The sequence below is a fragment of the Pseudomonas sp. 008 genome, from assembly GCF_016861935.1.
Classification (GTDB): Bacteria; Pseudomonadota; Gammaproteobacteria; order Pseudomonadales; family Pseudomonadaceae; genus Aquipseudomonas.
The window spans coordinates 114,731-343,302 of the sequence record NZ_BOMA01000006.1 but is presented as its reverse complement, the minus strand read 5'-3'; the positions used below and the strand labels follow the sequence as shown (position 1 = coordinate 343,302).

The 228,572-nt window shown below is 59.2% G+C and carries 217 protein-coding genes, 4 tRNA genes and 2 pseudogenes (1 of these 223 cut by a window edge); 62 read left to right on the top strand and 161 right to left on the bottom strand.

The window, feature by feature from the left end:
- The 5 genes from JUI81_RS15275 to JUI81_RS15255 form a co-directional block, all read left to right on the top strand.
- On the top strand, positions 1-386 hold the 3' end of the coding sequence (locus JUI81_RS15275; protein ID WP_007940029.1) for a deoxyguanosinetriphosphate triphosphohydrolase. It extends 946 nt beyond the left edge of the window; only the last 386 of its 1,332 coding nucleotides appear in the window; the start codon falls outside the window, past its left edge; the stop codon is at positions 384-386.
- A gap of 171 nt (positions 387-557) precedes the next feature.
- Positions 558-962: a response regulator gene (locus tag JUI81_RS15270; protein ID WP_028939022.1), complete on the top strand. Its 405-nt coding sequence runs from the start codon at positions 558-560 to the stop codon at positions 960-962.
- 245 nt (positions 963-1,207) lie between these two features.
- Entirely contained in the window at positions 1,208-1,834 is a 627-nt protein-coding gene (locus JUI81_RS15265; RefSeq protein WP_007940027.1) for a response regulator transcription factor, read from the top strand.
- An 8-nt stretch (positions 1,835-1,842) separates the two neighbouring features.
- Positions 1,843-5,103 carry a transporter substrate-binding domain-containing protein gene (locus tag JUI81_RS15260; RefSeq protein WP_204124607.1) on the top strand — a complete coding sequence of 1,087 codons (3,261 nt, stop codon included), beginning with the start codon at positions 1,843-1,845 and terminating at the stop codon, positions 5,101-5,103.
- Positions 5,104-5,135: 32 nt separating this feature from the next.
- A complete protein-coding gene (locus JUI81_RS15255; protein WP_204124606.1) occupies positions 5,136-8,081 on the top strand; it encodes an HD domain-containing phosphohydrolase in 2,946 nt (981 codons plus the stop codon).
- On the opposite strand, the gene JUI81_RS15250 is transcribed toward JUI81_RS15255, so the two are convergent.
- A complete protein-coding gene (locus tag JUI81_RS15250) occupies positions 8,082-8,564 on the bottom strand; it encodes a GAF domain-containing protein (RefSeq protein WP_019582524.1) in 483 nt (160 codons plus the stop codon).
- Positions 8,561-9,451, bottom strand: a complete 891-nt coding sequence (locus JUI81_RS15245) for an ATP-binding protein (protein WP_018930014.1) — start codon at positions 9,449-9,451, stop codon at positions 8,561-8,563. Before JUI81_RS15245 ends, JUI81_RS15250 begins: the two co-directional genes overlap by 4 nt.
- A gap of 166 nt (positions 9,452-9,617) precedes the next feature.
- On the opposite strand from JUI81_RS15245, the gene JUI81_RS15240 reads away from it, so the two are divergent.
- The gene (locus JUI81_RS15240) at positions 9,618-11,939 is read left to right on the top strand and encodes a response regulator (protein ID WP_204124605.1); all 2,322 of its coding nucleotides are present in this window, start codon (positions 9,618-9,620) and stop codon (positions 11,937-11,939) included.
- On the opposite strand, the gene JUI81_RS15235 is transcribed toward JUI81_RS15240, so the two are convergent.
- The 3 genes from JUI81_RS15235 to msrB all read right to left on the bottom strand — a co-directional run bounded on the left by JUI81_RS15235 (position 11,923) and on the right by msrB (position 13,416).
- Positions 11,923-12,384 (bottom strand): MarR family winged helix-turn-helix transcriptional regulator, encoded by a 462-nt coding sequence (locus JUI81_RS15235; RefSeq protein ID WP_019582527.1) that lies wholly within the window; start codon positions 12,382-12,384, stop codon positions 11,923-11,925. The two genes, JUI81_RS15240 and JUI81_RS15235, sit on opposite strands and share 17 nt — an antisense overlap.
- On the bottom strand, positions 12,381-12,866 hold the full coding sequence (locus JUI81_RS15230; protein WP_018930016.1) for a glutathione peroxidase: 486 nt from the start codon (positions 12,864-12,866) through the stop codon (positions 12,381-12,383). Before JUI81_RS15230 ends, JUI81_RS15235 begins: the two co-directional genes overlap by 4 nt.
- Positions 12,867-13,020: 154 nt before the next feature.
- The gene (gene msrB / locus JUI81_RS15225; protein ID WP_019582529.1) at positions 13,021-13,416 is read right to left on the bottom strand and encodes a peptide-methionine (R)-S-oxide reductase MsrB; all 396 of its coding nucleotides are present in this window, start codon (positions 13,414-13,416) and stop codon (positions 13,021-13,023) included.
- Positions 13,417-13,642: 226 nt separating this feature from the next.
- On the opposite strand from msrB, the gene JUI81_RS15220 reads away from it, so the two are divergent.
- Together JUI81_RS15220 and htpX are read left to right on the top strand one after the other, a co-directional pair.
- Complete coding sequence (locus tag JUI81_RS15220; RefSeq protein WP_007940017.1) at positions 13,643-14,854, top strand: pyridoxal phosphate-dependent aminotransferase; 1,212 nt, start codon at positions 13,643-13,645, stop codon at positions 14,852-14,854.
- Positions 14,855-15,171: 317 nt separating this feature from the next.
- The gene (gene htpX / locus JUI81_RS15215) at positions 15,172-16,059 is read left to right on the top strand and encodes a protease HtpX (protein ID WP_019582531.1); all 888 of its coding nucleotides are present in this window, start codon (positions 15,172-15,174) and stop codon (positions 16,057-16,059) included.
- Between the two features lie 217 nt (positions 16,060-16,276).
- Here the strand turns inward: htpX and JUI81_RS15210 are convergent, their stop codons facing one another.
- Complete coding sequence (locus JUI81_RS15210; RefSeq protein ID WP_204124604.1) at positions 16,277-16,933, bottom strand: thiopurine S-methyltransferase; 657 nt, start codon at positions 16,931-16,933, stop codon at positions 16,277-16,279.
- 103 nt (positions 16,934-17,036) lie between these two features.
- Between JUI81_RS15210 and JUI81_RS15205 the strand changes: the two genes are divergently transcribed.
- Positions 17,037-17,804: a class III extradiol ring-cleavage dioxygenase gene (locus tag JUI81_RS15205; protein ID WP_019582533.1), complete on the top strand. Its 768-nt coding sequence runs from the start codon at positions 17,037-17,039 to the stop codon at positions 17,802-17,804.
- A 104-nt stretch (positions 17,805-17,908) separates the two neighbouring features.
- Here JUI81_RS15205 and JUI81_RS15200 read toward each other — a convergent pair whose 3' ends face one another.
- The gene (locus JUI81_RS15200) at positions 17,909-19,582 is read right to left on the bottom strand and encodes a DEAD/DEAH box helicase (protein ID WP_007940012.1); all 1,674 of its coding nucleotides are present in this window, start codon (positions 19,580-19,582) and stop codon (positions 17,909-17,911) included.
- A 421-nt stretch (positions 19,583-20,003) separates the two neighbouring features.
- Between JUI81_RS15200 and JUI81_RS15195 the strand changes: the two genes are divergently transcribed.
- Positions 20,004-20,795 (top strand): crotonase/enoyl-CoA hydratase family protein, encoded by a 792-nt coding sequence (locus JUI81_RS15195; protein ID WP_019582535.1) that lies wholly within the window; start codon positions 20,004-20,006, stop codon positions 20,793-20,795.
- Between the two features lie 57 nt (positions 20,796-20,852).
- Here the strand turns inward: JUI81_RS15195 and JUI81_RS15190 are convergent, their stop codons facing one another.
- A complete protein-coding gene (locus tag JUI81_RS15190) occupies positions 20,853-21,608 on the bottom strand; it encodes a spermidine synthase (RefSeq protein WP_007940010.1) in 756 nt (251 codons plus the stop codon).
- A 148-nt stretch (positions 21,609-21,756) separates the two neighbouring features.
- Here JUI81_RS15190 and JUI81_RS15185 point away from each other — a divergent pair, with 148 nt between their 5' ends.
- A complete protein-coding gene (locus JUI81_RS15185; protein ID WP_007899909.1) occupies positions 21,757-23,103 on the top strand; it encodes a class II 3-deoxy-7-phosphoheptulonate synthase in 1,347 nt (448 codons plus the stop codon).
- A gap of 110 nt (positions 23,104-23,213) precedes the next feature.
- Here the strand turns inward: JUI81_RS15185 and JUI81_RS15180 are convergent, their stop codons facing one another.
- Positions 23,214-24,443 (bottom strand): winged helix-turn-helix domain-containing protein, encoded by a 1,230-nt coding sequence (locus JUI81_RS15180; RefSeq protein WP_096480833.1) that lies wholly within the window; start codon positions 24,441-24,443, stop codon positions 23,214-23,216.
- A gap of 64 nt (positions 24,444-24,507) precedes the next feature.
- Positions 24,508-24,723, bottom strand: coding sequence for a DUF1127 domain-containing protein (locus JUI81_RS15175; protein ID WP_018930023.1), 216 nt, complete (start codon positions 24,721-24,723; stop codon positions 24,508-24,510).
- A 96-nt stretch (positions 24,724-24,819) separates the two neighbouring features.
- Here JUI81_RS15175 and JUI81_RS15170 point away from each other — a divergent pair, with 96 nt between their 5' ends.
- Complete coding sequence (locus JUI81_RS15170) at positions 24,820-25,674, top strand: LysR family transcriptional regulator (RefSeq protein ID WP_204124603.1); 855 nt, start codon at positions 24,820-24,822, stop codon at positions 25,672-25,674.
- On the opposite strand, the gene JUI81_RS15165 is transcribed toward JUI81_RS15170, so the two are convergent.
- A complete protein-coding gene (locus JUI81_RS15165) occupies positions 25,664-26,398 on the bottom strand; it encodes a sulfite exporter TauE/SafE family protein (protein ID WP_081625787.1) in 735 nt (244 codons plus the stop codon). The genes JUI81_RS15170 and JUI81_RS15165 overlap by 11 nt on opposite strands.
- Before the next feature lie 125 nt (positions 26,399-26,523).
- On the opposite strand from JUI81_RS15165, the gene JUI81_RS15160 reads away from it, so the two are divergent.
- The 3 genes from JUI81_RS15160 (at position 26,524) to JUI81_RS15150 (ending at position 28,696) form a co-directional block, all read left to right on the top strand.
- Positions 26,524-27,480, top strand: coding sequence for a LysR family transcriptional regulator (locus JUI81_RS15160; protein WP_204124602.1), 957 nt, complete (start codon positions 26,524-26,526; stop codon positions 27,478-27,480).
- 69 nt (positions 27,481-27,549) lie between these two features.
- A complete protein-coding gene (locus JUI81_RS15155) occupies positions 27,550-28,011 on the top strand; it encodes a MarR family winged helix-turn-helix transcriptional regulator (RefSeq protein WP_204124620.1) in 462 nt (153 codons plus the stop codon).
- Positions 28,012-28,276: 265 nt separating this feature from the next.
- Positions 28,277-28,696 carry an organic hydroperoxide resistance protein gene (locus JUI81_RS15150; RefSeq protein WP_018930027.1) on the top strand — a complete coding sequence of 140 codons (420 nt, stop codon included), beginning with the start codon at positions 28,277-28,279 and terminating at the stop codon, positions 28,694-28,696.
- Between the two features lie 73 nt (positions 28,697-28,769).
- On the opposite strand, the gene JUI81_RS15145 is transcribed toward JUI81_RS15150, so the two are convergent.
- Positions 28,770-29,339, bottom strand: coding sequence for an elongation factor P (locus tag JUI81_RS15145; RefSeq protein ID WP_007940000.1), 570 nt, complete (start codon positions 29,337-29,339; stop codon positions 28,770-28,772).
- A 48-nt stretch (positions 29,340-29,387) separates the two neighbouring features.
- Positions 29,388-30,530, bottom strand: a complete 1,143-nt coding sequence (gene earP / locus JUI81_RS15140; RefSeq protein ID WP_204124601.1) for an elongation factor P maturation arginine rhamnosyltransferase EarP — start codon at positions 30,528-30,530, stop codon at positions 29,388-29,390.
- A 124-nt stretch (positions 30,531-30,654) separates the two neighbouring features.
- Between earP and JUI81_RS15135 the strand changes: the two genes are divergently transcribed.
- Entirely contained in the window at positions 30,655-31,053 is a 399-nt protein-coding gene (locus tag JUI81_RS15135) for a hypothetical protein (RefSeq protein ID WP_007939998.1), read from the top strand.
- Between the two features lie 14 nt (positions 31,054-31,067).
- Positions 31,068-31,550: a GreA/GreB family elongation factor gene (locus tag JUI81_RS15130; RefSeq protein WP_204124600.1), complete on the top strand. Its 483-nt coding sequence runs from the start codon at positions 31,068-31,070 to the stop codon at positions 31,548-31,550.
- Positions 31,551-31,563: 13 nt separating this feature from the next.
- Here JUI81_RS15130 and cysB read toward each other — a convergent pair whose 3' ends face one another.
- From cysB to JUI81_RS15105, 5 genes are all read right to left on the bottom strand, one after another.
- Positions 31,564-32,538 carry an HTH-type transcriptional regulator CysB gene (cysB, locus tag JUI81_RS15125; protein ID WP_007899921.1) on the bottom strand — a complete coding sequence of 325 codons (975 nt, stop codon included), beginning with the start codon at positions 32,536-32,538 and terminating at the stop codon, positions 31,564-31,566.
- A gap of 113 nt (positions 32,539-32,651) precedes the next feature.
- The gene (locus JUI81_RS15120; protein ID WP_007939995.1) at positions 32,652-33,155 is read right to left on the bottom strand and encodes a universal stress protein; all 504 of its coding nucleotides are present in this window, start codon (positions 33,153-33,155) and stop codon (positions 32,652-32,654) included.
- A 96-nt stretch (positions 33,156-33,251) separates the two neighbouring features.
- Positions 33,252-34,157 (bottom strand): 5'-nucleotidase, encoded by a 906-nt coding sequence (locus JUI81_RS15115; RefSeq protein WP_018929795.1) that lies wholly within the window; start codon positions 34,155-34,157, stop codon positions 33,252-33,254.
- 23 nt (positions 34,158-34,180) lie between these two features.
- Positions 34,181-35,137 carry a putative 2-dehydropantoate 2-reductase gene (locus JUI81_RS15110; protein ID WP_028939011.1) on the bottom strand — a complete coding sequence of 319 codons (957 nt, stop codon included), beginning with the start codon at positions 35,135-35,137 and terminating at the stop codon, positions 34,181-34,183.
- Positions 35,134-35,520 (bottom strand): co-chaperone YbbN, encoded by a 387-nt coding sequence (locus JUI81_RS15105; RefSeq protein ID WP_028939010.1) that lies wholly within the window; start codon positions 35,518-35,520, stop codon positions 35,134-35,136. Before JUI81_RS15105 ends, JUI81_RS15110 begins: the two co-directional genes overlap by 4 nt.
- Between JUI81_RS15105 and JUI81_RS15100 the strand changes: the two genes are divergently transcribed.
- Positions 35,519-35,962, top strand: a complete 444-nt coding sequence (locus JUI81_RS15100; protein WP_081625788.1) for a PilZ domain-containing protein — start codon at positions 35,519-35,521, stop codon at positions 35,960-35,962. The two genes, JUI81_RS15105 and JUI81_RS15100, sit on opposite strands and share 2 nt — an antisense overlap.
- 189 nt (positions 35,963-36,151) lie before the next feature.
- Positions 36,152-37,228 carry a 3-deoxy-7-phosphoheptulonate synthase gene (locus tag JUI81_RS15095; RefSeq protein WP_019582545.1) on the top strand — a complete coding sequence of 359 codons (1,077 nt, stop codon included), beginning with the start codon at positions 36,152-36,154 and terminating at the stop codon, positions 37,226-37,228.
- Between the two features lie 65 nt (positions 37,229-37,293).
- On the opposite strand, the gene JUI81_RS15090 is transcribed toward JUI81_RS15095, so the two are convergent.
- Positions 37,294-37,575 carry a GNAT family N-acetyltransferase gene (locus JUI81_RS15090; RefSeq protein WP_007939987.1) on the bottom strand — a complete coding sequence of 94 codons (282 nt, stop codon included), beginning with the start codon at positions 37,573-37,575 and terminating at the stop codon, positions 37,294-37,296.
- Positions 37,576-38,204: 629 nt separating this feature from the next.
- Here JUI81_RS15090 and oprI point away from each other — a divergent pair.
- Positions 38,205-38,456, top strand: a complete 252-nt coding sequence (gene oprI, locus JUI81_RS15085) for an outer membrane lipoprotei OprI (protein WP_003172710.1) — start codon at positions 38,205-38,207, stop codon at positions 38,454-38,456.
- Positions 38,457-38,579: 123 nt separating this feature from the next.
- Here oprI and JUI81_RS15080 read toward each other — a convergent pair whose 3' ends face one another.
- The 3 genes from JUI81_RS15080 to JUI81_RS15070 form a co-directional block, all read right to left on the bottom strand.
- Entirely contained in the window at positions 38,580-39,551 is a 972-nt protein-coding gene (locus JUI81_RS15080; protein WP_019582546.1) for a L,D-transpeptidase family protein, read from the bottom strand.
- Positions 39,552-39,696: 145 nt separating this feature from the next.
- Positions 39,697-39,990, bottom strand: a complete 294-nt coding sequence (locus JUI81_RS15075) for a hypothetical protein (RefSeq protein ID WP_007899882.1) — start codon at positions 39,988-39,990, stop codon at positions 39,697-39,699.
- A gap of 56 nt (positions 39,991-40,046) precedes the next feature.
- A complete protein-coding gene (locus JUI81_RS15070; protein WP_018929801.1) occupies positions 40,047-40,652 on the bottom strand; it encodes an arylesterase in 606 nt (201 codons plus the stop codon).
- A gap of 10 nt (positions 40,653-40,662) precedes the next feature.
- On the opposite strand from JUI81_RS15070, the gene JUI81_RS15065 reads away from it, so the two are divergent.
- Genes JUI81_RS15065 through greB form a run of 3 tightly spaced genes read left to right on the top strand, consistent with a single transcriptional unit; the run spans position 40,663 to position 44,407 of the window.
- Positions 40,663-41,346 carry an ABC transporter ATP-binding protein gene (locus JUI81_RS15065; protein WP_007939984.1) on the top strand — a complete coding sequence of 228 codons (684 nt, stop codon included), beginning with the start codon at positions 40,663-40,665 and terminating at the stop codon, positions 41,344-41,346.
- On the top strand, positions 41,346-43,850 hold the full coding sequence (locus JUI81_RS15060; protein ID WP_204124599.1) for an ABC transporter permease: 2,505 nt from the start codon (positions 41,346-41,348) through the stop codon (positions 43,848-43,850). The genes JUI81_RS15065 and JUI81_RS15060 overlap by 1 nt, the downstream gene beginning before the upstream one ends.
- A 59-nt stretch (positions 43,851-43,909) precedes the next feature.
- Complete coding sequence (gene greB, locus JUI81_RS15055) at positions 43,910-44,407, top strand: transcription elongation factor GreB (protein WP_018929803.1); 498 nt, start codon at positions 43,910-43,912, stop codon at positions 44,405-44,407.
- A 33-nt stretch (positions 44,408-44,440) separates the two neighbouring features.
- Here greB and JUI81_RS15050 read toward each other — a convergent pair whose 3' ends face one another.
- The 3 genes from JUI81_RS15050 to JUI81_RS15040 all read right to left on the bottom strand — a co-directional run bounded on the left by JUI81_RS15050 (position 44,441) and on the right by JUI81_RS15040 (position 46,969).
- A complete protein-coding gene (locus JUI81_RS15050; protein WP_007939981.1) occupies positions 44,441-44,749 on the bottom strand; it encodes a hypothetical protein in 309 nt (102 codons plus the stop codon).
- A gap of 260 nt (positions 44,750-45,009) precedes the next feature.
- On the bottom strand, positions 45,010-45,444 hold the full coding sequence (locus JUI81_RS15045) for a DoxX family protein (RefSeq protein ID WP_018929804.1): 435 nt from the start codon (positions 45,442-45,444) through the stop codon (positions 45,010-45,012).
- 103 nt (positions 45,445-45,547) lie between these two features.
- Positions 45,548-46,969 carry a transglycosylase SLT domain-containing protein gene (locus JUI81_RS15040; protein WP_204124598.1) on the bottom strand — a complete coding sequence of 474 codons (1,422 nt, stop codon included), beginning with the start codon at positions 46,967-46,969 and terminating at the stop codon, positions 45,548-45,550.
- Positions 46,970-47,206: 237 nt separating this feature from the next.
- Here JUI81_RS15040 and JUI81_RS15035 point away from each other — a divergent pair, with 237 nt between their 5' ends.
- The 3 genes from JUI81_RS15035 (at position 47,207) to JUI81_RS15025 (ending at position 50,282) form a co-directional block, all read left to right on the top strand.
- A complete protein-coding gene (locus tag JUI81_RS15035; RefSeq protein ID WP_204124597.1) occupies positions 47,207-48,016 on the top strand; it encodes a TatD family hydrolase in 810 nt (269 codons plus the stop codon).
- Between the two features lie 283 nt (positions 48,017-48,299).
- On the top strand, positions 48,300-49,781 hold the full coding sequence (locus JUI81_RS15030) for a methyl-accepting chemotaxis protein (RefSeq protein WP_204124596.1): 1,482 nt from the start codon (positions 48,300-48,302) through the stop codon (positions 49,779-49,781).
- Positions 49,782-49,913: 132 nt separating this feature from the next.
- Entirely contained in the window at positions 49,914-50,282 is a 369-nt protein-coding gene (locus tag JUI81_RS15025; RefSeq protein WP_019582554.1) for an Mpo1-like protein, read from the top strand.
- On the opposite strand, the gene JUI81_RS15020 is transcribed toward JUI81_RS15025, so the two are convergent.
- From JUI81_RS15020 to JUI81_RS15010, 3 genes are all read right to left on the bottom strand, one after another.
- The gene (locus JUI81_RS15020) at positions 50,283-51,080 is read right to left on the bottom strand and encodes an acyl-CoA thioesterase II (RefSeq protein WP_019582555.1); all 798 of its coding nucleotides are present in this window, start codon (positions 51,078-51,080) and stop codon (positions 50,283-50,285) included.
- A 134-nt stretch (positions 51,081-51,214) separates the two neighbouring features.
- Positions 51,215-51,982 carry a CHAD domain-containing protein gene (locus tag JUI81_RS15015; RefSeq protein ID WP_028939004.1) on the bottom strand — a complete coding sequence of 256 codons (768 nt, stop codon included), beginning with the start codon at positions 51,980-51,982 and terminating at the stop codon, positions 51,215-51,217.
- 46 nt (positions 51,983-52,028) lie between these two features.
- The gene (locus tag JUI81_RS15010) at positions 52,029-52,307 is read right to left on the bottom strand and encodes a hypothetical protein (RefSeq protein WP_018929811.1); all 279 of its coding nucleotides are present in this window, start codon (positions 52,305-52,307) and stop codon (positions 52,029-52,031) included.
- A 219-nt stretch (positions 52,308-52,526) separates the two neighbouring features.
- Between JUI81_RS15010 and JUI81_RS15005 the strand changes: the two genes are divergently transcribed.
- Complete coding sequence (locus tag JUI81_RS15005) at positions 52,527-53,576, top strand: patatin-like phospholipase family protein (protein WP_018929812.1); 1,050 nt, start codon at positions 52,527-52,529, stop codon at positions 53,574-53,576.
- 49 nt (positions 53,577-53,625) lie between these two features.
- On the opposite strand, the gene JUI81_RS15000 is transcribed toward JUI81_RS15005, so the two are convergent.
- The 6 genes from JUI81_RS15000 to kdpF all read right to left on the bottom strand — a co-directional run bounded on the left by JUI81_RS15000 (position 53,626) and on the right by kdpF (position 61,742).
- Positions 53,626-54,324, bottom strand: coding sequence for a response regulator (locus JUI81_RS15000; protein WP_019582557.1), 699 nt, complete (start codon positions 54,322-54,324; stop codon positions 53,626-53,628).
- A 48-nt stretch (positions 54,325-54,372) separates the two neighbouring features.
- The gene (locus tag JUI81_RS14995) at positions 54,373-57,024 is read right to left on the bottom strand and encodes a sensor histidine kinase KdpD (RefSeq protein WP_019582558.1); all 2,652 of its coding nucleotides are present in this window, start codon (positions 57,022-57,024) and stop codon (positions 54,373-54,375) included.
- 68 nt (positions 57,025-57,092) lie between these two features.
- Positions 57,093-57,638, bottom strand: coding sequence for a potassium-transporting ATPase subunit KdpC (kdpC, locus tag JUI81_RS14990; protein WP_204124595.1), 546 nt, complete (start codon positions 57,636-57,638; stop codon positions 57,093-57,095).
- Positions 57,639-57,879: 241 nt separating this feature from the next.
- Positions 57,880-59,937 (bottom strand): potassium-transporting ATPase subunit KdpB, encoded by a 2,058-nt coding sequence (kdpB, locus tag JUI81_RS14985; RefSeq protein ID WP_028939001.1) that lies wholly within the window; start codon positions 59,935-59,937, stop codon positions 57,880-57,882.
- A gap of 12 nt (positions 59,938-59,949) precedes the next feature.
- On the bottom strand, positions 59,950-61,644 hold the full coding sequence (gene kdpA / locus JUI81_RS14980; protein WP_204124594.1) for a potassium-transporting ATPase subunit KdpA: 1,695 nt from the start codon (positions 61,642-61,644) through the stop codon (positions 59,950-59,952).
- An 8-nt stretch (positions 61,645-61,652) separates the two neighbouring features.
- Positions 61,653-61,742, bottom strand: a complete 90-nt coding sequence (kdpF, locus tag JUI81_RS14975; RefSeq protein WP_007899818.1) for a K(+)-transporting ATPase subunit F — start codon at positions 61,740-61,742, stop codon at positions 61,653-61,655.
- A 168-nt stretch (positions 61,743-61,910) separates the two neighbouring features.
- On the opposite strand from kdpF, the pseudogene JUI81_RS14970 reads away from it, so the two are divergent.
- Both JUI81_RS14970 and JUI81_RS14965 read left to right on the top strand, forming a co-directional pair.
- A pseudogene (locus tag JUI81_RS14970) lies at positions 61,911-62,654 on the top strand (amino acid permease); the annotation flags it as partial.
- 128 nt (positions 62,655-62,782) lie between these two features.
- Positions 62,783-62,950, top strand: a complete 168-nt coding sequence (locus tag JUI81_RS14965; protein ID WP_008006000.1) for a DUF2897 family protein — start codon at positions 62,783-62,785, stop codon at positions 62,948-62,950.
- Positions 62,951-63,075: 125 nt separating this feature from the next.
- Here JUI81_RS14965 and JUI81_RS14960 read toward each other — a convergent pair whose 3' ends face one another.
- The 6 genes from JUI81_RS14960 to JUI81_RS14935 form a co-directional block, all read right to left on the bottom strand.
- Positions 63,076-63,927 carry a DUF1989 domain-containing protein gene (locus tag JUI81_RS14960; protein WP_204124593.1) on the bottom strand — a complete coding sequence of 284 codons (852 nt, stop codon included), beginning with the start codon at positions 63,925-63,927 and terminating at the stop codon, positions 63,076-63,078.
- 16 nt (positions 63,928-63,943) lie between these two features.
- On the bottom strand, positions 63,944-64,597 hold the full coding sequence (locus tag JUI81_RS14955; RefSeq protein ID WP_028938999.1) for a GntR family transcriptional regulator: 654 nt from the start codon (positions 64,595-64,597) through the stop codon (positions 63,944-63,946).
- A gap of 78 nt (positions 64,598-64,675) precedes the next feature.
- A complete protein-coding gene (fabF, locus tag JUI81_RS14950; RefSeq protein WP_204124592.1) occupies positions 64,676-65,950 on the bottom strand; it encodes a beta-ketoacyl-ACP synthase II in 1,275 nt (424 codons plus the stop codon).
- Between the two features lie 31 nt (positions 65,951-65,981).
- A complete protein-coding gene (locus tag JUI81_RS14945; RefSeq protein ID WP_204124591.1) occupies positions 65,982-66,776 on the bottom strand; it encodes an SDR family oxidoreductase in 795 nt (264 codons plus the stop codon).
- A gap of 193 nt (positions 66,777-66,969) precedes the next feature.
- Entirely contained in the window at positions 66,970-67,305 is a 336-nt protein-coding gene (locus tag JUI81_RS14940) for a helix-hairpin-helix domain-containing protein (RefSeq protein ID WP_204124590.1), read from the bottom strand.
- 113 nt (positions 67,306-67,418) lie between these two features.
- Positions 67,419-69,413, bottom strand: coding sequence for a nucleoside-diphosphate sugar epimerase/dehydratase (locus JUI81_RS14935; protein ID WP_204124589.1), 1,995 nt, complete (start codon positions 69,411-69,413; stop codon positions 67,419-67,421).
- A 297-nt stretch (positions 69,414-69,710) separates the two neighbouring features.
- Between JUI81_RS14935 and JUI81_RS14930 the strand changes: the two genes are divergently transcribed.
- The gene (locus JUI81_RS14930) at positions 69,711-70,706 is read left to right on the top strand and encodes a glycosyltransferase family 2 protein (RefSeq protein WP_239077701.1); all 996 of its coding nucleotides are present in this window, start codon (positions 69,711-69,713) and stop codon (positions 70,704-70,706) included.
- Positions 70,707-70,765: 59 nt separating this feature from the next.
- Here JUI81_RS14930 and JUI81_RS14925 read toward each other — a convergent pair whose 3' ends face one another.
- From JUI81_RS14925 to mtnA, 25 genes are all read right to left on the bottom strand, one after another.
- Positions 70,766-71,686, bottom strand: a complete 921-nt coding sequence (locus tag JUI81_RS14925; RefSeq protein WP_204124588.1) for a glycosyltransferase — start codon at positions 71,684-71,686, stop codon at positions 70,766-70,768.
- Positions 71,683-72,876: an ABC transporter ATP-binding protein gene (locus JUI81_RS14920; RefSeq protein ID WP_204124587.1), complete on the bottom strand. Its 1,194-nt coding sequence runs from the start codon at positions 72,874-72,876 to the stop codon at positions 71,683-71,685. Before JUI81_RS14920 ends, JUI81_RS14925 begins: the two co-directional genes overlap by 4 nt.
- Positions 72,876-73,667, bottom strand: a complete 792-nt coding sequence (locus tag JUI81_RS14915; RefSeq protein WP_204124586.1) for an ABC transporter permease — start codon at positions 73,665-73,667, stop codon at positions 72,876-72,878. The genes JUI81_RS14920 and JUI81_RS14915 overlap by 1 nt, the downstream gene beginning before the upstream one ends.
- 15 nt (positions 73,668-73,682) lie before the next feature.
- A complete protein-coding gene (locus JUI81_RS14910; RefSeq protein ID WP_204124585.1) occupies positions 73,683-75,710 on the bottom strand; it encodes a hypothetical protein in 2,028 nt (675 codons plus the stop codon).
- A 98-nt stretch (positions 75,711-75,808) separates the two neighbouring features.
- Positions 75,809-76,939, bottom strand: a complete 1,131-nt coding sequence (locus tag JUI81_RS14905) for a glycosyltransferase (protein WP_204124584.1) — start codon at positions 76,937-76,939, stop codon at positions 75,809-75,811.
- The gene (locus JUI81_RS14900; RefSeq protein WP_204124583.1) at positions 76,936-77,880 is read right to left on the bottom strand and encodes a glycosyltransferase; all 945 of its coding nucleotides are present in this window, start codon (positions 77,878-77,880) and stop codon (positions 76,936-76,938) included. The genes JUI81_RS14905 and JUI81_RS14900 overlap by 4 nt, the downstream gene beginning before the upstream one ends.
- 217 nt (positions 77,881-78,097) lie before the next feature.
- Positions 78,098-80,521, bottom strand: a complete 2,424-nt coding sequence (locus tag JUI81_RS14895; RefSeq protein ID WP_204124582.1) for a hypothetical protein — start codon at positions 80,519-80,521, stop codon at positions 78,098-78,100.
- Positions 80,522-80,983: 462 nt separating this feature from the next.
- Complete coding sequence (locus JUI81_RS14890; RefSeq protein ID WP_204124581.1) at positions 80,984-81,985, bottom strand: glycosyltransferase family 4 protein; 1,002 nt, start codon at positions 81,983-81,985, stop codon at positions 80,984-80,986.
- Entirely contained in the window at positions 81,982-82,944 is a 963-nt protein-coding gene (locus tag JUI81_RS14885) for an SDR family oxidoreductase (RefSeq protein ID WP_204124580.1), read from the bottom strand. Before JUI81_RS14885 ends, JUI81_RS14890 begins: the two co-directional genes overlap by 4 nt.
- On the bottom strand, positions 82,941-83,864 hold the full coding sequence (locus tag JUI81_RS14880) for a glycosyltransferase (RefSeq protein WP_204124579.1): 924 nt from the start codon (positions 83,862-83,864) through the stop codon (positions 82,941-82,943). The genes JUI81_RS14885 and JUI81_RS14880 overlap by 4 nt, the downstream gene beginning before the upstream one ends.
- 56 nt (positions 83,865-83,920) lie before the next feature.
- Positions 83,921-84,811, bottom strand: a complete 891-nt coding sequence (gene rfbA / locus JUI81_RS14875; protein WP_204124578.1) for a glucose-1-phosphate thymidylyltransferase RfbA — start codon at positions 84,809-84,811, stop codon at positions 83,921-83,923.
- Entirely contained in the window at positions 84,808-85,701 is an 894-nt protein-coding gene (gene rfbD, locus JUI81_RS14870; protein ID WP_204124577.1) for a dTDP-4-dehydrorhamnose reductase, read from the bottom strand. Before rfbD ends, rfbA begins: the two co-directional genes overlap by 4 nt.
- Complete coding sequence (gene rfbB, locus JUI81_RS14865) at positions 85,698-86,774, bottom strand: dTDP-glucose 4,6-dehydratase (RefSeq protein ID WP_204124576.1); 1,077 nt, start codon at positions 86,772-86,774, stop codon at positions 85,698-85,700. The genes rfbD and rfbB overlap by 4 nt, the downstream gene beginning before the upstream one ends.
- Before the next feature lie 227 nt (positions 86,775-87,001).
- The gene (locus JUI81_RS14860) at positions 87,002-87,241 is read right to left on the bottom strand and encodes a LapA family protein (protein WP_204124575.1); all 240 of its coding nucleotides are present in this window, start codon (positions 87,239-87,241) and stop codon (positions 87,002-87,004) included.
- A gap of 27 nt (positions 87,242-87,268) precedes the next feature.
- Positions 87,269-87,565: an integration host factor subunit beta gene (ihfB, locus tag JUI81_RS14855; protein WP_003369729.1), complete on the bottom strand. Its 297-nt coding sequence runs from the start codon at positions 87,563-87,565 to the stop codon at positions 87,269-87,271.
- Between the two features lie 149 nt (positions 87,566-87,714).
- Positions 87,715-87,993, bottom strand: coding sequence for a hypothetical protein (locus JUI81_RS14850; protein WP_096480876.1), 279 nt, complete (start codon positions 87,991-87,993; stop codon positions 87,715-87,717).
- A gap of 257 nt (positions 87,994-88,250) precedes the next feature.
- The gene (gene ltrA, locus JUI81_RS14845) at positions 88,251-89,543 is read right to left on the bottom strand and encodes a group II intron reverse transcriptase/maturase (RefSeq protein ID WP_204124574.1); all 1,293 of its coding nucleotides are present in this window, start codon (positions 89,541-89,543) and stop codon (positions 88,251-88,253) included.
- Positions 89,544-90,041: 498 nt separating this feature from the next.
- Complete coding sequence (gene rpsA / locus JUI81_RS14840; RefSeq protein WP_018929851.1) at positions 90,042-91,733, bottom strand: 30S ribosomal protein S1; 1,692 nt, start codon at positions 91,731-91,733, stop codon at positions 90,042-90,044.
- A 119-nt stretch (positions 91,734-91,852) separates the two neighbouring features.
- Positions 91,853-92,542: a (d)CMP kinase gene (gene cmk, locus JUI81_RS14835; RefSeq protein WP_007939921.1), complete on the bottom strand. Its 690-nt coding sequence runs from the start codon at positions 92,540-92,542 to the stop codon at positions 91,853-91,855.
- On the bottom strand, positions 92,539-94,746 hold the full coding sequence (locus JUI81_RS14830) for a bifunctional prephenate dehydrogenase/3-phosphoshikimate 1-carboxyvinyltransferase (RefSeq protein WP_018929852.1): 2,208 nt from the start codon (positions 94,744-94,746) through the stop codon (positions 92,539-92,541). The genes cmk and JUI81_RS14830 overlap by 4 nt, the downstream gene beginning before the upstream one ends.
- Positions 94,747-94,774: 28 nt before the next feature.
- The gene (gene hisC / locus JUI81_RS14825) at positions 94,775-95,887 is read right to left on the bottom strand and encodes a histidinol-phosphate transaminase (protein ID WP_204124573.1); all 1,113 of its coding nucleotides are present in this window, start codon (positions 95,885-95,887) and stop codon (positions 94,775-94,777) included.
- Positions 95,888-95,899: 12 nt separating this feature from the next.
- Positions 95,900-96,994: a prephenate dehydratase gene (gene pheA, locus JUI81_RS14820; protein ID WP_007939916.1), complete on the bottom strand. Its 1,095-nt coding sequence runs from the start codon at positions 96,992-96,994 to the stop codon at positions 95,900-95,902.
- A complete protein-coding gene (gene serC / locus JUI81_RS14815) occupies positions 96,994-98,079 on the bottom strand; it encodes a 3-phosphoserine/phosphohydroxythreonine transaminase (RefSeq protein ID WP_028938973.1) in 1,086 nt (361 codons plus the stop codon). The genes pheA and serC overlap by 1 nt, the downstream gene beginning before the upstream one ends.
- Before the next feature lie 219 nt (positions 98,080-98,298).
- Positions 98,299-100,968 (bottom strand): DNA gyrase subunit A, encoded by a 2,670-nt coding sequence (gene gyrA / locus JUI81_RS14810; RefSeq protein ID WP_204124572.1) that lies wholly within the window; start codon positions 100,966-100,968, stop codon positions 98,299-98,301.
- 428 nt (positions 100,969-101,396) lie between these two features.
- Positions 101,397-102,473 (bottom strand): S-methyl-5-thioribose-1-phosphate isomerase, encoded by a 1,077-nt coding sequence (gene mtnA, locus JUI81_RS14805; protein ID WP_204124571.1) that lies wholly within the window; start codon positions 102,471-102,473, stop codon positions 101,397-101,399.
- 108 nt (positions 102,474-102,581) lie between these two features.
- On the opposite strand from mtnA, the gene JUI81_RS14800 reads away from it, so the two are divergent.
- The 5 genes from JUI81_RS14800 to JUI81_RS14780 all read left to right on the top strand — a co-directional run bounded on the left by JUI81_RS14800 (position 102,582) and on the right by JUI81_RS14780 (position 107,611).
- Positions 102,582-103,916, top strand: coding sequence for a TRZ/ATZ family hydrolase (locus tag JUI81_RS14800; protein ID WP_204124570.1), 1,335 nt, complete (start codon positions 102,582-102,584; stop codon positions 103,914-103,916).
- 71 nt (positions 103,917-103,987) lie between these two features.
- The gene (ubiG, locus tag JUI81_RS14795; protein ID WP_018929858.1) at positions 103,988-104,686 is read left to right on the top strand and encodes a bifunctional 2-polyprenyl-6-hydroxyphenol methylase/3-demethylubiquinol 3-O-methyltransferase UbiG; all 699 of its coding nucleotides are present in this window, start codon (positions 103,988-103,990) and stop codon (positions 104,684-104,686) included.
- A gap of 4 nt (positions 104,687-104,690) precedes the next feature.
- Positions 104,691-105,362, top strand: coding sequence for an N-acetylmuramic acid 6-phosphate phosphatase MupP (gene mupP / locus JUI81_RS14790; protein ID WP_018929859.1), 672 nt, complete (start codon positions 104,691-104,693; stop codon positions 105,360-105,362).
- Between the two features lie 207 nt (positions 105,363-105,569).
- Positions 105,570-106,310: a YciK family oxidoreductase gene (locus JUI81_RS14785; protein ID WP_007939907.1), complete on the top strand. Its 741-nt coding sequence runs from the start codon at positions 105,570-105,572 to the stop codon at positions 106,308-106,310.
- A gap of 374 nt (positions 106,311-106,684) precedes the next feature.
- The gene (locus tag JUI81_RS14780; protein WP_019582591.1) at positions 106,685-107,611 is read left to right on the top strand and encodes a GGDEF domain-containing protein; all 927 of its coding nucleotides are present in this window, start codon (positions 106,685-106,687) and stop codon (positions 107,609-107,611) included.
- A gap of 90 nt (positions 107,612-107,701) precedes the next feature.
- On the opposite strand, the gene JUI81_RS14775 is transcribed toward JUI81_RS14780, so the two are convergent.
- The 7 genes from JUI81_RS14775 to JUI81_RS14745 form a co-directional block, all read right to left on the bottom strand.
- Positions 107,702-108,463 carry a TenA family transcriptional regulator gene (locus tag JUI81_RS14775; protein ID WP_218584820.1) on the bottom strand — a complete coding sequence of 254 codons (762 nt, stop codon included), beginning with the start codon at positions 108,461-108,463 and terminating at the stop codon, positions 107,702-107,704.
- Positions 108,464-108,540: 77 nt separating this feature from the next.
- Complete coding sequence (locus JUI81_RS14770) at positions 108,541-111,000, bottom strand: EAL domain-containing protein (RefSeq protein ID WP_028938970.1); 2,460 nt, start codon at positions 110,998-111,000, stop codon at positions 108,541-108,543.
- Between the two features lie 196 nt (positions 111,001-111,196).
- Positions 111,197-113,023, bottom strand: a complete 1,827-nt coding sequence (locus JUI81_RS14765) for an ABC transporter ATP-binding protein (protein WP_204124569.1) — start codon at positions 113,021-113,023, stop codon at positions 111,197-111,199.
- Complete coding sequence (locus tag JUI81_RS14760) at positions 113,016-113,618, bottom strand: DsbA family protein (protein WP_196808877.1); 603 nt, start codon at positions 113,616-113,618, stop codon at positions 113,016-113,018. The genes JUI81_RS14765 and JUI81_RS14760 overlap by 8 nt, the downstream gene beginning before the upstream one ends.
- A gap of 36 nt (positions 113,619-113,654) precedes the next feature.
- Complete coding sequence (locus JUI81_RS14755) at positions 113,655-114,596, bottom strand: rhodanese-related sulfurtransferase (RefSeq protein ID WP_018929865.1); 942 nt, start codon at positions 114,594-114,596, stop codon at positions 113,655-113,657.
- Positions 114,597-114,698: 102 nt separating this feature from the next.
- The gene (locus JUI81_RS14750; RefSeq protein ID WP_007939900.1) at positions 114,699-114,998 is read right to left on the bottom strand and encodes a BolA family transcriptional regulator; all 300 of its coding nucleotides are present in this window, start codon (positions 114,996-114,998) and stop codon (positions 114,699-114,701) included.
- Between the two features lie 12 nt (positions 114,999-115,010).
- On the bottom strand, positions 115,011-115,541 hold the full coding sequence (locus tag JUI81_RS14745) for a DUF2059 domain-containing protein (protein WP_018929867.1): 531 nt from the start codon (positions 115,539-115,541) through the stop codon (positions 115,011-115,013).
- 192 nt (positions 115,542-115,733) lie between these two features.
- Here JUI81_RS14745 and JUI81_RS14740 point away from each other — a divergent pair, with 192 nt between their 5' ends.
- Positions 115,734-117,128 carry a class II fumarate hydratase gene (locus tag JUI81_RS14740; RefSeq protein ID WP_204124568.1) on the top strand — a complete coding sequence of 465 codons (1,395 nt, stop codon included), beginning with the start codon at positions 115,734-115,736 and terminating at the stop codon, positions 117,126-117,128.
- A 131-nt stretch (positions 117,129-117,259) separates the two neighbouring features.
- Here the strand turns inward: JUI81_RS14740 and JUI81_RS14735 are convergent, their stop codons facing one another.
- Positions 117,260-118,219 carry a DMT family transporter gene (locus tag JUI81_RS14735; RefSeq protein WP_204124567.1) on the bottom strand — a complete coding sequence of 320 codons (960 nt, stop codon included), beginning with the start codon at positions 118,217-118,219 and terminating at the stop codon, positions 117,260-117,262.
- A gap of 201 nt (positions 118,220-118,420) precedes the next feature.
- Between JUI81_RS14735 and JUI81_RS14730 the strand changes: the two genes are divergently transcribed.
- Positions 118,421-118,624: a DUF6316 family protein gene (locus JUI81_RS14730; protein WP_204124566.1), complete on the top strand. Its 204-nt coding sequence runs from the start codon at positions 118,421-118,423 to the stop codon at positions 118,622-118,624.
- 68 nt (positions 118,625-118,692) lie between these two features.
- Here JUI81_RS14730 and JUI81_RS14725 read toward each other — a convergent pair whose 3' ends face one another.
- Positions 118,693-119,877 carry a thiolase family protein gene (locus tag JUI81_RS14725; RefSeq protein ID WP_204124565.1) on the bottom strand — a complete coding sequence of 395 codons (1,185 nt, stop codon included), beginning with the start codon at positions 119,875-119,877 and terminating at the stop codon, positions 118,693-118,695.
- Between the two features lie 105 nt (positions 119,878-119,982).
- Positions 119,983-121,506, bottom strand: coding sequence for a polyphosphate:AMP phosphotransferase (pap, locus tag JUI81_RS14720; protein WP_204124564.1), 1,524 nt, complete (start codon positions 121,504-121,506; stop codon positions 119,983-119,985).
- 320 nt (positions 121,507-121,826) lie between these two features.
- Between pap and mnmC the strand changes: the two genes are divergently transcribed.
- The 5 genes from mnmC to JUI81_RS14695 all read left to right on the top strand — a co-directional run bounded on the left by mnmC (position 121,827) and on the right by JUI81_RS14695 (position 128,980).
- On the top strand, positions 121,827-123,812 hold the full coding sequence (gene mnmC / locus JUI81_RS14715; RefSeq protein WP_204124563.1) for a bifunctional tRNA (5-methylaminomethyl-2-thiouridine)(34)-methyltransferase MnmD/FAD-dependent 5-carboxymethylaminomethyl-2-thiouridine(34) oxidoreductase MnmC: 1,986 nt from the start codon (positions 121,827-121,829) through the stop codon (positions 123,810-123,812).
- Between the two features lie 122 nt (positions 123,813-123,934).
- Positions 123,935-125,707: an N-acetylglutaminylglutamine amidotransferase gene (locus JUI81_RS14710; protein WP_096480880.1), complete on the top strand. Its 1,773-nt coding sequence runs from the start codon at positions 123,935-123,937 to the stop codon at positions 125,705-125,707.
- 3 nt (positions 125,708-125,710) lie between these two features.
- On the top strand, positions 125,711-127,459 hold the full coding sequence (gene ngg / locus JUI81_RS14705) for an N-acetylglutaminylglutamine synthetase (protein WP_204124562.1): 1,749 nt from the start codon (positions 125,711-125,713) through the stop codon (positions 127,457-127,459).
- 37 nt (positions 127,460-127,496) lie between these two features.
- A complete protein-coding gene (locus JUI81_RS14700; RefSeq protein ID WP_018929876.1) occupies positions 127,497-128,687 on the top strand; it encodes an osmoprotectant NAGGN system M42 family peptidase in 1,191 nt (396 codons plus the stop codon).
- A gap of 65 nt (positions 128,688-128,752) precedes the next feature.
- Positions 128,753-128,980, top strand: a complete 228-nt coding sequence (locus tag JUI81_RS14695) for a YheU family protein (RefSeq protein ID WP_003199186.1) — start codon at positions 128,753-128,755, stop codon at positions 128,978-128,980.
- A 1-nt stretch (position 128,981) separates the two neighbouring features.
- Here JUI81_RS14695 and csrA read toward each other — a convergent pair whose 3' ends face one another.
- The 3 genes from csrA to JUI81_RS14680 form a co-directional block, all read right to left on the bottom strand.
- The gene (gene csrA, locus JUI81_RS14690; protein ID WP_204124561.1) at positions 128,982-129,167 is read right to left on the bottom strand and encodes a carbon storage regulator CsrA; all 186 of its coding nucleotides are present in this window, start codon (positions 129,165-129,167) and stop codon (positions 128,982-128,984) included.
- A 153-nt stretch (positions 129,168-129,320) separates the two neighbouring features.
- On the bottom strand, positions 129,321-129,653 hold the full coding sequence (locus JUI81_RS14685) for a YnfA family protein (RefSeq protein WP_019582603.1): 333 nt from the start codon (positions 129,651-129,653) through the stop codon (positions 129,321-129,323).
- A gap of 65 nt (positions 129,654-129,718) precedes the next feature.
- Positions 129,719-130,534 carry an SDR family oxidoreductase gene (locus JUI81_RS14680; protein WP_019582604.1) on the bottom strand — a complete coding sequence of 272 codons (816 nt, stop codon included), beginning with the start codon at positions 130,532-130,534 and terminating at the stop codon, positions 129,719-129,721.
- Between the two features lie 288 nt (positions 130,535-130,822).
- Between JUI81_RS14680 and JUI81_RS14675 the strand changes: the two genes are divergently transcribed.
- Positions 130,823-130,981: a DUF3309 family protein gene (locus JUI81_RS14675; RefSeq protein ID WP_172901242.1), complete on the top strand. Its 159-nt coding sequence runs from the start codon at positions 130,823-130,825 to the stop codon at positions 130,979-130,981.
- A gap of 60 nt (positions 130,982-131,041) precedes the next feature.
- Here JUI81_RS14675 and JUI81_RS14670 read toward each other — a convergent pair whose 3' ends face one another.
- From JUI81_RS14670 to JUI81_RS14625, 10 genes are all read right to left on the bottom strand, one after another.
- On the bottom strand, positions 131,042-133,135 hold the full coding sequence (locus tag JUI81_RS14670) for an LTA synthase family protein (RefSeq protein ID WP_019582605.1): 2,094 nt from the start codon (positions 133,133-133,135) through the stop codon (positions 131,042-131,044).
- A 360-nt stretch (positions 133,136-133,495) separates the two neighbouring features.
- Positions 133,496-134,098: an START domain-containing protein gene (locus JUI81_RS14665; protein WP_019582606.1), complete on the bottom strand. Its 603-nt coding sequence runs from the start codon at positions 134,096-134,098 to the stop codon at positions 133,496-133,498.
- A 41-nt stretch (positions 134,099-134,139) separates the two neighbouring features.
- Entirely contained in the window at positions 134,140-134,394 is a 255-nt protein-coding gene (locus tag JUI81_RS14660) for a YkgJ family cysteine cluster protein (RefSeq protein ID WP_019582607.1), read from the bottom strand.
- A gap of 167 nt (positions 134,395-134,561) precedes the next feature.
- Entirely contained in the window at positions 134,562-135,029 is a 468-nt protein-coding gene (locus tag JUI81_RS14655; RefSeq protein ID WP_204124560.1) for a translation initiation factor 2, read from the bottom strand.
- 87 nt (positions 135,030-135,116) lie between these two features.
- Positions 135,117-136,556 carry a PLP-dependent aminotransferase family protein gene (locus JUI81_RS14650; RefSeq protein ID WP_204124559.1) on the bottom strand — a complete coding sequence of 480 codons (1,440 nt, stop codon included), beginning with the start codon at positions 136,554-136,556 and terminating at the stop codon, positions 135,117-135,119.
- A 202-nt stretch (positions 136,557-136,758) separates the two neighbouring features.
- Positions 136,759-137,571, bottom strand: coding sequence for an OmpA family protein (locus JUI81_RS14645; RefSeq protein ID WP_018929884.1), 813 nt, complete (start codon positions 137,569-137,571; stop codon positions 136,759-136,761).
- The gene (locus tag JUI81_RS14640; RefSeq protein WP_018929885.1) at positions 137,568-137,924 is read right to left on the bottom strand and encodes a DUF4398 domain-containing protein; all 357 of its coding nucleotides are present in this window, start codon (positions 137,922-137,924) and stop codon (positions 137,568-137,570) included. The genes JUI81_RS14645 and JUI81_RS14640 overlap by 4 nt, the downstream gene beginning before the upstream one ends.
- 9 nt (positions 137,925-137,933) lie before the next feature.
- Complete coding sequence (locus tag JUI81_RS14635; RefSeq protein ID WP_019582610.1) at positions 137,934-138,782, bottom strand: ABC transporter substrate-binding protein; 849 nt, start codon at positions 138,780-138,782, stop codon at positions 137,934-137,936.
- Between the two features lie 81 nt (positions 138,783-138,863).
- A complete protein-coding gene (locus tag JUI81_RS14630) occupies positions 138,864-139,793 on the bottom strand; it encodes an electron transfer flavoprotein subunit alpha/FixB family protein (protein WP_019582611.1) in 930 nt (309 codons plus the stop codon).
- 2 nt (positions 139,794-139,795) lie between these two features.
- Positions 139,796-140,545, bottom strand: a complete 750-nt coding sequence (locus tag JUI81_RS14625) for an electron transfer flavoprotein subunit beta/FixA family protein (RefSeq protein WP_028938957.1) — start codon at positions 140,543-140,545, stop codon at positions 139,796-139,798.
- 546 nt (positions 140,546-141,091) lie between these two features.
- On the opposite strand from JUI81_RS14625, the gene JUI81_RS14620 reads away from it, so the two are divergent.
- Positions 141,092-142,756 (top strand): electron transfer flavoprotein-ubiquinone oxidoreductase, encoded by a 1,665-nt coding sequence (locus JUI81_RS14620; protein WP_018926183.1) that lies wholly within the window; start codon positions 141,092-141,094, stop codon positions 142,754-142,756.
- An 83-nt stretch (positions 142,757-142,839) separates the two neighbouring features.
- Here JUI81_RS14620 and JUI81_RS14615 read toward each other — a convergent pair whose 3' ends face one another.
- Positions 142,840-143,730, bottom strand: coding sequence for an AraC family transcriptional regulator (locus JUI81_RS14615; protein WP_028938955.1), 891 nt, complete (start codon positions 143,728-143,730; stop codon positions 142,840-142,842).
- Positions 143,731-143,920: 190 nt separating this feature from the next.
- On the opposite strand from JUI81_RS14615, the gene JUI81_RS14610 reads away from it, so the two are divergent.
- The gene (locus JUI81_RS14610; RefSeq protein WP_204124558.1) at positions 143,921-144,973 is read left to right on the top strand and encodes an NAD(P)-dependent alcohol dehydrogenase; all 1,053 of its coding nucleotides are present in this window, start codon (positions 143,921-143,923) and stop codon (positions 144,971-144,973) included.
- Here JUI81_RS14610 and JUI81_RS14605 read toward each other — a convergent pair.
- The 6 genes from JUI81_RS14605 to JUI81_RS14580 form a co-directional block, all read right to left on the bottom strand.
- Positions 144,970-145,773 carry an IclR family transcriptional regulator gene (locus tag JUI81_RS14605; RefSeq protein ID WP_018926186.1) on the bottom strand — a complete coding sequence of 268 codons (804 nt, stop codon included), beginning with the start codon at positions 145,771-145,773 and terminating at the stop codon, positions 144,970-144,972. The genes JUI81_RS14610 and JUI81_RS14605 overlap by 4 nt on opposite strands.
- A 60-nt stretch (positions 145,774-145,833) precedes the next feature.
- Positions 145,834-147,144, bottom strand: a complete 1,311-nt coding sequence (locus JUI81_RS14600; RefSeq protein ID WP_204124557.1) for an MFS transporter — start codon at positions 147,142-147,144, stop codon at positions 145,834-145,836.
- Positions 147,145-147,227: 83 nt separating this feature from the next.
- Complete coding sequence (gene dgoD / locus JUI81_RS14595) at positions 147,228-148,376, bottom strand: galactonate dehydratase (protein WP_007903915.1); 1,149 nt, start codon at positions 148,374-148,376, stop codon at positions 147,228-147,230.
- 47 nt (positions 148,377-148,423) lie between these two features.
- Positions 148,424-149,044: a 2-dehydro-3-deoxy-6-phosphogalactonate aldolase gene (locus JUI81_RS14590; protein ID WP_192350915.1), complete on the bottom strand. Its 621-nt coding sequence runs from the start codon at positions 149,042-149,044 to the stop codon at positions 148,424-148,426.
- A 19-nt stretch (positions 149,045-149,063) separates the two neighbouring features.
- Complete coding sequence (locus JUI81_RS14585; RefSeq protein WP_204124556.1) at positions 149,064-150,056, bottom strand: 2-dehydro-3-deoxygalactonokinase; 993 nt, start codon at positions 150,054-150,056, stop codon at positions 149,064-149,066.
- 218 nt (positions 150,057-150,274) lie between these two features.
- A complete protein-coding gene (locus JUI81_RS14580; RefSeq protein WP_019582750.1) occupies positions 150,275-150,757 on the bottom strand; it encodes a GNAT family N-acetyltransferase in 483 nt (160 codons plus the stop codon).
- Between the two features lie 231 nt (positions 150,758-150,988).
- Between JUI81_RS14580 and JUI81_RS14575 the strand changes: the two genes are divergently transcribed.
- The 3 genes from JUI81_RS14575 (at position 150,989) to JUI81_RS14565 (ending at position 152,458) form a co-directional block, all read left to right on the top strand.
- Positions 150,989-151,642 (top strand): HD domain-containing protein, encoded by a 654-nt coding sequence (locus JUI81_RS14575; RefSeq protein ID WP_019582749.1) that lies wholly within the window; start codon positions 150,989-150,991, stop codon positions 151,640-151,642.
- A 127-nt stretch (positions 151,643-151,769) separates the two neighbouring features.
- Positions 151,770-152,024, top strand: a complete 255-nt coding sequence (locus JUI81_RS14570; protein ID WP_018926197.1) for a hypothetical protein — start codon at positions 151,770-151,772, stop codon at positions 152,022-152,024.
- 53 nt (positions 152,025-152,077) lie between these two features.
- On the top strand, positions 152,078-152,458 hold the full coding sequence (locus tag JUI81_RS14565) for a Rho termination factor N-terminal domain-containing protein (RefSeq protein WP_086944608.1): 381 nt from the start codon (positions 152,078-152,080) through the stop codon (positions 152,456-152,458).
- Positions 152,459-152,500: 42 nt separating this feature from the next.
- Here the strand turns inward: JUI81_RS14565 and JUI81_RS14560 are convergent, their stop codons facing one another.
- The 10 genes from JUI81_RS14560 to JUI81_RS14515 all read right to left on the bottom strand — a co-directional run bounded on the left by JUI81_RS14560 (position 152,501) and on the right by JUI81_RS14515 (position 163,414).
- Positions 152,501-153,430: a PfkB family carbohydrate kinase gene (locus JUI81_RS14560; protein ID WP_204124555.1), complete on the bottom strand. Its 930-nt coding sequence runs from the start codon at positions 153,428-153,430 to the stop codon at positions 152,501-152,503.
- The gene (locus JUI81_RS14555) at positions 153,423-154,901 is read right to left on the bottom strand and encodes a cytosine permease (protein ID WP_204124554.1); all 1,479 of its coding nucleotides are present in this window, start codon (positions 154,899-154,901) and stop codon (positions 153,423-153,425) included. The genes JUI81_RS14560 and JUI81_RS14555 overlap by 8 nt, the downstream gene beginning before the upstream one ends.
- A gap of 155 nt (positions 154,902-155,056) precedes the next feature.
- The gene (locus tag JUI81_RS14550) at positions 155,057-156,055 is read right to left on the bottom strand and encodes an ADP-ribosylglycohydrolase family protein (protein ID WP_204124553.1); all 999 of its coding nucleotides are present in this window, start codon (positions 156,053-156,055) and stop codon (positions 155,057-155,059) included.
- Entirely contained in the window at positions 156,052-156,765 is a 714-nt protein-coding gene (locus JUI81_RS14545) for a GntR family transcriptional regulator (protein ID WP_096480889.1), read from the bottom strand. The genes JUI81_RS14550 and JUI81_RS14545 overlap by 4 nt, the downstream gene beginning before the upstream one ends.
- 199 nt (positions 156,766-156,964) lie before the next feature.
- Complete coding sequence (gene araH, locus JUI81_RS14540) at positions 156,965-157,933, bottom strand: L-arabinose ABC transporter permease AraH (protein WP_018926203.1); 969 nt, start codon at positions 157,931-157,933, stop codon at positions 156,965-156,967.
- A gap of 9 nt (positions 157,934-157,942) precedes the next feature.
- Positions 157,943-159,487 carry an L-arabinose ABC transporter ATP-binding protein AraG gene (araG, locus tag JUI81_RS14535; RefSeq protein ID WP_204124552.1) on the bottom strand — a complete coding sequence of 515 codons (1,545 nt, stop codon included), beginning with the start codon at positions 159,485-159,487 and terminating at the stop codon, positions 157,943-157,945.
- A gap of 65 nt (positions 159,488-159,552) precedes the next feature.
- Positions 159,553-160,557 carry a substrate-binding domain-containing protein gene (locus tag JUI81_RS14530; protein WP_019582742.1) on the bottom strand — a complete coding sequence of 335 codons (1,005 nt, stop codon included), beginning with the start codon at positions 160,555-160,557 and terminating at the stop codon, positions 159,553-159,555.
- A gap of 131 nt (positions 160,558-160,688) precedes the next feature.
- Complete coding sequence (locus JUI81_RS14525; RefSeq protein WP_204124551.1) at positions 160,689-161,507, bottom strand: SDR family oxidoreductase; 819 nt, start codon at positions 161,505-161,507, stop codon at positions 160,689-160,691.
- Between the two features lie 273 nt (positions 161,508-161,780).
- Positions 161,781-162,656 (bottom strand): SMP-30/gluconolactonase/LRE family protein, encoded by an 876-nt coding sequence (locus JUI81_RS14520; RefSeq protein ID WP_204124550.1) that lies wholly within the window; start codon positions 162,654-162,656, stop codon positions 161,781-161,783.
- A gap of 41 nt (positions 162,657-162,697) precedes the next feature.
- Positions 162,698-163,414, bottom strand: a complete 717-nt coding sequence (locus tag JUI81_RS14515) for a FadR/GntR family transcriptional regulator (protein ID WP_018926208.1) — start codon at positions 163,412-163,414, stop codon at positions 162,698-162,700.
- 241 nt (positions 163,415-163,655) lie between these two features.
- Between JUI81_RS14515 and JUI81_RS14510 the strand changes: the two genes are divergently transcribed.
- Positions 163,656-164,528: a triacylglycerol lipase gene (locus JUI81_RS14510; protein WP_019582740.1), complete on the top strand. Its 873-nt coding sequence runs from the start codon at positions 163,656-163,658 to the stop codon at positions 164,526-164,528.
- A gap of 56 nt (positions 164,529-164,584) precedes the next feature.
- Here the strand turns inward: JUI81_RS14510 and JUI81_RS14505 are convergent, their stop codons facing one another.
- The 17 genes from JUI81_RS14505 to JUI81_RS14425 all read right to left on the bottom strand — a co-directional run bounded on the left by JUI81_RS14505 (position 164,585) and on the right by JUI81_RS14425 (position 178,243).
- Positions 164,585-165,145, bottom strand: coding sequence for a DUF1285 domain-containing protein (locus JUI81_RS14505; RefSeq protein ID WP_019582739.1), 561 nt, complete (start codon positions 165,143-165,145; stop codon positions 164,585-164,587).
- Positions 165,146-165,161: 16 nt separating this feature from the next.
- Positions 165,162-165,767, bottom strand: coding sequence for a DUF4823 domain-containing protein (locus JUI81_RS14500; RefSeq protein WP_019650440.1), 606 nt, complete (start codon positions 165,765-165,767; stop codon positions 165,162-165,164).
- A gap of 159 nt (positions 165,768-165,926) precedes the next feature.
- Positions 165,927-166,895 carry a GTP 3',8-cyclase MoaA gene (locus JUI81_RS14495; protein ID WP_018926212.1) on the bottom strand — a complete coding sequence of 323 codons (969 nt, stop codon included), beginning with the start codon at positions 166,893-166,895 and terminating at the stop codon, positions 165,927-165,929.
- A gap of 146 nt (positions 166,896-167,041) precedes the next feature.
- Positions 167,042-167,680 (bottom strand): TetR/AcrR family transcriptional regulator, encoded by a 639-nt coding sequence (locus JUI81_RS14490; RefSeq protein WP_007942012.1) that lies wholly within the window; start codon positions 167,678-167,680, stop codon positions 167,042-167,044.
- Positions 167,681-168,063: 383 nt separating this feature from the next.
- A complete protein-coding gene (locus JUI81_RS14485) occupies positions 168,064-168,855 on the bottom strand; it encodes a TatD family hydrolase (RefSeq protein WP_019582737.1) in 792 nt (263 codons plus the stop codon).
- A 14-nt stretch (positions 168,856-168,869) separates the two neighbouring features.
- The gene (locus JUI81_RS14480) at positions 168,870-169,226 is read right to left on the bottom strand and encodes a PilZ domain-containing protein (RefSeq protein ID WP_019582736.1); all 357 of its coding nucleotides are present in this window, start codon (positions 169,224-169,226) and stop codon (positions 168,870-168,872) included.
- 32 nt (positions 169,227-169,258) lie between these two features.
- Complete coding sequence (locus JUI81_RS14475; RefSeq protein WP_018926215.1) at positions 169,259-170,245, bottom strand: DNA polymerase III subunit delta'; 987 nt, start codon at positions 170,243-170,245, stop codon at positions 169,259-169,261.
- On the bottom strand, positions 170,238-170,870 hold the full coding sequence (gene tmk, locus JUI81_RS14470; RefSeq protein ID WP_007942008.1) for a dTMP kinase: 633 nt from the start codon (positions 170,868-170,870) through the stop codon (positions 170,238-170,240). The genes JUI81_RS14475 and tmk overlap by 8 nt, the downstream gene beginning before the upstream one ends.
- Positions 170,871-170,889: 19 nt before the next feature.
- Entirely contained in the window at positions 170,890-172,080 is a 1,191-nt protein-coding gene (gene mltG, locus JUI81_RS14465; RefSeq protein ID WP_204124549.1) for an endolytic transglycosylase MltG, read from the bottom strand.
- Between the two features lie 3 nt (positions 172,081-172,083).
- Entirely contained in the window at positions 172,084-172,899 is an 816-nt protein-coding gene (gene pabC, locus JUI81_RS14460) for an aminodeoxychorismate lyase (protein WP_019582733.1), read from the bottom strand.
- Positions 172,899-174,143: a beta-ketoacyl-ACP synthase II gene (gene fabF, locus JUI81_RS14455; protein WP_007942005.1), complete on the bottom strand. Its 1,245-nt coding sequence runs from the start codon at positions 174,141-174,143 to the stop codon at positions 172,899-172,901. The genes pabC and fabF (JUI81_RS14455) overlap by 1 nt, the downstream gene beginning before the upstream one ends.
- Positions 174,144-174,252: 109 nt before the next feature.
- Entirely contained in the window at positions 174,253-174,489 is a 237-nt protein-coding gene (acpP, locus tag JUI81_RS14450; RefSeq protein WP_003175607.1) for an acyl carrier protein, read from the bottom strand.
- Between the two features lie 192 nt (positions 174,490-174,681).
- On the bottom strand, positions 174,682-175,425 hold the full coding sequence (gene fabG, locus JUI81_RS14445; protein WP_007942004.1) for a 3-oxoacyl-ACP reductase FabG: 744 nt from the start codon (positions 175,423-175,425) through the stop codon (positions 174,682-174,684).
- Between the two features lie 16 nt (positions 175,426-175,441).
- Positions 175,442-176,380: an ACP S-malonyltransferase gene (gene fabD / locus JUI81_RS14440; protein WP_026286430.1), complete on the bottom strand. Its 939-nt coding sequence runs from the start codon at positions 176,378-176,380 to the stop codon at positions 175,442-175,444.
- 125 nt (positions 176,381-176,505) lie between these two features.
- Positions 176,506-177,516 (bottom strand): phosphate acyltransferase PlsX, encoded by a 1,011-nt coding sequence (gene plsX / locus JUI81_RS14435; protein ID WP_081625794.1) that lies wholly within the window; start codon positions 177,514-177,516, stop codon positions 176,506-176,508.
- 3 nt (positions 177,517-177,519) lie between these two features.
- Positions 177,520-177,702, bottom strand: coding sequence for a 50S ribosomal protein L32 (gene rpmF, locus JUI81_RS14430; protein ID WP_003179396.1), 183 nt, complete (start codon positions 177,700-177,702; stop codon positions 177,520-177,522).
- A gap of 13 nt (positions 177,703-177,715) precedes the next feature.
- Positions 177,716-178,243: a YceD family protein gene (locus JUI81_RS14425; RefSeq protein WP_007942001.1), complete on the bottom strand. Its 528-nt coding sequence runs from the start codon at positions 178,241-178,243 to the stop codon at positions 177,716-177,718.
- A 105-nt stretch (positions 178,244-178,348) separates the two neighbouring features.
- Between JUI81_RS14425 and JUI81_RS14420 the strand changes: the two genes are divergently transcribed.
- Positions 178,349-178,927 (top strand): nucleoside triphosphate pyrophosphatase, encoded by a 579-nt coding sequence (locus JUI81_RS14420; protein ID WP_019582731.1) that lies wholly within the window; start codon positions 178,349-178,351, stop codon positions 178,925-178,927.
- 60 nt (positions 178,928-178,987) lie between these two features.
- Here the strand turns inward: JUI81_RS14420 and sppA are convergent, their stop codons facing one another.
- Genes sppA through rluC form a run of 3 tightly spaced genes read right to left on the bottom strand, consistent with a single transcriptional unit; the run spans position 178,988 to position 181,610 of the window.
- On the bottom strand, positions 178,988-179,977 hold the full coding sequence (gene sppA / locus JUI81_RS14415) for a signal peptide peptidase SppA (RefSeq protein ID WP_019582730.1): 990 nt from the start codon (positions 179,975-179,977) through the stop codon (positions 178,988-178,990).
- A gap of 24 nt (positions 179,978-180,001) precedes the next feature.
- Complete coding sequence (locus tag JUI81_RS14410; protein WP_018926225.1) at positions 180,002-180,664, bottom strand: HAD-IA family hydrolase; 663 nt, start codon at positions 180,662-180,664, stop codon at positions 180,002-180,004.
- Positions 180,651-181,610, bottom strand: coding sequence for a 23S rRNA pseudouridine(955/2504/2580) synthase RluC (rluC, locus tag JUI81_RS14405; protein WP_007941997.1), 960 nt, complete (start codon positions 181,608-181,610; stop codon positions 180,651-180,653). The genes JUI81_RS14410 and rluC overlap by 14 nt, the downstream gene beginning before the upstream one ends.
- Positions 181,611-182,310: 700 nt before the next feature.
- Here rluC and rne point away from each other — a divergent pair.
- On the top strand, positions 182,311-185,514 hold the full coding sequence (gene rne, locus JUI81_RS14400; RefSeq protein ID WP_204124548.1) for a ribonuclease E: 3,204 nt from the start codon (positions 182,311-182,313) through the stop codon (positions 185,512-185,514).
- A gap of 91 nt (positions 185,515-185,605) precedes the next feature.
- Here rne and JUI81_RS14395 read toward each other — a convergent pair whose 3' ends face one another.
- The 12 genes from JUI81_RS14395 to JUI81_RS14340 all read right to left on the bottom strand — a co-directional run bounded on the left by JUI81_RS14395 (position 185,606) and on the right by JUI81_RS14340 (position 197,065).
- The gene (locus tag JUI81_RS14395; RefSeq protein ID WP_204124547.1) at positions 185,606-186,199 is read right to left on the bottom strand and encodes an NTP transferase domain-containing protein; all 594 of its coding nucleotides are present in this window, start codon (positions 186,197-186,199) and stop codon (positions 185,606-185,608) included.
- Entirely contained in the window at positions 186,196-187,179 is a 984-nt protein-coding gene (locus JUI81_RS14390) for an XdhC family protein (RefSeq protein WP_204124546.1), read from the bottom strand. Before JUI81_RS14390 ends, JUI81_RS14395 begins: the two co-directional genes overlap by 4 nt.
- Entirely contained in the window at positions 187,179-189,500 is a 2,322-nt protein-coding gene (locus tag JUI81_RS14385; protein ID WP_204124545.1) for a xanthine dehydrogenase family protein molybdopterin-binding subunit, read from the bottom strand. Before JUI81_RS14385 ends, JUI81_RS14390 begins: the two co-directional genes overlap by 1 nt.
- Positions 189,497-189,967 carry a (2Fe-2S)-binding protein gene (locus tag JUI81_RS14380; RefSeq protein ID WP_007941956.1) on the bottom strand — a complete coding sequence of 157 codons (471 nt, stop codon included), beginning with the start codon at positions 189,965-189,967 and terminating at the stop codon, positions 189,497-189,499. Before JUI81_RS14380 ends, JUI81_RS14385 begins: the two co-directional genes overlap by 4 nt.
- A gap of 243 nt (positions 189,968-190,210) precedes the next feature.
- On the bottom strand, positions 190,211-191,230 hold the full coding sequence (murB, locus tag JUI81_RS14375) for a UDP-N-acetylmuramate dehydrogenase (RefSeq protein ID WP_204124544.1): 1,020 nt from the start codon (positions 191,228-191,230) through the stop codon (positions 190,211-190,213).
- The gene (locus JUI81_RS14370; RefSeq protein ID WP_019582718.1) at positions 191,227-191,691 is read right to left on the bottom strand and encodes a low molecular weight protein-tyrosine-phosphatase; all 465 of its coding nucleotides are present in this window, start codon (positions 191,689-191,691) and stop codon (positions 191,227-191,229) included. Before JUI81_RS14370 ends, murB begins: the two co-directional genes overlap by 4 nt.
- Positions 191,691-192,455: a 3-deoxy-manno-octulosonate cytidylyltransferase gene (gene kdsB, locus JUI81_RS14365; RefSeq protein WP_204124543.1), complete on the bottom strand. Its 765-nt coding sequence runs from the start codon at positions 192,453-192,455 to the stop codon at positions 191,691-191,693. The genes JUI81_RS14370 and kdsB overlap by 1 nt, the downstream gene beginning before the upstream one ends.
- Positions 192,452-192,637, bottom strand: a complete 186-nt coding sequence (locus JUI81_RS14360; RefSeq protein ID WP_003179363.1) for a Trm112 family protein — start codon at positions 192,635-192,637, stop codon at positions 192,452-192,454. Before JUI81_RS14360 ends, kdsB begins: the two co-directional genes overlap by 4 nt.
- Positions 192,638-192,662: 25 nt before the next feature.
- Positions 192,663-193,673, bottom strand: coding sequence for a tetraacyldisaccharide 4'-kinase (lpxK, locus tag JUI81_RS14355; RefSeq protein WP_019582716.1), 1,011 nt, complete (start codon positions 193,671-193,673; stop codon positions 192,663-192,665).
- Entirely contained in the window at positions 193,673-194,101 is a 429-nt protein-coding gene (locus tag JUI81_RS14350) for a biopolymer transporter ExbD (protein ID WP_018926235.1), read from the bottom strand. The genes lpxK and JUI81_RS14350 overlap by 1 nt, the downstream gene beginning before the upstream one ends.
- Positions 194,098-194,733: a MotA/TolQ/ExbB proton channel family protein gene (locus tag JUI81_RS14345; RefSeq protein ID WP_007941964.1), complete on the bottom strand. Its 636-nt coding sequence runs from the start codon at positions 194,731-194,733 to the stop codon at positions 194,098-194,100. Before JUI81_RS14345 ends, JUI81_RS14350 begins: the two co-directional genes overlap by 4 nt.
- A 97-nt stretch (positions 194,734-194,830) precedes the next feature.
- Positions 194,831-197,065 (bottom strand): DNA internalization-related competence protein ComEC/Rec2, encoded by a 2,235-nt coding sequence (locus tag JUI81_RS14340; RefSeq protein ID WP_204124542.1) that lies wholly within the window; start codon positions 197,063-197,065, stop codon positions 194,831-194,833.
- 136 nt (positions 197,066-197,201) lie between these two features.
- Here JUI81_RS14340 and JUI81_RS14335 point away from each other — a divergent pair, with 136 nt between their 5' ends.
- Positions 197,202-197,723 carry a DUF2062 domain-containing protein gene (locus tag JUI81_RS14335; protein WP_019582714.1) on the top strand — a complete coding sequence of 174 codons (522 nt, stop codon included), beginning with the start codon at positions 197,202-197,204 and terminating at the stop codon, positions 197,721-197,723.
- A gap of 773 nt (positions 197,724-198,496) precedes the next feature.
- Here the strand turns inward: JUI81_RS14335 and JUI81_RS14330 are convergent.
- The 4 genes from JUI81_RS14330 to JUI81_RS14315 form a co-directional block, all read right to left on the bottom strand.
- The gene (locus JUI81_RS14330; protein ID WP_018926238.1) at positions 198,497-199,276 is read right to left on the bottom strand and encodes an ABC transporter permease; all 780 of its coding nucleotides are present in this window, start codon (positions 199,274-199,276) and stop codon (positions 198,497-198,499) included.
- On the bottom strand, positions 199,273-200,205 hold the full coding sequence (locus JUI81_RS14325) for an ABC transporter ATP-binding protein (RefSeq protein WP_028938938.1): 933 nt from the start codon (positions 200,203-200,205) through the stop codon (positions 199,273-199,275). Before JUI81_RS14325 ends, JUI81_RS14330 begins: the two co-directional genes overlap by 4 nt.
- 133 nt (positions 200,206-200,338) lie before the next feature.
- Positions 200,339-200,962 carry a glutathione S-transferase family protein gene (locus JUI81_RS14320; RefSeq protein ID WP_204124541.1) on the bottom strand — a complete coding sequence of 208 codons (624 nt, stop codon included), beginning with the start codon at positions 200,960-200,962 and terminating at the stop codon, positions 200,339-200,341.
- Between the two features lie 43 nt (positions 200,963-201,005).
- A complete protein-coding gene (locus tag JUI81_RS14315) occupies positions 201,006-201,665 on the bottom strand; it encodes a transglutaminase family protein (RefSeq protein ID WP_204124540.1) in 660 nt (219 codons plus the stop codon).
- A gap of 237 nt (positions 201,666-201,902) precedes the next feature.
- On the opposite strand from JUI81_RS14315, the gene JUI81_RS14310 reads away from it, so the two are divergent.
- Positions 201,903-204,359 (top strand): acyl-CoA dehydrogenase, encoded by a 2,457-nt coding sequence (locus tag JUI81_RS14310; protein ID WP_204124539.1) that lies wholly within the window; start codon positions 201,903-201,905, stop codon positions 204,357-204,359.
- A gap of 108 nt (positions 204,360-204,467) precedes the next feature.
- Positions 204,468-204,875, top strand: a complete 408-nt coding sequence (locus JUI81_RS14305; RefSeq protein ID WP_007938686.1) for a PA2817 family protein — start codon at positions 204,468-204,470, stop codon at positions 204,873-204,875.
- A 69-nt stretch (positions 204,876-204,944) separates the two neighbouring features.
- On the opposite strand, the gene JUI81_RS14300 is transcribed toward JUI81_RS14305, so the two are convergent.
- Entirely contained in the window at positions 204,945-205,943 is a 999-nt protein-coding gene (locus tag JUI81_RS14300) for a LysR family transcriptional regulator (protein ID WP_204124538.1), read from the bottom strand.
- Between the two features lie 90 nt (positions 205,944-206,033).
- Here JUI81_RS14300 and JUI81_RS14295 point away from each other — a divergent pair, with 90 nt between their 5' ends.
- The 6 genes from JUI81_RS14295 (at position 206,034) to JUI81_RS14270 (ending at position 211,088) form a co-directional block, all read left to right on the top strand.
- A complete protein-coding gene (locus tag JUI81_RS14295) occupies positions 206,034-206,660 on the top strand; it encodes a hypothetical protein (protein ID WP_019581186.1) in 627 nt (208 codons plus the stop codon).
- A 91-nt stretch (positions 206,661-206,751) separates the two neighbouring features.
- On the top strand, positions 206,752-207,522 hold the full coding sequence (locus JUI81_RS14290) for a 2OG-Fe(II) oxygenase (RefSeq protein ID WP_019581187.1): 771 nt from the start codon (positions 206,752-206,754) through the stop codon (positions 207,520-207,522).
- Position 207,523: 1 nt separating this feature from the next.
- Positions 207,524-208,162 carry a LysE family translocator gene (locus JUI81_RS14285; RefSeq protein ID WP_204124537.1) on the top strand — a complete coding sequence of 213 codons (639 nt, stop codon included), beginning with the start codon at positions 207,524-207,526 and terminating at the stop codon, positions 208,160-208,162.
- A 572-nt stretch (positions 208,163-208,734) separates the two neighbouring features.
- Positions 208,735-209,964: a type II and III secretion system protein family protein gene (locus JUI81_RS14280; protein ID WP_028938934.1), complete on the top strand. Its 1,230-nt coding sequence runs from the start codon at positions 208,735-208,737 to the stop codon at positions 209,962-209,964.
- 122 nt (positions 209,965-210,086) lie between these two features.
- Positions 210,087-210,800 carry a tetratricopeptide repeat protein gene (locus tag JUI81_RS14275; protein WP_028938933.1) on the top strand — a complete coding sequence of 238 codons (714 nt, stop codon included), beginning with the start codon at positions 210,087-210,089 and terminating at the stop codon, positions 210,798-210,800.
- An 18-nt stretch (positions 210,801-210,818) separates the two neighbouring features.
- Positions 210,819-211,088 (top strand): DUF3613 domain-containing protein, encoded by a 270-nt coding sequence (locus tag JUI81_RS14270; RefSeq protein WP_204124536.1) that lies wholly within the window; start codon positions 210,819-210,821, stop codon positions 211,086-211,088.
- 481 nt (positions 211,089-211,569) lie between these two features.
- Here the strand turns inward: JUI81_RS14270 and JUI81_RS14265 are convergent, their stop codons facing one another.
- From JUI81_RS14265 to JUI81_RS14210, 12 genes are all read right to left on the bottom strand, one after another.
- A complete protein-coding gene (locus tag JUI81_RS14265) occupies positions 211,570-212,532 on the bottom strand; it encodes a type II secretion system F family protein (protein ID WP_204124535.1) in 963 nt (320 codons plus the stop codon).
- Between the two features lie 29 nt (positions 212,533-212,561).
- A complete protein-coding gene (locus JUI81_RS14260) occupies positions 212,562-213,548 on the bottom strand; it encodes a type II secretion system F family protein (RefSeq protein ID WP_204124534.1) in 987 nt (328 codons plus the stop codon).
- Positions 213,545-214,987 (bottom strand): CpaF family protein, encoded by a 1,443-nt coding sequence (locus tag JUI81_RS14255; RefSeq protein ID WP_204124533.1) that lies wholly within the window; start codon positions 214,985-214,987, stop codon positions 213,545-213,547. Before JUI81_RS14255 ends, JUI81_RS14260 begins: the two co-directional genes overlap by 4 nt.
- Before the next feature lie 3 nt (positions 214,988-214,990).
- Entirely contained in the window at positions 214,991-216,211 is a 1,221-nt protein-coding gene (locus tag JUI81_RS14250; RefSeq protein ID WP_204124532.1) for an AAA family ATPase, read from the bottom strand.
- A complete protein-coding gene (locus tag JUI81_RS14245; protein WP_204124531.1) occupies positions 216,205-216,699 on the bottom strand; it encodes a TadE/TadG family type IV pilus assembly protein in 495 nt (164 codons plus the stop codon). Before JUI81_RS14245 ends, JUI81_RS14250 begins: the two co-directional genes overlap by 7 nt.
- Positions 216,699-217,199, bottom strand: coding sequence for a TadE/TadG family type IV pilus assembly protein (locus JUI81_RS14240; RefSeq protein WP_204124530.1), 501 nt, complete (start codon positions 217,197-217,199; stop codon positions 216,699-216,701). The genes JUI81_RS14245 and JUI81_RS14240 overlap by 1 nt, the downstream gene beginning before the upstream one ends.
- Positions 217,200-217,207: 8 nt before the next feature.
- Positions 217,208-218,545: a Tad domain-containing protein gene (locus tag JUI81_RS14235; RefSeq protein WP_204124529.1), complete on the bottom strand. Its 1,338-nt coding sequence runs from the start codon at positions 218,543-218,545 to the stop codon at positions 217,208-217,210.
- A gap of 76 nt (positions 218,546-218,621) precedes the next feature.
- Positions 218,622-219,428 carry a Flp pilus assembly protein CpaB gene (gene cpaB / locus JUI81_RS14230; RefSeq protein ID WP_204124528.1) on the bottom strand — a complete coding sequence of 269 codons (807 nt, stop codon included), beginning with the start codon at positions 219,426-219,428 and terminating at the stop codon, positions 218,622-218,624.
- Between the two features lie 15 nt (positions 219,429-219,443).
- Positions 219,444-220,772, bottom strand: coding sequence for an AAA family ATPase (locus JUI81_RS14225; RefSeq protein WP_204124527.1), 1,329 nt, complete (start codon positions 220,770-220,772; stop codon positions 219,444-219,446).
- 2 nt (positions 220,773-220,774) lie between these two features.
- Positions 220,775-221,305, bottom strand: a complete 531-nt coding sequence (locus JUI81_RS14220) for a prepilin peptidase (RefSeq protein ID WP_204124526.1) — start codon at positions 221,303-221,305, stop codon at positions 220,775-220,777.
- A 31-nt stretch (positions 221,306-221,336) separates the two neighbouring features.
- A complete protein-coding gene (locus tag JUI81_RS14215; RefSeq protein WP_204124525.1) occupies positions 221,337-221,537 on the bottom strand; it encodes a Flp family type IVb pilin in 201 nt (66 codons plus the stop codon).
- 154 nt (positions 221,538-221,691) lie between these two features.
- A complete protein-coding gene (locus JUI81_RS14210) occupies positions 221,692-221,895 on the bottom strand; it encodes a Flp family type IVb pilin (protein ID WP_204124524.1) in 204 nt (67 codons plus the stop codon).
- Between the two features lie 411 nt (positions 221,896-222,306).
- On the opposite strand from JUI81_RS14210, the gene JUI81_RS14205 reads away from it, so the two are divergent.
- On the top strand, positions 222,307-223,170 hold the full coding sequence (locus JUI81_RS14205; protein WP_204124523.1) for a DNA-binding response regulator: 864 nt from the start codon (positions 222,307-222,309) through the stop codon (positions 223,168-223,170).
- A gap of 56 nt (positions 223,171-223,226) precedes the next feature.
- On the opposite strand, the gene JUI81_RS14200 is transcribed toward JUI81_RS14205, so the two are convergent.
- The 4 genes from JUI81_RS14200 to JUI81_RS14185 form a co-directional block, all read right to left on the bottom strand.
- Positions 223,227-223,302 (bottom strand) — tRNA-Gly (locus JUI81_RS14200).
- Positions 223,303-223,305: 3 nt separating this feature from the next.
- A tRNA-Glu gene (locus JUI81_RS14195) sits at positions 223,306-223,381 on the bottom strand.
- Between the two features lie 104 nt (positions 223,382-223,485).
- A tRNA-Gly gene (locus JUI81_RS14190) sits at positions 223,486-223,561 on the bottom strand.
- A 2-nt stretch (positions 223,562-223,563) separates the two neighbouring features.
- Positions 223,564-223,639: transfer RNA gene (locus JUI81_RS14185), tRNA-Glu, on the bottom strand.
- A 394-nt stretch (positions 223,640-224,033) separates the two neighbouring features.
- Between JUI81_RS14185 and JUI81_RS14180 the strand changes: the two genes are divergently transcribed.
- Positions 224,034-224,792 carry a hypothetical protein gene (locus JUI81_RS14180; RefSeq protein WP_019581205.1) on the top strand — a complete coding sequence of 253 codons (759 nt, stop codon included), beginning with the start codon at positions 224,034-224,036 and terminating at the stop codon, positions 224,790-224,792.
- Between the two features lie 110 nt (positions 224,793-224,902).
- Here JUI81_RS14180 and JUI81_RS32230 read toward each other — a convergent pair whose 3' ends face one another.
- From JUI81_RS32230 to JUI81_RS14170, 3 genes and pseudogenes are all read right to left on the bottom strand, one after another.
- On the bottom strand, positions 224,903-225,766 hold the full coding sequence (locus JUI81_RS32230; protein ID WP_374707267.1) for a methyl-accepting chemotaxis protein: 864 nt from the start codon (positions 225,764-225,766) through the stop codon (positions 224,903-224,905).
- Positions 225,764-226,828, bottom strand: a pseudogene (locus JUI81_RS32225) (HAMP domain-containing protein); the annotation flags it as partial. The pseudogene JUI81_RS32225 and the gene JUI81_RS32230, both read right to left, overlap by 3 nt.
- A gap of 147 nt (positions 226,829-226,975) precedes the next feature.
- Positions 226,976-228,364 carry a PLP-dependent aminotransferase family protein gene (locus JUI81_RS14170; protein WP_204124521.1) on the bottom strand — a complete coding sequence of 463 codons (1,389 nt, stop codon included), beginning with the start codon at positions 228,362-228,364 and terminating at the stop codon, positions 226,976-226,978.
- Positions 228,365-228,572 lie beyond the last annotated feature (208 nt).

The window sequence follows — 228,572 nt, the reverse complement described above, 5'->3', positions numbered from 1 at the left end:
AGGACGCGTTGCTGTCCGGCACGCTACCGGGGGACCTTGTCGAACACATGCATGGCCCGGCCAAACGCTGTGTCTTGAATGCCAAGGACATGGCACGCAAAAAAATCTTCCAGGACAAGCGCAAGACGCTCCACGAAATCGGCGCCTACACCACCCTGGAAATCCTGCTCAATGCTTTTTGCGGCGCAGCACTGGAGCAGCACAACGGTCGTACGCCCTCCTTCAAGAACCGGCGCATACTCGACCTGTTGGGCAACAATGCACCCGATCCCCATGGCCCGTTGCACACCTCTTTTTTGCGCATGATTGATTTCATCGCCGGCATGACCGACAGCTATGCCGGTGAAATGGCGCTGGAAATGACCGGTCGTTCAAGCCACGGATAACAGCGCATCGATCAGCCGTGTCAGCGATGCCTGAACGGCTGATCGAATGCCTCGACATTCATCTGTATTTCAACATCGACAGAATCGCCCTACACCTTGTGCAGAGCTGACTGATCGATTGTTCGGCCATCTCGCGAAACAATTGCACACCCACTGCTCGACAGATGACGCATGAAAACTCCTACGTTCAAACACGATTGGCACATATTGCTGGTGGAAGATCATCCGTTTCAGCTGAGAGCGACTCAATACCTGCTCGAGAGTTACGGCTTCACCCAGCTGACCACCACTGACAGTGCCGAAGGCGCCTTGCAACAAATGCTCAAAGCTGCGCAACCGTTCGATATTCTTCTGTGCGACCAATGCCTGCCCGACCTTCCCGGTCTTGATTTGATCGAGTTCGCCAGTCACCGGGGAATGATCAGACAGGCAATACTGCTGAGCAGCCTGACATCCGCCGAACTGGAAAAACTTAAAACAGTAGCCTACGAACACGGACTTCCCTTGCTGGGTTATTTGATCAAACCATTGAAACAATCAGACTTTAGAAACTTGTTGACCTTAGCCTCACAATAAAACACCACACACTAAAACCACACCAAAAACACAGATTAAAACTTATAACCGAACGTTTTCACCCTCTTGACTACACCATCAAAACTTTACCCCTTCCTCATTCACAACCTAGTTGGTACGTAGTCCATTTCTTTTTCAATTGTAGGACTTTTCCTATATTGATGCTATCGGCTTGTCAGTTCATGCGTCCCCTCAACTACTGAGCTAAGGTGCGCGCTTTATTTGTGCACGTATGGGATTTGATTATGAACTCCGTTTTTATTGTCGACGATCACCCTGTCATCCGCCTTGCCGTTCGAATGCTGCTGGAACATGAAGGTTACAAAGTCGTCGGTGAAACTGACAATGGCGTCGATGCCATGCAAATGGTGCGCGAATGCATGCCCGACCTGATCATCCTCGACATCAGTATTCCCAAACTGGATGGGCTGGAAGTGCTCTCACGTTTCAACGCAATGAGCACGCCATTAAAAACACTGGTGCTAACTGCACAATGCCCAAAACTTTTTGGTATTCGCTGCATGCAGTCAGGTGCATCAGGGTATGTATGCAAACAGGAAGAGCTCAGTGAACTGGTGAGCGCGATCAAAGCAGTATTATCAGGTTACAACTACTTCCCCAGCGAGGCCTTGAACCCAGTTCGTTGTGACGACGCACAGTGGGCAGACCTGGACTTATTCAAATCCGTAAATGATCGAGAGTTGATGGTATTACAACTTTTCGCCCAAGGTCGCACCAACAAGGAAATTGCCAAGGGCATGTTCCTCAGCAACAAAACTGTCAGCACCTATAAAAAACGACTTATGCAGAAACTCAAAGCCAAATCTCTGGTTGAACTCATCGATATGGCAAAACGTAACGCGCTAGTGTGAGGAACAGGATGCCCAGTCGTTTGAAGGATTATCTAAGACTCATGGTCGCGGCTTTATGCCTGAGTACCCCGGTGCTCGCGGCGCAGACGGCCAGCGAAAACTACACCCTGCTCAGTCGCTCAACGACCGGGCACATGGAAGTCCAACTGGGTACCTCACAACGACAATGGGTCAAAGACAAACGTGAATTGATCCTGGGCACGTCAGGCCCGGATTATCCACCTTTCGACCTGACCCTCAGCGGCCACGACTACGAAGGTCTCACCGCCGACTACGCCGGCATCCTCGGCAAGGTTACGGGGTTGCCCGTCAAGGTTCAGCGCTTCGCGTCCCGAGGGGCTGCGATCGAGGCACTGGAAAAGGGTCAGGTCGACATGCTTGGCACCGCCAACGGGTTCGAGGCCGACAATGCCGACATTGCGCTGTCCATCCCTTACGCAGTGGATCAACCCGTGCTGGTCACACGGGAAGGAGAAACCCGATCACTGTCAGATGGACTCGCCGGCCTGCGACTTAGCATGGTCTATCACTATCTGCCTCTGGATGAAGTCAGGGTGCTATACCCCAAGGCAATCATCACCTCCTACCCGTCCTACCAGAATGCAATCAATGCGGTTGCCTTCGACCAGGCCGACGTTTTTCTCGGTGACACCATTTCAACTCATTACATGATCAACAAGGGGTATCTGAACAACATCCGCATGGCCAACTTCGGTAAACACGAAGCCCATGGTTTCAGCTTTGCCGTACAGAAGGACAACCCGGACCTGCTCGGGATCATCAACTCGGTACTCAAGGCCATCCCCACCAGCGAACGGGAAAACATCGCCAAACGCTGGAGTGCCGGCAGCGACATTCTTCTCACCGATCAAAAACTGCAACTCACCCACCACGAAGAGCGCTGGCTGGCGCAACATCCGGTTGTGCGGGTGGTGGTTAATGAAGCATTTGCGCCGCTGACGTTTTTTGACAGCGACGGCAACTTTCGGGGTGTCACGGCTGACCTGCTCGAACTGATCAGATTGCGTACCGGTTTGCGCTTCGAGATCCAGCGCAGCCGAAGCGATGACGAGATGGTCGAGCAGATCGCCAACCAGCAGGCCGACCTGATCGCCGCCCTGCTCCCCAGCGCACAGCGTGAAACGATATTGAACTTCAGCCGCCCTTATCTGGAAAACTCCTTTGTCCTGCTGACACGCAAAGCGGCCGACAGCCCGACTAACCTCAACCAGCTGCAGGACAAACGCCTGGCCATTGCCCAGGGCAATCCACTAGTGGATTACCTGCGCAGCGAGTTTCCGCGGATCAACCTGGTTGAAACACCAGACACCTTCAGCGCCGTGGAGTTGCTCGCCGAGGGCAAGGCAGAAGGTGCGGTGAACTCATTGGTGATCGCCAATTACTTCATCTCATCGCGGATCTTCGAGCGGACACTTCAGATCACCACCACCATCGGCACCCAACAGGCGGCATTTTCCCTGGCGACCGGGCGCGACGCCAAAGAACTGAATGCCATCCTCGACAAGGCGCTGTTGAGCATCGCACCGGAAGAGCTGGGTATCATCAATAACCGCTGGCGTGGCTATTCGGCGGCCTCGCAAAGTACCTGGCGCAACTATCACAGAGTGTTCTATCAGATCGTTACCGGTGCTGGCGTACTGCTGCTGATCTCCGTTGCCTGGAACGCCTATATGAGACGCCAGATAAAACAGCGGCAGGCGGCGAAAGAACGTGCCGATGAAGCCAACCGGGCTAAAAGCACCTTTCTGGCAACCATGAGCCATGAGATCCGCACGCCGATGAACGCGATCATCGGCATGCTGGAGCTAACACTCAAACGTATTGACCCTGGCCATCCGGATCGACCGGCCATCGACGTCGCGTATCACTCGGCAAAAGACCTGTTGGAACTGATCGGGGACATTCTCGACATTGCGCGCATCGAATCCGGACGTCTGAGCCTGAGCCCGGAACGCGTCAATCTGGCTGAAGCCGTGGCCTCGGTGGTGAGGATCTTCGACGGGCTGGCCCGGCAAAAGAATCTTGGACTGCACCTGGCATTCAACCCTGCAAAACCTGCGACCGATGTCCTGTTGGACCCGATGCGTTTCAAACAGGTGCTGTCCAACCTGGTCAGCAATGCAATCAAGTTTACGCAACAGGGTCAGGTCAGGATCAGCCTCGAGTTGCAACCGACCGACGAGCCCGACCGCATGCAGCTGCAGTTGCTGGTTGAGGACAGTGGCGCCGGGATCAGCGAGCAGGATCAGCAGCGACTGTTCGAGCCTTTCGTCCAGGCCAATAACTCCGACCAGTTAGCCAGGGGCGGTGCGGGGCTGGGCCTGGTGATCAGCCGCAATCTGTGCGAAATGATGGGCGGCAACCTGCAATTGAGCAGCCAGCCAGGGGTCGGCACTCAGGTTCGGGTTTCGCTGAATCTGGCAACCCTGCCGCCTGTACAGATGCCGGAAATTGCCGAGCCACAGATTCACCAGAGCGCTGCCCCCTTGAACGTTCTGGTGGTCGACGATCACCCGGCCAATCGCTTGCTCATGTGCCAGCAACTGGAGTTTCTGGGGCATCGGTTCAAGGTCGCAACAGATGGCGAGGAGGGATTGGAGGCGTGGAAAGATCAGCCATTCGACCTGGTGATTGCCGATTGCAATATGCCGATCATGAATGGATATGAGATGGCTCGTGCCATTCGCCAACATGAACAGCTAATGCAGCGCCCTGCCTGTACCGTTCTGGGTTTCACCGCTAATGCGCAACCGGAGGAAAGACAACGCTGCAAACAAGCCGGGATGGACGATTGCCTGTTCAAACCTCTCAGCCTGACAGCCTTGAGCCAATGGATCGAAGGCATTGCACCGACGGTCCGCGACCCGGCGTTCAGTCTGGAGGGGCTGCATCTGTTAACCGGTGGCAACCCGGCACTGAACCGGCGATTGTTGACCGAGCTGCTGAATAGCAACTACCTGGATCGGCAAACGCTGCTGACGTTGTCCCGGTCAAACGACCGGCAGTCACTCCTCGACATTGCCCACAAAATCAAGGGAGCGGCGCGAATCGTCCAGGCCTCCCGACTGATCGACAGTTGCGAGGCGCTCGAAAAGGCCTGCCATAATAGGCTACACCACGATCAAGTGGCCAATTGCAGCAAGTCCATGGAGCGCGCCATGCTCGAACTCGATCACGCATTGCAACAACAGCTCGCGCGCCACGACAAACAGCAGAATGACGGAGCGTTAACTATGCTGGAAGGCTGAGCAGTGTGTTCATCGTCATGGAGAAAGCTGCAATGCCCAGACCACTGCACCCGGACCAGCGCCGACTTCCCCTGCACATCCATATCAGCGTGATGTTCACGTTCCTGTTGTTGCTGACCGGGGTGGTGCTGGGCATTTTCAACTATCGGCAAACCACCCGGATCATTCTTTCCAGCAGTGAAAAGCTCTTCAATCGCATCGAGCAGGATGTCCGTCTGGACCTGCATCGCACCTATGAGCCGATTCGTCATCTGCTGAGCCTGCTGGCGGACAATCCGGCAACCCAGGCGCCCGACCTTGAGCAACGCCTGGCGTTGCTCAAGCCCTTCAGTCAATCACTCACGGACAACCCCGATCTGGCCTCGCTGTACCTGGGCTACAGCAATGGTGACTTCTTCATGGTCCGCCCCCTGCGCAGCGTCGCCCTGAAAACGCAGCTCAAGGCACCGGACACCGCGGCGTATCAGGTATGGAGCATCGAGCATCCTGGCGGCAGTCAGGTCCGCTCCCAATCCTTGTTTTTCGATCAGAACCTGGCCCTCGTCAGCCGTCTGGACAACCCCGACGAAATCTACGATCCGCGCACCCGCGCCTGGTTCTCCAGCGCCCGCAGCGACCGTGATCAGATCACCACCGAGCCCTACCTGTTTTTCTCCACCCGCAATGTCGGTACAACCCTGGCGCGGCGCAGTGGTGAGCAAGCGGTGATGGGCGCCGACCTTACGCTGGCGGAACTGTCGGCAACCCTGGCCAAACATGTGGTGACGCCCGGCACCGAAATTGTGCTGCTCGATGCCGAGGGTAATGCCGTCGCCTACCCTGACAGCAGCAAACTGATCATCGACGACCAGACGGCCCGGCTGATCAAAGCCGCCGACCTGAGCCCCAGTCTCGCGGCCCTGCTCACCAGTCCCCCTGAGATCAATCGCCTGAACGCCGCAGGTCGTCAATGGATCGCGGCGCGCAGCAGCATGCAGGAGGGTGGCCCACAGGGGCTGCAACTGGCGCTGCTGGTGCCGGAAGACGAATTGCTCGTCGATGCCTACCGCATGCGCTGGCAAGGTGCGCTGATTACCCTGGCAACGCTGCTGTTGTGCCTGCCCATGGGTTGGCTGACCTCGAGGGTCCTGGTCACCCCCCTGCGCGCCCTGGTGCGGGAAGCCGATGCGATTCGTAGTTTCGATTTCAATTTTCCGGCCAGCCGTCGCTCGCCGGTGCTGGAAGTCGACCAACTGAGCGTGTCGATGGCGCGCATGAAAGACACCCTGGCGAGTTTTTTCCGGATCACCGACAGCCTGAGCGCCGAAACCCGTTTCGCCCCCTTGCTGCAACGGGTGTTGTTTGAAACCGTGCAGATCGGACAGGCCCAGGCCGGTCTGATCTACCTGCGCGAAGGTGATGAAACTCGCGTGGAACCTCATGCGCTGGTCATCAACGGCAGTTCACAGGCCTTGCCGTCATTCGACATTCAAGGACACGTACCCCAGGATTCTCAGAGCCCTCAGTGGATGCAAACACTGTCGACCGCCGACAATGTCGTCACCTCTCTGGGCTTCGAACAGGCGGGGGATCTGCAGAAAGTCTTGCTCGCGATGGAATGCCCGCGGGTTCATCTGGTCGGTATTCGGCTACACAATCGTCATAACGAAACCGTGGGCCTGCTGGTCCTGCTGCTGGCCGACAGCGGCACACAAGACGACCTGGAAAAGCTGCGCCCGGATCGCATCGCGTTTCTCCAGGCGGTGTCTGGCGCGGCCGCCGTGAGTATCGAAAGTCAGCGCCTGCAAGCCAGGCAAAAACAGCTGCTGGACTCATTCATTCAGCTGCTGGCCGGCGCAATCGATGCCAAGAGTCCCTACACCGGCGGGCACTGCCAGCGAGTACCGGTACTGACGCTGATGCTGGCACAGGCGGCCGCGGCCAGTCAGGACCCGGCCTTCCGTAGCTATCAGCCCAGCGAAGATGAATGGGAGGCGTTGCACATCGCCGCCTGGCTGCATGATTGCGGCAAGGTCACCACCCCTGAATACGTGGTCGACAAAGCCACGAAACTTGAGACCCTGTACGACCGCATCCACGAAATCCGCACCCGTTTCGAAGTCCTCAAGCGTGATGCCTGGATCAATTATTGGCAGGCCATCGCTCTGGGGGGTGACGAGTCGCCTCTGGCGCAATTGCGCAATGCGAGCCTGGCGGCGCTGGATGATGATTTCGCGTTCGTGGCGCGCTGCAACCTGGGCAGCGAGGTCATGGTCGAGGCCGATCTGCAGCGGCTGAACACCATCGCCCAACGTACCTGGACCCGAACCCTGGATGATCGGCTTGGCGTCTCGTGGGAAGAGAACCGGCGCCAGGCCCGGACCCCGACGCCGACCCTGCCGGTCAGCGAGACACTGTTGGCGGATAAACCCGAGCATCTGCTCGAGCGCGCCGACAGCGAACTGATCCCGGACGACAATCCCTGGGGATTCAAGCTCGACGTGCCGCACTACAAGTACAACCGGGGCGAACTTTACAACCTGAGCATCGTCCGAGGCACCCTGACCCGCGAGGAGCGTTACATCATCAATCACCACATGGTGCAGACGATCCTGATGCTCAGTCACCTGCCCTTCCCCGGCCACCTCAATAACGTCGCGGAAATCGCCGGCGGCCACCACGAAAAAATGGACGGCACCGGTTATCCCAAACGCTTGAAGCGCGAAGACATGAGCCTGCCGGCGCGGATGATGGCGATTGCCGATATTTTCGAAGCGCTGACCGCCGCCGATCGCCCCTACAAGAAAGCCAAGTCCTTGAGCGAAGCGCTGGGCATCATGGCCACCATGTGCCGTGACGCCCACATTGACGCTGAATTGTTCGGGCTGTTCATCAACGACGAAATCTACTTGCAGTACGCCAGCCAATTCCTGGAGCCACAACAGATCGATGCCGTCGACCCGACAAGCCTGCTGATCAAGGCCGGCTTGAAGGCCTGATCAGCAGTCGGTCAGACGCAGGAAAATCGCCGCCAGTTGCTCGATTCCGGCCTGATCGTCAGCGGTAAAACGCGCCAGCTTCGGGCTGTCGAGGTCCAGCACGCCGATCAGTCGACCGTCCTTGACCAATGGCACGACGAGTTCACTGTTCGATGCGCTGTCACAGGCGATGTGGCCGGGGAATTCATGTACGTCTTCGACCCGCTGGGTCTGCAAGGTGGCAGCGGCAGCCCCGCAGACGCCGCGACCGAATGGAATCCGTACACAGGCGATCTGCCCCTGAAACGGGCCAAGCACCAGTTCATCGTTGCGATTAAGGTAGAAACCGGCCCAGTTCAGGTCATCGAGCTGGTTGAACAGAAACGCGGAAAATTGCGCGGCGTTGGCGATAAAATCACGCTCGTCCGCCAGCAACGATTCCAGCTGTGCCCATAGCATGCCGTAGCCCTCAAGGCCCTGGCCGCTCTTTTGTAAATCGATCATGCCTTTTGCTCCAACAGCTTCAGCCCGACCCAATAGCGGGCAAATTGATACGCGCAACGTCCGTTGCGATTACCCCGGCCCGTGGCCCAGCGCACCGCGAGGATGTCCAACTCTTCGTCACGCTGCCACTTGAGACCGGCCTTGTCGGCCAATTGGCCGATCCAGTGCTCGACGACGTTGAGGAAATGTTCCTGAGTAAACGGATAGAACGACAGCCACAGGCCAAAACGGTCCGACAGTGCGATCTTGTCTTCCACCGCCTCATTGGGATGGAGCTCGCCATCGACCCTTTTCCAGTTTTCGTTATCGCTTTCCTTTTCCGGCACCAGATGGCGACGGTTGGAGGTGGCGTACAGCAGAACGTTATCTGGCGCCTGCTCGAGAGAGCCATCGAGTACGCTCTTGAGCACGCGATAATCGCCCTCGCCCGACTCGAACGACAGGTCATCGCAGAACAGCACAAACCGTTGAGGCAGCTTGGCAATCTGCTCGACCACTCGCGGCAAGTCCGCCAGGTGATCGCGCTCGATCTCGATCAGCCGCAGGCCGTTCTTGGCGTGTTCGGCCAGCAAGGCGCGCACCAGCGACGATTTACCGGTGCCCCGCGAGCCCCAGAGCAAGGCGTGATTGGCAGGCATGCCGTCGAGGAACTGTTGAGTATTGCGGCCCAATTGCTCAAGTTGCCGGTCAACGCCGATCAGGTCGGACAGGCGCATGTCGAGGCTGACTTGCAGCGGCAACAGAAAACCGTTGCGACCCTCGCGTTGCCAGCGTGCGGCCAGGCAGTGTGTCCAGTCGACAGTTTGCCGAGGCGCCGGCAGCAGCGGTTCGATACGGGCCAGAACGGCATCGGCGCGTTCAAGAAAAGCATTCAATCGGGAATCCACGTCTTCTCCTCGGGCACGTTCACAGTGATGATGGCGGTACAGCGACGAAACACAGCATCCGATGCCCGGCCAACACCCCGTACAGGTGTTTTGCGAGAACATCGGTATCCATTGATGATCGACTATGCTTGAGCAGCGAAGGGAAACGGAAGTGGTTCAACATCCCATGGATATCAAGTTCAGCCAGCGGCTGTCGTACAAGCAAGCCAAGCTTACGGTGCTGGTCGGCTTCATTCTGGGCACGCTGCTCAGCCTTGTGCAAATAGGCATCGATTATGCCAGCGAAGACGCCTCCATCAACCGCGAAATCCTGTCTTTGCTGGAAATCAGCCATAACCCCGCGTCTCGCATCGCCTACAACATCGATGCCGAACTCGCCCAGGAACTGATCCTGGGTCTGCTGCGCTCCCCGGCGATCATCGGCGCGAAATTGACCGACAACAACAATACCGTACTGGCCAGCGTCAAACGCCCGGGCCTGGAAAACAATTACCGGATGCTCAGCGACTTCCTGTTCGGCGCCAACCGACAGTTTGAAGACCGTCTTTACCTCGACCACTTGCCGGACGAGTCCCTCGGGACCTTGCGCCTGGAAGTCGATACCTACACTTTCGGCAGTCGTTTCCTGCGCCGGGCCGAAGTGACCCTGCTCAACGGCTTCGCGCGCAGCCTGATCCTCACGGGCATTCTGTTGGCGCTGTTTTACGTGATGCTGACCAAACCGCTGGTGCGGGTCATCCGCGAACTCAGTGGTCGTGATCCACGCAGCGCGGAGCCGACCTGGCTGGAGTACCCGGCGGGGCATGAAAACGATGAAATCGGCGTCTTGGTCAAGGTCGCCAATCAACAGTTCGATAACATTGCCACCGAGATCCAGCAGCGGCGCAATGCCGAAAACCGTCTGACCGACTACCTCTCGCAACTGGAAAATATCGTCTCGGCCCGTACGGCGGAACTCAAGGCCATCAACTCCCGGCTCAGCCAGTCCAACGAGGAACTGGAAGTCGCCCGCCGCACCGCCCTGGACATGGCCGAGGCACGCTCGGTGTTCCTGGCCAACATGAGCCATGAAATCCGCACGCCTCTCAACGGTCTGCTGGGGATGATCGCGCTCTCGCTGGACGGCCCGCTCAATGCCGAGCAGCAGCAACAGCTGTCCATCGCCCATGACTCGGGCAAAGTGCTGGTGGAACTGCTCAACGATATTCTCGACCTGTCGAAATTCGATGCCGGCCAGCTGGAACTCGAACACATTCCATTCGACCTTGGCTCGCTGATCGAAGACACCGCCAACCTGCTGTCCCAGAACGCCGCGCCGAGCGTCGAGCTGACGTGCCTGATCGACCCGCAATTTCCCGCGCTGGTACTCGGTGATCCGACCCGGGTCCGGCAGATCGTCAGCAACCTGCTGTCCAATGCCCTCAAGTTCACCCGCTTCGGGCGGGTCGATGTGCGTCTTTCAACGTTCGAAGACGGCGTGCGAATCGAGGTCTGCGACACTGGCATTGGTATCGCCCAGGACGCGCAGGTCAAAATCTTCCAGCCCTTTACCCAGGCCGGTGCCGGTATTACCCGGCAATTCGGCGGTACCGGGCTGGGCCTGGCGCTGACTTATAACCTCTGCGAAGCCATGCAGGGGCGTCTGACGATCAGCTCCGAAGCAGGCTTCGGCAGTCAGTTCTGCGCCGACCTGCCGCTGCCCTGCCACACTCGCGCCATCCCGCCAGCAACTCTGCAAGGCAACATCGTCGCGATCACGGCCGCCAGCAGCGGTCTGGCAGAACTGCTACAGAATCTATTGCCCGAATGGGGGCTCGGCTATCAACAACGTTCCATCGATGACCGATTGATCGGCCTGAAACCGGATGTGTTGATCACCGACTGCCCCGAATGCCTGTTTGGCCTGCGCCCTACTTTAACCGCGCCGATTCTGCTGGTGACCGCGTACGGCAGTTTCCTGCCCAGCGAGCAAGCCAGCGCCCTGGCACCTTTACAGCAACAGGCGCGACCGTTGGCGCGCAACGCGCTTTACCAGACATTGCGACGGATCCTGCAGCCGGAACTCAACACGATCAACGGTGCCCGGGTCGAAGTCCTCTCGCCCCAGCGACGCGGGCGCATCCTGCTGGTGGAGGACAACCCGGTCAATCAGCTGGTGGCCAAGGGCATGCTCGGCAAACTCGGCTGCGAGGTGAGCGTCGCGGCCCATGGCGCCGAAGCCCTGGATCAGCTCGAACACAGCGAATTCGACCTGGTGCTGATGGACTGCAACATGCCGGTGATGGACGGTTATGAAGCCAGCCGGCAGATCCGTCGCAGCGGGCGCTGGCCACAACTGCCCATCGTCGCCCTGACCGCCAACGCCATGTCCGAAGAACGCGAGCGTTGCCGTGCGGCAGGCATGAGCGACTACCTGGCCAAACCCTTCCGCCGGGAAGAACTGGCGGCCCTGCTCGACTTGTGGATACCCACTACGACAGCGATTTGATTTGCCCCAACAGGTGATCGAGCCCATCGCGCAGCTCATTCAGGCGATCCAGATCGACACCGCTATCGCACAACAGGCGGGCCTTGAGTGGCCCGACCTGATCGCGCAAGGCCTTGCCGGTGGGCGACAGGCTCAAGTGCACCTCGCGCTCATCGCGCGCCGAACGCTGACGCTGCACCAGTTGCAGTTGCTCAAGACGCTTGAGCAGCGGCGTCAGGGTCCCGGAATCCAGCGCCAGGCGCTCACCCAGCGCCTTGACCGTCGGCTGCTCCGGCGCCGCTTCCTGCCATTCCCACAGCACCAGCATCGCCAGGTATTGCGGGTAGGTCAGGCCCAGTTGATCGAGCATCGGCTTGTAGGCACGGATCACCGCCCGAGAAGCGGCATACAGCTTGAAGCAGAGCTGACTGTCGAGTTTCAGCGAATCGACTGACAACGTGTTCATTTGAGCAGGGCTTCGATCTCGCGGCGCAGCGCTTGCGGCTTGGTGGCCGGAGCAAAGCGCTTGACCAGCTGACCGTCCTTGCCGATCAGGAACTTGGTGAAGTTCCATTTGATGCCCTGGGAACCCAACACACCTGGCGCGCGTTTTTTCAGCTGAACGAACAGCGGATGAGCGCCGGCACCGTTGACTTCGATTTTCTTGAACAGCGGGAAACTCACCCCGTAATTCAGCTCGCAGAACTCGGAAATCGCCCCTTCGTTGCCCGGCTCCTGCTGGCCGAACTGATTGCAGGGAAACCCGAGCACCACCAAACCTTGATCCTTGTAGCTCTGCCAGAGCTCTTCGAGGCCCTTGTACTGTGGGGTGAAACCACATTTGCTGGCAGTGTTGACCACCAGCACCGCTTTACCGGCGAAATCGGCCAGGGTCTTTTGCTCCCCCTTGATGGTGGTGCAAGGGATGCTCAGCAGGTTGTCGCTCATGGCACGAACTCCGAATGAAGGAATATCAAACATAGCGAGCAATTGAATTGTGTGCAATTTAATAAATCAATAGATACCCGACACGCGAACATCATTGCAGGAGCTGCCGGAGGCTGCTCCCGCGTACACAAGTCAAACGCGCGACATCAGCAGATTATTCGCGGGGAACGAGGTCCAGGCACACCGAGTTGATGCAATAACGCAAACCGGTTGGCGGCGGACCGTCCGGGAACACATGCCCAAGGTGCGCATCGCATTTGGCGCAGACCACTTCGGTACGGATCATGCCGTGGCTGATATCACGGATCTCGACCATCGCGCTGTCGCCGATCGGCGCATAGAAGCTCGGCCAGCCGCAGCCGGAATCGAACTTGGTTTTGGAGTCGAACAGCGGTGCGGTGCAGCAGATGCAGTGATAAACGCCGTCGGTTTTGGTGGCGTTGTATTTACCGGAGAACGGTCGCTCGGTGCCCTTGAGGCGGCAAACGTTGTACTGCTCCGGATCAAGCATGGCCCGCCATTCTTCCAGGGTTTTTTCCAACTTTTCCATTGATACACCTCAGCAGCTGAAAAAGCCCGATCTGTACCTTTTCCACGGATCGGGCGGCACGTATGATTGCGCCTCGTCAAACGCCAGTCTGGCAGCCAGACCACGCGCATTCAAACGGATTTATGAGTGCCGCCACTCAAGGCGTCAGGCCTGTGTGAATACGCAGGATTCCCAGCACGGCCGTTCATACGCCGCCTGGATCGTTCATTTTCGGGAACACATCGCCATGCAGGTCAGCAAATCGAACAAGCTCGCCAACGTCTGCTACGACATTCGCGGCCCAGTGCTCAAGCACGCCAAACGCCTGGAAGAGGAAGGCCATCGCATCCTCAAGCTGAACATCGGCAACCCGGCGCCCTTTGGTTTCGAAGCGCCGGACGAAATCCTTCAGGACGTGATCCGCAACCTGCCGACCGCCCAAGGCTACAGCGACTCCAAAGGCCTGTTCAGCGCCCGTAAAGCCGTGATGCAGTACTACCAGCAAAAGCAGGTGGAAGGCGTCGGCATTGAAGACATTTACCTGGGCAACGGCGTTTCCGAGCTGATCGTGATGTCGATGCAGGCCTTGCTCAACAACGGCGACGAAGTGCTGGTGCCGGCCCCCGACTATCCGCTGTGGACCGCCGCAGTGAGCCTGGCGGGCGGCAACCCGGTGCATTACCTGTGCGACGAGCAGGCCAACTGGTGGCCGGACCTGGCCGACATCAAGGCCAAGATCACCCCGAACACCAAGGCCCTGGTAATCATCAACCCGAACAACCCGACTGGCGCGGTGTATTCGAAAGAAGTCCTGCTGGGCATGCTGGAGCTGGCGCGCCAGCACAATCTGGTGGTGTTCTCCGACGAGATCTACGACAAGATCCTGTACGACGACGCCGTGCACATCTGCACCGCCTCGCTGGCACCGGACCTGCTGTGCCTGACCTTCAACGGCCTGTCCAAGTCCTATCGCGTGGCCGGCTTCCGCTCCGGCTGGATCGCCATTTCCGGCCCGAAACACCACGCCCAGAGCTACATCGAAGGCATCGACATGCTGGCTAATATGCGCCTGTGTGCCAACGTGCCGAGCCAGCACGCGATCCAGACCGCACTCGGTGGTTATCAGAGCATCAATGACCTGGTATTGCCCCAAGGGCGTCTGCTGGAACAGCGTAATCGTACCTGGGAACTGCTCAACGACATTCCGGGCGTAAGCTGCGTCAAGCCGATGGGTGCGCTGTATGCGTTCCCGCGGATCGATCCGAAAGTCTGCCCGATCCACAACGACGAGAAATTCGTGCTCGACCTGCTGCTCTCGGAAAAGCTGCTGGTGGTACAAGGCACGGCCTTCAACTGGCCATGGCCAGACCATTTCCGCGTGGTCACCCTGCCACGGGTCGACGACCTGGATCAGGCCATTGGCCGGATCGGCAACTTCCTCAAGTCCTATCGCCAGTAAATGGCCTGTCACCGTGCGACGCGGATAAAAGTCGCACGGTGATTAATTCAGCAACACTTCTGTGCGCCCTGCCCTGCCTCGTTGTTTCAAGCGCTGACTGACGACACGCTTCATGCCCACGCCCAACAACGGCGGGGGCCTGTGACGCTAATTGGCTGACAACCGTTTCCCATGCCGACGTCGGAAATGCCCTTCAAGCAGCTAGACTGTTGCCGTAGGACACAGTTTGAAATAGTCACCCGGTTGAATAGCCCGGTGCAGCACCTTATATACCCCGCAGTACGCTACATCTTTAGCACGAGGAGATTTCTACAACCATGATGCGCATTTTGCTGTTTTTGGCCACTAACCTGGCGGTCGTGCTGATTGCCAGCATCACCCTGAGCCTTTTCGGCTTCAACGGGTTCATGGCGGCCAACGGGGTTGATCTCAACCTCAATCAGCTGCTGATTTTCTGTGCGGTCTTTGGTTTCGCCGGTTCCCTGTTCTCGCTGTTCATCTCCAAGTGGATGGCGAAAATGAGCACCAGCACCCAGATCATCAGCCAGCCGCGCACCCGGCATGAGCAATGGCTGCTGCAAACCGTCGAGCAACTGTCCCGCGAAGCCGGGATCAAGATGCCCGAAGTCGGGATTTTCCCGGCCTATGAAGCCAACGCCTTCGCCACCGGCTGGAACAAGAACGACGCACTGGTCGCGGTCAGCCAGGGCTTGCTCGAGCGTTTCTCGCCGGATGAAGTGAAAGCCGTTCTGGCCCACGAAATCGGTCACGTGGCCAATGGCGACATGGTCACGCTGGCGCTGATCCAGGGTGTGGTGAACACCTTCGTGATGTTCTTCGCCCGGATCATTGGCAACTTTGTCGACAAGGTGATCTTCAAGAACGAAGAAGGCCAAGGCATCGCCTACTACATAGCGACCATCTTCGCCGAACTGGTCCTGGGCATTCTGGCCAGTGCCATCGTCATGTGGTTCTCGCGCAAGCGCGAGTTCCGTGCCGACGACGCCGGCGCACGCCTGGCGGGTACCAGCGCAATGATCGGCGCCCTGCAGCGCCTGCGTGCCGAACAAGGGCTGCCGGTGCACATGCCGGATACCCTGAATGCCTTCGGCATCAACGGCGGTCTCAAGCAAGGGTTCGCCCGCATGTTCATGAGCCACCCGCCGCTGGAAGAACGCATCGACGCACTGCGTCGCCGGGGCTGACAGCTTCCGCAGCACTAAAAGAAAAGGCCCGCAGTGAATGCGGGCCTTTTTTTGTCTGTTTGATTAATGCGGTGCTCTTCAGGCCCTCTTCGCGGGCAAGTCGGATCGCCGCACCACTCGCTCCTACAGGCTTTGTGTAATTCGCCGATTATGTGAACGACACAAGACCTGTAGGAGCGAGGCTTGCCCGCGAAGAGGCCAGCAAGCTCAACACACCTTAATGGCTGGAAACCCGATACACACGCTCCTCAAGCCGCGTGACACCGGCCTCGAGAAACTTCCAGCTCTCACCCAGGACATCCTGGTCTTCCAGGATCTTCAGCTCCCACGAGCCCCCCAGCAGCCGTTGCACTTCGTCATCAAGAACAGCAAATGGCGGCCCGGACATTTGCGTCTGGTCATAATCCAGCGTAATCAAAATCCCTAAAGAATCCTTCGGCAGAATCCGAATCAGATGAGCCGCGTATTGCTCACGCATCGCTGGCGGCAGCGCGATCAGCGCCGCGCGGTCGTACAGTGCGCTGCAATCGGCAACATCGCCTGCCGTCAACTCGAAGAAATCGCCGCACCACAGCTCGATCGACCCGGCCCGATAGACATTGAAAGGCCCCTGCTCGCTGATTGCCGGGTCCAGTTGATGCTCATTGAAAAAGTCCTCGATGGCCTTTTCCGACAACTCGATGCCCAGCACCTCATGACCGCAGTGCGCCAGCCACAACAGGTCCAGGCTCTTGCCACACAACGGCACCAGTACGCGAGAACCTTCATCAAGGCCCAGTTGCGGCCAGAACCGTTGCAGATAGGGATTTACTTCCGGCAGATGGAAGCCGATCTGATTCGACGCCCATCGTTTGTGCCAAAACTCCGGCTGCATAGTTAACCCCGAAAAATTCGATCAAAAGACTCTAAAACTTATATTAGATTTAGATCAATGATCTGACTGAAGATGCTGCCATCTTACTCCCAGGAGCTCAATTATGTTCCCCAGCCTGTATATCTCTCATGGCTCCCCCATGCTGGCCCTGGAACCTGGCGCCAGTGGGCCGGCCCTCGCGGATCTGGCGGCGACAATGCCCAAGCCCAAGGCCATCGTGATCGTTTCCGCGCACTGGGAAAGCAGCGAATTGCTGGTCAGCGGCAACCCCCAACCCGAAACCTGGCACGACTTCGGCGGTTTTCCGCGGGCCTTGTTCGAGGTGCAGTACCCGGCACCCGGCAGCCCGCAACTGGCGACAGAGGTTGTCGAGCTGCTGAAAACCGATGGCCTGCCTGCGCGCATCGATACCAAGCGCCCCTTCGACCACGGCGTTTGGGTACCCTTGTCGTTGATGTACCCGCAGGCCGATGTCCCGGTGGTGCAGGTCTCGCTGCCCACCCGTGGCGGCCCGGCGCTGCAAACCCGCGTCGGCCATGCCCTGGCCAGCCTGCGCGAGCACGGCGTGCTGTTGATCGGCTCTGGCAGCATCACCCACAACCTGCGCGAACTGGACTGGCACGCCGGCCCGGAAAGCGTCGAACCCTGGGCCAAGGCGTTCCGTGACTGGATGATCGAGAAGCTCGAAGCGAACGATGAAGCTGCGCTGCACGACTATCGTCAGCAGGCGCCGAACGCGGTGCGCAACCATCCGAGTGACGAACATCTGTTGCCTCTGTACTTCGCCCGCGCGGCCGGGGGCGAGTTCAGCGTTGTGCACCAGGGGTTCACCATGGGGGCGCTAGGAATGGATATCTATCGTTTCAGCTGACAGGTAAACCAAGTCGCCCATCGCGCGCCACAAAACAGCAGGCAAAAAAAATCCCCGAACCAGTCGGGGATTTTTTATGTGCGATCAATCAGCCCGGGGGCGGATCAATCTTCGCGGTAGCGGCGCAGCTTCAACTGCTTACCGGCAACGCGAGTGTCCTTCAGCTTGGTCAGCAAACGCTCCAGACCATCTTCCGGCAGCTCGACGAGGCTGAAGCTGTCACGCACCTGAATGCGACCGATGGCTTCACGCGCCAGACCACCTTCGTTGAGGATGGCGCCCAGCAGGTTCTTGGCAGCGATACCGTCACGCGCACCCAGCGCGGTACGGCAACGAGCACGGCCTTCAGCCAGCGGGATCGGAGCACGACGCTCGCGGTCACCACGGTCCGGACGATCACCGGAACGCTCTGGACGATCGCCACGCGGTGCATTGTTCGGCACCAGTGGACGTTCTTTCTCAATGGCGGCCAAGGTCAGCGCTTGACCGTTGGTAGCCTTGCGCAGCAGGGCTGCGGCCAGGGCACGCGGGCTGCAACCGATGTCGGCAGTCAGACGATCCAGCAGATCACCGTGAGTCGACTCGGCATCACCTACCAGCGGCGACAGGCTGTTGGTCAATTTCTTGATGCGGGCATCGAGAACAGCTTGAGCGTCCGGCAGGCGAACTTCGGCAACTTTCTGACCGGTAACACGCTCGATCACTTGCAGCATGCGGCGCTCACGAGGAGTGACCAGCAGCAGCGCGCGACCTTCGCGACCGGCACGGCCGGTACGGCCGATACGGTGAACGTAGGATTCCGGGTCGTACGGCATATCAACGTTGAACACGTGAGTGATACGCGGAACGTCCAGGCCACGAGCGGCAACGTCGGTCGCCACAACGATGTCCAGACGGCCATCCTTGAGGGATTCGATGACGCGCTCACGCTGGTTCTGAGCAATGTCACCGTTCAGCGCAGCGGCTTTGTAGCCTTTGGCTTCCAGGGCACTGGCCAGGTCCAGGGTCGCTTGCTTGGTGCGCACGAACATGATCAGGGCGTCGAAATCTTCCACTTCCAGCAAGCTGAGAACGGCAGAAGTCTTCTGGTCAGCGTGAACCAACAGGTGAGCCTGTTCGATCGCGGTAACGGTCTGAGTCTTGCTCTGGATCTTCACGTGCTTCGGATCGCGCAGGTGGCGTTCGGCGATGGCACGGATCGATTGCGGCAGGGTGGCCGAGAACAATACGGTCTGACGGGTTTCCGGCATGGCCTTGAAGATAACTTCCAGGTCGTCCATGAAGCCCAGTTTGAGCATTTCGTCCGCTTCGTCGAGAACCAGGTGGTTCACGGTAGTCAGGACTTTTTCGTCGCGACGCAGGTGGTCGCACAGACGACCCGGAGTGGCGACAACAATCTGTGCGCCATTACGGATTGCTTTCAATTGTGGGCCCATCGGCGCGCCGCCGTAGACAGCCACAACAGTTACGCCCGGCATTTGCTTGGCGTAGGTTTCGAAAGCGGTTGCAACTTGTAGCGCCAACTCACGAGTTGGGGCCAGGATCAGAGCTTGCGGCTCGCGCTTGGACGGATCAATGCGGTGCAGGATCGGCAGGGCAAAGGCAGCGGTTTTACCGGTACCGGTTTGCGCCTGGCCAATCATATCGTGACCGGCGAGAATGATCGGGATCGACTGCTGCTGAATGGCCGAAGGCTCTTCATAGCCGGTAGCGACTACTGCAGCGACAATATTAGGGTGAAGTTCAAGAGCGGCGAAGCCGCCGATTTCCTGGGTCATGGGTCTGCCTCTAAGTGCATCCGCAAAGACCCATGCTCCAAAGCTGCGCATGCCGTGTTGAGACTCAAGAGTCGCCCTGGCAGCTTTGTCGGCGGGGATTTGCGAAAACGAATGAATGAAAAGAATCGTCAAGGAAGAGTCCGCGGGGCGGACGTGCAGCCGAAGCTGGCTTCGGGGAATTGCGCTACCTAAACGCGGCCCGGTTAAAGGCCGGCGCGCACTATACCGGAATTCGGCAAAAAAGGGAGCTTTTTTTATCGGAAAAAACCGGCATACGCCGTTGTGTCACGGGCTTTGCGGATAATCGTACAACCGTCTATTTTGCAAAGGCCCGGCCCTGCTGACGATGGCGCTAAAACGGTTCACCCTTGCGACGCAGACCTTTGGTCTGACGCCCCCTTCCCGCCCGAGGAAATGCTCCATGAATCAGCCCAGCCCCAGTCGTGTAACCCGTGAACGACACGGTCATGTCCTGATGATCGGCCTGGATCGGGTGGCCAAGCGCAATGCCTTCGACCTCGACCTGCTCAATGCGCTCAGCCTGGCCTATGGCGAATTCGAAGCCGACAGTGAGGCGCGGGTCGCGGTGGTGTTCGGCCATGGCGAGCATTTCACTGCCGGGCTCGACCTGGTCAGCGCCGGCGCAGCCCTGGCCGAAGGCTGGCAGGCACCGCCCGGCGGCTGCGATCCCTGGGGCGTGTTCGGCGGCCCCCGGGTCAACAAACCGGTGATTGTCGCGGCGCAAGGCTACTGCCTGACCGCGGGCATCGAATTGATGCTGGCCGCCGACATCAACCTGTGCGCCAGCAATACCCGTTTTGCCCAAAAGGAAGTGCAGCGCGGACTCCTCCCGTTCGGCGGCGCCACCTTGCGCCTGCATCAGGTCGCCGGTTGGGGCAACGCCATGCGCTGGCTGCTCACCGGCGATGAATTCGATGCACATGATGCCCTGCGTCTGGGCCTGGTGCAGGAAGTCATGGCCAGCGAGGACTTGCTGCCACGGGCGATCGAGTTGGCTGAGAGGATTGCGAGGCAGGCACCGCTGGGGGTTCAGGCGACGTTGATGTCTGCGCGACAGGCGCGCTACGAGGGTGAAATTGCTGCGGCCCAGGCATTGCCGGCGCTGGCGAAGAAACTGCTCAACAGCGAGGACGCCAAGGAGGGTGTGCGGTCAATGATCGAGAAGCGGCCGGGGGTCTTCAAAGGTTGCTGACAGATCGGCTTTTGTGGCGAGGGGGCAAGCTCCCTCGCCACAGATGACCTCATCGCATTAAGTCGCCGGTCGAATATCCTTGATCAACGATTGCAACGAATACCCCAACCGCGGCGCCAGGCCTTCCGCACGGGCGATCAGCCCTTCCATGTCCAGCTCCTGATCCAGCTCCGATGGCACGATCAGAATCACGTTGCCCTCCTTCACCGGCAGTTCCCAGTAATGCCGGTGATAGAGACCGCGCAACAACGCTGCGCCCAACGGCTTGCCGTCGTCGGTGGCCCACTGGTTGATCACCAGCCAGCCACCCGGATTCAAGCGTTTCTGACAGTTTTCCAGAAAGCTCCAGGCCAGGTGCCCGACACCCGGCCCGACATCGGTATACAGGTCGACGAAAATCAGATCGGCCGGTTCAGCCGTATCGAGCAACTCCAGTGCATCGCCGACGCGGATGTACAGCCGCGGATCGTCATCCAGGCCCAGGTATTCGATGGCCAGGCGCGGTACGTCAGGGCGCAGCTCGATGGCTTCGACATCTTCCAGTGGCAGGAACTTCAAGCAAGCCTGGGTCAGTGTCCCCGCGCCAAGGCCGAGGAACAGCGCGCTTTCCGGCTGCTCGTGGCACAGCGCGCCAATCAGCATCGCGCGGGTGTAATCGTACTCGAGCCAGCTAGGGTCGGCGGTGAACACGCAGCTCTGTTCGATGGCGTCACCGAACTCCAGAAAACGGTAGTCGGCCACTTCCAGCACGCGAATCACGCCGAACTCATCCTGTACCTCGGCGAGCAGATGCTCGACGCGCTCCTCAGTCATTTCGTCTCCTGATCGTTACCGGCCCCGGCAACGCGATAAACCGCAACATAAAGCGGCAAAGGCGCGATTGTCCGCGAAGCGACGGGAGCAGGTCACGCACTAATTGCTGATAACATAACCGTCCGAGCGTAAAACACTAGAGACTGCGATGAGCCAACCCTGGAGCCCTGACAGCTGGCGCGCCCTGCCGATCCAGCAACAACCTCAATACCCCGACGCGGCGCATTTGCTGCACGTCGAGCAAACCCTGGCGAGCTATCCGCCACTGGTGTTTGCCGGTGAAGCGCGGGAGTTGCGCCGTCAGTTTGCCGAAGTCACCCAGGGCCGGGCGTTTCTGTTGCAGGGCGGCGACTGCGCCGAAAGCTTCGCCGAATTCTCCGCCGCGAAAATTCGCGACACCTTTAAAGTGTTGCTGCAAATGGCGATCGTCATGACTTTCGCCGCCGGTTGCCCGGTAGTCAAAGTCGGACGCATGGCCGGTCAGTTCGCCAAACCCCGTTCGGCCAACGATGAAACCATCAACGGCGTGACGCTACCGGCCTACCGTGGCGACATCGTCAACGGCATCGGTTTCGACGAAAAAAGCCGCGTGCCGGACCCGGATCGCCTGCTGCAGTCCTACCACCAGTCCACCGCAACCCTGAACCTGCTGCGCGCCTTTGCCCAGGGCGGCTTTGCCGATCTGCATCAGGTACACAAATGGAACCTGGACTTCATCGCCAACTCGGCACTGGCCGAGAAATACAGCCACCTGGCCGATCGCATCGATGAAACCCTGGCCTTCATGCGTGCCTGCGGCATGGACAGCTCGCCGCAACTGCGCGAAACCAGTTTCTTCACCGCCCACGAAGCGCTGCTGCTGAACTACGAAGAAGCCTTCGTGCGTCGCGACAGCCTGACCAACGACTACTACGACTGCTCGGCCCACATGCTGTGGATCGGTGACCGTACCCGTCAACTGGACGGTGCTCACGTCGAATTCCTGCGCGGGGTGCATAACCCGATCGGGGTCAAGGTCGGCCCGAGCATGAACCCTGAAGACCTGATTCGCCTGATCGATGTGCTCAACCCGGACAACGACCCGGGTCGCCTGAACCTGATTGCGCGGATGGGCGCGAACAAGGTCGGCGATCACCTGCCGCAGCTGATTCGCGCGGTGCAGCGCGAAGGCAAGCAAGTGCTTTGGAGCTCCGACCCGATGCACGGCAACACCATCAAGGCCAGCAGCGGCTACAAGACCCGCGACTTCGCGCAGATCCTTGGCGAGGTGAAGCAGTTCTTCCAGGTTCACGAAGCGGAAGGCAGTTATGCCGGCGGCATACACATCGAAATGACCGGGCAGAACGTCACCGAATGCATCGGCGGCGCGCGGCCGATTACCGAAGATGGGTTGTCGGATCGTTATCACACCCATTGCGACCCGCGGATGAATGCCGATCAGTCGCTGGAACTGGCGTTTTTGATTGCCGAGACCCTGAAGCAAGTCCGCCGTTAAATCGCGTTAAGCCCTTCGCGGGCAAGCCTCGTTCCTACAGGTTTTGGGTCGTTCACATTTCCGGTTCGGCCAACATACAAGGAGCGAGGCTTGCCCGCGAAGGCGTCAATTCAAACAACACTGAATTGAGCCAACGCCCCCCGCAACCGCGCCGCACTCGCCCGCGGGCAATTCAGCTGAACCCGCTCAAGCCCCAACCAATCGGCCATCCGCCGCAGATTGACTGCCAACGCCAGCATCCCTTCATCATCCAGCCCCGGCTCTTCCTCATGCACGGCATGCACCGCCAACCGGCCCGACGCTCGTTCGGCCCGCAAGTCGACCCGCGCAGCAATCCGCTCATTGTGCAAAAACGGCAAGACGTAATAGCCGTAGACGCGTTTGTGCTGCGGCGTATAAATCTCCAGCCGATAACGGAAATCGAACAATCGCTCGGTACGGCTGCGCTCCCAAATCAGCGAATCGAACGGTGAAAGCAGCGCACTGGCCTCGACCTTGCGCGGCACTTTCGGCTCAGCCAGGCAATAGGCCGGTTGCCGCCAGCCTTCAACCTCACAGACCAGCAGCTCACCGCCCTCGACCAGTTCCGCCAGACGCGGCCGGCTGTCTGCGGGGTTCAAGCGAAAATAGTCCCGCAGGTCCTTTTCCGTGCCGACGCCCAACGCCGTGGCCGCATGCAGCAATAACCCGCGCTGGGCTTCGGCTTCACTGAGCAAGGGCTGCTGCAGAAGCGCCGAAGGAATCACCCGTTCCGGCAAATCATAAAGCCGTTCGAACCCGCGCCGGCTGGCCACGGTCACTTCACCGGCGGCGAACAACCATTCAAGCGCATGCTTTTCAGCGCTCCAGTCCCACCACGGCCCTGCCCGTTCCTGACGGGTCGACAGACTGCCCGCCCCCAGTGCACCGAGCTCCTGGACCGACGCTAAAACACGGCGAATCGTGTCCTGCTGCTCACGACCGAAACGCGCCAGTTGCTGGTAGATATCTTCGCCACGGGCTGCGCGCTGCATGCGCCAGCGCATCAAGGGGTACATCGACAACGGTAATAACGAAGCTTCGTGGCCCCAATACTCGAACAACGTGCGCCGACGGCCCTGACTCCAGGCAGCCTGATCGAGCAAGTCGGTTGAATAATTGCCAAGACGGGAAAACACGGGAAGGTAGTGCGAACGCACCAATGCATTGACCGAATCGATCTGCAGAATGCCGAGCCGTTCGATCAGCCGGTTGAGCTGAACCGGCTTGGTCGCCGCCGGCGGCTGGCGCCCGTTGAACCCTTGGGCAGCCAGCGCCAGACGCCGAGCCTGTTTGAGGGAAAAGGACAGTGTGGCGGGCATGAGCATCTCCTTGTCTGCTCGCAACCTACCTCACCCGAAAGCGGTTTGTGTAGCGATGGCATCATCATTTGTGCATCGGATCATCCCAGAACGGTCTTACTGCCTCATGTTCCACATCTGCGCGGCTCACGCCGATATCCTTCAGTGCTTCATCGCTCAAGCTCGCCAGTAATTCACGCTCACGGTGAAGTTCGTACCAGCGACTAAACTTGTGCAGCAGATCGGACACCGCGTGGATTGAGAATTTTTGTTCCGTTACATGCTCGTTGTGACCTTTCATCGTGTAGCCCTCCTTTAGGGATGGATCCAGTCTCGCCGCAGCGCTAAGATCAATCCAACGAATGTTTCTGATGGCATACATCTCGGAGATTGATGAATGTCCGCCTACCCCAGTATCGACACCGATGTACTGCGCACCTTCGTCGCGATCGCTGATCAGGGCGGCTTTACCCGCGCCGGGGAAATGGTCAACCGCACCCAGTCGGCGGTGAGCATGCAGATGAAACGTCTGGAAGAAGACGTGTTGCAGCGCCAGCTGTTCGAACGCGACGGGCGCCAGGTCAAACTGACCGCCGAAGGCCAGGTGTTGCTCGGCTATGCGCGGCGCATCCTCAAACTCCACAGCGAAGTCTTCAATACCCTGCGCGAGCCGCACATGGTCGGCACGGTGCGCATCGGCACACCCGACGATTACGTGATGCGCTTTCTGCCGGGCATCCTGTCGCGCTTCGCGCAGTTCTACCCGCTGATCCAGATCGAGGTTCATTGCGAATCAACCCGGCAACTGTTGCAGCGCCAGGATCTGGATCTGTCCATCGTCACCCGCGAGCCGGGTAACGAGATCGGCCAGTTGTTGCGCAAGGAGCGCTTTGTCTGGGCCGAAGCCCAATGCTTCAACGCCCACGAGCAGACGCCGCTGCCGCTGGCGATGTTCAACAGTGATTGTTTCTGCCGCGTCTGGGCGTGTAATGCGCTGGACGCCATGGGCCGCGATTACCGCATTGCCTACAACAGCTCCAGCCTGTCGGCATTGATGGCGGTGGTCAGCGCAGGGCTAGCGATCACCGCGCAACTGGAAAGCCTGATCACGCCGGACATGCGCATCCTTGGCGCCGACGAAGACCTGCCGCTGCTGCCGGAAGCCAGCATCATGCTGATCCGCAACCTGAACAACCCTTCGCCGATCACCGAATGCCTGGCCGAACACATCATCGAAGGCTTCAAACTTTAAAGGCGAGCATCACCGCACAGAACACCAGAAAACCACAAAACAGCCCGCGCAACAGCCGCTCCGGCAGTGCGTGGGCGATTCTCACGCCCCAACTGATGCTCATCAATCCACCGACCGCCAACGGTATACCGATCGCCCAGTGCACCTGATGGTGCACCGCATAAGTTGCCAACGTGACGCCCGTGCTCGGCAATGCCAGCGCCAGCGACAAGCCCTGGGCAACCACTTGGCTGGTACCGAACAGACTGGTCAACACCGGCGTGGCCACCACCGCCCCGCCCACGCCAAACAACCCGCCCATGGTCCCGGAAGCCGCGCCGAGCACACCCAGCCACGGCCATGAATAATGCATCTGTGAAGACGCCGGCGCGGTGGCGGTGAACATTCGCATCAGGTTGTAGGCCGACAGCGCGACCAGGAACGCGACAAACCCCACGCGCATGGTTTGCGCATCAACGCCCACCGCCCAGATCGAACCGATCCAGGCGAAGCAGAATCCCATCGAAGCCAATGGCAGCGCATGGCGCAATTCGATGCGATTGCGTTGGTGATAGCGCCATAGCGCCAGCATCACGTTCGGCACCACCATCACCAGCGCCGTGCCTTGGGCAACCTGCTGATCGAGACCGCACCACACGCCCAGCAGCGGAATCGCCACCAGCCCGCCACCAATGCCGAAGAGCCCGCCGAGGGTGCCCAGGGCAGCGCCAAAAACCAGGTACATCACGAACTCAATCACAGGCGGTTTTCCTCTTGTCAGGCTGTTCATCCTACGCAGTCGGCTCTGGCGGGGAAACGCACAGCAACGCACAATGGCTGTGCCAAATTCGCACAAGCGTTGATGAAGCCATGAACCCCAATCAATTGACCGAACAACTCGGGCTGTTTCTGGATGTGCTGGAAACCGGCAGTTTTTCCGCTGCATCCCGCCGTCATCCCCTGACGCCATCGGCGGTGGCGCGACGTATCGATAGCCTGGAAAGCGCCGTCGGCAGTCAGCTGTTCATTCGCAGCACCCACGCGGTGCGGGCTACCCCGGCAGGTTTGGCCTTTGCCGAGCGCGCGCGGCGGATCGTCGCGGAGCTGCGGCTGGCGCGGGCGGAAGCGGTGTCCCTGAGCAATGCGCCGGAAGGCTTGATTCGGGTCGATGCGCCGGCAGCGTTCGGACGACGCCATCTGGCACCGGTGATTGCCGACTTCCTGACCCTTTACCCCGGCCTCGACGTGCAATTGCACCTGATCGACAGCTTTGTCGACATGCAGGGTTCGAACCTGGGCAAGGTCGATCTGGTGCTGCGTGCCGGGCAAATGGCCGATACCCGGCTGGTGGCCACGCCGCTGGCGAGCATGGTGCGCATCGCCTGCGCCAGCCCCGATTACCTGCAACGCCGTGGCGTGCCGACCGAGCCGGCGCAATTGGTCGACCACGACGGCCTGGATTGGGACGGCCTGGCTCCGCCGTTCGCCTGGCGCTTCGAGCGGGATGGGCAGATGCACTTGCACCGGCCTGCGCGAATCCGCATGAGCGCCAACAACGCCGAGGCGCTGGTCTGCGGCGCACTGGCCGGGTTGGGTGTCGCGCATTTGCCGACCTGGCTGGCCAGTGAATATTTATTGCGCGGCGAACTGCTGCCGCTGTTCTGCGAAAAAGGTCTGCCACAACCGGAAAGCACCGGTATTTATGCGTTACGCCTGGAGCAACAGCCCAGTTCGCGTAGCCGCCTGCTGCTGGAATACCTGAAGACCCGTTTCAGCCCCATCCCACCGTGGGATCTGGCGCTGCAAACCAACCTGGACCGCCACTAGTCCATAATTATCTGGCGCATTAAAGATTCGCCCGCTAGATTCATGACGATCACTGATCAAGGCTTTGAAATGAACACCGAGCGCGACACCCCGGACAACTGCGATAACCTGCTGCTGGATAATCAGGTCTGCTTCGCCCTGCATTCCACTTCGTTGCTGATGACCAAGGTCTACAAGCCGCTGCTGCAAGCGCTGGGCCTGACGTATCCGCAGTACCTGGCAATGATGGTGTTGTGGGAAAAGGACGGGTTGACGGTCGGCGAAATTAGCAGCCGACTGCTGACCGATCCCGGCTCCCTCACCCCGCTGCTCAAACGCCTGGAAGCCGAAGGCCTGCTGAGCCGCACCCGCAGCCGCGAAGACGAACGGGTAGTGATTGTCGAACTCACCGAGCAAGGCCATGCGCTGCGAGACAAAGCACGCGATATTCCGCAGTGCATCCTCGGCGCCAGCGGGCAGACGCTGGAACAGTTGAAGAAGCTGCAAGCGGATCTCCAGGAGCTGCGCAGCCACCTGCAATACAGCCTTTAGACCGCGTTATCGTTCTTCGCGGGCAAGTCGGATCGCCCGCGAAGGCGTCCTCCCCGTCGCAAAAAAATTCACTTCGCATAAATCCCGCACGAACGCCTCTATCTCAAGCATCTCCCGCCTGATCGAATCTCCAGGTGATGGGCAGGGTCAGTTTTTTCAAAAATTTATCTTGCGCGCTAAATATTAGCGAGCTACATTCACTTCGCACTTACTTAGCGCGCAAACATTTAGCGCGAAACACCCAATTCAAAACGAGGCTCACACCATGCAAACTCTCTACACCGCAATCGCAACCTCCACCGGCGGCCGTGACGGTCGTTCGATCTCCAGCGACAACGTCCTCGACGTCAAACTCGCTACCCCGAAAGAACTCGGTGGCGCCGGCGGTGCGGCAACCAACCCTGAACAACTGTTCGCCGCCGGCTATTCCGCCTGCTTCATCGGCGCGCTGAAATTCGTCGCCAGCCAGACCAAACGCAAAATCCCCGACGACGCCTCGATCACCGCCCATGTCGGCATCGGCCAGATCCCTGGCGGTTTCGGTCTGGACATCGACCTGCACATCAGCCTGCCGGGTCTTGAACAAGCCGATGCACAAAGCCTGGTCGACGCCGCCCACCAGGTCTGCCCTTACTCCAACGCCACCCGTGGCAACGTCGATGTGCGCCTGCACGTTGCCGTTTAATCACTGATCTTGATCATTCGCCCACAAAAAAGCCCGACTCAATGGTCGGGCTTTTTCATTCCTCAAGCGGTGCTTATTTAGCACGGCCTTTGTAGGAACCGCCTTCGCGGGTATCGATCTCGATCATGTCGCCGATTTCGATGAAGTCAGCAACCGACAGCTCGGTACCGTTCTTCAGTTTGGCAGGCTTCATCACCTTGCCGGAAGTATCACCGCGAGCGGAGCCTTCGGTGTAGTCAACCTGACGCACGATAGTGGTCGGCAGTTCTACGGAAACCAGACGCTCTTCGAAGAAGATCGCTTCGCAAACATCGGTCATGCCTTCTTCAACGAAAGGCAGAACGGCTTCGATGTCTTCAGCGTTCAGCTCGTACATGGTGTAGTCAGTGGTGTCCATGAACGTGTAGGAGTCGCCGCTGATGAAGGACAGGGTCGCTTCTTTGCGGTCGAGGATCACGTCGTCCAGTTTGTCGTCGGCGCTGTAAACGGTCTCGGTCTTGTAACCGGTCAACAGGTTTTTCAGCTTGGTCTTCATGATCGCGCTGTTACGACCCGACTTGGTGAATTCAGCTTTCTGAACCAGCCAAGGATCGTTGTCGATACGGATCACCATACCGGGTTTCAGTTCTTTACCAGTTTTCATTGCGAATATCCGAATTTGGATGGGATTTACAAAAATCTAGGCCGCGTATCATATCCAATTTAGGTAAAACTGTACCAGCGCTGCGGCAAGATCTGCCTGCAAGGCTTGTTCCAGACACCACGCCTCGGCATGTTTTTCCAGTTCCGGCCAATGTTTGCGGGTTGATTTCCAGTGCTCGACCATTGTCTCACCTGCATTCCATGCCCGCCATAGACCGCTGATCGCCTCGCCAGCAGGTTTGGACAGGCCTTGGGTGTACAGGGTCAGGAAGGCGTCGAGCTTGTCCAGGTGGATATCTTCGTCCTGCCGATAGATGTGCCAGAGCAGTGGCCGGCCTGCCCATTGCGCGCGAACAAAGGAATCTTCGCCGCGCACGGCGTTGAAATCGCAGCTCCACAGCAGCAGGTCATATTGATCCTGCCGGACGAACGGCAGCACTTGCACAGTCAGGGCATCGCGCACATGCACCGCGCCGGCCGTCAGCCCGTCCACTACGAGCCAGCGTTCGACGTCGCCGAGAATCCGGCCCTCGGGCACCAACAGATGAGTGGGCGTCGAGTCGGCAGCCATGGCGTCGAGCCAACTGGCCAGCCCGTTATTCTCGTAGGCGAACAGCGAGATCAGCTGTGCGTTCGGGGCGCGTTCAACCCCCAGGCCTTGCAGGAACTCTCGCTGAGCCTCGGGACTTTGCTGAAACTGCCGACGCCGCTCGAGCAATCCCCTCTCACGCAGCAAGCCACCGGTGCCCTTGCGAAAACCCGGGAAGAAAAAGAACTTCTGCACGTTCTTGTACTTCACCGACGGCAAGCCGTGACAACCGACGACCCAGTCTTCGGCGCTCAGATAATCGAGGTTCATCCACAGCGGCGGCTTTTCCCGCTCGGCCATGGCCTCCATATAAGCACTCGGCAACTGGCAGGCGAACGCGGCGATAACGACATCCGCGGCTTCGGTGGGTTGCCAGTGCGCTGACCATTGCCGCACCTCGACACCCTGCTGCCACTGCTGCGTGGCGTGGATGTCGATTTCTGGACACAACCGCTCGAAGGCCCGCAGGTCATCGACCCACAAGCGCACCGTCACTGAATGTTCGGCCACCAGTTGGCGGGCCAGACGCCAGGTCACACCGATGTCGCCGAAATTGTCGACCACGGTGCAAAAAATATCCCAGCGGGTTTTCATTTCAGGCATTCCAGGTTCCCGTTGGCAAAAGCGCCGATTGTCCGCATAAATTACCCCGTGCAGAAGAGCCGACGACGATTAATCTTCGTGCGACAATCGCCACTCGCCCGCGACCACCCGCCAGGAGGCAGTCATGCCCTACCGTCCCCACCCGCGCCGCTCCATGCCGATCCAGCTCAATGCGCTGCAACTGACCGGCAGCATCGCCCTCGGTTTGTGGCTGGGATTTATCGCGATCGCACTGACTTGCTGGCTCGCCTGGCGCCTGTTGTTCAACGAGCAATTGGCACCCTTGGCCCAGGCGGTGGAGCAACTGGCCAAGCCGCCGGTGATTGAACAACCCGCTGCGCAAAACCCGATGTTCGAACAGTACGAGGAACACCTGCGCAGGAACGATCAGCAGCAAATGGTGGAACAGGCCAGAAGCAGCAAACACAATCTGGCCAATCCAAAATGTCAGTTCTGGCTGCAACAGGACCAGACCGCGCCGAGCGAAAAAAGCCGCGCCAACGTCCTGCAATTCTGCGATTGATCATGAAGCTCTCTATGCACAAGCCGACCGTCCACCAACTGATTATCGACAAGCTGCGGATCGATCTCGACATCGCCGAGCGTGCCGCGCAAACCGCTTACGAAACCGCGACCCACGAAGAAAACATAGCCAAAAACAAGTACGACACCCTGGGGCTGGAGGCGTCTTATCTGGCGGCCGGGCAGGCCAGGCGAGTGGAGGAAATCAGACTGTCATTGACCCTTTGCCAGAACCTGACACTGCGGCCTTATGACGAGCGGCGCGGCATCGAGGTCGGCGCCCTGCTCGGCCTGGAAGACGAAAAAGGTCGCGAACAATGGCTGTTCCTGGCCCCCGACGCAGCCGGATTGAAGATTGATCTGGTGGGGCAACTGATTACCGTCATCACCCCTCGTTCGCCGCTGGGTAAAAGCCTGCTGGGCAAGTTCGAAGGGGATGAAGTGGAGATTCTGGTGGCGGGCACTCGGCAACAGTTTGCTGTCACCGAGGTGGTCTAGCGTCTGTTGACGCTTAATGGACCGGCAGTTCGACGCCGTCGAACAGCTCTTCCAGTTCCTGTTTGTTGTGGCATTGAATGGCCTTGGCCATCACTTCGCGGGTCAGGTGCGGAGCGAACTTCTCGATGAAGTCGCACATGAAGCCACGCAGGAAAGTGCCGCGACGGAAACCGATTTTGGTAATACTGGATTCGAACAACTCGCTGGCATCGAGCACCACCAGGTCGCTATCGAGCTTGGTATCGACCGCCATTTTCGCCACGATGCCCACGCCCAGCCCCAGGCGAACGTACGTCTTGATCACGTCGGCGTCAGCGGCGGTGAACACCACTTTCGGTGTCAGGCCACGGTGGCTGAAGGCTTCGTCGAGTTTCGAACGGCCGGTGAAACCGAATACGTACGTCACGATCGGGTATTCGGCCAGGGCTTCGAGGGTCAGCTTCGACAGCTTGGTCAGCGGGTGACCCTGAGGCACGACCACGCAGCGATTCCAGCGATAGCACGGCATCATCACCAGATCACCGAACAGCTCCAGGGCTTCGGTGGCGATGGCGAAATCGACGGTGCCGTCCGCAGCCATCTCGGCGATCTGCATCGGCGAACCCTGGTGCATGTGCAGGGCAACGTCCGGGTATTGCTTGATGAAATTGCTGATCACCGGCGGCAATGCATAACGCGCCTGGGTGTGGGTGGTGGCGATCGACAGGGTGCCTTTTTTCTCGTTGGAGAATTCCTGGGCGATCTGTTTGATGCTTTCAACTTTGCGCAGAATCTCACCGGCGGTGGTGATGATGCGCTCGCCGGCCGGGGTAACGCGGGTCAGATGCTTGCCGCTGCGGGCGAAAACCTCGACCCCCAATTCGTCTTCCAGCAGACGAATCTGTTTGCTGATGCCCGGTTGCGAGGTGTAGAGGCTTTGGGCTGTAGCAGAAACGTTGAGGTCGTGGTGCGCCACTTCCCAGATGTAGCGCAGTTGTTGAAGCTTCATATGAATCCCTCAAAGCAGGTAGACGCCACGGGCATCAGCGACGGTATATAACTATATTAATGGTTAGACCAATAAATCTAGAACTTTTTTGTCAAAATGCCATTATTCGTGTTCTAGCGATCCTCTTTGCGGCGACGCTCTACCAGCGGCACCAGATAGACCGGCACCCTGGCCAGTTGCAACACGCGCGCAGCGGTTCGACCCAACGGCGTTTCCGCGCCAGCACCATGACTGTGACTCCCTACGATCAGCAAATCGACAGAGAGTTTCTGCGCCTGGTCGAGAATCACCTGCGACGGATCGCCCTGCAGCACCCGCACAGCCTGAATTCGCTGCAAATCCTGCTCTCCTTCATCCCCCAGTTCTTCGCGAAAGTTGTCGAGCACCCGTTGCTGAATATTGGCGATCACATTGTTCAGACCCTGACTGTGAAATTCGTTCAAGGCCTTCTCGTCGAGATAGCTCTGCAACACGGATTCGGCAAACAGCCCCATGGGCTCTACCGCATGCACCACATACAAGTCGGCATTGAATGTTCGAGCCAGTTCCAAGGCATGCTGCATCACCAATGGTGCGTACAGACCCAAGTCAGTGGCATACAGCATCGAACGAATCATATGACCTCCTCAAATGCCAACATGGCGGAGATTGATTCAGCTTAGCAGTGCCGTGGCGAGTGCGGCGCCCGGCGCAACGCATTGAACCGCCGGGCTTTAAACCGACGGCTCGTTACTGATGCCATGGGGCACGTGCCCGGTGGCGACCACTTCACGGGCCAGCTCGCAATGGCCTGCCTGATCGTCGAAAAATACGTCGGCGGCAAAGGCTTCAAGAAAAGCCGATTTGGTCAGGCCGCCAAGAAACAGCGATTCATCCAGACGAATGTCCCATTCGCGCAAGGTGCGGATCACCCGTTCATGGGCCGGCGCCGATCGCGCGGTCACCAGCGCGGTGCGGATCGGACAGGCATCATCGGGGAACTCACGCTGCAACAGATTGAGCGCCGCGAGGAAGCCTTTGAACGGCCCGCCACGCAAAGGCTCGCGGGCCGCCTCACGCTCGCTGGCCTGAAACGCCGCCAGGCCTCCCGACTGATAGACCCGCTCCGACTCGTCGGAAAACAGCACCGCGTCACCGTCGAAAGCAATGCGCAATTCATCGCTGGCGGCGCGACTGGCACCGCCCGATAGAATAGTCGCTGCGGCGAATCCGGCCTCCAGCGCATTGCGCACATCTTCGGCATGGGTCGAGAGAAACAGGTCGCATCCAAAAGCCTTGAGGTACGGATAAGGGCTGCGCCCGCCGACGAACGCCGCACGCGAGATCGACAGGCCATAGTGATGAATCGAGTTGAAAACCCGCAGGCCGGTGTCGGCGCTGTTGCGCGACACCAGGATCACCTCGACCCGGGCACGGCCGAGACGGGTATTCAGGTTCAGGAGTTTTTCCACCAACGGGAATGCATCGCCGGGCTCGAGAATTTCGTCTTCGTGTTCGATCTGGTACTGCCGATAAGCCTCGACGCCGCTCGACAGATAGACCTTGTGGCTCTCGCTCAAATCGAACAGCGCTCGCGAAGAAATCGCCAGCACCAGTTTGTCGTCTATGACATTTGCCATGCCCTTCCCCCTTCTTGACCGACTCAGTGGTTACGTCGGTCGATAAAACTCAAGCTGCGATACAAGGCCTCGATTCGCGGCAACTCACATCCCGCCGCCTTCGCCGCTGCCAGTGGCCGAGTGTAGATGGCGTCCAGTTCCAGCGGCCGCTTGTGCAGAAAATCGTGATGCATGCTCGGCCAGTAGTCGGGCATTTTCTCGGTCATCATGAACAGATAATCGGCGTAACCCGGCGGCATGTCATGACCGCAGGCCTTGGCCCCCTGAACCACTTCGGCCATCAAGGCCTGAATCAGCGCGCGGCTGTCGGCATCCGCCATCAACGGTGTGGTGCTGGCCCCGAGCAGCACCGACAGACCGTTGTAGGGAATATTCCAGACCAGTTTCTGCCAGCGCGCCTGCTGCAGATTCGGCATGGCCTGGGCGTCGATACCGGCAGTGCGGAACAATCCGGCGCCCTCCTCGACGATGTTCATGCGTGCCTGTGCATCGGCGGCGGGGCCACTGTGGTAGCCGACATTCACCGCGCCCAGCGCTTGATGGGTGATGACCCCGGGGCCGGCGCGATGGACGCAGATCAGACAAAGCCCGCCCAGCAGGTGCAGCGAATCGGGGAGCAACTCGCGCAGATGGTCTTCGACGTCCAGGCCATTTTGCAGCAACAGCACTTTGGCATCAGGTGCGGCGGCTTGAATAATGGCCGGTGCCAGGTCCGCGTTGCTGGTGGTCTTGGCGCCCACCAGCAGCCAGTCACAGGGCGGCATGTCGGCAGCCGACGAATAGGCCTGGACCGGGTTCAGGGTCAGCGGGCCCAACGACGCATGGTCAAGATGCAAGCCGCGTTCGGCCACCGCTGTAAACTCGCTGCGCAACAGAAAATGCACATCGAAGCCGGCACGCGCCAGCATCAGCCCGTAGAAACCACCGATCGCGCCGGTCCCGATAATGCCGATTGTCGGCTTGGCCACTGTGCCTGTCATGGCAGCTCCTCTGCTGGTCGACTCAACGCCTGGTCCACAGCCTCGTTGAGCGCTGTGCGGGTCAGGCGCGACTGTAGCGCCCCGAAATACTCACCGTCGCGCACCACGAACAGTGCCGGCAAATGAAAGACCCGATAACGCTCGACCACCCCGCCATTGCTTCCGGCATCGATCCAGCACAGCCGATCGACCGCCAGTTCGAGCCTGGGCAACTGCTCGCGGGCAAAACGGCAACTGGCACAGCCGACGCTGGTAAATATCACCAGTGAAATGCCGCTCATTGCCAGCAACCGTTGGTCGGCGTCGAAATCGGTCAGTTCCGATTCGACCACTATACTGGGAGAAACAGTGTCAAGTGGCCGACACAGGGAGTCCGTGTTCATGAGACGTTATCTTCCTCATCCTGACGATGTGCCCGTCGAATTAACGTTGCTCAAACATGAGTGTATTTCGCGGCAAGAGCTGCACACTATCAGCCTCGGCGGCATGGCTTGCAATTACCACCGCGCGTGGCGCCACGGTACGGCGCTGGAAATACGCATGCCGACCCTGAACCCGGACTTGCGTTTCCTGGGTTATGTGGCGTGGTGTTTGCGACGAAAACGCGGCTATCTGGTGGGGATCGCCTTCGTCGACGAACAGACGCTGTTTTGCGCGCGGATGGGTGAGCAGATCTGCCAGATCGAACGTTACTGCCGTCAGCATGAACCCCAAAGTCAACAGCAGAACAATGAGACCCTGGCCCTCGAGTGGGTCCAGCAGCATGCCGACGAGTTCTCCCACGATACAGTCAGCAAGGCATTTGCGCAGCCAATGGCCGGTTAGGGTGCATTCCCCATCAGTTTCCCCGCCACGGTGGGGGAAACTGATGGGGAATGCCCATTAAACCGGTGTCTGCCCATTGTCGAGCCACGGTGTAACGCGCTAAGGTTCTGCTCCCCGACGCGCTTAATTTGCTGTGCTCCGCCGCGCGGGTTCGCTGGCGGCCGGCACCCGTGACCTGACGAGTAAACGATGGCTGATTTACCGATCAACGACCTAAACGTCGCCTCCAACGAGACCCTGATCACTCCCGATCAGCTCAAGCGTGATATCCCTCTGAGCGACGCTGCCCTGCGCACCGTCACCAAGGGCCGCGAAGTCATTCGCAACATTCTTGATGGCACCGACCACCGCCTGTTCGTCGTGATCGGGCCGTGCTCGATCCATGACATCAAGGCCGCCCACGAATACGCCGAGCGCCTGAAAGCGCTCGCGGCCGAAGTGTCCGATACCCTGTATCTGGTCATGCGCGTGTATTTCGAGAAGCCACGCACCACCGTTGGCTGGAAAGGCTTGATCAACGATCCGTACCTGGACGACTCGTTCAAGATTCAGGATGGCCTGCACATCGGTCGTCAGTTGCTGCTGGACCTGGCCGAGATGGGCCTGCCGACCGCAACCGAAGCCCTCGACCCGATCTCCCCGCAATACTTGCAGGACCTGATCAGCTGGTCGGCGATCGGCGCACGCACCACCGAATCCCAGACGCACCGTGAAATGGCTTCCGGCCTGTCTTCGGCCGTCGGCTTCAAGAACGGCACCGATGGCGGCCTGACGGTGGCCATCAACGCCCTGCAATCGGTTTCCAGCCCGCACCGTTTCCTGGGCATCAACCAGGAAGGTGGCGTGTCGATCGTCACCACCAAGGGCAACGCCTACGGTCACGTGGTACTGCGCGGCGGCAACGGCAAGCCGAACTACGATTCGGTCAGCGTCGCGCTCTGCGAGCAAGCGCTGAAAAAGGCCAACATCAAGCCGAACATCATGGTCGATTGCAGCCACGCCAACTCCAACAAGGACCCGGCCCTGCAACCGCTGGTGATGGAGAACGTCGCCAACCAGATCCTCGAAGGCAACCAGTCAATCATCGGCCTGATGGTCGAAAGCCACCTGAACTGGGGCTGCCAGGCAATCCCGAAAGACCTCGCCGACCTGCAATACGGCGTGTCGATCACCGATGCCTGCATCGATTGGACTGCCACTGAAAACACCTTGCGCAGCATGCATGCCAAGCTCAAGGACGTATTGCCTAAACGCAATCGCAGCTGATCGCCGTTTCGCGCATAAAAAAACGCCAGGTTTGAACCTGGCGTTTTTTTATGCGTTGGTTTTGCTCACAGCTTGGCGGCATGCCGCTGATGACGCTCCATGTAGCGCTCCACGTAGGAGCACGATGGAATCACCGTGTAGCCCATTTCATCAGCATATTGCAGCGCCTGCTCGGTCAAAGCCGCCGCAATGCCGCGACCACGCAACGCGTTGGGCACAAAAGTGCGATAAATATCCAGGGTCTGTTTTCCCAGATCCATATAGGTCAGGTAGGCACGATAACCGTCCACAGTGGTCTCGAACTGATGACCAGCCTGGTCATGGTGGATGGACAACGCCTCGCTCATCACTACTCCTCGCGGGTCTTTAATTCTGACCCCTACCTTACCGATGTTTTTCCGGCGAAGGAACAACTACGCCACCCCGTGCCTGAATGGACACCGAGAGAGCCGCACCAATCTCGCGCAACCGAGCACGTATCAAATAGTAGGCACCATTGGCAAAAATGCTCAAGGGACGCTCGTCATTGTGCATCGGATGGCGGGTGTTGCCGCGGATTACGCAGGAACGGCTCGACCGAACGGGTCAAAGCCTGAACATTGCCGGATATTGAGACTTAAGACGAGCGCCCTTTGTTTAAGTCACCTCAACATGGATAAAGATATGCGAGCGGCTGCGCAAAATTCGAACACAAGTGTAGACAAACCCATCTAGACGGACTTTGGGCAAGACCAAAAAACAGCTGCCGGGCCAGGGAACTTTTTCCCAACGGCTCGCTCAGTTCGGGCCTCGTAGCTGGATATTTTTTATACAACGCAGTTAAAAGTTGCTCGAAAAAGAATCAACGCCTACAATTTTTTTTGCTTCTTGCGCTACGTCAGTTTACTTACTACAAGTAATGGGTAGTATGTACGCCGGCTATTTCCTCACTCTGAGGAGACAGCTACTTAATAGAAAGTCCTTGAAGGGGAACACGATGAACAACGTTCTGAAATTCTCTGCTCTGGCTCTGGCCGCAGTTCTGGCTACCGGTTGCAGCAGCGTATCGAAAGAAACTGAAGCACGTCTGACTGCTACTGAAGACGCAGCAGCTCGCTCCCAAGCTCGTGCAGACGAAGCTTACCGTAAAGCTGATGAAGCTCTGGCTGCTGCTCAAAAAGCACAACAGACTGCTGACGAAGCTAACGAGCGTGCTCTGCGCATGCTGGAAAAAGCTAGCCGCAAGTAATAATCCTTCGGGGTTGTTATCAAGCCGATCCATTTTTTGGGTCGGCTTTTTTATTGCCTGGGGTTTCTGCAGGCCATAAAAAACCCGCCGATGCGGCCTGCATCGGCGGGTTGCTTTAACACGTTACTGCTGCAGGTCGATCGGCGCACTCGAGACCATTGGTGCCGACGTATTCGGCACGGCGATTTCCACCGGCAGGCCATCCTCAGCGGCGACCACGTCGCGCACTACATCCCAGTTCATGCGCAAGTTGTTGGTGATGTCCTCACGCTTGAGCATCGCATTGATCACGGCGGTGTGCTTGTCGACCACCGAAGGGTTGCCCTTGTCATCCAGCGGCGTGTGCGCTTCCAGATAAACCTTGCCGCCACTGAGGCCGAACTTGTACGGATCGTTGAGGATGCGTACCGACGTCCCTACCGGCACCATGCTGGCCATTTCCAGCACGTTGTTGTTGAACATGCGGAAGCAACCGTGGCTGGTGCGCATGCCAATGCCGAACTTCTTGTTCGAACCGTGGATAAGGTAGCCCGGAGTGCCCAGGGTGAATTTGAAAGGCCCCAGCGGGTTATCCGGGCCGGCCGGCACTACGTTCGGCAGTGGGTCGCCATCGGCGGCGTGCTCGGCCTTGATCGACGCAGGAGGGGTCCAGGTCGGGTTCGGCGTCTTGGCGACGATGCTGGTGTGGGCAATCGGCGAACCCCAGCCTTCACGGCCGATACCCAGCGGGAAGGTGTACACCACGTTCCGGCCTTTCGGGTAGTAGTAGAGGCGGTATTCAGCCAGGTTGATGACGATGCCTTCACGCGGGCCAGGCGGCAGGATGAAACGCGTCGGCAGGACGACTTCGGTACCGGCGCCCGGCAGCCATGGATCGACGCCAGGGTTGGCCGCGACCATTTCCAGATAGCCCAGGTCGTAGGTGGTGCCAAGGTCGGCGAAGGTGTCTTCGTATTTGGCCTTGATCACTTGCACCTGGCCGACAATGTCTTCACCGGGTGGTGGCAGGGGCAACTCCAATGCTGCAACGGGACCCGCCACGCAGAGCGCAGCAAGAGACAGGCAGCGGGTGACGGCGGGAAAGCGCGGCAACATCCGGAAAATCCTTCGCATGATCGACAAGGGTATAAAAACCCGATTGTACACCGCCGCCCGTTATTTCGGGGAGATGCAAGACCTGTGGCGAGGGGGATTGCCTGTGGTGGAAGCTTTCCTGTGGCGAGCCCCCCTCGCCACGGGGCTACAGCTCGAACCGCAACTCAGGCCAGATCGGCGAGGTGCCGCGTTTTTGCGATTCCAGAATGGCCCGGCACAGCGAGCACAGGCGCTGGTCCTGGAAGACCGTGCGATCGACGCTCGACCAGCGTGGTTGCGCCGGCAACAGGCTGCCGCACAGGGTTCGGTCCGCCGAGCCGCCCAGTTCCAGCTGACGGGTCACCAGATGCACCCGCACTTCCTGGCAGGCGAACAGATCCAGCTGTTCGTCAGGCTCGATCAGTTGATAGGCAAAAAGGGACCAGGCGGGACGCGGCATCGGGGCCTCCAAATCGGGGGCGCCACCTTAGCCGAAACGCCGCCGCTAGAAAAGCGTCAAAGCAGCGGTTTCAGTGTCGGCCAGACATTTTCCAGCAACTTGCCCTGAGCCCCCGCCGCCGGGTGCAGGCCGTCGGATTGCATCAGGTCTGGATGACCGCCCACGCCGTCGAGAAAAAACGGCACCAACGGGATTTTTTTCTCGTCGGCCACCTTGGTGAAAGCCTCGGCAAATGCCTGGGTGTAACGCGCACCGTAGTTGGGCGGCAACTGCATGCCCAGCAGCAGTACCTTGGCACCACTGGCGCGGGAGCTGTCGATCATCGATGCAAGATTTTGTTGCAATTGTGTTGGCAGCATTCCGCGCAGTCCGTCATTGCCCCCCAACTCGAGGATAACCAGCTCAGGCTTATGCTCTGCAAGCAGCGCCGGCAGGCGTGCCCGGCCTCCGGCACTGGTGTCGCCACTGATGGATGCATTGACCACCTTATCGTCGAAACCTTCGTGCTTGAGCCGTTGCTCGAGCAATGACACCCACCCCAACCGGGTATCCAGGCCGAAACCGGCGCTGATACTATCGCCAACGATCAGGACTGTACCCGCCGCTGCGTTCTGGGCCATGCACATCAAGGCCAGGCCAGCACTCAAAAACCACACACGCATCGGATTCTCCATGGGCGCAAGCATTCTCACCGCGAAGAACCTCAGCAAAGTGGTTCCCAGCGCGGAAGGTGAACTGACTATCCTGCACGAACTCAGCCTGGAACTGAACAAGGGCGATAGCCTGGCCATTGTCGGCGCCTCCGGTTCCGGCAAATCCACCCTCCTCGGCCTGCTGGCCGGCCTCGACCTGCCGAGCAGCGGCGAAGTCACTCTCGCCGGCCAAGGCCTGAGCAATCTCGACGAAGATCAGCGCGCGCGCATTCGCGCCGAGCACGTGGGGTTTGTCTTCCAGTCCTTTCAACTGCTCGACAGCCTCAACGCCCTGGAAAACGTCATGCTGCCACTGGAACTCGATGGCCGCAAAGATGCCCGTGAGCGCGCCACCGAGCTGTTGCAACGGGTCGGCCTGGGTCAACGCCTGACCCATTCGCCGCGCCAGCTCTCCGGTGGCGAACAGCAGCGCGTGGCGATTGCCCGTGCCTTCGCCGCCGAGCCCGATGTGTTGTTCGCCGATGAGCCCACCGGCAACCTCGACAGCCACACTGGCGAGCGCATCAGCGATCTGCTATTCGAACTCAACAAGGAACGCGGCACCACCCTGGTGCTGGTAACTCATGACGAACGCCTGGCACATCGCTGCCGGCGCCTGATCCGCCTTGAAGCCGGCCTGCTGGTCGCCCCTCTGGAGCCTTGATGGCACGCTTGCCGCTGTTGCGCCTGTTCAGTCTCGCCATTCGCCAACTGCTGCGCGATGCCCGCGCCGGTGAGTTGCGCGTGTTGTTCTTCGCCTTGCTGGTGGCCGTGGCGGCGAGTACCGCCATCGGTTACTTCGGCGCCCGCCTGAACGGCGCCATGATGCTGCGCGCCACCGAGTTTCTCGGCGCCGACCTGTTGCTGGAAGGCAGTTCGCCGGCGCGGCCGGAACAGATCAACAGTGGCATCGAGCTGGGCCTTGAACATGCTCAGGTGGTGGAATTTTCCAGTGTCATTGCCACCGACAACGGCATTCAACTGTCCAGCATCAAAGCCGCCGATGACGCCTACCCGTTGCGCGGCGAACTGAAAAGCGCCCCCGCGCCGTTCGCGCAAGAAGCACCCGGTGGCGGTCCGAAACCCGGCGAAGCCTGGGTTGAAGCGCGACTGCTGACTGCGCTGGACTTGAAGATCGGCGACAGCATCGACGTCGGCATGAAAACCCTGAAACTGGCGCGGGTACTGACCTACGAACCGGATCGCGCCGGCAACTTCTACAGCCTGACGCCACGGGTGCTGATCAATCTCAGCGACCTCGAGGCAACCGGCGTGGTGCAACCCGGCAGCCGGGTCAGTTACCGCGAACTCTGGCGCGGCAACGCCCAGGCGCTGGAAACCTATCGTCAATTGATCAAGCCAGGCCTGGCCGCCAACCAGCGCATCCAGGATGCCCGCGATGGCAATCGGCAGATCGGCGGTGCCTTGGGCAAGGCCGAACGTTACTTGAACATGGCCAGCCTGGTGGCGGTGCTGCTGTCCGGCGTGGCGGTGGCGTTGTCGGCGACACGCTTCGCCACCCGCCGATTCGATGCCAGTGCATTGCTGCGCTGTCTGGGCCTGTCCCGCCGGGAAACCATGGTGCTGTTCAGTCTGCAACTGACAGTTCTCGGACTGCTCGCCAGCATCAGCGGCGCCCTGCTTGGGTGGCTGGCGCAGCTCGGGCTGTTTGCGCTGCTGCATGATTTACTGCCAACTGACGTCCCACCGGGAGGTCTGTTGCCGGCCATTGCGGGGATCGGCACCGGGCTGGTCGCGCTGGCCGGTTTCGCCCTGCCGCCGTTGGCCGCTTTGGGGCGAGTCCCACCGCTGCGGGTATTACGCCGGGACTTGCTACCGATTCCCTCCAGCACCTGGATGGTCTATGGCGCGGCGTTGGGCGCCCTCGGCCTGATCATGTGGCGTTTGAGCCTGGACCTGGCGCTGACCTTCGCCCTGCTCGGCGGCGGCGTGATCGCGGCACTGGTGCTTGGCGGTTTGCTCTTGCTGCTGCTCAAGAGCCTGCGCCGGATGCTGGCCCGCGCCTCATTGCCATGGCGTCTGGGGTTGGGCCAACTGTTGCGCCATCCATTGGCGGCGGCGGGTCAATCCCTGGCCTTCGGCTTGATTCTGCTGTCGATGGCGTTGATCGCATTGCTGCGTGGCGAGCTGCTCGACACCTGGCAAAACCAGTTGCCGAAAAATGCCCCGAACTATTTCGCCCTGAACATTCTGCCAGCGGACAAACAAGCCTTTAGCGATCGGTTGATGGAGCTGTCGGCACAATCGGCACCGCTGTACCCGGTGGTGCCGGGACGGCTGATCAGCATCAATGGCAAACCGGTGCAGGAGATCGTCAGCAAGGACTCGGCCGGTGACCGGGCCATTCAACGCGACCTGAGCCTGACCTGGGCGGCGGACCTGCCGGCGGGCAACAAGCTCACCGCCGGCAACTGGTGGGATCAGCAACCGGCGGATGAACTACCCGGTGTTTCGGTGGAAGGTAAAGTCGCCGAAAGCCTCAAGCTCAAGCTCGGCGATCACATGGTGTTTAGCGTTGGCGGGGTCAACCGGGAGGCGAAAGTCACCAGCCTGCGGGAGATCAACTGGGACAACTTCCAGCCGAACTTTTTCATGATCTTCCAACCCGGCACCTTGAAGGATTTGCCGGCGACCTACCTGACCAGTTTCTATCTGGCACCCGGTCACGACCAGCAGATCGTCGACCTGTCCCGCAGTTTTCCAGCGGTGACCATTCTGCAAGTCGAAGCGTTGCTGGAGCAGTTGCGCAGCATTCTCGCGCAAGTGACCCTGGCAGTGGAGTACGTGCTGTTGTTCGTGTTGGCGGCGGGGATGGCGGTGTTGTTCTCCGGCTTGCAGGCCACCCTCGATGAACGTATTCGCCAAGGCGCGTTGCTGCGAGCGCTGGGCGCCGAACGGCAGTTGCTGGTCAGGGCGCGGCGAATCGAGTTCGGTTTGCTCGGCGCGGTCAGCGGGCTGTTGGCGGCATTGGGCTCGGAACTGGTGAGCCTGGTGCTCTACCGCTACGCCTTCGACCTGCCTTGGCATCCGCATCCATGGCTGCTGGTAATGCCGCTGATCGGCGCGGTGCTGATCGGTGGTGCCGGTGTATTCGGCACACGCCGCGCCTTGAACGCCAGCCCGCTGACAGTCTTGCGCGAGGGTTGATAAACTCAAGTACGCTTGTTTAAAAACCCGATTCAAGAACCCAACCACAAGAAGTCGCCATGAGCCGTTATCGCCCTCCCCGCACCGCCGGCACAGCGCTGATCACCCCCGAAGGTGAAGCGCGGATGCGCGCCGAGTTTCATGAGCTCTGGCATGTGCGCCGACCGCAAGTGACGCAATCGGTCAGCGAGGCGGCGGCCCAAGGCGATCGTTCGGAAAACGCCGAATACACCTACGGCAAAAAGATGCTGCGCGAGATCGATAGCCGTGTGCGCTTCCTCACCAAACGGTTGGAAGCGCTCAAGGTGGTCAGTGAAAAGCCCAGCGATCCGAACAAGGTCTACTTTGGCGCCTGGGTCACGATCGAAGACGAGGACGGCAAAGAGTCGCGCTATCGCATCGTCGGCCCGGATGAACTGGACCTGAAGCTAGGCCTGATCAGCATCGACTCACCGCTGGCCCGCGCCTTGATCGGCAAGGCACTGGACGCCGAAGTGCGAGTGCAGACACCAACCGGTGAGCAGTGCGTGTATATCGTGGCAATCGACTATTTTTGAGCCACGGCGCTCTAAGCCGTAGAGCCCTGAGCCTCAGCAGCGGGCAATCAGCCCTTGGCGCGCGACGCGGGTCAGTTGCCTGATCACTTCAGGCGCGTCCTCGGCGCTGGGTGCCTGAATCACCGCCAGATCGAAACTGTCAGTCGCGAAGCGCTCCAGCGACTCGCCATCTTCGACAAACTGGATCAGGAATGCTGCCGGACCGCCGGTGCGACGTGGCCAGCCATCGAGGTAACGCAACAGCGTCGGCTGATGTTTACCGCCAAGCAGGATTTTTGGATTGCGTTGGGTGAGATGTGCCGTGATCGGCGCGGGGCGTACAACGGGGTTCAATGCATTCATTGTGTCGTGTCTCTGCCTCAAAAGTCTGCATGGCAGGTGAGAGGCAACACCGAACCAGCGCTTTAGCGGTATTTCGAAGCCTGTTTCAAGCTTCTATCGGCAACTGAATGAGTCACCTGGCGCCCCGCAAGTAGCTGTTTAAATCGGCGCATGAGCAGCATCCTAGAGAAGCTGACCGGACAGTGTCAAGAATCGCCAGCAACAAAAAAGGCCCGCACAGTGCATCACACTGTGCGGGCCTTTTCGTTGAGTCAGAGCGGTCAGTCGGCGATGGCGCGGTCGACCGAGAGCTTGCCTGCGCCTTCGATCAGCACTGCGAGGCTGCCACCGAGCAAGGCCAGGGCGAATTCATAACCGTTGTTGGCCATGAACAGACCGTTGCTGATGTGCACCGAGAAAATCGCAACCAGCGAGAGGAAGGTCAGCCCCAACGCCGCCGGACGTGCCAGCAGGCCGATGATCAGCGCCAGACCGCCGAAGAATTCAGTACCACCAGCCAGGATTGCCATCAGGTGACCGGGCGCCAATCCAATGCTTTCCATGTACTGCGCGGTGCCGGCAATGCCGTAGCCGCCGAATGCCCCGAAGAGTTTCTGTGAGCCGTGGGCCGCGAAGATGATGCCGACGAAAATCCGCAGAATCGTCAGGCCGTAGCCAGCGCGGGTAGACAGTACCTTGTTGATCAGTGTGCTCATGCTGTGTCATCCATTGTGAGAGTGTGTTGGTTGGTCGCCATATTAATCGGTTTATCTCATGTTAAAAGCGCAAAAAACGCACCATAACAATCAGATTAGCCGATCATTTACGTAAGGCAACTTTCTGCCCCTGAGGCTCCAACGATTCCCGCTCCCGATCGAACGCCAGGTAATACTTGTTCACGCTATTAACATAGCTGACAGCCCCCATTCCCACCTGCTCCATGGCGATGCGCTCAACCTGGAAAAACCACTGATTAGGATTCAGGCCGCGGCGCCGAGCCTCGGCCCGCATGCCCTGGACCCGCTCCGGCCCCATGTTGTAGGCCGCCAGCACGAACGCCATGCGCTCGCGCTCGTTGAGTTTGGGGCTGGCAAAGAATTTGCGGCGGATCATCGCCAAGTACTTGGCACCGGCCTGTACATTGGCATCGAGACTCTGAATGTCACTGACGCCAACCCGTTGGGCGGCCGATGGTGTTATTTGCATCAGGCCGGTGGGGCCGCCTCCACTTCTGGCGGTGGGTTGCAGCGCCGATTCCTTGAAGGCCAGCGCTGCCAGGTTCAGCCAGTCCATGTCCTGGGCTTGCGCGTGTTTTTGCAGCACCGGTCGAAGTTTTTCCAGGCGCTGACGATCGGCCTTGGCCAAGGGGTAGTGCACTTGATACAGGCGCCGGTAGATCCGCAGGAACGCCGCATCCTGGTCCGACGGTTGCTTGTAGGTGGTCAAGAAACGGTCGATGCTCGCCCGCAGCATCGAGGCGTCGCGACGCACGAACCAGTATTCCTCGCCCGGCTCATTGATGAGCACCTGTCGATCGAAGCGCAACTTGGGCAGGATCTTGCCCCAGCGCTCGGCGATCGGTTGCTCGACGATGGTTAGATGGAAGATCCCGCCCTGGACCATTTCCAGTACGTCCTCGACGGCCAGGCTTGGGTCGACCCACTCGATCTTCACCGGGGGCAGTTTGTGCAGCGCGAGCTTCTGATTGATCTGGCTGACCGCATCCCCGGCAGCACTGCCGGTGGGCAGCGCGAGGGTTTTACCCGAGAGTTGTTCGAGGTGGGTGTAACGCCTTTCGCCTTTGATCCCCACCAGCAGCAACGGCACGTTGCTGGCAATCGGCTCACTGGTGCTGACCGCGTGCCCCGATTGCGGATCAAGCAATTCCCCCGGTGCGACTAGATCACCCTCCCCACGCTGCAACGCGCCGAGCAGTTGATCCTTGGCTTTAGGAATGATCTTGAGGGTGATTTCCTGGCCATCACGGGCGTGGCCATTAAGGTATTGCTCGAAAGCCCGCAGGCGGTGGTATTCGACGCCGATGGCCTGGCCCTGGATTTCGCCGGAGCTGTTGCGGCTCTGGTTGACCAGCACCCGCAGCACACGACTGCTGCGAATCTCCGCCAGGTCACGGACCTTGGCTGCCGGTACGGCTTGCAACGGCCCGGCCAGACGCGCAACCGCCGGCATCGGCAGCAGCAACGAACAACACAGCAGTAACAAAACCGAGGGACGTGTCATCCACTCTCCGGAAAGAATACTGGCCAACCTCATGAGTGATTTCATGACATCGGGCAACAGAAACAGAGCGCTTGAAGCGCTGATAAAGTGCGAGAGAGTGGCACAGTGATGGCAAATCTACCAACCCCGACCTGCCTCGCGGCCTCAACAGACAGCTTTAACTCGTTGTAGTTCTTGGTTTTTCTTATAAATCTACAGCTCTGATATGCTTTCCGGCCTTTGGTCCGAGGTAGCACCATGCAACTCATCGATATCGGCGTCAACCTGACCAACCCCAGTTTTGCCGACAAACACCAGGCTGTACTCGACCGTGCCTACGCTGCCGGGGTCTGCCAACTGGTGCTTACCGGGACCAGCGTCGAGGGCAGCGAACAGGCGCTGGAACTGTGCCGGCAATTGGACGAAAGCGCTCAGCGACTGTTCGCTACGGCCGGAATTCACCCGCATTCAGCCAGCGACTGGAACGCCGACAGCGCCCAGCGTCTGCGCAGTTTGCTCAAGGAGCCGAACGTAGTGGCCGTGGGTGAATGCGGCCTCGATTTCAATCGTGACTTCTCACCCCGCCCGCAGCAGGAAAAAGTCCTCGAAGAACATCTGGCAATGGCGGTCGAACTGCAACTACCGGTGTTCCTGCATGAACGTGACGCCAGCCAACGATTGCTGGAGATCCTGCACGATTACCGCGATCAATTGCCGGCCGCCGTGGTGCACTGCTTCACCGGTGAAAAGAAGGCGCTGTTCAGTTATCTCGATCTGGACTTGCACATCGGCATCACTGGCTGGATCTGCGACGAACGCCGGGGCACGCACCTGCATCCGTTGGTCAAGGAGATTAAACGCGGGCGCTTGATGCTGGAGAGCGACGCGCCGTATCTGCTGCCCCGCAGCTTGCGTCCCAAGCCGAAAAACGGTCGCAACGAGCCGGCGTATCTGACTGAAGTGTTGCGTGAAGTGGCGTTGCATCGCGGGGAAAGCTTGGAAGATCTCGCCGCCCACAGCACCGCCAGCGCCCGGGCGTTTTTCGGGTTGCCCTCGACCCCTCAATAAACACACATTCCCCTGTGGGAACGAGCCAGTGTGGCGAGGGGGCTTGCCCCCGTTCGGCTGCGTAGCAGTCGTAAATAATTATGTGCGGTGTACCTGATACACCGCGATTGCAGGTTTCGGGGCCGCTTCGCGACCCAACGGGGGCAAGCCCCCTCGCCACACAGGATCGTCCACACATTTAGATATGACGTGCTTGTTGACCTGTATCAACATCTGAATCCCTGAGTAGCGGCACAATAATGGCACCTTGCCAAAACTGTTTCCGCTATCAGAGAAGACCTCCATGGGTGCCTGGCTTAGCAATATCTCGCTGAAATACAAATTCTGGGCGGTCAACGCAGTCGCCTTTGTCACCACCTTGTTGCTGGTGCTGTACGCCGTGCAGCTCGAACAACAGGCCCGCAGTCACGCCGCGCAAGTATCGGCCCAGGCCCAGGCACGATTGCTCAATGCCTGGCCTGTCGGGCAGCCGTTGCCCAAGGCCGACAACCTGCTGACCTTCAATCGTGGGCAGGCGCCTTTACTGAACGGGCAACCGCTGCTTGAGCTGACCGATACCCTCGGTTGGGTCCAGATCAATGCCATGCCGCTGTTCGGGGAAAATCCCTTGATGGGCGCCGAGGTGTTCGCTCGCCCCGACGGTCAACAGGTCGCAGTTGTTGCCTACAGCCCGAGCCTGAGCCAGGTGTTCGGCGAGCGCTTCACTCACTACGCGGTAGCGGTGTTCATCCTGATGCTGGCGATGCTCGGCGCGTCGCAACTGTTGATCCGCTTCCTGCTCAGCCAGCTCAACACCTTGAAAGACGTGATGCTCCACGTCGAGAAAAGCGGCGACCTGTCGGCCCGTGTGCCACTGGCCTGCAAGGACGAAGTCGGGCAGATGGCCAATGCCTTCAATGCCATGCAGGCCGGCTACCAGCGGGTGGTCAACACTGTCGCCAGCACCGCCCGGCAACTGGACGTCGGCGCCGCGCGACTGGCCGCGAGCATGAACGAGGTGCGTCACGGCATGCTCGGCCAGCAAAGCGAAACCGATCAGGCCGCTACGGCGATCAACGAAATGACCGCCACGGTCCATCACATTGCCCAACACGCCGGCGCCACCCGCGACCTCTCGCAAACCGCCGACACCCTGGCTGGCAGCGGTCAGGAAGTGGTGACTCGGGTACAGAAATCGATTGGCGGATTGTCCACTGGCGTGCAGCAAACCGCCGAGATGATTCAGCGCCTGGCCGAGGACAGCCAGAAGATCAACGGCGTGGTCAACGTAATTCACAGCATCGCTGAACAAACCAACCTGCTGGCCCTGAACGCGGCCATCGAAGCGGCCCGGGCCGGTGAGATGGGCCGAGGGTTTGCGGTGGTCGCCGATGAAGTGCGCAACCTGGCCAAACGGGTCCAAACGTCCACCGACGAGATCACCACCATGGTTTCAGCGCTGCAGGCCGGGACTCGGGATGCGGTGGATTTCATGCAGGAAAGTTCGTACAAGGCGGACGACTGCATGCAACAGGCCCAGGAAGCCAGTGTGGCCCTGGCTGAAATCACCGGTGCGGTGGCGCAAATGCGTGAAAGCAATACGCAGATCGCAGTGGCGGCCGAGCAGCAGAGTCATGTGGCGGAGGAGATGAATCGGGCCGTGGTGAGCATTCGCGACGTGACCGAGAACACCGTGAAGCAGACCGTGAACTCGGCGATTACCAGCAATGAATTGGCGATGTTGGCCGGGGAATTGAGCAAGGCCATCGGGCAGCTCAAGCTTTAAGAGCCCGCGAAGGCAGTCAACATGAATATCGACCATGACCCCTATCGCGCCGATAGCCAGCCTTGATTCGCCGACGGCTTTCGCCCGACCTATTCTTTGTTCATGAGCCTCAACGAACCAAGGATAAGCATCATGGGTAAACGTCATCCCAACCTTCCCGCCTGGCAATGGCGCCTGTACCCGCACAATCACCAGCACCCGACCAATCTGGTGTTGCACCTGATTGCCGTGCCGCTGTTCATCGTGGCGTTTTTGCTGATGGTCTCGGGGGTGTTCAGCCTGGATCTGGCGAGCTTCGCAATTGGCGTCATCGGCTTGATTGCCGCCCTGGGCCTGCAGCGTCACGGTCATAGCCTGGAGGCGCAAGCCTCCGAGCCGTTCAGTGATCGCAAAGACGCGGTATCACGCTTGCTGGTCGAGCAGTTCCTGACCTTCCCACGGTTTTTCTTCAGTGGCGGCTGGTGGCGCGCCTGGCGCGAACGCCACCGTCGCCATCGCTGATCAGGCGAAAATCGTGACGGTCTGCCGACTCATGGCGATCAACTGACCGTCTTCGCTCCAGAGATTGGCGGCGGCGTGCCCGTAGCCGTCAGCGGCATGTTCGATGTCCACCAGGTACTTGCACCAGTCCAGCGTACTCAACGCCAGCAACGGCTGGACGAATTCGATGGTCCAGGTAAGTGTGCTGCCTGCCGCCGGTTTCTTCAGATGCGACAACAAGGACGGCGGCCAGGCGTCGACCAGCGCCAGGATATGGGCTTCACTGACCGACTCGCCCTCCCCATCCCCGCGCAAGCGTACCCAACCACCCATGTCCCGCGATTTGTTACCGGTGAACGGCATGCCACCGACACTCCAGCGCATGGCCAGGTAGCGCATGAATTCCGGGGTCACGCCTTTGATGTACGGCAGTTCCTGACAGTCGTCCCAATGCTTCATCTCAGGAGCCGGGTTGGCCGCGACCACCACTTCGGAAGTTCGCGAAGCGCCGAAGCTGCCCTGGACCAACGTCACCACTTGCCCCTTCTGCATCGCCCGGCCCAGCACCTGGCTGACGGCTTTGCCTTCGCGCAATACGTCGACTTCAAAGCTGACCGGTACATCGGGCTCGACCGGGCCGACAAAGGTGATCGCCAGCGAGCGCACCGGACGATCCGCCGGGACTTTTGCGCGCATGGCTTCGTATTGCAAGGCGGCGATCAGCCCCCCAAAACTCGCCCGCCCCTGGCCCCACTCAGGTGGAATAGACACTTCCTGCGGCTGGCTGCGAACAGCGTCGAGCAGATCGGAAAAGCGCATGGGAACCTCAGGGACTGGGAAATGGATGGAGCGATCTTAACCAGCTCGCAAGGCCGGCACAGCGCTTATTCCGGCCAAAATTACTGACAGATGAGCCGTGCTCGGCTGGAACCCACATTGGATTCGTGATGGTTTCAGGATTTGAAGCAAGCTCTGCTGAGTTTGTCGAGAACACGGTCGGCGCGCTCTTCGGCCTGGGCCATGGTGGTTTTCCAGACTTCGACACATGGCTGCAAATCAGGCTCTTCCTCGGCGCGGGCCAGCCATTGCCAGCTGTCGTGCCAATCCCCCAAGGCAGCCTGAGCCGACTTCAGCCTGGGCATGGCCGCTTCCGGCAAACGATCCAGTTCGGGATAAGCTTCGATGCCATAACGCGCACGCTTGATCAGCAGGCGCAGACGATGGCGGTCATGGGCAGGATCGTGCAGGGCCTGGTCGAGTTTCTTCCATTGTTTGGCCAGGCGTTTTTCGATGCGCTGACGCAAGCCCTTGAGCAAACCCTGGCGCTGGGAGGCCCGCAGGAAACGCGGAAAGGCGTCGAGGATCATCAACAACTGCGTCAGCTCCGGGCTCATCGCCACGGCTGGATAAGCCTCAGCCATCCGCGCCATGCGCCGGTGCGCGGCCTCGGGTTGATTGTGCTGGAGCAAGTACGCTGCCAGCACTTCACGATCACGCAACGGTGTGGTCAGTTGGCCGACCCGGGACGACGCTGCTTCCAGTTGTTCGACCCCAGGCAAACCGCGCAAGGGACGAAGCAGGCTGCGCAATCTGCGCACGGTGGTGCGCAGATCGTGCAGCGCTTCCGGATCGGTGCGGGCACTCAAGCGAGCCTGACAGGCCAGCAAACGGACTTCCAGGCCCAGTACTTGAGCCACCAACCGATCAACCACGGCAGACATCGCGTACTCCCTGAATCGAATTACCCTGAGTACGCTCCATCATGCCTCAACGGCCGGCGCGGGACTCACGAATGTAGAAACGTGCCTTCTCGGCCTTTCTGGTACACCCCTCGTACGCTTCGAATTGTTGCTGGGTCTTGGCACCGGTCAGCAACGACAGCGCCTTGGAGTAGCTGACAGTCCCGGCTAAACCCTCGGCCTTGGCCAGATCCAGTTCGTGCCAGGCGGCGTCGAGCTGGCTACCGCAGCTGTCACGGTAAGCGGTTTTACCGGCACAACCGGCAAGCGCCAACGCAATCAAAGGTACACAAATCCAGGCTTTCATTACTCACACCTCAAAGATAATAGACAGTCGTGCAGGTAAGACCGCTCTGGCGCGCGAAAAGTGCCTTGGACCCGCAGTGGAAACTATAGCGCTCGCGAGGATACCTACTCGCCTTCGTTGAGTGTCAAAAAACGACGCCCGCTCCCGTCGAACGACCATAGCGATTGAAGCGAGCCCCTCGTTGGGTGCATTGTTGAACCTTGTCAAAGAGGTCGATTCATGAAAAAGCGTGTCGCACTGGTGTTGGGCTCGGGCGGTGCCCGGGGCTACGCCCATATCGGCGTTATTGAAGAGATCGAACGGCGTGGCTACGACATCGCCTGCATCGCCGGTTGCTCCATGGGCGCGGTGGTCGGCGGGATCTATGCCGCCGGCAAACTCGATGATTATCGCGACTGGATCGAGAGCCTGGATTACCTCGACGTGTTGCGTCTGGTGGATGTCAGCTTCCGCCTGGGCGCGATTCGCGGGGAGAAGGTCTTCGGGCAGATCCGCAAGATCGTCGGCGAGATCAATATCGAAGACCTGCGCATCCCCTATACAGCCGTGGCCACGGACCTCACAAACCAGCAGGAAATCTGGTTCCAGGAAGGCTGCCTGCACCAGGCCATGCGTGCGTCGGCGGCGATCCCCAGCCTGTTCACCCCCGTGATGCAGGGCAATCGAATGCTGGTGGACGGCGGCATCCTCAACCCGTTGCCGATCGTGCCGGTGGTGTCGAGCCATTGCGACCTGATCATCGCGGTCAACCTCAACTCCACCAACCAGCGTCACTATCAACTGCCGGTGATCCAGCGCCCGGCGGCATTCAAGACCCGCTTCGACAGCCTGATCAGCTCGCTGGGCTCGAAATTGCCTTTCCGCCGCAAACAGGCGGAGCAATTGCTGCTTCTCGAAAAGGAAGCGCTGATGGCAGAAGCGGCCGAGATCAACCCGTGGATCGAATCCGCCCAGCCCGAAGCCCAGCAACCGGCCGCAGCCCCGGAAAGCGACGGCGCACCGAAATCCGCCACCGGGTCGTTCATCATCGACAACGTCGGGCCGGCGTCTTTGCTGGACCTGATCAACCAGAGTTTCGAGGTGATGCAAACTTCATTGGCGCAGTACAAGATTGCCGGGTATCCACCGGATATCCTGATCAACGTGCCCAAGCGGGTGTGCCGTTTTTTCGAGTTCTACAAGGCGCCGGAACTGATCGCGCTGGGGCGGGAGATTGCCCGGGATACGCTGGATCGGTATGAGAGTGAGCGCAATGAAGATTGGCGGTAAAGCGTACTGACGATCGTTCCCACGCAGAGCGTGGGAGCGATAAACAGAACTAAAGGCTGACTTCACTCAACAACCGATACCCCACCCCCGCCTCGGTGACGATGAACCGCGGCTGAGTCGGATCATCCGCCAGTTTCTGCCGCAAATGCCCGACTACGATCCGCAGATAGTGACTGTCCTCGGTATGAGTCGGCCCCCAGATGTCCTTGAGCAATTGCTGCTGGGTGATCACCCGCCCCGGATGCCGCGCCAGTTGCGCCAGCACCGCATACTCCTTGCGCGTCAGCGCCACTTCGGCGCCGTCCAATAGCACCCGGCGATAAGCCAGGTCGACGGTGAGCGGACCGAAACTGAGCGCCGCTTCCTGGGCCTCACCCGTTGGCGCCTGACGCAGCAAGGCGCGCACCCTGGCGAGAAACTCCTGGATGCCGAACGGCTTGGTCACGTAGTCGTTGGCGCCGCCATCCAGAGCCTGGACTTTCTGCCCTTCGCTGGCGCGCACCGAGAGCACCAGTACCGGCACCGTCGACCACTCGCGAAACTCGCGCAATACCTGCTGGCCGTCCATGTCCGGCAGGCCGAGGTCGAGCACCAACAAGTCAGGTTTGTTCAATGCGGCCTGGGCCAGGCCTTCCGTACCGGTGCCGGCCTCCAGCACTTTGTAGCCTTGGGAGGCGAGGCTGATGCGCAGGAACTTACGGATCTGCGGTTCGTCGTCAATGACCAAAATGGTCGCGGTCTGGCTCATGAATTCACATCAACACAAAGAGGTGGCAAGAGAGTAGCGCAGGCGGGATCAGGCTTCACTGTCCAATCCCGGCTGAGTCTGCAACGGCAAGTGCAGCGTGATGCAGGTGCCGCGCCCTTCGATGCCGTCGGCGACGCTGATCCGCCCGCCATGGGCACCGACCATACCCTGACAGATCGCCAGCCCCAACCCCGTACCCTGCCCACCGCGATCACCACGAGCGGCGGTGTAGAACATGTCGAAAATTTTCGCCCGGTCCTCCTCCGGTATCCCCGGTCCCTCATCACTCACCGAAAAAAACAGCTCGCTGTCAGTGGCGCCGGCGCGCAATTCAAGACGTCCGTGGGGCGGAGAAAAACGCGCGGCGTTTTCCAGCACATTGACCAGTGCTTGCTCGATCAACGCAGCATGCACATAGAGCAGCGGCAGTTCGGCCGGCACTTCGGTCACGACGTGCAACGACGCCAGCACCGCGCGCAGACGATTAAGTGCACTGCCGACGATGTCTGCCGGCGATACCCAGTCCCGCGCCAGCTTCAGGGCGCCGTGACCGAGGCGGGTCATGTCCAGCAGGTTTTGGATGTAGCGATCCAGCCGTTCGGCTTCATCGCGGGTGCCTTCGAGCAGTTCGCGACGGTCCGCAAGCGGAATCGCCTCGCCCAGCGCCAACAGGCTGTCGATGCTGCCGCGCATGGAGGTCAACGGCGTGCGCAAATCGTGGGACACCGACGCCAGCAGCGCACTGCGCAACTGTTCGGTTTCGCCATGCAAACGCGCGGCCTCAAGGTCATCGGCCAGTTGCGCCCGGGCCAACGCCTGGGCCAACGGTTGGCTCAGTGCGGTCAGCAAGCGCCGACGCTGGCCGCTCAGGGTCTGGCCTTCTTTGGCACACACGCCGAGCAATGCCAGCGGCCCGTCGTCCACCGACAACGGCCACCACCACCAGCGCCCGAACGGCAAGGTGCCGGTGCCCGCGCCTGCCGGTTGATCGTGTTGCCAGGCCCAATCGGCGGCGGCGCGCTCGGCCTCGGAAAACTCCAGCGGCCCACCGGTTTCAACTTTCCAGCCGCTCTGGCCATCGCGATTGAGCAGGCACAGCTTCAGGTCGCTCCAGCCGTTGAGATGCTGGGCCGCGGCGCTGACCACGGCCTGACGGTCGGTGGCGGCGGTGAGTTTGCGCGACAGGTCGAGCAGTTCACTGGTCTCTTCCTGAGTGTCGCGCAAGGCTTCCAGTTGCCGCCGTTGCCGCGCTGCAAGGTTACCGGTCAGGGCCGCCATCAGCAGGAAGAACAGCAAGGTCAGCACGTCTTCTTCGCGCTGAATACTGAAAGAGAACGTCGGCGGAATGAACAGAAAGTCATAGGTCAGAAACGACAGCGCCGCACAAGCCAGCGCCGGGCCAAGACTGCTGCGCACCGCCACCAGCAACACCGCCGCAAGGAACACCAACGAAATGTTGGGCAGTGGCAAGACGCTCGACACCGCCCAGGCCAGGGCACTGGCGAGCACCGTCGCCACCAGCGCCAACGCGTAGTCGAACCACACCAGCGACTGCGCCGAACGCTGACGTGGCTGATGCTGTTCTTGATCGCTGTCGAGCACGTTGATTTCCAGCCCGCGAGCATCGCGCAACAAACGCGACGCCAGGCCGCCGCCGAACAAGCGTCGACGCAAACGCTGGCGTGACTGGCCCACCAGCACCAGGCTGGCACGACGTTCAGCGGCGTGCTGGATCAGGGTTTTCGCCACCTCACCGGCGCGCAGCAACACCACTTCGCCACCGAGGCGTTCGGCCAGTTGCTGGGCGCTTTGCAGGCGCAGGCGCGACTGTTCGTCACGCACCCGGCCGTTGTCCACATGCACCAGGCTCCATGGCAGATGCCGCCGCTGGGCGACGCGACTGGCGTGACGCACCAGACGCTCGGCCTGCGCATCGCCATCGACGCCCACCAGCAAGCGACCGCGCACCGCTGGCGCCGCTTGCCCTAACTGGCGATACCCCTGCGCCAGATCGTTATCGACCTGAGCGGCGGCGGTTTGCATCGCCAGTTCGCGCAGGGCGGTGAGGTTGGTCTGGGTGAAGAACGCATCGATGGCCGCCCGCGCCTGCTCCGGCACGTAGACTTTGCCGTCGCGCAGACGCTCCAGCAACTCACGCGGCGGCAGGTCGATCAGCAGCAGTTCGTAGGCTTCTTGCAACACCCAGTCCGGCAGGGTTTCACGCACCTGTACACCAGTGATGCCGCGCACCTGGTCGTTGAGGCTTTCCAGATGCTGGACGTTGACCGTGGTGAACACGTCGATGCCGGCAGCCAGTAATTCCTGGATGTCTTGCCAGCGTTTGGTGTGACGGCTGCCGGGGGCATTGGTGTGGGCCAGTTCGTCGACCAGCACCAGTTTCGGTTTGGCGGCGAGCAAGCCATCGAGGTCCATTTCTTCGAGCATTACGCCACGGTATTCCGAGCGCACCAACGGCTGCTGCGGTAAACCGGCGAGGAGTGCTTCGGTTTCGGCGCGGCCATGGGTTTCGACCACCCCGGCCAGGACCTTCACGCCCTGGCGCAGTTGAGTGTGGGCAGCCTGGAGCATGGCGTAGGTCTTGCCGACCCCCGGAGCGGCGCCAAGGAACACCTTGAGCCGGCCGCGGCCATCGCGGGGCAGGTCTGCTAACAGCGCATCGGCGCGGCCGGAGTCACTCATGCTTGAAGTTCTCTCTTATGCTGATGTTGATGCAGTGACTGTCAGGGCCTCTTCGCGGCGCCACCGATTTACAGCTTTTCCAGCGCCAGGTTCAACTCAAGCACATTCACCACCGGCGGCCCCACCAACGGCTGTTCGATGTGCGCATTCAACAATTGCTCAAGCGTAGACACCGGCAGATTGCGCGCCGCTGCGACACGCGCCAGTTGATAGGCAATCGCGGCCGGTGGCAAGTGCGGATCGAGGCCGCTGCCGGAGGTGGTCAGCAGCGCCAACGGCACCGGCCCCTGCCCGGCCACCTGCAGTTTATTGGCCTCCTCGATCACCCGAGTGGCCAGCGCCGGATTACTCGGTGAAAGGTTGCTGGCGCTGCTCGACACGGTGGCAAAGGCACCGGCCGATGGCCGTGGGTGGAACCAGGCGTCGCCGACAAAATCCTGGGCAATCAGCGACGAGCCGCGGATCTTGCCGTCGGCGTCGCGCACCAGGCTGCCATTGGCCTGGTCCGGGAAGGCAACCTGGGCAACGCCGGTCACCACCAAGGGGTAGGCGACGCCGGTGATCAGGGTCATCAGCACCAGCAGGCTCAGGGCCGGACGTATCAGTGTGGACATTTCAAAATCCTCGATTCGATAAAAAACTCAGGTCTGGATGCTACTGCTCAGGCAATAGTGCTTCTTGTGGTGAGGGGGCTTGCCCCCGTTGGGTTGCGCAGCAGCCCCAATGCGGCAACCGCGAGCTGTCTGGCCCAACGAGTTGGCTGGTTTCAGGACTGCTACGCAGTCCAACGGGGGCAAGCCCCCTCACCACAAAAGCTCCCTCGCCACAAAAAGCCCCTGCCTCAAACAACAACCGCTAAACCAGATGCAACGCCGTCAACAGCATGTCGATCGCCTTGATGCCCACGAACGGCACCAGAATCCCGCCCAGTCCATAGATCAGCAGATTGCGTCGCAACAACGCCGCCGCACTCGCCGCCTGCACCCGCACACCGCGCAGCGCCAGTGGAATCAGCACCACAATGATCAGGGCGTTGAACACGATCGCCGACAGAATCGCGCTCTGCGGACTGCTCAGGTGCATGACGTTGAGCACACCCAATTGCGGGTAGATCGAGGCGAACAGCGCCGGCAGGATCGCGAAGTACTTGGCCACGTCGTTGGCGATGGAAAAGGTAGTCAGCGCACCACGGGTCACCAACAATTCCTTGCCGATCTGCACCACGTCCAACAGCTTGGTCGGGTCGCTGTCGAGGTCGACCATGTTCGCCGCCTCCCGCGCCGCCTGCGTGCCATCGTTCATCGCCATGCCCACGTCCGCCTGAGCCAGGGCCGGGGCGTCGTTGGCGCCATCGCCGCACATGGCAACCAGCCGACCGTCGTTCTGCTCATGGCGAATGCGCGCCAGTTTCTTCTCCGGCGTGGCTTCGGCCAGTACGTCATCCACGCCCGCTTCGGCAGCAATCGCGGCGGCGGTCAGTGGGTTGTCGCCGGTAACCATGACCGTGCGAATCCCCAGTTTGCGCAGTTCGGCGAAACGTTCGCGGATGCCGGGTTTGACCACGTCCTTCAGATGAATCACACCGAGCAATTTGCCGTCGGCGCACACCAGCAGAGGCGTACCACCGCTCTGGGCGATCTTGTCGATTTCCCGGGACAGGGCGGGAGCCAGATCAGCGCGTTTCAGACCGACGAAATTCAGCAGCGAATCCACCGCGCCCTTGCGATAGACCCGGCCCTGATAGTCGACACCGGACAGGCGGGTTTCAGCGCTGAACGGCACGGCGGTCAGTACTTCGGGGGACGGTTCGGGGTGCGAGTGAAGACCGCGCAGGTACTCGACGATGGATTTGCCTTCAGCGGTGTCATCGGCCAGAGAGGCGAACAACGCGCCTTCGGCCAGCTCCTTGGCGCTGACGCCTGGTGCGGCATAAACCGCGCTGCAGCGACGGTTGCCGAAGGTGATGGTGCCGGTCTTGTCCAGCAGCAGGACGTGCACGTCCCCCGCCGCTTCCACGGCACGACCGGATTTGGCGATCACGTTCAGGCGCACCAGACGGTCCATCCCGGCGATACCGATGGCCGACAGCAAGCCACCAATGGTGGTCGGAATCAGCGTGACCAACAGCGCCACGAGGAACACCAGCGGCAGGTTACCGTTGGCGAAGTGGGCGAACGGTTGCAGGGTCACCACCACCAGCAGGAAGATCAGGGTCAGGCCGATCAGCAGGATATCCAGCGCCACTTCGTTCGGGGTTTTCTGGCGTTTGGCGCCTTCGACCAGCGCGATCATTCGATCGAGGGTCGACTCACCGGGGTTGGCGGTGATGCGCACCAGCAGCCAGTCCGACACCAGTCGAGTGTTGCCGGTGACGGCCGAACGGTCGCCACCGGATTCGCGAATCACCGGTGCCGACTCACCGGTAATCGCCGCTTCGTTGACCGCCGCGATGCCTTCAATCACCTCGCCGTCGCCGGGAATCATCTCCCCCGCTTCGACGCGCACCACGTCGCCCTTGCGCAGGCTACTGGCGGGCACTACCTGAAAGCTGCCATTGGCATTTTTGCGCCGGGCGCTCAAGCCAACACTGCCGGCCTTGAGACTGTCGGCGCGGGCCTTGCCGCGACCTTCGGCCAACGCTTCGGCGAAGTTGGCGAACAGTACGGTGAACCACAGCCACAACGCGATTTGCGCGGCGACGAAAGTCGGCACGGCGCTGTCGGGAATGAAGCACAGCACGGTGGTGAGAATGGCGGTCAGTTCCACCACCAGCATCACTGGCGCACGCTGCAATTGCCGAGGGTCGAGCTTGACGAAGGCTTGCACCAGCGCCGGGCGCCAAAGGGCCGAGATCGCGGTTTTCGGTTGTTCCGGCGCCTTGACGACGGCGGCTTTAGTTGCGGGCATATTCATCATCGATTCCCCTTAGAAGCCCAGGCTCAGGTGTTCAGCGATAGGACCCAGCGCCAGCGTCGGCAGGAAGGTCAAACCACCCACCAGCAAAATGGTCACGGTCAGCAAGGTCACGAACAGCGGGCCATGGGTCGGGAAGCTGTTCTGGCCGATCGGCGCGGTTTTCTTCATCGCCAGGCTGCCGGCCAGGGCCAGCACCGGAAGGATGTAACCGAAGCGCCCGATCAACATGCCCAGCCCCAGCATCAGGTTGTGGAACGCGGTGTTGGCACCGAAGCCGCCGAAGGCAGAACCGTTGTTGGCACTGGCCGAGGTGTAGGCATAAAGCAACTGACTGAAACCATGAGCACCGGGGTTGCTCACCGCTGCCACCGGGCCTGGCAGGCTGGCGGCAATCGCGCCGAGCACCAGCACGCCCACCGGCATCACCAGCAAGGTCACCACCAGCAGCTGAACTTCCCGGGCTTGCAGTTTCTTGCCGAGGTATTCCGGCGTGCGGCCGATCATCAGCCCGGCGAGGAACACCGCGATCAACACGTTGAGCAACATGCCGTAGAGCCCGGCACCGACGCCGCCGAAGATCACTTCGCCGACCATCATGTTGACCATCGCGACCATGCCACTCAGCGGGTTGAGGCTGTCGTGCATGCCGTTGACCGAACCGTTGGACGCTGCGGTAGTGGTCACCGACCACAGCACGGTGGCGGTGGTGCCGAAACGCGCTTCCTTGCCTTCCAGCGGCGCGGTCTGTTCGACGGCGACGTTGGCCAAGGTCGGATTGGGTTGGTATTCAGCCCACAGCGAAGTCGCGCCGCCGATCAAAAACAGCGCCAGCATGCAGGCGATAATCGCGCGGCTCTGACGCAGGTCTTTCACGTAATGGCCGAAGGTGAACACCAGCGCCACCGGGATCAGAATGATCGAGGCGACTTCGAACAGGTTGCTCCAGGCCGTCGGGTTCTCGAACGGGTGCGCCGAGTTGACGCCGAAGAAGCCACCGCCGTTGGTGCCCAGTTGCTTGATCGCAATCTGGCTGGCGGCCGGGCCGAGCGGGATCACCTGATCGACGCCCTGCATCGTCACGGCATTCACGTATTGCGCGAAGGTTTGTGGCACGCCCTGCCACACCAGGTACAGCGCCAGCAGCAAGCACAGAGGCAGCAGGCCGTAGAGGGTGGCGCGAGTCATGTCGACCCAGAAGTTACCGAGGGTTTTGGTCGACTTGCGACCAATGCCGCGACACAGTGCAACCAGAACCGCCAGACCGGTGGCGGCGCTGACGAAGTTCTGCACGGTGAGGCCAACCATCTGGCTCAAGTAGCTCAGGGACGCTTCGCCACTGTAGGACTGCCAGTTGGTATTGGTCATGAAGCTGACGGCGGTGTTGAACGCCAACGTCCATTCCTGGCCCGGCAAGTTTTGCGGGTTCAGTGGCAAGTGATCCTGGAACATCAGGATCGCGAACAACAGCAAAAAGCCCGCGAGGTTGAAGGCGAGCAAGGCCAGGGTGTATTTCTGCCAACTCTGTTCGGCCTGCGGATCGACGCCGGCCACCCGATAGCAGCCACGCTCCACCGGGCCGAGAATCGGCGAAAGCCAGGTACGCTGCCCTTCCATCACCTTGTAGTAGAAGCGCCCCAGAAACGGTGCCGGAATCAGCACCACGGCGAAGAAGGCGAGGATCAGCCAATAGTCATAACTGTGCATAGCCGCTCCTAGTTCCGGTCCGCGCGCAACAGCGCAACCAACAGATAAATGAACAGCCCCACTGCCAATAGCAGTGACACTCCGTCCAGAACGCTCATGGAAGTTCTCCGTGTTACGGCGTATTGCCGCGTGTGGAGTGATTGTCGGCAGGGAGGCTGTAAAGGAGCGAGATCGAGGGGTGTGGCGGGGCATAAAGAATGTGTAAAGAGTGGGTTTATGCCGGGGTTGCTGTGGTGTCCGGGCTTGCTCGCGAAGGCGGCAGCACTGACGACACGGCCATGGCCGCCGAAGAAGCCAAGGATCCGAAACGCACGATTCCCAAGGCCTACATCAGCGGCATCCTGACCCTGGTGCTGCTGGCGATGGGCGTGATGTTCTTTGCCGGGGGTGTCGGCGACTGGCGCACCCTGTCGAACATCAACGATCCGCTGCCGCAAGCGATGAAAGCCGTGGTTGGCGAAAGCTCCGGCTGGTTGCACATGCTGGTGGGGATCGGCCTGTTCGGCCTGGTGGCGAGTTTCCACGGGATCATCCTCGGCTACTCGCGGCAGTTCTTCGCCCTCGCCCGGGCCGGTTACCTGCCGGCATCGCTGGCCAAACTGTCGCGCTTCCAGACCCCGCACCGGGCAATCATCGCCGGTGGCGTGATCGGCATCGCGGCGATCTACAGTGACGGCTTGATCAACCTCGGCGGCATGACGCTGACGGCGGCAATGATCACCATGGCGGTATTCGGTGCGATCGTGATGTACATCATGAGCATGCTCAGCCTGTTCAAACTGCGCAAAACCGAACCGAACCTGGAACGCACTTTCCGCGCGCCTTGCTACCCGTTGCTGCCATTCATTGCGCTGGTGTTGGCGGTGGTTTGCCTGGTGGCGATGGCCTGGTTCAACACCTTGATCGGGTTGATCTTCCTCGGCTTCATGGCAGTGGGTTTCGTGTACTTCATGCTGACCGCGCAACTGCGTGCCGATGCACCGGCGGATGCGATGTTGACCGGGCTCTAAACAGCCGCAGTGCAGCTGTCGGATCAGGCATAGAATGGAACCACTGCGAAATTCCATCGCTCAAAAGTGGTATGCAGGATCGGTTGGCGAAATCCTTGTCCACCGGTCTGCCCTTAAGGAGAACTCCTATGCCCTGGTATGCCTGGTTGATTCTGATCGTTGCCATCGGCTCGATCGTTGGCGGTTTGATGATGCTGCGCGACACCGCCAACAAGGTCGAATTGACTGAAGAGCAACGCAAGCGCGTCGCCGAACGCAATGCGGAAGCGGATGCCAAGGATGCGCAGGACCGCTGACCGCAATTGTGGCGAGGGGGCTTGTCGGATCGCCGCACCGCCCCGTTGGGTCGCGAAGCGGCCCTAAAACATTTACGACTGCTTCGCAGCCGGACGGGGGCAAGCCCCCTCGCCACAAAAGCCCCTCACTTTTCCCAATCGGCCTTGGCGATGTGCAATCCGTGCTGTCCTTTATAAGCCGCACGCTCCGGCTGGCTCCAGCCCTCAAGCAACGAATCCTCCAACCGGTAAATCTCCACTCCCAGCGGGCGGCACACACTCAACGGATCCTGCGCATCCGGCCCCCACATGGCCAGCGACAGATCGCCACCCGGGCAGGTCGACAGCGCACACAAAAGATCAATCTCGGCAAAGAACTCCAGATAGTCGCCCTTCTGCGCCGGGCAGGCTTTCATGAAATACAGGTCGTCGTGGTTCAGGCCGGTGCACTGGAAAATGTTCAACACGTCATGCACATCGAACTCGGTCAGGCCATGGGGCAATACGGCGCGAGTCAGGTTGGAGTGGCAGTGATGATGGAAGTCTTCGCCGGTAAGCATTTTGTTCACGTAAGGATCGCAGCGCGTTCCCAGCAAATCGTGCAAACGCCCGCCGTGTTCGTCGATGCCATAACCGGCCAGGCTGTCGTCGGTAATGGTCACCAGCGGCCGTAAAAATGGCAGGTTCGACCAGAGCCGGTCATGGGTGCTGACATGGGCGCCCTGCAACTGCCGGGTTCGCGCCGCCCACAAGCGCTCGCGTGGATCGTGGGCATTCCAGACGTTGAAATCCCCGACTTGCGGGCCGACCGGGGTCGTGACCCTGAACACGTGCCCGGCCGGCACATTCCACGCCCGACCGGTGCGGATCGGCACTTCGAACTGCTCGATCAGCGTGCGCCGCTCTTTCTGGTCGCGGATCCGTTCGTAGAAGGCTGTGTCCACCTGCAAGGCCGAGCCTTTGCTGACTTGATAGGCCGCCGGATAGTCTTTGTACATGGCACAAAATCCTCGATCAGTGATGGGAAGAAGGGGCAAGCATCTGCAACAGGAGGTGTTCGGAATCGTCGAGATAAAGGCTCATGGCGTCCGCAGCCGCGCGCTTGTCGCCGTCGGCCAGCAACTCATGTATCTGCCGGTCACGCGCCAGCCAGGGCGCCTGAAAACGTGATTCATCGGGAGCGGTGCAAAACACCAGGCGCAGTTGCGCGACGACGTTGGTGAAGAACTCATCGAACAACGGACTGCGCAGCAATCCGACGATGTGTTGATGAAAGGCCAGGCTGTGGGTGCCGACGGCGCGCCAGTCCTCACGCTCCCGGGCCAGTTCGGTGGCCTCCAGGGCTTCGAGCATCCGGTCGGACTGATACTCACGCAATGGCTGGCTGGCGCTGATGGCTTGCAGTTCCAGGGTGCGCCGAACCTTGAACAGATCGCGCACATCATCGGCCCCCAGCCTGCGCACCATCACGCCCTTGTTGCGGACATAGCGGGTCAGCCCTTCCTGCCCCAGACGGTGCAACGCCTCGCGAATGGTGTTGCGCGAGGCGTTGTAAGCCGACACCAGATCGTTTTCCACCAGCGCCATGCCGGGCAGCAAACGACCGCCGATGATGTCAGCGCGCAATTCCAATGTGATGTGGTCGGCCAGGGACAGTCCGCTGCTCATACTCAACGCCTCGTGATTGTTCAACAATCGTCTGCGAATGAGTAATCACTATTCGTGCCATCACCTGCCTGTCGTGAACTAGTCCTCCCAGTATTTGAACAATACGCTGGCGTTCACACCGCCGAATCCGAAACCGTTGGACATCGCGTAGTCGATGTTCATTGGTCGCGCCTGACCGTGAACGATGTCCACGCCTTCGGTAGCCGGATCCGGGTTATCGAAGTTGAGCGTGGCCGGCACCACCTGATCGCGCAGCGCCAACAGGGTAAAGATCGCCTCGACCCCGCCTGCGGCGCCGAGCAGATGCCCGGTGGCGGATTTGGTCGACGTCACCGCGATCTTGTTGTCCGAGCCGAACAGCGACTTGATGGCCGCCAGCTCTCCCAAATCGCCAACCGGTGTCGAGGTGGCGTGCGCGTTGAGATGCTGCACCTGTGCCGGCGAAATGCCCGCCTGAGCCAACGCCAGCGACATCGCCCGACGCGCACCGCTGCCATCCTCCGGCCCCGCAGTCAGGTGATAAGCATCGGCGCTGGTGCCGTAACCGACCAGCTCGGCCAATGGTTGAGCGCCGCGTGCCAGGGCATGTTCCAGGGATTCGATCACCAGCAGGCCCGAACCCTCGCCCATCACGAAGCCATCACGCCCACTGTCGAACGGCCGCGAGGCGCGCTCCGGGGTGTCGTTGTAACCGCCGGACAAGGCCCGAGCCGCCGCAAATCCGGCGAGACTGACCCGATCGATCGCCGCCTCCGCGCCGCCACACACCGCAATATCCGCCTCACCGCAGCGAATCAGCCGAGCCGCGTCACCAATCGCCTGAACCCCGGCCGCGCACGCTGTTACCGGAGCCCCCAAAGGGCCCTTGAAGCCGTGCTGGATCGACACATGGCCTGCGGCGAGGTTGACCAAAAACGAAGGAATGGTGAACGGCGACAACCGTCGCGGACCACGGCTGTCGGTGGTGCGCACCGCATCGGCAATCGCGCCGAAACCACCCACGCCCGAGCCGATAATGGTGGCCGTGCGCTCCTGGGCATTGGCGTCGAGCGCTTGCCAACCGGCCTGCTCCACTGCCTGACGCGCCGCCTCCATGGCGAACACAATGAAACGGTCCATCTTCTTCTGCTCTTTGGGCGGCGTCGCCCGATCCGGGTCAAAACCCGCCTCGGCATCTTCCGCCAGAGTCGGCACCACGCCACCGACCTTGGCCGGCAAATCGGCAACCACCTCGTCCGGCAACGCCCGCACCCCGGAGCGTCCAGCCAACATACGCGCCCAAACCGCTTCGACGCCGCTCCCCAACGGACACACCAGGCCCATGCCCGTGACTACCACCCGACGATTACTCATAGCGCAAATACCTCAGTCGATTCATGGCGCCTCACTTGTAACGCGCGGCGGCCGTGCTTCTGGACAGATTCGGCGCCATCGCATGACGCGCCGCCACAAAGGATTCCCACTCCGAGAGATTCGGCAAGGAAGGAATGGTGATGAGCTCCCCCTGATCCAGACCCGACAACGCCGCGTCGACCATCTCTCCCGCTTCCATGATCATGTCCTCCGGAATCTGGGACGCATCAATACCGGAACGCTCCAAAATCTCGGTGCGTGTCACTCCCGGCAATACCGCTTGCACCTGAACCCCGGTGCCTTGCAGCTCAGTATTCAACGACTGAGTCAGGCTCAATACATAAGCCTTGCTCGCGCTGTACGTCGCGTTGAACCGCTCAGGAAACAACGCCACTACCGACGCAATATTGATAATCGTCCCACGACCGGCCTTGGTAAAACCGGCTGCCGCCGCCGAAGCCAACCGCGTCACCGTGGTGACGTTCAACTGAATCAAGCGTTCCATCTGATCCATGTCGGCGTTGGCCAACAAACCATCCGCCGCGATACCGGCGTTGTTCAACAATAGGCTGATGCTTGAATCGCTGCGCAGACGCTGCTCAATCTTCAATACATCATCCTTTTGCGTCAGATCCGCCTTGAGCACCTCCACCTGAACACCATGCTCCGCGCGCAATTTGCTCGCGGCAGCCTCCAGCCGTTCCTGATCACGGGCGACCAGCAATAAATCAAAACCACGCGCCGCCAACCGTTGCGCGTAAACCGCACCGATGCCGGAAGAAGCGCCGGTGACAAGGGCCGTACCTTGGGCCTGGACAGAATTCATGACAGTGCTCCTGGGAGGATGCTTAAGGGAAGACGAATGCTTCAGCGAACGACGGATTTATTATAGGCATAATTTTATCGCCATATGATAGCCGTAATTTTTTGCATCCCGATAAAAGGTGCCAGATAACCCTCTGCAGTAATAAGCAAAAAAGGCCGGTCAATGACCGGCCTCCTGGTGTGGATTTATAAGCTTAGTTCACTTCCAGCTTGTCGCGATTCTTGTCCAGAATGGCTTTGCCGATACCCTTCACTTCCAGCAGTTCGTCTACCGACGAAAATGGCCCATTACTCTCACGATAAGCAACAATCGCCTTGGCCTTCGCCTCACCGATCCCGGTCAACTCCCGTTGCAGGGTTGGCGCATCGGCCCCATTCAGATCGACCTTATTGGTTTGAGGCTTGGCGGCAGCGTCCAGCACCAAGGGTGCCTTGGCAGCCTCTGGCGTAGCCGTCGGCGCAGCGATTGCCGCAATAGAGGCGCTGGTGAGCAGGGCAAAAACCAGAGAGTAGAAATAGCCAGTACGCATAAATGAAGCTCCATGACATCGATTGGAAGAAGCAGCTTTTCCGAAGCTGCCTCCCAAACTTAGGCGATGTGATGGAGCTGTCAAAAGTGTGTCCGTTACAGGATGTGAAACAATCAGGGTTCGAGGCGGCGTTGCTGGTGAATCCAGTCGACGATCTCGCCGTCGGGCGTGTAGCCGCTGACCGTTTCGCGTAGAAGTTGACGGACGCGGGCGTAATCATCCTCCTCGACAGCGATCAGTAACTCAGTGAGACGCCCCTTGAGCACGTCCCAGGGCAAATGGTCTTCGTTGGCGGTCATGATCATCGGATGTGGCGTCGCGGCAACGTTATCGCCGATCAGCAACTCTTCGTAGAGCTTCTCTCCCGGACGCAGGCCCGTAAACTCGATCGAAATATCGCCCTGGGGATTTCGCTCGGAACGGATGCTCAAGCCGGACAGGTGAATCATCTTCTCCGCCAGCTCGACAATCTTCACCGGTTCGCCCATGTCCAGCACGAACACATCGCCGCCCTGCCCCATGGAACCGGCTTGAATCACCAGTTGCGCAGCTTCGGGGATGGTCATGAAGTAGCGGGTGATTTTCGGGTGTGTGACGGTCAGCGGGCCGCCGGATTTGATCTGGCTGTGGAACAGCGGGATCACTGAACCGGATGACCCCAGTACATTACCGAAGCGCACCATGGTGAAACGGGTCTTGTTGACGCGCGACACATTGGCTTTATCGCCGAACAGCACAGGGGCAATTTCACGACTCAGGGCTTGAAGCGTCAGCTCCGCCAGGCGCTTGGTACTGCCCATGATGTTGGTCGGACGTACGGCCTTGTCGGTGGAGATCAGCACGAAGTTGGCGACCCCCGACTGCAACGCAGCCTGAGCCGTGTTCAGGGTTCCGATAACGTTATTCAGCACGCCCTCGGCAATGTTGTGCTCGACCATTGGCACATGCTTGTAGGCAGCGGCATGGTAGACGGTGTCCACCCCCCAGGTCTTCATTACATCAAGCAGTTTATGCGGATTACGGATGGAACCGAGGATGGGTAGCAATTTGACCGAGACCGATTCACGGCAGGCGCGCTGCTCCAATTCCGACAGGATGCTGTAAAGGTTGAACTCACTGTGCTCAAACAGCAGAAGCGTGGTCGGGCCGAGCGAGAAAATCTGTCGGCAAAGCTCCGAACCGATCGAACCGCCGGCGCCAGTGACCATCACTGTCTTGCCCTTGATACAGCGCTCGAGCAAATCGCCCTGGGCTGGCACGGCATCACGGCCCAGTAAGTCTGCGATATCCACTTCCTGGATGTCTTCAACCTTGACCCGACCACTGGCCAGATCGGTGAAGTTCGGGACGCTTCGCACATGGAGGGGATAAGCCTCCAGCAGATTGAGAATTTCCCTGCGTCGTGCACGGGTGGATGACGGCAGCGCCAGGAGAATTTCCTGTGCGCCGGTGACGTCGATCATCTGCTGGATGTGTTTGGGTTTGTAGACCTGGAGGCCGGAAATAGAGCGATCGGCGATGCTGGAGTCGTCGTCGATGAAGGCTACGGGGCGCATCACCCGGCCCATGCGTAACGCAGCGACCAACTGATTGCCTGCCACGCCTGCGCCGTAGATGGCGACTTTGGTCAGGCCGTCATCGCGGCTGGTGAACGGTACGTGCTGGGCCGCGGTGAACCAGTCGCCCATGAAGTACTGGCGCATGCATAGGCGTAGGCCTCCGATGATGACAAGGCTTAGCCACCAGTAGTTGAAGATGATGGAACGGGGGACGACGACCTGATGGTTGCTATACCAGAAAACGACTACTGCCAAAATGAGCGCAGAAAGGCTAACCGCCTTGATAATGGCAATCAATGCTTCATTGCCAAAGTAGCGCATGACTGCCCGATACATGCCAAACCGAATGAACAGAGGGATGGCAATCACTGGCGCGCAAAGAAACAACCACAGGTGAGCCCTCAGAGGCTCAAGCAGATCGTCTATACCCAAACGAACCACGAACGAACCCCACAGCGAGATCCAGACCAGGAACACGTCCATGATCACCTGAATCAGGCGCTTTCTCTGGCGAGGCATTCCCAAAAGGAATATCCGCAGTTTGTCCATTCCCATTCCTTCCATCTTGATCTCAGTTAGTCCAAGCCATGCAGGGATTGCACCACAGTCACAGAACAATTCCTTCGATAAACGAAGCAGGCGCCGGTGCCCGGGCACGCTTCACGCATTCACTCTAATCTCCAGTAGAGCGTAAAAGAGTAGAGATTAAACCTTCCAGACAGATAAAATGCACGCCCTGTGCGCATCCCCGATGCCGGTTCTATCACCCAGGATGATGTCAAGTAGACATCAGTCTTTTTTTTACGCACTGACAATGCATTTTTTAAACTCATGATGCGAGGACGCATGGACCAGCAACCGCCCCTGTCCGGTAGATCAGACGCTGAGCTATTCGTCGAAAACTCAAGGAGTTCACTGACAGCCCCCGAAGTAGCGATCCTTCTGTGTACGTTTAATGGCTGCACATTTCTTAAAGAGCAAATTGACTCTTTCATAGCCCAGACACATCAAAAATGGACGCTATACATTTCTGATGATGGCTCTACCGATGGAACGCTTGCACTGCTGGAAAATTACCAGGACCTGATCAACTCACAACGCATACAAGTGTTCAGTGGTCCGCGCGCAGGTTTTGCTGAAAACTTCATGTCGCTGGTAAGAAACGAGAATATAAAGGCAGACTTTTTTGCATTCAGCGATCAGGACGATATCTGGTTCAATAACAAGCTGGAAAGAAGTATCCGACAATTGGAGTCGCTGCCCCCCCATCTGCCAGCCCTGTACTGCTCCCGCACTCGCCTGATCGATCAAGACCGGAAAATCATTGGTTTTTCACCTGACTTCAAACGGCCCCCAGCCTTCCAGAATGCGCTGATCCAAAGCATTGCCGGTGCCAATACGATGCTCCTCAATAGCGCAGCACGGGACCTCTTGAACAAGATCCCCCACACCATGACCGTTGTCGCGCACGATTGGCTCACCTATCTTTTGACGACAGCCTGCGGTGGAAACGTCATCTACGATTCAGAGCCGACGCTGGACTATCGCCAGCACGGTGGCAATGTCATCGGTGCCAATTCCGGTTTCAAAGAGCGCCTGATACGCCTCGGCAAGTTGATCGACGGACGCTTCAGCCGCTGGAGTGATTCAAACCTTCAGATCCTTGAGTTACTTGAAGGGGAACTGACACCCGTGAATCGGCAGACATTGAATGACTTCAAACATGGGCGGCAAAGCTCCATCTTCAAGAGGTTTCGCCTCATGAAAAAGTCAGGTGTTTATCGCCAGACCCTGGCCGGTAACATCAGCCTCATTCTGGCCATCTGCCTGAACAAGATTTAAGGTGACACAGCGGGCACCGACACAAGGTGCCCTTTTCAAAAAAGTGCTGCTCGCACCGATCACAATTTTTTAATGATGTATCGGCACAGACGTACGTAATACAACGTGCGGGTTCTGAGTCGCCCCAACCATTTCTTACCCAGCTTGTGATAAGGCGCCTGAAACGCAAGATCACGAATCACCGCAGTGACGCTCAACTCAGAAGTACGATCTATGCCAGCGTCGATCTGAGCCAACAGCGTAGGCCTTACATGATGCTGGTCAACCTCTCTGGCGACCTCGGCACGGCTGATAAAACCGCTGTCGATGGCTCTTCTAAGGCATGCCATCCAGAGATGGCCGTTCGGGTTCTCAAGAGAAACCCAAGGCTGGGTGTTCATGTCGGTGTAATGCAGCAATGAGGTCTGTCCGGCGGAGTACTGCTCCAGAGAGTTCCACGTCACCGGCACCGAGTAGCCAATCTGTTTCGCGACGCTCATTTCGAACATCAATGTGCGGTATTCAAGCGCCCCACTGTCCAGATCAGCAACAATATCTTCGATCTTCCAGTTTAATCGCTCGCAGTCCAGAACCATGACGCTGAATTGCGAACGGCGCCCTTGAGTGCCGCTCTCTACCGTCAACAGGTGATTATCGAAAAACGGCTGGCTCCAAAGTCCCTCAATGTCTTCAAAGACTTGCATGTCGGCGTCCATATAAATGGCTCGCCCTTTGAACTGACATAATTCAGGAATAAGGAATCGCTGGAAGGAAAAAGGCGTACGAGCCTGGTTCTCCATACCTTGGGGCTGAGGGATTGGTCGCTGATGGCTATAAATCGCCGACAGTTCAACCGGCAGTGAAGACCGCTCTCTGATCGAAAACTCCAGCACCCGCATTGGCAACCATTCAGCCGGGGTGGCGGCTACAAAGACGCGGACCGGCGTCAAAACGGTATTTCCAGCCATTCCCGTTGGATGATCGTCGGTCTGCAAGTTCATACCTGGTTCCCTTCAAACTGCCAGTCCGCAAGCTTCTGTACAGGCACAGCGTTCAAGTATTCGCCACCGACCCTGAATGCAACACTTTCTGACAAGGACAGATGACTGACACCATCCGGGCTCATCACCTGGATAGACAAGGAATAGGGGCCCGGGGCCAACTCTGCGCCGCCCAACTGAGCGACCAGTCGACTGGCAGAGTCAGGCCAAGTCAAGTTACAACGAGCTGAGTTCCAATCCATAAGAACACCTTGCGAACTGTCTCTTAAAAATACACAGACCTGAGCATTGGCAGGCAACCTGGAAACATCGATATCCAGAACCATTTGCGCGCCATAAGGAATGGTCTGTCCTGAAGGCAGTACGCTTCCATCAATCAACAAGTCAAATGACACCAGTTCCGGATTCAACACGTGACCGCGTTTCTTCTCGCTCTGGTCACCCAACTTGTCCTGGTAGATGGAAATGGCTTGTTGTATGCCACCATCAAAAATGACCCGGCCCTTCTCCAGAAAGAAACCGCGATCGCACATGCGTGCAACTTGTCCGATGGAATGAGAGACAAACAACACCGCAGCATTACGTGCCAGCTCATTGACTCGCTCATAACACTGCAGCCGAAATGAAAGATCACCCACCGCGAGCACTTCATCGATGATCAGAATGTCGGGCTCAATGACCGTTGAGGCAGCAAATCCCAGACGGGATTTCATCCCCGAGCTGTAAAATTGCACAGGGGAATCGAAAAACTCATTGAGCCCGGCAAAATCCTGAACAGCACTAATGTAGTGTTTGAGCTCTTTGCCGGATTTCCCCATAAGCTGACCACGTACAGATACGTTGTCCCTGCCCGTCATGGAAGGCACAAATCCGGCACTCATTTCGAGCAGAAATCCGATTTCCCCCTTGCGAGAGATCTTACCGCGGTCGGCAACCAGCTTTCCCGCTATGCACTTGAGCAACGTGCTCTTTCCCGCGCCGTTATGCCCCAACACTCCAAGTACTTCGCCTCTGCGCAACGAGACATTGATATCCCGCAGAGCCCAAAACTCGGAGTCGCGTAATTCAGTGGGCGCTGCGCCTCGCGACAACGCTCCCCGCAGCAAGTCTTTGGAGGCATATTTGACGGATGATTTCAGGTCCCTGGAATACTTTTTCCACAAACCGTCGATTTCAAGCAAAGCACTCATCAGTTACCCATCCGTTCAAGAAGAATTGGCACCTGACGACTCAAGGACTTGATCAGCCAACACAGTACCAGAAGCGAAACCCCCATCGCGATCAACATCGGGAGCATATAAACAGACTCCTCCCCCCGCAGGGATCGGGAGATGGCCGCCAAAGGAGAGGCAATAGGGTTGAAAACATTCACCCAAAACAACGCGCCACTTTTTTGCTCAAGGGCCGCATAAAAAATGGGGGAAATCAGAATCATCGGCAAGCTGATCGAACTGAGGCCTTTACGCACATCGGCGTACAGTACAGCCCAGGGCGCCAACAGCAGACCGAGCATGGTAGCGGATATCAACAAGGCAATCAGACTGCAGAAAAACCACAGCCATGACGAGATATCCGTGGGCAACGTAAGCCCGAGTACAGGAACAGCGATCAGAATCAGTACCACTCTGATAACCAGCGCGATAATGCCCTCAAACGCAACGGCCAGCACGAAAGGAACGGGCCCCACATTCATACCCTTGAGCAAACCACGATTGCGTCGAATGAATTCGGAAGTTTCCTGAACCATGTGCATCCAGCACTGAAACAGTGTGATCCCGGCAAAGGCGCGCAATACATCCCAGCTTCCTTCCACCGTATGGGTGGCTTCACCGTTCAGTTGACGTTTTACAAAGATATAACAGGCGGCGTAAAGCATCGGGATGATTAGCGTCCAGGCATAACCCAATGCATGCTGCTTTATTTGCATGACAATACTGCGACGTGCCAGCGCTAAACTTGAGTTGATAATACTTGCGATCATAGTGACGATCTATCCTCAGCGCACAACAGATGGTGAAATTATCGAAAGAACTTGCGCTGCAATTTCATCCAGTCGGGCCTTTGACGCTTGCGGTTGAGACATATCCACCGCATAGCATTCAAGAAACCAATCTACAAAATTCTTGTATCTTACTTCCAACTCAGCTGCGGTACTGTTTTGAACATAATCCCAAGCCTCATCCAAAGTGGTCGGCGTCGCGTTGAATGTAACACAGTCGTACTCGACGCGACCGAAAGTGACAACTGGCTTGACTTGCAGCAGCGCCTCAAAACCCACGCCACTGTTAATGGTATAAACCGCAGTAGCATGCGCGATCAAATCCTGAACATTGGCTTCGCTGTAAAAAATGTTCGTGTTATCGACCATTTTTTCGAAAGGTTTCATGCTCTTCATGTTTGCAGGATGAGGCTTCAGCACCACAGTGACGCCATTTTTCTTCGCCCATTCCACCAGCGACTCAACAAGCACTTGTTCCGAAAAATCGGAGAACAATTGAATCGATTGATCTGTAGGAATCTGCAGAGGGAAAAAAATATAGGGGCGCAGAGTGCGACGGGGGAACCAGCGGCCACTGATATCAAATGGTAACAAACCTTCTTCAATCAACTGCCTCTTCGACTTGGCAGCTTGCTGGGCAAACTTGCTAGCCAAGCGGCCATCCACAAGACGCGCTCGATATTCGTCAAAAGACGTTTGTGCCTTATCAGAGTTAATATTTCGTGCAACGGGATACACGCTGGACGCTGCGCTCCATCCTCGCCCATCGACAACAAAAGCCCATCGAAAGAACTCTTGCATGTAAAACAACACCGGAGTCTTGCCATCCAAAAAGTTCAGGTGACATCGATGGGGAACAAACGCGAGAGCAGCGCCATCCGCGTCAATTCTTTCACGATCGATTTCCCAGCCTGGCAACTCGATAACGTTGACGGTCAGACCGGCACGCTCAAGCGCATTAGCCATGCGCACGGCAAATTCTTTCCAGCGCAAACGCAGGTCGATAACGTCATCACTGACCACAGGAAACTGGGTTGACGTTGCCGGCATCCTCTTCCAGGGAAGGTCGAGCCTGGGAATGTAAAAGGCAATAGTCAGGGTGGAGGCTTCCAGGTTCAGGGACCGATTACCAAGGCTCTGGATGTACTTCCCTTCCACTGCCGTGGCTATCCGTGAACGAATCCATTCATTGGCCAGTGAGTTGTCTACAGTAAAAAACTCTTCAGCCAGATGATGGCTAATGGTACGTTTTTGCACGTCGTCACAGAGCAGATTCTGAAGCAGAAAAAAACGCAGGTCATAAAGTTTGAGACCGCCTTTGCCGGCCCAGAGAATGCTTGAAGTGGAAAATGTCCAATCGGCATATTTACGCTTCAAATTGTAAAACTTGAGCTGATCGGCATATGCGTTCATCTGCCTGAAGAACAACCTTTGATCGACGAACCATTCTAGAGAGCGCTCAACAACACCCTTGTCGATTTCGCTGGAGATTTCTCTCAGCAACCGAATAATCCCCTCCGAAGGAGCCAGCCAGATAGACCCCGTAGCAATAGCCAAATGCTCTGGCTGATCCTCGGCGAGGTTTCGTCGAACAATAATGACGTCGGCGTCTGTTTTGTTCGAAAAATCAAAATCAAACGGATTAACTACCAACGAATCAGCATCAATACTGAACACAGGAACAGAAAATACAGACAGAATATTGGAAAGTTGCAGAAAGCGGGCACTGGCATAATAAGCGCGCTGCTGATCTGTATTCAGAGCTGAAAGATCAATGGTTTCGAATGATACGCTGAGTCGTGTCGACACCAGACAGCGAGACAGCATTCCGATTCGGCTTACGGTGTCCGCACCGGGATTGATGACATGTAAAAAGAAGGTAGCACCTGGAGAATACAGATCTACACTTTTGATCAAAGAGATGGCATAACCGAGATAACCCGCGTCACAGGCAGAAAACAGTAAAAGGGGCTCATCACCGCTTACTTCCGGAGCGATGAGCCACTGCACAGTCCGATTAACCATTTTCACAACACCTTACAAAACAACATTTTAAAAACTCAATACAATACAGCACCAAATGCCCCCCCCAACAACTTCTCGACACCTGACCCCATGAGGTCTCAACACACGCTAACCGTATCAAAAATCGTGGTCAGTTGTTGTTCGAGCTTATGAAGCGAATAGCGCTCAGAACAATAAGACTGAGCTATCTCAACAGCCCGCTTTCTGGCGTCTGTCGAGTCAAGATATAGTGCCAACGCTGAGTACCAATCTTCATTTACCAAGACCCCAGCGCCTTCCGGAATGATCATGCTGTAAACCGGAACATTCGACGCCACCACGGGAATACCGGCAGCAGAGTATTCAAGATACTTCGTGGGAGCCTTGCAAAGGTTGAACTCCTCATTGACCAATGGAGCGAGACCGATATCCCAATTCAACCCAGCCAGGACTGATAAAAACTCAGTATAAGATTTGTTGACTTTATGGCTTTTCACCCTGTCTCCAAAGCGCAAAAGACGATCGGGCATCTGTATCGTCCCGAATACTTCAAAGTGCAATTTCGGCCGCTCTTCGAGTAATCGCTCCAGCATCGGAACCACCAAATTCAGGTCTTCCTGGTGCCCTTTTGACCCCATATACCCAATAGTCTGGTACTGCCGCTCTTGTCGATTAACCGTCACCCGTTGCCCCATGTACGGAAAATATTCTCCAGTAAAAACATGTTGCCTCGGAAACAGACTTTTGAGCAGTTCGGCAAGGTGAGGGGTCGACGCATAAATCAGGTCACATTGCGCCAGCAGATTTCGACGCGCATCAATGACATCTTTAGCGCCTTGACGTTTCTGAATTTCGGCTCCTAGAGAAGGGGGTAGTTCAAGCAAGTTATCGTCAATGTGATAGATAACGGGAACATTCAGTGCTTTAAAGAACTTGAGTATATCCACACCAAACGGTTGACCATATCGAGTAAATATGACCAACTCAGGTTTAAAGCTATCGCTCCACTGTTCCCAGCAACCAACCCCCTTTTGCGAAACCAGTTTTTGCGACACCACAGCGACATTGACCTCTCCTCGCTGATGCATCTCGCGCAGAGGGATATCAAAGCTAATGAAATACGTGGCATTCACCTGCTCTGTGAATATAAGAATATTCCTCCCCTTCGGGTTCCCGTCGAGGAGGACATCAAACTCATTCGGCGCGATGATATGGCGCTTCTTGAAAAGCGCCTTGAGCAACGTAATCATGCGTTTGAAGCCTTTTGCCCGTTAGAGTTGCTGCCTGGGAGCCTGGCTTCGTAGTCCTTGATAACCTGCTGACGGCGCCGCTTGGCTTCGTAAACGGCTTTATGAGGAACATAGCCGGCAAGCTTGTCCCGAGCGGCATTCTTCTTATCCCAAAGACTATGGAGAAACGAGGGAATAAGATGACGATATTTGATATCACGAATCAATGAAGGTCGGAAATAACCAAGATCGATCTCTTTTTGAATTTCCGCCTCGGTCAACGCCCCATTTTTAAGCATCAACCGAACTTCCGCGAACCATGGCCAGGCATTTTTGTTTGCACAAGCAGACCAAGGCTGAGTATAAACGTCGGTGTAATGAATCAACCGAGTGTCTTTATCCAAATGCTCGAGGCTGTTCCACTCAAAAGGCACACCATACTTTACGTATTTTTCCTCGAGAATGATCAGTTCCCACATTAGCTGGTCATAATTGTACTTGCCCTCATCCATTTCTTGAACGATGGTTTCGATTTCCCAGTCCAGCTTTTCGCAGTCAAGAAGCATGACGGCGCATTGTTTCTTGCGAGTTTTCGGCGCCCCGACCTTGTCGGTCGACGCTTCGGCAAACTTGACTTCTTGCTGGATTACAATTTTCGCACCGTCGAACGGAATGTTCCACAACTCGCGAATATCGCGAAACACCAACATGTCTGCGTCCATGTAAATGGCCTTGCCCTTGTAGCCACAAAGCTTTGGAATGCAGAAACGACTGAATGAAAAACCGGTACGTTGACCATTGCGCGGATCCAGTGGCTCGGGGACCGGGAGATCCAACATCGGAATGACTTCAACATTTGCAGTCGTGTGGCGTTTGATGGAGTATTCAAGAACAGGAACGGCGAGCAATTGCGAACGATCGACACCTACATATACCCGTATTACTTCGTCACCATCAACCATGGGAAATTCCTCTTAAAACGTTAGCACTCTGAAAATCAACTATCGACCACCGTACAAGATGCCTATAGCGGACCGGATACTCATTTGAAGCTCTGGTCCAAGGCTCTGCAGGGGTGACGTTGCTGGAGCACGCATAGCGAATATCACCGGCTCGATGTGGCCCGGTTATTTTATAGGAGCTGTCATTCATTCCCAAGATGCGCATCGGCCGCCACCTTCAAGAACTGACATCATTAAGAATTGACGTAGAGAGCAAGTCGTCAACCAATCGGGCGGCGGCATCGCCTTCCAAGACCATACGGTTTACAAAGCACTCGGAAAGATGCTTGAGCTCTGGCGCTTGGCTTTCATCGAGAACGCGTTCGATGAACGCGGACCAGTTCGCCATCTGCTCGATGGCATAAAGTGGGGCATAGGTTTCAGTGTCGAGATCACCCTTGACCACCGCGACCGGCAACCCCCGCGCTGCAGCATCGAGGGCCACGGTAGAGGGGCTGGTGATGACCGCTTTCATTCGACCCAACAGGCCGCCAGCGGTATAACGCTCCCATTCCGCCTGCTTGGGATCGGCGATGATCAGGTTCGAGGCGACGGGCTTGTCTCCTTTGTAACGGGAAGTCAGCCACAGGCCCGCATGATGAGGCTTGATCAAAAAGGTGACGGAAGGGAATTGCTCCGCCAGCGCGGTCACTCCCTCAAGAAAAAATTGCCGATATTCTTCGGAGTACCGATGCCAGTGCAGGTTTTCGAAGACACCGACCACACAGGCCTCGGGGGCGATCAACGCATCCAGATTGGCGCTTTCATCCCGACCGACCTTGGAGCAACCGATCGCAACGCATTTTGCGCGCGTGGCAGCACTGATATCTGCGTGCAAGGTGTCCAGCCCGCCCCAAAGGTAGATCCTGTCGGCGGCGAAATTGACCCGGTCTATCGAATGGATCTTGTCGCTGTAGGTCAACCCCACATTCTCGAGGCCATGTTGCAAGGTCGCGGTCATGATGCCGGCGACTTTCGCCGCTTCGGTCAGCGCGCGACTGAATCGATGAGGACTGAGATTGGTTTCCGACACCGTCAGCAGCGCTCTGGTCCGAGAATCGAAGCAGAATGAAGCCAATGGCTCGACGGCTGACACCACCCGGACATTGATCTGATGAAGTGACAGGGTTTTCATTACTCGCGGAGAAGCCTTGAGCAATGTGTGGCTGCACACCACTTGCACCGCTATCCCACGTTGTTTGAGTTCAAGAATGATCGGCAGCGCAAGATCCAGATCCTGGACCAGGTGCAGTACCACTAGGACCTCCGCTTCGTGGACGTCTGCTGCCCCGGAGCATTGAGCGATGGCTGATTGCAGCGCATCCCGCCACAGAGAACCAATGACAGCAGAGCTGAAGTGTTGCTCGATCAGCGTCCTGGCGAGTGCTACATCCTGGCGACCATTTTCGGTGCTCGACAGATAACGACGCAGCCCCTGTAAAAAATCACCGGTCATGATGCTGCCACCCAGCGGCGACAGTGCAGGCGTTGCGGTAGCGACGACGGGAATGCCTTGGGTCAGGGCATGAACCGTTCGATTGGCGGACTTGCAGATACTGAACGGATCGCAGGAGTTGGGGATCAGAACAACCCGTGAAACAGCCATCCAATCGTCTACAACATTGATCGACCATTCTACATAGCGCGATGCAATGGCCATCGGCTTGATAAAGCGCTCGTACTTGGCAGCATTGTTACTGATCACCACAAGCTCAACCGGATATTCCAGCGCGATTGCTTCCAGTGCATTCTGGATGAGAAGCAAGTCCAGGATGCCGAAGTCGGCGTAATCGGCACCGTGATTACCGAACCACAGCAAATACATGGTATTCGACGGATCGAGGGCCGGTGCATTTGGAATAACGAGGGTGATCGCTGGAGCAGCGACAACCGCTGCCTTTTTAAAGCCGGTGATTTGTTTGCTGAGCAGACGCAAGCCCGCCCTCAGAATGGCCATGACCGTTGCGACCGAACCATCCCTACCGCGTTTTTTCCGGATGCGTTGCAACTGCGTTTTCAGCAAGCGTTTGAATGTATGGATGACCCCTGAATCCTTGAACTCATCAGACAGTTTTATCAACCGGCTACGCCACAGGGATTGAGTCATGGGCTTTTCAATCGCCCTGGCGTTATTGATGAGCTGACTGCCTTCGTGCACTACAGTTTCAGAGGCAAGACCATCGGGAATGATGTGTACGGTAATGCCCGGCACATGAGCCTTTATAACGTCAGCCAAAGGTTCAGTGGTCGTCACAACGGCGGTTGCGAGTCGGGCCATTGCGGCAAACATTTCGCCAGGCGTACCCAACTGACTCTTTCCATATCCAGGCACAAAAATGTTGTCACACAGATCGATGACAACGGGTATGTTCAGTGCTCGGGCACGCTGAACCAGTGCTAGGCTTTCGACAGAAAAGGCTTTGACGATAACAAGCACATCGAGGCTTTCAAGATCGACGGGACTGCGATTGGTAAACAGACTGCAGATAAAACCTTCCTTTTCGAGTGCCAACAAAGGAAGTAACGCCCGGTAGCGCACGCTAGCCGTGTCGAGAGACAGCGACGCGACGCACCAGCCCACTTTTATCTGACGTCTATCCATAAGACCTTCCATCTCTAAACGCTTCCTCGCCCTTCAGTTAGTGCAACAACAAGCCGAAGCTAATAAATATAAAAAACTGTTAACAAAGTGATACACAAAAACACGTTCATGAATAAATACATCGCATATGCGTAACGCTCGCCCCGAATTTGCAGAACTGCCAATGCTGCGAGAGCAAAATCGGACAAGAATCATGACCGCACATTCTACCAAACGCCTGCCGGCTCGCAGGCTTTTTTTCAATGCAGTGCATTCTGGACGATATTTGCGAGAGGGCCATGACGTGCGTCAAACGCACTAAACTGAATACGGCGAACTGCAAAACGATGGCCAGCCCTGACCTGACCACCACACTCAGTATCCTAAGACACACCAGCGCAAGGCCCGACGGATGGGTATGCTTGGGCGAGTTACCACCGAATGAGCAAAATTGGAAACACTGCAAAGCAACCTGATTCGAACTTATGACCTGCCCGCCCTTAATAGATAAGCCACACAGACAAGCGGTGCATACGCCATACACATCCCCGCCACGGCATTCAAATGACCGAGCACAACCAGGATCGCGAGCGGCAGCAAAAAAACAACATTGATGACAGCCACACTTATCGTCACCTTTTTATGACCCCAGCGGCGTGCCGCTTTCTGATAAGCATGGCTGCTATGGGCCTGATATACCTTTTCTCCGTTGATCAAGCGCCGAACGAGCGTCCATGTCGCATCAACAATAAAAACCCCCAACAGAATCAACCAGCTCCAGATCAGCTCCGGCTTGCTCCAGGCCGCCTGAAGCGCCATTGCCCCGAGAATAATGCCGAGAAAACCGCTCCCCGCATCCCCCATGAAGATCCGGGCAGGTGGAAAATTCCAGCACAAAAAGCCTGCAACGGCCACAACCAGCATCAACGGCCCCCATACCAGCTCAGTTGTGCCACTAACCCCATAAACCAGGCATATTCCCAGGCACACGGTGATGGCTTCAACGCTGGCCAAACCATCGATGCCATCCATGAAGTTATAGAGATTGAGCATCCAGACCAGATAAACCGCCCCAAGGATGGAACCGATCCACCCCAGATCCAGCGAAACACCCAACAAAGCAATGGGTGCGAGTCCATTGAGCCAGAACAACACCCAGGTCGCGGCGATGAAGTGCCCCAGCAACCGCCACCTCGCGGCAATATGACCATGGTCGTCGGCGAAGCCAATCACCGCCACCAGAACGCCCGCCCCAACCAACGCTATTAGCGCAGACAGAGGCAACACCCCCAACAACGACAGGACCGGAAGCGCGAGCAAAAAAGCGACAACGATTGATACACCGCCACCGCGTGGCGTTGGAACCGTATGAGCGCTACGCTCGTTTGGAATATCCATCAGGCTTCGGGACAAGGCATACCGGCGCAAAACCCGGGTCAACCCCCATGAAACGGCAAACACCACCATCAATAACGCAAAAATCATCTTGTCTGTTTATCCCGATAATGATCGGCCGCCTGACGCAAAGCCCTTTCCGCACTGACAGGCGGATGCCACCCAAGCACCTCACGCGTGTGCCTGATATCCACCTGCAAAGAACCACACAGCCGCTCGACAACCCCTGACTTGCCCATCATCGAGGCCACCACTCTCAGCAACCCCGCAGGCACTGGCAGCAGTCTCGCGACCTTGTCCAGAGCAAGCGCCATATGGCGCAGCAACTGGGTAGTGGAAAGATCTTCGCCATCGCTGACCAGAAAGACCTGGCCGACGGCAGCAGGACTGTCGATGCAGGTGACCACCAGGTCCGTGAGATTTCCGAGTGCAACCAGACTGCGCTGATTATCAATGGCACCCAATGGCAAAGGCACGCCGCGATCCAGCCAACGCATCATGCTGAGGAAATTGGCTTTGACACCCGGCCCGTAAACGAGGGGCGGACGGATAACAACAACCTCCATCCCGGTTTCCAGGCTGATTTGCCGTAACGCAATCTCTGCCTCGTGCTTGGACACCCCATAAGGATCGACTGGCGCAGGCGAATCCGTTGCCTTGAACGGCATGTTGCGACCTGTGCTTTCGCCATTCACCTTGATCGAACTGATAAATATAAAACGTTTCACGCCGGACTCTGCCGCACGCCTGGCAAGCCGGACAGTACCCTCAACGTTGGCTTTACGAAACGCTGCCAGACTGTCCGTAACCGTTTCATTCATGACGTGCACTCTGGCCGCACAATGAATGACGACAGCAATGCCCTCCAGCACAGGCATGCCAGTCGGCAGATCGAGATCGAAAGGAACGACCCGACACAAACCGCTCAATCGTGTACTTGCGCGGACAGCGGCGACGGGGGTGAATTTCTTATCGAGCAACAACCTGAAGACCACGGCCTCGCCTACAAACCCCGTCGCGCCCGTCACTAAAACCCGCGGACTGTTCATCTGGATTTACTTCCGATCAATGCAGTGGCCCAACAAATCAAAAAGAAGAACACTTTATCCCGCGCACGCCGACGACATTTCCAGGCACTTAAAGAGAGACTCAATAGCTGCCTGCGCCCCAGACGCAGCCAGCCCCGAACGAAAGGATCCGCACCTAGCCCCACCTGACACGCAATCAGCCGGACCTGGGAGAACCACCAGCCATCATGAATCGTCTTGTAACGTGCGATCAACGGATTGAGGCCCGTGTTGGCCCCAACCTGATTGCGCTCGTGCTGGCGATATTGCATGGACGGCTGCGGGTCGATAAACCACTTGAAGCCATGGCTGCGCGCAAAGGCGTAGCAGTACCAGTCATGCAGGCTGACACCTTGCAAGTCAGCCCAATTAACCAGCATGGACGCCTTTAAAGGCACCATCATTTTCTGGCTCATCACATACGTGCAACCTGGCCCAGCCGCTTCAAACAAGAAGTCCCAGGCAACCTGAGGTTGAGCCTTGTCCAGCAATTGCGTCCTGCCGTTCGACCAAAAGGCGGTGACGTTGCTGGAGTAGGCATCTACCTTACGGGTCTGAATCGCATGGGTCGCGCGCTGAAGCTTATCCGCGTGCCATACGTCATCCTGATCGGCAAAGGCGACAAACTCGTACTCATCCAGATCAACATCGCGGATCAGCCTGAAGAAGTTGCGCGAAGCACCACCGAAGGTGCCAGCAGCGGGCAGCACGATAACGCTTGGGTGCTGTGCAGCGTAAGCCGCACACCAAGCCTCGGTACCGTCAGTGGAAGGATCGATACTGATATAAACGGTTACGTCGACAGCTGACTGGTCGAGGATCGAGGCCAACTGCTCCTCGATCCACCGCATGCCATTGTAGGCAGCCAGCAAAACCGCAACCTTGGGATGTTTTACTGGCATACCATTCCTGCCTGGACCGATTAAACGCTGCTGTTCGAAAGGATTGAGCCTTCGAATCAGTGGGAAGGCGAGTCCAGCAGCTTCTGCAGGTACTGACCATAGCCAGTCTTCTTCAGGGCATCAGCCTGAGTGCCCAGCTGCTCCGCACTAATCCAGCCATTGTGGTAAGCGATCTCCTCCAGGCAAGCCACTTTCAGTCCCTGACGCTGCTCGATGGTGTGCACGAAGTGACTGGCTTCCAGCAACGAATCATGAGTACCGGTATCCAGCCAGGCAAAACCACGACCAAGCATTTCGACATTGAGAGTTTTCTGCTCGAGGTACGCACGGTTAACGTCGGTAATTTCCAGCTCACCACGTGCGGATGGCTTGATGTTCTTGGCGATCTCGACGACCTGGTTGTCGTAGAAGTACAGCCCGGTCACCGCGTAGCTGGATTTTGGCTTCAGCGGCTTCTCTTCGATGCTCAAGGCACGGCCGGAAGCGTCGAACTCGACTACACCAAAACGCTCCGGATCCGATACGTGATAGCCGAATACGGTCGCGCCAACCTCTTGAATGGTGGCGGAACGCAGGTTTTCCGAAAAGTGCTGACCGTAGAAGATGTTGTCGCCCAGGATCAGACAGCAAGGGTCCTTGCCGATGAATTCTTCGCCAATGATGAAAGCCTGTGCCAGACCGTCCGGGCTAGGTTGCTCGGCGTAGGTCAACTTGATGCCGTACAGGCTGCCGTCGCCCAGCAATTTTTGAAAACATGGCAGGTCTTCAGGTGTGGAAATAATCAGGATTTCGCGCATACCGGCGAGCATAAGCACCGACAGCGGGTAAAAGATCATCGGCTTGTCGTAAATCGGCAGCATCTGCTTGGACACACCAAGGGTCAACGGGTGCAGACGAGTGCCCGAACCACCAGCGAGGATGATGCCTTTACGATTTGTCGTTGTCATTTATTCAGGATTTCCATCAGCATTCGGGTGACGCCACTTTGCCAATCCGGCAAGTGCAGAGAAAAATTGTCGCGCAGCTTTTGAGTGTTCAACCGGGAATTCAGAGGGCGGCGCGCCGGTGTTGGGTAGGCAGTTGTGTCTATCGGGTTGATCGCTGTAACAGCGAGCTCTTCACCATTTGCCTTGGCAAAATCGATCACATGACTGGCATAACCATGCCAGGACACTTCACCGGCCGCCGCCAAGTGATACAGACCCGCCAGCTCAGGACGTTGCAAGACTTGCCGAATGGCCAACGCTGTCACATCGGCGATCAGGTCGGCACCCGTCGGCGCGCCGATCTGGTCGGCAATGACACTTAGGGTGTCGCGATCCTTGGCCAGACGCAGCATGGTCTTGGCAAAGTTGTTGCCGCGAGCGCCATAGACCCAGCTGGTGCGGAAGATCAGGTGCTTGCAGCCCGAGGCAATAATCGCCTGCTCGCCGGCCAGTTTGCTGGCACCGTAGTGATTCACTGGGGCGACGGCATCGGTCTCTTGCCATGGCGCCAGGCCTTCACCGTTGAATACGTAATCGGTCGAGTAGTGAATCAGCCAAGCCCCTAGAGATGCGGCTTCTTCAGCCATGACCTGACTCGCCTGACCATTCACGCGGCTGGCCAGTTCAGTCTCGGACTCAGCTTTATCGACCGCAGTGTAGGCCGCTGCGTTGACGATGACGTCCGGCCTGACCTGACGAATCGTCGCGCGCAGTGCATTGAGGTCAGACAGGTCGCCACTCAAACCATCGACTGGGTGACGGTCCAGGGCGATCAGTTCGCCAAGAGGCGCAAGAGAGCGTTGCAGCTCCCAGCCGACCTGGCCGTTTTTTCCCAACAGGAGAATTTTCATGCTTTGTCCGAACGGTCCGTGTAGTTCTGGTCGATCCATTGCTGGTAGCTGCCGCTCTTCACGTGAGCTACCCACTCAGTGTTGTTCAGGTACCACTCGACAGTCTTGCGGATACCGGTTTCAAAGGTCTCTTCTGGCGTCCAGCCCAGCTCGCGCTGGATTTTGCTGGCGTCGATCGCGTAACGCTGGTCGTGGCCCGGGCGATCCTGAACATAGGTGATCAGGCTGGCGTGTGGACGATGAGCGGAGTCCGGACGCAGCTCGTCGAGCAGTGCGCAAAGGGTGTGCACCACTTCGATATTTTGCTTCTCGTTATGGCCGCCGATGTTGTAGGTCTCGCCAATCACGCCTTCGGTCACGACTTTGTAGAGTGCGCGGGCGTGGTCTTCGACGTAGAGCCAGTCACGAACCTGGTTGCCTTTGCCGTAGACCGGCAGCGGCTTGCCTTCCAGTGCGTTGAGAATGATCAGCGGGATCAATTTCTCAGGGAAGTGGAACGGACCATAGTTGTTCGAACAGTTGGTAACCAGGGTCGGCAGGCCGTAGGTACGGCTCCAGGCGCGAACCAGGTGATCGGAACTGGCCTTGCTGGCCGAGTACGGCGAACTTGGCTGATACGGCGTGGTTTCGGTGAAGAGGTCTTCCGGACCGTCAAGGTCTCCGTAGACTTCGTCGGTGGAAATATGGTGGAAGCGGAAGTTGGCTTTACGCACATCGTCCAGTGCCGCCCAATAGTGGCGTGCAGCCTCCAGCAAGGTGTAAGTGCCGATGATGTTGGTCTGGATGAATTCAGACGGACCGGAGATCGAGCGGTCAACGTGGGACTCTGCGGCCAGGTGCATGATTGCATCCGGTTGGTGTTCACGCAGGACACGGTCCACTTGGTCGCGGTCGCAGATGTCGACGCGCTCGAACACATAACGCGAGTTCTGACTGACTCCGGCCAGCGACTCAAGATTACCGGCATAAGTCAGTTTATCAACGTTAACGACAGAGTCGGCAGTGTTGGAGATGATATGACGAATGACTGCCGAGCCGATGAACCCGGCGCCGCCGGTTACTAGAATTTTCACGCGAAACCATACCCTTGAGTTGCTGACAGGGCCGCCAACCGCGCACTGTCTAATCCATGAATGCAAAAGCCATCAAGTCAGCCGAGGCTTCTGACAGAGTCAGTCTGAACCGAAATGGGAACATCCCTGTCGGCCAAGCGCAGCATTTTACAGCTTAATGAAGGTTTTACTAATGGATATGGACAAGCTGCGACGCAAATTCCATGCCTACAGCGGGTTTCCCGGAATCAGACAAGGCGTTTGCGGGAGGCTCTGGATGTACGCCCCAGAAACCAGCCGAGAATCGGCCCGATCAGCATGCCGATCAGCAGCGCAATTACCATGATCAACGACACTGGCAACTGTGGGCCCACCCACCCTAGAAACAGCAATGACACGCCTTGCTGGTTCTCAAGAACGAACGCCAGGATCACCAGAACGAGCAACAGGACAAATACAGCGAGGAGTACGCGCTTGAGGTTACGCATCAGCGACTCCTTGAAGTGCGGAAGCCGTCAAAGCCCTTCCTCCTCATCTTCGTTCACACGATCGCGCAGTTCTTTGCCTGGCTTGAAATGCGGAACGAACTTGCCGTCAAGGCTGACGGACTGACCTGTTTTTGGATTGCGCCCTACGCGCGGTGCGCGATAGTGCAGTGAGAAGCTGCCAAAACCACGGATCTCGATTCGATCACCAGTGGCCAGACATTGGGACATTTGCTCAAGCATGGTCTTGATGGCCAGCTCCACATCCTTGGATGAGAGTAGCCCTTGATGGGTGACAATTCGTTCGATCAACTCCGACTTCGTCATATTTTTCCCTTCTTTTTCAAGCAGCTAGATCAGCGCTTCAAAGGTTTTAGCATGCTCTGATGAATTTGAACAGCCTGAGCTTTGACATATTCTCCCCGGCCGCGAGATGCCTGATTTCAGAGCACCGGAACGCTGACGAACTCATCCGCTCACCTGCATATGACGAGCATGGTGCGCGTCAGATAACCTGCAGGATTGAAGCCGAAAGGGAATACATCTTCCTCTTTGGCCTCATCGGACCTTACGATGACTTTATAGCCTGCCCCCTTACACTCCTTGGCCGCTCGCTTGTAACACCTCTCCCATCCCGAGCCCAACCCCGAACAATCGACCTCTATGCCACTGACGCCGCGTATCGCATGAGTTTTGGCATTAGTGGTACAACCTGCCAATGTCATTACTGCTATCACGACAATGAGCTTGTTCATTCACTTCCTTATGCCGGATACACAACCCGGCGGTCGTTCACTTCAGACTAAGCCTAGCCTTGAATAGACGATTGACCTGTATGAAGTTACAGACAACTTATGTAGATCATTGGTTTCACGAAAGAAATATTGCAGCGTCAGCACATTAGGGATTCACCAAATCGCAGACATCGGCATAGGGGACGGCCTTCATAGGCCGCTCCCCTGCCACACCACCCGGCATGCGGGTCCGCACCGGGCGGTTCGAGAGATTGAGGTTATGAGAGACGCACTAATCCCAGCCTGTCGAACCACGCAATATTAAGTACGCGGTTCAGATCGAGACGACTGTTATGCCACCAGCGGCAGGTGTTCCCTGCCACCTTCTGCGCCACTTGGTTACTCGCGCCAAGTGCTCGCAGCTCACGATATGTCGTCGTTCCGCGCTTCCATTGTTTAAGCTGGATAGCTCGCAATCGGTTTCGTATCCATTCGTCCAGCTCGCGCCAGACGGCTGGGGTTTGCGACAGCCCGAAGTAAGCTTTCCAACCCAAAATGTAAGGTCGCAGGTCATCGACGATCTGCTGCAGGCTGCGACCGCACGAGCGCCGGGTATACCAGCGTACTCGCTGCTTGAACTGCTTTTGTGCCTTGTAAGACGCTGCGCGCTTGACCTCGTTTCGGGAAGACCACAGTTCGTAGCCCAGAAACTTGCGACCAAATGCACTCGCCACCGCACTCTTGTTCTCGTTGACACTCAAGTGCAGCTTTTCATACAGACGCCTCAGCAAGACCATGACTCGCTCGCCTGCCTTCCGGCTGCGAACATACACATTCGCATCGTCGGCATAGCGCACAAAACAATGACCTCGACGCTCAAGCTCCCGATCCACTTCGTCCAGCAGCACATTCGCCAGCAACGGCGACAGCGGGCCGCCTTGCGGCGCCCCGCAGCGGCTTTTCTCGACCACGCCATTGATCAACGCTCCCGCATCCAGATACGCACGGATCAGCCGGATAACCGCCCGATCCGAAATCCGTTTACGTAAACGATCCATCAGAATGTCGTGATCGACCCGGTCGAAGAACTTCTCCAGATCAACATCCACCACCACTTGATACCCCGAAGACACGTAGCGCTGAGCCGCCGAGACGGCGCCCTGCGCACAACGTCCCGGACGGAAGCCGTAGCTGTGTTCACTGAAAGTGGGATCGAGTAGCGGCTGCAAAATTTGCAGTAACGCTTGTTGGATCAAGCGGTCAGTGACCGTTGGGATACCCAACTCGCGCTCACCGCCGTCGGGTTTGGGAATGACCACACGTCGTACCGGACTGGGCCGATAGACACCGGACATAAGCTGTTCACGAATCACGACCCACTGGGTCAGCAGATGCTCGGCCGTCTGATCCATGTCCAGACCGTCGACTCCTGCGGCACCCTTGTTGGCCTTGACCCGCTTCCACGCCCGCTTCAGGTTTTCTCTCGCAAAGGCCCGCTCCAGCAGCCCTTGCCCTGCGTTGTCGGATTCATCTTGCGGGCGATTGACCTCGTCGCTGACGGGATTTCTCACGGTTTCACCGCTCGTTACCTCCGCCCGCCCCGCGTTTGGCAGGCATCTGACTTCCGGTTTCTCGCATCAATATGGCCTATAACGCTTTCTCTCGTTCGGCCCTTCGTCAAAAAAAAGACTACTATGGCCTCTGCTGACTTCTCGCTCCGGCTGGCGCCGTCGCCCTTTCAGGCACAAGGCGAGATCTCCCCAGGTAAGAACGCAATCCTTCACCACACAACCGCCGGATTTACGCAGCCTGATCCTTGACCACAAGAGCTTCGCGGTTTTGTGCCCGCTCGCCCTGATCGGCTTCGCCTTTTATCCGGTTCTTGTACATCGGCTCATGGCTTCGATTCACGCTTCCTCCCCACACTCGGTCGCCCTCATGCAGTTGCGCTTCACTTCGTTCGCTGTGGCCAGCTTACGGCGGGACTTTCACCCACAAGATTGCGCCCATGCTGGGCGCACACAAAAAAGGGCGACCGAAGTCGCCCTTTTTCTATGGTCTGACAGAACTCAGTTCTGTTTTTCCATTTGTGCACGCAACAGGTCGCCCAGAGTGGTAGGACCAGCAGCGATGTCAGCAGCAGGCTTGTCTTTCAAGCTCTGGATTGCTTCTTTCTCTTCAGCATCATCTTTCGACTTGATGGAGAGCTGGATTACGCGGCTCTTGCGATCAACGCTGATGATCTTGGCTTCTACTTCCTGGCCTTCTTTCAGAACGTTGCGCGCGTCTTCAACGCGGTCACGGCTGATTTCGGAGGCTTTCAGAGTCGCTTCGATATCGTCGGCCAGAGTGATGATGGCGCCTTTAGCGTCAACTTCTTTCACGATGCCTTTAACGATGGCGCCTTTGTCGTTCTCTTGAACGTACTCGGAGAACGGATCGCTTTCCAGTTGCTTGATACCCAGGGAGATGCGCTCGCGCTCTGGGTCAACCGACAGGATAACGGTGTCCAGCTCGTCGCCCTTCTTGAAGCGGCGAACGGCTTCTTCGCCCACTTCGTTCCAGGAGATGTCGGACAGGTGAACCAGACCGTCGATGCCGCCGTCCAGACCAATGAAGATACCGAAATCGGTGATCGACTTGATGGTGCCGGAGATTTTATCGCCCTTGTTGAACTGGCCAGAGAAATCTTCCCATGGGTTAGATTTACACTGCTTGATGCCGAGGGAGATACGACGACGCTCTTCGTCGATGTCCAGAACCATAACTTCCACTTCGTCGCCGACTTGTACGACTTTCGAAGGGTGGATGTTCTTGTTGGTCCAGTCCATTTCGGAAACGTGTACCAGACCTTCAACGCCTTCTTCCAGCTCAGCGAAGCAGCCGTAGTCGGTCAGGTTGGTTACACGAGCGGTAACGCGAGTGCTTTCTGGGTAACGGGCTTTGATAGCAACCCATGGATCTTCGCCCAGTTGCTTGAGGCCCAGGGAAACACGATTGCGCTCGCGATCGTACTTCAGAACCTTGACATCGATCTCGTCGCCAACGTTGACGATTTCGGAAGGATGCTTGATACGCTTCCAAGCCATGTCGGTAATGTGCAGCAGGCCATCGACGCCACCCAGATCGACGAATGCGCCGTAATCGGTGAGGTTCTTGACGATACCTTTGACTTGTTGGCCTTCCTGCAGGGATTCCAGCAGAGCTTCACGCTCGGCGGAGTTCTCGGCTTCGAGGACGCTGCGACGGGAAACGACAACGTTGTTGCGTTTCTGGTCGAGTTTGATGACCTTGAATTCCAGCTCTTTGCCTTCCAGGTGCGTGGTGTCGCGCACTGGACGGACGTCAACCAGAGAACCTGGCAGGAACGCACGGATGCCGTTAACGTCGACAGTGAAGCCGCCTTTAACCTTACCGTTGATAACGCCCTTGACCACTTCTTCGGCTGCGAAGGCTGCTTCCAGAACAATCCAGCATTCAGCGCGCTTGGCTTTTTCACGGGACAGCTTGGTTTCACCAAAGCCGTCTTCAACCGAGTCCAGAGCAACGTGAACTTCGTCACCGACGTTGATGTTCAGTTCGCCAGCGTCGTTGTAGAACTGCTCAAGCGGGATGAGTGCTTCAGACTTCAGGCCAGCGTGAACGGTTACCCAGCGAGCTTGGTAATCGATATCAACGATAACACCGGTGATGATGGAGCCTGCCTGAAGGTTCAGGGTTTTTAGGCTTTCTTCAAAGAGTTCCGCAAAGCTTTCGCTCATTTTAATTCCTGTTGATAAGGGCGAAGAATACGCCCATCTCCACATCCCAGACGATGTGGGTTAGTTTCATTTAAAAGAAGCTCCGCAGGACTATGACTGGTCCCCTGCGGCCCTCTTGGTCACCCGGCGATATCGCGAATGGCGATCTCGCTCATGATGCGTTCCAGCACCTGGTCGATGGATAATTCCGTGGAATCCAGCTGTATGGCGTCAGCCGCCGGTTTGAGCGGGGCTACCGCTCGCTGGGTGTCACGCTCATCGCGCGCACGTATCTCATCTAGCAGACTCGACAGACTAACACCATCGACTTTGCCCTTCAACTGCAAGTAACGTCGGCGCGCACGCTCTTCGGCACTGGCAGTGAGGAAAATCTTCAAGGGTGCGTCGGGAAATACCACCGTACCCATGTCGCGACCATCGGCCACCAGACCCGGCGCCTCCTGAAAAGCCCGCTGACGCTGCAGCAACGCCTCGCGAACCGCAGGCAACGCGGCGACCTGCGAGGCACCCGAGCCGACACTCTCGGTACGGATCACATCGCTGACTTCATCGCCTTCCAGAATAATGCGCTGCAACTGACCATCGGTCGCCGCGATGAACTGCACATCCAGATGAGCGGCGAGCTTCTTGAGCAATTCCTCATTGGTCAGGTCGACGCCATGGTTATGCGCGGCAAAAGCCAGCAGTCGATAAAGTGCACCGGAATCCAGCAGGTTCCAGCCCAGGCGCTTGGCCAGAATCCCGGCGACAGTACCTTTGCCAGAGCCGCTTGGCCCATCAATAGTGATGACCGGTGCAATGCTGATCACGACTGAGCCTCTTGTGCAACACGGATACCGACCTGCGCGCACAGCGCGAGGAAGTTCGGGAACGAGGTCGCGACGTTGGCGCAATCATGGATGCGGATCGGCGCAGTGGCGCGCAGTGAAGCCACGCTGAAGGCCATGGCAATCCGGTGATCGCCGTGACCGTGCACTTCGCCGCCGCCGATCTGGCCGCCGTCGATGATGAGGCCGTCCGGAGTGGGCTCGCACTTGACGCCCAGCGCCAGCAGACCGTCCGCCATGACCTGGATCCGGTCCGATTCCTTCACGCGCAGCTCTTCGGCACCACGCAGCACAGTGCGACCTTCGGCACATGCAGCCGCCACGAACAGCACCGGAAACTCGTCGATAGCCAGTGGAACCAGCGCTTCGGGAATCTCGATACCTTTGAGTTTAGCTGCCCGTACGCGCAGGTCGGCTACCGGCTCGCCACCAACTTCACGCTGGTTTTCCAGAGTGATGTCAGCGCCCATCAGGCGCAGGATGTCGATTACGCCGGTGCGGGTCGGGTTGATGCCGACGTGTTCGAGCACCAGCTCCGAACCTTCGGCAATCGACGCCGCCACCAGGAAGAACGCCGACGACGAGATATCGCCCGGCACTTCAATGTGGGTCGCGGTCAACTTGTGGCCGGACTCGACCGAGGCGGTCGCCCCGTTAACGGTCACCGGGTAGCCGAAGCCGCGCAACATGCGCTCGGTGTGGTCGCGAGTCGGTGCCGGCTCGGTGACCGTGGTCTTGCCTTCGGCATATAGACCCGCCAGCAGCAGGCAGGATTTAACCTGGGCACTGGCCATCGGCATGGTGTAAGTCAGGCCCTTGAGCTTGTTGCCGCCACGAATGGTCATCGGTGGACGACCGTCAGCGGCGGTCTCGATCACAGCGCCCATTTCACGCAGCGGATTGGCCACGCGATTCATCGGGCGCTTGGACAACGAAGCGTCGCCGGTCAGGGTGCTGTCGAAGTTCTGCGCAGCCAGCAGGCCAGACAGCAGACGCATCGAAGTGCCGGAGTTACCCAGATAGATCGGGCCCGGCGCAGGCTTCAGGCCATGCAGACCGACGCCGTGAATGGTCACACGACCATGGTGCGGACCTTCGATGACGACGCCCATGTCGCGGAAAGCTTGCAGGGTCGCCAGGGCGTCTTCGCCCTCGAGGAAACCTTCCACTTCGGTGACGCCTTCGGCCAGGGAACCGAGCATGATCGAGCGGTGGGAAATCGATTTGTCGCCCGGTACACGAATCCGCCCAGTCAGGCGGCCACCAGGTTGTGCCAGGAAAATCAGATCGTTGGAATTCATAGCGTCCACATAGGCCCGGCGGGCCAGGATTTTACTGAAATGCTCGCGGGCAACCCGGGCGCGAGTGAACACGCCCAACAATTGGTGCCCATCCCCTGCATCGACCGCGTCGCGCAAGGCGTCGAGGTCGCTGCGAAATGTATCGAGTGTGCGCAGGACAGCTTCGCGGTTGGCGAGGAAGATGTCGTGCCACATGACCGGGTCGCTACCGGCGATTCTTGTGAAATCGCGGAAACCGCCCGCAGCGTAACGGAAGATCTCAAGATTTTCATTGCGTTTGGCCAATGAATCGACCAAACCGAACGCCAGCAAGTGCGGCAAATGGCTGGTTGCCGCCAACACTTCGTCATGACGCTCGACTTGCATGTGCTCGACGTCGGCGCCCAATTCGCGCCACAACCGGTCGACCACTGCCAGCGCGGCCGGATCGGTCTGATCCAGCGGCGTCAGAATCACTTTATGGCGACGAAACAGGTCGGCATTGGAGGCTTCCACCCCACTCTGCTCGGAACCGGCAATCGGATGCCCCGGCACGAAACGCGCCGGCATGCCGCCAAATGCTTCGGTCGCCGCGCGCACCACATTGCCCTTGGCACTGCCGACGTCAGTCAGAATCGCCTGCCCCAGGTCCATGCCCGCCAACAGCGCGAGCAGTTTCTCCATGGCCAGGATCGGCACCGCCAACTGAATCACGTCCGCGCCCTGGCAAGCCGCCACCAGGTCTTCTTCGCAGCGATCCACCACACCCAACTCGACCGCCAGCTTGCGCGACTGCGGGTCGAGATCGACCCCGACCACTTCGCGGCACAGACCGCTTTCACGCAGGCCTTTGGCAAACGAACCGCCGATCAACCCCAGACCGACCACCACCAGGCGACCGATCATAGGTTCAGCAGATTGCAGTGCAGTGACATCAACCACGAGCCATAACCTTGGTCAGCGCCTCGAGGAAGCGGCTGTTTTCCGCTGGCAAACCGATGGTGATGCGCAGGTGATTCGGCATGCCGTAGTTGGCCACCGGACGCACGATCACGCCTTCGCGCAGCAACCCCTGGAACACCGGGGCAGCAACGCGACCCAGATTGACACAGATAAAGTTGCCTTTGGATGGAATCCAGCTCAGCCCCAACTCACGGAAACCCGCCTCAAGCTGCTGCATGCCGGATTGGTTCAGGCGACGGCTTTCAGCCAGGTACTCGACGTCTTGCAGCGCGGCACAAGCGGCGGCCAGCGCGAGGCTGTTGACGTTGAACGGCTGACGCACGCGATTGAGCACATCGGCGACGATGGCCGAGGACAAACCGTAGCCGACCCGCAGCGACGCCAGACCATAGGCCTTGGAGAAGGTGCGCGAGACCAGCAGGTTCGGATAGGCCGCCAGATAATCCAGGCCATCTGGCAAGTCGCTGCCTTCGGCGTACTCGATGTAGGCCTCGTCCAGCACCACCAACACATGGGCCGGTACGTCCTGCAGGAATTCATCCAGCGCTTCGGCGTCGAACCAGGTCCCGGTCGGGTTGTTCGGGTTGGCGATGAACACCACGCGGGTATCGGCATCGATCGCGGCCAGCATCGCCGGCAGATCATGCCCCCAGTCTTTGGCCGGGATCACTTTTGCCTGGGCGCCAACGGCCTGGGTCGCGATCGGATAGACCGCAAACGCATGTTCGCTGAACACCGCGTTCAGGCCCGGTGCCAGATAGGCACGCGCCACCAGCTCCAGAATATCGTTGGAGCCGTTGCCCAGCGTCACCTGATTCAGCTCGACGCGACACTGGTCGGCCAACAGGCTTTTGAGCGCAAAACCATTGCCGTCCGGATAGCGGGTCAGCTCGGCCAGCGCTTCGCGAATCGCCGCCAGCGCCTTGGGACTGGCGCCCAACGGGTTTTCGTTGCTCGCCAGCTTGACGATGCTGGCCGGATCGAGGTTCAGCTCACGGGCCAGTTCGTCCACAGGCTTGCCCGGAACGTAAGGCGAAAGTTGTTGCACGCCCGGCTGTGCCAGAGCGAGGAAGTTGCCACTCATTTGCTACCGCCCTTAGAGAACTGCTTTCGGGTAGGAACCCAGCACTTTGAGTGCCACCGCTTCCTGACTGATCTTTTCCAGCACACCTTTGACCAGCGGGTCGCGGTGATGGCCGACGAAGTCGATGAAGAACACGTAGGTCCATTTACCGCTGCGCGACGGACGGGTCTCGATCCGTGTCAGGTCAATGCCATTGTCGTGGAACGGCACCAGCAACTCATGGAGAGCGCCGGGCTTGTTGCTCATGGAAACGATGATCGAGGTCTTGTCGTCACCGGTCGGCGGCACTTCCTGGTTACCGATCATCAGGAATCGCGTGGAGTTGTCCGGGCGATCCTCGATTTTCTCGGCCAGACGGGTCAACCCGTAGAGGCCGGCAGCCATGTCGCCGGCAATCGCCGCCGAGTTCCACTCACCCTTGACCCGCTTGGCCGCTTCGGCGTTGCTGGACACCGCCACGCGCTCGACATTCGGGTAATGGGCATCCAGCCACTTGCGGCACTGGGCCAGGGACTGGGCGTGGGAATAGATGCGACTGATGCTGTCGGTCTTGGTGTTTTCGCCAACCAACAGGTGATGGTGAATACGCAGCTCGACTTCGCCACAGATCACCATGTCGTGTTCGAGGAAGCTGTCGAGGGTGTGGTTGACCGCGCCTTCGGTGGAGTTTTCCACCGGGACCACGCCAAAGTTCACCGCACCGGCCGCCACTTCACGGAATACTTCGTCGATTGCCGCCATTGGCTTGCTGATCACCGCGTGACCGAAGTGCTTCATGGCCGCTGCCTGAGTGAAGGTACCTTCAGGGCCGAGGTAAGCCACTTTCAGCGGCTGCTCGAGGGCCAGGCACGAGGACATGATTTCGCGGAACAGCCGCGCCATCTCTTCGTTGCCCAGCGGCCCCTGGTTACGCTCCATCACGCGTTTGAGCACCTGAGCTTCGCGCTCAGGACGATAGAACACCGGCACTTCGCCTTCGGCCAGCGAGGCCATCTTTACTCGCGCAACTTCCTGGGCGCAGCGTGCGCGCTCACTGATCAGCTCCAGGACCTTTTCGTCCAGAGCATCAATGCGCAGGCGCAGTGCCTTGAGTTCTTGCTCAGACATTAGCCGTGTTCCTTCTCGAACTCTGCCATGTACGAAACCAGTGCGTTGACCGCAACGATATCGACGGCGTTATAGATGGAGGCACGCATGCCGCCCACGGAACGGTGACCTTTGAGGTTCAACAGGCCACGTTCGTCGGCACCGGCCAGGAACGGCTTGTCGAGACGATCGTCGGCCAGACGGAACGGCACGTTCATCCACGAGCGGTCCGACTTGTTGATCGGGTTGCTGTACAAGCCGCTGGCGTCGATGAAGTCGTACAGCGTGCGCTGCTTCACTTCATTGAGCTTGCCGATGGCTTCGACACCGCCCTGCTCTTTCAGCCACTCGAACACCAGACCGGACAAGTACCAGGCCAGGGTTGGCGGCGTGTTGTACATCGAGCCGTTGTCGGCCGCGACCTTGTAGTTGAGCATGGTCGGACAGATGGAGCGGGCGTTACCCAGCAGGTCTTCGCGAACGATGTTGACGACGATGCCGCTCGGGCCGATGTTTTTCTGGGCGCCGGCGTAGATCATGCCGAAACGCGAGACATCCACCGGGCGCGAAAGAATGTCCGAGGACATGTCGGCGACCAGCGGTACATCACCGGTTTCCGGGATCCACTGGAATTCCAGGCCGCCGATGGTTTCGTTCGGCGCGTAGTGAACGTAGGCCGCATCTTTCGACAGGTTCCATTCGTTCTGACCAGGCACAGCGAAATAGTCGTAAGGCTTGGCGGTCGCGGCGACGTTGACGTGGCCGTAGCGCGAAGCTTCTTCGATAGCCTTCTGCGACCAGATACCGGTATCGATATAGTCGGCGGAGCGGCCTTCCGGCAACAGGTTCAGAGGAATCTGAGCAAATTGCTGGCTCGCGCCACCTTGCAGAAACAGCACTTTATAGTTCGAGGGGATATTCAGCAGATCACGCAGATCCTGCTCGGCCTTGGTGGCAATGGACACGAACTCATCGCTGCGATGGCTCATTTCCATGACCGACAGGCCCTTGCCGTGCCAATCAAGGAGTTCAGCCTGGGCGCGCTTCAGGACAGCTTCGGGAAGCGCCGCAGGACCGGCACAGAAGTTATAGGCTCTCTTGCTCACATCCAATCTCGCTCTGATTTGGTGGTATCACGCAATAAATCTGTAGGAGCTGTCGAGCAGAGCGAGGCTGCGATCTTTTAGTGCTGAGCGAAAGCAAGAGCCAGATCAAGAGATCGCAGCCTCGCTTCGCTCGACAGCTCCTACATTAAAAACAATTCCACAGTTCCCTGAGGACAAACAACAAGGGGGCGAATCTTCATCCGCCCCCTGCTTGCCCGCTTACTCCTGCGGCTCTTCGTCGGCGGCGGCGTCGAGTTGCTGGTCGTCGGCAACATCGTCGATCACGACCTCACCCTCGAACACTGCATCCTCTTCACCTGCAAGCCCTTCGCCTTCCAGCTCTTCGCCTTCGACTTCCGACGGCTCCTGAACCCGCTCCAGGCCCACCAGCGTTTCATCGTTGGCCAGCTTGATCAGGGTCACGCCCTGGGTGTTACGGCCCAGGCTGGACACTTCGTCGACGCGGGTACGAACCAACGTACCCTGGTCGGAAATCAGCATGATTTCCTCGCCGTCGAGCACCTGAACGGCGCCGACCAAGCGGCCGTTACGCTCGTTGCTGACCATGGCAATAACGCCCTGACCGCCACGCTTGTACTCAGGGAACTCGGTGATCGCGGTGCGCTTACCGAAACCACGCGCCGAAGCGGTGAGGATCTGGCTGCCTTCTTCCGGGATCAGCATGGAAATCAGCTTCTGGCCTTCCGGCAGACGCATGCCGCGGACACCGCGAGCGGTACGGCCCATGGCGCGAACGTCGGTTTCCTTGAAGCGAGTCACCTTGCCGCCGTCGGAGAACAGCATGACTTCGCGATCGCCATCGGTAATGGCCGCAGAGATCAGCACGTCGCCTTCATCCAGCTCCAGCGCGATCAGACCGACGCTGCGTTGACGGCTGAAGGATTCCAGCGGGGTCTTCTTCACGGTGCCTTTGGCAGTGGCCATGAAGATGAAGTGACCTTCGGTGTATTCCTCGACCGGCAGCATGGTGGTGATGTATTCATCACTGTCCAGCGGCAGCAGGTTGACCAGCGGACGACCACGGGCAGCGCGGGAGGCTTCCGGGATTTCGTAGGTTTTCAGCCAGTACACTTTACCTTTGCTGGAGAACAGCAGCAGCGTGGTGTGGCTGTTGGCGACCAGCAGGTGAGCGATGTAGTCCTCATCCTTCACGCCGGTAGCCGATTTACCTTTACCGCCACGACGCTGAGCCTGGTACGCAGCCAGCGGCTGGGTCTTGGCGTAGCCACCGTGGGAAATGGTCACGACGCGCTCTTCTTCCGGGATCATGTCGCCCAGGGTCAGGTCGAGACGGGCATCGAGAATCTCGGTGCGACGCACATCGCCGTACTCGGCGCGGATCACTTCCAGCTCTTCGCGGATCACTTCCATCAGGCGCGTGGCGCTGTTGAGGATGCGGATCAGCTCGCCGATCTGGTTGAGGATCTCTTGATACTCAGCCAGCAGCTTCTCGTGTTCCAGACCGGTCAGGCGGTGCAGACGCAGTTCCAGAATGGCTTGTGCCTGCTCTGGCGACAGGAAGTACTTGCCGTCGCGCAGACCGTATTGCGGATCGAGGTTTTCCGGACGGCACGAATCGGCGCCGGCACGTTCAACCATTGCAACCACCGCGGAGGATTCCCACGGCGTGCTGATCAGCGCTTCCTTGGCTTCCGACGGGGTCGGCGAAGCCTTGATCAGGGCGATGACCGGGTCGATGTTCGACAGGGCAACCGCTTGACCTTCCAGGATGTGGCCACGTTCGCGCGCCTTACGCAGTTCGAACACGGTACGGCGGGTCACGACTTCGCGACGGTGACGAACGAAGGCTTCCAGCAGATCCTTGAGGTTGAGGATCCGCGGACGGCCGTCGATCAGCGCAACGATGTTGATGCCGAACACGCTTTGCAGCTGAGTCTGGGCGTAGAGGTTGTTGAGGATCACCTCAGGCACTTCGCCGCGACGCAGCTCGATCACGACGCGCATACCGTCCTTGTCGGACTCGTCGCGCAGCTCGGTAATGCCTTCGAGTTTCTTCTCTTTGACCAGCTCGGCGATCTTCTCGATCAGACGGGCCTTGTTCAGCTGGTAAGGGAGTTCGGTGATGACGATCTGCTGACGACCACCGACCTTGTCGATGTCTTCGATGATCGAGCGGGCACGCATGTAAATGCGCCCGCGACCGGTGCGGTAGGCTTCGATGATGCCGGCGCGACCGTTGATGATCGCGGCGGTCGGGAAGTCCGGACCGGGGATGTATTGCATCAGCTCGTCGACAGTCAGCTCCGGATTGTCGATGAGTGCCAGGCAACCGTCGATGACTTCACCGAGGTTGTGCGGCGGAATGTTGGTCGCCATGCCCACGGCGATACCGCTGGAGCCGTTGACCAGCAGGTTGGGGATCTTGGTCGGCATGACCGCGGGGATCATTTCGGTGCCGTCGTAGTTCGGCACCCAGTCCACGGTTTCTTTATGCAGGTCGGCCAGCAGCTCGTGCGCCAGTTTGGTCATGCGCACTTCGGTGTATCGCATGGCCGCGGCGTTGTCGCCGTCTACCGAACCGAAGTTGCCCTGACCGTCCACCAGCAGGTAACGCAGCGAGAATGGCTGCGCCATCCGAACGATGGTGTCGTACACCGCGGTATCACCGTGCGGGTGATACTTACCGATCACGTCACCGACAACACGGGCAGATTTCTTGTACGGCTTGTTGAAGTCGTTGCCCAGCTCGCTCATCGCGAACAGCACACGCCGGTGCACGGGCTTCAAGCCATCGCGCGCATCCGGCAGTGCCCGCCCGACAATTACGCTCATCGCGTAGTCGAGGTAGGACTGCTTCAGCTCGTCTTCGATATTGACCGGGAGGATTTCTTTGGCCAGTTCGCCCATGAGAAGCCTGATTCCTTTTTCTGGTGAAACTTCGTCACATCCATATGGGACGAACGAAGCTCGCCGATGCAGACTGAGTGCCATGCACCGACTTACGACAAATCAACGAGTTATGCCATGGATCTGCGCAGTAAAGGCAGCCACATCAGGCTACCCTGGAAACCGCCGGATGTTATCACAAGAGCCGCCACGCACCTATCCCCCAGATGCGCATGGAGCATAGTTAGTTGACCGGTGACAGGCTTGAAGGAGACGAGAGGGGCTTAGAGCAGCATCGAATGAAGAATTCAGGCCTGATTCGGGCCTGATTCATTGTGTTTCCGGGCCTCTTCGCGGGCAAGCACGCTCCCACAGGGTTCAGCGGTGCTCACTTATACCTGTGGGGGCGGGCTTGCCCGCGATGGCGTCCTTTCAGGCAATACAGATCATCAATGCAGACGCTTGCGGCACATCAATTGGGCCATTTTCGCAGTGTCCGGGCGCTCGACGATGCCTTTTTCGGTGACGATCGCATCGATCAGGTCGGCCGGGGTCACGTCGAACACCGGGTTGAACGCTTCCACATCCGCCCCCACCCGCTTGCCGCCAACTTCCAGCAACTCGCGGCCATCACGCTCTTCAATAGGAATCTCTTCGCCACTGGCCAGGTTCATGTCGATGGTCGAACTCGGCGCCACCACCATGAAGCGCACGCCGTGGTGCATGGCGTTGACCGCCAACTGGTAGGTACCGATTTTGTTCGCCACATCGCCATTGGCAGTGATCCGGTCGGCGCCGACGATCACCCAGGTCACACCCTTGGTTTTCATGATGTGCGCAGCAGCGGAGTCGACATTGAGGGTCACCGGAATACCCTCATTGGCCAATTCCCACGCAGTCAATCGCGAACCTTGCAGCCATGGCCGGGTTTCGTCGGCGTAGACGCGCTCGACCATGCCTTCGATGAACGCCCCGCGAATCACTCCCAGCGCCGTGCCGAAACCACCGGTGGCCAGCGCGCCGGTGTTGCAGTGCGTGAGGATCGCCTGGGCGTTGCCTTGATGTTTGCGGATCAGGTCGACGCCCAACTGGGCCATGGTCAGGTTGGCTTCGCGATCACTTTCGTGGATGGCGATGGCTTCGGCTTCCAGCACCGACAGCGGATCGGCGTGCTCCCTCAGGCGCTCAAGCCGCTCACGCATGCGACCCAAGGCCCAGAACAGGTTGACCGCGGTCGGACGGGAGTCGGCCAGCAGCGCGAAATCCTCTTCCAGCGCCGCTTGCCAGTCGCCACCCTCGGCAAATCGGGCGCGAGCCGCCAGCACCACGCCATAGGCAGCGCTGATGCCAATGGCCGGCGCACCGCGCACCACCATCGAGCGAATGGCTTCGGCCACACCGGCGGCGCTGGTGTAGGCGATCCAGGTTTCCTCGAACGGCAAAATACGCTGATCCAGCAGGTACAGTGCGCCATCACGCCAATCGATGGCCTTCACCTTCTCCGCAGCCAACAGTCGATCGCGCATCCCACACCCCGCACTCATGAACAAAAGCCGCCGATTATAGCGATCCCCCCGCGAAGACGCTCGGGTATACTTCGCCATCCTTTACAAAAGCACTGGAACCGACTCTCGATGCCGACCCCCACCGCTGCGCTCGACCTATTATTGCTGCCGACCTGGCTGGTACCCGTCGAACCGGCTGGCGTGGTCCTTAAAGAGCATGCCCTGGGTATCCGCGACGGTCGTATCGTGTTTATCGGCCCACGCGCAGCAGCCTTGAAGCTTAACGCAACCGACGTGCGCGAATTGCCGGGCATGCTGCTCAGCCCGGGCCTGATCAATGCCCACGGGCATGCAGCAATGGCGCTGTTCCGCGGCCTGGCCGACGATCTGCCGCTGATGACCTGGCTGGAAAACCACATCTGGCCGGCCGAAGCCAAATGGGTCGACGAGGCTTTCGTACGCGACGGCACGGACCTGGCCATCGCCGAGCAGATCAAAGGTGGCATCACCTGTTTCTCTGACATGTATTTCTTCCCGAAGGTCGCCAGCGAACGCGTACATAACAGTGGCATTCGCGCCCAGATCGCCATTCCGATCCTCGATTTCCCGATTCCAGGCGCCAGCACGGCGGATGAAGCCATTCGTCAGGGCGTCGAATTATTCGGCGATCTCAAGCATCACGAACGGATCAAAGTCACCTTCGGCCCCCATGCCCCGTACACCGTGGGCGACGAAAACCTGGAAAAAATCCGGGTGATCGCCGAAGAACTGGATGCCTCGATTCACATGCATGTCCACGAAACCGCCTTCGAAGTGCAGCAGTCGGTGGAGCAACGCGGCGAACGCCCGCTGGCCCGCCTCGGCCGCCTGGGCCTGCTCGGGCCGCGCTTCCAGGCCGTTCACATGACCCAGATCAGCGATGAAGACCTGGCGCTGCTGGTAGAAAGCAACACCAATGTGATTCATTGCCCGGAGTCGAACCTGAAGCTGGCCAGTGGCTTCTGCCCGGTCGAGCGTTTGTGGCAGGCCGGGGTGAATGTGGCGGTCGGCACCGATGGCGCGGCCAGCAATAATGACCTGGACCTGCTTGGTGAAACCCGCACCGCCGCATTGCTGGCCAAGGCTGTCGCCGGCTCGGCCACCGCGCTGGACGCCCATCGCGCCCTGCGCATGGCCACGCTCAATGGCGCCCGTGCGCTGGGAATCGAAGCGCAAACCGGCTCGCTGGAAGTCGGTAAAGCGGCAGACATCGTCGCGTTCGACCTGTCGGGCCTGGCGCAGCAACCGGTCTACGACCCGGTTTCGCAACTTATATATGCCACTGGCCGCGACTGCGTGAAACACCTTTGGGTCGCCGGCAAACAACTGCTCGACGACCGCCGCCTGACCCGCCTGGATGAAGCGCAGCTGTGCGCCACCGCCAAGGCCTGGGGCCAGCGCATCAGCGGCCATACCGAATCGTAAGCACCGAATTGTAAGCACCCTGGACCAAAACCGGGGCAACAGAATTTTTCAAGTTTTAGAGGACTGACACCATGAGCAACGTCGACCACGCCGAAATCGCCAAATTCGAAGCCCTGGCCCATCGCTGGTGGGATCGCGAAAGCGAGTTCAAACCGCTGCACGACATCAACCCGCTGCGGGTCAACTGGATCGACGAGCGCGTCAATCTGGCCGGCAAGAAAGTCCTCGACGTCGGTTGCGGCGGCGGCATCCTCAGCGAAGCCATGGCCCAGCGCGGCGCCACCGTGATGGGCATCGACATGGGCGAAGCGCCGCTGGCGGTCGCGCAATTGCATCAATTGGAATCCGGTGTGAATGTCGAATACCGGCAAATCACCGCCGAAGCCCTGGCCGAAGAAATGCCTGAGCAATTCGACGTGGTCACCTGTCTGGAAATGCTTGAACACGTTCCGGATCCATCCTCGGTGATCCGCGCCTGCTTCCGCATGGTCAAGCCTGGCGGCCAGGTGTTCTTCTCCACCATCAACCGCAACCCGAAGGCTTATCTGTTCGCCATCGTCGGCGCCGAATACATCATGAAGCTGCTGCCACGCGGCACTCACGACTTCAAGAAATTCATCCGCCCTTCCGAGCTCGGTGCCTGGAGTCGCATGGCCGGCCTGACCGTCAAAGACATCATCGGCCTGACCTACAATCCGCTGACCAAGCACTACAAACTGGCATCCGATGTCGACGTCAACTACATGATCCAGACCCTGCGCGAGGAGTAAGCCGATGCGTATCAGAGCAGTTCTTTTCGACATGGACGGCACCCTGCTCGACACCGCGCCGGATTTCATCGCCATCTGCCAGGCGATGCGTGCTGAGCGTGGTTTGCCGCCGATGAACGACAAGCACATCCGTGACGAGATCTCCGGCGGCGCCAGGGCGATGGTCGCGGTGACTTTCTCGATGGACCCGGAATCGCCGGGCTTCGAGGAGCTGCGCCTGGAATTTCTGGAGCGCTATGTCAAAGGTTGCGCGGTGCACAGCAAGCTCTTCGACGGCATGGGCGAATTGCTGGCCGACATCGAGAAGGCCAACCTGATCTGGGGCGTGGTCACCAACAAACCGCTGCGCTTCGCCGAGCCGATCATGCAGCAACTGGGGCTGGCCGAGCGTTCGGCGCTGCTGATCTGCCCGGATCACGTGAAGAACAGCAAACCGGACCCGGAGCCGTTGATCCTGGCGTGCAAGATGCTCGACCTCGATCCGGCCAGCGTGCTGTTCGTCGGCGACGACCTGCGCGATATCGAATCCGGCCGCGATGCCGGCACCAGAACAGCCGCCGTGACCTACGGCTACATTCATCCGGAGGATAACCCGCGGCATTGGGGCGCGGATGTGGTGGTCGATCATCCAATGGAGTTGCGCCTGGTGCTGGATAGCGCTTTGTGCAGTTGCTGATCTGACTGACAACAGGAAGCATTTGTGGCGAGGGGGCTTGCCCCCGTTCGGCTGCGAAGCAGTCGTAAATCCAGAGAACACGGTCTGGCTGAAGGTAGCGAATGGAGGGCCGCTTCGCGACCCAACGGGGGCAAGCCCCCTCGCCACAATAAGCGCTCTTGCCACAGATGCGATGCATGCCTACGTTGAATTGTTGTGAGGTTTTTTATGTTTGATTATTCCGCCCGTCCTGAATTGCTCAAGGACCGGGTTATCCTGGTCACCGGCGCTGGCCGAGGCATCGGTGCTGCCGCCGCGAAAACCTACGCTGCTCATGGCGCCACCGTGTTGCTGCTGGGCAAGACCGAAGCCAATCTGACTCAGGTCTACGACGAAATCGAAGCGGCTGGGCATCCACAACCGGTAGTGATCCCGTTCAACCTGGAAACCGCCCTGCCCCACCAATACGATGAACTGGCGGCCATGATCGAAACCGAATTCGGCCACCTCGACGGCTTGCTGCACAACGCGTCGATCATCGGCCCACGCACGCCGATCGAGCAGTTGTCCGGCGAGAACTTCATGCGCGTCATGCAAGTCAACGTCAACGCCATGTTCATGCTCACCAGCACCCTGCTGCCGCTGCTCAAGCTGTCGCAGGACGCCTCGGTGGTGTTCACCTCCAGCAGCGTCGGTCGCAAGGGTCGTGCGTATTGGGGCGCTTACGGCGTGTCCAAGTTCGCCACCGAAGGCCTGATGCAAACCCTGGCCGACGAAGTAGACACCGTCGCCCCCGTGCGCTCCAACAGCATCAACCCCGGCGCCACCCGCACCAGCATGCGTGCTCAGGCCTACCCTGGGGAAAATCCGCTGAACAACCCGACACCCGAGGAGATCATGCCGGTCTACCTTTACTTGATGGGGCCGGACAGTACCGGCATCAACGGTCAGGCGTTCGACGCTCAGTAATGCCCGTGCGTCGCTTTTGTGCCGCGACGACTTCCCGTCGCGGCACGCAAAGCCCCTGATAACTGTTGCTGTTTCAAGTCAAATAAATGCCAACATCCCCGACACCATCCTTCGCAACCTCCCCAACCTTGTTGATTTAGAACGCTTTTTAGCCGACTGAACTGAATGGCACGACTTTCGCTCTAATTTTGCTCAGACACGCCGTGTGAAAGCAGACGGGGCAGAGCTTGAGCCGAGAGGTTACTAATCTTCGGCAAAGCGGACTAAACTCGTGCCAAATGTCCTACGGGACTGATGGACCAGTATGACGCGCAGCCCAAAGCCGCTCTCACCCAGCCTGTAAGACAGTCTTACTGTTTAGGGGCTCACGCCATATGAAATCGCCTTCCCAGACCAACGCAATTGACTTCGACAGCGCCAAATTGCAACGCCTGGGCTTTGGTCAGCAGCCTCCCCTTCTGGAGCGGCCCGTCAGTCTTGCGCAATTGCGTCAGGAGCTGGGCCTGCAACTGCAAACCAGTCTTGAGCCGCAACGCATTCTCGGACTTTTCTTCCGTGAAATTCAGCGCCTTGTACCGCTGGATGCCTTGAATTATGAGCATCAGCCCAGCGACTTGCGCCTGCAGTTCGGCCAGCGAGGTCATCATTCGATCAGCTACAGCCTCAGTCATGAAGGCGAGCAATTGGGTGAACTGGTGTTCCGTCGCAATCAGCGTTTCAGCGATGAGGAGCAAGGCCATCTGGAATCGCTGTTATCAGCGCTTCTCTACCCGATGCGCAATGCCCTGCTCTACCGTGCCGCCACCCAAAGCGCCTTGCGCGACCCGCTGACCGACACCGGCAATCGCATCGCGATGGATCAGACGCTGCAACGGGAAATCGAGATGTCGCGCCGACACTCACAGCCCCTGTCGCTGCTGATGCTGGACATCGATCACTTCAAACAAATCAATGACACCTACGGGCACAGCGCCGGCGATGAAGTGCTCAAGGCCGTCGCAGCCTCGATCAAAAGCCAGTTGCGTAACGTGGACATGGTGTTCCGGTTTGGAGGCGAAGAATTCATGATCTTGCTGTCCAACACCAGCCGGGAAGCCGCGGCCATGGTCGGCGAACGACTGCGGTTCGCTGCGCAGGCTCAGGACTATGTGGCCGAAGGCAAGGCCATCGAACTGACGGTCAGCCTGGGTTGCTCGACCCTGCTGCCCGGCGAGTCTGCCGAGAGCCTGTTGCGACGAGCCGATAGTGCGCTGTATGTGGCCAAGCGCGAGGGGCGTAACCGGTTGGCGATGGCGGGCTGAGTCAGCCCCCGATAATCAAATGTGTGGCGAGGGGGCTTGTCCCCTCGCCACACAGGCTAGCTCCTACAGTTGTTTTGTGTAGCCTTCGGATCAACTCTCGGCCAACGCCATCCGCTCACGGACTACCGGGGCTTTTGCTGCCAGTTCCAACTGCATGCATCGCTCCAGGAACAGGTACATGTAGTCGTAACTTTTGCAGACCGCCTGGCGCAATTCCATTTGCAGGGATTTGCTCGGGTTCAGCCCCGCCAGGGTGCAGATGATTTCCAGCGCTTCCCAAGGATGGGCATCGTCGTACTGGGCGTGCATCTTCAACCACTTCATCGCCCGCTTGCGATCTTCCTCGGGGAACGATGCCGCATAGACGCCACTGGAACAGACCAGCGCCGACCACTCCCCGGTAGCACCCTCGATGGCATAGTTGGTGGCGGCGATAGCCACGATCAGCGAGTCCGACGAACTGGTGTGCCAGCACCAGTGACTCAAGGCGTGAAGTTCAGGGGCAACCTGTTGCGCCTGCAGATCTTCCAGGCTGATACCGTGAGCACGGCTCCAGTGCACCCAGTAATCGGCATGGTTCAGTTCGACGCGAATATTGCGCATCAGCCAGCGACGCGCCATGTCTTCGCCAGGGTGGCGTGCAAAACGGGTCTTGGCCAGGTTCTGTGCCATGTATAAGGCGAACTGTTCGACCACCGGCCAGCCACCAATGAGGTACTGACGCATGGTTTTTGCGCTGAGCTTGTTATCGCGCATCCGCTGGTACAGTTCATGTTCGACGACGCGGCGCTTGCTCTCGCTGCAATCCTGAATCAATTGCTGAGCCCAGGCGGGGTAACTTGCAGCTTCCATGAGGGGTCCGGTTCTGTTGAATGTGTCGATCACTGTCGCGCTCCTTTTGATTGTGATTTTCAGATCAACAAGAGATTTCAACGGAACGTGCCGGGCGCCTTGAATAACAAAGGCCGTGGCCTGGCAGGACGACTTTGTAAACTGTCGCAGGTAAACAGATGCGGGCGTTCAATCAGATACCCTTGAGCGTAATCCACCCCGATCTCCAGCAATGCCTGCTCGATCTGAGGTGTTTCAACGAACTCGGCAATCGTACGCTTACCCATGACATGCCCGATGTGATTGATCACTTCGACCATGGCGCGGTTAATCGGGTCGTCCAGCATATCCTTTACGAAACTCCCGTCGATCTTCAGGAAGTCTACAGGTAAATGTTTCAAGTAAGCGAATGAGGACATACCGGCGCAGAAGTCATCTAATGAGAAGTGGCAACCTAAGCCTTTGAGTTCATTAATAAATCTAATTGCGCTAGGCAAATTGGAAATCGCACTGGTTTCTGTAATTTCAAAACAAATCATTTCAGGTGGAATTGAATATGCAACAAACTGTTCACGAAGGAAGTCCAGAAACGCCTCATCTCCGATAGTAATACCTGACAGATTTATCGCACACATGGCCAGCGGCTCTTCGCCCTCTTGGGCGATGGCCTGGGCAATGACCTTGAAAACGTTCTCCACCACCCAGCGGTCAAGCGACGTCATCAAACCATAACGCTCGGCGGCCGGAATGAAACTGTCCGGTAGAATCATGCGCCCGGCTTCGTCATGCAGGCGCAGCAGGATTTCGATATGTCCGCCGTCCCGCTCGCCAAGACCCAGAGGCGCGATTTCCTGGGAGTAGAGGCAAAAGCGGTCCTCCTCCAACGCCATGTGCAGGCGTTGCACCCAGGCCATCTCACCATAGCGCAGGGACAGTTCCGAATCGTCGGCGTGATAGACCTGAACCCGGTTGCGGCCCTTTTCCTTGGCCATGTAACAGGCCATATCAGCAGCTCGCAGCGAGGCTTCGAGGGTGGCCGGACTCTGAGTGACGTGCACCAGACCAATGCTCACCGTGGTCACGAACGGCCGGCCTTTCCAGACAAAATGCAGGTTCTGCACAGTCTGGCGCAGGACTTCGGCAATTTTCTCAGCCGCTTCCGGCGCACAGTTTTCCAACAGAATGCCGAACTCGTCACCCCCCAATCGGGCCAGGGTGTCGCCTTCGCGCAATCCTGATTGCAGCAACGCACAAATATGCCGCAACAACTCATCGCCGGCAGCATGACCGCAGGTGTCGTTGACCAGTTTGAATTGATCCAGATCGAGGAACATCAAGGCGTGACGTCCCGCTTGTCGCATCAGGCCATGCAGGGCCTGTTCCAGGCGATATTCGAATTCGCGGCGGTTGGCCAGCCCGGTCAAGGCGTCATGGGTCGCCTGCCAGGACAGATTGGCGATGTACTGCCGCTCTTGGGTCATGTCATGCAGCACCAGCACGGTGCCACTGACCTTGCCCGCATTGCGGATCGGCGCACCGACCAAGGTGACCGAAACCGTGCTGCCATCCAGTCGCTGGATCAGTTTGGAATGTTCGCTACCGCCACTGAGCTGGCCGCTCAAAATGTGTTCGATCAAGGTAAAACCGTCGGCCTGAGCGTTCTCGTCCAGCAGATTGAACAGCGCCGCCAATGGCAACCCCGTCGCCTGTTCGGCCTTCCAGTGAGTCAAGGCCTCGGCGGCCGGGTTCATGTAGGCAATCGCGCCCTCGACGTCGGTGGTGATCACCCCGTCGCCAATCGATTGCAGGGTGATCTGCGCCCGGTCTTTCTCCAACTGCAAGGCATCGGCGAAGGCATGCCGCTGTTCGAGTAGTTTGTGGGTACGCAGCAAGGCCAGCACGATCAGGCCCAGCGCTGTGGCGAGGTTCGTCGCCAGCAGCAGCCGGAGAATCATGCGCGAGCCCTCGCCCAAGGCATCGCTGAACGCTTTGGCAGGGGGCGTCACGCCATCGTTGATGGCCAAAATCTGCGCCTTCCAGTGCTTGATATCGGCATCGGTGGCCTGGTTATCGACGATACCCTGATGCATTTCCCGCGCGACGTCATCGAGCCGCACCAGGTACTCGTCACCGATCGTCCAGAGTTCGATGGCTTTTTCCAGGTAACTGAAATGCCGGAAATTGAGGTACAGCCAAATCAGGCTGGGGACGTCGTCCGGGTGATTGCCGCCCTTGAGAATCGCGAGCCGCGCGGCCTCGATATTCGGTGGCTGATGATCCAGCGCCATACGCAACTCATGGCCGCCCTGAGGCACGGCAATCGCGTTCTGGTATTTGAGAAAAATCGTCTCGTCGCGACTGTCGGCGTAGAGATTGAGGTAATAGATGGCGTCTTTCTGGCCCTTGGACCACAGGCTCTCACCGCCGACGTAGCCACGAACCGCTGAAAGAACGTAAAGACTGACGCCGCCCAACAATGCCTGAAACAACACAACGGCGATAAATGGCCAGACGATGCCCAACAGCCGTGGCGTTCCGAGAGTCCGTTTTTGCTTCATGAGGTCCCTTGCATAAGCATTGCCGGATGAACACCCAAATAAATCCCGCACCTGACAGCACAGACTAGGCTAATTTCCGACACTTCGAATCATCGAGCACACCACTGCAATCCGATTGTCTGGCCAGACAGAGCGCAAAAAACGCCAAAATTCCTCGGGACCGCTCAAACACTAAGCACAGAAAACCGTACAAAGTTCAAGGTCGTTGAATTTGCTGCAAATGCCCATAAAGCTTGGCGTACAAACCACCATCGGCAATCAACTGCTGATGGTCGCCATCCTCGGCAACCTGCCCGCCATCGAACACCAACACTCGATCGGCCTGCTTCACGGCCGACAATCGGTGCGCAATGATCAACGTGGTGCGGCGGCTCAAGAACCGCGCCAGCGCCTGGTGCAGGTTGTATTCGGTGGCCGCGTCCAGTGCGGACGTGGCCTCGTCGAGGATCACCACTTTGGGCTCGGCCAACACCATTCGGGCAATCGCCAGGCGTTGACGCTGCCCGCCGGATAAACGCACACCGGATCGCCCGACGATACTGTCCAGACCGTTGGGCAATGCACGCACCGTGTGGTGCAGTTGAGCAATTTCCAATGCCTGCCAGCAGGCTTCGTCACTGCGTTCGCGGCCCATGGTCAGGTTGGCGCGCACGGTGTCGTTGAACAGGGCGGGATGTTGCAGGACCACGGCGACATTTTCGCGCACAGTTTCCAGGCCGATTTCTTGCTGAGTCGAACCACCGAAACGGATGGTCCCGGCCAGCGGCGTGTACAGGCCCAACAGTAACTGCACCAGAGTACTTTTGCCCCCCCCGCTGGCGCCGACAATCGCGACTTTTTCACCGGGGGCAATCGACAGGTTCATTTGGTTCAGCACCAACTCGTCGCCGTAGCCGAAACTCAGCCCCTGCACTTCGATGCCCACCGTGTCGCGCCCTTGGAACGGATCGACACTGCCGGTGTATTGCGGCTCGTCGGCACGGGCCAGCAACTCGTTGATCCGCGACAGCGCACCGCCGGCGGCGTAAAAGGCGTACTGCAGATTGAGCAGCTGCTCCACCGGACCGATCATGAACCACAGGTAGCTGAACACCGCCAGCATCTGGCCGATGGATAGGTCGGAAAACAGCACGGTGAGCATGGCTGCGGCGCGGAAAATATCGATGCCGAACTGGAACAGCAAACCGCTGGCCCGGTTCGATGCATCGGTTTTCCACTGCGAGCTCACCGCGTAATCGCGCACTTCCCGCGCTCGCTGCCCCAACCGTCCGAGGAAAAACCCCTGACGATTACCGGCACGCACTTCCTGGATAGCGTCCAGGGTTTCGGTCAAGGCTTGGGTGAAGCGTGAGGTGCTGTCGTTCTCGAGCTTCTTCAGATGTTTGACCCGCTTGCCCAACTGCACCGTGGCGTAGATCACCAGCGGGTTGAACAGCAGAATCAGCAGCGCGAGTTTCCAGTGCATCCACATCAGGATCGATGCGGTGCCCACCAGCGTCAGCATCGCCACGAGGAAACGACTGAGGGTTTCGCCGACGAATTTGTCCAGGGTATCCAGGTCGGTGACCAGGTGCGTGGTCACCGTGCCGCTGCCCAGGCTTTCGTATTCGCCCAGCGAGATGCGCTTGAGCCGGTCGATCAACCGCACCCGAATCCGATACACGATGTCCTTGGCCAGCGCCGCAAACAATTTCGCCTGCACCACGTTGAACAACAACGCGGCGCAACGCAGCGCCAGGGTCACCAGCAGCATCAGGCCGATATAACCCGCGGCTTTCTGCCAGACGTCGGGCAGTGCGTGGTTCATGACTTTCAGTGCAACGTCACCGTGGCCCAGCAGCACTTCGTCCACCAGCAACGGCAACAGCAACGGGATCGGCACGCTGCACAGCGTTGCCAATACCGCAACGCCGTTGGCGATCCACAGGGATTTTTTATGATGAAGGGCCAGGCGGCGGATTTCCGCCCAGCTCAGCCGATCGACACGTTTGGGAGCTGCTGCATCATCGGGCAGATCATGCACAGGCAGCGCGCTCCAGCCAGCGGCCGAGCAACGGTGACAACTCGCTCAGGGGCTGATAGCCATTGGTCAGCAGCGCCAATTGACCATTGCGCTCTGCCAGCAAGGTCGGGAAACCGGCAATGCCCAAGTCCTGGACCCAAGTGAAATCGGCGGCGGTCGCAGCGTGCTGATCGGCACGGTCGAAGGCTGCGGCAAATTCGATGCGCGGCAAACCGGCCTTCTCCGCCAGCTCCACCAACACGCTGGCACGAGTGACATCGCGACCTTCGGTGTAGAACGCGTGCTGGATCAGCCCGAGCAATGTCCAGGCGCAATCTGGCGCCAGGCTGCGCGCGGTCACCAGCGCCCGACAGGCAGGCTCGGTGTCGTAGACAAACCCGTCGGGCAACGCGCCTTCAAATTTGAACGGCTGGCCGGTGGCCTCGTGAACCGCCTGCCAGTGCTCAAGAATGTAGCGTCGGGTGGTCGGCTCCAGCGCCGCGCCACTGCCGGTGCGCAAACCACCCACCACCAGATGCAACTCCACACCCGCCGCCTGCGCCTGCTCAACCAGCGCTTTGGCCACCGGAGCGAAGCCCCAGCACCAGGAACACATCGGATCCATCACATAGAGCAGGCGTGCAGACATGGTTCAAGCCTCGGAAGCGGATTGCTTGTAGTTGTAACCGATCGGGTGCGGCATGTTGCGCGCCTTGGCCAGTTCGATCTGCTTCTGCCGGTCGATGGCACTGCGACGGGTTTTCTCGCTCAGCTTATCCCAGCAATGCGGGCAACTGATGCCGGCCACATAGTGCTCGGATGCGCGGTCTTCAACGCTGACGGGCGTACGACAGGCATGACATTGATCGTAGTCGCCTTCGCTGAGATCGTGACGAACGGTCACGCGGTTATCGAACACGAAACAGTCGCCCTGCCATTTGGTTTCTTCCTGCGGCACCTCTTCGAGGTACTTCAGGATGCCGCCCTTGAGGTGATAAACCTCGTCGAAACCCTGGCTGAGCATGTAGCTCGACGCCTTCTCACAACGAATGCCGCCGGTGCAGAACATCGCGACTTTCTTGTGCACGGCCGGGTCGAAGTTGGCTTTGATGTAGTCGGGGAATTCGCGAAAACTGGTGGTCTTCGGATCGATGGCGCCTTCGAAGGTGCCGATCGAGACTTCGTAGTCATTGCGGGTGTCGATCAACAGCACTTCCGGATCGCTGATGAGCGCGTTCCAGTTCTGCGGATCCACATAGGTGCCGACCTTTTTGTTCGGGTCCACGCCCTCAACGCCCAAGGTGACGATTTCTTTCTTGAGTTTGACTTTGGTGCGGTAGAACGGCTGTTCGTCGCAGTACGACTCTTTGTGGTCGATGTCGTCCATGCGCGGGTCGTTCTTGAGCCAGGCCATCAGCCCGTCAATGCCTTCGCGGCTGCCGGACACGGTGCCGTTGATGCCTTCTTCGGCGATCAGCAGCGTGCCTTTGATGCCGTTGTCGATCATCGCTTGCAGCAGTGGCTCGCGCAGATCAACGTAATTTTCCAGGGTGACGAACTTATACAGTGCCGCCACGACAATCTGTTGTGTCATGGGTAATTCTCCAGGTGGCTACCCTCGTAAGGGGTGAACCGGATGCGAAAAAAAACGCGCCGGGTGAGCGGCGCGTTGCGGATTCTAGCAAAAAACCAAGGGTTAATGCTTGCTGCCGCCAGCACAGGTCGGCGAGGCCGGAGCCGCGTCGATCTGCGCCCATTCCTCAGGCGTGTAGGTATGCAGCGCCAACGCATGGAACTCGCCCATCAGTTCGCCCAAAGTGCCGTACACCTTCTGGTGACGCTTGACGCGATTGAGCCCTTCGAACTGCCGGCTGACCACCACCGCCTTGAAGTGGGTCTGCAAGCCACGGCTGTGCATGTGGCTTTCATCCAGTACTTGCAGGTGCTCGGGCTGCAGCAGCCCCAGCGTCGATTCGATGCGTTGTTGCATGGTCATACCCGGCTCCGCTTAAGGCTTTTTCTTGGCTGCAGGAGCAGCGGCGCCGGCTTTAGGATCCAGCTCGTTAGTCATGTCAGCCAGCAGTTTGTTGACCACAGGCACCGCGCTTTCCAGCTTGGCTTGAGTCATCTGGGCCGACTGCTGAGTCAGCTGCGGCATTTTTTCCAGGACTTTCTTGCCCAGTGGCGACTGGTAGAACGCCACCAGATCCTTGAGCTCGGATTCGCTGAAGTTGGTGGTGTAGAGCTTGACCATGTCCGGCTTCAGCTTGTTCCAGCCAATGGCTGCGTCCAGCGCTGCGTTGGCCTTGGCCTGATAAGTTTCCAGAACGGCTTTCTTCGACTCAGGGGCTTTGGTCTGTTCAAAGCGCTGAGCGAACATTTGCTGCACTTGCATGTACACCGGAGTGCCCAGTTTGTCAGCGTGCGCCAGGGTCAGGAAAGCTTCGGCACTGGCGTTGTGGCTGGCGGTATCGGCAAAAACCTGGCCGCTGGCGCAAACCAGTGCAACCGCGGTACAGATGGCACGAAGACGAGTCATCGAGTTTCCTTTTCTAGCAGGCGAGGTATAACCCCAAGGGCGACCATTCTGCGCCTAAAAAAGTGTGTCGCTCAACCCCAAGCCTTGTCGCGACTGATTTAGAGGGGTTGAACGGTCAAATTCCAGACTGATGGAACCACGACCGGCGATCACAGCCTAAACTGCGCTATCAGACCTACAGGAGTGTGCATGATGAGCCGTATCGAAACCGACAGCCTGGGCCAGGTGGAAGTCCCGGATGACGCTTACTGGGGCGCTCAGACGCAACGCTCGCTGATTAATTTCGCCATTGGCAACGAACGCATGCCGCTGGCTGTGTTGCATGCCCTGGCCCTGATCAAGAAAGCCGCGGCACGCGTCAACGATCGTAATGGCGACCTGCCCGCCGACATCGCCCGCCTGATCGAACAAGCGGCCGACGAAGTGCTCGACGGCCAACATGACGACCAGTTCCCGCTGGTGGTCTGGCAGACCGGTAGCGGCACCCAGAGCAACATGAACGTCAACGAAGTGATCGCCGGTCGCGCCAACGAACTGGCCGGCAACCCGCGCGGTGGCAAGAGCCCGGTGCACCCCAACGATCACGTCAACCGCTCCCAGAGTTCCAACGATTGCTTTCCCACGGCCATGCACATCGCGACGGTTCAGGCGGTGCAACAGCATTTGCTGCCGGCGATCGCTGAGTTGTCCGGCGGCTTGGCGGAGCTGTCCGCGCGGCACATGAAACTGGTCAAGACCGGTCGTACCCACATGATGGACGCCACGCCGATTACATTCGGTCAGGAACTCTCGGCGTTCATCGCACAACTGGATTACGCCGAGCGGGCGATCCGCAGCGCGTTGCCGGCGGTCTGTGAACTGGCCCAGGGCGGCACCGCGGTCGGCACCGGATTGAACTCACCCCACGGTTTTGGCGAAGCGATCGCCGCCGAACTGGCCGCCCTCTCCGGCCTGCCGTTCGTCACCGCGCCGAACAAATTCGCCGCACTGGCCGGTCATGAGCCACTGACCACGCTGTCCGGCGCCCTGAAAACCCTCGCCGTGACCCTGATGAAAATCGCCAACGACCTGCGCGTGCTGGGCTCCGGACCACGAGCCGGGTTTGCCGAGGTGAAACTGCCGGCCAACGAGCCGGGCAGCTCGATCATGCCTGGCAAGGTCAACCCGACCCAGTGCGAAGCGTTGTCGATGCTGGCCTGTCAGGTGTTGGGCAACGACGTCGCCATCGGTTTTGCCGCCAGTCAGGGGCACCTGCAATTGAACGTGTTCAAACCGGTGATCATCCACAACCTGCTGCAATCGATCCGCTTGCTGGGCGACGGCTGCAGCAACTTCCAGCAGCATTGCATCTCCGGCCTGGAACCGGATGCCGAGAAAATGGCCGAGCATCTGGAACGAGGCTTGATGCTGGTGACGGCGCTGAACCCGCACATCGGCTACGACAAATCAGCCGAGATTGCCAAGAAGGCCTACAGCGAGGGGCTGACACTGCGTGAGGCGGCGTTGAAGTTGGGGTATCTGACCAATGAAGAGTTCGATGCGTGGGTGAGGCCGGAGAATATGCTGGAGGCAGGTGCCAAGGGCTGAGTTCTCTAGCGCCCGACAGTCAGTCATCGCGGGCAAGCCACGCTCCCACAGGATTTGTGTCAATCACAACACCCGTGAGCGACCCAAAACCTGTGGGAGCGTGGCTTGCCCGCGATGAACGATAACGCGGTCTAACTGGCTGCCATCCGCACCCGCCGTGCCCTGAGCCCGGCGATCAACGATGGCCCCAACGCCACCAGCGCCGACCCGAGCACCACCAGCACCGCCCCGCCATAACCCAGACCGTTGATCGTTTCGGCATGCACAAAGTCAGGCCACAACCAGGCCGCCACGGCCACCGCGGCAAAAGTCACCAGCGGCGTGATCGCCAGCGTCGCGCTGACCCGCGAAGCTTCCCAATGGGCCAGGGCTTCGGCGAAGGCACCATACGCGATCAGGGTATTCAAGCAGCACGCCAGCAGCAGCCAGCCTTGCAGCGGGCTCAGTTGCAGTGCTTCCAGCGGATGCACCCACGGTGTCAGCAACAGCGCGCAGAACAGGTAAATCACCATCATCACCTGCAACGAATTCCACACCGTGAGCAGCTGCTTCTGACCCAAGGCATAGAAGGTCCAGACCGTCGACGCCAACAGCACCATCAGCACACCCGCGGTGTAATCGGTCAGGGAGGTGAGCAACTCGCCCAAGCGCTGATTGAAGAACAGTGCAAAGCCGATCAGCAGCACCAGCAGGCCAATCCCCTGCCCCACGCTGAAACGCTCTTTGAACACGAACAGACTGGCGATCAGCAACATGATCGGACCCATTTGCACCACCAGCTGCGCGGTGCCGGGGCTGAGCAGGTTCAGGCCCATCAGGTACAGCACGTAGTTGCCGACCAGTCCGAGTACCGCCATCAACACCAACCAGCCACCGTGCGGGCCGAGGACTTTGCGACTCGGCAAGCGTCTGGTCGCCGCCAGATATATGAACAGGCACCCGCCGGACACCATCAAGCGAAACCAGGTCACCGTTATCGGGTCCATCACCAGCAGCACTTGCTTGAGTTTGATCGGCAGAATTCCCCACAACAACGCGGTCAGCAAGGCCAGGAATAAACCGTACACCCAGCGACCCGATGAAATATGCATGCTGCCCCCGAAGCCCATTGGCAAGAATGCTCATTCTAGGCTCAGACCGGAGCGCGACACAGGGACAGTTGCCCTCGGGCCGCGAATGAAACTGTGCAGGTCGCACCATGACATTGACGGGATGCCGTCGATCAGCTCGCCAGGCGTTGCAAAGGGTTCATGCATAAGCTCATTGAAACCGCCCTCTGCAGGAGATCGCCCATGTACGGCATGCGCGCCCATGACACCGCCCCCGCCACGCACTTTCGCTGCGACCGGTTGTGTCGTGTCAATGGGGAGTTGTATTTCACCACCCGGGAACAGACCCTGGAGGGGCCGTTCGGTAATGCGGCGACGGCCGAGAAGGAGATCCAGGCTTATATCGAGCGGATGCAGGTTTTGAGCATGAACATGTCATCGAGGTGACTGCTTCGCGGGCAAGCCTCGCTCCCACGGGATAGCATGGGCTTGCCCGCGAAGGCGACCTCACGGAATTACCGCACCGCCTCAAACAACCCCGTAGCCCCCATCCCACCGCCCACGCACATGGTGACGATGCCGTAGCGCAGGTTACGCCGCTGCAACTCGCGCACGATGTGCCCGACCTGACGCGAACCGGTCATGCCGAACGGGTGGCCGATGGAAATCGAGCCGCCATTGACGTTGTATTTGTCGTTGTCGATCTCCAGTCGGTCGCGGCTGTACAGGCATTGCGAGGCGAACGCTTCGTTGAGCTCCCACAAATCAATGTCGGCAATCTGCAACCCCTTGGCCTTGAGCAACTTCGGCACCGAGAACACCGGGCCGATGCCCATCTCGTCCGGCTGGCACCCGGCCACGGTGAAACCGCGAAAGAAGGCTTTGGGCTTGAGCCCCAGCGCCAGGGCTTTTTCCAGGCTCATCACCAGTGTCATCGAAGCACCGTCAGACAGCTGCGACGAGTTGCCGGCGGTCACCGAGCCGTCTTCGGCAAATACCGGTTTCAACCCCGCCAGGCTTTGCAGGGTGGTGTCGGGGCGGTTGCAGTCGTCGTGATCGACAATGCCGTCGAGGATCTGCACTTGGCCGGTGGTCTTGTCTTCAACGCGATACTTCACCGCCATCGGCACGATTTCATCGTTGAACAACCCGGAGGCCTGCGCCAGAGCGGTACGTTGCTGGCTTTGCAGGGCGTACAGATCCTGCTCTTCACGGCTGACGCCGTAACGACGCGCGACGATCTCGGCCGTCTGGCCCATGGGGAAATAGATACCTGGCACCTGCTCTTTCAGCAGCGGGTTGATCAGGTGGTCGGTGTTGACGCTTTTCATGGTCAGGCTGATCGACTCGACACCGCCGGCGACGATGATGTCGCTGCAACCGGAAGCGATCTGATTGGCGGCAATCGCGATGGCCTGCAAGCCCGACGAACAGAAGCGGTTAAGGGTCATGCCACCCGTGCCGATGCCCAGGTGCGACAGCACCGCGACGTTGCGACCGATGTTGTAACCCTGGGCACCTTCGTTGGAACCGGCGCCGACGATGCAATCCTCGACGCTGGCCGGGTCGACGTCATTGCGCGTGAGCAGCGCGTTGACACAGTGGGCCGCCATGTCGTCGGGACGGGTCATGTTGAACTTGCCGCGAAAGGATTTGGCCAGGCCGGTCCGCACGCTGTCGACGATCACCACTTCACGCATGGCATACACCTCATTGTTGTTGTCAGTCGGGAGTTGGACCGAGCATAAGTCCGACTCATGACTGACCGCGACAATCATTCACCCCGCGTATGCGTAACCATCGGCTCAGCGCTTGCGCTTTTGCAGTTTCTTCTCCCGTTTGTCGGACTTTTCGAATGCTGCTTCCAGCGCCTCATTGAGGGTGCGCAATACCTTGACCCGCGCCCAGCGCTTGTCGTTGGCTTCCACCAGGGTCCAGGGCGATACCTCGGTGCTGGTGCGGTCGACCATATCGCCAACCGCAGCGCGGTAATCGTCCCACTTGTCGCGGTTACGCCAGTCGTCTTCAGTGATCTTGAAACGCTTGAAGGGGATCTCTTCGCGCTCCTGGAAGCGCTCCATCTGAGTCTGTTTGTCGATGGTCAGCCAGAACTTGACCACGATCACCCCGGCATCGTCGAGCTGCTCTTCGAAGTCGTTGATCTCGCCGTAGGCACGCAACCAGTCCGCCTCGCTGCAAAAACCCTCGATGCGCTCCACCAGCACCCGGCCATACCAGGAACGATCGAACACAGTGAATTTTCCCCGCGCCGGAATATGCCGCCAGAACCGCCAGAGATACGGCTGCGCCCGTTCTTCTTCGGTAGGCGCGGCGATCGGCACGATGTTGTACTGACGTGGGTCGAGTGCCGCGGCCACCCGACGGATCGCCCCGCCCTTGCCTGCCGCGTCGTTGCCCTCGAACACCGCGATCAACGCCTGACGACGCATGCGTTTGTCGCGCATCAGCCCGGAAAACCGTGCCTGCTCGGTAATCAGTTGCTCTTCGTAATCGTCCTTGTCCAGGTTCAGGGTCAGGTCCAGGCTGTCGAGCAGATTCACGTGATCGACGCTGGGAGACAAGGGCGCGGCACTGACTTTGTGCGGGTGAATCCTGGGTCTCTTGAGTGCGCTCTGCAAGCCCTCGAGCAGAATCTTGCCAACCGCCAGGCTGCGATAACGCGCATCCAGGCCAGCAATCACGTGCCACGGCGCGTAGTCGCGGCTGGTGCGGCGCAGTACCCGTTCGCCGTACTTCACGAACTTGTCGTAGGTCGCGGATTGTTGCCAGTCCAGCGGGCTGATGCGCCAGCTGTGCAGCGGATCGTCGTTCAGCGCCTTGAGCCGCGCTTTCATTTGTTTCTTGGAGAGGTGAAACCAGAACTTGAAGATCAGCGCACCTTCGTCGCACAACATCTTCTCCAGCCGTTCGGCGCCGTTGATGGCTTGATCGAGTCGCGGATCCTTGAACAAACCATGAACCCGCCCTTGCAGCATCTGGCTGTACCAGTTACCGAAGAAAATCCCCATGCGCCCCTTGGCCGGGAGCATCCGCCAGTAGCGCCAGGCGGGTGGTCGAGCCAGCTCTTCGTCGGTCTGCTGGTCGAAGGTGCGGACCTCGATCAGGCGCGGGTCCATCCATTCGTTGAGCAACTTGACCGTCTCGCCCTTGCCGGCCCCTTCGATGCCGTTGATCAAAATGATCACTGGAAAACGGTGTTGCTGCCGAAGTTCGAACTGCGCTTCGAGCAAGGCTTCACGCAGGGCCGGCACTTCGGCTTCATAGGTTTCTTTGTCGATGACATGACCGATTTCGGCGGATTCGAACATGGAGACACTCCTTCCAGGATTGAGCAAGACTAGCGGATTGGCGTCTCATGCGTAGGACAAATCCATCCTTGAGACTGATACGAACCCTGTGGCGAGGGAGCTTGCTCCCGCTGGACGGCGAAGCCGTCCCGATATCAGAAAACATGTACTCCGGTGCTACATAGACAACCAACTTGCGGCTGCTTCGCACCCGAGCGGGAGCAAGCTCCCTCGCCACAAAACGACGATTCTCCCTGCCCCCCGAATGTGGCACTTGCCACGGATCGAGCACCACCGTGGCGATCGGCTAGAATGGCGGTCTTGCCGTTGCCGAACCTGCCATGAAACCTGTATTGCCCCACGCCCAGCTCGACTGGGACGACCAAGGTCGCCCGCGTTCGCGGGTGTTCGATGATGTGTACTTTTCCGACCAGTCGGGCCTTGAAGAAACCCGCTACGTGTTTCTGGAGCAAAACGATTTGCGCGACCGCTTCGCCGCATTGCCGGCGGGTGGGCGACTGGTGATTGGCGAGACCGGTTTCGGCACCGGGCTGAATTTCCTCTGTGCCTGGCAGTTGTTTGAACAGCACGCAGTGGCCGGTGCGCGGCTGCATTTTGTCAGTGTCGAAAAGTACCCGCTGAGCACCGCCGATCTGCAACGGGCCCTGGCGTTATGGCCGGATCTCAAGCCGTTCGCCGATCAACTGCTGGCGCAATACGTGGCGATCCATCAAGGCTTTCAGCGGCTGGTGCTGGGCAACGGCCGCGTCACCCTGACCCTGCTGATTGGTGATGCATTGGAGCAGTTGCCGCAACTGGACGCGCAGATCGACGCCTGGTTTCTCGACGGTTTCGCCCCGGCGAAAAACCCCGACATGTGGACCGCCGAACTGTTTGCCGAACTGGCCCGCTTGGCGGCACCCGGCTCGACCATCAGCACCTTCACCAGCACCGGCTGGGTACGCCGCCTGTTGAACGCCGCAGGCTTCAAGATGAAACGCACGCCAGGCATCGGTCACAAGTGGGAGATCCTGCGGGGCACCTTTCTTGGCTGGCCCGAAGAGACCGCACGACCTGCCGCGACTAAACCCTGGTTCGCTCGCCCAACTCCGCCGACTGGCGAGCGCCGCGCCGCCCTGGTAATCGGTGCCGGGCTGGCCGGTTGCGCCAGCGCCGCCAGTCTCGCCGCGAGGGGTTGGCAAGTGAGCCTGTTGGAGCGCCACGAAGCACTGGCGCAGGAAGCCTCGGGCAATCCTCAAGGCGTGCTGTACCTCAAGCTTTCGGCCCACGGCACGGCGTTATCGCAATTGATCGTCAGCGGTTTTGGTTACACCCGGCGCCTGCTGGAACAATTGCAGCGCGGCGTCGACTGGGACGATTGCGGGGTCTTGCAACTGGCCTTCAATGCCAAGGAAGCCGAGCGTCAGACGCAATTGGCCGCCGCTTTTTCGCCAGACCTGGTACACCTGCTCGATCAACCGCAAGCACAGGCCCGGACCGGCATCGAACTGGAGCACGGCGGCCTGTTCTTCCCCGAAGGCGGCTGGGTTCATCCTCCTGCGTTGTGCCAGTGGCAGGCGTCTTCAACGAACATTCAGTGGCTGCCCCATCGCGAGGTGCTGGAACTGCGCAAGGTGGAGGATCAATGGCAGGCCTGGGACGGCGAGACACTGCTGGCCAGCGCGCCCGTGGTGATTCTGGCCGGCGCCGCCGAGATCAAGCGTTTTCCCCAAAGCGCCGAGCTGCCGCTCAAACGCATTCGCGGCCAGATCACCCGACTGGCGCAAACCCCTGAAAGCCAGAGCCTGGCGACCGTCGTCTGCGCCGAAGGCTATGTGGCACCGGCACGTCTGGGCGAACACACGCTTGGCGCCAGCTTCGATTTCAAGAGTGACGATCTGGCCCCGACTGTCGCCGAGCACCTCGGCAACCTGGCGTTGCTCGAAGAAATCTCCACCGACCTGGTCACCCGCCTGCATGTTCAAGACCTGGACCCGCAGCAGCTTGAAGGACGCGCGGCATTCCGCTGCACCAGTCCCGATTACCTGCCGATCGTCGGACCGTTGGCCGATCAGGCCAGCTTCGCCAATGCCTATGCCGCGCTGAGCAAAGATGCCCGGCAAGTGCCCGATGTGCCCTGCCCGTGGCTTGATGGGTTTTACGTCAACAGCGGCCATGGTTCTCGCGGTTTGATCACCGCGCCATTGTCCGGCGAACTGTTGGCGGCATGGCTTGAGAACGAGCCTTTGCCCTTGCCCAAAACCGTGGCCGAGGCCTGCCATCCCAACCGTTTTGCCTTGCGCCAGTTGATCCGCGGAAAAGTCTGACACACAGACTTATAACTTATCAGTCTAAAACTCCAGGGATTCAGCCGGGTCAGTTTCCGGGTACCCGCCGTTTTTGGCGGGTATCGATTGACCCTCCCCAACGGAAAAACCGGTAAGGACTTATGTGCGGATTAGCTGGAGAATTACGTTTCGACCATCAGCCTGCAGACCTCGCAGCCATTGAACGAATCACCCATCACCTGGCCCCTCGCGGCCCTGATGCGTGGGGCTTCCACAGCCAAGGCCCGATAGCCCTGGGCCATCGGCGCCTGAAAATCATGGACCTGTCGGACGGCTCGGCGCAGCCGATGATCGATAACCAACTGGGTCTGTCCCTGGCCTTCAACGGCGCCATCTACAACTTCCCGGAACTGCGCACCGAGCTGGAAAGCCTCGGTTATGCCTTCTACTCCGGTGGCGACACCGAAGTGCTGCTCAAGGGCTATCACGCCTGGGGTGAAGCGCTGTTGCCCAAGCTCAACGGCATGTTCGCCTTCGCCATTTGGGAACGTGACGCCCAGCGTCTGTTCATCGCCCGCGACCGTCTCGGTGTGAAGCCGCTGTACCTGTCGCGCACCGGCCAGCGCCTGCGCTTTGCCTCGGCATTGCCGGCATTGCTCAAGGGCGGCGACATCAACCCGATCCTCGATCCGGTGGCGCTCAATCATTACCTGAACTTCCACGCGGTGGTCCCGGCCCCGCGCACCTTGCTGGCGGGCATCGAAAAACTGCCCCCGGCGAGCTGGATGCGTATCGAAGCCGACGGCACCACCGAGCAGAAAACCTGGTGGACCCTGCCCTACGGCCCACATGCCGACGAACTGAATCTGACCCTCGAAGACTGGCGCGATCGCGTGCTCGACAGCACCCGTGAAGCGGTGGCAATCCGTCAACGGGCGGCGGTGGATGTCGGTGTGCTGCTGTCCGGTGGTGTCGATTCGAGTCTGTTGGTGGGGCTGTTACGCGAAGTCGGGGTCGAAGACTTGTCGACCTTTTCCATCGGTTTCCAGGATGCCGGTGGCGAGCGCGGTGATGAATTTCAGTATTCGGACCTGATCGCCAAACACTACGGCACCCGGCATCACCAACTGCGTATCGACGAACAAGAGATCATCGAGCAACTGCCGGCAGCGTTCCGCGCCATGAGCGAGCCGATGGTCAGCCATGACTGCATTGCCTTCTACCTGCTGTCCCGGGAAGTGGCCAAGCATTGCAAAGTGGTGCAGAGCGGCCAGGGTGCGGACGAGTTGTTCGCCGGGTATCACTGGTATCCGCAGGTGGACGGCGCGAGCGATCCGTATGCGGCATATCGCGATGCGTTTTTCGACCGCAGCTATACCGACTATGCCGCCACAGTGCAGCCGAAATGGCTGACAACCAACGATGCCGCCGGCGACTTCGTGAAGGAACATTTCGCACAACCCGGTGCCGACGCGGCGGTGGACAAAGCCCTGCGCCTGGACAGCACCGTGATGCTGGTGGACGACCCGGTCAAACGGGTCGACAACATGACCATGGCCTGGGGCCTGGAAGCGCGCACGCCGTTTCTCGACTATCGCCTGGTGGAATTGTCGGCGCGGGTGCCGGGCAAATTCAAACTGCCGGATGGCGGCAAGCAAGTGTTGAAAGAAGCGGCGCGGCTGGTCATTCCCAGTGAAGTGATCGACCGTAAAAAGGGTTACTTCCCGGTCCCCGGCCTCAAGCATTTGCAGGGCGACACGTTGAACTGGGTACGTGAACTGCTGCTCGACCCGAGCCAGGATCGCGGCTTGTTCAATCCCGCCATGCTCGACCGCCTGCTGACCGATCCGCAAGGTCAACTGACCCCGTTGCGTGGCTCCAAGCTGTGGCAATTGGCGGCCCTGAACCTGTGGCTCAGTGAACAAGGAATCTGATCGATGAAACCCCACGCCACGGTTTACAGCCAACGCCTGTTGCGCGGTCAGGCACCCTCCTACGAACGCTTGCAGGCACGCCTGGCCGAAGACGGCAGTGCATTGAGCGCCGCGCCCATCGCCGTACATTGCGGTTGGGGCCGGTTGCTGATCGGCCATACCTTTCCCGATGCGGCGAGCCTCGCCCAAGAGTTGCTCAATGAGCAGCCCGGTGAGCGGGACATCGCCTTGTACGTCGCCGCCCCCCAGCAAGTGCTGGGGCTGGAACCGGCGCAACTGTTTCTCGACCCGTCCGATACTTTGCGCCTGTGGTTCAGCGATTACCGTCAGGCCACCCGGGTGTTTCGCGGTTTTCGCATTCGTCGGGCGCAAAGCGAGGCGGACTGGCAGGCAATCAATCAGCTGTATCAGGCTCGCGGCATGCTACCGATCGATGCGAACTTGTTGACGCCCCATCACCAGGGCGGCCCGGTGTACTGGCTGGCGGAAGACGAGGACAGCGGCGCGATTATCGGCAGCGTCATGGGCCTTAATCACCACAAGGCATTCAACGATCCGGAAAACGGCAGCAGCCTGTGGTGCCTGGCGGTGGATCCGCAATGTTCCCGCCCAGGCGTCGGTGAAGTGCTGGTGCGGCACTTGATCGAACACTTCATGAGCCGTGGGCTGAGTTACCTGGACCTGTCGGTGCTGCACAACAACCGTCAGGCGAAGAATCTTTACGCCAAACTCGGTTTTCGCAACTTGTCGACCTTTTCGATCAAGCGCAAGAACGGCATCAACCAGCCGTTGTTTCTCGGCCCCGGCCCCGAAGCCGAGTTCAATCCGTATGCGCGGATCATCGTCGAAGAGGCTCATCGGCGCGGTATTGAGGTGCAGGTGGATGACGCGCAAGCCGGTCTGTTTACCTTGATCCATGGCAGTCGTCGGGTGCGTTGCCGCGAATCCCTGAGCGACCTGACCAGCGCCATCAGCATGACCTTGTGCCAGGACAAAAGCCTGACTCACAAGGTGCTGAAAAACGCCGGCCTCAAACTGCCCGCCCAACAACTGGCGGGAAGCGCGGACGACAATCTGGCGTTTCTCGACGAGCACGAACGGGTGGTGGTCAAACCGCTGGACGGTGAACAGGGTCAAGGGGTGGCGGTGGATTTGCGCAGCATTGAGGAGGTCCAGCAAGCCATCGAAAACGCTCGCGCATTCGACAGTCGAGTGCTGCTGGAAAGTTTTCACGAAGGCCTCGATTTGCGGATTCTGGTGATCGGCTTCGAGGTGGTCGCAGCTGCCATTCGCCGGCCGGCGGAAGTGGTGGGCGATGGTCAGCATTCCATCGGTGCGCTGATCGAAGCCCAGAGTCGTCGCCGTCAGGCGGCAACCAGCGGCGAAAGCAAAATCCCGCTGGATCAGGAGACCCAACGCACCTTACAGGCGGCGGGTTATGACTACGCCAGCATTCTGCCGGCCGGCGAGCACTTGTTCGTACGGCGCACGGCGAATCTTCATACCGGCGGCATCCTTGAAGACGTCACGGCGATTCTGCACCCAGCCTTGGTGGACGCGGCGGTGCGCGCGGCGCGAGCACTGGATATTCCGATGGTCGGGCTCGACCTGATGGTGCCGGCCGCCGACCAGCCGCAGTACGTGTTTATCGAAGCCAATGAACGCGCCGGCCTGGCCAACCATGAACCGCAGCCGACGGCCGAGCGGTTTGTGGATTTGTTGTTTGCGCATAGTCAGCCGGCAGTCTCTTAGTGATGCGTTGTCTGTACCAACACCATCAGGAGTTTCCATGACCAGCAAAATTCCCGAACCGGATCTCGATTACCTGCAAAAAGTCCTGCTGGAAATGCTCGCCATTCCCAGCCCCACCGGGTTCACCGACACCATCGTGCGGTACGTCGCCGAGCGCCTTGAAGAACTGGGCATTCCCTTTGAAATGACCCGTCGCGGCACCATCCGCGCCACTCTCAAGGGCAAGAAGAACAGTCCGGACCGAGCAGTCTCCGCTCACCTGGATACCATTGGCGCGGCGGTTCGCGCGATCAAGGACAACGGGCGCCTGACCCTGGCGCCCGTCGGCTGCTGGTCCAGCCGTTTTGCCGAGGGCAGCCGCGTCAGCCTGTTCACCGACAACGGCGTGATTCGTGGCAGCGTGTTGCCGCTGATGGCTTCCGGGCACGCGTTCAACACCGCCGTGGATGAAATGCCGATCAGCTGGGATCACATCGAATTGCGCCTGGACGCCTATTGCGCCACCCGCGCCGATTGCGATTCGCTGGGGATCAGCGTCGGCGATTTCGTCGCCTTCGACCCGTTGCCGGAGTTCACCGAAAGCGGCCACATCAGCGCCCGTCACCTCGACGACAAGGCCGGCGTTGCCGCTCTGCTGGCGGCACTGAAAGCGATTGTCGACAGCGGCGAAGAGTTGATGATCGACTGCCATCCGCTGTTCACCATCACCGAGGAAACCGGCAGTGGTGCGGCGGCTGCCCTGCCCTGGGATGTCAGCGAATTCGTCGGCATCGACATCGCGCCGGTCGCGCCCGGCCAGCACTCCAGCGAACACGCGGTGAGCGTGGCGATGCAGGATTCCGGCGGGCCTTATGACTATCATCTGTCGCGGCATCTGCTACGCCTGGCCGCTGACAACGAACTGCCGGCGCGTCGGGACCTGTTCCGCTATTACTTCAGCGATGCTCACTCGGCCGTCACCGCCGGCCACGACATACGCACCGCGCTGCTGGCCTTTGGTTGCGACGCCACCCACGGCTACGAACGCACCCACATCGACAGCCTCGCCGCCCTCAGCCGTTTGCTCGGCGCCTACATCCTCAGCCCACCGGTGTTCGCCAGCGATGCCCAACCAGCCACAGGATCGCTGGAGCGGTTCAGTCACCAGATCGAGCACGAGACCCAGATGGAAAGCGATACCCGGGTGCCGTCGGTGGATAGCCTGCTGGGACAGCGCACAGAAAGCTGAGGCGAACACTGGTGATGTGTTCATATCCGCCGTAGCATCGCGCCAATGTTTAACCGAGGTGCCTTATGCTGATCCCCCACGACCAACTTGAAGTCGACACCCTGACCCGCCTGATCGAGGATTTCGTGACCCGTGACGGCACGGACAACGGCGATGACACGCCGCTGGAAACCCGTGTATTGCGTGTGCGTCAGGCATTGACCAAGGGCCAGGCGCTGATTGTCTTCGATCCGGAAAGCGAGCAATGCCAGTTGATGCTCAAGCACGACGTGCCCAAGCACCTGTTCGACTGAGTCAACGACCTTTGGCTTTTGCCTGTTTGATCTGGATGCGCTCGTAGACTTCGGCGCGGTGTACGTTGACCTCCTGTGGCGCTTCAACACCGAAGCGCACACTGCTTCCGTTGACGGCGAGCACCCGCACGGAAATGTTGTCACCAATGGATATCATTTCGCCCACAACGCGACTGAGTACAAGCATGGCATTCATCCTTCAGGGTTACCGGCCCCTGAAGATGCCCGGCGCAGAGCGGGTCTTCAATGCAACGACCGCAAAACAGTCCCGCCCTACAATGCAGGCTGCATCACCCTGACGGACGTATCTGACAAACCGCTTGAATGAAGGACCGATCCGTCAGGAAGCGGTAAGGCGCGGACCAAACAAAATGACAGTCGCCCCGAGTACACACAGCGCCACGCCGATCCAGTCAGAGCCCAATGGTCGAATCCGCTCGACCACCGCCAGCCAACCAACCGACGCAATGATGTAGATGCCACCGTAGGCGGCATAGGCGCGACCGGCGTAGCTCGCTTCGACCCGGGTCAGCAGCAGCGCGAATAACGTCAGGCTGAGCAAGGCCGGGATGACCCACCACACGCTTTTACCCTGGCGCAGCCACATCCAGAAAGCGAAGCAGCCGGCGATTTCGAACAGCGCGGCGAGGAAAAACCACAGGTAATTGAGCATGCAGACGTCTCGTTGGGATGGCCGGTTGGCGGCCACCCTAACGACGGTGTTGCGCACAGGCAAGTTCAGCCTGCGTTTTGTTTGGCCTTGGCGCGCATTTTGTCGGCCATCACAGTCATTTCGTTGTAGAGCAATTGCGGGTCTTTCTGTTTGATCGCCCAGGCGATACGGCCCTGCTCGTGAGGCAGGATCAAGAATTCGCCGGCAGCGACCTGCTGATAGATGTAGTCGGCAATGTCAGCAGCGGTGATCGGTGAGCTTTCCAGCAATTTGCCGACCTGGGCTTTCATGGCCGGGGTCGGGCCACGGAAGGAGTCCAGTAGATTGGTCTGGAAGAACGACGGGCAAACTACATGCACGCTGACTTCCTCATGGGCCAGTTCAATCAGCAAACTTTCGGACAACGCCACCACACCTGCCTTGGCCACGTTGTAGTTGCTCATGGCCGGGCCTTGCATCAGCGCCGCCATCGAGGCGATGTTGATGATTTTGCCTTTGCTTTTCTCCAGCAGCGGCAGGAAGGCCTTGCAGCCCTTGACCACGCCCATCAGGTTGATCGCGATTTGCCAATCCCAGTCCTCCAGCGACAGTTCACTGAAGAACCCGCCCGAGGCCACACCGGCATTGTTGACGATGACATCGATACCGCCGAGTTTCTCTTCGCAGGCTTGGGCGAAGGCGGTCAACTGACTGTAGTCGCGCACATCGCAGCGCTGAATGAAGCCGTCACCGCCAGCTTCGCGCACCAACTTGAGGGTTTCCTGCAGGCCGGGCTCACTGACATCCGACAAGGCCAGCTGCCAGCCTTCACGCGCCCAGCGCAGCGCGATTTCGCGACCCAGGCCTGAGCCCGCGCCAGTGATCATCATGCGATTTTGCATAGCAAACAGCCTTGTTGTTCCGGGGAAGATGCACCGAGTGTAGCGAAGGATAATGCGCGACCCACGCTCCATCAGAGTGCTGAATGGCCAGCGATGAACCACGGCGCGGTGCGGTTGTTTCAACTTCGAGACACAGCAAAAGAAATAAACATACTTTCCAAAAACATTAAAAAAACTTGGAATTTTTCTTCATAGCCATGAGTCGGATTTTTTAAGCAGCTAGGATTAATACAAGTCCAGCTGATGGCTAAAACGCCAGGTCAAACCCACAACGCTTCCAACAAGGAAATAGACATGGGCACAATTCTTATCGTTATTCTTATCCTGTTGCTGATAGGCGGCCTGCCGGTCTTCCCGCACTCCAGAAGTTGGGGTTACGGCCCGTCCGGCATCATCGGCGTGGTGTTGGTGGTGCTGTTGATCCTGCTGTTGCTTGGCAAGATATAAAGATTTTACCGACAAAAAAAAGAGGCCCTGCGAAGGGCCTCTTTTTTATTGCGTCAATAGTTAATCCGGTTTGCCGTTAACCACACCCGCGGTGTTGTCGAGCAGGCTTTTGGTCGCCGTTTGCAGGAACGCTTCGAGCTTGAGCTTCAGCTCAGCTGTACGCGGTGCATCCGGAACGATCTCGGCGTGAGGCGTCGCACCCAGTTCGTACTGGTACATCTTCGGCGCCATTTCCTTTTCTTTCGGCAGCACCAGGATCTGGTCAGCCGTAACGATGGCGGTAGTCTGCTCGCTACCCGACGGCTTGATCACACCAAAACCGGTGTCGCCTTCAGGCAGGTTGAGCAGGTCACGCCCCCAGCACTGATGACGTACTTCGCCACCAATACGGCCCATGATGGTTGGCACGATGTCGATCTGGGTGCCCACGGTGTGGTTACGCTGGCCGAACTTTTCCTGGATGCCCGGTGCAATCATCAACATCGGTACGTTGAAGCGGCCCAGGTCCATTTCGGTGATCTGACGTTCGTTGCCAAAACCATGGTCGCCAACGATGACAAACAGGGTTTCCTTGAAGTACGGCTCCTTGCGGGCCTTTTCAAAGAATTGACCCACTGCCCAGTCCGCGTAACGCATCGCGGTCAAATGCTCGTTCAAGCTGCCGCGATCGGTTACACGTTCAACCGGCAATGGTGTCGGCAAGGCATATGGCGTGTGGTTGGACAGGGTTTGCAGCAACGCATAGAACGGCTTGCCGTTTTCCCGCGCCTTGAGCTCTACCAGACCACGGTCGAACATGTCCTGGTCGGACACGCCCCAGGTCGGGTCGGAGAACACCGGGTTCACGAAGTCGTTACGACCAATGAAGTTGGTCATGCCCTGGTTGCTGAAGAAACCCGACTGGTTGTCCCAGGCAAAATCGCCGTTGTAGACATACACGTCGCCGTAATTACGTGCGCTGAGCAGCTGCGGCAGGCCGGACAACTTGTGGCTGCCTTCCGGGGTCTGCATCAGGTATTCGAAACCCGGCAGGTTCGGGAAGCAGGCCATGGTGGCGAACATACCCTGGTGGGTATGCGTCCCGTTGGAGAAGAAGCGATCGAACAGCAGGCCTTCTTTCGACAGTTTATCGAGGTACGGCGTGATGTTGCCCGATGCGCCCAAGGCCCCCACCGAGTGACCGGCCATGCTTTCCATCAGGATCACGACGACGTTCTTGATCGGCAGGGTCTTGTCGGCCGGCGGCATGTAATCGCGACGCACCGCTGCGATATCGGCATCCACCAGTTTTTCGTCCGGCATCACCAGCATGTCACGTACGATTTGCTGAGCTTGCGGCTGTGGCAGCGTTGCCTTCCAGATATTGTCGCGATCTTCGGACATCCGGCTCTTGGCCGCCGCGATCAGCGACAGCGTGCCGTTGAGGCCCAACTGGTTGGCGAAGTTCGAGTCGGTGGTATAGACGTCACCCCAACGCAGCGGTGGGCCCTGACGCAGGGTGCCACGCGCCGCGACCACGCAGACCAGCAGGCAGACCACGAACACCACGCCGCGCGCATACCACGGAGCGACCTGGCGCGTGCCGATGCTGCCACCGCTGAACGGCCCACGAGGACGTGTGGCGCGGTCGGCACCCTTGAACGCGAGGGTCAGAATCAACGTGCCCACACCCCAGGCCAACAGGTAGCGAACTACCGGAAAACCGTACCAGAGCATGCTCATCACGGTTTTCGGGTCTTCTTTCACATACTGGAAGACCAGGCCGTTGAGGCGCTGGTGGAACTCGCGGTAAAAGTCCATCTCCATCAGGCCGAGGAACAGCGCGATACTCGAGGCAACGGTCAACCAGAGCCGGAAGAACCCGCGGGCCGCCATGGCCCGGGCGCTGAACAGGGCCAGCAGCAGCGGAACGCTGAGGTAAACCACCAGGCGCAAGTCGAAGCGCAGGCCATTGGCGAACGCTTCCAGGAAGGTCGAAGCCGGTGTGTCGAGGATCATCGAGCGGTTGTAGACCAGCAGCGCGACGCGCAGCAGGCTGAACATGACCATCATGATCAGGGCGCACAACAGCGTGTAGGCCATATGCGATTTGACGGTCGGTTGCAGCAGGCGACTAGTAGCTCGCTGCTGATTCAGGGCGTCCGGGTTTGCCATGTCGTTTTAGGACCCATTGGAAGTTGAAGTTACAAAAACACAGTGGCGCCTTGCCCTCTGTTGGCCATCCTCGGCCCCGGGGCGTGCGCGGTGCGCAAATGTTGCACGATCAACAGCGGCATTGCCATTGATTACTGCCCGACAGCCCAACTGCCGCTTGTAGCGCTCTGGGACAAGAGGGCATGGCACAAAGTTGCGGGGTTGACTCGTTGAGGCGAGAGCGAATTGTCTTGGAGACTTTGTGAAAATTTTGTTCAACGCATATCCGGAAACAAAATAAAGACAGCCCTTGGTAAAAAACGCAAACGCCCCGATCAAATCGGGGCGTTGTTCAACAGGTCGTATCAACTGGATACGCGGTTACTTCTCGGCGCGTTCTTTCAGGGCTTTGAGAGTATTGAACGGCGCATCGACCACGAACTTGTTGGCCAACCACGACGGCACGCTGCCGCCTGGATCGGTGTGGACCTGATACGTCACTTCGACTTGATCGCCTTTGGGCACGAACTTCCAGAAACCCTTGACCTGGGCAACCCGTACAAAACCTTTTTCTTCCGGAAGGTACTTCGGCTGCCCTTCCAGCTCTCGGGTCAGGCTGCCATCGGCGCCGTCAACGGTGGTGACATGCAATACCGAATCGCGAGAAGTCACCGGCCACGGTGTATTGAACTGAGTGTAGGTCCAGCTCTGGTTGCCTTCATGCTTGAGCAGCTTCTGGACCTTGCACTCGTGAATCCAGGCGCATGCTCCCGGAACATCTTCCTGCAGTGCACGCAGTTTGGCCATGGTGGTCTTCATGATCGTTACACCACGGTAAGCCTTGTATTGGGAACCGGCCACCTCACTCAAGGACACCTTGATGCCGTCTTCGTCCTTGGCGGTTTTCCAGTCTTCGGCCTGGGCCGTGGAGGCCAGCAAAACCGTCAAACCACACAGCACAGCGATACGATGCAGCGAACCCATAGTCTTATTCCTTATTGTTGAAGTTCCGTTCGTTGAACACATCACGCGGCCGTCATTTGCTCCCACCAGCCCAGCAATTTGATCGCTTCGTCGCTGCTGCTTCCGCAAACCTCGACATCGGCCTCAAATGCCGAACACACCGCGGGGCGTTCCGGCTTGCCGAAAATGCTGCACAGGTTATCGGCAGACAGTTGTACGCATCGTTCTCCGGCGGCTTTGCCATTGGGCATGCCGGGAATCGGTGAACTGATGGAAGGGGCAATGCAACAGGCGCCACAGCCTTCACGGCATCTCATGACGACAAGCTCCTCGCGATGAGCAATGTGTTAAAGGGACGTGGCACAGAGTAACGGCTAAAACAGTTGTTTTAAATTACCCGGGCCCGGGTTTTTACGCTCAAACGAACGTGACTGACCAGTCTCCGACAAAGCGTCTGTTGCGCGGGTCACGAACAGGGGGAAATTTACTGCTTGAACTCGAATTCCAGCGCCGCGCCTTCAACGTCCCGGCGCTCTTCATTGCGCCGCTGCAGCTGCATTTCGTTGCTGATCAGGCGACCGTTCAGCTGAAACGGACTGCTTTTGCCACCGAACATTTGCGGCAACACCGCATCGTGTGGAGGCAACGGTACCGTGCCGACCGGTTTCAATTCATCGACCTTATCCTTGGGCAAGCTCAAGTCGAGATTGGCGGGAGGGAGTTTGGTCTTCAGCGCTTCACTGGCTGGTTTTGACTTGGAAGCAATGGGAGAACGCTTTTTGACCGGTGCAGCCTTTTTTTTGACCGGAGCGTTTTTTATAGCCGTCACCGGTTTTTTCGCGGTTGCGGCGGGTGTCGGTTTTTCCTGAACGGAAGCCGCCATGACACCTTCCGCATGACAAGTCATCAACAGGCAGATCAATAACCAGACAGAAGGAAAAATCGGCTTCATGGACCCAACGGCGCGAACGGCAGAAGGTTATATGCTCGCCTGTTGGAGGCGACAAGACAAGCGGGCAGTTCATAACTGCCCCGCAAGTCAAAAACCGCTCGCTGTCTCCTGACACAGTTGCGTTGCCAGCAACCCTAGCGTCATCAATGCGCGCTCGGCCTCACGGTTCCAGGGGATGCCGCAGTTCAGGCGAATGCAGTGATTGAATTGCTCGGTGTTACTGAAAATCAGCCCCGGCGCAATGCTGATGCCCTGCTGCAGCGCACGCACATGCAACTCTTGCGTATTGACCCGCCCCGGCAGACTGACCCACAGAATGAAACCGCCGGTAGGCCGGGTCATCTGTGTGCCTTCCGGGAAGTACTGCTGCACTGCCAGTTGGAAAGCGCTGAGGTTCTTGCGGTACTCCTGACGGATATAACGCAAATGCCGGTCGTACCCGCCGTTCTCCAGATAGGCCGCAATGCCCATTTGCGTGACACTGCAGGCCGAATGCGTGCTGAAGGTCTGCAAGCGCTGGATTTCCGACTGGTACTTGCCGGCAATCATCCAGCCGATCCGCACGCCGGGCGACAGGGTTTTGGAGAAGCTGGAGCAATAAATCACCCGATCCAGCCGGTCATAGGCCTTGAGCGATTTGGTGCGGCCCTGCTCGAACATCAGCTCGCCGTAAATATCGTCTTCGACAATCTGGATATCGAAATCCGAGGCCAGGCGCAGCAGTTGTTTCTGCCGCTCTTCAGGCATGGTGCCGCCCAAGGGATTGCTCAGGCGCGTGGTCAGCACCAGAGCCTTGATCGACCACTGGTTAGCCGCCAGTTGCAAGGCTTCGAGGCTCATGCCGGTGGCCGGATCGCTGGGGATCTCGATGACTTTCAGCCCCAGCAGGTCGGCCAGTTGCAGCAAACCGTAATAGGTCGGCGACTCGGCGGCGATCAGATCGCCCGGCCGGGTCAATACGCGCAGAGACATCTGCAACGCATCGACGCAGCCGTGGGTGATTACCACTTCCGACGGATCGACCACCACGCCAGCGTCGCGCATGCGGATCGCCACTTGCCGACGCAACGGCTCGAAACCAGGGCTGAACATATAGCTGAACGCGCGCGGGCTATGGAAACGGGTGACTTTGGCCAGTTGCTGATGCAGTGCCCGCACCGGCAGATAATCGACGCTCGGTACGGCTGCGCCCAACGGGAACACGCCTTCGCGGCGGGATTCGACCAGGACTTGCTGAATGATGCTGCTGCGGGTGACCAGGCCTGGGCGCTCGACCCGGGCGATGTCCGGGGTCGGTGCCGTCAGGGCGGGTGTCTGGTGCACGTAGTAACCGGATTGCGGCCGGGCACGGATCAGCCCTTGATCTTCAAGGTTCGCGTAGGCCTGCAACACCGTCGCATGGCTGACGTTGAGCTGCGAGCTCATCTTGCGCACTGAAGGCACGCGCTCTCCCGGCTGATAGACGCCGCGGCGGATGTCTTCGGCCAGTTGCTGAGCAATACGTTGATAGAGCAAGAGATTGGTCATGACGCAGCACTCGATTTCGCGGGCATTTTATTCTTGTGTGAAACAATACCGGAACAGTTTAGAAGTGTACTGGGACAGTTAATACAATAGTCGACCATACAGTGCGGTGTCAGCAAAAACTGTACTGTTTTACGATGCATTTGACGGGCGCAAAAAAACCCGGCGCTGCTGAGCAGGCCGGGTTTTTCCAGTGACGCAGCCCTTAACGAGCCGCGCCGAGCTGGCCTTTTTCGTCGGAGAACACAATTTCCACCCGACGGTTCTGTGCACGGCCGCGCTCGGAAGCGTTGGCGTCCACCGGGTATTCATCGCCGTACCCTTCAACCTGGATGCGTTTGTCGTCGATGCCCAGGTCCGTCAATACGTCAGCTACCGATTGCGCCCGGTCGCGGGACAGCTTGAGGTTTTCCTGTTTACCGCCAGTGCTGTCGGTGTAACCCTCGATCCGCACCACACGCTTGGGGTTGAGCTGCAGGAACTGGACGATCTTCAGCACCACGCGGTTCGCCGAGCTCTTCAGCTCCGCCTCACCGGTATCGAACAGCACGTCACCCAGGGTCATCACCAGACCACGGTCAGTCTGGGTGGTCGCCAGCGCCACGATCTGCTCTTCGAGCCACTTGCCCTGTTGCTGCACGCTGAGCAATTTGGACTCACGCAGCGCCAATTGCAGGCGCTGACGCTCGAGTTCGAGTTTCGCTGCGCGCTCTTCGTTGAGCACCTGATTGGTGTGCTCCCGGGCGATTTCGCTGTAGCGCTGGCTCAGGTAGGCGTAATGCGCCACGTCCGAACCGCTGCCCCAGTAGCTGGACAGTCGATCGGCGCGGGCCAGGGACTCGCCGGCACGTATCACGTCCTTGGGCGCGATACGCAACACGTTGGAGTCTTCCTTGACCTTCTGGAAGTCGGCACCGGCCTGCTGCAACGCAGCCTCGCTGTGTTGACCGGCGCAGCCATAAAGGCTTGCGCAGCCAGCCAGGATCAAGCCGCCGAGTGCTTTGGTCTTCAGGTTCATTGGGCATCTCCCAGTTGCTTGCGCAGGCGGGTGATGCGGGTATTGAGCACGTTCAACTGCTCCTCGCTCTTGTGGGTCAGGACCCGGGCTTCGGCCAGTCGCGCGTCCAGCTCGGCCTGCTCGGCCCGCATGCGCGCATTCTTGAAGGACTGGTCGGCCATGTTGCCCTTGGCCCGGTTGAACTTGTCCTGGGCCAGTTTCAGCTCCGGCACTTCCTCGGCGGTAGCGCCCACGGCCTTGGCTTGTTCGAGGGCCTGTTCGGTCAGGCGTATTTGTTCATTCGGCGCCGGATCGGCTGCACAACCCGCCAGAGCCAGAACGGCCAGGGCAGCGAAAAGAGGTCGAATACTCACTAAAAATCCCTACTGTTTTGGGGTACTGACAGGTTGTGGCTGCGATTGTGAGCCTTGCGCTTTCCAACGCTCAATATTGCGCAGCAACGCAGCTTCCGTCAGTCCGGACGCGGGCAATTCTGTCATCTTTTTGGCCAGCTGTCCGCGCAACCAAGGATCGTTACAGGCGGAGTTATGGGAAACCGCGAGGTACAGGCCGGGTTTGTCGATGGGTTGTGGGTGGGCCATCAAGTCATTGGCCATCCCCAGCGTTTGCACCATGGCCATGCCCGAGTAGCGACCGGCGAGGACAAACTCCACCTCGCCCAGCAGCAATTTCTGAAAGGCCTGAGTCAGATTGGGTGTGCGCACGAGGGTCAATTGCTGCTCGGCGAAAGTGCCGAATGAAGGGGTCACTCGAGCCTTTTCCGACAACGCGCCGGGATGACCGTGGAGGTCCTGCGCTTCGTTGTAAACCAATAACGAGTCGTTGCGAGTCCAGACCAGATAATCGTTTTCCAGCAGCGCAGGATGGATGTAATCCAGATTTTCCAGTTCAGTGACCATCAACGGCGCATCGGCCAGCATGTCCATGCGCCCGCTGCGCACTTCGTCCAGGGCCTGGGAGCGTTTGCCGGCATAAAGCAGCTCGACCTTGATGCCCAACTCCCCCGCCACTTGTTGCAATAAATCAGCGCTGGCGCCAATCAGGTGCTTAGGGTTTTGCGGGTCTTGCCACAGGTACGGTGGTGCGTCGGGACTGCCGGTCACGATCAGGCGCTCGCACTTGCCTGCAGCGCTGGACAGCCCCGGCACCAGCGCCAGACTTAAACACAATCCTGGCAAAAAAGAGCAGCCAAACCAGTGGCGCAGATCCATGGCAACACTCTCCCCACTCAAATCCGGAACAAAAAAAAGCCCGACCAAAAGGCCGGGCTCTTTATAAGTCAAGCCGCCGGATTAGACCAGCTTCTCGAACTCAGGGATGGCTTCGAACAGGTCTGCCACCAGGCCATAATCGGCCACTTGGAAGATCGGCGCTTCTTCGTCCTTGTTGATCGCCACGATCACTTTGGAGTCTTTCATGCCAGCCAGGTGCTGGATCGCGCCGGAGATACCAACGGCGATGTACAGCTGTGGCGCAACGATCTTGCCGGTCTGACCGACCTGCATGTCGTTGGGTACGAAACCTGCGTCAACCGCAGCGCGCGAAGCACCGACGGCAGCGCCCAGCTTGTCGGCCAGGGCGTACAGGTGTTTGAAGTTGTCGCCGTTCTGCATGCCACGACCACCGGAAACGACGATCTTGGCAGCGGTCAGTTCCGGACGATCGGACTTGGCCAGTTCTTCGTTGACGAAGCTGGAAGTGCCGGCGTTGTGAACAGCGGCAACAGCTTCAACGGCGGCCGAACCACCTTCGGCAGCCACCGGGTCGAAACCGGTAGCACGCACGGTGATCACTTTCACTGCAGCATTCGATTGCACAGTAGCGATGGCGTTACCGGCGTAGATCGGGCGCTTGAAGGTATCGGCGCTTTCTACCGAGATGATCTCGGAGATCTGGTCAACGTCCAGCTGAGCGGCGACGCGCGGCAGGATGTTTTTGCCGTTGGAAGTGGCGGCAGCCAGGATGTGGCTGTAGCCCTTGCCCAACTCGGCTACCAGTGGAGCAACGTTTTCCGGCAGCTGATGCGCGTAAGCAGCATTGTCAGCGTTCAGGACTTTGCTCACGCCAGCGATTTTCGCAGCGGCTTCAACCACGGCGCCAGCGCCCTGGCCTGCAACCAGAACGTGGATGTCGCCACCGATCTTGGCGGCAGCAGCAACGGTGTTCAGCGTGGCCGGGGCCAGCACTTTGTTGTCGTGTTCGGCGATTACCAAGATAGTCATGATTAGATTACCTTCGCTTCGTTTTTCAGTTTCTCGACCAGTTCAGCCACCGACTTGACCTTGATACCCGCGCTGCGTGCAGCTGGCGCTTCGACTTTCAGGGTCTTGTTGGTGGAGGCGGTGGAAACGCCCAAAGCGTCCGGAGTCAGCACTTCGAGAGGCTTCTTCTTGGCTTTCATGATGTTTGGCAGGGACGCGTAGCGCGGCTCGTTCAAACGCAGGTCGGTGGTGACGATGGCCGGCAGTTTCAGGGAAACCGTCTGCGCGCCGCCGTCGATTTCGCGGGTCACGGCAACTGTATCGCCGGTCACTTCGACTTTCGACGCGAACGTGCCCTGACCGTAGCCGCTCAATGCCGCGAGCATCTGGCCAGTCTGGTTGTTGTCGCTGTCGATGGCTTGTTTGCCGAGGATCACCAGCTGTGGCTGCTCCTTGTCGACCACTGCCTTGAGCAGCTTGGCCACGGCCAGGGAAGTCAGATCTTCAGCGGATTCGACGAGGATGGCGCGGTCGGCACCCAGAGCCAGCGCGGTGCGCAGTTGCTCTTGGGCGGTGGATGGGCCGATGGAGACGACGACGATTTCAGTCGCCACGCCTTTCTCTTTCAGACGTACGGCTTCTTCCACTGCGATTTCGCAGAACGGGTTCATCGACATCTTGACGTTGGCGAGGTCGACGCCGGAATTGTCCGCCTTGACGCGAACCTTGACGTTGTAATCCACAACGCGTTTGACAGCTACAAGAACCTTCATGGATTCCTCGTTACTCTCCGGTGAAAAGAAAGTCGCCTAGGCGAACCTGGCGGTTGATGCTCATCGGCGCAAGGGCACCTCTAAAAACGCTGGCAGGTGTATCGGGTGAACCTTGCTCACGAGGCTGATGACCGTTCGTCAGTGGTGACCGATAAGTCATTCATTACCGCGACGTGTAAACTGCGCGCGATACCTGCGCGGCGCTTCACCTTGTACTGCCATCGCCCTGTCTTTAGAGGTGCTCTTGGAACCTGTATTCAGCCTACGGCGAGCGCAAAACCGCCCGTATCTTGACCGGAACACCTATTCCGGTCAATACGGCAAAATGGCCAGTCATAAGCCGCGTGACTTTGATTTATCTGGCTTTGAGCCGATTCAAACAAACGTTTGTATTGGACGCTAAGAGTGGTGTAGATATAATGCGCCACCCAGAGAGAAAGGTGGTTCATCGATTGTCCTCTGTGCCGCACTGTGGGGAATTCATGAATGCGACACCTAACCTCCAATTAGAAAAAAAACTGTTGAGCCTTGAGTAGGAGATAGCCTGTGGAACGCGAATACATGGAATTCGACGTGGTCATCGTCGGTGCCGGCCCCGCTGGCCTGTCCGCCGCCTGCCGTTTGAAGCAGAAGGCCGCCGAAGCCGGTAAGGAAATCAGCGTCTGCGTGGTCGAAAAAGGCTCCGAAGTCGGCGCTCATATCCTGTCCGGTGCCGTGTTCGAACCACGGGCCCTGAACGAACTGTTCCCAGACTGGAAAGAACTCGGCGCGCCGCTGAACACGCCAGTCACCCGCGATGACATCTTCGTTCTGAAAAACGCTGACAGCGCGCAGAAGATTCCAGACTTCTTTGTGCCCAAGACCATGCACAACGAAGGCAACTACATTATCTCCCTGGGCAACCTGTGCCGCTGGCTGGCCCAGCAGGCCGAAAACCTGGGCGTGGAAATCTACCCGGGCTTCGCCGCCCAGGAAGCGCTGTTCGACGAGAACGGCGTGGTGCGCGGGATCATCACCGGCGATCTGGGCGTTGACCGCGAAGGCAATCCGAAGGAAGGCCTGTACACCCCAGGCATGGAACTGCGTGCCAAGTACACGCTGTTCGCCGAAGGTTGCCGCGGCCACATCGGCAAGCAGCTGATCAAGCGTTTCAACCTCGACAGCGAAGCCGACGCCCAGCATTACGGCATCGGCCTGAAAGAAATCTGGGAAATCGACCCGGCCAAGCACCAGCCAGGCCTGGTGGTCCACACCGCCGGCTGGCCGCTGGACATCATGGGCACCGAGAACACCGGGGGCTCGTTCCTCTATCACCTGGAAAACAACCAGGTGGTGGTCGGTCTGATCGTCGATCTTTCCTACAGCAACACCTTCCTGTCGCCATTCGATGAATTCCAGCGTCTCAAGCATCACCCGGTGCTCAAGCAATACCTGGAAGGCGGCAAGCGCGTCAGCTACGGCGCTCGCGCCATCTGCAAAGGCGGCCTGAACTCGCTGCCGAAAATGGTCTTCAAGGGCGGCGCGCTGATCGGTTGCGACCTCGGCACCCTGAACTTCGCCAAGATCAAGGGCAGCCACACGGCGATGAAGTCTGGCATGCTCGCCGCTGACGCCGTGGCCGATGCGCTGTTCGCCGATCTGGACGGCACGCAAGAGCTGACCACTTATGTCGAAGCATTCAAGAAGAGCTGGCTCTACGACGAACTGTTCGCCAGCCGCAACTTCGGCCCGGCGATCCACAAGTTCGGCGCCATTGTCGGCGGCGGCTTCAACTGGATCGACCAGAACATCTTCGGCGGCAAACTGCCGTTCACCCTGCACGACACCAAGCCGGATTACGCATGCCTGAAACTGGCGGCCGACTGCAAGAAGATCGACTACCCGAAACCGGACGGCAAGATCAGCTTCGACAAACTCAGCTCGGTGTTCATCTCCGGAACCAACCACGAAGAAGAGCAGCCGTGCCACCTGAAGCTGGCCGACGCGAGCATCCCGATCAGCAAGAACCTGCCGCTGTACGATGAACCTGCCCAGCGTTACTGCCCGGCCGGCGTGTACGAAGTGGTCACCCAGGAAGACGGCGAGAAGCGCTTCCAGATCAACGCCCAGAACTGCGTTCACTGCAAGACCTGCGACATCAAGGACCCTGCACAGAACATCACCTGGGTGGCGCCGGAAGGCTCCGGCGGCCCGACTTACCCGAACATGTAAGTCGATCGCTTGAACAACAAGGCTCCCTGAACGGGGGCCTTTTTGTTGCCCGCAATTCAAGCGTCACCACAAGAACCTGTGGATCAGGCAGCGCGCTCATCCCCCGGATTACGCTCGAAGTAGCGCTTGTACTCACGGCTGAACTGCGACGTGCTCTGATACCCCACCCGATGCGCTACCTGGGCCACGCCCAATCCTTCGCCCTGCAGCAAGCGCTGGGCCTTGAGCAAACGCAAACGCTTCAGATACTGCACTGGCGACAACAAGGTGCAGCGTTTGAAATGCTCATGAAACGTCGACGCGCTCATGTTCGCGCAACTGGCCAGGGCGTCGACGTTCAGCGGCTCGGTGTAATGCGCATGCAGATGACTCAGAGAGGCCGCGATCCGGGCGAACTGCCCCTGTTGCTCCACCAGCGCCCGCAATACATCGGCTTGCGGCCCACGCAAGGCGACGAACAACAACTCACGCAATCGCGCCTGTCCCATAACCTGGCTCTCCAGCGGGTCGTGCAGACAGCGCAACAGCCGTTCAACACAACCACGCATCGCATCATCGAGCACCGCCGAAGTCATGGACTCTGGCGTCTGCGCCGCGATATAGCGCCCCGACGCCAGCCCCATTGCCAGCACCAACTCACCGAGCAACACCCGGTCAATGGCGATGGAAATGCCCAGCATCGGGCCATCGGGCGCGGAAAACGTCTCGCACTCGAACGGCACCGGCAGCGCCTGAATCAAATAATGCCCGGCACCGTATTCCAGAGTACGCGACCCCAGATACGCCAACTTGCTGCCCTGGGCGATGATGACCAGGCTTGGCTCGTAGATTTGCGGGCCACGGGCCAAATCACAACTGGCCCGCAAAATCTGCACGCCCGGCAACGCGGTAGGCGTGAAACCATCGCGGGTGGTCAGCGGCTGGATCAGCGAAACCAGCGTGGCATTGGCATCGAGATGACGGGTCAACAACATGGAGAGCTCTTCACAAAAAAGTCGCGAAAAAAGGGATGAAAACATCATCGCAGGTCTGAACGCCAATGCGGCCAATCAACGGCGCATACCGGAGGATTAGGCATGACACCCGGAGGAATCGCCATGGCCGGCCACCCGTGCGGTGCCCAGAATGGCTCGCCTCACCTGTCACTGCTTTGCGAGGTTCACCATGTACACCGCCATCGGATACGCCGCTCAGTCGCCCACCACTCCCCTCGCCCCGATGAAATTCGAACGCCGCAGTCCACGGGCCGACGACGTCGCAATCGAGATTCTCTACTGCGGCGTCTGCCATTCCGACATCCACCAAGCGCGCAACGAGTGGGGCATTGCGGTTTACCCGCTGATGCCCGGCCATGAGATCGTCGGCAAAGTGACCGCCGTCGGCGCGAACGTTACTAAACACAAAGTCGGCGATCTGGTCGGCGTCGGTTGCATGGTCGACTCGTGCCGCCATTGCGAAGCCTGCCAGGCCGATCTGGAGCAATACTGCCTCGAAGGCCCGACCATGACGTACGCCACCCCGGACCGGATCGATGGCAGCAACACGATGGGCGGTTACTCCGACAGCATTGTGGTCAGCGAGCACTTTGTCGTGCGCATCCCGGAGAAGCTCGACCTGGCCAGCGCCGCGCCGATTCTATGTGCCGGCATCACCACCTACTCGCCGCTCAAGCACTACGGCGTGAAGGCCGGTGACAAGGTCGGGATTCTTGGCATGGGCGGTCTCGGTCACATGGGGATCAAGTTCGCCAAGGCGATGGGCGCTGAGGTGACCTTGTTCACCCGCTCGGCGAGCAAGGCTGAAGAAGGTCGTCGCCAAGGCGCGGACCACGTGATCGTGTCCACCGATGCCGAACAGATGAAGGCCGCCGCCGGACAATTCGACTTCCTGCTGGACACCATTCCGGTGCAGCACGACCTCAACCCCTACCTCGATACCCTGCGTTTCGACGGCGTGCACATTCTGGTGGGCTTGATCGAGCCGATCGATCCGCCGGTGCATGCTGCCAAATTGGTATTGGGTCGTCGCATACTGGCCGGCTCACTGATCGGCGGCATCGCCGAAACCCAGGAAGTACTGGACTTCTGCGCCGAGCACGGCATCTCCTGCGACATCGAAATGCTCGACATCCGCCAGATCAACGAGGCTTACACCCGTATGATCGCCGGTGACGTGAAATACCGCTTCGTGATCGACATGGCGACGCTGAAACTCTAAACCTTCAGGCCCAATTCCGCCGACAGCCGGGCTGTGACCCCTTTGATCAGGGGAATCAGCTCGGCCATTTTTTCCAGTGGCATGTACGGCACGGTGCTGGCGATGCTGATGCCGGCGACAATGCGCTTGCTGGCATCGCGGATCGGTGCCGCCACGCAGCGAATCGACGGTTCGTTATCCTCCAGGTCGAAGGCATAGCCGCCGGCCACGTACTCGATCATGCGCTGCTGAAACTGCTCCCAGGATTGCTCCGGGTGCTGCGGCCAGAACTGATTTTTCCCACCCACCGGCAAGCTGATTTCATACAGCCGTTGCCATTCTTCCTGCGAGTCATCAAGCATCAGCGCCTTACCAATCCCGGTACGCGCCAACGGCATGCGATGGCCGACCCGCGAACGCATTTCCGGGCCATTGCGCCCCGGATTCTTGAGCAGGTACAGCACCTCGTCGCCTTCACGAATCGCCAGGTGAATGGTGTCGCCGGTCAACGCCGACAACTCATCCAGATACGGCCCGGCCAGCGTCACCAACGGCAGCTCTTCGCGCGCCTGAAAACCCAGCTCGATCAGTTTCGGCCCCAGCAGATAGCCTACCTGCGGCACTACCCGCAGATAACGCTCGTCCACCAGGCAACTGGCCAGACGATGGGTGGTGCTGCGCGTCGTGCCGATCAGCCGGGCGATTTCCTTGAGATCGCGGGCGCCACTGGCCACCGCCTGCACCACACCCAGGCCGCGAAGCAGTGTCTGGGTGCCGGTCGGCGCGGCGTCCTTGGCGATTTTTGGGGCGTCTTCCTGCATATCCAGCCTTTACCGTTGAGCGAGGGAACGGGCGGCATTATGGTCGCCGGATGGCTGCGACTACAACTTGATACGCTCGACCTTGCCCACCAGCAACACGTAGGACAGCGCACCCAGCAACGCCAGAACAGAGATATAGGTGATCGCCGGGGCAAACGAATCACCGGAGGCAAGGAAACCGATGACGATTGGCGTGGTAATCGCCGCCAGATTACCGATGAAATTGAACACCCCACCGGTCAGTCCGAGTAAGCGTGCCGGGGCCAGGGTCGACACCAGCGACCAGGTGATCGAGGCCAGACCGTTGCCGAAGAAAGCCAGCGCGAGGAAGGCGATCACCAGCGGCGTCGACTCGACGAAGTTGGCGCCGATGATCGAGGTGGAAATCAGCAGTCCGCCAATGATCGGCAGCTTACGGGCGAAGCCTACGGTGTAGCCGCGACGAATCAAAAAGTCCGAGAAGAACCCCGAACACAGCACGCCGACAAACGCTGCGAGAAACGGCAGTGACGCCAGCAAGCCAGACTTGATGAAGTCCATGCCGCGATATTTCACCAGGTAAGTCGGGAACCATGTCAGGAAGAACCATAAAGTCGAATTGAGGCAGAACTGGCCGAGGTAAATGCCCCACAACTTGCGCTTGCTCAGGACAATCCCGAGGTCGACCCAGCTGAATTTCGCCTTGGCCCTGGCGGCTTCGGCCTGAATATCAACCAACCCGCCGCCCTCGCGGATCAGCTCGATTTCCGCGTCATTGGCGCCCTTGAAATCCCGTGGTTCGCGATACACCGCGTACCAAATCACCGCCCAAAGGATGCCCACCACACCGGTGCTGACAAACACCATGTGCCAGCCATATTGGTGTTGCAGCCAGGTAAGCACCGGTGTCAGGAACGCCAGGCCGACGAACTGCCCGGAGGTGTAGAAACCGATGGCTGTGGCGCGTTCGCGCTCGGGGAACCAGGTTGTCACTACGCGGCTGTTGATCGGGTACGCCGGCGCTTCCAGGGCACCGACCGCCATGCGCAGCACGAACAATGCGATAAAACTGGCGGCGAAGCCGAGCATCACCGTGGCCAGCGACCACAACAGCAATGCAACGCTATAGAGGATACGCGGCGGCACCCGGTCCACCAGCCAGCCGCCGGGGATCTGCATGGCGGCGTAGGTCCAGCCGAATGCGGAAAAAATCAGCCCGACATGAATCGGATCGATGCCCAGGTCGCTGGTCAACGCCGGGGCGGCAATGGACAGGTTGCTGCGGTCCAGGTAGTTGATCACCACCGTGATGAACAACAGGACCATGATGAAAAATCGCTTGCGACTGGGCGTCACCAACGACGCCTGCCCGGTGAGGGTTTGCGGTTGCATGGGGGTGCCTCTTCTTATGTTTATTGAGGTCATGGTGTTTGATCGTTCCTACGCTCTGCGTGGGAACGATCACCGCGCGAGTATCACCACTCGGCAAAACTGCCATCGGCATGGCGCCAGATCGGATTGCGCCAGCGGTGGCCGACGGCGGCGCGTTCGATCACGTATTCCTCGTTGATCTCGATGCCCAGGCCCGGCCCATTGGGGATCTTCACGAAGCCTTTGTCGTAGTCGAACACGCGCGGGTCTTTCACGTAATCGAGCAGGTCATTGCTCTCGTTGTAATGGATGCCCAGGCTCTGTTCCTGAATGAACGCGTTGTAGCAAACCGCATCCAGTTGCAGGCACGCCGCCAGGGCAATCGGTCCCAGCGGGCAATGCAGCGCCAGCGCCACGTCGTAGGCTTCGGCCATGTTGGCGATCTTGCGGGTTTCGGTGATGCCGCCCGCGTGGGACGCATCAGGCTGGATGATGTCGACGTAGCCTTCGCTAAGCACACGCTTGAAATCCCAACGCGAGAACAGCCGCTCACCAAGAGCAATCGGTGTGCTGGTCAGCGGCGCCAGCTCCTTCAGCGCTTCGTAGTTTTCACTGAGCACTGGTTCTTCAATGAACATCAGTTTGTACGGGTCGAGTTCCTTCATCAGCACCTTGGCCATCGGCTTGTGTACCCGACCATGGAAGTCCACGCCGATGCCGACATTCGGGCCGACCGCATCGCGCACGGCGGCAACGTTGGCCAGCGCCAGGTCGACTTTCTCGAAGGAATCGAGGAATTGCAGCTCTTCGGTGCCGTTCATTTTCACTGCGGTGAAACCACGGCTGACCGCTTCTTTCGCGGCGCGAGCAGTGTCCGCCGGGCGATCACCACCGATCCACGAATAAACCCGGATCTTGTCCCGCACCTGGCCGCCCAACAGATCGCTGACCGACACTCCCAACGCCTTGCCCTTGATGTCCCACAGCGCCTGGTCGATACCGGCCAGCGCGCTCATATGGATCGCCCCGCCCCGGTAGAAGCCGCCACGGTAGAGCACCGTCCAGATGTCTTCGATGTTGCGGGGATCTTTACCGATCAGGTAGTCGGACAACTCCTCGACCGCAGCAGCGACGGTGTGCGCGCGGCCTTCGACCACGGGCTCGCCCCAACCGGTCACGCCCTCGTCGGTCTCGACCTTGAGGAAGCACCAGCGCGGCGGAACGATGAAGGTGGTGAGTTTGGTGATTTTCATCTCTATTGTCTCTCTTGTAGATGCAGCGCTCACAGCGCCAGAAAGTCTTAACGCAGAGCGTTCCATGCAGCGACATATGCCTTGGCGCGCACCGCTACTTCGTCAGCCGTCATGCCCGGTTTGAACAACCCGGAGCCGAGACCGAAACCTTTGACGCCGGCCTCGACAAACACCTGCATGTTGTCTGGCGTAATCCCGCCCACCGGCAACAGCACCGTCCCCGCCGGCAACACCGCCAGCCAGGCTTTCACTACGGCTGGGCCCATCTGCTCGGCCGGGAACATCTTCAGCACATCCGCCCCTTCGGCCAGGGCTGCAAAGGCTTCGGTCGGCGTTGCCACGCCCGGCGACAAGAACAGCCCTGCTGCCTTCGCCGCGCGCAACACTTTGGCATCGCTGTGGGGCATGACGATCACCTGGCCGCCCGCCGCTTTCACCTGCTCGACCTGTTCCGGCGTCAACACCGTGCCCGCGCCGATCAGGCAGTCGGCGGGTAATGTGCTGCGCAGGATGCGGATACTTTCGTACGGCTCGGGGGAATTAAGCGGCACTTCGATGACGCGAAATCCGGCTGAATACAGGACTTCGCCGACGGCTGCCGCCTCTTGCGGACGCAGGCCACGCAAGATCGCGATCAGACCGTTTTGTGCCAATGCTTGCTTGAGCATGTCAGACCTCCAGTCAGGTTTAACGGGATGGGTTTGCAGTGACCAGTCCGGCGGCGACCGCCAACTGCCACAAGCCGCGTTCGGTGGCCTGCTCGGCCAGGGTCACCCGGGTAAAACCGCAGGCGTCGAGCGCCCGGCTGTAGCGAGTGCAGAGTTGGGCATTGCCGATAAGGATGATCGAGGGCAGGTGCACGCTATTGCGTCGACGCCGCTGAACATTGGCCAGGGCCGACAGTTCATGGCCGATCAGCAGGCCGGACAGATAGTCCGGCTGAGCGGTGGCGCTCAGCTCGCCGGTCAGCCCCAGGCTGCGGGTACTGAACAACGTCGACAGCGGCCCGATCTCGCCGTCCGCCGACAGCGCCACTTGCACGCCACGGTCAAAAGCATCGCCATCAAAAGCCCCGCCGCGCTGCTGAGTGCGCCCCAGAATGCTGTGTTCGCTGAGCACGGCGAAGACTTCGCCGGTCATGAAGGTATCGAAATGCACGATGCAGCCGTCGGCCACTTGCACCCATTTCGAATGACTGCCCGGCAGGCCGATCAACAGATCGCTACCCGCCTCGCCCGGCAGATTCTGCAATACGCCGAGGACCTGGGTTTCCTCGCCACGCATGACGTTGGGCAAGTGCGAACGCTGAATCACACCCGGCACGATGTGCACATCGATACCGCGAAGACTGCGAACGGTTTGTAGGGAGGTTCCGAGATTGGCGACGTTCGCCGGCGTGTCGCAGTAGGCCGCTTCGCGCCAGCCCTGAGCGCTGCCGACCATGCCACAGGCAATCACCGGTACATCGGGCTGCGCGTCGAGCCAGTCACCGCAAGCCTCGTCGAAGGCCAGTTCAAAACCGTCGGCGCACGCCTGACCGGCGATGGTTCGCGGCGTCTTGGGCAACTGCATGATCCCGGACGACAGCGCACGCTGTTCCAGCACCTGGCCACCGAAGCCGAGTTTGTAAGCACGTAATGAGGTTGTCCCCCAATCGAGCGCGATCAATTGCGCCAGCATCGCTTCACCTGTTTTGTTTTTTGGCAGTGAGTGAGCTGGACTATAAACCTGGACGAGGGACAATCTCAATATATAAATATCAATCCCACATATTGAGATTCGACAAAAAAAAGATCGCAGCCTTCGGCAGTTCCTACAGATTCGATGTACGCCCGCAATATCGCGGTCGAAACACAATCCCGTGCAGGAGCTGCCGAAGGCTGCGATCTTTTAGAGGATCAATGACCGGCGGCAAAATCCCTTAACACCGCCCCATCCATCCGATACCGCACCCACTCTTCCTGTGGCTGTGCGCCAAGGGATTTGTAAAATTCGATCGCCGGCTTGTTCCAGTCCAGCACGCTCCATTCGAAACGGCCGCAGTCATTCGCGCAGGCGATTTTCGCCAGGTGGCGCAGCAGGGTTTTACCGGCGCCACCGCCCCGTTGTTCAGGGGTGATGTAGAGGTCTTCGAGGTACAGGCAATTGCTGCCCAGCCAGGTGGAATAGCTGAAGAAGAACACCGCGAAGCCGATCGGCAGGCCATCGCGCAGGCAGATCAGGCCATGGGCGGTGGCGCCTTCGCTGAACAGACTGCGCTCGATGTCGGCGACGCTGGCGATGACTTCGTGGCGGGCACGTTCGAAGTCGGCCAGTTCAGTGATGAACGCGAGGATTTGCGGAGCATCGCTGGGGGTTGCCGGGCGGATTTCGATCGTCATGGACGTGCCTTGTCAAAAGTTGAAAACGCCATACTAAGTCCGCGCGCGGCGCTCGTCACATTTGAAAGCAATGTGGCGAGGGAGCTTGCTCCCGCTCGGCTGCAAAGCAGTCGCAAAAACTGGCGACGCGGGTCTAATTGAAATACCGTGCCGTCTGGGGTCGGGGCTGCTGCGCAGCCCAACGGGAGCAAGCTCCCTCGCCACAAAAGCGTTTTCATACTTAGGACATTTATGAGCACCGCTGCTTTCGCACCTCTGCAGAATCTGGCTTCTGAACTGCTGCCCCATGCGCTGGAACCTGGCGAGGACGGTGCTCACGATCTGTCGCACTTGCAACGGGTATGGCACAACGTGCGCACGCTTCATGCTGAAGAAAGCGGTGATCTTGAAGTGCTGCTGGCCGCCGTGCTGTTGCACGATTGCGTGGCGGTGGAGAAGAACTCGCCGCTGCGTTCCCAGGCGTCGCGGCTGGCGGCGCAGAAAGCGTCGACAGTGCTGACAGCCATGGATTGGCCTGACGCAAAAATCACCGCGGTCGTCCATGCCATTGAGGCCCATAGCTTCAGCGCCAACATCACACCCACGACCCTCGAAGCCCGAATCATCCAGGACGCCGACCGCCTCGACTCGCTTGGCATGCTCGGCGTGGCGCGTACCTTCTACATAGCCGGGCGCATGGGCAGCGCGCTGTACGACCCTGTGGACCCGGAGGCAAACGAGCGGGACTACGACGACAAACGCTTTTGCCTCGATCATTTCCAGACCAAGCTGCTGCACCTGGCGGACGGCTTCCAAACGACCACCGGCCAGCGTCTGGCACAGGTTCGCCATCAACGTTTGAAGGGATTCATGGAGCTGTTCAAGGAAGAAATCGGCGTCGGCTGAGGAGCCAGGGCCACACCGCTCGTCGTTCATCAGGCACCAATCCAGATCGTGGACGGACCAATATCGGGTAAGGGTTCGCCGATGCGAGCCAGGCGCCATACCCGTCCATCCCAACCAAGAGGTCACCATGAACGTCGATAAAAACCTGGAAAAAGAAGTCCTGACCCGCCTGCTGCATGCCCATCCAAGCGGCTTGGGTAAGGAGGTTCTGGACAATTACCGGGGGGAGAAAGTCGTGGCCAGCACCCTTGCGACGCTGCAGGAGCGTGGGCTGATCCAGCACGGTCATGTGATCTGCAACGAAGCCGGCGAACACTCGCTGAACCTGCCGATCAAACTCAGCGCCGCTGGGGTTGAGGCGGCGCGCAAACTGGATAACTAACCGAGCAGGAGCTGGCGAAGCCTGCGCCAGCTCCTATAGCCAGGAGAAATCCCATGCCTCGTGGAAGCAAAGACAAATACACCGCCGAGCAGAAACGCAAGGCCGAACACATCGAAGAAAGCTACGAACGCAAAGGCGTGTCGAAAGATGAAGCCGAGGCCCGCGCCTGGGCGACGGTGAACAAGCAGTCGGGTGGCGGTGAGCGCGCCGGTGGCTCGGGACGCAAGAAGCCGGCCGCTGCCAAGTCTGCCGATCGCAAGGAATCAGCCCGCCGTGCAGTCGCCACCAGAGAGGGCAAACCGCGCAACAGCAAGGCTTCACGCGATACCCAGACGGTGGACAGCCTGATGAAGGAAGCCCGGGCGAAGAAGATTCCGGGGCGCTCGAGCATGCGCAAGCAAGAGTTGATCGAGGCGTTGCGCAAGGCGGGTTGAACGTCAGGATTGAGGGTGAATTTGAGGGCCGATGGCGGCTGATCAGGCGCTAAAAGTCTCGCGGATCAACGCATCCACTTCCGCCGCCCCCGGCGAAGTCGCCGGCCCCCAACGAGTGACCGCCAACGCCGCTGCCGCATTCGCCCGCCGTGCCGCTTCAGCCGCCGACAAACCCTGCGCCAACCCGGCCACAAACACCCCGGCATGGGCATCCCCCGCACCGTTGCTGTCGACGGCCGAGACCTTGAATCCCGGCACCTGCTGACGGTCGCCATGCTGGCTGATCCAGCAGCCCTGCGGCCCATCGCGAACCACCATCAGGGCGTCCGTCGGCAACTGATCCGCCAAAATATTCAACGCCTCGGCAATGTCCGACGCCCCGGTAAACCGCAGCGCCTCGACACGGTTGCTGGTCCACAGATCGATGCGCGGCAGCAAGGCCTTCATCAGCGGTGCGTTCGGCGAATCCACCAACGGTCCCGGATCGAATACCACTTTGATCCCGTCCGGCAGCTCCAGCACCCAATCCACCAGCACCTGAGCCTTGCCGGCATGCAGCAGGCTGTAACCACTGACATAGACAAAGTCGCCCGCCTCGGACGGCACACTCGCCAAGTCTTCGGCGGTCAATTCGCCTTCGGCACCGATGTAGGAAATGAACGTGCGTTCGGCCGAGGCTTCAGTCAGTGCGACACACAACCCGGTGTCGCGCTCAGCACTGTGAGCGATGCCGATCCGAATGCCTTCTGCCGTCATCGCCTCCCGGGCCAGGTCACCAAAACGGCCGTTGCCATGGCGCCCGAGGTAAACCACCGGCAAGCCGTTCCGTCGGGCCGCGGCCATCACATTGAAACCGCCGCCCGCCTCGAAACGGGCGGATTGCGCCAACACGTCACCGCCCGAATGAGGCAGTTTATCCACGGCCATGACCAGGTCGATGATGACCTGGCCGGTGTGCAGCAGCCTAGACATGCGCAGGCTCGAGCAACGCGGTACGACGGTCCTTCGCACCGCCGAGCGCCCAGTAAATCCCGCCAGCTACCACGAACGTCACGATCCAGCCCAGACCGTTGTGGCCCAGCCAGGAGTCGGACAGGAAGCCCCGGAACCAGACATCTTGTTCAGTGGTGCCAATGGTGGTGAAGCTGAAACCCAACACAATCGCCACCGCCCACGCACCGAATGCACGCCACTCGACGCCGCCGCGATACCAGTAGGCGCTGCTCGGGCTGACGTCCAGCAGGTCCTTGGGGCTGTAGTAATGACGATGGATCAGGTCGACCACGAAGATCCCGACCCACGCCGTGATCGGCACCGCCAGCAAGGAAATGAAGGTGATGAACGGACCGTAAAAACTTTCGGCGATCAGCATGAAGTAGATCGAGCCGGCGAAGATCGCAATGATATCGACCACCACCGCATACACGCGCTTGACCTTCAGGCCGAGGGTCAAGGTGGTCAAACCGGCGGAGTACACCGACAGGTTATTCGACAGCAGTAGTCCGCCGAACGCGGTGATCAGGTACGGCACCGCCATCCAGGTCGGCAGCATGTCGCGGATCGCGACAATCGGGTCAGTGGCCGAGGCCAGATCGTTGTTACCCACCGACAGCAGACCACCGAGGGTGATCAGCAGCACCAGCGGAATCCCCGCACCGAACGCCGCCGACGCCACCAGGCGCACGGCTTTGACGCTGCGGTGCTGATAGCGCGACATGTCTGCGCCGGCGTTGGCCCAGCCGATCCCGGTGCCGGCGGCCATAGTGCCGATGCCGATGATCATCGCGCTCAGCGGTGCTGGCGTGGCATTGAATACGGCGCTCCAATCGATGGTCGCGCAGAGGAAACCGCCGACCAGGATGTTCAGCGCACCGAACACATAGGTTGCCCATCTCTGGATCAACAGCAATGTGGCGTGGCCGAGACCGGACACCGACAACGTCAGCAGCACGAAAATCGCGATGAACACCAGGGTCAGCAGCGGTGCGCTTTTGGCTTCCACCGGCGAGCCGAACACTATCGAGCACAGCGACAGCAAGACGAACGCGGCGGTGGTGGTGTTAACGGTTTCCCAGCCCAGACGCGACATCAGCGAGACCAGCGTCGGGCCGATATTGCCGCGTACGCCGAAGATCGCTCGCGACAGCGTCAGGCTCGGTGCGCGACCACGACGACCGGCAATGGAGATGATCCCGACCACCGCGAAAGAACCGGCGGCACCAAGGATCGCGACGATGATCGCTTGCCAGATCGCCAGGCCGCGAAAGGCCACCAGCGTGGCACCCAACGGCAAGCCGAGAATGGAAATGTTGGCCGCAAACCAGACCCAGAACAGTTGCAGCGGATGACCGTTGCACTCCCCCTCCGGTACCGGTTCTATACCACGGGTTTCCAGTTGTCCGGCGCTTTGCCCGGAACTTTGCCCGGCGCTCGATGAACTCATGAAAAATGCTCCTTGCCATTATTGTGGTTGTGGGCAATCTCGGAGGACAAAACAACAGCCGACCGTCCTGCCCGTGTTTGTGCATTCCATTGCGGGTGAAAAATTCAAGTATGCGGCGTATTCATCGCGGGCAGCCCGCGATGGGGCCAGCTCAGTCAACGTAAAGCCAACAGACCTTTTACCAACGGTTCCAACTCCAACGAGTTAACCGCTTTAACCTGCTCGATCATCGCCATCGGCCAACTCTCAAGCCCCAGACAGGCCCCGAGCATGGCGCCGAGCATCGCCGCGATGGTGTCGGTGTCACCGCCCAGGCTCGCGGCCATGCACAGCGCTTCGAAGGCCGTCATCTCGCCGATGGCCACTTGCTGGGCCAGCGCAAAAGACACCACCACCGATTCCTGTGAGGCCACCGAAGTGCCGATCACGTCGTACAGCAAATCCGCCAGCAACGCCTTGTCGCTGTCGATGCCGATGCTCCGCGCCCAACTGATGCGCGAGGCAATCCGCCCGCCGGCGACCCAGTGGCCGTGACTTTCTGCCTGCTGCGCGAGCTGCTGTCCAAGGTTCAACGCCTCACCCAGGTCCATGCCGTTGATCCCGGCGGAAACCACTGCCGCCACCGCCGCCGCACTGGCAATCCCCAGCGTGGTGTTGTGGGTCACCTGACAGGCTTGCACCACGGCACGGATGAAACGCTCGGGATCGGCAACATCGGCCGCAATCCCTACCGGGGTGATGCGCATCGCCGCGCCATTGGTGGAGCCATAGCGCCCCGCCTCTTCCAGCGAGTGGCCGGCGAGGATCATTTCGATCGCGCGTTTGGTCGAAGGGCCGAGCAAGTCTTGCGAGCCCTTGGCCTGCATCCCGGCTTCCCACTCGATCAATCGTTGGGCCAGTACCGCCGGTTCGATCCGGCCCTCGCCCTCGATCAACAACCGAGCGACCAGAATCGCCTGCTCGGTATCGTCGGTGATCGAACCTTTGGGCAAGTTCGCGGCAATCGGTTGATCGGGGCCGGCGTCTTGCAGATCGGTAATTTCAACGAAGCGCGCCTTGATGTCGGCGCGGCTCAGGGATTGGGTCGGCATGCCCAGCGCATCGCCCAGGGCCAGTCCATAGAACGCGCCGAGGGCACGGTTGAGCGCGGTCATTTTGGAGCTCCAAACTGCAAATGCAGGCGAAAGTGCACCGGATCGAGCAGGCTTTCGACCTGCTCCATAAAACGGTTCTGACGGTCGTAGGTGGTGCGCAGGGCCTTGAGAAATACCGTGCCGACCGGGCGCCCGAGAAGTTCGGCGTCTTCGGCGTTCAAGGGTTCAGCACCGATCCACTGATCGCCGTGCTCGCCGACATAGCCGTAGGCAGCCAACGTGATGGTCAGGGAGTTATCAATCAGTCCCACTCGCGGCAGGCCTTCCAGGCCTCCGGTCGCGGGCATCAACGCGCGCTCCAGAGACACCAGCGTGCCGTCGGTGGCGCGCCGGCGACGGTCGAGGGTAATGAATTGATCGGTGCCGAACCGCGACAGCAGGTCAGGCCGAGTCACCGCCTCCAGCCGCAGCACTTCTGTATTGATCAACGCCCCGCTGTCCGCCAGTGCCTGGGCCCAGCCGCTGCTCTGATCGAGCACTACGCCGTCGTAAGTAACGATGGAACCGACTCCGCTTTGCGTGGCGATGTAGTGACGCCGTTTCAGTTCGGCCAGGGCTTCACGCAGCGTGCCGCGGCTGACCTTGAATTCTTGAGCCAACTGATGTTCACCCGGCAATAGCAAGCCGTCCTCCATGAGGCCGCTTTCGATGCGCCGGACAAGCTCATCGATAACCCGTTGTTTCTTGTCAAATCGTACCTGTCTAACCATGTACAAAGTGATAACCGAAAGGGATTAGGGCGAGCAAGGGATATTTTGTGGCTGGATTGTGTGACAGACAGACCGCTTTCGCGGGCAAGCCTCGCTCCTACAGGGGGATCTGCGCGGTACTGTAGGAGCGAGGCTTGCCCGCGAAGGCGTCGGCACTTCCAGTATCCATGTGCCGGACATCCCGCTCCCCCAGGGAAAATCAGCGTTGTTTCAGTCGGTCGATCACAACCGCCAGCAACAGGATCGAACCGCGAATCACGTACTGATAGAAGGTATCGATGTTCTTCAGGTTCATCGCATTCTCGATGATCGCCAGAATCAGCACCCCGGCAATCACATGCCGAATCATCCCGATCCCGCCACTCAGCGACACCCCGCCCAGCACGCAAGCCGAGATCACTGTCAGCTCGAAACCCTGGCCAATCATCGGCTGACCCGAGGTCATGCGCGACGCCAGAATCACCCCGGCCAATGCACCAATCACCCCGTGCACGGCGAAGATGATGATCTTGGTTCGGTCAACGTTTACCCCAGCCAGCAACGCCGCTTCCTGGTTGCCACCGATGGCCATGGTGTTGCGCCCGTAGGTGGTGTAATTCAACAGCCAGCCGAAAAACAGGAAGCAAACGATGGTGATCAGAATCGGCACCGGCACGCCGAACAACTGGCCGTTACCGAAGACGAAGAACGACTCCTGGGACACGCCCACCGCTTTGCCGTTGGCAAAAATGTAAGCCAGGCCACGAACGATCTGCATCGTCGCCAGTGTGGTAATCAATGCATTGACCCGCAGCTTGGCGATCACGATCCCGTTGATCAGCCCTACAATCAGCCCCATCACCAGCGCCGCACTGACGCCGAGGAACACGCTGTTGGTGTCGCGCATCACCACCGCCGCGACCACGCCGGCGCAGGCAATCACCGAGCCCACGGACAAGTCGAAGTGCCCCGACGCCAGGCAATACAACATGGTGCAGGCGGCAATCCCGGTGGTGGAAATCGCCAGGCCCAGACCGCGCATGTTCAGCGGCGACAGGAAGTTGTCGATCAGCAAGGTGCAGAGCACGAAGATCCCGACGGCCGCCAGCAGCATTACCCAATCATCGAGAAAGCGTCGCAGGTCCAGCGGTTTGCGCGGGGTTGGCAGAGCGTTGTTTTGGATGGTCATAGTCACCTCTCAGTTCGCCACGTCGGCAGCGCGTTGGCGTGGCAAAGCCAGTTGCAGCAGGTTGGATTCATTGGCGTGTTCGCGGGTCAGTTCGCCGCGCATCGTGCCTTCGCAGAGCACCAGGATGCGGTCGGAAATGCCCATGACTTCCATCAGGTCGCTGGACACCACGATCACCGCGATGCCGCTGGCGGCCAGGTTATGAATGATCTGGTAAATCTCGGCTTTGGCACCGATGTCGATGCCGCGTGTAGGCTCATCGAGCAGCAGGATTTTCATCGGCATCGACAGCCAGCGACCGAGAATCGCCTTCTGCTGATTGCCGCCGGACAGGTACATGATTTTCTGCGCCGCGTTGGGCGTCTTCACCTTCAGCGCCTTGATCTGCTTGTCGGCGTTGCCCTTTTCCCACAGCCCGCGCAACAGGCAACCGAAGGTGGAATGAGCGCCACGAGCACTGATGTTGATGTTCTCGGCGACACTGGCCAGTGGCAGGATGCCCTCTTTCTTGCGGTCCTCGGGGCACAGCAGAATCCCCGCCGCAATGGCATCGCGCGGTGAACGCAGTTTCAGTTCATGTCCACGCAACTCCAGGCGTCCGGCCGTGTTGCGGGTAAGTCCGCTGAGCATGCGAAACAGCTCGGTGCGGCCCGCGCCAACCAAGCCGAACAGACCCAGAATCTCGCCCTTGTGCACCTCGAAACTCACCGGTTCACGCAAACCCGGCCCCAGTAAACCGTCAACCTTGAGCGCCACCGCACCACGCGGGCGGCTGCGGTAATCGTAGATATCCTGAATGTCGCGACCGACCATGCACGTCACCAACTGGTCATGGGTCAGCGCGCTCGTGTCCTCGAAGGTGCGCACGAAGCGACCGTCCTTGAACACCGTTACCGCGTTGCAGATGCGGAAGACCTCTTCCATTCGATGGGAGACGTAGAGCACCACTTTGCCTTCGTCGCGCAGACGACCGATGATCGCCATCAAGCGGTCGATCTCCCGCGCCGACAGGCTGCTGGTGGGTTCGTCGAACGCAATCACATGCGCGCCACGGGACAGCGCCTTGGCGATTTCCACCAATTGCCGCTGGCCGAGGGACAAGCGCCCGACTTTCTCTTGCGGATCGATTTCATCGGCCAGGCCTTTGAGGCAGGCCAATGCCTGTTGCCGCAAAACGCTGCGATTGATCAGGCCGAAACTTGCCGGCAGATGCCCAAGAAACAGGTTTTCGGCCACGGTCATTTCCGGTACCAGGTGCAGCTCCTGATGGATCACCGCGACCCCGCTGCCAATGCTGTCGGCAGTGGATTTGAAGACCCTCGTCTGCTCGCCGATCCGCAGGTCGCCGCTGCTCGGCGTGTAAGCACCGCCGAGGATCTTCAGCAGCGTGGATTTACCGGCGCCGTTCTCGCCCATCAAGGCATGGACCTGCCCCGGATGCGCGACGAAGCTGATGCCGTCCAGCGCCTTCACCCCGGGAAAGGTTTTGCCGATCCCGTTGAAGCGCAGGCTGCCGCCAATGCGCTGTTCATCTGTTTGTACGTGTGCGTGCATAACCCACCTCATCACACCGATCAGGCGGCCCCGTCGCCGGGGCCGCCAATGAAATCAACCGACCCTCAATTCCACAGGCCGATCTTTTCCAGTTCCTGCTTGAAGTTGTCGCGCGTGATCAGCGTCACGTCGTCCATGGCGGTGTATTTCGGCGGTTCTTTGCCGGTGGTGACCCACTCGTGCATCATGCTGGCGGTGTTGTAGCCCTCGATGTGCGGGCTCGGCAGCATCGAGCCGAAGAAGCCGCTGTTGGCTTTCTTCAGTTCGCCGATGGCATCGGTGCCGTTGATGCCGATACCGATTACGTTGGCGGCGGCAAAACCGGCGCTTTCGGTGGCGCGCACGCCGCCCAGCACGGTGTTGTCGTTCATCCCGCCGATGATCAGGTTTTTCGCCCCGCTCGGGAGCTTCACCAACGCCGAGTTGGTGGCGTCCATGCTGCCAGGTACGTCGAGGGTTTTCAGGGCCGAGAACAGAATGTGGTCTTTCGGCATCCCGGCGTCTTCCAGGGCTTTAACCGAACCGTCGGTGCGTTTCTTACCGGTATCGAGTTCGTTGAAGGTGTTGATCACCGCATAGGTTTGTTTCCAGTCCCAGCCGCGTTTTTTCGCTTCGGCGGCCATGGCGGCGCCCTGCTTCTGGCCAACTTCGAAAGCTGCCATGCCGAGGTACGGCACGTCTTCCATGAACTTGCCACCGGCATCGACGAAACGGTCATCGACAGCGATCACTTTCAAACCGTTGAGCTTGGCCTTGGCCATGATCGCAGGGCCCAGGGAGACGTCCGGCGGGCAGATCACGAAGCCCTTGGCGCCGTTCGCTGCCAGGCTGTCGATGGCCGAAAGGGTTTTCTCGCCATCAGGCACGGCGATCTTGATGACGGTGAAGCCCTTGTCCTTGCCGGCCTTTTCAGCGAAGGCCCATTCGGTCTGGAACCAGGGCTCTTCGGCTTGCTTGACCAGAAAACCGATCTTCACTTCCTCGGCCGCCAGCAACGTACTGCTCAGGCTGACCGCGGTGACCGCCAAAGCGGCACAGCACAGGGAACGGATCCCACGACGACGTTTCATAAGCTGACTCCTTGTTATTTTTTTTTGAGCGTTATTTGAAAGCCAATACAGCGGTCGAAACATGCAGACAATAGTCATATCGTATGATGATTGGATTTCAGGTGTAGTTTTGCGCCTGAAACCCAAATTATTCAGTCGTGGTACATGACCGAACGACCACCATCGATGGTGATGCACGAAGCGTTGATGAATGGCGCCTCATCGCTGGCCAGGAACACGGCGGTCATCGCCACTTCGATTGGCTGACCGATGCGGCGCGGTGGATGCAAGTCGAAGGCCCGTTGACGTTCGGCATGAGGGTCGGCAAAGCCGTTCCAGTAGTCGACGTTCAGTTGGGTTTCGATATAGCCCGGCGCGATGGCGTTGACGCGAATGCCCTTGGGTGCGTATTCGATGCCCAAAGCGCGGGTCAGCCCGAGCAAGCCATGCTTGGCCACCGGGTACGGGAAGCAGCCGGGAATGATGTGAGTGGAATGGGTCGAGGCGATGTTGATGATGCTGCCGATGCCCTGCTCGATCATCTGCGGCAGCACGGCTTTGCAGCCATACCAGGCGCCGTCCAGGTCGATGGCGAAGCAGCGATGCCAGTCGTCCTCGGTCATTTGCAGCGGGTCGCGGAACACGTTGACCCCGGCGCAGTTGACCAGCACATCGATGCGACCGTGAAGCTCAATGGCCAACTTGGCCATGGCGTGCAGGTCTTGCTGGCGCGATACGTCGGCCTTGATCGCCACCACATCCGCGCCTTGTTCACGCCAATGCGCCGCGACTTTTTCGACTTTCTCGCCCTGGATATCGCTGATGATCAGCTTGGCCTGCTGGGACGCGAAGGTCGCGACGATCGCTTCGCCGATCCCCTGAGCGGCGCCGGTCAACAGCACGACCTTGTTTTTCAGGCGCTCACCCTTGGGCGGTTCGGGCACCGGTGGCAAGGAAAGAGGCTCAGCCATGGATCAACACTCCTGTTTTAAGACACGACGAAAACCAGACATCTGTCGATGTCCGGTCAAAAGGCTTTTTGGAATAGGCAGGCAGGCGTGCAAACGCCCGGGCGCCGGGGCGGCCTGAAGCACTGTCGACCCAAGGGAGGACGGTGGAATATCGCTGCATCACTTCACCTGTTTTGTTTTTTTAAGTGTGAGTGCGTGTAACTGATGGGGCCGACTATAAACCCGGCCACCAATAAATCTCAATATATAATTTTACATCCCATATTTTGGGATTTAATCGGAAAATCTCTGACAAGGTTTTCCGGGTACATCGACTCGAACCGACAACACCGCACCATCCAATGGATGGTTGAGCGGGCTCGCCGCACTGGTGATGTACAAGGTTTTGAAGTCTTCGCCACCAAACACGCAACTGGTGGGGCGACTGACAGGCAGTTCGATCACCCGATCGACATGACCGTCCGGGCTCAGCCTGAGCAAGCAACTGCCGTCCCAGCGGGCGTTCCAGATATAGCCCTCGGCATCCATCGCCGAGCCGTCGGGACCACCCCGTTCGTGAGGGCCAAACCAGACGTAGGCGGTGTCGAGGTTGCCGTCGGTATGGATGAAATGTTGGTACAACGTGCCGTCGAGGCTGTCGGCGAAATACAGGGTCGTGCCGTCGTCGCTCCATAGCAATGTGTTGGGGATGCCGAGCCCTCGAAGCAGCGGCGTGACCCGAGCATCGCGGTCGATGCGAAACAGGCCACCGGAGCGACGCACGATCGGCAAGTCTTCGCCCTGCTCGCCGATGTTGTTTTGCATGGTGCCCAGCCAGAGCCGGCCCAAGGCATCGCAGCGGGCTTCGTTGGCGCGATTGCCGGGTTGCGGATCGGCCACGCAGAGCAAGGTCAGCCGAGGTTCCAGGCCGGGAGAGTTCAGGTCCAGCCGATAAACCCCACTGCTCAATGTCACCAGGGCATCGCCACTTTCGCAGGGGATGAATGCGGACACGTGTTCCGGCATCTGCCAGATTTCCACATTGGCGCCGATCAGTCGCAGCGCCTGTTTGCCGGCGATATCAACCCAGTACAGCGCCTGGGTCGGTGCATCCCAGAACGGACCTTCACCGAGTCGCGCACGGTGTTCGGTAACCGCAGTCCACGTCATGAAACCTCCTTTTTATTGCTTTTATGTGGGAGCGAGCCTGGTCAGCTTGCCTTCTTGTCGGCCATGACTTGGGGGTAAAACCGTTTGATCGCCAGGTCGGCGTTATCGATCAGGGTCATGCAGGCCCACACACCCCGCGCGGCATCCCGGGCGGCGATGGCGTCGGCCATGTCTTTGTGAATCGGCAAGGTTCGGCGCAGTTCGTCCGGGTCGGCGGCAGACACTTCGAACGACACCGCCAGCAGCGCGCCGAGGGCCGGGACCATTTGTTCGATGAATTGATTGTGGCTGGCGGCGAGGATGCACTCGTGGAAGAACTGGTCGGCGCGGTTGTAATCGATGCCGCTGTCTACGGCTCGTTCCAGCGCGTTGTAGGCCTGAAGCACCGCTTGCACTTGTTCCACTGTTGCGCGCTCGCAGGCCCAACGCACCGCCATCGGTTCGATGGTGCGGCGCAGGTCAAGCAAGTCGTCGACGAAGTTTTCCGGCAAACCGCTGCGCGACAGCCAGCCGACGACTTGTGGATCGAAGAGGTTCCAGCGCCGTACCGGCAACACCCGCGTGCCGACCTTCGGCCCGACTTCGAGCATGCCTTTGGCCACCAGGGTTTTGATCGCTTCGCGGATGACCGTACGGCTGACCCCAAGCTGCTCGCCCAGGTCGGCTTCAACCTTGATGGTCTGACCGGGCTTCACCTGGCCAGCGGCAATCCAGCACCCCAGCCAATCAACCGTCGACGCGTGAAAACTGCTGGACATGGGTACCTCACCGCCCGGTGAAAAAAAATGAAACGACACAAAAGCCGTTCGCGATGGATGCCCACGCTAATCATCATATGATTGGGTGTCAATTGGATTTTTCTGGAGTCCTTGCCAACACAGGCATGACTGTTCGTCCGATTACTCCCCCCGGCGCTTTGAACCCACCCACTTTGTAAACTACGGTTAGCCCGCAACAGATCAGACAACCTCACTAAAATCCGCTATCGCAGGTATGAACATGGACATGGATGCGTCTACGAAATACCCCATTGTGTTGGTTCACGGTCTTTTCGGCTTCGACAGAATCGCCGGTTATCCGTACTTCTTCGAAATCGAGGAAGCCCTGGAACGTGCCGGTGCCCAGGTGTTTGCCGTGAATATTCCAACCGTCAACGGCAATGAGGAGCGTGGTGAAAAACTGCTCGAACACGTCGACCGCATCTTGCGGGAAACGGGCGCCGCCAAGGTCAATCTGATCGGCCATAGCCAAGGTCCGCTGGCGGCACGCTACGTCGCAGCCCTGTACCCGGAAAAGGTTGCGTCGGTCACCTCGGTCAGTTGCCCTAACCACGGCTCCGAGATTGCCGACCAACTACACAAGGCACTGACACCCGGAGAATTACCCGAAGCCTTGGTATTAGCCCTGTTAGGCGCAGTCGGCACCTTCATTTCGTTGATCAGCGGCCACCCGGAAAACCCCATCGACCCTCAAGCGGCGTTCGAATCGCTGACCAGCGCAGGCCTGGCCGCCTTCAATCGCAAGTACCCGCAAGGGTTGCCAAAGGTTTGGGGCGGGGAAGGCAACGAAGTTGAGAACGGCGTGTATTACTACTCCTGGAGCGGGATCGTGCAGAACTTTCAAAGCCTGCAACTCCTCGACCCGACCCATTTGAACTGTAAAGTGCTGTCGCAGTTATTTTATAAAGAGAAGCACGCCAATGATGGGCTGGTCGGCCGCTACAGCTCTCATTTGGGCAAAGTGATCCGCTCGGATTACCCCATGGACCACTTTGATGCAGTCAACCAGATGGCCGGGATCAACAGTTGGAACGTGAGCCCGGTGATGCTCTACCTAGAACATGCCGCCCGGCTCAAGAGCAAGGGTTTGTAAGCCCATAAAAAAGGCCCGTTGCAATAACGGGCCGTTTCGTTTCTCGGGTTCAGCGCTTACGGCTCAAGTCCGATCGGGAAAAACTCACCACCGCTCCAGACACCGAGCCAGCTCTGCCCGTCAATCTCACGGCTCACGGCCAGCTCTACCAATTGGTAGAACACATTGCGGTGAATCAGCGCTTCAAGGTTGCTGCGCACATGCACGTACGGGGCGGGTTCCTGAGTCACCGGGTCGATCACCACGCGCATGGGGTGCTCGACACCGGCGTCGGTGGTTTCATCGACGTTGGTGGTAAAGCGCAAGACCTGAGCCTCACCCTCGCCTTCGACTTCCACGGCAATCGCCACGAACGGTGCGTCGTCGACCTTGATGCCGACCTTCTCGACTGGAGTAATCAGAAAGTAATCATCGCCGTCGCGGCGAATGATGGTGGAGAACAGCTTGACCATCGGCTTGCGCCCGATCGGCGTGCCCAGGTAATACCAGGTGCCGTCGCGGGCGATGCGCATATCGATGTCGCCACAGAAGTCGGGGTTCCACAAGTGGACCGGTGGCAAGCCTTTGGTTTTGGGGATTTGTCCCAGCAGGTCATTGGCTTTTTGCGGGCCACTCATGGCGTTCTCCTTTGAATTACTGATCGCTGATCCCCAGCAGGCTACGAGCGTATTGCTCCAGCGGCGGGCCCAGCAGATCTTCTGGTTTGTTATCGTGGAACGTCAGTAAACCGCCACGACTCTTGATACGTGCAGTATCGATCAAATACTGGGTGCTGGTCTCGATCAACATGATCTGTATGACGCCACTGTCGATCCCGAGGCGATCCGAGCGTTCCTGATCGATCAATTCGTCCGTGTTGCCGATGCGGTCGTCGGCCTTGGCAAAACGTGTATAGAGCAGGTAGTGGGCACCGGCGGCACGGGCTTCGCCCATGGCGGCGTCGAGGCCTTCCGGCGCGCGGGCACGGCGGACCATCGGGAAATATTCGATAAAGCCGTTGAAGGCTTCTTCGGCCACCACGTTAGGTCGCGGATAGGCAGTGCCCGGCGGCGCGAAGGCGCCCTGGGCGATGTAGATGAACGAATCTGGCTGAATGCGGATGTTATTCACGCGACGGCTGTCGCTGTGGTCCAGCAGCCCCGCGTCGCTCATGTGGTAGCGAGTTCCTTCAGCCATATCGCTGACATTCATGCAGCCACCAAGCGCCAAAACGGCCAGCAGCAAAACCAGGCTACGCATCCTTCCCTCCAGAAGCCGGTGACGGAAAACCGGCGAATGGCCGAGGGATGCAGCTTCCGCGCCAGCTCATGCCAGGATCATCTTTGTAGCAGCTGCCGAAGGCTGCGTTCGGCTGTAGCAGCTGTCGAGCCCCAGCGAGGCAGCTGCTACAGATCGCGATCAGCCGCCGATGATTTTCATGATGGTCGCGCCACCGGAGAACGCCACTTCCTGCTTGTCCCCCAGAGCCTTCACCAGCAGTCGCTGCAACGCCGGCAATGCCTGGTGACGAGGTTTGTCCAGCAGATCGCCGACATAGTGGCGATTACTCGACGACAGGCAGCCATGCAGCCAGCCAGTGGACGACAAGCGCAACCGCGAGCAGGTGCGGCAGAACGGCACGCTTTCGTTGGCGATCACGCCGAAGTGGCCCTGCCCCGGAATCTCGTAGCGCACCGCCGTGGCATCGACCGGCGCGTCGGCCTGCAGGTATTCGTAGTGTTCGCCGATCAGGCTCAGCAATTGCTGAAGGCTGACGAACTGTTGCAGGAAGGCGTTGGAATCGCTGGCCAGGTGGCCCATGCGCATCAACTCGATGAAGCGCAGCTCGTAGCCACGTTCCAGGCAGTAATCGAGCAGTGGCATCACCTGATCAAGGTTTTGCCCACGCAGCGGCACCATATTGACCTTGATCTTCATGCCGGCTGCCGCGGCCTGGGCCATGCCGTCGAGCACGGTCGCCAGATCGCCGCCGCGGGCAATGCTGCGGAAAGCCCCGGCGTCCAGGGTATCGAGGGAAACGTTGATGCGCCGAATGCCGGCATCCACCAGCAGCGGCAGCTTCTTCGCCAACAGCTGGCCATTGGTGGTCAGACTGATGTCCGCCAGCCCCATCTGCCCGACGGCGGTCATGAAGGCTTCGAGTTTGGGGCTGACCAGTGGCTCGCCACCGGTAATGCGCAGGCGCTCGATGCCGGCTGCTTCGATCAGATAGGCCACGCCGCGTGCCATCGCCTCGGCCGACAACTCATCCTGCGCAGCCACCAGCCGTTTGCCGTTGGGCACGCAGTAGGTACAGGCGTAGTTGCAGGCGGAGGTCAGACTGATCCGCAAATTGCGAAAACGCCTGCCTTGACGGTCAACGATCATGGATCACTCCGGCGAAAGAAGATTCGAACGCGCAAAACTTGACTCACAAATCAAGTTTTAGCAAGCCCTATGCCTGAGTATATTCCTGCGGTACTGCGCCACGTAGCTAAATCATGGCTCATGGCGCAATTAGACAACTGGATGGCTCAGCTGCTCGGAGTGTCGGTATCGCGCTTGCGTTTGTTGCCCATGCGCACGCCGATGTCCATCAGGAACTGGAAGAAACCTTCCTGATCTTCCAGCACATTGCTCCAGAACGGCGAGTGATACAGCGCCACGGCGCCATGCACCAGCGCCCAGGCTGCGCAGTAATGGAAGTAAGGCGGCACGTCTTCGAGCTTGCCTTCGCTGATCCGGCCCTTGATCAGCAGAGTCAGGCGTTCGAAGTTCGAGGCGCGGATCTTGTGCAGTTCCTCCACCATCTCCGGTACCTGGTTGCCCTTGACCACCTTTTCTTCCAGGCGATCGAACAACCGATAGCGTTGCGGATCGCGCATGCGGAATTCGAAGTAGGCCCGGGACAGGGCTTCCTTGTCCTTATCGACATCGGCGGAATGCAACAGCTCGTTCAAATCACGCTCGTAGTCGAGCATCAGGCGCAGGTAGATCTCCGCCTTGGATTTGAAGTGCTTGTAGATCGTGCCTTTGCCGATACCTACGGCATCAGCAATCATCTCGACGGTGACACTGTCTTCACCTTGTTCGAGGAACAGCTTGAGCGCGGTATCGAGAATTTCTTGCTCGCGGCGACGAAACTCACGGACCTTACGAGGTTCTTTATGCATAAGAAAAGGTCTGTAGGGGTCAAAATTCGAAGCCGCGTATTATGCCTAACTTGCGCAAAAATGCACGGATCATCCGACCATATATGTGTTTCTTGATGAATTCACGCGACCTCGCCGGTTGATGAGAACTCAACCGAAGCGCACGTATTCCAAATTTGTTTAAAAACCCGACCAACCAAACTGGACTCGGCGCGATACTGATCAATACTTCAACTGTCGGCGAGGCATCTCCCCCAAGTGTCGCGCCGATGAAGGTACCAAAGGATTGCGTGCCTTTGTTTTACTCCTAATGGTCTTAACCCGGATTCACCCCCCAGAACCCGGGTTTTTTTTGCCTGCAATTTAAGGGCAAAGCCCGCCACAGGTTGCGACATTTTCCAACGTTACGCCGATGCCCTGACGTGCGCCAACGGAAATAACCGCTTGAAATTCTCGGTAGTCTGCTCGGCAAATCGCTCGTAGGGCTCGCCTCGCAACATTGCCAGAAATTCCGCTACCTCACGCACGTACTGCGGCAGGTTCGGTTTGCCGCGATACGGGATCGGCGCCAGGTACGGCGAATCGGTTTCCACCAGCAAGCGGTCGGCCGGCACTTTGCTGGCCACATCGCGCAAGGCATCGGCATTGCGAAAAGTGACAATACCGGACAAGGAAATGTAATAACCCATATCCAGCGCGGCCTTGGCCATCTCCCAGTCTTCGGTGAAGCAATGCAGAACGCCTGCTTGAGGCAGCGCCGCCTCACGCAGCAGTTCAAGGGTGTCGGCCCGGGCGCCACGGGTGTGGATGATTACCGGTTTTCCGGTCTGTTGCGCCGCTTGCAGGTGCAGGCGGAACGACTCCTGCTGCAACTCTGCCGCTTCCGGTTCGTAGTGGTAATCCAGGCCGGTTTCCCCGATCGCCACCACCCGCGGATGATTGAGTTCGCGCAACAGCCAATCCAGCGCCGGAGCGGCACCCGGCTGCACGTCCAGCGGATGCACGCCGACCGAACAATCGACGTCGTCGTAGCGTTCGGCCAGGGCTTTGACATCGGCGGCGTTCTCAACGCTGACGCCAATGCACAGAAAGTGCCCTACTCCCCTCTGACGAGCCGCGTCGAGCGCGGCATCCAGGGAGCCATCGTGGGCGGTGAGGTCGAGGCGATCAAGGTGGCAATGGGAATCTACAAGCATAAAAGGGCTGCAACTTACATCGTATGAGTGGGACGGTCGGACTTCAGGGCTCCGGCCAGATGGGTTTCGATTCGACTGCGCGCGGTGTCATCGCCTTCGTTGAATTGCACGCCGACTCCAGCGGCGCGGTTGCCTTGGGCACCTTTAGGGGTAATCCAGGTGACCCTGCCGGCGACCGGGATCTTTTCCGGTTCGTCCATCAGGTGCAGCAGCATGAAGACCTCATCGCCCAACTTGTAGCTCTTGTTGGTCGGGATAAACAGGCCACCGTTCTTGATGAATGGCATGTAGGCCGCGTAGAGCACGGACCTGTCCTTGATGGTCAAGGACAAAATGCCATTGCGCGGCCCCGGACTGATGGGTTCGTTCATGCTGACCTCCATTTCTGATGATCAGAGTCTAGTCACCTCTGGGCAGGCAAGGATACCCATTGCACCAACAGCGCCTCCAGCAACAGCGCCGGATTGAGGTTGGCCTTGCTCATCACTTTCTGCCGTTGGGCTAGAATCCAGTCCTGAATATTCAGGACTTTATCCTGAGCGGCTTTCTGCGCCAGGTATTGAATCACCTTGCGCATGTCCGCCAGCCCCAGCCCCGCTTCATCCTGAGTCAACTGATAACGCAGGATCAGGCTCGACCAGTCGCAGAACCAGTCGAACAGCAGCAACATGGGAATGGTTTTCCATTCCTCGGCCAGTTGTGTCGGCGATTGCTGCTGCTTGAGCAACTTCTTCACGCCCTCGACCACCAGCGCCCGCTGCTCGCGCACGCCTTGGGCCTGCAATTTGACCGCGGCCAATGGCGAACCGGCAGCAAGGGTCAGCAGTTCAATGCGCTCGTCTTCCGAGCAGTCCGGCAACGTCTTGGCCAGCCACGCCAGGCTCATGGCTTCGCTCGGCAATGGACAGGCCTGCTGTACGCAACGGCTCTTGATGGTCGGCAGCAGACGACTGGTCTGGTGGCTGACCAGCAGCAATACGGTGTCGCCGGACGGCTCTTCAAGGCTTTTGAGCAAGGCGTTGGCGGCGTTGATGTTCATCGACTCGACCGGCTCGATCAGCACCACTTTGCGACCGCCCATCTGCGAGGTCTGAACCACGAAGCTGACCAGGTCACGCACCTGATCGACCTTGATCGCCTTGTCTGCCTCTTCCGGTTCCAGGACGTAGTTGTCGGGATGACTACCGGCCTTGAGCAGCAGGCAGGATTTGCACTCACCGCAGGCGCCTTGGGCGGTCGGACGCTGGCACAACAAACTGGCCATCAACCGCTCGGCCAGCGCACGCTTGCCGATCCCGGCCGGGCCATGCAGCAAATAGGCATGGGCGTGCTGGGCACGACCGGCCAATTGCTGCCAGAGACTGTCCTGCCACGGATAGGCTTCAGCCACGGGTCAACTCCAGCAGACGTGGCAGCAAGGCATCCAGAGACTGCTGGACCTGCGCCAGCGGTTGAGCGGCATCCACCAGGACATAACGCGCAGGATCCGCTTTGGCACGCTCGAGGAAGGCACTGCGCACGGCATCGAAGAACGTGCGGCCTTCAAGCTCGAAGCGGTCCAGGCGACCGCGGGCACTGGCGCGGGCCAGGCCCACTTCCACCGGCAGATCGAAGATCAGCGTCAAGTCCGGGCGCAGATCGCCCTGGACGAATGTTTCGAGGGTCGCGATACGCTCCAGCGACAAACCGCGACCACCGCCCTGGTAGGCATAGGTCGAATCGGTAAAACGATCACACAGAACCACCGCGCCACGGGCCAGCGCCGGGCGGATCACCTCGGCCAGGTGCTGGGCTCGCGCGGCGAACACCAACAGCAGCTCGGTGTCAGGGTTCATGACCTCATCGACCGGCGCCAACAACACGTCGCGGATCCGCTCGGCCAGGGGCGTGCCACCCGGCTCCCGGGTCAACACCACCTCGATCCCGGCGGCGCGCAGACGCTCGGCCAGGTATTCGCGATTGGTGCTCTTGCCGGCACCTTCCGGGCCTTCCAGGGTAATAAACAAGCCAGTCACAGGCAGTCCTTAATCAGAGTCATTGCGGGCTTTGCGGCGCCGGAGCATCCCGCTCGGGTGCTGGCGCAGGCTCTTGTGCAGAGCCTTGCGGCGCTAGTTGTGGCACGTCTTCGGCCGCCGTATCAGGCGAAACCGCCGGGATCGGCGCCTGGGCATCATCCGTCAGCGGCGTGGTAGTCGGTGCCGGGCTGGAACGGTAATCGGCCCGGCGATTGAGCTGGAACTCCCGCACCGCATTGTTATGGGCGTCCAGATCATCGGAGAACACGTGGCTGCCATCACCGCGCGCAACAAAATACAGGCTGTTGCCGTCCGCCGGATTCAACGCCGCATGGATCGCCTCGCGGCCGACCATCGCGATCGGAGTCGGCGGCAGGCCAGCGATCAGGTAAGTGTTATACGGCGTCGGCTCCTTGAGATGGGCGCGGGTCAACTTGCCGTTATAGCGATCGCCCAAGCCGTAGATCACCGTCGGATCGGTCTGCAGCAACATGCCCATCTCCATGCGCCGCACGAACACGCCGGCGATTTGCCCGCGTTCCTGCGGCACACCGGTTTCCTTTTCCACCAGCGAGGCCATGATCAGCGCCTGATAGGGTTCGGTGTAGGGCACGTCGGCAGCACGCTGGCTCCACTCCTTGGCGAGGACTTCGTCGAGGCGGTCGTAAGCCTTCTTGAGCAGATCGACGTCAGTCATGCCACGCACGAAACGGTACGTGTCGGGGAAGAAGCGCCCTTCCGGGAAAATCCCGCCGTGCCCGAGCTTGTCCATCACCTGGCTGTCGCTCAGACCGTTGAGGGTCTGTTCGAGCTTTTCATCCTTGGCCAGGGCCGCGCGGACCTGATGGAAATTCCAGCCTTCGACCAGCGTCAGGCTGTACTGAACCATTTCCCCGCGCTTCCACAGGTCGATCAACCCTTCGACTGTCATGCCGGGAACCATGCGGTATTCGCCGCTGTGCAGCGGTTGGCCCGCCAGGTTGAAGCGCCAGTACACACGCAGCCAGAAAGCGTCCTTGATGACACCATCGGCTTCAAGTCGAATGAAAGTGCGGTTCGGCGTAGTACCTTTGGGCACTTCCAACAGCTGTTCCTGGGCGATGTTCAGCGGCTGTTCCAGCGCCGAATGGATTTTCCAGGCGCAAGCGCCCGCCAACAGCCCCGCCAGAACCAGTCCGGTTTCCAGCAGCAGCAATAATTTACGTCTCACGAATCAGGCATCCAGTAGCGCACGGGCAATGGTTTGGAGTTTACGGGTGAGCGGCCCAACCGGCCAGCTCAGTGCGGCATAGGCGCGCACCGGCCAAACGCCATAAACGCTGTTGCAGACAAAGACCTCATCAGCCCATTGCAGCTGTTCGAGGGTAATGTCGGTGATTTGTGTGGGGATCCCCAATGACTCGGCTTGAAACAATAATTCGGCACGCATCACGCCTGCCACGCCACAACGTTTGAGATCGGCGGTCACCAGCACGCCATCGCGCACCAGGAACAGATTACTGAACACACCTTCGATCACCCGCCCGACCTGATCCAGCATCAAGCCTTCGGCATGCTCGGTGTCCTGCCATTCGGAACGGGCGATAACCTGCTCCAGACGATTCAGGTGCTTGAGACCGGCAAGCAATGGCTGCTTGGAAAGCCGTGTTGTACAAGGGAACAGGCGCACGCCTTGCTTCGCATGCACAGCCGGATAGGCAGCAGGAGGATTGCCTTGCAGAATGCGCCGGGCCTGGGCCGAAGGATCGGGGGCGTAACCGCGCAGGCTGTCGCCGCGGGTGAGAATGAGTTTGAGCACGCCCTCGCCCAGCGCGGCGGCATAGGCCAGCAGCTCCGCGCGGATCAGCTCATGATCGGCGGCAATCGCCAGGCGCGAACAGCCTTCGGCCAGACGCGACAAATGTCGATCCAGCAACAACGGCTGCCCGCCCTTGACGGCGATGGTCTCGAACAGGCCATCGCCGTAAGCCAGGCCGCGATCTTTCAGCGACAAAGCGTCAGCCGGTTGACCGTCGACCCAGCTGTCCATCAGTCAGCGAACCGGCGGAACACCAGCGAGCCATTGGTACCGCCAAATCCGAAGGAGTTGGACAGCACCACGTCGATATCCATGCCGCGCGCGGTGTGGGGTACGAAGTCGAGGTCGCAGCCTTCGTCCGGCTCATCGAGGTTGATGGTCGGCGGGGCTACCTGACTGTTGATTGCCAGTACGCTGAAAATCGCCTCGACCGCCCCTGCCGCACCCAGCAGGTGACCGGTCATGGACTTGGTCGAACTGACGGCCAGTTTGTAGGCGTGATCGCCGAACACCGATTTGATCGCACAGGCTTCGGCGAGGTCGCCAGCCGAGGTCGAAGTGCCGTGGGCATTGATGTACTGCACCTGATCACCATTGATCTTCGCATCGCGCAAGGCATTGGTGATGCAACGCGCAGCACCCGCGCCATCGGCCGGTGGCGAGGTCATGTGGTAGGCATCGCCACTGGTGCCGAAACCGATCAGCTCGGCGTAAATGGTCGCACCACGGGCCTTGGCGTGCTCCAGCTCTTCGAGAACCAGTGCGCCGGCACCATCGGACAGCACGAAGCCATCACGACCCTTGTCCCATGGACGACTGGCACGGGTCGGCTCGTCATTGCGGGTCGACAGTGCGCGGGAGGCACCAAAGCCGCCCATGCCCAGACCACATGCGGCCATCTCGGCGCCGCCGGCGATCATTACGTCGGCTTCGTCGTACATGATGTTACGTGCAGCCATGCCGATGCAGTGCGTACCGGTGGTACACGCCGTGGCGATGGCGTAGTTAGGTCCCTGTGCACCCAAGTGAATGGACAGGAAACCGGAAATCATATTGATGATCGAGCCAGGCACGAAAAACGGAGAAATCCGCCGTGGGCCGGAATCATGCAGTGTGCGGCTGGTGTCTTCGATATTGGTCAGACCGCCAATACCCGAGCCCATGGCCACGCCGATACGCTCGCGATTGGCGTCGGTAACCTCAAGACCTGCGTTACGCACGGCTTGAAAACCTGCAGCCAGACCGTATTGAATGAACAGGTCGAGTTTGCGGGCTTCCTTGACCGACAAGTATTCCTCGACATTGAAGCCCTTTACCGAGCCGCCAAAACGGGTGGAATAGGCAGAAAGGTCGGTGTGTTCGATCAGACCAATGCCACTGCGGCCAGCCAGAATGCCCTGCCAACTGCTCGGCACATCCGTGCCCAGTGGCGACAACATACCCATACCGGTGACTACGACGCGTCTACGCGACACAGCACTCTCCTTTTTTCAAATGACGACTTCGCACAAGGCCTAAAGAAAAAACCGCACGCCATGATGGCAGTGCGGTTTTTCCATGACAGCGAGCGACGACTAAAAACTATTACGCCTGATGGCTGGTAACGTAGTCGATTGCTGCTTGTACAGTAGTGATCTTTTCAGCTTCTTCGTCAGGGATTTCGGTCTCGAATTCCTCTTCCAGAGCCATCACCAGCTCAACGGTGTCAAGGGAGTCGGCACCCAGGTCTTCAACGAAGGAAGCGGTGTTGACCACTTCTTCTTCTTTAACGCCCAGTTGCTCAGCAACGATTTTCTTGACGCGCTCTTCGATGGTGCTCATACCTTGTTTTCACTCCTAATGGACAAATTCAGGCAGCTGGCCAGTGGGTAAGTGTATAGAAAGACTTTTCAGTTTTTCAACTGAAAGCTTCACTCCTCAAACCCTGCGGCCCTCTGCCGATAAAATAGATTGCAGCTTTATAACGGATTTTAGACAGCTCGTATGACATTTTTTTGAAGCAATCCGTCACATTTAACTCATGTACATCCCGCCGTTCACCGGGATTGTAGCCCCAGTAACGTAAGCCGCACCGTCGGACGCAAGAAAAGCGACCACAGACGCGATCTCTTGAGCTTGCCCCAGACGACCCAGCGGAATTTGCGTCTGCAAGGCTTCACGCTGCGCCTCGGGCAGTTCGCGGGTCATATCGGTGTCGATGAACCCTGGGGCCACCGAGTTTACCGTAATCGAACGCGAACCGACTTCACGCGCCAGCGCACGGCTGAAACCTTCCAGACCGGCCTTGGCGGCTGCGTAGTTTACTTGGCCTGCGTTGCCCATGGCACCCACAACCGAGCCAATACTGATAATTCGTCCCCAACGGGCTTTGGTCATACCGCGCAAAACGCCCTTGGACAGGCGGAACAGACTGTTCAAGTTGGTATCGACAACGTCATGCCATTCGTCATCTTTCATGCGCATCATCAGGTTATCGCGGGTGATACCGGCATTATTGACCAGGATCGCCGGCGCACCGAACTGCTCCTGAATGCTCGCCAGCACGGCCGCTACGGACTCGTCGCTGGTGACATTGAGTTCCAGGCCAGTGCCCTGAATACCGTTTTCTTTCAGAGTGGCGGCGATACGCTCGGCACCCGATGCGGAGGTCGCAGTGCCAACAACGATGGCACCCTGACGACCCAGCTCCAGAGCGATAGCCTGGCCGATACCACGGCTGGCACCGGTGACCAGTGCAACTTTACCTTGCAGACTCATGCAAGCTTCTCCTTGATCAGACCAGCGCTGCACGGGCGGCAGCGAAAGCATCTGGGGTATTGAGGTTAGAGGTCGACACGCCTTCAGCGCAACGTTTGTTCAGACCGGCCAGAACCTTGCCCGGACCGCACTCGACCAGTTGGGTCGCGCCCTTGGCAGCCAGTGCCTGGACCGATTCGACCCAGCGCACAGGCTTGTAAAGCTGCTCAAGCAGATCGCGCTTGAGGGTTTCCAGATCGGCTGGTACGTCGGCACTGACGTTCTGCACTACTGGAATCTGCGGCGCCTGCCAGTCGATCGCTGCGATCGACTCAGCGAATCGCTCGGCGGCCGGACGCATCAACTCGCAGTGGGATGGCACACTGACCGGCAACGGCATGGCACGCTTGGCACCACGCGCCTTGCAGCCTTCGATGGCGCGTTCGACCGCAGCCTTGGCGCCGGCAATCACTACCTGGCCCGGCGAGTTGAAGTTGACCGCGCTGACCACTTCACCTTGCGCCGCTTCGGCGCAGGCTGCCAGCACGTCAGCATCGTCCAGACCGAGGATAGCGGCCATGCCGCCCTGCCCGGCCGGAACGGCTTCCTGCATCAATTGACCGCGACGCTCTACCAGCTTCACCGCGGCGCCCAGGCTCAGGCTGCCCGCAGCCACCAGAGCGCTGTATTCACCCAGGCTGTGACCGGCAACGTAAGCCGGACGCGCGCCGCCTTCAGCCAGCCACAGACGCCACAAGGCGATCGAGGCGGTCAGAATGGCCGGTTGGGTTTTATCGGTTTGATTGAGTAGTTCTTCCGGCCCTTGCTGGGTCAGTGCCCACAGGTCGTAACCCAGAGCATCGGAAGCTTCTTTGAATGTTTCAAGGACCACTGGGTGTTGCGCGCCCAACTCGGCCAGCATGCCGAGGGACTGCGAACCCTGTCCTGGAAAGACGAATGCGAGGGAAGCAGACATGTAACAAGCCCCTAATGATCTTGTCGTCGGAGAATTGACGTCCCGCCAGGGGAACGCAAGAAACTGACAGTTGGATGGCTCATTGAACTGAGCGGTCACATTTAAGCATTGTCTGACGAAAACGCCTAAGGCAACAAATCTTCCAGGCGCCCATGAAGACGTTCCGGCAAGTTTTCCTGGATCTCGATCAAGGCGCGCTGAATCGCACTCTGAAAGCCCTGAACCCCCGCCGAACCATGACTTTTCACGACAATTCCCTGCAAACCGAGGAAACTTGCGCCGTTATGGCGTGCCGGCGCCAGCTCGGCCTGCAAGCGTTTCATCAGCGGCAGCGCCAGTGCGCCTACCAGTTTCGACGCGAAATTTTTCTTGAACTGGGCTTCGATGCGCCCGGCAATCATGGTCGCCAGGCCTTCGCTGGACTTGAGCAGGATGTTACCGACAAAGCCGTCACACACCACCACATCCGCCTCGCCACGGTACAAACCGTCGCCCTCGACAAACCCGATGTAGTTCAGGCCACGCGCATTTTGCAGCAGGGTCGCCGCCAGCTTGACTTGCTGATTGCCCTTAATGTCTTCGGTGCCGATATTCAGCAACGCGACCCGTGGGCGAACAACGCCCAAGGCTTGCGCCGCCACAGACCCCATCACCGCAAACTGCAACAAATGCTCGGCACTGCAATCGACATTGGCGCCCAGATCGAGCAACTGGCAGAAACCTTTCTCGGTCGGAATGGCGGCGACCATGGCCGGCCGATCGATCCCCGGCAAAGTTTTGAGCACAAACCGCGACAACGCCATCAGCGCACCGGTATTGCCGGCACTGACGCACGCCTGGACCTTGCCATCACGCAACAACTCCAGCGCCACGCGCATCGACGAATCAGGCTTGCCGCGCAGGGCTTGGGCAGGCTTTTCGTCCATGGTGATGACTTCGGACGCCGGCACAATCGACAGGCGCGAGCGATCCACAGCCGATTGGCCAGCGATCAATTCTTCAAGTAGGGAGGGTTGACCGACAAGGGTCAGGTGCAGCGAGGGCGTAGCTGACAGACAAGCAAGGCTGGCCTGAACAATGCTGCGGGGACCGAAGTCCCCGCCCATTGCGTCAATCGCGATGACTTGAGCGGACAAGGATTACTCGTCAGCGCCCTTGTCGATCACTTTACGGCCACGGTATACGCCTTCTGGCGATACGTGGTGACGCAGGTGAACTTCACCGGTGGTTTTTTCTACAGACAGGGTGCTAGCCTCGAGAGCATCGTGCGAACGACGCATGTCACGGGCAGAGCGGGATTTTTTGTTCTGCTGAACAGCCATAATTGATTAACTCCTAAACGTTTGGGTCACGCTTTAACTGCGCCAATACACTGAACGGGTTGGACCGCGTTACCTCGTCCTCGCTCGGTTCGGGCTCATCTGCTCCCGCCGGCTGCTGGCATTCTTCCGGATGATGAGCAGGCACAATGGGCAAGGCGAGCAGAAGCTCCTCCTCGATCAGTGACTGCAGATCCAATGGATCTTCGCCCAGTTCCAGCACGTCATAACCTTTCGGCAACGACTGGGTATTCGCACCCTCCTTCACCACAGCATAACTGCATTCGCTATGGATCGGCAGGGTGACCAGCTCAAGACAACGCTGGCAAACCATTTTGACTTCGGTGTCGATAAAGCTGTGGATTACCACAGACTTACGTTCATCTCGTTCAAAAACGAATTTAGCCTGCACCGTACCGACATTGTCGGAAAGCGGGTCGCAGAGTCTCTCCAAATCGGCCAGCAGCATTTCACCTTGAAGGGTGGTGCCACGGTCAGCCAATTTGCGCGGGTCAACGTGAGGTGGAATCGGGTCATTCAACATAGGCGCAGCATTATAGGGATGCCCCCAGCCATGTCAAAGGAAATTCAGCCCTGTCTGCCACTTGAGCCTGCGCTAGAATTCGCCCCTTGCCCTTTGGAGATGCGCATGCTGCCTTTATTACTCGCTTCAAGCTCGGTTTATCGCCGGGAATTGTTGGCCCGCCTGCAGTTGCCGTTTACTTGCAGCTCGCCGGATATCGACGAAAGCCATCGCCCGGACGAGTCAGCCATCAAACTGGTAAAACGCCTCGCCGAAGAAAAAGCCCGCGCACTTGCCGCCAGTCATCCCGCCCACCTGATCATCGGCTCGGACCAGGTCGCGGTACTGGGCGAGCGGATTATCGGCAAGCCACACAGCTTCGAAAAGGCCCGCGAACAACTGCTCGCATCGAGCGGTGCCAGCGTGACGTTCCTCACCGGCCTGGCATTGCTCAACAGCCAGACCGGCCACTGCCAGGTCGACTGCGTGCCGTTTACCGTGCACATGCGCGCACTCGACGCAGCACGCATCGAACGCTACCTGCACGCCGAACAGCCCTACGACTGCGCTGGCAGCTTCAAGGCTGAAGGATTGGGGGTGAGTCTGTTTCAAAGCACCGAAGGCCCTGACGCCACCAGCCTGATCGGCCTGCCACTGATTCGCCTGGTTGACATGTTGCTGGCTGAAGGCCTGCAAATACCCTGAACCGACTGCGCGCGCACAAAAAAACCGGCCACACAGGCCGGTTTCTTATGCAGCCAACGATCAGCGCAACGCCGGCCCCTGGAAGCCCATCCACATCGCCAAATGCTCAGCCACGCTGGCACCGAGCTTTTTCGAGAAGCGATCAAACGGCGACTCCTGGATAGTGAAGTCCACCAGCTCTTTCTCGCCAATCACGTCACGCGCCACCGAACTGGCACTGCCCAGACCATCAATCAAGCCCAGCGGCAGCGCCTGCTCACCGGACCAGACCAGCCCGGAGAACAGCTCCGGATGATCTTTGTCCTTGAGACGATCGCCACGCCCCTTCTTGACGCTACTGATGAACTGCTGATGAGTGGTGTCGAGCACACCCTGCCAGAACTGAGTTTCTTCGGGCTTCTGCGGCTGGAACGGATCGAGGAATGATTTGTGCTCGCCAGAGGTGTAGGTACGACGCTCGACGCCCAACTTTTCCATGGTGCCGACGAAACCGTAACCGGCCGCGGTCACACCAATGGAACCCACCAGGCTCGCCTTGTCGGCATAGATCTGATCTGCCGCACTGGCAATGTAATAGGCACCGGAAGCCCCCAGATCCGAGATCACCGCGTAAACCTTGGTATCCGGATGCAGGCCGCGCAAACGACGGATCTCGTCATAGACATAACCCGACTGCACCGGACTGCCGCCCGGACTGTTGATCCGCAGGATCACACCCTTGACCTTGTTGTCCTCGAAGGCTTTACGCAGGCTGCTGACGATATTATCTGCACTCGCCGGCTCTTTGTCGGCGATCATGCCGGTTATATCGATCAGCGCCGTGTAACCGGAACCGCGAGTGGCGCTTTTTTCCATATCCATCAGCGGCGAGAACAAGAACAACGCAAACAACAGATATGCAAAGGTCAGCAGCTTGAAGAAAATCCCCCAGCGACGGGACCGGCGATGCTCCTGCACACTGGCCAGCAGGGTCGTTTCCAGCAGCTTCCAGCTTTTTTCGTCACCGCTCTCTGCGCTCGCCTTGGCGGGTGCTTTCCATTCGTCGGTCATGACATTTACCCCTGCAAAAAACCGTTATGCCCGCTGACTCAGCCAGGCGCGCAATTCTGAAAAACGATCAATGGACAGTCGAGGCTCGAACTGCTGCAACGCCTCAATCGATTGAGCGCCATAGCTGACCGCCACCGAATCCATGCCGGCGTTGCGCGCCATCTGCAGATCGAAGGACGAATCCCCGACCATCAGCGCCTGCTCCGGGCGAACCTCGCAATGGGCGAGAATCTGCTCAAGCATCAACGGATGCGGCTTGCTGGCCGTTTCATCGGCTGCGCGAGTGACATCAAAATAATCTTCCCAGCCGTGAGCTTTCAGCACCCGGTCCAGCCCGCGCCGAGCCTTGCCGGTGGCAACCGCCAGGTGATAGCCGTCGGCACGAAACGCTTCCATCGACTCAAGCACGCCCTCGAACAACGGCGAAGGAACAGCCTCCGCCGCGATGTAGTGCTCCGCATAATAGTCACGGAAAGCCATCAGTTCGCCATCGCCGATCTCGGGATACAAGGTCCGAATCGCTTCCGGCAACCCGAGACCGATAATGCCTTTGACCGCAAAATCATCGCGCAACGGAAAGCCGGAGCGCCTGGACGCCACGTGCATCGCCTCGACAATCCGACCAATGGAGTCTGCGAGCGTACCGTCCCAATCGAAAATCAGCAGTTTGTAATCAGATGGGCGCACTCAATCGCTCCACGGTTTTGGCCCACATCTCGTCGACCGGCGCCTGCAACTTCAGCTCGCCGCCATCAGGCAGCGGCACGGTCAGCATGTAGGCATGCAGGAATAGACGCTTGCCGCCCAGATCACGAATTTCCTTGCTGAAATCTTCATCGCCGTACTTGGTGTCGCCGGCGATGCAATGCCCGGCATGCAAAGTATGGACGCGAATCTGGTGAGTGCGACCGGTGATTGGCTTGGCTTCGACCATGGTGGCAAAGTCACCGAAGCGGCGCAGCACCTTGAACACGGTCAGCGCCTCCTTGCCCTCTTCGTCGACTTCGACCATGCGTTCGCCGGAGCGCAGATTGCTCTTTTGCAACGGCGCACGGACTTGCTTGATCGAGGTCGCCCAGTTGCCGCGCACCAGCGCCATATAGCGCTTGTCGACGCCATCACCGCGCAATGCGGCGTGCAAGTGACGCAACATGCTGCGCTTTTTGGCGATCATCAGCAGGCCGGAGGTGTCCCGGTCGAGGCGGTGAACCAACTCAAGCTCTTTTGCATCGGGACGTAACTGACGAAAGGCTTCGATGACGCCGTAATTCAAGCCGCTGCCGCCGTGAACCGCGATGCCAGCGGGCTTGTTGATCACGATCAGCGCCTTGTCTTCATAGACAATCGAGGCCTCGAGCCGCTGCAGCAGCCCCTGCGCCAGTGGCACGGGCTCGTCGCGTTCGGGCACGCGAACCGGCGGCACGCGCACGATGTCGCCCGCCTGCAGCTTGTATTCGGGCTTGATCCGACCTTTGTTCACCCGCACTTCGCCTTTACGCAAAATGCGGTAAATCAAGGTCTTGGGCACGCCTTTGAGCCGAGCGAGAAGGAAGTTATCAATACGTTGGCCGGCATATTCCGGCGAGACCTCAAGCAGTTGTACGCCTGGGGTCGAAGGGGCAGTAGTCGTCATGGTGCGGATGATAACAATTTTTTATGGAATTGAAGCACTTAATCATTGCTGCTATAGTCGCGAACGCCGCCAAAAGTGGCCTGGACAGCGGACTAACGGTCAAAAACCGGCCCTGACCAACGCAATTCACGAGGACGAGAGGCCGTCCTACGGGGCTTTCGCTACGTAACGGCAGAGTTTGCAGTTGTAACAAGCGCAGGTGACATAAGGCCTGAATCATGCCGCAAAGCAGAGTTTTCACTCGCCTTCCGAGCAAATATTCACGGCCAGTTCACAAAGTGCAGTCAGCTGCAAACGACCCCGAGCGAACGCTTCGGAAACAACGCCTAAATTAGCCATGATGCGTGACCTCCCCTTTCGGAGCTCACGGTAAATGCCAACCCGCTGCGGATTCTGCGCGCGGCAGCACCCGAATTATCAGGGATACGTGTAGGGTGGAGATGCACAACCGCTGGACTGTGTAGCAATAGGCTTTATCAAGACGCTTCATCTCGTCCACAGCCGCCGGTTGATTCCTCCTCCTGACTGAGTGCTTAAGTAGCCACAGCAAGCAGGACGCGTACGTCGCGATACCGGCCCAATTGGTCGGACATCGCTGGACACGGGAATGGCCAACCACTCCCGACGCACCTGACACCGACCGTGAGAAGTCGTGTGTGCCGAACGCCGTTTCCGGCAGCCCGGAAACCGACGGTACTACATGAAAAGAATGCTGATTAACGCGACTCAACCTGAAGAGTTGCGTGTTGCACTGGTAGATGGCCAACGCCTCTACGACCTGGACATCGAATCCGGTGCACGCGAGCAGAAGAAGGCCAACATCTATAAAGGCCGGATTACTCGCATCGAACCAAGCCTTGAGGCTGCCTTTGTCGATTTCGGCTCTGAGCGCCACGGCTTCCTGCCCCTCAAAGAAATCTCCCGCGAATACTTCAAGAAAACCCCTGAAGGCCGCGTCAACATCAAGGACGTCCTGAGCGAAGGCCAGGAAGTCATCGTTCAAGTCGAAAAAGAAGAACGTGGCAACAAGGGCGCCGCCCTGACCACTTTCATCAGTCTGGCCGGTCGTTACCTGGTTCTGATGCCGAACAACCCACGTGCCGGCGGTATCTCCCGTCGCATCGAAGGTGAAGAGCGCAACGAACTGCGTGAAGCCCTCAACGGCCTGGTTGCACCGGCCGACATGGGTCTGATCGTTCGCACTGCCGGCCTTGGCCGCAGCAGCGAAGAAATGCAGTGGGACCTCGACTACCTGCTGCAACTCTGGACCGCCATCAAAGAAGCCTCGCTGGACCGCGCCGCGCCGTTCCTGATCTACCAGGAAAGCAACGTGATCATCCGCGCCATCCGCGATTACCTGCGCCAGGACATCGGCGAAGTGCTGATCGACAGCGTTGAAGCCCAGGACGAAGCCCTGACCTTCATTCGCCAGGTGATGCCGCAGTACGCCAGCAAGATCAAGTTGTACGAAGACAGCGTTCCGCTGTTCAACCGCTTCCAGATCGAAAGCCAGATCGAAACCGCCTTCCAGCGCGTCGTCGAACTGCCTTCCGGCGGCTCCATCGTCATCGATCCGACCGAAGCCCTGGTGTCCATCGACATCAACTCGGCGCGCGCCACCAAAGGCAGCGACATCGAAGAAACCGCTCTGCAGACCAACCTTGAAGCCGCCGAAGAAATCGCCCGTCAGTTGCGCTTGCGCGACATCGGCGGCCTGATCGTCATCGACTTCATCGACATGACCCCTGCCAAGAACCAGCGCGCCGTGGAAGAGAAAGTCCGCGAATGCCTGGAAGCCGACCGCGCCCGCGTGCAAGTCGGTCGCATCTCGCGCTTCGGCCTGCTGGAAATGTCCCGTCAGCGCCTGCGTCCATCGCTGGGCGAAAGCAGCGGCATCGTTTGCCCGCGTTGCAACGGCACCGGCATCATCCGCGACGTTGAATCGCTGTCGCTGGCGATCCTGCGCCTGATCGAAGAAGAAGCCCTGAAAGACCGCACCGCCGAAGTTCGCGCACAAGTGCCGATCCCGGTGGCGGCGTTCCTGCTCAACGAAAAACGCAACTCGATCACCAAGATCGAACTGCGCACCCGCGCCCGCATCGTCATTCTGCCGAACGATCACCTCGAAACGCCGCACTTCGAAGTTCAGCGTCTGCGCGATGACAGCCCGGAAGCCAGCATCAACCAGTCCAGCTACGAGATCGCTGCTGCCGCTGCGGAAGTCGAAGAAGTCCAGCCAGCCGCCGCGACCCGCACCCTGGTTCGCCAGGAAGCCGCGGTCAAGACTGCACCGGCCCGCGCCAACGCTCCGGTTCCGACCGAAGTCGTCGCCGCGCCAGTGGCTGCGCCAGCTGCCGCGCCTGAGCCAAGCCTGTTCAAGGGCCTGGTGAAGTCGCTGATCAGCCTGTTCGCAACCAAGGAAGAGCCTGTTGCTCCGGTTGTGGTTGAAAAACCAGCGACCACCGAGCGCCCTGCCCGCAACGAAGAGCGTCGCAACGGTCGTCAGCAGAGCCGCAACCGTAACGGTCGCCGCGATGAAGAGCGCAAGCCTCGTGAGGAACGTGCACCGCGTGAAGAGCGCGCACCACGTGAGCCACGCGAAGAGCGTCAACCACGCGAAGCCCGCGAAGAAACGCCTGTAGTAGCCCGTGAAGAACGTGCACCACGCGCTCCTCGTGAAGAACGTGCACCGCGCGCACCGCGTGAAGATCGCAAGCCACGTGGCGATCGTGAAGAGCGTCCGGTTCGTGAACTGCGCGAGCCTCTGGATGCCGCTCCGGCCGCCGCTGCCACCGCTGAAGAGCGTCCGGCCCGTCAGCCACGCGAAGAGCGCGCTCCACGCCCACCGCGTGAAGAACGTCAACCACGCACCGAGCAAGCCGCTGCTGCCGCTGCCGAAGAAGAGCTGCCAACCAACGAAGAGCAACTGCAGGAAGACGGTCAGGAAGTCGCCGAAGGCGATCGTCCACGCCGCCGCTCCCGTGGCCAGCGTCGTCGCAGCAACCGTCGTGAGCGTCAGCGCGATGCCAACGGCAACGTGATCGAAGGTTCGGAAGAATCCGAATCCGCTGAAAACGCCGAAGCGCCAAGCGCTGCCGATCTGGCCGCCGGCCTGGCTGTTACCGCAGCCGTTGCCAGCACCGTGATCAGCGCACCTGCTGAAGCACAAGCCAACGAGCAAGCCGAACGCGCTACTGCTGCCACTCTGGAAACCGCTCCGGTTGAAGCGCCAGTGGTTGAAGCGACCACGCCGGTGGAAGTCATCGCCGCTCCGGAAGTTGAAGTGGCACCGTTGCGTGAAGCACAGCCGGAAGTTGAAGCTGCCGCCGAACCAGTGGTTGCTGCAGAACCTGTCGTTGAAGCACCAGTGGCTGAACCGGCACGTGAAGCTCGCGAAGTTCGTGAAGAACAAACCACGTTCAACTGGGTTGCCGAGCCACCGGTTGCTGTCGAAGCTCCAGCGCCAGTCGCTGAGGCTCCGGTTGCTGAAGCCCCAGCGGCTGAAGCCACGGTCTCCGAGCCAGTGGTTGCGGCTGCCGAGCCTGCTCCGCTGCTTGAAGCACCGGTGGTTGCCGAAGCTGCACCCGTGGTCGAAGCTGCCCCTGTCAGCGCTCTGACTCCAAGTGGCCGTGCGCCGAACGACCCACGTGAAGTACGTCGTCGCAAGCGTGAAGCCGAGCGTCTGCAGAAGGAAGCCGAACTGGCTGCCGCTGCTGCTCCGGCCGCTGCCGAGCCAGCACCGGTTGTTGCTGAAGTCGTCGAGGCAGCCCCTGCCCCGGCCGCTGAAGTGCCTGCCGAGCCGGTTGAATCCGCGATCGACGAAGCACCGCGCTCCGTTCAAGAAGCGGTAGAGCAACACGAGCAAGCCCTGGAAAAAGAGCACGAGCCTAAACCCCTCGCCTGATTCCATCGGCCACTAAAAAGCCCCGCTTGGTGATCCAGGCGGGGCTTTTTTTATGTCGGTTGCTTTGCAGGAAAACCGCGATGGCGGTGCATCAGGCGAAGACCAACCTCTCTGGCGTGTCCACATCCCACAACACACCCGGATCCTCCACCGCCACCTCAACCACCCTCGCCTGCGCAAACAGTGACTTGGCGCCCTGATCGCCGGTCAACGCCATCAATCCCGGACCGAAGCTTCGCCCGAACCCCACCGGATGCCCATATTGCCCTTCATGCACCGGCACGCTGATGGCGTCATCCGCAATGGCCGCGACGACCTGTTCAATGCTCGACGGCAGGATAAACGGCATATCCCCCAGCATGATCAGCCAGCCACCGAGGTGCGAACAGGCCGCCACTCCCGCCGCAATGCTGTCGCCCAGGCCGGTCGTCTCGATTCGCACAATCTCGCAACCATAAGCCTGCGCCATGCGAATCACTTGCGGGCGGTCCGCGGTGGTGACCAGCACACGCTTCTCGAGTGTGGCTGGCAGATTCACCAGCACCTGCTCGATCATTGAGTGCACGGTGATGCCATCACGGGCGGTGCAGTCCACCAGCAACTTGTCCTTATCGTCACCCGCTACCTGTCGAAACCGGCTGCCCTGCCCCGCGGCTAAAACGATAACGCCAATGGAGTCGCTCATATGCCCTCCTGCAACGGCCTCTTCTGCTTGAGCTCGATGCCGTTCTTGATCGCCACAATCTCGGCCAGCAGCGACAAGGCGATTTCCGCCGGAGTATGGCTGCCGATGTGCAAGCCGATCGGGCCGTGCAAACGCTCGATGGCCTGTTGGGACAAGCCTAGCTGAGCCAGGTTGTTCCGGCGCTTCTGGCTGTTGACCCGAGAACCCAGCGCCCCGACATAAAACGCCCTGGAGTCCAGGGCCGTGAGCAGCGCCATGTCATCCAGGCGCGGATCGTGGGTGAGTGCGACGATGGCAGTGCGTTCGTCGGTCTGGATGGTCAGCACCGCTTCGTCGGGCATGCCCGGTACGAATCGACCGTGTTGTTCTTCCCAGCCGTAGACGAACTCGGTGCGCGGATCGCAGATCAGCACTTCGAAATCCAGCAGCCGCGCCATCTCGGCGACATACCGCGATAGCTGCCCCGCGCCGATCAACAACAATCGCCAACGCGGGCCATAAATGGCGCGCAGTGTGTTGCCGTCAAAACTCAGCACATCGTGCTTGTTCGCCGGCTGCAAAACCACTTCACCGGTCGCTATATCCAACGAGCGCGCCACGATTTCATGTGCCTCGCAGCGTGCCAGCAATTGGGCGACCCACGCCGGATCGCCGACGCGCTCCTCGGTCAGGCGCAACGTGCCGCCGCAGGGCAAACCAAACCGCGCGGCCTCCTCACGAGTGACGCCATAAGTAATCAACTGCACCGGCGGCCCATCGGCCGGGATACGGCCATCGTGCAGCCGGGCAATCAGGTCATCCTCGACACAGCCACCGGACACCGAGCCAATCACTACGCCATCGCCACGCAAGGCGAGCATGGCGCCAGGTGCCCGGGGCGCAGTGCCCCAGGTCTGGACCACGCTGTACAACATCACCCGCTGACCGGCGCGGCGCCATTCCAGCACGCTGCGCAGGACGTTCAGATCGACGCTGTCCATCAGGCGTCAGCCTTCTGCCAGCCTTGCAGCTGATAGCGAACCGGCAAGTTACGGATGCGTTTGCCCGTGGCGGCGAAGATCGCGTTGCACAGCGCTGGCGCAATCGGCGGCACGCCCGGCTCACCGACCCCGCCCAACGGCACATTGCCCGGTGGTGTGACCAGGTGCACGGCGACTTCTTTCGGTGCCAGGGACATGCGCGCCACCTCGTACATGTGGAAGTTATCCTGCTGGACCTTGCCGTCCTTGAAGCTGATCTCTCCCCACACCGCGTTGCCCAGACCCATGACGCAGGCGCCTTCGAACTGCGAGCGAATCCGCTCGGGGTTGATCTGCGGGCCGCAATCCACGGCGATGTCGGCCTTGTGCACGATCAGCGTGCCATCGTCTTTGACTTCGACTTCGATCACCGCCGCCACATACGTCACGAAGCTGTAATGCACCGCCAGGCCCAGGCCTCGGCCCTTGGGCAACTTACGCCCCCAACCGGCGGCTTTGGCGGCGGTTTCCAGCACCGTGCGCATCCGTGCGGTATCGATAGGATAGCGCTCGGGGGATTCGCCGTAGTTCCACTCCTCACTCAAGGTACGCGGATCGATCTGACGGTCCGAGCCAAGCAGCTTGATCTGGTATTTGAGCGGGTCCTGGCCGGCCTTATGTGCCAGTTCATCGACAAAGCACTGAATCGCGAAGCCGTGGGGAATGTTCGACACCGAGCGATACCAGCCGACCCGCGTGTGCACCGCCGCTTCAGGGTTTTCCAGGCGCACGTTGGGGATCGCATAAGCCATGTTGGTAAAGCCCATGCCCAGCTCGAAAGCCGCCTCATGGTTCATCCCCGGCGCGAACAGCGCGGTGATGCTCGGCGCCACCGTACGGTGCAACCAGCCAGACGGCAAGCCGTCCTTATTCAGACTGGCCTTCAGATACTCGGCAGACACGGTGTGGAAATACGAGTGGTGGATGTCGTCTTCACGGGTCCACTGCACCCGCACCGCTTTGCCCGGGAATTCCTTGGCCAGGATCGCCGCTTCAATCACGAAGTCCGGCTTGGACTTACGACCGAAACCACCGCCGAGCAAGGTGACATTGAACGTGACGTTATCGAATGGAATGCCCAGGCGCTCGCCAATCCGCTCGCGGGTGACTTGCGGCGCCTGACTCGGCGCCCAGGCCTCACACACACCGTCCTTGAAACGGGCGATGGCGACCATCGGCTCCATCGGCGATTGCGCCAGGTGCGGCAGATAGTAAGAAGCTTCAAGGGTGCTGTCGGCAGCGCTCACGGCCTGGTCGATGTTGCCGGTGTTGCGCACCACTTTGCCGGGCTTGAGCGACGCGGCTTCGAGTTCCTTGCGGTAGGCGATCGAGTCGTAACTGGCGTTGGGGCCGTCATCCCACTCGATCTTCAGCGCTTCGCGACCCTTGATCGCCGCCCAGGTGTTGCTGGCCACCACAGCCACACCGCCAAGCGGCTGGAACTCGGACGGCAGTGGACGACTTTCGACTTGCAGGACCTTGATCACCCCAGGGACTTTCATCGCAGCGCTGGCATCGAAGGATTTGACCTTGCCGCCGTAGACCGCCGGACGGGCGATGGTGGCGAAAAGCATGCCATCGAAATGCACATCGGCGCCGTAGACCGCACGACCGTTAACGATGTCCGCACCGTCGATGGCCTTGGTCCCTTCCTTGCCGATGTAGCGAAACTCCGACGGCTGCTTGAGCCGCAGGCTGTCGCGTGCCGGCACCGCCAGCGCACTGGCAGCCGCGGCCAACGCGCCGTAGCCCAGTTCACGGCCGGTCGGTTTATGGATAATTTTGTGCAGTTGCGCATGGCATTCGCCGACCGGCACTTTCCATTGCTCGGCAGCGGCTTGCTCAAGCATGGTCCGCGCGGCAGCACCGCAACGGCGCATCGGCTCGTACCAGTGACGCATGCTGCGCGAACCGTCGGTATCCTGGTTGCCGAAACGTACTTCGTCGCCCGGCGCCTGTTGCACTTTGACCTGTGCCCAGTCGGCGTCCAGTTCATCGGCCACCACCATGGACAGACTGGTGCGCACGCCCTGGCCCATTTCCGAACGATTGCAAATCACCGTCACGCTGCCGTCGGCGGCAATGCTGATGTAAACCTTCGGGTCATCGATCCAGCCGTTGGGCATGCCGTCGGCACCGAATTTCTGCTCTTTTTCGGCGGCCAATGCATCCTGCCAGCCCCAACTGGCAGCCAGCACCAGCGCACTGGTGGCGCCCACGCCTTTGAGGAAACCGCGGCGGCTGAGGTTGCTTAGTGCAAAATCATTCGGTAGCTGGCTCATGCCTTGGCCTCCTTCAGGTGAGTGGATGCCTGGCGGATGGCGGTCTTGATCCGGTTGTAGGTGCCGCAACGGCAAATATTGCCGACCATCGCCTCTTCAATCTGCTCGTCGCTGGGGTTCGGGTTGGTTTTCAGCAGCGCGGTGGCCGACATGATCTGTCCGCCCTGGCAATAACCGCACTGAGCCACGGCGCTGTCGAGCCAGGCTTGCTGGACGACTTTGCCCACCGGGTCGGCGTGCAGGTTGTCGATGGTGCTGACGTTCTGGCCGACCACCGAGCCGATCGGTGTGATGCAACTGCGCGCTGGCGCGCCGTCGATATGAATGGTGCAGGCGCCACACAGGCCCATGCCGCAGCCGAATTTGGTGCCGTTGTAGCCAGCCACGTCGCGGATCGCCCAGAGCAGCGGCATGTCCTCGGTGACATCGAGTTGATGATCTTGACCATTGAGTTTCAGGGTAATCATGGGCACGCCCGCATAGTTATAGAGGTTATGGGGTCGAGCAATCTGCCGCTTGGGGTTCGCGGTTCACTACACGCAGATCGACTCAGGCTAATCGGCTCTCTTATGTAGACGCGACGTCTGCACCGGGCCTTTGATGGAGCAAATGTTTGCATCGTTAGCTGGCTAAGTTAACTGAGCATTAACAAAAAAGCCCTGCACATTTGAAAATGTGCAGGGCTTTTTATTCAGCCTGAAAGCGTAGCCTCAATACTGGTTAGGTTCCATTTCCAGGTCGACCTTGAAACGCTCTGCAATGTCTTTCTGAATGCGCTGCGCCAGATTCAGCAATTGCAGGCCCGTTGCGCTGCCGTAGTTGACCAGCACCAGCGCCTGTAATTTATGCACACCGGCATCGCCGTCGCGAAAGCCTTTCCAGCCGGCCCGTTCGATCAGCCACCCCGCCGCCAGCTTCATTTGCCCATCGGGCTGCGCATACGCCACCAGATCCGGGTATTCACCCTTGAGTTGTGCCACAAGTGCGGCGGGCACCAACGGATTCTTGAAGAAGCTGCCGGCATTGCCGAGCACCGCCGGGTCCGGGAGTTTTTCGCTGCGGATGCTGCAAATGGCCTGGCTGACATCGGTCGGCGTCGGGTGATCGATGCCTTGTTCGGTCAGGCGCTGACGCACCGGGCCGTATTCCAGATGCAGGTGCGCGGTGCGCGCGAGGGTGAAACGCACCCGCAGGATCAACCAGCGCCCAGGCTCCTGCTTGAACAGGCTGTCGCGGTAGGCAAAGTTGCACTCGGCCAGCGTGAAGTCCCGCAGCTCGCCGGTCTGGCGATCGAGGGCTGTCAGGCCGGCGAATACGTCCTTTATCTCGACACCGTAAGCGCCGATGTTCTGCATCGGTGCCGCACCGACGGTGCCGGGGATCAGGCTGAGGTTTTCCAGCCCTGACCATCCTTGCGCCAGGGTGTGCTGCACAAACGGATGCCACGGCTCACCGGCCTCGGCTTCGATCACCACCTGGTTGCCGTCATCGCTCAGCAGGCGAATCCCCCGTGTGGCCATGCGCAACACCAGCGCCGGCACATCGGCGGTCAGCAGCAAATTGCTGCCGCCACCGATCACCAGCACCGGCACTTCGTGTTCCACCGCGTAGGCCAGGGCTTCGCGCACGTCGGCATCGCTATGGGCTTCGGCAAACAGCCGCGCCTGAACGTCCACGCCAAAGCTGTTGTACGGTTTGAGCGAAACCCGGGGTTGAACCTGCAAACTCATAACCGTCCCTTCAATTCGATCACCAGCAGATCGCTGGCGCGCTCGATCAGGTCCAGTACCTGTTCGAAGCCTTGGTCGCCGTCGTAATAAGGATCCGGCACTTCATCGACTTCCGACTGGTAGCGACGCAGGAACAAATCCAGCTCGGCCTTGCCCTTGGCCGGTTGCATGGCCTTGAGGTGGCGCAGGTTGCTGTTGTCCATCGCCAGAATCAGGTCGTAAGTGGCGAAATCGGCGCGGGTCACTTGCTGGGCGCGCTGGGCGGACAGGTCGTAGCCGCGCAGTTTCGCCGCAGCCTGGCTGCGCTTGTCCGGGGCCTTGCCGACGTGCCAGTCACCGGTGCCGGCGGAAGCCACTTCGACTTGATCGGCCAGCCCCGCCTCACGCAGCTTGCACCGCAATACGCCCTCAGCCGTCGGGGAACGGCAGATGTTGCCCAGGCAGACGAACAGGACCCGCATCAGGCCTCCAGCAGGCGACGAACGCGCTCGAGATCTTCAACGGTGTCGACGCCGGTGGGCGGTGCGATCAGCGCGTCGGCGACATGAATCCGCACGCCGTGCCACAGGGCACGCAGCTGTTCCAGAGATTCGGTGTTTTCCAACCAGCACGGGCCCCAGGTGACGAAGTCCTGAAGGAAGCCGGCACGGTAAGCATAAATGCCGATGTGACGGCGATATGGCACGCCTTCCGGCAATTGCTCGCGGCTCTTGGCAAACGCGTCCCGAGCCCACGGCAAGGTCGCACGGCTGAAGGTCAGCGCCAGGCCATTGAGGTCACTGACCACTTTGACCACATTGGGGTTGAACAGGGTTTCGACGTCTTCGATCGGCTCGGCCAGGGTGGCCATGCGTGCTTCGGTGTGAGCGGCCAGGTTGGCGGCGACCTGATCGATCACGCTTGGCGGGATCAACGGCTCGTCGCCCTGCACGTTGACCACGATGGCGTCGGGGGCCAGGCCCAGTTTCGCCGCCACTTCAGCCAGGCGATCCGTACCGGAGTTGTGATCTTCGCGGGTCAGCACCACTTCGGCGCCAAAGCTTTTGCAGGCCTCGACGATGCGCGCATCGTCAGTGGCAACCACCACGCGCTGGGCACTGCTTTTGCTCGCCTGTTCCCAGACGTGCTGGATCATCGGCTTACCGGCGATCAGCAGCAGCGGTTTGCCCGGCAGTCGGGTGGAGGCATAGCGCGATGGAATGACAACGGTAAAGGCTGTGGTCATTTATCCAGACGCTCATCGGTGGTCAGGGTGCGCGCTTCGCTTTCGAGCATCACCGGGATGCCGTCGCGAATCGGGTACGCGAGGCCGGCGCCCTTGCTGATCAGCTCGGTTTTGTCGGCGCTGAGCTTGAGCGGGCCTTTGCAGACCGGGCAAGCGAGGATGTCGAGCAATTTGGTGTCCATGTACATTCCCTGGATAGAAACGGAGTTAAGGCAAAAGACGAGCCGGCAACAGGCGCATCAGCTGCGTATCGAACCAGGCCACGAAGGCCGGCGATGGCGCAGCATCGACCGCCAGGTACCACCAATCGGCGGCGGCGAAGGCACGGCACTTCACCGCGTCCTTTTCTGTCATCACCACTGGCAATGACGGTGTGAAATTCAAAGCCTGCACGCTGTACTCGGCGTGGTCGGCAAATGCATGGGGCACTGGCCGCCAGTGTAGCGTTTCGAGGGTCGTGAAGAAACGCCGGGGATTGCCGATCCCGGCCACGGCGTGCAGGGCCTGACCAGCGGGAAAGTAGTCCAGAGGCCGCCGTTCGCCGCTGTGCAGGTTGACCAGTTCGGTGGGTTGCAACTGGAAGGCAAAACCGTCTTCGCGATCATTGGCAGCGCCGTTGTACAGCACCGCATCGACGCTTTGCAGGCGCTCGACCGGTTCGCGCAATGGTCCGGCGGGCAGACAACGGCGGTTGCCCAAGCCGCGAGCGGCGTCGATCAGCACCAGTTCCAGGTCTCGAGCCAGCCGGTAATGCTGCATGCCGTCGTCGGAAAGGATCAGGTCCAGCGGCTCACTCGCCAGCAAGGCTTTGACTGCGCGGCTGCGGTCCGGGTCGATCATCAGCGGCACGCCGGTGCGCTGGACGATCAACAGCGGCTCATCGCCCGCCACGTCCGCGCCTTGATCCGCTGTGACCCGCCACGGCAATTGCGGCGGTTTGGCGCCGTAACCACGGCTGACCACACCGACCCGCAGGCCGCTGCGCTGGCAGTGCTGGATCATCCACAGAATCAGCGGCGTCTTGCCCGTGCCGCCCACCGTGATGTTGCCGACCACGATCAGCGGCACCGGCGACCGATAGATCTCGCCCTCGCCCGCCAAAAAGCGCTCGCGCTTGCCAGTGACCACGCGTCGATACAGCCATTCAAGAGGCTGCAACAGCTTCAACGCCGGATGACCTTCGTACCACGCAGCGAGCAATCGATCGGACATGGCCATCAGGACGCCGGCGCCGCCTCGACAGTGGTCATGCGCAAGTGGCTGAAACCGAGCTTGCCGGCAGCGTCCATCGCGGTGATGACGGACTGATGGGGGGTTTTGCCATCGGCGCTGATGGACAACGGCAGATTGGTGTCGCCATTGGATTCTTTCTGTAGCGCTTCCATCAGGCTGGTCAGGTCGTTCTTCGGCAACAGCTGGTTGTTGACCGAATACGCCCCGTCGGCGCTGATGGCGATGTCCAGTTGCTTGAGCTGCTGGTCTTCGGCCGGGGAGCCGCTGACCGCTTCCGGCAGGTCGACGCGCAACTGGGTTTCACGGGTGAACGTGGTGGTCACGACGAAAAACAGCAACAGGATAAACACCACGTCGATCAGCGACGCGAGGTTGATGTCTACCGTTTCCCGTGGTTTACGACGGAATTTCACGCTTTACCCTCGGCCAGGTCCACGTCGCGATCGCCCTGTATGACCTCGACCAGTTTGATCGCCTCTTGCTCCATGCCCACCACCAGCTCATCGATCCGACGTTGCAGGAAGCGGTGGAAGAACACGGCCGGAATACCGACCATCAGGCCGGCGGCGGTGGTGATCAGTGCCTTGGAAATACCCCCGGCCAGCACCGCGGCGTTGGTGCCCATGCCCGTGCCCATGAACGCACTGAAAATATCGATCATGCCCAGCACCGTACCCAGCAGCCCCAGCAACGGGGCCATGGCGGCGATGGTGCCCAGGGCGTTGATGTAACGTTCGAGCTCATGAATCACCCGCGCGGCGGCCTCTTCGATGCACTCTTTCATGATCTCGCGACCATGCTTGGAGTTCGCCAGACCGGCGGCCAGGATCTCGCCCAGCGGGGAGTTGGCGCGCAGTTCCTTGAGCTTTTCTTTATTGAGTTGCTTGTCCTTGATCCAGACCCAGACCTGCCCGAGCAGGTGCTCCGGGGTCACGCGGCTGGCGCGCAGGGTCCAGAGACGCTCGGCGACGATCGCCATGGCCGCGATGGAACTCAGAATGATCGGCAGCATCATCCAGCCGCCGGATTTGACCAATTCCCACACAGTGACAGTCCCCTCGAAAAAGTGCGCCACTCTAACATAGGGGGTGAGCGCACCGAAGACCGCGATGTCGCATCCGGTCGGGGTTTGACGACGCTGGTTACTGGCGCAATGCTGGCGGATCGCGCCAGAAGCGCCGTTCCTGAAGCATCGTCCACGGTGGTTTGAAGCGCCCCAGTTGTAGACGAATGGCGCCCTCCTCCGCGCTGTCGTAGATCGCCATGCCACGTTTTTGATAGCGCGCCACGACCGCGGGATGAGGATGCCCGAAAGAATTGCCGTTGCCGCGAGAGATCAGCACGACTTTGGGTTGCAGAGCGCTGAGCAACGCCATCGAAGATGAACTGCGACTGCCGTGGTGCGGGGCCTGCAACCAGTCCGTCGGCACCGCCAGTGGACTGTCGAGCAGCGCCCGCTCGGCTGCGGTATCGATATCGCCGGTCAGCAGCAATCGTTCACCGTTGGCTTCGATCTGTAGCACACAGGATTTCTGATTGCTGTCACTGGCCGACGGCCACTGCCAGAGCTGGAACCGCACGTCGTCCCAAGTCCACTGTTGACCGCTCTCGCAGCCCTCGGCGTGTAGCTCGTCCGGCAGGGCCAGTGGATCGCCGCTCAGCACCCGCGTCACCGGCAATCCCCCGGCAATGACTCGCGCGCCACCAGCATGGTCGGCGTCGGCGTGGCTGATCAGCATCAGATCAAGTTCATTCACCCCCAGTTTGCGCAATGTTGGCAACACCACCCGCTCACCCAGGTCGATATCGCCGAACCGTGGCCCGGCGTCATACAGCAGTGTGTGATGGCGGGTGCGCACCAGAATGGCCAACCCCTGGCCGACATCCAGTTGCCAGATTTCGGCGACACCTTCAGGCAGCGTGTGCCGAGGCGGAACAACCAGCAACAGCAACAACAGCCAGCCCATCGGGCGCAACGGCACGCCCCTTGGCAGTAACAGCAGAAATGCGCCCAGCGTGCCGAATGCCCAAACCCACAACGGAACCGCCACCGGCACCCACGCGGGCAATTGCCCGGCCACCAACGCCAGCCCCTTGAACAAAAGGTCGATCAGACCGCCAGCCAACCACAGTAACCCCTCGCCCACATAGGGAATGGGCAACAGCAGCGTTCCGAGCAACGCCGGCGGCAAGACCAGCAGGCTGATCCAGGGCACCGCCAGCAGATTGGCCAGCGGTCCGCTGAGACTGATCGGCAACCCCAGCACCAACAGCAGCGGGCACAGACCGATCGCGATCAGCCATTGGGCGCGGGTCCAGGTTTGCCACCAACGCCACGGGCCCAATCGCCCGCCAAAGGTGAAAATCAGCACCGCTACTGCCGCAAAGGACAACCAGAAACCCGGTTGCAGGCTTGCCAGCGGGTCCAGCAGCAAAACACCGTCAAGCGCCAGCAACAGCGGCCACCAGGCGCCGAGGTGACGAAACCGTAGCCGCCACAACAACAGCAGACCAATCATCAGGCAGGCCCGACGCACCGGCACCTCGAAACCGGCCAGCAGCCCATAACCGAGCGCCGCCGCGAACGCCAGCCCACACGCCCATGGCAGCCACGGCAAGCGCCTGGGCCATAAGCCATAGCGCGCCAGCCCGGCGATCAGCAGATACACCAGCCCCGCCAGCAAACCAATGTGTTGCCCGGAAATCACCAACAGATGCACGGTGCCGGTGTCTTGCAGCACCTGCCAGTCCTCACGGCTCATCCCGGCGCCGTCCCCCAGCACCAACGCCGTCAGCGCCCCCGTTCGCCCCTGCGCATCCACGGCCTGCAAACGCTGACGAATGCCGTCGCGCCAGGCCCACCGCGCTTCCCCTAGTCGCTGACCGTCCTTGACGGTCCCGGTGGCGCCAATACGTTGGGCCAGCAACCAGGCGTCGTAATCAAAACCATGGGGGTTGAGCAGCCCGGCAGGACGCTTCAATTTGACTGCCAGCCGCCACTGCTCGCCACTGTTGACGGGCGGCCCGCCATACCAGGCCAGACGCAGGTGCCGAGGCAGTTGGGTGCGACGCGACTGACTGTCTGTCAGTTCGAAACGCACTACACCCTCGGCCTGCTGCGGCAAACCGGTGACACGACCTTCGACCCAGCGAGTCTCGCCATCGAGCTTCAGCGCCAGGCGATCATCCAGCGCCCACTGCGCATTCGCACACGCCCAACTGAAACCGAACAACCAAAATGCCAGTGGAAAGGTTCGAAACGGCAGCAACATCAAACCCACTACCGGCAACAACAGCCACAACCCTGCCGGCGGCAGGGCCGGCAAAAAACGCAGGGCCAGCAGACCCAACGCCAGCGCCATCATCCCTGTGCGCATAAGCCCGTCCTTGAGAGTCCCCTCCCTAGGCTTAGCCGTCGCGCCGCACAGGCGTCGTTAACAATTGTCACAAAGTCTGAATGGGCGGTTCGTAGAATCCAGACATACTTGCCGCCTTAACCGACCGAGAAGCCTTATGCCCCGGCGCTTATTCAAACGTTACATGCCAGACCCGACCAGTATCAGGGAACACAAATCCTTACGCTTTCTTGGCACCCTGCTGCATGACCCGAACCTCTGGCACCTCAATCGCCATTCCGTCGCGCGGGCCATGGCCGTCGGTCTGTTCGCGGCATTCCTGCCCATCCCGTTGCAAATGCTGCTGGCCGCCATCCTCTCCATCGTGGTGCGCGGCAACATGCCGATTGCCGTCAGCCTGGTCTGGCTGACCAATCCGATCACCATGCCGGCGGTGTTCTTCTGCACTTACCAGACTGGCGCCTGGCTGATGGACGTCCCCGCCAGGAGCTTGCCGGACGAGTTGACCTGGGCATGGATCAGCGGCGAACTCTCTACTTTGTGGCAGCCGTTTTTACTCGGCTCGGTGGTAACGGGGCTGGTGCTTGGGGCATTGGCTTATTGTCTGGTGATGATGTATTGGCGCTGGTGGGTGAGTCGGCAGTGGGCACGGCGTAAGCGCAGCCGGATGCAGGAATGAAAAACGGCCTCCACTTGGGAGGCCGTTTTTTTATGGCTTTTTGGTGGCGTACATATCCGTTTTTTCTGTAACGGCCACTTAGGGTTCCGCTCTTACAGCGGGTCACTTTCGAAAAGCGCGAAAGTAACCAAAGCGCTCTTGCCCCGCCATTCGGTGCCTCGCTTAGGCTCGGCATGCCCTCACTCCGGCATTACTCCGGGGGCCCGCCGCCATCGGCCATCCATGGCCGGGGGCGGCTACCGCGGCATCCTTGCCGCGGTGCCCCCTGCGCAATACCTGCGTTCGGCCTCTGGGAAAGGGGCGGTAGATCCAGATCCAAAGCCAAAGCCAAAGCAGAAGCCACAGCAAGATCAAAAGATCGCTGCCTCGCTTCGCTCGACAGCTCCTACAGGGAAATGTGTGCACGTGAGATCAGGTCGGCCGGTGGGCCGCCTTGCTTTTGATTTTGACGCACCGCCCCATCGAGAGGCCGAGTGGAGGTTCTGCGCAGTGGGCAACCCGGCATGGATGCCGGGTTAGCCGCCCCCGGCCATGGATGGCCGATGGCGGCGGGCCCACGGAGCAGGACCGGAGCGAGGGCATGCCGAGCCTAGGCGAGGCACCGAACGAAAGGGGCAAGAGCCCTTTGGTTACTTTGGGGCTTTTCCAAAGTGACTCGCTGTAAAAGCGAAACCGCCAGTCGCCATTACCGAAGAAACGGATATGCGCACCATCAATAAACACATTACCTGACACACAGCCTTCGCGAGCAACCAGCTCCCGCAGTGGAGGCGTCAGGTACGCATCCCACGCCCACTAACCAGCAACCGCGCACAACCGATGTACAACACAACAGTCGCTACCAGCATGAAAGCAATCGCCACGCTGATCTTGATGTCCGACACGCCGAGGATGCCGTAACGGAAGGCGTTGACCATGTGCAGCACCGGGTTGGCCAGCGAAACGGTCTGCCAGAACGGTGGCAACAAGCTGATCGAGTAGAACACCCCGCCCAGGTACGTCAGCGGTGTCAGCACGAAGGTCGGGATGATCGAGATGTCATCGAAATTGCGTGCAAATACCGCGTTGATGAAACCCAGCAACGAGAAGATCGTCGCCGTCAGCAGCACCACCAGAACGGTCACGCCCAGGTGATGCACCTGTAGCGTGGTGAAGAACAGCGACAGCAGCGTCACGATGAGCCCGACCATCAACCCGCGCAGCACGCCGCCCAGGGTGTAGCCGATCAGAATCGTATGGGGCGACACCGGCGACACCATCAGTTCTTCGATGGAGCGCTGGAACTTGCTGCCAAAGAAACTCGACACCACGTTGCCATAGGAGTTGGTGATCACCGACATCATGATCAGCCCCGGCACGATGTACTCCATGTACGTGAAGCCACCCATGCCGCCGATCTGCCGACCGATCAGATTGCCGAAGATCACAAAGTACAGAACCATGGTGATGGCTGGCGGCAGCAAAGTCTGCGGCCAGATCCGGGTGAAGCGCTTGACCTCACGGTAAACGATGGTATTGAGGGCGACGAGGTTGGGTTGCAGCTCGGAACTCATACCGCCACCTTCGACAGATTTTTCTCCACCAGGGACACGAACAACTCCTCAAGGCGATTGGTTTTGTTACGCAGGCTCAACACTTCGATGTTCTGCTGCGCCAACTGGGTGAACAGCGCGGTAATGCCCATGGCCTTGTCGACCTGGACTTCCAGGGTATGACTGTCGATCAGTTTGGCCGGGTAACCAAGCAACTGCGGCGCCACTTGCAAGGTGTTCTTCAGGTCCAGCAGGAACGTCTCGACATGCAGTTGGCTGAGCAACTGCTTCATGCTGGTGTTCTCGACAATGGTGCCGTGGTCGATGATGCCGATGTTGCGGCACAACTGCTCAGCCTCCTCCAAGTAGTGGGTGGTGAGGATGATGGTGATGCCTTTCTTGTTCAGTTCAGTGAGGAAGGTCCACATCGAGCGACGCAATTCGATGTCCACCCCCGCCGTCGGTTCGTCGAGGATCAACAGGCGTGGTTCGTGGACCAGCGCCCGGGCGATCATCAGTCGGCGCTTCATGCCGCCGGACAGGGAGCGCGACGGCACATCACGCTTGTCCCACAAACCCAGTTGGGTCAGGTACTGCTCGGCGCGTTCCTTGGCGATTTTCGGCGGGATGCCGTAGTAACCAGCCTGGGTCACGACGATGTCGAAGGTCTTTTCGAACTGGTTGAAGTTGAACTCCTGGGGCACCACACCAATGCAGCGCTTGAGCGCCGCTGGTTCCTTGTCCAGGTCGTGACCGAACACATTCACCGTGCCGCTGGTCTTGTTCACCAGGGTCGAGAGAATGCCGATGGTTGTGGATTTGCCGGCGCCGTTCGGGCCGAGCAAGGCGAAAAAGTCACCTTCGGCGACGTCCAGATCGATACCACTCAAGGCCTGGAAACCGTTGCCGTAGGTTTTGGTTAGCTGCCGGATGGACAGAGCGGAACTCATATCGGATTTACGCACCAAGAAGGGAAGAAAGGAATAAATAAGGGCGGGCGGCGATCAATGCAACCGCGGCGCATGAGCGCAATGGTGCTTGTCGCCGTCACACAAGTACAGTTAAGCGTGTCGATAGTGAGTATTAAGTCAACGCGGTCATGACGGCTTTGCGATACGCCGGACGCTGTTTCAACCGCGCGTACCAGGCTTCGAGATGAGGCTGCGGCACGCGCTCGATCGGCATCTCGAACCAGGCATAAATGAAGCTGCCCAAGGGAATGTCGCCCATGCCGATCTCATCGCCCGACAGGTATGGTTTAACCGCCAGCGCTTGATCGGCCATCGACAGCAGATCGTCGCACTCCTTGATCGCAGCCTTGATGGCCGGCCAGTCCTGCTGCTCTTGCGGGGTGCGCAACACGCCCCAGAACACCGTGCGAAACGGCGCGGCAAAACTTGAGGTGGTCCAGTCCATCCACTTTTCGGCCGAGGCACGGGCTTGCAGGTCCGTCGGATACCAGGCAGTGCCGCTGGCATGGCGAGCCATCAGGTAACGCACGATGGCGTTGGATTCCCACAGCACGAAGCCGTCGTCTTCGATCACCGGCACGCGACCGTTGGGATTCATCGCCCGGTACTCAGGCGTATCGACCACGCCAAAGGCACCGCCGGCATCGATGGCTTCATAGGCCAGGCCCAGCTCTTCGGCGGCCCACAATGGTTTTCTGACATTCGACGAATTTTCCCGACCCCAGATCTTCAGCATGACCGCTCCTTGTTGAATGAATGCGCAGGCAGCATACGCCGGATCAGACGCGACTCAAATCGCTCTGCATATCACCCAGCAGCACCGGCACTTGCTCACCGAACAGATGCGGATAGCACTTTTCCAGGTGCTCGAAAAAAAACGCTTCAGGCACATCGGTGAACTGGCCGTGATCGACCAGGTACTCCATCAGCTGCTCGCCGTCACGGTTGAAGGGATGGAACACGCTGTCATTGATCCCGTCGAATTCCAGCGGCGCGACATTGAACAATTCGCACAGTTGTTGATTGAAAGCCGGCGTGGCTTTAACCCAACGCTCGTTCAAATAAAGCTCGGTGTAGCCGTGCATGGCGAACACATCACTCTTGAGCAGTTCGAGCAGGCGTGGCGTCGACAGGTGATTGCGCACATCCGCCAGACCGATACGCGCCGGGATCCCGCAATGCCGAGCGCAACCTGCCAGCAGCGTGGCTTTGGGCACGCAATAACTCTCCCCGGCCGCCAGCGCATAGCTGCCGCGCAAGGTCTGCGGATCACGGCTGAAGGTGTAGGGGTTGTAGCGCACGGCCTCGCGCACGGCGTAATAGAGATTGATCGCCTGCTCCAACGGATCGCGCCCGGCGCCACGATGTTTTTCGGCGAACTCCACCACCGAGGGATGGTCACTGTCGATGAAGCGGCCGGGGCTCAGATACGCGTGCATGGGAGCAATCTCCTGGGGGAAGCCACGAGTCTAGCGACACCTTCAGCACAGAGATAACGACGTTTCGGCCAAATATCAGCGCTTGCCCGCCCTGTTGACGAGCCCTCCATCGAAATAACTGACGAAGTCCGGCCGTTTCGTCCTACAAGCTCAACCCGATCGCTCCGACCACCCACTTTTATGGATGCCGTCTAAGCTCTGAGAGTGGTTTTGCCCCTGGCTTCAGGAGAATTAATTATGCTGCTGTTGTGGATACTGGTTCTGGTGGTCGGGATTGCCTGGCTGGCACATCGCCGCACCGCACCTCTGCCCGCTTTGGGCATCATCGCTGTCTATCTGCTGGCGATGGGCATCTTCAGACATGCGAGCCATGCCCCCGTCTGGCTGCTGCTGATTTTCTGGGTGTTACTCGCGGCCGTGGCCGCCCCCCTGTTGCTGCCGGACCTGCGCCGAAAACTGTTCACGGCGCCCATATTCAACTGGTTTCAAAAAAACCTGCCGCCCATGTCGCAAACCGAGCGTGAAGCCATTGAAGCCGGCACGGTCTGGTGGGATGGCGAGCTGTTCAGCGGTCGTCCGGACTGGAACAAGCTGCTGGCCTATCCAAAAGCGCAACTGAGTGAAGAGGAACAGGCGTTTATCGATGGCCCGACCGAAGAACTCTGCGCGATGGTCACCGATTGGCAGATCAGCCAGTTGATGGACCTGCCACCCAAGGCCTGGGATCACATCAAGCAGCATGGCTTTTTTGCCCTGATCATTCCCAAGGAGTACGGCGGCAAAGGCTTCTCGGCGTATGCCCACTCCCAGATCGCGATGAAACTGGGAACCCGCAGCGGCGACCTCGCTTCCACCGTCATGGTGCCCAACTCCCTCGGCCCGGCGGAACTGCTGCTGCATTACGGCACCGACGAACAACGCAATCATTACCTGCCACGGCTGGCCCGCGGCGACGATATCCCCTGCTTTGCCCTGACAGGCCCGATGGCCGGTTCCAACGTCGGGGGCATGACCGACACCGGAGTGATCTGCAAAGGTGAATGGGAAGGCCAGGAAACCCTCGGCCTGCGCCTGAACTGGGAAAAACGCTACATCACCCTCGGTCCGGTGGCGACCTTGATCGGCCTGGCCTTCAAGGCCTATGACCCGGATCATCTATTGGGTGACAAAGTCGACCTGGGGATCAGTCTCGCATTGATTCCAACCCAGACCCCCGGTGTAGAAATCGGCCGCCGTCACTTGCCGCTGGGCGCCGCCTTCATGAACGGCCCGAACGCCGGCAAGGATGTGTTCATACCGCTGGAGTTCATCATCGGCGGTCAGGAAATGCTCGGCGAAGGCTGGATGATGCTGATGAACTGCCTGTCGGTCGGGCGTTCCATTTCGCTGCCTGCCATCGGTACTGCCGCGGGCAAGTTCAGCAGCCTGGTGACAGGCCAATATGCGCAGGTTCGCGAGCAATTCAACGCACCGCTGTCAGCCTTCGAAGGGATTCAGGAAGCACTGGCGCGGATCGGCGGCAGTACCTGGCTGATGGACAGCGCGCGGATGCTCACCGCCAACGCCGTCGACCTCGGCGAAAAGCCGTCGGTGCCCTCCGCCATCATCAAATACCACCTCTCCGAACGCGGTCGCGAGTGCATCAGTCACGCCATGGATGTTCACGGCGGCAAGGCCATCATCATGGGCCCGAACAACTATCTGGCGCGTAGCTGGCAAGGTGCGCCCATTTCCGTCACGGTCGAAGGTGCGAACATCCTGACACGCAACCTGATGATCTTCGGCCAGGGCGCTATTCGCTGCCATCCGTACGTGCTCAAGGAAATGGCCCTTGTCCACCGCGAAGACAAACAACAGGCGTTGATCGAATTCGACGCCCTGCTGCTCAATCACATTGGTTTTGCCGTGAGCAACGCCGCCAGCACCCTGGTGCTGAACCTTGGCTTCGGGCATTTCGAACACATGCCTGGGGACAAGCTCAGCCAACGCTACGTGCGCGCCCTCAACCGTCAGGCCGCGGCTTTTGCCATGCTTGCAGACCAGTGCATGATGCTGCTGGGCGGCGATCTGAAACGCCGCGAACGCTTGTCCGCACGTCTGGGCGATGTGCTCAGCTACCTGTATCTGGCCTCCGCGGCGCTCAAGCGTTATCACGATCTCGATTCGCCGGAGCATATGCACCCGCTGTTCGCCTGGGCCATGGAAGAGAGCCTCGGCCAGTCCGAACGTGCGCTGGACGAACTGCTGACCAATTTCCCGAACAAGGTACTCGGCTGCCTGCTGCGAGTGATGGTGTTCCCGTTCGGTCGCCGGCACAAAGGCCCGTCGGACAGGCTGGCGGCCAAAGTCGCCGCAGTCCTCGGCCGCGCCAAGGGCGATCCGACCCTTGAGGAGTTATTGGCGGGCTGCTATCGCCCGCAATCGACAGAGGATCCGGTCGGCGCCCTGCAGCACGCCTGCGACTTGCTGAACGCCGCCAAACCGCTACAGAAAAAACTCAACACGGCGCTGAGAAGTCGCCAGGTCAAACCCACTGTCGGGGAGTCGGTCATCGATGCCGCACTGGAGGCTGGCGTCTTGCAACCGGTTGAGGCCGAGACCTTGCGTGAAGTGGAGGTGGCGCGGCGCAAGGTGATCGACGTCGATGATTTCGACAAACAGGTGCTGGTGCTGGGCAAGGGCAAGGTCCGCTGATCCAGAGGACCGTGTGTCGCCTTACCATCATGGGGCGCTTTACCCTGTGAAAAAAGGGCGCGGGAGCTTTATACTCCTGCGCCCGTTTTGCTCTTGAGGACTTATCTCGTGTCCAATGTCGTTGCCGATCATCTCGTCTTGCTCGACCACCTGCGCAGTATCCTGGTCGCCGTAGGTGAGGCCGAACAGGTTCCCGAAGAAAGCCATGCCTTGTTCCTGGAGCGCTTCGACGAACTGCGTGCGTTGCTGCCGGTCGACCCGATCGAAAGCCAATACCTGGGCCAGGACATCCTGTGCCAGATCATCACCCGCTACCCGCAAATCGCCCACCTGGTGCCGCGCGATCTGCTGTGGTACTTCGCCGGTGACTGCCTGCATTACATGCCCGATGATGAAATCGACCTGTACCAGGCGCTGGAAGAACGTCGCTTCGAAGCCGAACAGAACGATGAACCGTTCGACTGGAATCAGGAAAAACAGCTGCTGGCGATGTCGAATCAGGACAGCAAGCACTGATCTCCAATCAGTAACGCAAAAGGCCCGCATGGTTAATCATGCGGGCCTTTTTTGTTGGCCGGGTAAAGATCAAAACAACCCATCACTCTCCGGCAACTCATACGCTGCCACGCCCTTGCCCATCGCGCTTGGCTTGCCCGGATTGCTCAAGGTCGGCTCCTTCTCCAGGCATTCCACCAGATAGTCGATGAATACCCGTAACTTGGGCGGCAGATAGCGGGTGGGCGAATGCAGCAGCCAGGCGCCTCCGTGGTAGGACGCCAGAAAGGTCCAGTCCGGCAATACCTGCACAATCAGCCCCTGTTCCAGCGCATAACGGGCGGTGAAGTACGGCAGGCTACCGATCCCGATGTGTTGCAATACCGCGCCCAATCGCACGCCCGTGTGATTGGCGGCGTAACGTCCGCGCACACCGACGGTCACGGCTTTACTGCCTTTCTTGAACTTCCAGCGCGCATCGCTCGGGGTTTCGCCCAGATAGATGCAGCTGTGATTGAGCAAGTCGTGGGGATGAGTCGGTGTGCCGTGCTCGGCCAGGTACTGCGGCGTGGCGCAGAGCAAATGGTCGATGGTCAGCAATTGCCGCCCCACCAGCCCCGCAGGGGGCCGATCGGTAATACGGATGGCCAGGTCGACGTTGTCATCGATCAAATCCACTTGGCGGTCCTCGAGCAACAACTCCACATCCACTTTGGGATAACGCCGCAGAAACTCCGGCATATGCGGATGAATCACAAATCGCCCGACGGCCTTGGGCACGCTGACGCGCACCAGCCCTTCCGCTTCCTGGGTGAACTGACCGCTGATTTCCATCACCGACTTCGCCGCGCTGACCATCTCCTGGCAGCGCTTGAACACCTCTTCGCCACCGTCGCTGAGGCGTAGCTTACGCGTGGTTCGTTGCAGCAAGCGCGTGGCAAGCGCCTTCTCCAGCCGCGAAATGCTGCGACTCACCGCCGAGGGTGAAGCCCCCAACTGACGCGCCGCTTCGGAGAAACTGCCGGTTTCGACAACCTTGACGAAAATAGCCATTTCACCGAGCAACGGCAGGGGAAGATTTATGCTCACAGCGCAACAGTCCTTTGATGGTTGAACGGATTATCACGCAATTCCACGGTTCATATAATAAAAATAGAAACTTTAATAAGGGCATGGAATATGACGCTTCGCCTCTTTTTCCATAGTGATGACCTCAGGGCCAATGTGGAAGTCCTGGATTGCACGCCCTATGAGAACGAGTTCGCCGTGGTGCTGCGCGCCACTCTGTTTCACCCCCAGGGCGGCGGGCAACCCTGTGATACCGGCTGGATCGGCGAAAGCCAGGTGCTGCGCGTGGTGCACGAAACGGAGCGGATCATCCATTTCGTCGACCACCCGGTAAAACTCGGCATGATCCAGATTCGGGTCGACGAGCAACGCCGCCAGTTCAATACGCGCATGCATTCGGCGGGGCATCTGATTGGTCACTTCGTCCAGGCCTTGGGCTGGATGCCGATCAAGGCTCATCACTGGCCGGATGAAGGACGTGTGCAATTCAAACCGGGCGATGGCGCGCAGGAGGTTGATGCCCAGACGATTCAGCACGGCATCAAGCAATGGATCGCCCATGATCTGCCGCGCTTGACGTCGTTGCGCGAAGGCGCCCGTGAAATCGGTTTCGGTGAGCTGCCCGCCTACGGCTGCGGCGGCACCCATGTACGCAGCCTGAAGGATTTAGGCATGGTCACAATCGCTTCCCTTTCGCAGAAAAAGGGAACGTTGTCAGTCCACTACCACGTGGATTGAGCCTTTGGGCGATGTCGACCTCGTCATCGCCTGACGCCGGGGGGCCTGTGTTCACGGGCTCTGTTGACTATCTGATAGATGGACCTAAGACATGATGCTTGACGTCGAGCGTCTCGATGAGACGTGCATACAAAAACTGGCCAACGAAGAAGTCCTCGCCATCCGCGTCAGAGGCTTGTTGCCTCGGCCACTGGCGATCCAGATCGGCGACAAGATCCTCGCCCCCGGCTTTGAAGGCTACATCAACGCACCGAGCATCGGTCGCATCGGCATGGCGTTTTACGAAGCGGAAAACCAGCCACTGCTGATCGAAGACTATTTCGAGCGCGCCACCAGCAACATCGCCGAGTTGCGCAGCCGTTGTGCGCCCTACTCCTCGCCTGTCGACACCCTGCGCTGCATGCTCGATGAGTCCTGGCCGGCGGGGGCGCACCTGGAAAACCTCTATGGCCGCAAGATGTATGTGGGGCTATCGCGCGTGGTCAAACCCGGCGTGTGCTTCCTCGCCCATCACGACATTTTCGCCAAGGACGCCCCGGACAGCTTCCAGGCCAGAAGCCTGGAAGCGCAGTTCGCCTGCAATGTTTACCTGAACATGCCGACCGAGGGCGGCGCCTTGCAGATGTGGGACCACGACATTTCCCCGGACCAGTTCGACGAGATGCGTGGCGACAGTTACGGCATCGATCCGGCCTTGCTCGGCCCTCCGACCCTGGAGATTCGCCCTGAGCCCGGTGATTTCATCATGTTCAATTCACGCCGCATGCACTCGGTGACACCAGGTGTGGACGATCCGCGATTGAGCCTTTCTTTCTTTGTCGGCTACCGCGGCAATGCTTCCCCCCTGACTTTCTGGAGTTGAGATGTTTTCGAATTACCTGGGCGAGTTTCTGGCGCTGGCAACCATCCATTTTCTGGCCGTGGTAGCTCCCGGTCCGGATTTCGCCGTGACCATCCGCCAAAGCGTGCGTTTCGGGCGTTTAGTGGGCATCTGCACGGCGCTGGGCATCGGCGCGGGCATTTCCGTGCATGTGCTGTACACCTTGCTCGGCGTCGGCGCATTGATGCACACCACGCCTTGGCTATTGACGGTGGCCAAGGTGATCGGGGGGGCCTACATTTTGTACCTCGGTGTGAGCCTGTTGCGCAGCAAACCCAAAGTGGCGATTGAAGGCGACAACGGCGCAGCAGCGTCAACTGAGCAGCAGACCCTGTTCAAGGCCTTCAGCACGGGGTTTCTGACCAACGCCACCAACCCCAAGGCTACGCTGTTCTTTCTGGCGATCTTCACCACCCTCATCAGTGCCACGACACCACTGCAGATTCAGGCGCTGTACGGGTTGTGGATGTGTTTCGTGAACGCCCTGTGGTTCGTGATCGTGGCCCTGTTCTTTTCCTGCGCCCGGGTGCGACTGCTGTTCATGCGTATGGGGCACTGGTTCGAACGAACCATGGGGGTGATCCTTATTCTGTTCGCCGGACGCCTGATTCTGTCCATGTAAGCCCTGCCGCCTTAGTTGCCTCGCCGAACCGCATTTTTTTGCCGCTCCAACGCCAGCAACATGGCTATCTCCACACTCTGCCCTGAAAGTTTTGTTTTAAATCGTGGCGCTTTGCTTTGTTTGAACTACCTTCAAACAAGAAGAAGTCATAACGGTTTGAATTTTGACGTTAGGTTCAGAGATCAGATAGCGAATTGGCAAAAGGAGTTACCTCACTATGATCCTGACAGGCGTTTACCGGCGCAGAGCTGTGATTGCCGGTTGCTTTTTAGGGGAGTCAGGTTGGCGGGAAGTGCCGCCTATAACCGCGATGGTTGTCGAGCCTGAGCCTGCCGCTCGGGTCGGCAGCCCAGGTATCTGGATCACTAAAAGCCGTTTTAGAAGGTCGCTCGCTGTTCATTCGGATCAGCGTATTGCACCTGCTTGCGTGTAGCACCAAGGAATATTGCCGGGGGCATTGGTCATTAGTGGTGAGTGCTCTGGCGAGGTTGAGGGTCGACTCAGGCCCCCTGTAGTGATCCGAGGCAACTTGGTTTGCCTTGTAGATGGCCTATTCAGCGAGGATGCACTTAATGAGCTATCGTACCGTGCCCGCTTTCAAGCGAATTATCCATGGCCTGTTCTGGATGGGCCTCAGCGTGGACGCGGCTCAGGCCGCGGCGGCCAATTGTTCGCAGATGGACAGTATGCCGACAACGTTCGAGGTCGGTCAGGGGCTTCAGAGTGAACTGCACACACCGGTTCCGGTGACGCAATTGGCCGTGGGTGACCCGAAAATTGCCGATGTGCAACCCAGCGGCAACAATCCCAGCGCCTTCATACTCACCGGTCTGACACCGGGAGCCACCAGCCTGATGGTCTGGACCTCCTGTTCGAAAACACCACGCCAAAGCATGGTGTTCGTCAAGGGCCGGGCCACCGCGGCGCTGACCAGCGTGTCGACGGGACCTACCGAAGACCCGATGCTGCCAAGCCAGGTGCAAACCGATATTCGCTTCGTTGAAGTCAGCCGGACCAAACTCAAGGAAGCCTCAGCGTCTATTTTCGGCACCCGTGGCAACTTCCTGTTCGGCTCGCCGAGAACCTTGCCTACCATCGGCGGCATCGTTACGCCGTCATTGCCGGTGAACAACGATAATTTCAACCTCTCTTTTGCGACCGGCAATACCCTGGTGGCGATCAACGCGCTGGAAGGCAGCGGTTTCGCCTATACCCTGGCGCGACCAAGCCTGGTGGCGCTCAGCGGGCAGAGTGCGAGCTTCCTGGCCGGCGGTGAAGTACCGATTCCGGTGCCCAGTTCGGGCAGCGATAACATCTCCATCGAGTACAAGGAGTTCGGTATCCGCCTGACCCTGACGCCAACCATCATCGAGAAAAACCGTATTGCCCTTAAAGTGGCGCCGGAAGTCAGTGAACTGGACTTCACCAACGCCGTAAGCATCGCCGGCACGATAGTTCCGGCGCTGACCATACGCCGTACCGACACCAGCATCTCCCTGGCCGACGGCGAAAGCTTCGTCATCAGCGGCCTGATCAGTACCCGCAACAATTCCCAGGTGAACAAATTCCCGGGGCTGGGCGATATCCCGATTCTGGGCGCGTTCTTCCGCGACAACACCATCAACCGTGAAGAGCGCGAACTGCTGATGATCGTCACCCCGCATCTGGTCCAGCCCCTGGCGGCCAATGCACAACTGCCGTCATTGCCTGGCGAGCAGCTGCGCAATTACGACCCGAACTTCTACCGCATGTTCTTCCTCGAAAATGGTGATTTCGACAGTAAGAGCGGGCTCTCACAATGAACCGGAGCCAGACGCTGAACCGGGCTTTCGCCCTCACTCTTAACGGTGATCTTGAGCGCTTGGTGGGCCAGCTGTATTGCCATTGGCCAGGCGTTCAACGTGTTGTAGCCAGAGGACACTCGATGAAAGCAGTCATTGCAATAACGGCGACATTGATGCTCGCAGGTTGTGCCACCAATGGCCTGTCTTCGCGACCGGCTGTCTGTGCCAAACCCAGTTCGGAGCAAGAGCTGGCCCTGAATCTGGCTGACAACATGGTCAATGAGGGCCGTTTGTATGCCAGCCTGGCGAATCTTGAAGGTTTGCCCGATGACCTGGTCCAGGTTCGCCTGCGAAAGGCTCGGGTGCTGCGCTTGATGGGGCGTAAAGATGCGGAGCCGTTGTATCAAAGCTTGCTCGGCACCTGTCTGGCCCCTGAAGGGGAACATGGCCTGGGCCAGTTGGCCGCGGCTAAAAATGATAACGCCACCGCTGCCACTCACCTTGAGCGAGCGGTGAAGATGTCCCCCACCGACGACAAGATGCGCAATGACCTGGGGGTCGTCTACCTCAATCAGCGACGGATCCCTGAAGCACGCTTCGAGTTCATGACGGCCATGGAGCTCAAGCAGGCGGATTCTCTGGCGGCACTCAACATGGTGACGCTGCTGATTTATCAGGACAACTGGAAGGCGGCTGCCGAACTCGCAAACCGCGCCAGCTTGAGTCCCCAGCAAGTCGCAGAGGCTCAAAACCGCGCGGAAAAACTCAAGGCCTCTGCTAAAAAAGCGGTGGCTTCCGAGGGGAATCGTAAGGCTGAGGTAGCCGATGCCTCACCCAGTGCTGCGATCAAGTAGAACGTACGAGGAGTCGAGATGAATACCAAAAGGCTGTTGATTGTGTGCATGGCTTGCCTGTCCACTAGTGCCTGGGCTATTGAGCCGGGTCCCTCCTCGGCGCCGCAAAAAGGCACCGAACAGTGGATGCAGCTACAGATTCGTGGCGTGGTTGCCTCCCCTTTTCGGCAAACTGCATCGGTCACCGAGCGTGACCTGGCCTTCCAGCGTTGGCTGAACAGCTTCACCCACCCGATTCCGGAACTCTTTGAACAGAATGCGGCGGGGAAAATGACCCCCGGCAACTGAGGTACGTTAATGGGTGATTCGCCTCTGGCGTCGTTAAGAGTGGCCCGGCTGTAAAGCCGGGCTTGATGACGTCTGCAGGAAAGCATTGGCATCTACACACTTTTCAGTTCTGACCGAATCCCCCCGTAGGAGCGCAATGCTGTTCACTTAAGCCGTATGCGATCCGTAGCAGCTGTCGAGCCTGCGAGGCTGCGTTCGGCTGCGTAGCAGTCGTGAGTCCGGCTGACGCGGTCGGCCTCCCCCAGAAACACATCTTTGAGACAACACCGAGGAGCTTAGCTGCTCTCGCCGGGTGTTCGGCCAACATACAAGGAGCGAGGCTTGCCCGCGAAAGCGATCTGTCTGCCACCATAGATGGCGGATATGACGGCCTCTTCGCGGGCAAGCCTCGCTCCAGGATATGTGCAGATCTATGAGAGGAAAGTGCAGATCAGACTCGGGTGGCAAGGCCATCGTGCTCGACAGCCTCCGCCCGTTTACCTTACCCGAATGCTCTCAATACCCCGATCAGGGCAGGGCCGATGGCGACCAGAAAGAAGCTCGGCCACAGGCAGAAAATCAGCGGAAATACCAGCTTGGTACCGACTTTCGCCCCCATCTCTTCGGCGGCTTGAGTACGCCGGTCACGGAATTCATCGGCATAGATGCGCAAGGTGTCGGCCACGCTGGTGCCGAAGCGGATACTTTGCGCCAACAGGCTGACCAATCCTTGCACGTCATCCAGACCAGTACGCACAGCCAGTTGCTTGAGCGCCTCGGTACTGGAAATGCCCGCGCGGATTTGCGCATTCACCAGAGCCAGCTCTTCAGCCAACTCAACCTGACTGACCGACATCTCTTCAGCCACCCGTTCAATGGTCGTCGGCAGGGCCAGGCCCGACTCCACGCACACCACCATCAGATCCAGCGCATCCGGAAACGCAGCACGCAGCCGACCTTGACGCGCCTGCTTGCGCTTGCCGACATACAGTGCCGGCAGCAGCCACCCGATACCGGCCATCATGACCACCAATAGCAGCCCCACGCTCAGCGAAATCTTCGGAATCATCGGCAATAGCAACAACGCAATGCCGACCAACATCAGTGGTAACAGCAAGCGCACCGCCCAATACATCTGCAATGCTGAAGAAGAACGGTACCCCGCGTGCGTCAACAGGGTCTGGGTGACGGACGCCTGAGCCGATTCGGTCGAGGCAAAACGCTGGCCGACCCGCTCCAGCAACAGTTGCAGGTTACCTGGAGCTTCCTGTCCGGCAGCGTTGCCTAAATGGCCACGCTTGATCAGCGCCAGACGGCGCTGCACCGGGTCCTGAAGCCCCAGCATCAGCAAGATCACGGCGACAATCGCCAGAACCGTACTCAAACCGACCGCACTGAGGAACAACAGGCGCGCCACCTCCTCGTTCCCCGTGACCCGACTGAACAACCCGAGTAAAAAATCCATGACCTGTACCTCCCGGTAGCGAATACCGCTTAAACCTGAATCCGGATGATTTTGCGTATCCAGAAAATTCCGATCAGCATGGCGCAGAAAGCCCCGATGATCAGCTTGTGGCCTAGGGGATCATTGAGCAGCACAGGCAGGTAGGTGGGGCTTGTGATAACGATCGCAATGGCCAGCACGAAGGGAATGGCCACCAGTATCCAGGCCGACATCCGCCCTTCGGCCGACAGGGTCTTGACCTTGCGCTGGAAGCGAAAGCGCCCACGGATCAGGCGACTCAGACGCTCCAGCACCTCGGTCAGATTGCCACCCGTCTCACGGTGAATAAGGATCGAGGTCACCAGCATCATCACCGTCATGCTCGGCATTCTCTCCAGCAAGCCGAGCATGGCCCGACGTACATCGTTGCCGTAGTTGATATCGGCGAAGGTCATACCGAACTCATGAGCGACCGGCCCCTTGTGCTCCTCGGCCACCAGGCGCAGGGTCTCGTTGAACGGGTGCCCGGCGCGCAAGGCCCGGCACATGGCATCCAGTGCATCCGGCAGGCCTTCCTCAAACTCAGCGAAACGTTTGCCACGGTCACGAAAAATTTTCAGCAGGGGTACCCAGAACACCCCGAAACCCGCCAACATCGCCATCCACCAGACTGACGAGATCATCCAGATCGAGATGCCCGCGCAGGCGCCCAGAAACAGCCCGAGCAACAGCACCCGATAAGCACGATATTCATGACCCGCCTGCTCGATTACCTGTGTCAGGTTCGCCATAAAGGGCAATTGCTCGAGCATGGCCTCCAGCGGCGACAAGCGCGTCAGGTATTTCTGTCGCAATACCGTCTGCATGTTGGGCAGATTGTTGGCTTTCTCCAGCACGTGCAAGCGGCCGCGGATGCGCTTGCGCATCTTGCCGGCCTCGCCGAACACCGGCACTACCACGCCCTGGGACAGGAGGAACACGGCGATAAACACCATGCCGAGGAAAATCAGAATGAATTCACCAGGAATTTGGCTCATGACTGCCGTGCCTCCATCCATTCAGGCCTGAACATCGTCAGCGGCAACTCGATGCCGCGCTTGGCCAGCACATCGCGGAAAGCCGGGATCATGCCGCTGGGGCGATAATCGCCGAGCACCTCGCCGTTTTCGCTCATGCCTTGACGCGCAAAGGAGAAAATTTCGGTCATGGTGATGATCTCGCCCTCCATGCCGTTGATCTCTTGCACGCTGACTAGCCGGCGCTTGCCGTCCTCCTGACGTTCCAGCTGGATCACCACATCGATGGCCGACGCGATCTGCTGCCGCATGGCCTTGATCGGGAAGGTCGCCCCGCTCATCGACACCATGTTCTCGACTCGCCCCAGCGCATCACGCGCGGTGTTGGCGTGGATCGTGGTCAACGAGCCGTCGTGGCCGGTGTTCATGGCCGTCAGCATGTCCAGCGCCTCGGCGCCACGCACTTCGCCGATCACAATGCGGTCCGGGCGCATCCGCAAACTGTTGCGCACCAACTCTCGCTGGCTCACCTCGCCACGCCCCTCGATATTCGAAGGCCGGGTTTCCAGGCGCACCACGTGGGGCTGCTGCAATTGCAGCTCAGCCGAGTCTTCGATGGTGACGATCCGTTCGTTGTGCGGGATGAAACTGGACAACACGTTGAGCATGGTGGTCTTGCCGCTGCCGGTACCGCCGGAAATCAGCACGTTCAAGCGCCCGCGGACAATTGCCTTGAGCAGCAGCGCAATGGCCGGGGTCAACGTGCCAACCTGGATCAGGCTGTCGGTATTGAGCAGGTCCACCGCAAAACGGCGAATCGACATGCTCGGGCCGTCGATGGCCAGCGGCGGGATAATCGCGTTAACCCGCGAACCGTCCTTGAGCCGGGCATCCACCAACGGCGAGGACTCGTCGATACGCCGACCCAGGCTGGACACGATGCGGTCGATGATGTTCAGCAAATGGTGATCATCGCGAAAACGCACATCGGTCCGTTGCAGTTTGCCGAAGCGCTCGACATAGACCGAGGCATAACCGTTGACCAGAATGTCGGACACGCTGTGATCGGCCAGCAACGGTTCCAGAGGCCCCAGGCCGAGCACCTCGTCGGTAATCTGCTTGATGATCAGCTGGCGGCTGGTGGTACTCACCGGTGCCGAATGCTCGTCGAGCAGGCGCTGGCAAATATCACGAATCTGCCGCGCGGCCTCGGCCTGTTCAAGGGCGTCCAGCATTGACAGGTCCATGACTTTGAGCAATTGCTGGTAGATCTTTTCCCGCCACTCGGCCTCCACCGGGGTGACCTGGCTTCTGGTTTCGTAAAGAACGTCCGGTGTTGCACGCTCCCACGCCATTATTTCCTCTGCCGGATCCAGCAGCTCGTCGCCCATCTGAGCAGCTGACGATGCAGCGGTTTTACCGGACTGTTTGCGCAAGCGGTTACGAAAGTCGCTGATCATGGGTCATCCCCCGAAAAAACGGTTGAAGGCGCGTTTGAGTAAGCCTTTGTTCCCGGCCACCTGTTGACCGACCAGGTCCTCGGTCATATCGCGCAGAGCGGAAGTAATCGCTGCCCTCGGCGCATGCAGCCCCAACGGCACGCCAGTGTTCTGACTCTGGCTGACCAGGTTGAAGTCGTTGGGTAATTTCGACAGATTCGTGCAGCGCAGTGCCTCGCCGATATCTTTGAGGCTGATCGCTGCTGCCTTGTCAAAGCGGTTGACCACGATCTGCAACTGATCGCCACGTACGCCCAGGTCGTCGCGAAGAATTCGCACCAGGGAGCTGGCGTCGCGCAGATGACTGACGCTCTGTTGCACCACCACGTACACCCTATCCACCTGTTCCAGCACGGAGCCGGTGAGGTGGTCGATTTGCCGCGGCAGGTCGATCACCACCCAGTCGTAGCTGGCGCGGGTTAACTGCAACAGCGTGTCGAGTTGCTCGGGTTGGGCATCCTGTGGCAGGCACAGCTCACCGGCCCGACCACCCAGTACATGCAAGGTGGGGCTGAAGTGACTGCAAAAACCGCGTAGCGCGACGCTGTCCATGCCATCGATCTGATGCAATACCTCCAGATGGCTGTGCGTCTGCGCCACATCCAGGTAATGGGTCACGCTGCCGAATTGCAGGTCCATGTCCAGCAGCAGGGTACTGCCGCCCTTGACGCTGAGCTGTTGAGCCAGGTTGCAAGCCAGCAAGGTTCCGCCGGAGCCGCCCTTGGCGCTCATCACGGCGATCAATTTGCCTTCTGTCCCGCTGCCGGTGCGAACCTCCATGACCAGGCGATTCAAGGCGGCAACCAGTTCTGTCTCGGCGATAGGCTCCGGCAGCACGTCCCGGGCGCCGGCCTGCATCGCTAGGCGCATACCTTCCTGCTCGCTCAGCAGGCCGCACACCAACATCGGTGGACGCTCATGGGCCGGGCGCTGCAACAGCGCCGCCAATTCTTCGCGCCACAGATGGCTAACGCGCAGCAGCAACAGATCGGGCATGCGGTCCAGACCGTAGAGCGGGTCGACATGCCCATTGCTCACCAGACGAGTGCTCACCTCCAGGCAGGGCATGCGCTGGCAGACGCTCTGCAGATCGCGCAACGAGGTGGCATCACGGCTGCTGATCAGCAACCTCAGCCCAGCCTTGCCGGTCGAAGTGGAGAGCGGGGTATCCTTGGTATTCAGCATGGTGTGATCTCCCCGGAATCGGAATGACGCCCGAGGCTTTCGCGTGGCAAGGTTGCCTTGAATGCAGGCAAGGTAATGGGCACGCCGAACCCGGGAATAAACAGATTGAAAACGAAGCCTTGCAGACTCAACTGGACATAACGGATGGCACGAAAACCGTTGACGCTAACCAGGTCGCCGGGGTTGGCCACCACAGCACCGTTAACATCCAGATAGGTCAGCGTCAGGTTGGTGGTGGCCAGATTCTTGATCAGTTGGCTCGTACCGGCGTCGGTCGCGGCATTGAAGATTGCTCGCCGCAAGACCACCGGATCGCTGATGTTGCACACCGCTGCCAGGCGCGCACCACGCCGCGCGGCTTCATCCAGCGCATTGACCGTAAAGTACAGCCGGCCCATTTCCAGCACACCGAACAACAGCGTGAATACCAGCATGCCAATGATGGCGAACTCCACGACATAGATGCCGCGCATGCGTTTGCGATTCATCACAGTGCCCTCATGACAGTGGTGGCGACCAGCGGAATGCTCAGCGCAATCGGGTTACCAAAAAAACCCGGAATCGAGCCGGCACAATTGCCACTGCCAATCACCGGGCAGAAGTTGTAGGTGATGGTGACTCGCACATGGTCGGGGTGGGTGGGATCGGCGCCCAGCGTGGAGACTGTCACCATGCCGGTCGTCAACCCTGACACCACCGCGGTCCCGGTATTTGCAGGCACACCATAGACCGCAACATTTTTCGTCTGGGTCTCCAGCGTGCTGCCACTCGGAACAATGGCGGCGCCGAGGGTCGAGTTCCATGCCTGGCTGGCGACGAAACGGTCGGCATCACGACTGGCCTGCAGCAGAACGTTGTACTGATAGAGCATGCGGCCGAACTCTCCGAAGGCCAGCAACAGCAGCAGCAACACCGGCAGGACAAGGGTGAATTCCACCAGTGCCACACCCTGCTGGGCCTGTGGTCGTTTAAATACGTGAAGTCCCATGACGCCTCCTACGAGTCTGTGCTCGGAGTGCCAGTGCCGCTGCCAATGTAGGTTTTGTAGAGCTGAATGATCTGCGGGCCAGAATCGGTGGATGGCGAGGGGCCGGCCACGTTATCGCCTTCGCACTCCTTCACAAACTGTCCGAATATCTGCGACTCGGTGCCGCCGTTACTCATTGGCTGCACCACGAAATAGCAGCCAAAACCCAGGACGGGAACCGAGGTGGTGCCGCTCAGTTTGCCGGAGCAGTCGCCCACCACGATTTTCATCATCCGGCGCTCGAATACCCCACCGCTCTGACAGCCACTGCCGGATCCGGCCACACACGCGGTAGTGCTCGCACGCCAGTCGTTGTAGTCCAGTATTGCGTTGGTGCCCGCCGTGAGATTACCGCCGCTCGAGGTGACAGGTTGCCCCTGGTACATCTTTTGTTGTGTTGAGTCGTCGTAAGTGATAGCGGGGGTACTGGACGTGGTCACCAGGTCCGGCGGATAGTCCGAGGCACTGACCGGGCCGTCATAGATGCCGAAGCGCGTATTAAATCCTTGAGAGGTAGGGCCGACCTTGTTGCCAGGGGCAGTCTGGACGTTTTGCCCCACGTTGCGGCAAACCGTGCCACCGCCGGCCATGTCATCCCTGACCGTACTGCCGCCCGAGCCAAAGTCCAGCAACTGAAAGTTGCCTGGACCAATGGGGGATGAATTGCCGGCAGCCGTCTTCAGTACCTGCAAATCACCAAACTGGAAGCCCCAGAACATGCCGGCGGCCGGGTCATATTTAGTCGGGTCGCCACAGACCATCAAAGGTGCGAGATCACAAGGACTGGCAGGGCTGGGTCCAGCGGTGGCGATCGCCGCCACCGCTTTGTTCCCTACGGCGCCTAATGTCTGGGCGAAGTTCCAGAAAAAACCCTTCAGGCTATAGCTCGGTACCGATACCCGAACGTATTTAGCATCCGAAGGCCCTGGATAGGAGAAAGGTCCATAGACGGTTTTCGCCAGTTCCACCACTGCAAATGCGCCTGGGTTGCCGGCGACCGCCGTTGCCAATTCGGTATTGCCCGTGGCATTGGCATTTTGCGTCAGCGTGTTGAGCGCGGCGGTGCGCGTCGCGCTGGCCATGTTGGCAGCACCTTCCACCTGAAGCAGGGTTTTGGCGCCACTCAGGGCGGCGGCGTCCACCGCATTCTGCAGGCGCGTTTTGTTCAGCAACATGTGTCCGCCGTCCAGCGCCAACGCCGCCATCATCGCCATCGCCGCCAACGCGATTACCATCAATACGCTCACCGATCCTTCCTGGCGCCTTGGCGTCGCAGTGAACGGCTGCTGAATTCGAAGATTCATCATCAAGCCCTCATGTTGCCGATGCTGATCCGGATCGGCTCCGCCAGTACCGTGGTGCCAGGCACCCTCTACCACCCTGTCAACGAACTTTCACTACGCTGGTCTGGATCCCGCGGATGATGGTGACAGCCCCGCCACCGTCGCCACGTTGCACCACGCGTTTTTGCACCGGGGCGGCGGCCACAACCATGGGGGCCGGCGCAACAGGCGCGGCGGTCACGATTTTTTTCTCGGAGTTCAGCGGGTTGCGCAGGGTCAGTTGCAGTTTCCCTTCAGTTTGTGCCGTGACCAGGGTTTCAGCCTCTGCGGTCGTCATCTCCAGTGTCACTGCTCGCACTACCACCGGTTGGGTCTTGTCGGTACCCGCCGTCTGGTCCACCGCCAACACCCGCAAGTTCTCGAGGATGGTCCTGGACACGGCGCTGTTACTACCGGCACTGGTGGTTTTGGTCGCCAGTACATCGACCCGGTTACCTGGCAGAAGGAATCCACCGACACCGACCACATCGTCCACGCGTACCGATATGGCACGTTTGTCTGTGGCAATCAGAGAGGCCAGGGTACTGCCACCCAAGTGCTCGCTCAGGCGTGCGCCACGCATCACGTCACCACGCAAGATGTCGAACGTTGCGATCTTGCCCACGGCCTTGTCGCTGGAATCGAGCGCATCGTCCGGGATCGTGTCCATGGGCATGCGCACGGTCGTGACCTGTTGGGCCTCGACCATCTGCCCGAAGGGAATTTCTACCGTGGCAACCACCACGCTTCGAAGGTGGTCATCCGGGGTGGCATTGAGCCGGGCGCTCAGCCAGGAGTCGGCCATCCATGCGGCACCAAGGCCCATGACCAGGGAAACGCCTATCAGGGGAAGAGTACGAGAGCTCATGTCAGTATCTCCGTATCAAGAAAAGTCGAGCTGGACGAAATAGTTGTGCCAGGCCCATTCCAGCTCCTGCGGCGACAGGTTCCCGGAACCGCCCATATAACGCTGACGATCGAGGGCCATGTTCAGGAGGTCGCGGGGATGGCAAGGCACCAGGGGCATGCCTTCACTTGCATAAAGCCTTTGCAGTACATAACGCAGCAGCAGCGGGTCAAAAGGAATGCCCAGACGCTCGCTTTCCTGACGCCAGATTTTTTCGTACTCCTCGGGCTTCAGGTAACCGAACTGCAGCTTGTAGCCAATCCGCCGCAGGAAAGCCTCGTCGGCCAGCTCCAGGGGATTGAGGTTGGTGGAGAACACCAGAATCAGATCGAACGGCAGCTCGCAATGCCGACCGCCGCCCAGGTTGAGGAAATCGCGTTTCTCTTCCATCGGGACAATCCAGCGATTCAACAGCTCGGCGGGGGCCATGCGCTGGCGTCCCATGTCATCGATGATGAACAGGCCATTGCTGGCCTTGAGCTGCAAGGCGGCCTGGTACTGACGGGTGAAGGGGTCATAGCGAACGTCCAGCTGTTCCATGCTCAACTCACCGCCCGTAATAACGATCGGGCGTTTGCAACACAGCAGTCGACGATCGATCCCTTCGTTGAGCATCAGATTGTTCTGTTGACTGTTGTCATCCAGACGCTGATGCACCTGCGGGTCATAAATCTCGATCACCGACTCGTTGATCACGATGGCATGCGGCACCCAGATGGCCTCGGCGAACAGACGAATCAGCCGACTGCTGACATAGGTCTTGCCGGTACCCGCGGGACCATAAATCATGATCGCGCGCCCGGAGTTCAGGGCCACACCCAGTTGATCGAGCATCCCCTCCGTGAGCACTACGCCGGTAAGGGCCTTATGCATATCGCTCGAGCTGATGCGACCATGGTGAATGGTCTGGATTTTGATCAGGGAACGGTAGGTGCTCACCGGGAAAGGTGCCGCACCGATATAGCCACTTCGCGACAGGGCATCGCGGGCGGCACTGCGACCGCGTTCGGTCAGGCTATAACGCAACATCTGCCCAGCCGTTTGGCCCATCTGGCCAAGCACTTCGATACGGCCATCCTTGCGCAGGAACGCCAGGACTTCTTCAAGTACAGCGCCAGTCAGCGCCAGGCGCTCCACCAGCCGCGGCATGTCCAGCACGCCGGCGTCGTACAAATGCTTGCATACCAACTCACCGAGAAAACTGTCTGTCAGACCCGTCTCGCGGATTGTGCACGGCTGAGGAGCCAGTCGTTGCACCGCTTCCCGATCGCTGGAGTAGGCATCACTATCGACAATGACGTGCATGACTAACCTCCCAATCCACCGGCAACCAGTTGCCAGTAGACGCTGTTCAAAGTGCCTATCAAGATTGCAATCGAATAAGGAAAAGGCTTGCCGGCTACTTCATCCGAAGTGGGCGCCAGATACGCTTGCGCTATCAGAATCAGCCAATAGCGCCCCAAGGTCTGAAGTAATTGACCGCGAACCAGCACGATCAAAAAACCGCATACGCCGCCGGCAATCAGGCTGAACAAGGCAGCCCACAACGCGTAATGGACTGGCAACAAACTACCGACCATTGCCATCAACTTGACGTCGCCGGCGGCCATGCCACCCACGGCGTACATGGGCAGAAACAGCCCAAAACAGATCAGCATACCTAACAGGCTGTCACCCAATCCGCTGAAACCACCTGAATAAGTCTGACCGGCCAATCCCAAGACAAGACCCAACAGAACCAGCATGTTGGGGATACGGTGGCGAAGCAGATCGCTCACCACCGCGACGCCCAGCAGTCCTAGCAGTACAACTGTCGATACCAGCAATTCCATGGACATGGCGCGTCTCCCCTGGCAGGAATTATCGTTATCAGCAAGCTGTACCGCCGTTAGTGGCAATGGCATTGCATAGCGCCTTGATTTGGACATTCACATTTTGCCCAAGGGTAGTGAACGCCACGACAACACCTACCGTAATCAACCCACCCGCCACCGCGTATTCCACAATGGTCAGGCCATCCTCGTCTTTGATGAACTTCAGTACCGAAGTCTTGATGGTTTGCAGAATCATTTTGCTCACCTCTCTAGCGGCCATGCTGCTCAAAACACACATTGGCAGAGACGAAGCGAAGCCCACTTAGAAAAATATCCGGCAGCCCTATCAGCAAAATAGAGGCACGAACTACTCGATGGACATCACCGCGTCTCCCCCACCGGAATCATCGTTATGGGCAAGCTGTCCCGCCGTTAGCAGTAAGGGCATTGCACAGTGCCTTGATTTGGACATTCACATTTTTTCCAAGGGTAGTGAACGCCACGACAACACCTACCGTAATCAACCCACCCGCCACCGCATACTCCACAATGGTCAGGCCGTCTTCGTCTTTGACGAACTTCACGACCGAAGCCTTGATTGCTTGAATGATCATTTTGCCCACCTCACTCGAATGTTGTTTTTTCGGGAGGCAGTACGTTCTGCACTGCCTGATGCAACCCTAGTCAGGGGCAAGGCATGGGCGTTAGGAAGATTTTGCACATCACTAGGACTTTTTTGCGGGCGCTTCCAAAAGCGGTTATTGGCCTTTGCAGAAGTAGCAGGAGGGGTCAAACAAGGAATGGCTCGCGAATACCACTGACTTCGATTTACAAGCGACGAGCGGCTGATACCTGGTTCATAGACGACACACCAACAGCCAGTTGCCTGGGACTGATTTCCAGGCAACGCATAGAGCGGACAGGACTAAAAATCGACTTTCTTATCAGGATTTAATCTGCAAAGTGATAGCACGTTAGCAATACTACTCAGCGAAGAGGGGCCCGTAGAACCGCAGAGTAGAGACATGACGTCCAACATGACCAGAAGGCCATCGCTGCTATGGTTCGATCTGACTCACGATCGTTCCACGAAGGAACTCATCGCGCAGTTCGAGGACACTTGTGACTGCAAACTGGCGAAAAATTCCGTGCTGCCCAGCGGGGAACAGGCAGACATGATCTGCGTCCATTTCGATCGCCCCGACACCCCCGGCTTGAGGTTGTTGCTGGAGATCAAACGCACCACTCCTACCATCCCGATTACCATGTTCACCGTACAGCACTCAGAAGAACTGGCCGTCTGGGCCATGCGCTCCAGTGTCTGGGAGTACATGGTGCTCCCGCTCACCAACGCCGAGAGGAAGCGCTACCTGACGGCACTGCTGCAGCTCTGCGAATTGCGCCGCAATGCCGGTCAGGACAAGACATTGCTGATCGACCACTCGCCCACTCTGCCGGACAGCATCCGCCTGACCTCCGGGCACCAAAAACACCAGGCGTTGAGCCATATCATGCTGTACATCGACCAGCACTTTCGGGACAGCATCGATCAGAGGGATTTGGCCAAGCGCTGCGGCATGACGACATTCCGCTTCAGTCGCCTGTTCAAGGAAGCCAATGGCGTCGGTTTCACCGATTACATCCTGGACAAGCGCATGAGCTTCGCGAAACAACTGCTCGACAACAGCCAGATGCCGATTACCAGCATCGGCTATGAGGCCGGCTTCAAGGATCCTTCCTACTTCGCCCGCGCCTTCAAGCAGTTCGTCAACTGCACGCCCAGCGAATACCGTTTGGCCAGCCAACTTAGAGCGGTAGCAGCGCAGCCGGCACTGGAAGATACAACCATTGAAGCGCTTGAAAGCCTGGTGCAGAGCCTTGGAAATTGAGATTTTTTTACGCGCATAAAAAAACGCCGCTCAAATGAGCGGCGTTTTTTTGAATTTGGAGCGGGAAACGAGACTCGAACTCGCGACCCCGACCTTGGCAAGGTCGTGCTCTACCAACTGAGCTATTCCCGCAAATGGCGTCCCCTAGGGGACTCGAACCCCTGTTACCGCCGTGAAAGGGCGGTGTCCTAGGCCACTAGACGAAGGGGACACGCTGCCCGGAACACATGGTGTGTGTTTCGGTGCCCAGACCCGCATCCGAAGACTTGGTTCTGGTTTCACTCAGCCTTGCCCGAAAGCAACGCTGTTTAAAATTGGAGCGGGAAACGAGACTCGAACTCGCGACCCCGACCTTGGCAAGGTCGTGCTCTACCAACTGAGCTATTCCCGCATTGGCGTCCCCTAGGGGACTCGAACCCCTGTTACCGCCGTGAAAGGGCGGTGTCCTAGGCCACTAGACGAAGGGGACACACGTACAACATTCACTCCCTACCGCGTTTCGCTGTGTGCTTTACGCTGTAAGTGGCGCGCATTCTATGGATGGATTGAGGGGTCGTCAACCCCCAGATATAAATTTATTTAAATCAATGACTTCGCCCTGCTTTTGGCAGCGATTCAGGCTTTTGTGTCGCCTGACCTTTGGCGCCTATATTCTGGCATCCACCAAGACGCTATAGTCCATGCCGAGATGATGGCAATGTGCACCTCGCACGCTATTTACTTATAGAAGCGGCATTGCGGCCGATATAAGAAGAGCTATAGCCGATTCACTCGTCGAGCAGCCCTATGCGCCCATATGCCAAGCCAACTACACTCGACTCGAACGCGAACCCCATAAAGAGGTCTTACCGGTGACACCACTCATGATCACCCTGCTAGTCGTAGCCGGGATCGCACTATTGATCGCCATTGGCTACATGAACCATGTGGTGGAAAACAATAAGCTGGAAAAAGCCCGCACCAAGGTTGAACTCAACGACCGCCTGCGTCGCTGCGGCGAAATCACCGAGACCTTTCCCGGTCAGTTCATGACACCCGCACTCAAGCTGCTGTTGACCCGCCTGGAACTGAACGTCTGCCAGCGCCTGCTCAACCTGGAAAAAACCAGTGCCACGCTAAAGGCACGGATTACCGAGCTGAGTGCCTTGGTTGCCCAAGGTGAATCGATCCCGGTCAACAACCCGCCGGCACCGATCCAGACCGAAGCCAAGGCCAAAGACGTGCGCTTCCTGCTGGAAGCCATTCATGGCCAGATCACCCGCGCCGCACAGGACGGTTTCTTGCCGGCCAACGAAGCCAAGCGCTGGATCCGTGAAGTGCGGCATATCCTGGTCCTGCTGCACATCGAATTCTTCAACAACCTTGGCCAGCATTCCCTGCAACAAAACCAGCCAGGCCAGGCCCGCCTGGCCTTCGAACGCGGCGTGCAGTACCTGCGCAAACAACCGGAGCCTCAGGTCTATAGCGAACAACTCGAGTACCTGGAGAAACTCCTGGCCCGCGCCAACGACCAGGTCATGGACAAGATCGCCCCGGTTGAAGGCGAAGTGAACCAACTGACTGAAGGGCTCAAAGACGTCGAGGCGGATGCCGACTGGAAGAAGAAAGTGATCTACGACTGATCATGCAAATACTGAAAAGCCACCGGGTCAGGTGGCTTTTTTTTGCGTTGGGATTGATGGCTGCCAGAATCAATAGATTATCCGGACGCAGCCCGAGCCTTCGGCAGCTGCTACAGCTTGAAATGCCCCACCATCCCCCTCAACTCACTCCCCAACTGCGCCAGTTCAATACTCGACGCCGCATTGCCCTGCATCGCCAATGAAGACTGATCCGCACTGGCGCGAATGCTCGTGACGCTACGATTGATCTCCTCGGCCACCGAGCTCTGCTCCTCCGCAGCCGCCGCAATCTGCTGGTTCATCTGCTGAATCAGCGACACCGCCGCCGCAATACTCCCCAACGCACTTTCGGTCTGCAACGCATCGCTTACCGCCAGCTTCACCAACTCGCCACTACTCTGAATCTGCTGCACCGACGACTGCGCCGCCAAGCGCAAGGCACTGACCAGACGTTCGATTTCCTCGGTCGATTGCTGGGTTCGCCTGGCCAGCGCCCGAACCTCATCGGCCACCACCGCAAAGCCCCTGCCCTGCTCGCCGGCGCGCGCCGCCTCGATGGCCGCATTGAGCGCCAACAGGTTGGTCTGCTCGGCAACGCTTTTGATCACGCTGAGCACTGTGCCGATGTTCTGGATTTCTGCACTGAGGCTTTCGATGCTGGAGCTGGCCGAGGTGGCGGAGTCCGCCAGTTGCTCGATCCGTGCCATGCTCTGACGCACCACCTGCTGACCGCTTTCGACCTTGTCGTCGGCAGTCTGCGCCGCCTGGGCAGCCTCCTCCGCGTTACGTGCGACGTCGTGCACCGTGGCGGTCATCTGGTTCATCGCGGTGGCGACCTGCTCGGTTTCTTCTTTCTGGCTGCTGACTTCAAGGTTGGTCTGCTCGGTCACCGCCGACAGCGATTGAGCAGAGCTAGCCAGTTGTTCGATACCGGCCTGCAAACCACTGACAATGCTGCTGAGCCCGGCACCCATTTGCTGCATGGCTTGCATCAACTGGCCTATCTCGTCACGGCGGGTCACCTCAATTGTCGCGCTCAAATCGCCCGCGGCGATCTGCTGGGCAACGCGGATCACGCTGCGCAACGGTGCGACGATCAACCGGGTAATCACCCACGCGGCAATCAGCCCGACCAGCAAGGCCAGCGCCGAGGAACCGATGATCAACAGCGAGTTCTTTTTCAGCTCTGCCTGCATCGACCGGTCTTCGGCAACGTAGGCCTGATCCACCCGTTCCACCACTTGCGCGGCGCGCTGGTGGAGTTGCTCGGAGACAGTCTTTTCCTGCGCCAACAGGCCGGTGTACTCGGCGAGTTTTTCAGTGAAACTGCCGATATGACCGGACACTTCATTGAGGACCGTCTGGTAACCCTCATCCTTTACGGTAGCTTTCAACTGTTCGGCCTGGGCCAGCGCCTGGTCGGCTTGCTCGATCTTGCCCTGCCCGGCACTGTCGTCGCCCTTGCGGCTCTGATCCAGGCGTACGTGCGCTTCGTTCATGGCCTGCAACATCAGCCGCGAGACCTGGCTGACCTGATTCGCCTGCTCGATGAATTGCGCGCCGTCCTTGCCCTCGGACTCCTTCAAGGCATAGGCGCCATCATCGCTAAGCCCGGCCTGCAGCACATCGAGGTTATTGGCCACACTGGACACCGACCAACTGGCCATTTCCAGCGCCAGATCCTTGGCCTGACTCAGCGAGACGAACTCGTCAAAGGCCTTGCGATAAGCCCCCAGAGACTGTTCGACGTCATTCATGACCGGCACGTTGTCTGCGGACTGAGCCTTGAGCTCGGTCGCCAGCGCGATCAACGCGTCCACCCCCGCGTGCAAGGCGTCCACGGTTTTCGGGTCGCCGCGCAAGGCGTACTCCTGCTCAAGCAGACGCACCTTGAGCAAACCGCTGTTGAGCGACGACATCTGCTTGAGCCCATCGAAGCGATGACTGATGGTTTGCAGGGACCATACGCCGATGGCCGCCACCAGGGCTGTCAACAGCAGCACCAGTACAAACCCGACACCCAGTTTTTTCGCCATACCGAGGTTGGCAAAACGTCCTTGCACGGCCGAAATCATTGCGCTTAGTCCCCTGCCATTGTCTGTGAATGCAGATTCGCAACGGGCTTGTGCCAACACAAGTCTCTAGCGTCGGAATAATGGCCAAAAGCTACGTCAGCGTCGTTTTCAGAACGCTTGAGGTCGATCCCGAGCGGTAGCCTGAAAAAATGCCCGCGCGCGGGGATCACAGGCATAGGCAACGTTGATGCGCTGCCAGTCATGGGCCTGGCCGGAGGGGCTGAATGCCGTTGCGCATGACAGCAGGATGCCGAAGCGTCGCGCCTGAATCCGCACCTGAACGGCGTCGGACTTGCGCGATCGCGCCCAGATGAACAGGCCACCTGCAGGTTTGCCGAAAACCTCCCATTCCGCGTCTTCAAGCACCTGCAAGGCCGCGTCCCTGTCGGTGCTCAAACGCTGGCGCTGACGCTGCACCAATTTGCGATAGGCACCACTGGCCAATAAAGAAGCCAGAACCGATTCGCAGAACCGTGAAGCGCCCATGCTGCTGATCATCTTGACCTCGGCCAGTCGCGCAATGACGTCGGCACCCGCCACGACAAAGCCGACCCGCAACGAACTGCTGAGGGTTTTGGAGTAGCTGCTGACGTAGATCACGTTGTCATCGATACCCAGTGCCGCAAGACGCGTCCCGGGACCGCGGTACAAATCCGCATAGACGTCGTCTTCGATCACCAGTACGCCATGGTTTCTGGCCAGCTGCAGAACCTGCCGAGCCACGCCCAAGGTCAAACTGCTGCCGGTGGGGTTGTGATAAAAGCTGTTGATGAACAAGCCACGGGGTTTGTATTTCAGCAACAGTGCCTGGAGTGCTTCGGTGTCGGGTCCGTGAGGCGTTCGAGGGACTTCGATCATGCTGACCCCGTGCAGCCTGAGCAAATCGAACAGCATCGAATAACCGGGGTTCTCCACCACCACGCAATCGCCCGGTTTGAACAACGTGCGCACGATCAGGTCGAGCCCATGACTGGCACCCGCCGTGGTGAGGATTCGACTTTCATCCACCGCGATATCCAGCTGTTTCAGTCGTTTGAGGATCTGTTGGCGCAGGGCAAGCAGGCCCAGCGGTGTGCTGTAGTTGAACAAACCGGCCATGTCGGTGCGGCTGACCTGGCGTATGGCATAGCTCAGGTCGTCAGTCTCACGCCAGCTTTCGGGTAATCCACCGCAACCCAGCTTCAGATCGCCCGCGACGCCATTCTGCTGCTCAACCCCCTCGAACCAGGAAAAATCCCGTTGCCCGTGAGCGGCAAGCTTCGTTGCCGCGACAAAGAAACCCGCCCCGCTACGCGTCGCCAGCACACCTTGAGCCACTAACCGTTCACAGGCCTCGACAACACTGGATTGGCTGAGCAGATTGATCCGCGCGATTTGCCGCACGGAAGGCAAACGCGTCCCCGGCGACACCTCGCCACGATGGAGCCATTCGGTCATCGCGTCGACGATTTGCTGCACGACCGGCACCAATGCCTGTCGATCGATTCTCAACTCCATGAGCAAGCAAACTCCTGTCTGTTTTGCGGAAAACAGTTAATCACAGGAGCGCTCGACAAGATGTGCGACAAAACCGCCAAAACCGTCGATTCTAACCATTTGAAACACAATGCCCGGTGCTTTCACGGAACCTGGCGCCGAACGATAAAAACCTGGAGCGGGCTTGTGTGGCGAGGGGGCTTGCCCCCGTTCGGCTGCGAAGCAGTCG

Bases quoted from the DNA above. Each gene is read 5' to 3' on its own strand.
- JUI81_RS14920 (WP_204124587.1), bottom strand. From the start codon at position 72,876: ATGAGTGCTTTGCTTGAAATCGACGGTTTGTGGAAAAAGTATTCCAGG.
- JUI81_RS14340 (WP_204124542.1), bottom strand. From the start codon at position 197,065: ATGCGCACAGGGATGATGGCGCTGGCGTTGGGTCTGCTGGCCCTGCGT.
- JUI81_RS14940 (WP_204124590.1), bottom strand. From the start codon at position 67,305: ATGCGTACTGGCTATTTCTACTCTCTGGTTTTTGCCCTGCTCACCAGC.
- JUI81_RS14555 (WP_204124554.1), bottom strand. From the start codon at position 154,901: ATGAGTTCATCGAGCGCCGGGCAAAGTTCCGGGCAAAGCGCCGGACAA.
- JUI81_RS14245 (WP_204124531.1), bottom strand. From the start codon at position 216,699: ATGAATCGCAAACGCATGCGCGGCATCTATGTCGTGGAGTTCGCCATC.
- JUI81_RS14905 (WP_204124584.1), bottom strand. From the start codon at position 76,939: ATGATTACGTTGCTCAAGGCGCTTTTCAAGAAGCGCCATATCATCGCG.
- JUI81_RS14995 (WP_019582558.1), bottom strand. From the start codon at position 57,024: ATGAGTGACTCCGGCCGCGCCGATGCGCTGTTAGCAGACCTGCCCCGC.
- fabG (WP_007942004.1), bottom strand. From the start codon at position 175,425: ATGAGTCTGCAAGGTAAAGTTGCACTGGTCACCGGTGCCAGCCGTGGT.
- kdpA (WP_204124594.1), bottom strand. From the start codon at position 61,644: ATGCACAGTTATGACTATTGGCTGATCCTCGCCTTCTTCGCCGTGGTG.
- sppA (WP_019582730.1), bottom strand. From the start codon at position 179,977: ATGACCGACGAATGGAAAGCACCCGCCAAGGCGAGCGCAGAGAGCGGT.
- JUI81_RS15210 (WP_204124604.1), bottom strand. From the start codon at position 16,933: ATGCAGCCGGAGTTTTGGCACAAACGATGGGCGTCGAATCAGATCGGC.
- JUI81_RS15250 (WP_019582524.1), bottom strand. From the start codon at position 8,564: ATGATCGATTTACAAAAGAGCGGCCAGGGCCTTGAGGGCTACGGCATG.
- JUI81_RS14605 (WP_018926186.1), bottom strand. From the start codon at position 145,773: ATGCAGGAAGACGCCCCAAAAATCGCCAAGGACGCCGCGCCGACCGGC.
- rfbD (WP_204124577.1), bottom strand. From the start codon at position 85,701: ATGAAAATTCTCCTGTTGGGAAAAAACGGCCAGGTCGGCTGGGAGCTG.
- JUI81_RS15090 (WP_007939987.1), bottom strand. From the start codon at position 37,575: ATGAGCGAGGCGTTGTCCATCCACCATGACCAGGCTGGTCATCAGTTC.
- JUI81_RS14320 (WP_204124541.1), bottom strand. From the start codon at position 200,962: ATGCTGAAGATCTGGGGTCGGGAAAATTCGTCGAATGTCAGAAAACCA.
- JUI81_RS15170 (WP_204124603.1), top strand. From the start codon at position 24,820: ATGTCCGCCTACCCCAGTATCGACACCGATGTACTGCGCACCTTCGTC.
- htpX (WP_019582531.1), top strand. From the start codon at position 15,172: ATGATGCGCATTTTGCTGTTTTTGGCCACTAACCTGGCGGTCGTGCTG.
- JUI81_RS15175 (WP_018930023.1), bottom strand. From the start codon at position 24,723: ATGAAAGGTCACAACGAGCATGTAACGGAACAAAAATTCTCAATCCAC.
- JUI81_RS14235 (WP_204124529.1), bottom strand. From the start codon at position 218,545: ATGATGAATCTTCGAATTCAGCAGCCGTTCACTGCGACGCCAAGGCGC.
- JUI81_RS15110 (WP_028939011.1), bottom strand. From the start codon at position 35,137: ATGACAGGCACAGTGGCCAAGCCGACAATCGGCATTATCGGGACCGGC.
- JUI81_RS14565 (WP_086944608.1), top strand. From the start codon at position 152,078: ATGCCTCGTGGAAGCAAAGACAAATACACCGCCGAGCAGAAACGCAAG.
- JUI81_RS14285 (WP_204124537.1), top strand. From the start codon at position 207,524: ATGTTTTCGAATTACCTGGGCGAGTTTCTGGCGCTGGCAACCATCCAT.
- JUI81_RS32230 (WP_374707267.1), bottom strand. From the start codon at position 225,766: ATGGGTGCCGGGCTCAGCAGCATTGTCAGTGGTTTGCAGGCCGGTATC.
- JUI81_RS14590 (WP_192350915.1), bottom strand. From the start codon at position 149,044: ATGCTCAAGCAAGCATTGGCACAAAACGGTCTGATCGCGATCTTGCGT.
- JUI81_RS15230 (WP_018930016.1), bottom strand. From the start codon at position 12,866: ATGAGCGACAACCTGCTGAGCATCCCTTGCACCACCATCAAGGGGGAG.
- csrA (WP_204124561.1), bottom strand. From the start codon at position 129,167: ATGCTTGTACTCAGTCGCGTTGTGGGCGAAATGATATCCATTGGTGAC.
- JUI81_RS14880 (WP_204124579.1), bottom strand. From the start codon at position 83,864: ATGCCAGTAAAACATCCCAAGGTTGCGGTTTTGCTGGCTGCCTACAAT.
- JUI81_RS14335 (WP_019582714.1), top strand. From the start codon at position 197,202: ATGCCCCGGCGCTTATTCAAACGTTACATGCCAGACCCGACCAGTATC.
- pabC (WP_019582733.1), bottom strand. From the start codon at position 172,899: ATGGACAGCTGGGTCGACGGTCAACCGGCTGACGCTTTGTCGCTGAAA.
- greB (WP_018929803.1), top strand. From the start codon at position 43,910: ATGAGCCGTTATCGCCCTCCCCGCACCGCCGGCACAGCGCTGATCACC.
- JUI81_RS14955 (WP_028938999.1), bottom strand. From the start codon at position 64,597: ATGAGCAGCGGACTGTCCCTGGCCGACCACATCACATTGGAATTGCGC.
- JUI81_RS14490 (WP_007942012.1), bottom strand. From the start codon at position 167,680: ATGCATAAAGAACCTCGTAAGGTCCGTGAGTTTCGTCGCCGCGAGCAA.
- mupP (WP_018929859.1), top strand. From the start codon at position 104,691: ATGCGTATCAGAGCAGTTCTTTTCGACATGGACGGCACCCTGCTCGAC.
- earP (WP_204124601.1), bottom strand. From the start codon at position 30,530: ATGCCTGAAATGAAAACCCGCTGGGATATTTTTTGCACCGTGGTCGAC.
- rpmF (WP_003179396.1), bottom strand. From the start codon at position 177,702: ATGGCTGTTCAGCAGAACAAAAAATCCCGCTCTGCCCGTGACATGCGT.
- JUI81_RS14310 (WP_204124539.1), top strand. From the start codon at position 201,903: ATGCTGCTGTTGTGGATACTGGTTCTGGTGGTCGGGATTGCCTGGCTG.
- JUI81_RS14945 (WP_204124591.1), bottom strand. From the start codon at position 66,776: ATGAATTCTGTCCAGGCCCAAGGTACGGCCCTTGTCACCGGCGCTTCT.
- JUI81_RS14220 (WP_204124526.1), bottom strand. From the start codon at position 221,305: ATGTCCATGGAATTGCTGGTATCGACAGTTGTACTGCTAGGACTGCTG.
- kdpB (WP_028939001.1), bottom strand. From the start codon at position 59,937: ATGAATATGCCCGCAACTAAAGCCGCCGTCGTCAAGGCGCCGGAACAA.
- JUI81_RS14505 (WP_019582739.1), bottom strand. From the start codon at position 165,145: ATGAGTGGCCCGCAAAAAGCCAATGACCTGCTGGGACAAATCCCCAAA.
- JUI81_RS14770 (WP_028938970.1), bottom strand. From the start codon at position 111,000: ATGAAGCAAAAACGGACTCTCGGAACGCCACGGCTGTTGGGCATCGTC.
- JUI81_RS14500 (WP_019650440.1), bottom strand. From the start codon at position 165,767: ATGCGTAGCCTGGTTTTGCTGCTGGCCGTTTTGGCGCTTGGTGGCTGC.
- JUI81_RS14910 (WP_204124585.1), bottom strand. From the start codon at position 75,710: ATGGTTAATCGGACTGTGCAGTGGCTCATCGCTCCGGAAGTAAGCGGT.
- JUI81_RS14775 (WP_218584820.1), bottom strand. From the start codon at position 108,463: ATGGAAGCTGCAAGTTACCCCGCCTGGGCTCAGCAATTGATTCAGGAT.
- oprI (WP_003172710.1), top strand. From the start codon at position 38,205: ATGAACAACGTTCTGAAATTCTCTGCTCTGGCTCTGGCCGCAGTTCTG.
- JUI81_RS14890 (WP_204124581.1), bottom strand. From the start codon at position 81,985: ATGATTTTTGCGTTATTGATGGTGGTGTTTGCCGTTTCATGGGGGTTG.
- JUI81_RS14860 (WP_204124575.1), bottom strand. From the start codon at position 87,241: ATGCGTAACCTCAAGCGCGTACTCCTCGCTGTATTTGTCCTGTTGCTC.
- JUI81_RS15075 (WP_007899882.1), bottom strand. From the start codon at position 39,990: ATGCCGCGTCCCGCCTGGTCCCTTTTTGCCTATCAACTGATCGAGCCT.
- JUI81_RS15195 (WP_019582535.1), top strand. From the start codon at position 20,004: ATGAATCAGCCCAGCCCCAGTCGTGTAACCCGTGAACGACACGGTCAT.
- JUI81_RS14680 (WP_019582604.1), bottom strand. From the start codon at position 130,534: ATGCAAAATCGCATGATGATCACTGGCGCGGGCTCAGGCCTGGGTCGC.
- JUI81_RS14930 (WP_239077701.1), top strand. From the start codon at position 69,711: ATGGACCAGCAACCGCCCCTGTCCGGTAGATCAGACGCTGAGCTATTC.
- JUI81_RS14725 (WP_204124565.1), bottom strand. From the start codon at position 119,877: ATGCGTGAAGTGGTGATCGTCGACAGCGTGCGGACCGGCCTGGCCAAA.
- JUI81_RS14480 (WP_019582736.1), bottom strand. From the start codon at position 169,226: ATGAACGAACCCATCAGTCCGGGGCCGCGCAATGGCATTTTGTCCTTG.
- JUI81_RS15115 (WP_018929795.1), bottom strand. From the start codon at position 34,157: ATGGCAAATGTCATAGACGACAAACTGGTGCTGGCGATTTCTTCGCGA.
- fabF (WP_204124592.1), bottom strand. From the start codon at position 65,950: ATGAGTAATCGTCGGGTGGTAGTCACGGGCATGGGCCTGGTGTGTCCG.
- JUI81_RS14270 (WP_204124536.1), top strand. From the start codon at position 210,819: ATGAATACCAAAAGGCTGTTGATTGTGTGCATGGCTTGCCTGTCCACT.
- cysB (WP_007899921.1), bottom strand. From the start codon at position 32,538: ATGAAGCTTCAACAACTGCGCTACATCTGGGAAGTGGCGCACCACGAC.
- JUI81_RS14685 (WP_019582603.1), bottom strand. From the start codon at position 129,653: ATGCTCAATTACCTGTGGTTTTTCCTCGCCGCGCTGTTCGAAATCGCC.
- araG (WP_204124552.1), bottom strand. From the start codon at position 159,487: ATGCACGCACACGTACAAACAGATGAACAGCGCATTGGCGGCAGCCTG.
- JUI81_RS15240 (WP_204124605.1), top strand. From the start codon at position 9,618: ATGGATATCAAGTTCAGCCAGCGGCTGTCGTACAAGCAAGCCAAGCTT.
- JUI81_RS15265 (WP_007940027.1), top strand. From the start codon at position 1,208: ATGAACTCCGTTTTTATTGTCGACGATCACCCTGTCATCCGCCTTGCC.
- pheA (WP_007939916.1), bottom strand. From the start codon at position 96,994: ATGTCTGAGCAAGAACTCAAGGCACTGCGCCTGCGCATTGATGCTCTG.
- JUI81_RS15080 (WP_019582546.1), bottom strand. From the start codon at position 39,551: ATGTTGCCGCGCTTTCCCGCCGTCACCCGCTGCCTGTCTCTTGCTGCG.
- JUI81_RS15030 (WP_204124596.1), top strand. From the start codon at position 48,300: ATGGGTGCCTGGCTTAGCAATATCTCGCTGAAATACAAATTCTGGGCG.
- JUI81_RS15135 (WP_007939998.1), top strand. From the start codon at position 30,655: ATGCCCTACCGTCCCCACCCGCGCCGCTCCATGCCGATCCAGCTCAAT.
- JUI81_RS14885 (WP_204124580.1), bottom strand. From the start codon at position 82,944: ATGAACAGTCCGCGGGTTTTAGTGACGGGCGCGACGGGGTTTGTAGGC.
- JUI81_RS14650 (WP_204124559.1), bottom strand. From the start codon at position 136,556: ATGACCAATCTCTTGCTCTATCAACGTATTGCTCAGCAACTGGCCGAA.
- JUI81_RS14295 (WP_019581186.1), top strand. From the start codon at position 206,034: ATGACGCTTCGCCTCTTTTTCCATAGTGATGACCTCAGGGCCAATGTG.
- JUI81_RS14560 (WP_204124555.1), bottom strand. From the start codon at position 153,430: ATGTCTAGGCTGCTGCACACCGGCCAGGTCATCATCGACCTGGTCATG.
- JUI81_RS14290 (WP_019581187.1), top strand. From the start codon at position 206,752: ATGATGCTTGACGTCGAGCGTCTCGATGAGACGTGCATACAAAAACTG.
- JUI81_RS14425 (WP_007942001.1), bottom strand. From the start codon at position 178,243: ATGTTGAATGACCCGATTCCACCTCACGTTGACCCGCGCAAATTGGCT.
- JUI81_RS15165 (WP_081625787.1), bottom strand. From the start codon at position 26,398: ATGTACCTGGTTTTTGGCGCTGCCCTGGGCACCCTCGGCGGGCTCTTC.
- JUI81_RS14170 (WP_204124521.1), bottom strand. From the start codon at position 228,364: ATGGAGTTGAGAATCGATCGACAGGCATTGGTGCCGGTCGTGCAGCAA.
- ubiG (WP_018929858.1), top strand. From the start codon at position 103,988: ATGAGCAACGTCGACCACGCCGAAATCGCCAAATTCGAAGCCCTGGCC.
- ngg (WP_204124562.1), top strand. From the start codon at position 125,711: ATGAAACCCCACGCCACGGTTTACAGCCAACGCCTGTTGCGCGGTCAG.
- cpaB (WP_204124528.1), bottom strand. From the start codon at position 219,428: ATGAGCTCTCGTACTCTTCCCCTGATAGGCGTTTCCCTGGTCATGGGC.
- rfbA (WP_204124578.1), bottom strand. From the start codon at position 84,811: ATGACAACGACAAATCGTAAAGGCATCATCCTCGCTGGTGGTTCGGGC.
- JUI81_RS15050 (WP_007939981.1), bottom strand. From the start codon at position 44,749: ATGAATGCATTGAACCCCGTTGTACGCCCCGCGCCGATCACGGCACAT.
- JUI81_RS14900 (WP_204124583.1), bottom strand. From the start codon at position 77,880: ATGGTTGATGGTGACGAAGTAATACGGGTATATGTAGGTGTCGATCGT.
- kdpC (WP_204124595.1), bottom strand. From the start codon at position 57,638: ATGTCCACACTGATACGTCCGGCCCTGAGCCTGCTGGTGCTGATGACC.
- JUI81_RS14665 (WP_019582606.1), bottom strand. From the start codon at position 134,098: ATGGGTTCGCTGCATCGTATCGCTGTGCTGTGTGGTTTGACGGTTTTG.
- JUI81_RS14750 (WP_007939900.1), bottom strand. From the start codon at position 114,998: ATGACCATGCAACAACGCATCGAATCGACGCTGGGGCTGCTGCAGCCC.
- JUI81_RS15105 (WP_028939010.1), bottom strand. From the start codon at position 35,520: ATGAACACGGACTCCCTGTGTCGGCCACTTGACACTGTTTCTCCCAGT.
- JUI81_RS14380 (WP_007941956.1), bottom strand. From the start codon at position 189,967: ATGATTACCCTGAAACTCAATGGTCAAGATCATCAACTCGATGTCACC.
- JUI81_RS15095 (WP_019582545.1), top strand. From the start codon at position 36,152: ATGGCTGATTTACCGATCAACGACCTAAACGTCGCCTCCAACGAGACC.
- JUI81_RS14630 (WP_019582611.1), bottom strand. From the start codon at position 139,793: ATGACTATCTTGGTAATCGCCGAACACGACAACAAAGTGCTGGCCCCG.
- JUI81_RS14360 (WP_003179363.1), bottom strand. From the start codon at position 192,637: ATGGACACCAAATTGCTCGACATCCTCGCTTGCCCGGTCTGCAAAGGC.
- JUI81_RS14935 (WP_204124589.1), bottom strand. From the start codon at position 69,413: ATGGACAAACTGCGGATATTCCTTTTGGGAATGCCTCGCCAGAGAAAG.
- JUI81_RS14495 (WP_018926212.1), bottom strand. From the start codon at position 166,895: ATGATCGTTGACCGTCAAGGCAGGCGTTTTCGCAATTTGCGGATCAGT.
- JUI81_RS14260 (WP_204124534.1), bottom strand. From the start codon at position 213,548: ATGAGCCAAATTCCTGGTGAATTCATTCTGATTTTCCTCGGCATGGTG.
- JUI81_RS14420 (WP_019582731.1), top strand. From the start codon at position 178,349: ATGCTGCCTTTATTACTCGCTTCAAGCTCGGTTTATCGCCGGGAATTG.
- JUI81_RS14215 (WP_204124525.1), bottom strand. From the start codon at position 221,537: ATGATTCTGCAAACCATCAAGACTTCGGTACTGAAGTTCATCAAAGAC.
- JUI81_RS15200 (WP_007940012.1), bottom strand. From the start codon at position 19,582: ATGACCCAGGAAATCGGCGGCTTCGCCGCTCTTGAACTTCACCCTAAT.
- JUI81_RS14730 (WP_204124566.1), top strand. From the start codon at position 118,421: ATGTACGGCATGCGCGCCCATGACACCGCCCCCGCCACGCACTTTCGC.
- JUI81_RS14550 (WP_204124553.1), bottom strand. From the start codon at position 156,055: ATGACCGCGCTCAACCGTGCCCTCGGCGCGTTCTATGGACTGGCCCTG.
- JUI81_RS14330 (WP_018926238.1), bottom strand. From the start codon at position 199,276: ATGAGTTCCGAGCTGCAACCCAACCTCGTCGCCCTCAATACCATCGTT.
- JUI81_RS14315 (WP_204124540.1), bottom strand. From the start codon at position 201,665: ATGCACGCGTATCTGAGCCCCGGCCGCTTCATCGACAGTGACCATCCC.
- araH (WP_018926203.1), bottom strand. From the start codon at position 157,933: ATGACCATCCAAAACAACGCTCTGCCAACCCCGCGCAAACCGCTGGAC.
- JUI81_RS14830 (WP_018929852.1), bottom strand. From the start codon at position 94,746: ATGATCGGTCGCCTGGTGGTGGTCGGTCTGGGGTTGATCGGCGGTTCG.
- JUI81_RS14660 (WP_019582607.1), bottom strand. From the start codon at position 134,394: ATGAGATGCCGTGAAGGCTGTGGCGCCTGTTGCATTGCCCCTTCCATC.
- JUI81_RS15190 (WP_007940010.1), bottom strand. From the start codon at position 21,608: ATGACTGAGGAGCGCGTCGAGCATCTGCTCGCCGAGGTACAGGATGAG.
- JUI81_RS14225 (WP_204124527.1), bottom strand. From the start codon at position 220,772: ATGCACGTCATTGTCGATAGTGATGCCTACTCCAGCGATCGGGAAGCG.
- kdsB (WP_204124543.1), bottom strand. From the start codon at position 192,455: ATGACCACAGCCTTTACCGTTGTCATTCCATCGCGCTATGCCTCCACC.
- JUI81_RS14635 (WP_019582610.1), bottom strand. From the start codon at position 138,782: ATGGATCTGCGCCACTGGTTTGGCTGCTCTTTTTTGCCAGGATTGTGT.
- JUI81_RS14325 (WP_028938938.1), bottom strand. From the start codon at position 200,205: ATGAGTTCCGCTCTGTCCATCCGGCAGCTAACCAAAACCTACGGCAAC.
- JUI81_RS14760 (WP_196808877.1), bottom strand. From the start codon at position 113,618: ATGTGTTCCTGGTGCTGGGGCTTCGCTCCGGTGGCCAAAGCGCTGGTT.
- JUI81_RS14510 (WP_019582740.1), top strand. From the start codon at position 163,656: ATGGACATGGATGCGTCTACGAAATACCCCATTGTGTTGGTTCACGGT.
- JUI81_RS15155 (WP_204124620.1), top strand. From the start codon at position 27,550: ATGAACACCGAGCGCGACACCCCGGACAACTGCGATAACCTGCTGCTG.
- JUI81_RS15015 (WP_028939004.1), bottom strand. From the start codon at position 51,982: ATGTCTGCCGTGGTTGATCGGTTGGTGGCTCAAGTACTGGGCCTGGAA.
- JUI81_RS14615 (WP_028938955.1), bottom strand. From the start codon at position 143,730: ATGTTGTTGACCCGTCATCTCGATGCCAATGCCACGCTGGTTTCGCTG.
- JUI81_RS15100 (WP_081625788.1), top strand. From the start codon at position 35,519: ATGAGACGTTATCTTCCTCATCCTGACGATGTGCCCGTCGAATTAACG.
- JUI81_RS14530 (WP_019582742.1), bottom strand. From the start codon at position 160,557: ATGAAACGTCGTCGTGGGATCCGTTCCCTGTGCTGTGCCGCTTTGGCG.
- JUI81_RS14180 (WP_019581205.1), top strand. From the start codon at position 224,034: ATGATCACCCTGCTAGTCGTAGCCGGGATCGCACTATTGATCGCCATT.
- JUI81_RS14625 (WP_028938957.1), bottom strand. From the start codon at position 140,545: ATGAAGGTTCTTGTAGCTGTCAAACGCGTTGTGGATTACAACGTCAAG.
- JUI81_RS15260 (WP_204124607.1), top strand. From the start codon at position 1,843: ATGCCCAGTCGTTTGAAGGATTATCTAAGACTCATGGTCGCGGCTTTA.
- JUI81_RS14515 (WP_018926208.1), bottom strand. From the start codon at position 163,414: ATGTCCAGCAGTTTTCACGCGTCGACGGTTGATTGGCTGGGGTGCTGG.
- rpsA (WP_018929851.1), bottom strand. From the start codon at position 91,733: ATGAGCGAAAGCTTTGCGGAACTCTTTGAAGAAAGCCTAAAAACCCTG.
- JUI81_RS14800 (WP_204124570.1), top strand. From the start codon at position 102,582: ATGCCGACCCCCACCGCTGCGCTCGACCTATTATTGCTGCCGACCTGG.
- JUI81_RS15130 (WP_204124600.1), top strand. From the start codon at position 31,068: ATGCACAAGCCGACCGTCCACCAACTGATTATCGACAAGCTGCGGATC.
- JUI81_RS14645 (WP_018929884.1), bottom strand. From the start codon at position 137,571: ATGAACCTGAAGACCAAAGCACTCGGCGGCTTGATCCTGGCTGGCTGC.
- JUI81_RS15255 (WP_204124606.1), top strand. From the start codon at position 5,136: ATGCCCAGACCACTGCACCCGGACCAGCGCCGACTTCCCCTGCACATC.
- JUI81_RS14960 (WP_204124593.1), bottom strand. From the start codon at position 63,927: ATGTACAAAGACTATCCGGCGGCCTATCAAGTCAGCAAAGGCTCGGCC.
- JUI81_RS15220 (WP_007940017.1), top strand. From the start codon at position 13,643: ATGCAGGTCAGCAAATCGAACAAGCTCGCCAACGTCTGCTACGACATT.
- JUI81_RS15020 (WP_019582555.1), bottom strand. From the start codon at position 51,080: ATGCGCTTTTCCGATCTGCTCGACGCTGTTCGCAGCCAGCCGCAGGAA.
- JUI81_RS14600 (WP_204124557.1), bottom strand. From the start codon at position 147,144: ATGCAACCGCAAACCCTCACCGGGCAGGCGTCGTTGGTGACGCCCAGT.
- JUI81_RS14735 (WP_204124567.1), bottom strand. From the start codon at position 118,219: ATGCATATTTCATCGGGTCGCTGGGTGTACGGTTTATTCCTGGCCTTG.
- JUI81_RS14545 (WP_096480889.1), bottom strand. From the start codon at position 156,765: ATGGTTAGACAGGTACGATTTGACAAGAAACAACGGGTTATCGATGAG.
- pap (WP_204124564.1), bottom strand. From the start codon at position 121,506: ATGTTCGAATCCGCCGAAATCGGTCATGTCATCGACAAAGAAACCTAT.
- JUI81_RS15150 (WP_018930027.1), top strand. From the start codon at position 28,277: ATGCAAACTCTCTACACCGCAATCGCAACCTCCACCGGCGGCCGTGAC.
- JUI81_RS15040 (WP_204124598.1), bottom strand. From the start codon at position 46,969: ATGACACGTCCCTCGGTTTTGTTACTGCTGTGTTGTTCGTTGCTGCTG.
- JUI81_RS14695 (WP_003199186.1), top strand. From the start codon at position 128,753: ATGCTGATCCCCCACGACCAACTTGAAGTCGACACCCTGACCCGCCTG.
- JUI81_RS14575 (WP_019582749.1), top strand. From the start codon at position 150,989: ATGAGCACCGCTGCTTTCGCACCTCTGCAGAATCTGGCTTCTGAACTG.
- JUI81_RS14780 (WP_019582591.1), top strand. From the start codon at position 106,685: ATGAAATCGCCTTCCCAGACCAACGCAATTGACTTCGACAGCGCCAAA.
- JUI81_RS14670 (WP_019582605.1), bottom strand. From the start codon at position 133,135: ATGGCAAACCCGGACGCCCTGAATCAGCAGCGAGCTACTAGTCGCCTG.
- JUI81_RS15025 (WP_019582554.1), top strand. From the start codon at position 49,914: ATGGGTAAACGTCATCCCAACCTTCCCGCCTGGCAATGGCGCCTGTAC.
- murB (WP_204124544.1), bottom strand. From the start codon at position 191,230: ATGAGTTTGCAGGTTCAACCCCGGGTTTCGCTCAAACCGTACAACAGC.
- JUI81_RS14485 (WP_019582737.1), bottom strand. From the start codon at position 168,855: ATGCTTGTAGATTCCCATTGCCACCTTGATCGCCTCGACCTCACCGCC.
- JUI81_RS14785 (WP_007939907.1), top strand. From the start codon at position 105,570: ATGTTTGATTATTCCGCCCGTCCTGAATTGCTCAAGGACCGGGTTATC.
- JUI81_RS14745 (WP_018929867.1), bottom strand. From the start codon at position 115,541: ATGACTCGTCTTCGTGCCATCTGTACCGCGGTTGCACTGGTTTGCGCC.
- JUI81_RS15180 (WP_096480833.1), bottom strand. From the start codon at position 24,443: ATGCCCGCCACACTGTCCTTTTCCCTCAAACAGGCTCGGCGTCTGGCG.
- JUI81_RS14205 (WP_204124523.1), top strand. From the start codon at position 222,307: ATGACGTCCAACATGACCAGAAGGCCATCGCTGCTATGGTTCGATCTG.
- JUI81_RS14570 (WP_018926197.1), top strand. From the start codon at position 151,770: ATGAACGTCGATAAAAACCTGGAAAAAGAAGTCCTGACCCGCCTGCTG.
- hisC (WP_204124573.1), bottom strand. From the start codon at position 95,887: ATGAGTGGCAACTTCCTCGCTCTGGCACAGCCGGGCGTGCAACAACTT.
- mnmC (WP_204124563.1), top strand. From the start codon at position 121,827: ATGAAACCTGTATTGCCCCACGCCCAGCTCGACTGGGACGACCAAGGT.
- JUI81_RS14520 (WP_204124550.1), bottom strand. From the start codon at position 162,656: ATGACGTGGACTGCGGTTACCGAACACCGTGCGCGACTCGGTGAAGGT.
- JUI81_RS15185 (WP_007899909.1), top strand. From the start codon at position 21,757: ATGAGCCAACCCTGGAGCCCTGACAGCTGGCGCGCCCTGCCGATCCAG.
- JUI81_RS14965 (WP_008006000.1), top strand. From the start codon at position 62,783: ATGCCCTGGTATGCCTGGTTGATTCTGATCGTTGCCATCGGCTCGATC.
- JUI81_RS14265 (WP_204124535.1), bottom strand. From the start codon at position 212,532: ATGGATTTTTTACTCGGGTTGTTCAGTCGGGTCACGGGGAACGAGGAG.
- JUI81_RS15120 (WP_007939995.1), bottom strand. From the start codon at position 33,155: ATGATTCGTTCGATGCTGTATGCCACTGACTTGGGTCTGTACGCACCA.
- ihfB (WP_003369729.1), bottom strand. From the start codon at position 87,565: ATGACGAAGTCGGAGTTGATCGAACGAATTGTCACCCATCAAGGGCTA.
- kdpF (WP_007899818.1), bottom strand. From the start codon at position 61,742: ATGAGCGTTCTGGACGGAGTGTCACTGCTATTGGCAGTGGGGCTGTTC.
- mtnA (WP_204124571.1), bottom strand. From the start codon at position 102,473: ATGCGCGATCGACTGTTGGCTGCGGAGAAGGTGAAGGCCATCGATTGG.
- JUI81_RS14525 (WP_204124551.1), bottom strand. From the start codon at position 161,507: ATGGCTGAGCCTCTTTCCTTGCCACCGGTGCCCGAACCGCCCAAGGGT.
- JUI81_RS14655 (WP_204124560.1), bottom strand. From the start codon at position 135,029: ATGAAGCCGATTTTTCCTTCTGTCTGGTTATTGATCTGCCTGTTGATG.
- JUI81_RS14580 (WP_019582750.1), bottom strand. From the start codon at position 150,757: ATGACGATCGAAATCCGCCCGGCAACCCCCAGCGATGCTCCGCAAATC.
- JUI81_RS14390 (WP_204124546.1), bottom strand. From the start codon at position 187,179: ATGGACAGCGTCGATCTGAACGTCCTGCGCAGCGTGCTGGAATGGCGC.
- JUI81_RS15205 (WP_019582533.1), top strand. From the start codon at position 17,037: ATGTTCCCCAGCCTGTATATCTCTCATGGCTCCCCCATGCTGGCCCTG.
- gyrA (WP_204124572.1), bottom strand. From the start codon at position 100,968: ATGGGCGAACTGGCCAAAGAAATCCTCCCGGTCAATATCGAAGACGAG.
- JUI81_RS14895 (WP_204124582.1), bottom strand. From the start codon at position 80,521: ATGGATAGACGTCAGATAAAAGTGGGCTGGTGCGTCGCGTCGCTGTCT.
- JUI81_RS14395 (WP_204124547.1), bottom strand. From the start codon at position 186,199: ATGAGCGACTCCATTGGCGTTATCGTTTTAGCCGCGGGGCAGGGCAGC.
- JUI81_RS15000 (WP_019582557.1), bottom strand. From the start codon at position 54,324: ATGAGCCAGACCGCGACCATTTTGGTCATTGACGACGAACCGCAGATC.
- fabD (WP_026286430.1), bottom strand. From the start codon at position 176,380: ATGTCTGCTTCCCTCGCATTCGTCTTTCCAGGACAGGGTTCGCAGTCC.
- JUI81_RS15145 (WP_007940000.1), bottom strand. From the start codon at position 29,339: ATGAAAACTGGTAAAGAACTGAAACCCGGTATGGTGATCCGTATCGAC.
- JUI81_RS15270 (WP_028939022.1), top strand. From the start codon at position 558: ATGAAAACTCCTACGTTCAAACACGATTGGCACATATTGCTGGTGGAA.
- JUI81_RS15235 (WP_019582527.1), bottom strand. From the start codon at position 12,384: ATGAACACGTTGTCAGTCGATTCGCTGAAACTCGACAGTCAGCTCTGC.
- JUI81_RS14255 (WP_204124533.1), bottom strand. From the start codon at position 214,987: ATGATCAGCGACTTTCGTAACCGCTTGCGCAAACAGTCCGGTAAAACC.
- rluC (WP_007941997.1), bottom strand. From the start codon at position 181,610: ATGACGACTACTGCCCCTTCGACCCCAGGCGTACAACTGCTTGAGGTC.
- JUI81_RS14700 (WP_018929876.1), top strand. From the start codon at position 127,497: ATGACCAGCAAAATTCCCGAACCGGATCTCGATTACCTGCAAAAAGTC.
- JUI81_RS15070 (WP_018929801.1), bottom strand. From the start codon at position 40,652: ATGCGTGTGTGGTTTTTGAGTGCTGGCCTGGCCTTGATGTGCATGGCC.
- JUI81_RS14385 (WP_204124545.1), bottom strand. From the start codon at position 189,500: ATGAGCCAGCTACCGAATGATTTTGCACTAAGCAACCTCAGCCGCCGC.
- JUI81_RS14755 (WP_018929865.1), bottom strand. From the start codon at position 114,596: ATGACACAACAGATTGTCGTGGCGGCACTGTATAAGTTCGTCACCCTG.
- dgoD (WP_007903915.1), bottom strand. From the start codon at position 148,376: ATGAAAATCACCAAACTCACCACCTTCATCGTTCCGCCGCGCTGGTGC.
- JUI81_RS14925 (WP_204124588.1), bottom strand. From the start codon at position 71,686: ATGAACTTGCAGACCGACGATCATCCAACGGGAATGGCTGGAAATACC.
- JUI81_RS14915 (WP_204124586.1), bottom strand. From the start codon at position 73,667: ATGATCGCAAGTATTATCAACTCAAGTTTAGCGCTGGCACGTCGCAGT.
- JUI81_RS14275 (WP_028938933.1), top strand. From the start codon at position 210,087: ATGAAAGCAGTCATTGCAATAACGGCGACATTGATGCTCGCAGGTTGT.
- JUI81_RS15005 (WP_018929812.1), top strand. From the start codon at position 52,527: ATGAAAAAGCGTGTCGCACTGGTGTTGGGCTCGGGCGGTGCCCGGGGC.
- JUI81_RS14850 (WP_096480876.1), bottom strand. From the start codon at position 87,993: ATGAACAAGCTCATTGTCGTGATAGCAGTAATGACATTGGCAGGTTGT.
- JUI81_RS14610 (WP_204124558.1), top strand. From the start codon at position 143,921: ATGTACACCGCCATCGGATACGCCGCTCAGTCGCCCACCACTCCCCTC.
- JUI81_RS14240 (WP_204124530.1), bottom strand. From the start codon at position 217,199: ATGGGACTTCACGTATTTAAACGACCACAGGCCCAGCAGGGTGTGGCA.
- JUI81_RS14210 (WP_204124524.1), bottom strand. From the start codon at position 221,895: ATGATCATTCAAGCAATCAAGGCTTCGGTCGTGAAGTTCGTCAAAGAC.
- JUI81_RS15035 (WP_204124597.1), top strand. From the start codon at position 47,207: ATGCAACTCATCGATATCGGCGTCAACCTGACCAACCCCAGTTTTGCC.
- JUI81_RS14710 (WP_096480880.1), top strand. From the start codon at position 123,935: ATGTGCGGATTAGCTGGAGAATTACGTTTCGACCATCAGCCTGCAGAC.
- msrB (WP_019582529.1), bottom strand. From the start codon at position 13,416: ATGGAAAAGTTGGAAAAAACCCTGGAAGAATGGCGGGCCATGCTTGAT.
- JUI81_RS14280 (WP_028938934.1), top strand. From the start codon at position 208,735: ATGAGCTATCGTACCGTGCCCGCTTTCAAGCGAATTATCCATGGCCTG.
- JUI81_RS14740 (WP_204124568.1), top strand. From the start codon at position 115,734: ATGAGCCGTATCGAAACCGACAGCCTGGGCCAGGTGGAAGTCCCGGAT.
- JUI81_RS14250 (WP_204124532.1), bottom strand. From the start codon at position 216,211: ATGCTGAATACCAAGGATACCCCGCTCTCCACTTCGACCGGCAAGGCT.
- rne (WP_204124548.1), top strand. From the start codon at position 182,311: ATGAAAAGAATGCTGATTAACGCGACTCAACCTGAAGAGTTGCGTGTT.
- JUI81_RS14585 (WP_204124556.1), bottom strand. From the start codon at position 150,056: ATGCTGGCGCAATTGATCGCGCTCGATTGGGGGACAACCTCATTACGT.
- JUI81_RS15045 (WP_018929804.1), bottom strand. From the start codon at position 45,444: ATGAGCACACTGATCAACAAGGTACTGTCTACCCGCGCTGGCTACGGC.
- JUI81_RS15160 (WP_204124602.1), top strand. From the start codon at position 26,524: ATGAACCCCAATCAATTGACCGAACAACTCGGGCTGTTTCTGGATGTG.
- JUI81_RS15010 (WP_018929811.1), bottom strand. From the start codon at position 52,307: ATGAAAGCCTGGATTTGTGTACCTTTGATTGCGTTGGCGCTTGCCGGT.
- JUI81_RS14370 (WP_019582718.1), bottom strand. From the start codon at position 191,691: ATGCGGGTCCTGTTCGTCTGCCTGGGCAACATCTGCCGTTCCCCGACG.
- lpxK (WP_019582716.1), bottom strand. From the start codon at position 193,673: ATGGCCATGTCCGATCGATTGCTCGCTGCGTGGTACGAAGGTCATCCG.
- acpP (WP_003175607.1), bottom strand. From the start codon at position 174,489: ATGAGCACCATCGAAGAGCGCGTCAAGAAAATCGTTGCTGAGCAACTG.
- JUI81_RS15065 (WP_007939984.1), top strand. From the start codon at position 40,663: ATGGGCGCAAGCATTCTCACCGCGAAGAACCTCAGCAAAGTGGTTCCC.
- JUI81_RS15060 (WP_204124599.1), top strand. From the start codon at position 41,346: ATGGCACGCTTGCCGCTGTTGCGCCTGTTCAGTCTCGCCATTCGCCAA.